The 205,948-nt window shown below is 42.1% G+C and carries 181 protein-coding genes, 1 tRNA gene, 1 other RNA gene, 3 riboswitches and 2 other annotated features; of the genes, 56 read left to right on the top strand and 127 right to left on the bottom strand.

Going from position 1 to position 205,948, the window contains the following annotated elements; genetic code table 11:
* Positions 1 to 800: 800 nt before the first annotated feature.
* The 9 genes from BUB77_RS12345 to truA form a co-directional block, all read right to left on the bottom strand.
* Positions 801 to 874, bottom strand: a tRNA-Met gene (locus tag BUB77_RS12345).
* A 50-nt stretch (positions 875 to 924) separates the two neighbouring features.
* Positions 925 to 1,164 carry a septum formation initiator family protein gene (locus BUB77_RS12340; protein ID WP_139241173.1) on the bottom strand — a complete coding sequence of 80 codons (240 nt, stop codon included), beginning with the start codon at positions 1,162 to 1,164 and terminating at the stop codon, positions 925 to 927.
* Between the two features lie 62 nt (positions 1,165 to 1,226).
* The gene (gene yabQ, locus BUB77_RS12335) at positions 1,227 to 1,727 is read right to left on the bottom strand and encodes a spore cortex biosynthesis protein YabQ (RefSeq protein ID WP_073276268.1); all 501 of its coding nucleotides are present in this window, start codon (positions 1,725 to 1,727) and stop codon (positions 1,227 to 1,229) included.
* A gap of 34 nt (positions 1,728 to 1,761) precedes the next feature.
* Complete coding sequence (gene yabP / locus BUB77_RS12330; protein ID WP_073276266.1) at positions 1,762 to 2,049, bottom strand: sporulation protein YabP; 288 nt, start codon at positions 2,047 to 2,049, stop codon at positions 1,762 to 1,764.
* 229 nt (positions 2,050 to 2,278) lie between these two features.
* Entirely contained in the window at positions 2,279 to 2,521 is a 243-nt protein-coding gene (locus BUB77_RS12325; RefSeq protein ID WP_073276264.1) for an RNA-binding S4 domain-containing protein, read from the bottom strand.
* Positions 2,522 to 2,692: 171 nt separating this feature from the next.
* A complete protein-coding gene (locus tag BUB77_RS12320) occupies positions 2,693 to 2,968 on the bottom strand; it encodes an HU family DNA-binding protein (protein ID WP_073276262.1) in 276 nt (91 codons plus the stop codon).
* Positions 2,969 to 3,068: 100 nt separating this feature from the next.
* On the bottom strand, positions 3,069 to 3,800 hold the full coding sequence (gene mazG, locus BUB77_RS12315; protein ID WP_073276254.1) for a nucleoside triphosphate pyrophosphohydrolase: 732 nt from the start codon (positions 3,798 to 3,800) through the stop codon (positions 3,069 to 3,071).
* Between the two features lie 412 nt (positions 3,801 to 4,212).
* Complete coding sequence (gene spoVT, locus BUB77_RS12310) at positions 4,213 to 4,761, bottom strand: stage V sporulation protein T (protein WP_073276252.1); 549 nt, start codon at positions 4,759 to 4,761, stop codon at positions 4,213 to 4,215.
* A gap of 89 nt (positions 4,762 to 4,850) precedes the next feature.
* Positions 4,851 to 5,651, bottom strand: coding sequence for a tRNA pseudouridine(38-40) synthase TruA (truA, locus tag BUB77_RS12305; protein WP_073276250.1), 801 nt, complete (start codon positions 5,649 to 5,651; stop codon positions 4,851 to 4,853).
* 117 nt (positions 5,652 to 5,768) lie between these two features.
* On the opposite strand from truA, the gene BUB77_RS12300 reads away from it, so the two are divergent.
* Positions 5,769 to 6,302 (top strand): phosphatase PAP2 family protein, encoded by a 534-nt coding sequence (locus BUB77_RS12300; RefSeq protein WP_073276248.1) that lies wholly within the window; start codon positions 5,769 to 5,771, stop codon positions 6,300 to 6,302.
* A gap of 82 nt (positions 6,303 to 6,384) precedes the next feature.
* Here the strand turns inward: BUB77_RS12300 and BUB77_RS12295 are convergent, their stop codons facing one another.
* The 8 genes from BUB77_RS12295 to BUB77_RS12255 all read right to left on the bottom strand — a co-directional run bounded on the left by BUB77_RS12295 (position 6,385) and on the right by BUB77_RS12255 (position 17,446).
* Entirely contained in the window at positions 6,385 to 7,497 is a 1,113-nt protein-coding gene (locus tag BUB77_RS12295) for a peptidylprolyl isomerase (RefSeq protein WP_073276246.1), read from the bottom strand.
* Positions 7,498 to 7,605: 108 nt separating this feature from the next.
* A complete protein-coding gene (gene mfd, locus BUB77_RS12290) occupies positions 7,606 to 11,145 on the bottom strand; it encodes a transcription-repair coupling factor (RefSeq protein WP_073276244.1) in 3,540 nt (1,179 codons plus the stop codon).
* A 12-nt stretch (positions 11,146 to 11,157) separates the two neighbouring features.
* The gene (gene pth, locus BUB77_RS12285; protein WP_073276242.1) at positions 11,158 to 11,721 is read right to left on the bottom strand and encodes an aminoacyl-tRNA hydrolase; all 564 of its coding nucleotides are present in this window, start codon (positions 11,719 to 11,721) and stop codon (positions 11,158 to 11,160) included.
* A gap of 347 nt (positions 11,722 to 12,068) precedes the next feature.
* On the bottom strand, positions 12,069 to 13,091 hold the full coding sequence (locus BUB77_RS12280) for a hypothetical protein (protein WP_073276240.1): 1,023 nt from the start codon (positions 13,089 to 13,091) through the stop codon (positions 12,069 to 12,071).
* A 238-nt stretch (positions 13,092 to 13,329) separates the two neighbouring features.
* The gene (locus BUB77_RS12275) at positions 13,330 to 14,196 is read right to left on the bottom strand and encodes a transglutaminase domain-containing protein (RefSeq protein WP_073276238.1); all 867 of its coding nucleotides are present in this window, start codon (positions 14,194 to 14,196) and stop codon (positions 13,330 to 13,332) included.
* Positions 14,197 to 14,706: 510 nt separating this feature from the next.
* The gene (gene spoVG, locus BUB77_RS12265; RefSeq protein ID WP_073276234.1) at positions 14,707 to 14,988 is read right to left on the bottom strand and encodes a septation regulator SpoVG; all 282 of its coding nucleotides are present in this window, start codon (positions 14,986 to 14,988) and stop codon (positions 14,707 to 14,709) included.
* A 65-nt stretch (positions 14,989 to 15,053) separates the two neighbouring features.
* On the bottom strand, positions 15,054 to 16,175 hold the full coding sequence (glgD, locus tag BUB77_RS12260; RefSeq protein ID WP_073276232.1) for a glucose-1-phosphate adenylyltransferase subunit GlgD: 1,122 nt from the start codon (positions 16,173 to 16,175) through the stop codon (positions 15,054 to 15,056).
* On the bottom strand, positions 16,172 to 17,446 hold the full coding sequence (locus BUB77_RS12255) for a glucose-1-phosphate adenylyltransferase (RefSeq protein ID WP_073276230.1): 1,275 nt from the start codon (positions 17,444 to 17,446) through the stop codon (positions 16,172 to 16,174). The genes glgD and BUB77_RS12255 overlap by 4 nt, the downstream gene beginning before the upstream one ends.
* A gap of 445 nt (positions 17,447 to 17,891) precedes the next feature.
* On the opposite strand from BUB77_RS12255, the gene murC reads away from it, so the two are divergent.
* The 4 genes from murC to BUB77_RS12235 all read left to right on the top strand — a co-directional run bounded on the left by murC (position 17,892) and on the right by BUB77_RS12235 (position 23,337).
* Positions 17,892 to 19,295, top strand: a complete 1,404-nt coding sequence (murC, locus tag BUB77_RS12250) for a UDP-N-acetylmuramate--L-alanine ligase (RefSeq protein WP_073276228.1) — start codon at positions 17,892 to 17,894, stop codon at positions 19,293 to 19,295.
* 290 nt (positions 19,296 to 19,585) lie between these two features.
* Positions 19,586 to 20,803 (top strand): DnaD domain protein, encoded by a 1,218-nt coding sequence (locus BUB77_RS12245; protein ID WP_073276226.1) that lies wholly within the window; start codon positions 19,586 to 19,588, stop codon positions 20,801 to 20,803.
* Positions 20,804 to 20,854: 51 nt separating this feature from the next.
* Positions 20,855 to 21,841 carry an ATP-binding protein gene (locus BUB77_RS12240; protein ID WP_073276224.1) on the top strand — a complete coding sequence of 329 codons (987 nt, stop codon included), beginning with the start codon at positions 20,855 to 20,857 and terminating at the stop codon, positions 21,839 to 21,841.
* Between the two features lie 326 nt (positions 21,842 to 22,167).
* Entirely contained in the window at positions 22,168 to 23,337 is a 1,170-nt protein-coding gene (locus BUB77_RS12235) for a ribose-phosphate pyrophosphokinase (RefSeq protein ID WP_073276222.1), read from the top strand.
* 304 nt (positions 23,338 to 23,641) lie between these two features.
* Here the strand turns inward: BUB77_RS12235 and BUB77_RS12230 are convergent, their stop codons facing one another.
* From BUB77_RS12230 to BUB77_RS12115, 23 genes are all read right to left on the bottom strand, one after another.
* The gene (locus tag BUB77_RS12230; RefSeq protein WP_073276220.1) at positions 23,642 to 24,463 is read right to left on the bottom strand and encodes a MerR family transcriptional regulator; all 822 of its coding nucleotides are present in this window, start codon (positions 24,461 to 24,463) and stop codon (positions 23,642 to 23,644) included.
* Between the two features lie 160 nt (positions 24,464 to 24,623).
* Positions 24,624 to 27,122: a transglycosylase domain-containing protein gene (locus BUB77_RS12225; RefSeq protein ID WP_073276218.1), complete on the bottom strand. Its 2,499-nt coding sequence runs from the start codon at positions 27,120 to 27,122 to the stop codon at positions 24,624 to 24,626.
* A 96-nt stretch (positions 27,123 to 27,218) separates the two neighbouring features.
* Positions 27,219 to 29,345: an ATP-binding protein gene (locus BUB77_RS12220; protein ID WP_073276216.1), complete on the bottom strand. Its 2,127-nt coding sequence runs from the start codon at positions 29,343 to 29,345 to the stop codon at positions 27,219 to 27,221.
* 12 nt (positions 29,346 to 29,357) lie between these two features.
* Positions 29,358 to 30,428: a metallophosphoesterase family protein gene (locus tag BUB77_RS12215; RefSeq protein ID WP_073276214.1), complete on the bottom strand. Its 1,071-nt coding sequence runs from the start codon at positions 30,426 to 30,428 to the stop codon at positions 29,358 to 29,360.
* 421 nt (positions 30,429 to 30,849) lie between these two features.
* Complete coding sequence (locus BUB77_RS12210) at positions 30,850 to 32,778, bottom strand: methyl-accepting chemotaxis protein (RefSeq protein WP_073276212.1); 1,929 nt, start codon at positions 32,776 to 32,778, stop codon at positions 30,850 to 30,852.
* Between the two features lie 248 nt (positions 32,779 to 33,026).
* A complete protein-coding gene (locus BUB77_RS12205) occupies positions 33,027 to 33,929 on the bottom strand; it encodes an N-acetylmuramoyl-L-alanine amidase (protein ID WP_073276210.1) in 903 nt (300 codons plus the stop codon).
* A 244-nt stretch (positions 33,930 to 34,173) separates the two neighbouring features.
* Positions 34,174 to 34,887 carry a glucosaminidase domain-containing protein gene (locus BUB77_RS12200; RefSeq protein ID WP_073276208.1) on the bottom strand — a complete coding sequence of 238 codons (714 nt, stop codon included), beginning with the start codon at positions 34,885 to 34,887 and terminating at the stop codon, positions 34,174 to 34,176.
* Positions 34,888 to 34,905: 18 nt separating this feature from the next.
* A complete protein-coding gene (locus BUB77_RS12195) occupies positions 34,906 to 35,166 on the bottom strand; it encodes a phage holin family protein (protein ID WP_073276206.1) in 261 nt (86 codons plus the stop codon).
* Positions 35,167 to 35,188: 22 nt separating this feature from the next.
* The gene (locus BUB77_RS12190) at positions 35,189 to 35,500 is read right to left on the bottom strand and encodes a hypothetical protein (protein WP_073276204.1); all 312 of its coding nucleotides are present in this window, start codon (positions 35,498 to 35,500) and stop codon (positions 35,189 to 35,191) included.
* A gap of 254 nt (positions 35,501 to 35,754) precedes the next feature.
* Positions 35,755 to 35,994, bottom strand: a complete 240-nt coding sequence (locus BUB77_RS29910; RefSeq protein ID WP_073276202.1) for a hypothetical protein — start codon at positions 35,992 to 35,994, stop codon at positions 35,755 to 35,757.
* Positions 35,995 to 36,028: 34 nt separating this feature from the next.
* On the bottom strand, positions 36,029 to 37,324 hold the full coding sequence (locus BUB77_RS12180) for a hypothetical protein (protein ID WP_073276200.1): 1,296 nt from the start codon (positions 37,322 to 37,324) through the stop codon (positions 36,029 to 36,031).
* Between the two features lie 74 nt (positions 37,325 to 37,398).
* Positions 37,399 to 37,926 (bottom strand): putative phage tail protein, encoded by a 528-nt coding sequence (locus tag BUB77_RS12175; RefSeq protein ID WP_073276198.1) that lies wholly within the window; start codon positions 37,924 to 37,926, stop codon positions 37,399 to 37,401.
* Positions 37,927 to 38,134: 208 nt separating this feature from the next.
* Entirely contained in the window at positions 38,135 to 39,160 is a 1,026-nt protein-coding gene (locus BUB77_RS12170) for a baseplate J/gp47 family protein (protein ID WP_073276196.1), read from the bottom strand.
* Complete coding sequence (locus BUB77_RS12165; RefSeq protein ID WP_073276194.1) at positions 39,160 to 39,555, bottom strand: DUF2634 domain-containing protein; 396 nt, start codon at positions 39,553 to 39,555, stop codon at positions 39,160 to 39,162. The genes BUB77_RS12170 and BUB77_RS12165 overlap by 1 nt, the downstream gene beginning before the upstream one ends.
* Entirely contained in the window at positions 39,552 to 39,785 is a 234-nt protein-coding gene (locus BUB77_RS12160; RefSeq protein ID WP_073276192.1) for a DNA helicase, read from the bottom strand. Before BUB77_RS12160 ends, BUB77_RS12165 begins: the two co-directional genes overlap by 4 nt.
* A complete protein-coding gene (locus BUB77_RS12155) occupies positions 39,782 to 40,723 on the bottom strand; it encodes an XkdQ/YqbQ family protein (RefSeq protein WP_073276190.1) in 942 nt (313 codons plus the stop codon). The genes BUB77_RS12160 and BUB77_RS12155 overlap by 4 nt, the downstream gene beginning before the upstream one ends.
* Entirely contained in the window at positions 40,720 to 41,394 is a 675-nt protein-coding gene (locus tag BUB77_RS12150) for a LysM peptidoglycan-binding domain-containing protein (RefSeq protein ID WP_073276189.1), read from the bottom strand. Before BUB77_RS12150 ends, BUB77_RS12155 begins: the two co-directional genes overlap by 4 nt.
* The gene (locus BUB77_RS12145; RefSeq protein WP_073276188.1) at positions 41,394 to 43,736 is read right to left on the bottom strand and encodes a tape measure protein; all 2,343 of its coding nucleotides are present in this window, start codon (positions 43,734 to 43,736) and stop codon (positions 41,394 to 41,396) included. Before BUB77_RS12145 ends, BUB77_RS12150 begins: the two co-directional genes overlap by 1 nt.
* Positions 43,737 to 43,920: 184 nt before the next feature.
* The gene (locus tag BUB77_RS12135) at positions 43,921 to 44,322 is read right to left on the bottom strand and encodes a phage tail assembly chaperone (protein WP_073276184.1); all 402 of its coding nucleotides are present in this window, start codon (positions 44,320 to 44,322) and stop codon (positions 43,921 to 43,923) included.
* 147 nt (positions 44,323 to 44,469) lie between these two features.
* A complete protein-coding gene (locus tag BUB77_RS12130; protein WP_073276183.1) occupies positions 44,470 to 44,952 on the bottom strand; it encodes a phage tail tube protein in 483 nt (160 codons plus the stop codon).
* Positions 44,953 to 44,969: 17 nt separating this feature from the next.
* Positions 44,970 to 46,013, bottom strand: coding sequence for a phage tail sheath C-terminal domain-containing protein (locus tag BUB77_RS12125; RefSeq protein ID WP_073276181.1), 1,044 nt, complete (start codon positions 46,011 to 46,013; stop codon positions 44,970 to 44,972).
* Position 46,014: 1 nt separating this feature from the next.
* Positions 46,015 to 46,425, bottom strand: a complete 411-nt coding sequence (locus tag BUB77_RS12120; protein ID WP_073276179.1) for a phage tail terminator family protein — start codon at positions 46,423 to 46,425, stop codon at positions 46,015 to 46,017.
* A gap of 97 nt (positions 46,426 to 46,522) precedes the next feature.
* Complete coding sequence (locus tag BUB77_RS12115; RefSeq protein ID WP_073276177.1) at positions 46,523 to 46,972, bottom strand: phage scaffolding protein; 450 nt, start codon at positions 46,970 to 46,972, stop codon at positions 46,523 to 46,525.
* A 420-nt stretch (positions 46,973 to 47,392) separates the two neighbouring features.
* Between BUB77_RS12115 and BUB77_RS12110 the strand changes: the two genes are divergently transcribed.
* From BUB77_RS12110 to BUB77_RS12095, 4 genes are read left to right on the top strand one after another with little or no spacing between them, the layout of a single operon-like run.
* The gene (locus BUB77_RS12110; protein ID WP_084124159.1) at positions 47,393 to 47,716 is read left to right on the top strand and encodes a helix-turn-helix domain-containing protein; all 324 of its coding nucleotides are present in this window, start codon (positions 47,393 to 47,395) and stop codon (positions 47,714 to 47,716) included.
* Between the two features lie 18 nt (positions 47,717 to 47,734).
* Positions 47,735 to 48,196: an ImmA/IrrE family metallo-endopeptidase gene (locus BUB77_RS12105; RefSeq protein ID WP_073276175.1), complete on the top strand. Its 462-nt coding sequence runs from the start codon at positions 47,735 to 47,737 to the stop codon at positions 48,194 to 48,196.
* Between the two features lie 13 nt (positions 48,197 to 48,209).
* On the top strand, positions 48,210 to 48,428 hold the full coding sequence (locus BUB77_RS29905) for a hypothetical protein (protein ID WP_073276173.1): 219 nt from the start codon (positions 48,210 to 48,212) through the stop codon (positions 48,426 to 48,428).
* On the top strand, positions 48,394 to 48,675 hold the full coding sequence (locus BUB77_RS12095) for a hypothetical protein (protein WP_073276171.1): 282 nt from the start codon (positions 48,394 to 48,396) through the stop codon (positions 48,673 to 48,675). Before BUB77_RS29905 ends, BUB77_RS12095 begins: the two co-directional genes overlap by 35 nt.
* Positions 48,676 to 48,726: 51 nt before the next feature.
* On the opposite strand, the gene BUB77_RS12090 is transcribed toward BUB77_RS12095, so the two are convergent.
* A complete protein-coding gene (locus tag BUB77_RS12090) occupies positions 48,727 to 49,293 on the bottom strand; it encodes a GNAT family N-acetyltransferase (RefSeq protein ID WP_073276314.1) in 567 nt (188 codons plus the stop codon).
* Positions 49,294 to 49,453: 160 nt separating this feature from the next.
* Positions 49,454 to 50,764, bottom strand: a complete 1,311-nt coding sequence (locus BUB77_RS12085) for an alpha-L-fucosidase (RefSeq protein WP_073276312.1) — start codon at positions 50,762 to 50,764, stop codon at positions 49,454 to 49,456.
* A gap of 168 nt (positions 50,765 to 50,932) precedes the next feature.
* On the opposite strand from BUB77_RS12085, the gene BUB77_RS12080 reads away from it, so the two are divergent.
* Complete coding sequence (locus BUB77_RS12080; RefSeq protein WP_073276168.1) at positions 50,933 to 51,751, top strand: AraC family transcriptional regulator; 819 nt, start codon at positions 50,933 to 50,935, stop codon at positions 51,749 to 51,751.
* 104 nt (positions 51,752 to 51,855) lie between these two features.
* Here the strand turns inward: BUB77_RS12080 and BUB77_RS12075 are convergent, their stop codons facing one another.
* A complete protein-coding gene (locus BUB77_RS12075) occupies positions 51,856 to 52,725 on the bottom strand; it encodes an SH3 domain-containing protein (protein ID WP_073276166.1) in 870 nt (289 codons plus the stop codon).
* A gap of 469 nt (positions 52,726 to 53,194) precedes the next feature.
* Between BUB77_RS12075 and BUB77_RS12070 the strand changes: the two genes are divergently transcribed.
* Positions 53,195 to 54,823 (top strand): putative polysaccharide biosynthesis protein, encoded by a 1,629-nt coding sequence (locus BUB77_RS12070; protein WP_073276164.1) that lies wholly within the window; start codon positions 53,195 to 53,197, stop codon positions 54,821 to 54,823.
* 195 nt (positions 54,824 to 55,018) lie between these two features.
* On the opposite strand, the gene BUB77_RS12065 is transcribed toward BUB77_RS12070, so the two are convergent.
* Positions 55,019 to 55,627: a TetR/AcrR family transcriptional regulator gene (locus BUB77_RS12065; protein WP_073276162.1), complete on the bottom strand. Its 609-nt coding sequence runs from the start codon at positions 55,625 to 55,627 to the stop codon at positions 55,019 to 55,021.
* A gap of 159 nt (positions 55,628 to 55,786) precedes the next feature.
* Here BUB77_RS12065 and BUB77_RS12060 point away from each other — a divergent pair, with 159 nt between their 5' ends.
* Together BUB77_RS12060 and BUB77_RS12055 are read left to right on the top strand one after the other, a co-directional pair.
* Complete coding sequence (locus BUB77_RS12060) at positions 55,787 to 56,491, top strand: ABC transporter ATP-binding protein (protein WP_073276160.1); 705 nt, start codon at positions 55,787 to 55,789, stop codon at positions 56,489 to 56,491.
* Positions 56,491 to 59,775, top strand: a complete 3,285-nt coding sequence (locus tag BUB77_RS12055) for an ABC transporter permease (protein WP_170866644.1) — start codon at positions 56,491 to 56,493, stop codon at positions 59,773 to 59,775. The genes BUB77_RS12060 and BUB77_RS12055 overlap by 1 nt, the downstream gene beginning before the upstream one ends.
* A 77-nt stretch (positions 59,776 to 59,852) precedes the next feature.
* On the opposite strand, the gene BUB77_RS29900 is transcribed toward BUB77_RS12055, so the two are convergent.
* The 4 genes from BUB77_RS29900 to BUB77_RS12040 form a co-directional block, all read right to left on the bottom strand.
* A complete protein-coding gene (locus BUB77_RS29900) occupies positions 59,853 to 60,005 on the bottom strand; it encodes a hypothetical protein (RefSeq protein ID WP_170866643.1) in 153 nt (50 codons plus the stop codon).
* Between the two features lie 297 nt (positions 60,006 to 60,302).
* Positions 60,303 to 61,538 (bottom strand): alpha/beta hydrolase, encoded by a 1,236-nt coding sequence (locus tag BUB77_RS12050; protein ID WP_242962481.1) that lies wholly within the window; start codon positions 61,536 to 61,538, stop codon positions 60,303 to 60,305.
* 171 nt (positions 61,539 to 61,709) lie between these two features.
* Positions 61,710 to 62,855: a LysM peptidoglycan-binding domain-containing protein gene (locus BUB77_RS12045; protein WP_073276156.1), complete on the bottom strand. Its 1,146-nt coding sequence runs from the start codon at positions 62,853 to 62,855 to the stop codon at positions 61,710 to 61,712.
* A 33-nt stretch (positions 62,856 to 62,888) separates the two neighbouring features.
* A complete protein-coding gene (locus BUB77_RS12040) occupies positions 62,889 to 62,987 on the bottom strand; it encodes a LysM peptidoglycan-binding domain-containing protein (protein WP_073276154.1) in 99 nt (32 codons plus the stop codon).
* A gap of 198 nt (positions 62,988 to 63,185) precedes the next feature.
* Here BUB77_RS12040 and BUB77_RS12035 point away from each other — a divergent pair, with 198 nt between their 5' ends.
* A complete protein-coding gene (locus BUB77_RS12035) occupies positions 63,186 to 64,217 on the top strand; it encodes an aromatic acid exporter family protein (RefSeq protein WP_073276308.1) in 1,032 nt (343 codons plus the stop codon).
* 56 nt (positions 64,218 to 64,273) lie between these two features.
* On the opposite strand, the gene BUB77_RS12030 is transcribed toward BUB77_RS12035, so the two are convergent.
* The 3 genes from BUB77_RS12030 to BUB77_RS12020 all read right to left on the bottom strand — a co-directional run bounded on the left by BUB77_RS12030 (position 64,274) and on the right by BUB77_RS12020 (position 67,412).
* The gene (locus tag BUB77_RS12030; RefSeq protein ID WP_073276152.1) at positions 64,274 to 65,446 is read right to left on the bottom strand and encodes a phosphoribosylaminoimidazolecarboxamide formyltransferase; all 1,173 of its coding nucleotides are present in this window, start codon (positions 65,444 to 65,446) and stop codon (positions 64,274 to 64,276) included.
* A 41-nt stretch (positions 65,447 to 65,487) separates the two neighbouring features.
* Positions 65,488 to 65,565: riboswitch (ZMP/ZTP riboswitch) on the bottom strand.
* A 112-nt stretch (positions 65,566 to 65,677) separates the two neighbouring features.
* A complete protein-coding gene (locus BUB77_RS12025) occupies positions 65,678 to 66,838 on the bottom strand; it encodes an MFS transporter (RefSeq protein WP_073276150.1) in 1,161 nt (386 codons plus the stop codon).
* A gap of 109 nt (positions 66,839 to 66,947) precedes the next feature.
* Positions 66,948 to 67,412: a MarR family winged helix-turn-helix transcriptional regulator gene (locus BUB77_RS12020; protein ID WP_073276148.1), complete on the bottom strand. Its 465-nt coding sequence runs from the start codon at positions 67,410 to 67,412 to the stop codon at positions 66,948 to 66,950.
* Positions 67,413 to 67,771: 359 nt separating this feature from the next.
* Here BUB77_RS12020 and BUB77_RS12015 point away from each other — a divergent pair, with 359 nt between their 5' ends.
* Both BUB77_RS12015 and BUB77_RS12010 read left to right on the top strand, forming a co-directional pair.
* Complete coding sequence (locus BUB77_RS12015) at positions 67,772 to 68,341, top strand: TetR/AcrR family transcriptional regulator (RefSeq protein WP_139241168.1); 570 nt, start codon at positions 67,772 to 67,774, stop codon at positions 68,339 to 68,341.
* A 123-nt stretch (positions 68,342 to 68,464) separates the two neighbouring features.
* Positions 68,465 to 68,968: a hypothetical protein gene (locus BUB77_RS12010; RefSeq protein ID WP_073276144.1), complete on the top strand. Its 504-nt coding sequence runs from the start codon at positions 68,465 to 68,467 to the stop codon at positions 68,966 to 68,968.
* A gap of 95 nt (positions 68,969 to 69,063) precedes the next feature.
* Here BUB77_RS12010 and BUB77_RS12005 read toward each other — a convergent pair whose 3' ends face one another.
* The 4 genes from BUB77_RS12005 to BUB77_RS11990 form a co-directional block, all read right to left on the bottom strand.
* A complete protein-coding gene (locus BUB77_RS12005) occupies positions 69,064 to 69,477 on the bottom strand; it encodes a VOC family protein (protein WP_242962480.1) in 414 nt (137 codons plus the stop codon).
* A 75-nt stretch (positions 69,478 to 69,552) separates the two neighbouring features.
* Entirely contained in the window at positions 69,553 to 70,062 is a 510-nt protein-coding gene (locus tag BUB77_RS12000; RefSeq protein ID WP_073276142.1) for a hypothetical protein, read from the bottom strand.
* Between the two features lie 54 nt (positions 70,063 to 70,116).
* Positions 70,117 to 70,953 carry an AraC family transcriptional regulator gene (locus BUB77_RS11995; RefSeq protein WP_139241167.1) on the bottom strand — a complete coding sequence of 279 codons (837 nt, stop codon included), beginning with the start codon at positions 70,951 to 70,953 and terminating at the stop codon, positions 70,117 to 70,119.
* 117 nt (positions 70,954 to 71,070) lie between these two features.
* Entirely contained in the window at positions 71,071 to 71,739 is a 669-nt protein-coding gene (locus BUB77_RS11990; protein WP_073276138.1) for a hypothetical protein, read from the bottom strand.
* Positions 71,740 to 72,289: 550 nt separating this feature from the next.
* Here BUB77_RS11990 and BUB77_RS11985 point away from each other — a divergent pair.
* Complete coding sequence (locus BUB77_RS11985; RefSeq protein ID WP_073276136.1) at positions 72,290 to 73,456, top strand: hypothetical protein; 1,167 nt, start codon at positions 72,290 to 72,292, stop codon at positions 73,454 to 73,456.
* A 145-nt stretch (positions 73,457 to 73,601) separates the two neighbouring features.
* Here BUB77_RS11985 and BUB77_RS11980 read toward each other — a convergent pair whose 3' ends face one another.
* From BUB77_RS11980 to BUB77_RS11970, 3 genes are all read right to left on the bottom strand, one after another.
* A complete protein-coding gene (locus tag BUB77_RS11980) occupies positions 73,602 to 77,357 on the bottom strand; it encodes an NHL domain-containing protein (RefSeq protein WP_073276134.1) in 3,756 nt (1,251 codons plus the stop codon).
* Positions 77,358 to 77,624: 267 nt separating this feature from the next.
* Positions 77,625 to 78,572: a LytR/AlgR family response regulator transcription factor gene (locus BUB77_RS11975; protein WP_073276132.1), complete on the bottom strand. Its 948-nt coding sequence runs from the start codon at positions 78,570 to 78,572 to the stop codon at positions 77,625 to 77,627.
* Positions 78,547 to 80,514 carry a sensor histidine kinase gene (locus BUB77_RS11970; RefSeq protein WP_139241166.1) on the bottom strand — a complete coding sequence of 656 codons (1,968 nt, stop codon included), beginning with the start codon at positions 80,512 to 80,514 and terminating at the stop codon, positions 78,547 to 78,549. The genes BUB77_RS11975 and BUB77_RS11970 overlap by 26 nt, the downstream gene beginning before the upstream one ends.
* A 243-nt stretch (positions 80,515 to 80,757) precedes the next feature.
* On the opposite strand from BUB77_RS11970, the gene BUB77_RS11965 reads away from it, so the two are divergent.
* Positions 80,758 to 81,270, top strand: a complete 513-nt coding sequence (locus tag BUB77_RS11965; protein ID WP_073276128.1) for a QueT transporter family protein — start codon at positions 80,758 to 80,760, stop codon at positions 81,268 to 81,270.
* 350 nt (positions 81,271 to 81,620) lie between these two features.
* Here BUB77_RS11965 and asnS read toward each other — a convergent pair whose 3' ends face one another.
* Positions 81,621 to 83,012 carry an asparagine--tRNA ligase gene (gene asnS / locus BUB77_RS11955; RefSeq protein ID WP_073276124.1) on the bottom strand — a complete coding sequence of 464 codons (1,392 nt, stop codon included), beginning with the start codon at positions 83,010 to 83,012 and terminating at the stop codon, positions 81,621 to 81,623.
* A 497-nt stretch (positions 83,013 to 83,509) separates the two neighbouring features.
* Between asnS and BUB77_RS11950 the strand changes: the two genes are divergently transcribed.
* From BUB77_RS11950 to BUB77_RS11935, 4 genes are all read left to right on the top strand, one after another.
* Positions 83,510 to 83,764 (top strand): (2Fe-2S) ferredoxin domain-containing protein, encoded by a 255-nt coding sequence (locus BUB77_RS11950; RefSeq protein ID WP_073276122.1) that lies wholly within the window; start codon positions 83,510 to 83,512, stop codon positions 83,762 to 83,764.
* The gene (locus BUB77_RS11945) at positions 83,751 to 85,502 is read left to right on the top strand and encodes a [Fe-Fe] hydrogenase large subunit C-terminal domain-containing protein (RefSeq protein WP_073276120.1); all 1,752 of its coding nucleotides are present in this window, start codon (positions 83,751 to 83,753) and stop codon (positions 85,500 to 85,502) included. The genes BUB77_RS11950 and BUB77_RS11945 overlap by 14 nt, the downstream gene beginning before the upstream one ends.
* 87 nt (positions 85,503 to 85,589) lie before the next feature.
* The gene (locus BUB77_RS11940; protein ID WP_073276118.1) at positions 85,590 to 86,762 is read left to right on the top strand and encodes a SpoIIE family protein phosphatase; all 1,173 of its coding nucleotides are present in this window, start codon (positions 85,590 to 85,592) and stop codon (positions 86,760 to 86,762) included.
* A gap of 80 nt (positions 86,763 to 86,842) precedes the next feature.
* Positions 86,843 to 88,300, top strand: a complete 1,458-nt coding sequence (locus BUB77_RS11935; RefSeq protein WP_073276116.1) for a 4Fe-4S dicluster domain-containing protein — start codon at positions 86,843 to 86,845, stop codon at positions 88,298 to 88,300.
* Position 88,301: 1 nt separating this feature from the next.
* Here BUB77_RS11935 and BUB77_RS11930 read toward each other — a convergent pair whose 3' ends face one another.
* The 5 genes from BUB77_RS11930 to BUB77_RS11910 form a co-directional block, all read right to left on the bottom strand.
* Entirely contained in the window at positions 88,302 to 89,018 is a 717-nt protein-coding gene (locus tag BUB77_RS11930; RefSeq protein ID WP_073276114.1) for a PHP domain-containing protein, read from the bottom strand.
* Positions 89,011 to 89,346 carry a hypothetical protein gene (locus tag BUB77_RS11925; protein WP_073276112.1) on the bottom strand — a complete coding sequence of 112 codons (336 nt, stop codon included), beginning with the start codon at positions 89,344 to 89,346 and terminating at the stop codon, positions 89,011 to 89,013. Before BUB77_RS11925 ends, BUB77_RS11930 begins: the two co-directional genes overlap by 8 nt.
* 123 nt (positions 89,347 to 89,469) lie before the next feature.
* A complete protein-coding gene (locus BUB77_RS11920) occupies positions 89,470 to 90,753 on the bottom strand; it encodes a [Fe-Fe] hydrogenase large subunit C-terminal domain-containing protein (RefSeq protein ID WP_073276110.1) in 1,284 nt (427 codons plus the stop codon).
* Positions 90,754 to 90,769: 16 nt separating this feature from the next.
* Positions 90,770 to 91,195, bottom strand: a complete 426-nt coding sequence (locus BUB77_RS11915) for an ATP-binding protein (RefSeq protein ID WP_073276108.1) — start codon at positions 91,193 to 91,195, stop codon at positions 90,770 to 90,772.
* Positions 91,192 to 91,542 carry a hypothetical protein gene (locus BUB77_RS11910; RefSeq protein ID WP_073276106.1) on the bottom strand — a complete coding sequence of 117 codons (351 nt, stop codon included), beginning with the start codon at positions 91,540 to 91,542 and terminating at the stop codon, positions 91,192 to 91,194. Before BUB77_RS11910 ends, BUB77_RS11915 begins: the two co-directional genes overlap by 4 nt.
* A gap of 325 nt (positions 91,543 to 91,867) precedes the next feature.
* Between BUB77_RS11910 and BUB77_RS11905 the strand changes: the two genes are divergently transcribed.
* From BUB77_RS11905 to BUB77_RS11855, 11 genes are all read left to right on the top strand, one after another.
* Entirely contained in the window at positions 91,868 to 92,362 is a 495-nt protein-coding gene (locus BUB77_RS11905) for an NADH-quinone oxidoreductase subunit NuoE family protein (RefSeq protein ID WP_073276105.1), read from the top strand.
* A gap of 8 nt (positions 92,363 to 92,370) precedes the next feature.
* Positions 92,371 to 92,928, top strand: coding sequence for an ATP-binding protein (locus BUB77_RS11900; RefSeq protein WP_073276103.1), 558 nt, complete (start codon positions 92,371 to 92,373; stop codon positions 92,926 to 92,928).
* A 128-nt stretch (positions 92,929 to 93,056) separates the two neighbouring features.
* Complete coding sequence (locus BUB77_RS11895) at positions 93,057 to 93,431, top strand: (2Fe-2S) ferredoxin domain-containing protein (protein WP_073276101.1); 375 nt, start codon at positions 93,057 to 93,059, stop codon at positions 93,429 to 93,431.
* A 3-nt stretch (positions 93,432 to 93,434) separates the two neighbouring features.
* Complete coding sequence (locus BUB77_RS11890) at positions 93,435 to 95,222, top strand: NADH-quinone oxidoreductase subunit NuoF (protein ID WP_073276099.1); 1,788 nt, start codon at positions 93,435 to 93,437, stop codon at positions 95,220 to 95,222.
* A gap of 32 nt (positions 95,223 to 95,254) precedes the next feature.
* The gene (locus tag BUB77_RS11885; RefSeq protein ID WP_073276097.1) at positions 95,255 to 97,006 is read left to right on the top strand and encodes an NADH-dependent [FeFe] hydrogenase, group A6; all 1,752 of its coding nucleotides are present in this window, start codon (positions 95,255 to 95,257) and stop codon (positions 97,004 to 97,006) included.
* A gap of 292 nt (positions 97,007 to 97,298) precedes the next feature.
* Positions 97,299 to 98,516: a hypothetical protein gene (locus BUB77_RS11880; protein WP_073276095.1), complete on the top strand. Its 1,218-nt coding sequence runs from the start codon at positions 97,299 to 97,301 to the stop codon at positions 98,514 to 98,516.
* Between the two features lie 238 nt (positions 98,517 to 98,754).
* Positions 98,755 to 100,455 (top strand): peptide ABC transporter substrate-binding protein, encoded by a 1,701-nt coding sequence (locus BUB77_RS11875; RefSeq protein ID WP_073276093.1) that lies wholly within the window; start codon positions 98,755 to 98,757, stop codon positions 100,453 to 100,455.
* Between the two features lie 164 nt (positions 100,456 to 100,619).
* Positions 100,620 to 101,561: an ABC transporter permease gene (locus tag BUB77_RS11870; RefSeq protein WP_073276091.1), complete on the top strand. Its 942-nt coding sequence runs from the start codon at positions 100,620 to 100,622 to the stop codon at positions 101,559 to 101,561.
* Positions 101,554 to 102,615 (top strand): oligopeptide ABC transporter permease, encoded by a 1,062-nt coding sequence (gene opp3C / locus BUB77_RS11865; protein ID WP_139241165.1) that lies wholly within the window; start codon positions 101,554 to 101,556, stop codon positions 102,613 to 102,615. The genes BUB77_RS11870 and opp3C overlap by 8 nt, the downstream gene beginning before the upstream one ends.
* Positions 102,616 to 102,715: 100 nt before the next feature.
* The gene (locus BUB77_RS11860) at positions 102,716 to 103,792 is read left to right on the top strand and encodes an ABC transporter ATP-binding protein (RefSeq protein ID WP_073276086.1); all 1,077 of its coding nucleotides are present in this window, start codon (positions 102,716 to 102,718) and stop codon (positions 103,790 to 103,792) included.
* Positions 103,793 to 104,716, top strand: coding sequence for an ABC transporter ATP-binding protein (locus tag BUB77_RS11855; protein ID WP_073276084.1), 924 nt, complete (start codon positions 103,793 to 103,795; stop codon positions 104,714 to 104,716).
* Positions 104,717 to 104,995: 279 nt separating this feature from the next.
* Here BUB77_RS11855 and BUB77_RS11850 read toward each other — a convergent pair whose 3' ends face one another.
* The 6 genes from BUB77_RS11850 to BUB77_RS11820 all read right to left on the bottom strand — a co-directional run bounded on the left by BUB77_RS11850 (position 104,996) and on the right by BUB77_RS11820 (position 115,366).
* Positions 104,996 to 107,182: a copper ion binding protein gene (locus BUB77_RS11850; RefSeq protein ID WP_084124156.1), complete on the bottom strand. Its 2,187-nt coding sequence runs from the start codon at positions 107,180 to 107,182 to the stop codon at positions 104,996 to 104,998.
* A gap of 159 nt (positions 107,183 to 107,341) precedes the next feature.
* Complete coding sequence (locus tag BUB77_RS11840; protein ID WP_073276082.1) at positions 107,342 to 107,806, bottom strand: hypothetical protein; 465 nt, start codon at positions 107,804 to 107,806, stop codon at positions 107,342 to 107,344.
* A 100-nt stretch (positions 107,807 to 107,906) separates the two neighbouring features.
* A complete protein-coding gene (locus tag BUB77_RS11835; RefSeq protein ID WP_073276080.1) occupies positions 107,907 to 109,748 on the bottom strand; it encodes a glycerophosphodiester phosphodiesterase family protein in 1,842 nt (613 codons plus the stop codon).
* A gap of 386 nt (positions 109,749 to 110,134) precedes the next feature.
* Positions 110,135 to 111,034, bottom strand: coding sequence for a peptidoglycan DD-metalloendopeptidase family protein (locus tag BUB77_RS11830; RefSeq protein WP_073276078.1), 900 nt, complete (start codon positions 111,032 to 111,034; stop codon positions 110,135 to 110,137).
* Positions 111,035 to 111,146: 112 nt separating this feature from the next.
* Positions 111,147 to 112,904: a methyl-accepting chemotaxis protein gene (locus BUB77_RS11825; RefSeq protein WP_073276076.1), complete on the bottom strand. Its 1,758-nt coding sequence runs from the start codon at positions 112,902 to 112,904 to the stop codon at positions 111,147 to 111,149.
* A gap of 14 nt (positions 112,905 to 112,918) precedes the next feature.
* Positions 112,919 to 115,366, bottom strand: a complete 2,448-nt coding sequence (locus tag BUB77_RS11820) for a glycogen/starch/alpha-glucan phosphorylase (protein WP_073276074.1) — start codon at positions 115,364 to 115,366, stop codon at positions 112,919 to 112,921.
* A gap of 749 nt (positions 115,367 to 116,115) precedes the next feature.
* On the opposite strand from BUB77_RS11820, the gene BUB77_RS11815 reads away from it, so the two are divergent.
* A complete protein-coding gene (locus BUB77_RS11815; protein WP_139241164.1) occupies positions 116,116 to 117,003 on the top strand; it encodes a DUF6709 family protein in 888 nt (295 codons plus the stop codon).
* Positions 117,004 to 117,071: 68 nt separating this feature from the next.
* On the opposite strand, the gene ileS is transcribed toward BUB77_RS11815, so the two are convergent.
* The 4 genes from ileS to BUB77_RS11790 all read right to left on the bottom strand — a co-directional run bounded on the left by ileS (position 117,072) and on the right by BUB77_RS11790 (position 124,566).
* Positions 117,072 to 120,275, bottom strand: a complete 3,204-nt coding sequence (ileS, locus tag BUB77_RS11810; protein WP_073276070.1) for an isoleucine--tRNA ligase — start codon at positions 120,273 to 120,275, stop codon at positions 117,072 to 117,074.
* 706 nt (positions 120,276 to 120,981) lie between these two features.
* Entirely contained in the window at positions 120,982 to 121,218 is a 237-nt protein-coding gene (locus tag BUB77_RS11805) for a hypothetical protein (RefSeq protein WP_073276068.1), read from the bottom strand.
* Positions 121,219 to 121,789: 571 nt separating this feature from the next.
* On the bottom strand, positions 121,790 to 123,079 hold the full coding sequence (locus BUB77_RS29135; protein WP_084124149.1) for a M15 family metallopeptidase: 1,290 nt from the start codon (positions 123,077 to 123,079) through the stop codon (positions 121,790 to 121,792).
* A 29-nt stretch (positions 123,080 to 123,108) separates the two neighbouring features.
* Positions 123,109 to 124,566 carry a nicotinate phosphoribosyltransferase gene (locus BUB77_RS11790; RefSeq protein ID WP_073276066.1) on the bottom strand — a complete coding sequence of 486 codons (1,458 nt, stop codon included), beginning with the start codon at positions 124,564 to 124,566 and terminating at the stop codon, positions 123,109 to 123,111.
* Positions 124,567 to 124,897: 331 nt separating this feature from the next.
* Between BUB77_RS11790 and BUB77_RS11785 the strand changes: the two genes are divergently transcribed.
* Both BUB77_RS11785 and BUB77_RS11780 read left to right on the top strand, forming a co-directional pair.
* Positions 124,898 to 125,629, top strand: a complete 732-nt coding sequence (locus tag BUB77_RS11785; protein WP_073276064.1) for a lysophospholipid acyltransferase family protein — start codon at positions 124,898 to 124,900, stop codon at positions 125,627 to 125,629.
* Between the two features lie 69 nt (positions 125,630 to 125,698).
* Positions 125,699 to 126,160, top strand: a complete 462-nt coding sequence (locus BUB77_RS11780) for a hypothetical protein (RefSeq protein WP_073276300.1) — start codon at positions 125,699 to 125,701, stop codon at positions 126,158 to 126,160.
* Positions 126,161 to 126,210: 50 nt separating this feature from the next.
* Here BUB77_RS11780 and BUB77_RS11775 read toward each other — a convergent pair whose 3' ends face one another.
* The 3 genes from BUB77_RS11775 to BUB77_RS11765 are packed head-to-tail and all read right to left on the bottom strand — an operon-like array spanning position 126,211 to position 128,577.
* Positions 126,211 to 126,636, bottom strand: a complete 426-nt coding sequence (locus BUB77_RS11775; RefSeq protein WP_073276062.1) for a YwiB family protein — start codon at positions 126,634 to 126,636, stop codon at positions 126,211 to 126,213.
* Positions 126,637 to 126,671: 35 nt separating this feature from the next.
* On the bottom strand, positions 126,672 to 127,502 hold the full coding sequence (gene murI / locus BUB77_RS11770; RefSeq protein ID WP_073276060.1) for a glutamate racemase: 831 nt from the start codon (positions 127,500 to 127,502) through the stop codon (positions 126,672 to 126,674).
* On the bottom strand, positions 127,492 to 128,577 hold the full coding sequence (locus BUB77_RS11765) for a D-alanine--D-alanine ligase family protein (protein ID WP_073276058.1): 1,086 nt from the start codon (positions 128,575 to 128,577) through the stop codon (positions 127,492 to 127,494). Before BUB77_RS11765 ends, murI begins: the two co-directional genes overlap by 11 nt.
* A gap of 295 nt (positions 128,578 to 128,872) precedes the next feature.
* On the opposite strand from BUB77_RS11765, the gene spoIIR reads away from it, so the two are divergent.
* Positions 128,873 to 129,616 (top strand): stage II sporulation protein R, encoded by a 744-nt coding sequence (spoIIR, locus tag BUB77_RS11760; protein WP_242962477.1) that lies wholly within the window; start codon positions 128,873 to 128,875, stop codon positions 129,614 to 129,616.
* A 90-nt stretch (positions 129,617 to 129,706) separates the two neighbouring features.
* Positions 129,707 to 130,591, top strand: a complete 885-nt coding sequence (ispE, locus tag BUB77_RS11755; protein WP_073276056.1) for a 4-(cytidine 5'-diphospho)-2-C-methyl-D-erythritol kinase — start codon at positions 129,707 to 129,709, stop codon at positions 130,589 to 130,591.
* On the opposite strand, the gene BUB77_RS11750 is transcribed toward ispE, so the two are convergent.
* Positions 130,575 to 130,766 (bottom strand): hypothetical protein, encoded by a 192-nt coding sequence (locus BUB77_RS11750; protein ID WP_073276054.1) that lies wholly within the window; start codon positions 130,764 to 130,766, stop codon positions 130,575 to 130,577. The genes ispE and BUB77_RS11750 overlap by 17 nt on opposite strands.
* A gap of 93 nt (positions 130,767 to 130,859) precedes the next feature.
* Between BUB77_RS11750 and BUB77_RS11745 the strand changes: the two genes are divergently transcribed.
* Positions 130,860 to 131,429, top strand: coding sequence for a hypothetical protein (locus BUB77_RS11745; protein WP_073276052.1), 570 nt, complete (start codon positions 130,860 to 130,862; stop codon positions 131,427 to 131,429).
* A gap of 82 nt (positions 131,430 to 131,511) precedes the next feature.
* Here BUB77_RS11745 and BUB77_RS29895 read toward each other — a convergent pair whose 3' ends face one another.
* The 10 genes from BUB77_RS29895 to BUB77_RS11700 form a co-directional block, all read right to left on the bottom strand.
* Positions 131,512 to 131,655, bottom strand: a complete 144-nt coding sequence (locus tag BUB77_RS29895; protein WP_170866642.1) for a hypothetical protein — start codon at positions 131,653 to 131,655, stop codon at positions 131,512 to 131,514.
* Entirely contained in the window at positions 131,652 to 133,220 is a 1,569-nt protein-coding gene (locus BUB77_RS11740; RefSeq protein WP_073276050.1) for a DUF3794 and LysM peptidoglycan-binding domain-containing protein, read from the bottom strand. Before BUB77_RS11740 ends, BUB77_RS29895 begins: the two co-directional genes overlap by 4 nt.
* Positions 133,221 to 133,429: 209 nt before the next feature.
* A complete protein-coding gene (locus BUB77_RS11735; RefSeq protein ID WP_225903744.1) occupies positions 133,430 to 133,675 on the bottom strand; it encodes a Veg family protein in 246 nt (81 codons plus the stop codon).
* A gap of 388 nt (positions 133,676 to 134,063) precedes the next feature.
* Positions 134,064 to 134,498, bottom strand: a complete 435-nt coding sequence (locus tag BUB77_RS11730; protein ID WP_073276048.1) for a protease complex subunit PrcB family protein — start codon at positions 134,496 to 134,498, stop codon at positions 134,064 to 134,066.
* Positions 134,499 to 134,596: 98 nt separating this feature from the next.
* The gene (locus BUB77_RS11725) at positions 134,597 to 136,120 is read right to left on the bottom strand and encodes a PEGA domain-containing protein (protein WP_073276046.1); all 1,524 of its coding nucleotides are present in this window, start codon (positions 136,118 to 136,120) and stop codon (positions 134,597 to 134,599) included.
* A gap of 107 nt (positions 136,121 to 136,227) precedes the next feature.
* Positions 136,228 to 137,304, bottom strand: coding sequence for a protein kinase family protein (locus BUB77_RS11720; RefSeq protein WP_073276044.1), 1,077 nt, complete (start codon positions 137,302 to 137,304; stop codon positions 136,228 to 136,230).
* Positions 137,305 to 137,414: 110 nt separating this feature from the next.
* Positions 137,415 to 138,719 (bottom strand): CCA tRNA nucleotidyltransferase, encoded by a 1,305-nt coding sequence (locus tag BUB77_RS11715; protein ID WP_073276042.1) that lies wholly within the window; start codon positions 138,717 to 138,719, stop codon positions 137,415 to 137,417.
* A 72-nt stretch (positions 138,720 to 138,791) separates the two neighbouring features.
* Entirely contained in the window at positions 138,792 to 139,670 is an 879-nt protein-coding gene (locus tag BUB77_RS11710) for a CPBP family intramembrane glutamic endopeptidase (RefSeq protein WP_073276040.1), read from the bottom strand.
* Between the two features lie 104 nt (positions 139,671 to 139,774).
* Positions 139,775 to 139,954: a hypothetical protein gene (locus BUB77_RS11705; protein WP_073276038.1), complete on the bottom strand. Its 180-nt coding sequence runs from the start codon at positions 139,952 to 139,954 to the stop codon at positions 139,775 to 139,777.
* Between the two features lie 128 nt (positions 139,955 to 140,082).
* A complete protein-coding gene (locus BUB77_RS11700) occupies positions 140,083 to 141,474 on the bottom strand; it encodes a WG repeat-containing protein (RefSeq protein WP_170866641.1) in 1,392 nt (463 codons plus the stop codon).
* 267 nt (positions 141,475 to 141,741) lie between these two features.
* Between BUB77_RS11700 and BUB77_RS11695 the strand changes: the two genes are divergently transcribed.
* Positions 141,742 to 142,188, top strand: a complete 447-nt coding sequence (locus tag BUB77_RS11695; protein ID WP_073276036.1) for a MarR family winged helix-turn-helix transcriptional regulator — start codon at positions 141,742 to 141,744, stop codon at positions 142,186 to 142,188.
* Positions 142,189 to 142,317: 129 nt separating this feature from the next.
* Positions 142,318 to 142,917 carry a nitroreductase family protein gene (locus BUB77_RS11690; protein WP_073276034.1) on the top strand — a complete coding sequence of 200 codons (600 nt, stop codon included), beginning with the start codon at positions 142,318 to 142,320 and terminating at the stop codon, positions 142,915 to 142,917.
* A 344-nt stretch (positions 142,918 to 143,261) separates the two neighbouring features.
* Here BUB77_RS11690 and thiD read toward each other — a convergent pair whose 3' ends face one another.
* The 11 genes from thiD to metK form a co-directional block, all read right to left on the bottom strand.
* On the bottom strand, positions 143,262 to 144,059 hold the full coding sequence (gene thiD, locus BUB77_RS11685; protein ID WP_139241171.1) for a bifunctional hydroxymethylpyrimidine kinase/phosphomethylpyrimidine kinase: 798 nt from the start codon (positions 144,057 to 144,059) through the stop codon (positions 143,262 to 143,264).
* Positions 144,060 to 144,078: 19 nt separating this feature from the next.
* Positions 144,079 to 144,720: a thiamine phosphate synthase gene (thiE, locus tag BUB77_RS11680; RefSeq protein ID WP_073276032.1), complete on the bottom strand. Its 642-nt coding sequence runs from the start codon at positions 144,718 to 144,720 to the stop codon at positions 144,079 to 144,081.
* Positions 144,707 to 145,531 carry a hydroxyethylthiazole kinase gene (thiM, locus tag BUB77_RS11675; RefSeq protein ID WP_073276030.1) on the bottom strand — a complete coding sequence of 275 codons (825 nt, stop codon included), beginning with the start codon at positions 145,529 to 145,531 and terminating at the stop codon, positions 144,707 to 144,709. Before thiM ends, thiE begins: the two co-directional genes overlap by 14 nt.
* A 115-nt stretch (positions 145,532 to 145,646) precedes the next feature.
* Complete coding sequence (cytX, locus tag BUB77_RS11670; RefSeq protein WP_073276028.1) at positions 145,647 to 146,852, bottom strand: putative hydroxymethylpyrimidine transporter CytX; 1,206 nt, start codon at positions 146,850 to 146,852, stop codon at positions 145,647 to 145,649.
* Between the two features lie 390 nt (positions 146,853 to 147,242).
* Positions 147,243 to 147,350: riboswitch (TPP riboswitch) on the bottom strand.
* Between the two features lie 103 nt (positions 147,351 to 147,453).
* The gene (gene proS, locus BUB77_RS11665; protein ID WP_073276026.1) at positions 147,454 to 148,887 is read right to left on the bottom strand and encodes a proline--tRNA ligase; all 1,434 of its coding nucleotides are present in this window, start codon (positions 148,885 to 148,887) and stop codon (positions 147,454 to 147,456) included.
* Between the two features lie 270 nt (positions 148,888 to 149,157).
* Positions 149,158 to 149,359, bottom strand: a binding site (T-box leader).
* A 135-nt stretch (positions 149,360 to 149,494) separates the two neighbouring features.
* Positions 149,495 to 150,577 carry an AI-2E family transporter gene (locus BUB77_RS11660; protein WP_073276025.1) on the bottom strand — a complete coding sequence of 361 codons (1,083 nt, stop codon included), beginning with the start codon at positions 150,575 to 150,577 and terminating at the stop codon, positions 149,495 to 149,497.
* A gap of 185 nt (positions 150,578 to 150,762) precedes the next feature.
* Positions 150,763 to 151,578, bottom strand: coding sequence for a cytidylate kinase family protein (locus tag BUB77_RS11655; protein ID WP_073276023.1), 816 nt, complete (start codon positions 151,576 to 151,578; stop codon positions 150,763 to 150,765).
* 86 nt (positions 151,579 to 151,664) lie between these two features.
* On the bottom strand, positions 151,665 to 151,937 hold the full coding sequence (locus BUB77_RS11650; protein ID WP_073276021.1) for a TM1266 family iron-only hydrogenase system putative regulator: 273 nt from the start codon (positions 151,935 to 151,937) through the stop codon (positions 151,665 to 151,667).
* 26 nt (positions 151,938 to 151,963) lie between these two features.
* Positions 151,964 to 152,653, bottom strand: a complete 690-nt coding sequence (locus BUB77_RS11645; protein WP_073276019.1) for a response regulator transcription factor — start codon at positions 152,651 to 152,653, stop codon at positions 151,964 to 151,966.
* A complete protein-coding gene (locus tag BUB77_RS11640; RefSeq protein WP_073276017.1) occupies positions 152,625 to 154,154 on the bottom strand; it encodes a sensor histidine kinase in 1,530 nt (509 codons plus the stop codon). Before BUB77_RS11640 ends, BUB77_RS11645 begins: the two co-directional genes overlap by 29 nt.
* Before the next feature lie 291 nt (positions 154,155 to 154,445).
* A complete protein-coding gene (gene metK / locus BUB77_RS11635) occupies positions 154,446 to 155,636 on the bottom strand; it encodes a methionine adenosyltransferase (protein WP_073276015.1) in 1,191 nt (396 codons plus the stop codon).
* Between the two features lie 239 nt (positions 155,637 to 155,875).
* A riboswitch (SAM riboswitch) is annotated at positions 155,876 to 155,972 on the bottom strand.
* 183 nt (positions 155,973 to 156,155) lie between these two features.
* Between metK and BUB77_RS11630 the strand changes: the two genes are divergently transcribed.
* Positions 156,156 to 157,235, top strand: coding sequence for an HD-GYP domain-containing protein (locus tag BUB77_RS11630; RefSeq protein ID WP_073276013.1), 1,080 nt, complete (start codon positions 156,156 to 156,158; stop codon positions 157,233 to 157,235).
* 136 nt (positions 157,236 to 157,371) lie between these two features.
* Here the strand turns inward: BUB77_RS11630 and BUB77_RS11625 are convergent, their stop codons facing one another.
* The 3 genes from BUB77_RS11625 to BUB77_RS11615 form a co-directional block, all read right to left on the bottom strand.
* On the bottom strand, positions 157,372 to 158,673 hold the full coding sequence (locus tag BUB77_RS11625; RefSeq protein ID WP_073276012.1) for a UDP-N-acetylglucosamine 1-carboxyvinyltransferase: 1,302 nt from the start codon (positions 158,671 to 158,673) through the stop codon (positions 157,372 to 157,374).
* A 239-nt stretch (positions 158,674 to 158,912) separates the two neighbouring features.
* Positions 158,913 to 159,422, bottom strand: coding sequence for a shikimate kinase (locus BUB77_RS11620; protein WP_170866640.1), 510 nt, complete (start codon positions 159,420 to 159,422; stop codon positions 158,913 to 158,915).
* Positions 159,423 to 159,520: 98 nt separating this feature from the next.
* On the bottom strand, positions 159,521 to 160,081 hold the full coding sequence (locus BUB77_RS11615; RefSeq protein WP_073276008.1) for a flavin reductase family protein: 561 nt from the start codon (positions 160,079 to 160,081) through the stop codon (positions 159,521 to 159,523).
* A gap of 236 nt (positions 160,082 to 160,317) precedes the next feature.
* Between BUB77_RS11615 and BUB77_RS11610 the strand changes: the two genes are divergently transcribed.
* A complete protein-coding gene (locus BUB77_RS11610; protein ID WP_073276006.1) occupies positions 160,318 to 160,665 on the top strand; it encodes an Ig-like domain-containing domain in 348 nt (115 codons plus the stop codon).
* Here the strand turns inward: BUB77_RS11610 and BUB77_RS11605 are convergent.
* The 4 genes from BUB77_RS11605 to ffs form a co-directional block, all read right to left on the bottom strand.
* The gene (locus tag BUB77_RS11605) at positions 160,662 to 162,305 is read right to left on the bottom strand and encodes a putative manganese-dependent inorganic diphosphatase (protein ID WP_073276004.1); all 1,644 of its coding nucleotides are present in this window, start codon (positions 162,303 to 162,305) and stop codon (positions 160,662 to 160,664) included. The two genes, BUB77_RS11610 and BUB77_RS11605, sit on opposite strands and share 4 nt — an antisense overlap.
* A gap of 4 nt (positions 162,306 to 162,309) precedes the next feature.
* A complete protein-coding gene (locus BUB77_RS31115) occupies positions 162,310 to 164,427 on the bottom strand; it encodes a tetratricopeptide repeat protein (protein WP_073276002.1) in 2,118 nt (705 codons plus the stop codon).
* Positions 164,428 to 164,645: 218 nt separating this feature from the next.
* Positions 164,646 to 166,985: a cyclic nucleotide-binding domain-containing protein gene (locus tag BUB77_RS11595; protein WP_073276000.1), complete on the bottom strand. Its 2,340-nt coding sequence runs from the start codon at positions 166,983 to 166,985 to the stop codon at positions 164,646 to 164,648.
* Between the two features lie 534 nt (positions 166,986 to 167,519).
* Positions 167,520 to 167,781: signal recognition particle sRNA large type (gene ffs, locus BUB77_RS11590), an RNA gene on the bottom strand.
* Between the two features lie 326 nt (positions 167,782 to 168,107).
* Between ffs and BUB77_RS11585 the strand changes: the two genes are divergently transcribed.
* Together BUB77_RS11585 and BUB77_RS11580 are read left to right on the top strand one after the other, a co-directional pair.
* Positions 168,108 to 168,872 (top strand): C39 family peptidase, encoded by a 765-nt coding sequence (locus tag BUB77_RS11585; RefSeq protein WP_073275998.1) that lies wholly within the window; start codon positions 168,108 to 168,110, stop codon positions 168,870 to 168,872.
* Positions 168,873 to 168,998: 126 nt separating this feature from the next.
* Positions 168,999 to 170,111, top strand: coding sequence for a hypothetical protein (locus tag BUB77_RS11580; protein WP_073275996.1), 1,113 nt, complete (start codon positions 168,999 to 169,001; stop codon positions 170,109 to 170,111).
* Positions 170,112 to 170,248: 137 nt separating this feature from the next.
* Here BUB77_RS11580 and tadA read toward each other — a convergent pair whose 3' ends face one another.
* Positions 170,249 to 170,737, bottom strand: coding sequence for a tRNA adenosine(34) deaminase TadA (gene tadA, locus BUB77_RS11575; RefSeq protein WP_084124172.1), 489 nt, complete (start codon positions 170,735 to 170,737; stop codon positions 170,249 to 170,251).
* Positions 170,738 to 171,061: 324 nt separating this feature from the next.
* Between tadA and BUB77_RS11570 the strand changes: the two genes are divergently transcribed.
* Together BUB77_RS11570 and BUB77_RS11565 are read left to right on the top strand one after the other, a co-directional pair.
* The gene (locus tag BUB77_RS11570) at positions 171,062 to 171,757 is read left to right on the top strand and encodes an anaerobic ribonucleoside-triphosphate reductase activating protein (protein ID WP_073275994.1); all 696 of its coding nucleotides are present in this window, start codon (positions 171,062 to 171,064) and stop codon (positions 171,755 to 171,757) included.
* A 47-nt stretch (positions 171,758 to 171,804) separates the two neighbouring features.
* Complete coding sequence (locus tag BUB77_RS11565; RefSeq protein WP_073275992.1) at positions 171,805 to 172,359, top strand: GNAT family N-acetyltransferase; 555 nt, start codon at positions 171,805 to 171,807, stop codon at positions 172,357 to 172,359.
* Positions 172,360 to 172,430: 71 nt separating this feature from the next.
* Here BUB77_RS11565 and BUB77_RS11560 read toward each other — a convergent pair whose 3' ends face one another.
* Positions 172,431 to 174,434, bottom strand: coding sequence for a DUF6128 domain-containing protein (locus tag BUB77_RS11560; RefSeq protein ID WP_073275990.1), 2,004 nt, complete (start codon positions 174,432 to 174,434; stop codon positions 172,431 to 172,433).
* A gap of 117 nt (positions 174,435 to 174,551) precedes the next feature.
* Positions 174,552 to 175,931, bottom strand: a complete 1,380-nt coding sequence (locus BUB77_RS11555) for an MATE family efflux transporter (RefSeq protein ID WP_073275988.1) — start codon at positions 175,929 to 175,931, stop codon at positions 174,552 to 174,554.
* Positions 175,932 to 176,087: 156 nt separating this feature from the next.
* Between BUB77_RS11555 and BUB77_RS11550 the strand changes: the two genes are divergently transcribed.
* Positions 176,088 to 176,711 (top strand): TetR/AcrR family transcriptional regulator, encoded by a 624-nt coding sequence (locus BUB77_RS11550; protein ID WP_073275986.1) that lies wholly within the window; start codon positions 176,088 to 176,090, stop codon positions 176,709 to 176,711.
* 72 nt (positions 176,712 to 176,783) lie between these two features.
* Here BUB77_RS11550 and BUB77_RS11545 read toward each other — a convergent pair whose 3' ends face one another.
* On the bottom strand, positions 176,784 to 177,113 hold the full coding sequence (locus BUB77_RS11545) for a winged helix-turn-helix transcriptional regulator (protein ID WP_278277716.1): 330 nt from the start codon (positions 177,111 to 177,113) through the stop codon (positions 176,784 to 176,786).
* A 118-nt stretch (positions 177,114 to 177,231) separates the two neighbouring features.
* Here BUB77_RS11545 and BUB77_RS11540 point away from each other — a divergent pair, with 118 nt between their 5' ends.
* Positions 177,232 to 178,020 carry an amidohydrolase family protein gene (locus BUB77_RS11540; protein WP_073275984.1) on the top strand — a complete coding sequence of 263 codons (789 nt, stop codon included), beginning with the start codon at positions 177,232 to 177,234 and terminating at the stop codon, positions 178,018 to 178,020.
* A gap of 157 nt (positions 178,021 to 178,177) precedes the next feature.
* Here BUB77_RS11540 and BUB77_RS11535 read toward each other — a convergent pair whose 3' ends face one another.
* Genes BUB77_RS11535 through BUB77_RS11525 form a run of 3 tightly spaced genes read right to left on the bottom strand, consistent with a single transcriptional unit; the run spans position 178,178 to position 180,882 of the window.
* Positions 178,178 to 178,558, bottom strand: coding sequence for a hypothetical protein (locus tag BUB77_RS11535; protein ID WP_073275982.1), 381 nt, complete (start codon positions 178,556 to 178,558; stop codon positions 178,178 to 178,180).
* Positions 178,559 to 178,562: 4 nt separating this feature from the next.
* Positions 178,563 to 179,012 (bottom strand): GatB/YqeY domain-containing protein, encoded by a 450-nt coding sequence (locus tag BUB77_RS11530; RefSeq protein WP_073275980.1) that lies wholly within the window; start codon positions 179,010 to 179,012, stop codon positions 178,563 to 178,565.
* Between the two features lie 40 nt (positions 179,013 to 179,052).
* Positions 179,053 to 180,882, bottom strand: coding sequence for an ABC-F family ATP-binding cassette domain-containing protein (locus BUB77_RS11525; protein WP_073275978.1), 1,830 nt, complete (start codon positions 180,880 to 180,882; stop codon positions 179,053 to 179,055).
* Positions 180,883 to 181,231: 349 nt separating this feature from the next.
* Here BUB77_RS11525 and nrdD point away from each other — a divergent pair, with 349 nt between their 5' ends.
* Both nrdD and nrdG read left to right on the top strand, forming a co-directional pair.
* Positions 181,232 to 183,352: an anaerobic ribonucleoside-triphosphate reductase gene (nrdD, locus tag BUB77_RS11520; RefSeq protein WP_073275976.1), complete on the top strand. Its 2,121-nt coding sequence runs from the start codon at positions 181,232 to 181,234 to the stop codon at positions 183,350 to 183,352.
* Positions 183,352 to 183,840: an anaerobic ribonucleoside-triphosphate reductase activating protein gene (gene nrdG / locus BUB77_RS11515; RefSeq protein WP_073275974.1), complete on the top strand. Its 489-nt coding sequence runs from the start codon at positions 183,352 to 183,354 to the stop codon at positions 183,838 to 183,840. Before nrdD ends, nrdG begins: the two co-directional genes overlap by 1 nt.
* A gap of 370 nt (positions 183,841 to 184,210) precedes the next feature.
* On the opposite strand, the gene BUB77_RS11505 is transcribed toward nrdG, so the two are convergent.
* From BUB77_RS11505 to BUB77_RS11485, 5 genes are all read right to left on the bottom strand, one after another.
* Positions 184,211 to 185,245, bottom strand: a complete 1,035-nt coding sequence (locus tag BUB77_RS11505) for a MerR family transcriptional regulator (RefSeq protein ID WP_073275970.1) — start codon at positions 185,243 to 185,245, stop codon at positions 184,211 to 184,213.
* A gap of 177 nt (positions 185,246 to 185,422) precedes the next feature.
* On the bottom strand, positions 185,423 to 187,099 hold the full coding sequence (locus tag BUB77_RS11500) for a MutS-related protein (RefSeq protein ID WP_073275968.1): 1,677 nt from the start codon (positions 187,097 to 187,099) through the stop codon (positions 185,423 to 185,425).
* Positions 187,100 to 187,562: 463 nt separating this feature from the next.
* Positions 187,563 to 188,810 (bottom strand): 6-phosphofructokinase, encoded by a 1,248-nt coding sequence (locus BUB77_RS11495; RefSeq protein ID WP_073275966.1) that lies wholly within the window; start codon positions 188,808 to 188,810, stop codon positions 187,563 to 187,565.
* A 138-nt stretch (positions 188,811 to 188,948) separates the two neighbouring features.
* On the bottom strand, positions 188,949 to 189,818 hold the full coding sequence (rsmA, locus tag BUB77_RS11490) for a 16S rRNA (adenine(1518)-N(6)/adenine(1519)-N(6))-dimethyltransferase RsmA (protein WP_073275964.1): 870 nt from the start codon (positions 189,816 to 189,818) through the stop codon (positions 188,949 to 188,951).
* A gap of 121 nt (positions 189,819 to 189,939) precedes the next feature.
* Positions 189,940 to 190,713 carry a TatD family hydrolase gene (locus tag BUB77_RS11485; protein WP_073275962.1) on the bottom strand — a complete coding sequence of 258 codons (774 nt, stop codon included), beginning with the start codon at positions 190,711 to 190,713 and terminating at the stop codon, positions 189,940 to 189,942.
* A gap of 312 nt (positions 190,714 to 191,025) precedes the next feature.
* Between BUB77_RS11485 and BUB77_RS11480 the strand changes: the two genes are divergently transcribed.
* Genes BUB77_RS11480 through BUB77_RS11470 form a run of 3 tightly spaced genes read left to right on the top strand, consistent with a single transcriptional unit; the run spans position 191,026 to position 192,124 of the window.
* Positions 191,026 to 191,265, top strand: a complete 240-nt coding sequence (locus tag BUB77_RS11480) for a spore coat associated protein CotJA (protein ID WP_073275960.1) — start codon at positions 191,026 to 191,028, stop codon at positions 191,263 to 191,265.
* Positions 191,262 to 191,516, top strand: coding sequence for a spore coat protein CotJB (locus BUB77_RS11475; RefSeq protein ID WP_073275958.1), 255 nt, complete (start codon positions 191,262 to 191,264; stop codon positions 191,514 to 191,516). The genes BUB77_RS11480 and BUB77_RS11475 overlap by 4 nt, the downstream gene beginning before the upstream one ends.
* Positions 191,517 to 191,518: 2 nt before the next feature.
* Positions 191,519 to 192,124 carry a manganese catalase family protein gene (locus tag BUB77_RS11470; RefSeq protein ID WP_073275956.1) on the top strand — a complete coding sequence of 202 codons (606 nt, stop codon included), beginning with the start codon at positions 191,519 to 191,521 and terminating at the stop codon, positions 192,122 to 192,124.
* Between the two features lie 163 nt (positions 192,125 to 192,287).
* Here BUB77_RS11470 and BUB77_RS11465 read toward each other — a convergent pair whose 3' ends face one another.
* A complete protein-coding gene (locus BUB77_RS11465; protein WP_073275954.1) occupies positions 192,288 to 193,202 on the bottom strand; it encodes an ArsR/SmtB family transcription factor in 915 nt (304 codons plus the stop codon).
* A 426-nt stretch (positions 193,203 to 193,628) separates the two neighbouring features.
* Between BUB77_RS11465 and BUB77_RS11460 the strand changes: the two genes are divergently transcribed.
* A complete protein-coding gene (locus BUB77_RS11460) occupies positions 193,629 to 195,650 on the top strand; it encodes a glutaminase family protein (RefSeq protein ID WP_073275953.1) in 2,022 nt (673 codons plus the stop codon).
* 76 nt (positions 195,651 to 195,726) lie between these two features.
* Here the strand turns inward: BUB77_RS11460 and metG are convergent, their stop codons facing one another.
* The 3 genes from metG to BUB77_RS11445 all read right to left on the bottom strand — a co-directional run bounded on the left by metG (position 195,727) and on the right by BUB77_RS11445 (position 199,411).
* Complete coding sequence (gene metG / locus BUB77_RS11455) at positions 195,727 to 197,718, bottom strand: methionine--tRNA ligase (RefSeq protein ID WP_073275952.1); 1,992 nt, start codon at positions 197,716 to 197,718, stop codon at positions 195,727 to 195,729.
* A 132-nt stretch (positions 197,719 to 197,850) separates the two neighbouring features.
* Positions 197,851 to 198,122: a binding site (T-box leader), on the bottom strand.
* A gap of 78 nt (positions 198,123 to 198,200) precedes the next feature.
* Complete coding sequence (locus BUB77_RS11450) at positions 198,201 to 198,707, bottom strand: hypothetical protein (RefSeq protein ID WP_139241162.1); 507 nt, start codon at positions 198,705 to 198,707, stop codon at positions 198,201 to 198,203.
* A 98-nt stretch (positions 198,708 to 198,805) separates the two neighbouring features.
* The gene (locus BUB77_RS11445; RefSeq protein ID WP_073275950.1) at positions 198,806 to 199,411 is read right to left on the bottom strand and encodes a DUF6273 domain-containing protein; all 606 of its coding nucleotides are present in this window, start codon (positions 199,409 to 199,411) and stop codon (positions 198,806 to 198,808) included.
* Between the two features lie 296 nt (positions 199,412 to 199,707).
* Here BUB77_RS11445 and BUB77_RS11440 point away from each other — a divergent pair, with 296 nt between their 5' ends.
* A complete protein-coding gene (locus tag BUB77_RS11440) occupies positions 199,708 to 201,459 on the top strand; it encodes a DUF885 domain-containing protein (RefSeq protein ID WP_073275949.1) in 1,752 nt (583 codons plus the stop codon).
* Between the two features lie 176 nt (positions 201,460 to 201,635).
* On the opposite strand, the gene BUB77_RS11435 is transcribed toward BUB77_RS11440, so the two are convergent.
* The 5 genes from BUB77_RS11435 to BUB77_RS11415 form a co-directional block, all read right to left on the bottom strand.
* Complete coding sequence (locus BUB77_RS11435; RefSeq protein WP_242962475.1) at positions 201,636 to 202,454, bottom strand: ABC transporter permease; 819 nt, start codon at positions 202,452 to 202,454, stop codon at positions 201,636 to 201,638.
* Complete coding sequence (locus BUB77_RS11430; protein WP_073275948.1) at positions 202,451 to 203,251, bottom strand: ABC transporter permease; 801 nt, start codon at positions 203,249 to 203,251, stop codon at positions 202,451 to 202,453. Before BUB77_RS11430 ends, BUB77_RS11435 begins: the two co-directional genes overlap by 4 nt.
* Before the next feature lie 13 nt (positions 203,252 to 203,264).
* Positions 203,265 to 204,269: an ABC transporter ATP-binding protein gene (locus BUB77_RS11425; RefSeq protein ID WP_073275947.1), complete on the bottom strand. Its 1,005-nt coding sequence runs from the start codon at positions 204,267 to 204,269 to the stop codon at positions 203,265 to 203,267.
* A gap of 264 nt (positions 204,270 to 204,533) precedes the next feature.
* Positions 204,534 to 205,061, bottom strand: coding sequence for a spore maturation protein (locus BUB77_RS11420; protein ID WP_073275946.1), 528 nt, complete (start codon positions 205,059 to 205,061; stop codon positions 204,534 to 204,536).
* Between the two features lie 99 nt (positions 205,062 to 205,160).
* Entirely contained in the window at positions 205,161 to 205,745 is a 585-nt protein-coding gene (locus BUB77_RS11415) for a nucleoside recognition domain-containing protein (RefSeq protein WP_073275944.1), read from the bottom strand.
* Positions 205,746 to 205,948 lie beyond the last annotated feature (203 nt).

Raw genomic sequence — 205,948 nt, 5'->3', positions numbered from 1 at the left:
TGAAAGAATCGAATAGAGAGAGTTCAGTTTAATTAAGAAATTCAGATTAAGGTATGAAAGGCGATGGAATATTATTATCTTTAAGTTATGCGTGGTTAAAGGGAAGGTTTTCAAAAGGGGACGGCAGTTTACGCAAAATAGAAGGCATGAATGCTTCGATTCCAATGTATAAGAAGTCCTAATTCTCTGAAGCTTTTGTGCTGGACATATCATCAAACAGATAACTCGTGGGCTCAGACAATCTGTTTGATGATATAGCACAAAAGCTTCAGAGAAAAGGACTTCTAATACATTTCCATAGGCGCATTCATGCCTTCTATTTTGCGTAAACTGCCTGCGGATATATTGAAACGGGCATTTGTCGGGTTAATCAAATAATGAATATACTATGTGAAGGCTTAGATTAACTTATGACTCTCGAATTATTATTAAAGTACTTTAAGAAGAAAAAAGGATATAGCACTGGGTACCACGTGCCAATCCTTTTCAATTCTATTATATCCTGAGATAAAACTATATAAGCGGGTATAAATAAACCCCTTTGGGGGCACCATGCTGGTGTTTATTATACTGCTACGGTTAACAATGTCTATCTTCTTGGTATCTGATACCCAGTATGATTCTAGTAAAATAACAGGAACTACCGATTTTTTTCACTAACAAATTATTCTAATAGCATATATGAAGGCTTTAAAGTAAATGCTTTTCGGTATATCTAAAAAAAGAATCCGGAAATAATAAAAAACCATATTGCGTGATTATATTACCAATCAAACAATATGGTTCTTTCAATTTAATAATAGCGAAGGACGGATTTGAACCGCCGACACTGCGGGTATGAACCGCATGCTCTAGCCAACTGAGCTACTTCGCCAAAGCAACGAAGACAATTATAACTGCTGTCAGAAAGTTTGTCAAGCCCCATTATTCCTCTGATTTGAAAATAATTTCGTCCTTGTAAACTAATCCGAACTTCTCTCTGGCCATCTCCTCAATGAACTTTTTGGTCTGGACATAAGCTTTCTTTTCTTCAATATCTTCTGCTCTTTTTTTCTCATCTTTAATCTTGTCATTTAACTCTACTATTTTCTGATCTGCTTTGGCTTCTACCATATCCAGCCCCTGCTGTTTATATGTAACTATCCCGCATATGGAGAACACCATTAATGCCGTAAGAATCAGGCCTGTCCGCCTTTTTCTTTTCCGCCTGTTATACCCCTTCAAATTTAACCACCTTTTTCTTTATCAGATAGAGTTATTTTACTAGATTTATTATGCTTTTTCAATAATTTTCGTATATTTAACAAAATTTTTTTAAATAGTTTGAATACTCCATGAAAACCATGGCCCAAACCACGTCCAAGAAAAAGAAAGGGTTTTAAAATCAGGCGTATTACAGAAAGAATCCCCCCCTTTATCTTATTTAAAAATCCCGCTATCAACTCGACCAACGGGTCACTGATCAGGTTATGGTATAAAAGCATGCCGAGAAACATACCAAGAATGGCAAAGCCTCTGATAATACCGTTGTTCTGCTGATACATCATGCGAAATATCAGGACGCTTGAGACTGTCCAGTACAATAAGTCCTCTATACCAACCAGAATTGCCCCTCTGGGAAATATTCTTCTGATAATGCGGAATACATCATAAAATACCAGCAGATAAATGCCCCAGAGCACGCAGTTTCCGAAAAACGCAAGCTCTGTCAAAATCTCTTTATTCATCTAATCGCTCCTGCCTGCACACTTAATGTTCAGCTTATTTAAACAGCCTGGTAATGAAAGATTCTCCCGATTTCCCATAACCGTTTGAGTCAGAGTAGGTAAGACTGTCTATCCTTCCGTCCACATCCACCTCTCCTTTTTCCAAGGTCAGGCGGTTTACATGAAGCTCATTCCCCCTTATCATTAGGATACCCTGTTCCGTATCCAACAGTACTTCACCTGCATCAAAGCTTAAGACATCCTTTACACCGGTTATCATAGCCTGGTTTCTGGCATTTAAACTGACTTTATGCAGCTTCTGAATTCCCTGCTTCTCCTCCATTAAAAAAAGGCCTCCTCATATACTTTCTCTTAAGTATATTAGAAGACCCTGCATTTCATGCCCAAAATTACACAAGTTCCCATGTATGCTGCTTCTGTCAGGGATACCGTTTAATAATTAAAAATTTTAAAAAATGTACCGCATTTTTCAAGTCAAACCCATGTACTTCACAAGCTTGTCTTTGCTACTGCTTAATTAAAACTTTGAATAACACACCGCATTTTTCAAGCTAAACGATATACTCATATAATTCCTTAGCATCATCTTTTCTCACGGTTTCCTGTACATCCAATACCTTCACCTTTACTGACTTGCTGCCAAAGCCAATCTCTATGATGTCGCCTTCCTTGACAGCCGCGGAGGCCTTGGCGGACTTGCCGTTAATCAGGACACGTCCTGCATCACAGGCTTCATTTGCAACAGTTCTGCGCTTAATTAATCTTGATACCTTTAAAAATTTATCCAATCTCATAAAAACCTCTTTCCTGTGAAATGCATTCCGTCCCGTCATGCCATTTCACTTAGAAACTTATAGTCAAAAAAAGAAGCTGTATTAAAAATCTGTTCCTCCACTTTCAAGCATTTAACTTACCTTTCTGGTGAACACGATTCTTAACAACAGCTTCCTTCGGGTTAGATCTTCCTATTCGTTAATAACATCCTTTAAAGCTTTTCCTGCTTTGAACTTGGGAGCTTTAGATGCGGCAATTGTTATAGCCTCTTTTGTTTGAGGATTTCTTCCTGTTCTTTCAGGTCTTTCAGAAACTTCAAAAGTTCCGAAGCCAACTAACTGTACCTTCTCACCTTTTGTAAGTTCTTCTGTAACTACATCAATAAAAGCTTTTAATGCTTTCTCTGAATCCTTTTTGGATAATTCTGTTTTCTCTGCAATTGCTGCAACTAATTCGGCTTTGTTCATGGATTTAACTCCTCCTCTAAAGTAATTGATATTTTTAAAATAACCGTTAGGATTATTTTCATGTTCTTCAATGTCTATTTTCTGACATTGGTTATATCGTTTAAACTTGTGGCTTTTTCTCTGTAAGTCCTTCGATATCTACAAATCTATTTATAAACTTATTAGTGGCATTTGTCAAGGAATTTTCTGCATTTAACTGCAAAAATACAGACAAATTTACTATTTGAAACAGTAGGTTTTCAAATTTCTCCTCCAATTGCTCCTCATCTTCCATTTTCCACTGTTCTTTAAGGGTAAAAAGACTGTCCGAAAGGCTCTCGAATGTTCTTTCGACTTCCTCCGTTACATCCCCCTTCTGTCCGTTTTTTGCTGCCCTTTTAATGGCCTTTTCCGCCCTCATAAGTGCCGGCAGAGCTCTTGGAATATCCTGCAGGGTATCTGCTGTAGTTTTCTGCTTCTTTTCCTGTTTTTTTATCTCATCCCAGTTCTTAACTACCTGTCCTGCATCAATCGTTTCCTTTTCACCAAAGACATGGGGATGACGCCTTATCATTTTCTCACTTTCCCCTGTAATAATGTCTTCAATGGTAAATTCCCTGGTTTCCTCTGCGATAGCTGCATGGAGGGCAATCTGTAAGAGAACATCTCCAAGCTCCTCACAAAGGTTTTCCGTATTGCCCCTTCGAATGGCTTCAACGCTTTCATAAGCCTCTTCCAGCATATATTTATCCAGACTCTCATGGGTCTGCTTTCTATCCCATGGACAGCCCTTTTCACTGCGCAGATACCTGATAATGTCCATAAATTCATCAAAGGTGTATCTTTTATCCATTGTTTCCTCTTTCTTGCTTCTTATACGTATAGTTTATAAGCTGTGTTGTATCCTTTTCCTATTATACCCATATCAGGCCAATCTGTAAATCTTTAAATACCGAAGGATATAAAAAGGATGGCATTTAATATCCTGATGCCTTATAATGGCAGCAGAAAGCTTATAAATACATAGCGCAGGCTCGCCTGCTATAGCGCACAAGCAGAACATGAAAATAATTTCACTCTACATTTGGAAAGGCAGGAATGGCATTGGATATCAGAATAAGCAAAAGCACGGACATGAGCCTTACACTGATAATTTAAACAGCATATGCATGAAAAAGGAACTATAACAAATAAAATAGAGGGCCCTGCCTCTCCCGCTTTACAAACGTTTTGTTTGTTTAAAGCGAAGCGCAGCGCCCCATCCATTATTGTTCCATTTGCCTTCCCAAAAAATAAGATGCTGTACTTGCTAGCTTATTTTCAACATCTCCAAATTTAACCTTCGGGTCCTTTGTAAGCACTACCACCGACCCGATTGCATCACCTTCACTGATAATCGGCCAAATAACCTGATAAGTATACTCTGTATCATCATCAGCAACAATGTGTATAAAATTCTTATCTTCTTTGGAGGCTAAAATACTTTCTCTTTCTTCAATGGCACGCTCAAGCTCCGGTGTTATGGCTTTTGAAAGAAGCTCCCGCTTCATACTGCCGGCAGCTGCCACAAACTGGTCCTTATCAGATATGGCAATGACATGTCCAGTTGTCTGTGCAAGGGAATCTGCATACTGCTTGGCAAACTGACCCAATTCCCCTATGGGAGAATATTTTTTAAGAATAATTTCGCCTTCTCTGTCTGTGAAAATTTCAAGCGGATCTCCCTCTCTGATTCTTAACGTACGGCGGATTTCCTTTGGAACCACAACGCGTCCCAAGTCATCTATTCTTCTTACGATTCCTGTTGCTTTCATAATTTATTCCTCCATTTTGCATTCTATTCATAATGTGGTACTTATGGTTATTATTGTTTGTCAAAAGGAATAAATTATACATTGTTGGATTATTTTATCTTAAAATTGATTTCGACAGGAAACGTTACTTCTCTTAAATACAGACCTTCAGGCGGAGCCTTTATGCCGGCATTTTCCCTCCTTCTGCTGTCAAGAATGCGGTTTATGTCCTCCGCCTCCCATTTATGCTGTCCGACTTCTAAAAGCGTTCCGGCAATGATTCTTACCATGTTGTAGAGAAAGCCATTTCCGGTAATAAGCAGCTTTATCTGCTTTGATTCTCTCTGACAGCCCTTTACGGTAACAGGCTCTATGAGCAGCTTGTCAATTCTTCTTACGGTATCGTAATCCTCTCTCTTTTCAGAGGAAAAGGCCCTGAAATCATGGGTGCCCATAAGAAGCTCCGCTGCCTTTTCCATGGCGGGAATATCCGGCTCTTCCGGAATAGCATATACATATTTCCGCAAAAAAACCGAAGGCACTTCACCGATTTCAAAACGGTATTCATAAGTCTTTGCTGCGGCACTTTTTCTGCTGTGAAAATCCATGGGTACTTCACTAAGCTCTATAACCCTGATATCCTCCGGGAGAGCCTGATTGATGGCTGCAAGCATCTTTTGCGGAGCAATATTCTTATGGCATTTAAAATTGGCTGCCTGTCCTGTGGCATGTACTCCCTTATCCGTTCTGCCGGAGCCTGTTACTTTAATTTCTTCCTGCAGCACAAGAGAAATAGTTTCCTCCAATACAGACTGAACGGACCTTTTCCTGTCTTCCTCCTTAAGCCTCTGCCAGCCGGCATAGCCGCTTCCATCATAGGCCAGTATTAATTTTATATTCCGATTTCCCATAATTCCCTCTTTCTTATTATCCCGGTTGCAGTATAAATTATCCTTTGCTATCATATACATAAGTTAAATTTAAACTAAAATTTATAGTCCGGGATGGCAGTTTCTTATGAGGTTCTTATGATTGAAATAATTCAGCAGATAGATGATACTCTTCTTATCTTTGTTGCAAAGCATTTACATACTCCTTTTATGGATAGGTTAATGGTCTTCTTTACTTCCCTGGGGAATTCTTCTCTCCTTTGGATTGCCCTCACACTGGTACTTCTTGCTACAAAAAAAGGCCGCAGATGGGGCATCTTACTGACGGCTGCCCTTATTGCGGAATCCCTGCTGTGTGACGATATCTTAAAGCCCCTCTTTGCGAGAGAACGGCCCTTTACAAGACTTACCGGCTTCCGGGATCTGATAAAGGCTCCTGGGTCCTATTCCTTTCCTTCCGGCCATACAATGTCTTCTTTTACGGCGGCAACCATACTTTTTTGCAGAGAAAAGAGCAGCGGTATCTTCTTTTACGTCATCGCTGCCCTAATCGGTTTCTCACGGATATATCTTTTTGTCCATTACCCTTCGGATGTTCTTGGCGGAATCCTCTTAGGGATTCTTCTGGCACAAGTCATCGTAAGGGCTGCAAATAAAATCGATATTAGTTAATATATTCTTTTCTCATCTAAGTATAAAAAAGCCGGAATATATAGCATTTTTATACCTGGATGAGGTCTTAAGTTATTTAACCTTAAGGAGTGCTGGTGGGTGCTTTCTCCCCGCTCTCTCCTTCTTTTGCATTATCTGCCGCCTCATCCCTGAGAGTTAAGGCTGCCCATACCTTATCCTTGATTTCCACCTTATAATTCTCTGTCCACTTCCCATAAAGCTTCTTAAATAATTCATTTTGCCGTTCTTCTATAATTTGTTCCTTTTTCTCAAGAGTGGCATCCTTGTTAAAATCGCTGACACAATAAATAATGTGATAGCCGTACTTGCTCTCTACGACAGAGCTTAATCCTCCCTTTTTAAGAGCAAAGGCGGCGTTTTCGAATTCTTCTACCATTTCACCCTTTCCAAAGGTGTATTCCACGTTAGAATCCTCCGTATTCGCCTCTGCAAGCTTCTTAAAGTCTTCTGTCTTCTTTGCTTCCTTTAAGAGCTTAACAGCCCGGTTATAAGCAGTCTTCTTCTCTGCTTCGGTCATAGGCTCTTCCTTGCCTTCTTTTTCCGTGGTTGTTTTTATCAATATCTGGTCAACGGTTATCTGCTTTGCCTCATCATCGGTGACATCCGTATTTACATCCATGGTAACAGCGTCATAAACCTTCTGGTAGATAGTGTTTTCCCGGTAGAATTTACGTACAAGGTCTTCTGTAAGGCCATATTTGGCCTTGTCTTCCTCTGTAATCCCATCAAGGTAATTTCCTGCCTTTTCCTGTATGGCGGCTTCTTCTTCCTCCGAAAGGGAAATATGGTAGCTATCTGCCTTATCAAGTACAATCTTAGTCTGGGTTATAAGATTTAATATTTCTTCCTTGGCCTGGTCTTCAAAGGTGGTATTGTTTCCTACATTGTAGCTCCATATCTGGCTGCCGAAATAGGATTCATACTGGGCTTTCATCACCAGAATATATAGCATGGCCTCATTGTAATACACTTTATTATTTCCAACAGTTACTACCAGTTGCCCTCTGTTCTCTTTCGTTTCCTCCGTGCCACCGTAATCCTTTGCCTCCTGTACGGAGTCAGAAGGGTTCGTGTTTCCCTTTTGTTCCGAGGCTTTCTCCTTACAGCCGGTAAGACTGACTAACAAGGCTGATGCTACCAATAAACACCCTAATCTCTTTAATAAATTTTTCATTCAAAACTCCATTCTCTAACCTGGCCCCATGGCATTAATCATCTGCTTGTATCTGTAATAACTGGCTTTGAATCTTTAAAGCCCTTTCTATCTCTTCATTATAAGGGATTATACCGTTTCAAGCAATACCTTTACATCTTCTAAAAGCTTCTTTATCATTTCAAATACCGTTAAGGCATCCATTTTTCCCTTTCCCGGCACCTTTTTCATGGTATACAGGAAATAGGGGTTGGTCTCCGGCACCAGCTTAAGGCAGGACTCATGCTTCTTTATGAGCTCGGGAATCCTCTCAACGGACAGCTTTGCCTTCGGATACATTACCATCTTAATTTCATCCCCTTTGTAGATAAGGGAAGTAATATAAACACTGTGGCAAATGGACTTGATATGGGCAATGTTTAACAGGTTATTGACACTGGAGGGCATATCCCCAAAGCGGTCTACCAACTCTTCCTGCATATCGAGGAACTCTTCTTCCGTTTCAATATCTGCGATACGCTTGTAAACATCCAGCTTTTGAAATTCATTTTTAATATAGGTGGCCGGAATATAAGCATCCACATCCATATCCACCGTGGTTTCAAAGGTCTCTTCCTCTGAAATCTGCCCCTTCATTGCTTTTACGGCGTCATTCAGCATCTTGCAGTAAAGGTCATAGCCCACTGCTTCCATATGCCCGCTCTGCTGGGCTCCCAGAAGGTTTCCGGCACCTCTGATTTCCAGGTCCCTCATGGCTATCTTAAAGCCGGAGCCAAGCTCTGTGAATTCCTTAATTGCCTGAAGCCTTTTTTCAGCGATTTCCTTCAGCATCTTATCCCTGCGGTACATTAGAAAGGCAAAGGCCGTGCGGTTGCTTCTGCCGACTCTTCCCCTCAGCTGGTATAGCTGGGAAAGTCCCAGTCTGTCCGCATCATCTATAATCATAGTGTTTACATTGGATATATCAAGGCCTGTTTCAATAATGGTAGTGGACACCAGTACGTCGATTTCCCCATTAATGAAGCTGAACATAATACGCTCTAATTCTCTTTCGCTCATCTGGCCGTGGGCAAAGGATACATTGGCCTCCGGCACCAGATTCGCAATCTTAGCCGCCACTTCGTCAATTCCGTTAACCCGGTTATAGACATAATAGACCTGTCCGTCCCTGGCCAGCTCCCTGTGGATCGCCTCACGGATAATCTCCTCATTATGCTCCAATACAAAGGTCTGGATGGGCATCCTGTCTACCGGGGGCTCATTTAGTACACTCATATCACGGATGCCAATCAAGCTCATGTGAAGGGTCCTCGGAATGGGGGTGGCCGTTAAGGTCAATACATCCACATCCCCTTTTATCTGCTTGATTTTTTCCTTATGGGTTACTCCAAAGCGCTGCTCCTCATCCACGATCAACAGCCCCAGATTTTTAAACTGGATGTCCTTTGACAATACCCTGTGAGTTCCGATAAGGATGTCCAGATTTCCCTTTTTAGCCCGTTCTATAACTGACTTTTGCTGGGCAGGCGTCTTAAAGCGGGAGAGCATGTCAATGCTTACCGGAAAATCCATCATTCTCTGGACAAAGGTATTATAATGCTGCTGGGCAAGGATGGTCGTGGGAACTAATACCACCACCTGCCTACCGTCTGCAACAGCCTTAAAGGCTGCCCTTATGGCAATCTCGGTCTTTCCGTACCCGACATCCCCACAGACAAGCCTATCCATGATTTTATTGCTTTCCATGTCCTTTTTGGTATCCTCGATGGCTCTTAGCTGGTCATCCGTCTCCTCATAGGGGAACATTTCCTCAAATTCGTTCTGCCATACCGTATCGGTGCTAAAGGCATAGCCTTCTTTTTGCTGCCTGGTTGCATAAAGCTCCACCAGCTCCTTCGCAATCTCTTTTACCGCGCTCTTTACCTTTGTCTTGGTATTCTTCCATTCAACGGAATTCAGCTTGTTAAGCTTGTGCTTTCCTGCATCCGCTCCGGCATATTTTTGTATGACATCCAGGCCCGTAGCCAGAATATAGAGTACACCGCCTCCGCCGTACTCAATCTTGATGTAATCCTTTATAACCTTATCAACCTCTATTTTTTCAATACCTCTGTATATACCAAGTCCATGATTTTCATGAACCACATAATCTCCGATATTAAGGTCTGCAAAGCTTTGAATCTTATTGCCGTCATATTCCCGGATTTTCTTCTTTTTCTTCTTTTCCGCTCCAAAGATGTCACTTTCGGAAATAACCACAAGATTAATAAGGGGGTATTCAAAACCCTTGTGAAGGTTTCCCCCTGCTACCATTATTTCACCCTTTTGGATGACTCTGTCCAAGTCCTCGCTGTAGAAGGCATTCAGTTCATGCTCTCTTAAATCCTCTGACAGGCGCCTTGCCCTGGTTCTTGAGGGAGAAAGCAGCAGTACCCGGTAACCGCTCTTCTTCCACTTCAGCAAATCCTGTACAAGGATGTCAAAATTATTGTTATATGGATTGACAGAACGGACTGTCATATCCCATTTATTCTTAACTGCAAAATTGGACAATCTTGTGTCCATGGTACTTAGAAGCAGCAGGCTCTTTTGGCTTAAGCCGGCTAAAAGCTCCTTGTAGCCATACACGGCATCACTTTGTCCGGGAAGAATATAGCCCTTTTCAATTCTTCCTATCATGCCTTCCCTGAATTCTGTCTCGACTGCTTCCCCTCTCTCCTGCACCCTGCCCGGCTCGTCTAAGAAAATCAAAGAGTCCTCTCGGGTGAAATATTCAAAGAAGGATACGGTTTCCTCATAAAAGTAACGGATATAGCTGTCAATTCCGACAGAGCCCTGAAAGCTCTCAATATTTTCCTTGAATTCATCAATGATGCTTTGGATTCGGAAGGCTTCCTCCGTCTTTCTTTGTTCCCTTAATTTCTGGACATAGGATTTCTTCTCTTCCTCCAGCTTTTTCAGTCCTGCTGCCAGCCGCTCATCACTCAGCACGATTTCTGCTGCCGAAAAAACGGTAAGCTCCTCATGGCGTTCTATGGAACGCTGGCTTTCCACATCAAAGGAGCGGATAGAGTCGATTTCATCTCCCCAGAACTCGATACGGTAAGGACATTCCTCTGCGGGAGGAAAGATATCAAGGATTCCACCTCTTACAGCAAATTCTCCCGGTCCCTCCACCTGCGCTCCTCTTTCATAGCCAAGATGGATTAAGGAAGATTGAAGCTTTGACAGATCACAGGCTTCCCCTTCCTTTAAACGGATGATATTTTTTTGGAGAAAATGAAGGGGCAGTATCCTGTCCATTCCTCCGTCAATGGTCGTTACCACCGTAACCGGCTCTTTGCTCAAAAGCTTTTTTAAGATCTTAAGTCTTTCCCTGACAATGGCATTGCCGTGAATGTCCGCGCTGTAAAAGATAATATCCTTGCCGGGGTAATAGAAGACATTCTTATCATAAAGCTTATAATCCTCACAGATTTCCTTTGCCTTTAAATCATTATAGGTAATGATCAGCTTCTGGGAATATTCCTCTCCCAGACCGTATATAAGGTGGCATTTCTGGGAATCAATACAGCCGGTTATCTGAACCGGTGTATTTTTAAGCTTCAAACTATCCTTTATTTCATTAAATTCTTTCAGTTCCCTCAGCGGATTAATAAAGGTTTTCAAGAAGGTGCCTCCTTATTTTCTGTTATATTGGTTCATGGCCTGCTCCATTCCCTCTGTCAGAATGGTCTTAACCGCCTCCGAGGTCGTCCCCAGAGCTTCTCTGATAACCGGCTGCTCCTCTTTTGGGAATCTTGAGAGTACATAGTCTGCCAGATCCCAGCCGGCCGGCTTATCTCCCACACCTACCCTTATCCTTGGGAATTCTTCTGTCCCTAAATGGGCAATAATACTCTTTATCCCGTTATGCCCTCCGGCGCTTCCCTTGGTACGGATACGAAGCTTTCCAGGCTCCAGGCTGATATCATCATAAATAATGATGATATCCTTTGCCTCTGCTTTGTAAAAGTCCTTTAACTCCCTTACACTTTCTCCGCTTAGGTTCATATAGGTCTGGGGCTGGGCTAAAATCACCTTTTCCCCAGCTATCATTCCTTTTCCGCACAGTGCCTTATGTTTTTTAAAATCCAGAGGAATCCGGTAATCATCTGAGATTCTTGTAATTGCATCAAATCCGATGTTATGCCTGGTGGCTTCGTATTCTCTGGTTGGATTTCCTAGTCCTACTATAATGTACATGTCAGCCTCTTATATTCATATTTTTTCGCATACAACAATAGAACGCATCTTTCGATCCGCCCTGATATAAAGGTAACTGCTTACCGCTTATGTTGGCTTGCAGCTATAATTACTATTATTGTATATATGGATTTATTATATACGAAGGTGAGAGTAATGGCAAGGGTAGAATTGATGAACAGTTGGAGCAAGTAGCAATAGGGTGAAATTCATAGAATTTCACCCTGTGTATTTCCAGCCCAATGGCTTTGTTTTTATTTATCTTATTTTAGTCTGGATAAAATATAGAAATTGATTATCATCCAATCTGAGTCCGGGGTGTGGCCAAAAGCCTGGGCTCTCCCATCTTAGGACTGTTCATCCACAATTATTCCCTTTATATCATCCATTGTCAAATTATCCTTTAGAGCCTGTTTCTTAATTTCACGCATTACCTTATCCTGTTTCTGGGCTATAGAATTCAGCGAATCATCATCTGACTTGGAATTGTCACCCGTCTTGGCGTTTTCTTCCGTCTTCTTCTCAGACTGTGTTCCATCATCCTTTTTGTCTTCATCTGTTTTGGTCTGATCTTCTAATTTCTTATCTGTTTTTTCAACTGCCTCATTAAGAAGCATGCCAACAACTTCCTTCGCGGTATCTTTTAGTATATCCTCCGCTTCCTTTTTGGCATCCAGAACCGGATGGGACTTCAGGCGTGATAAACCAATAGCCTCTACCGTTTGATTTATACTTTCTATTTGCTTATTGGCATCTTCCACTTTTTTGTTATAGAAGGATTCCATTTTGTTACTTTCTATTATTTCCTTTTGGTAGTCTGTAAGAGGATTCAGATCCTTCAGTCTCTCCTGATCCTTATCAGTCAATAACCCAGGATTATCTTTTGCCTTAATAAGGAGTTTCAAATCCTTCAGCCTGCCCTTCTCTGCGTCCGTCAATGCATCCGGATTCGTTTCAGCCTTGCTTAGGATGTCCATATCCTTTTGTTCCTGGGAATCGTCAGAAACACCATAACCCTCCTGTATACCCTTTTTCATATCCTGAACGGACTTTATTTTATCCTTATACTCATTGATGCTTGTTCTAAGGGCATCCTGCTGGTCTTTTAAATTCTGGACATTGTTGTCTATATTGAGTTCACTTGTAAAGGCATCAAGGATTTTTTTTATGGCCTGCTTCTGTCCTAATGCCTTCTTGTTTGCAATGAGATCCTGATTTACATTCAGATCACCGGCAAAGATTGTTTTTCTTCTGGTTTCTTTTTTGTGGCCGGTCTTTTCATTTTCTGCTTTTTGATTTTGTACCTCTTCTCTTTGCGCACGGTTCGTTACATTGTTCGTACTATAAACTTGTGATGCTCCCACCTTCATATTGACCTCTTTCTGAATATTCAATCCAGGATTGGATATTCGTTCATACGTAATTGAAAATTTGTAATCCGAAACTGCAAATTATTTTCGTAATTAAATTATGATACGGGTGCCATAAGTCAATATCCTGTTTATCGATTAATTTAGGCCACCCAAATCAATATAATATATAAATAATATCGGAGCTATTAGCAAAAACTTTATAATCTTAACAAATTTGTAAGAAGTTGCCTATTTCTTATTTCCACTGATAAGACTTTTTCGCCATTGCATATTCCCCGTAAAATTCAGCCGTATTGAATTCCGCATCTCTGATATGTCCTTCAAAATCCTTGTCTGATTTTAAGAAATATTCATAGAGCAGAAGATTCTTCTTACTCCTGGTCAAGGGATCATCCCAGGTACAGTCTATGTTATACCACATGCCGTTAAACTTTACGATGTCCCAGCCATGGCTGTCACCGTTTCCTGATCCGGTGATAATCCGGCAGGGAATGCCTGCTTCCATGAACATCTTATAGGCAATGCTCATATATCCCTGGCAGGTGGAGCTTTTTCCGATAAGGTTATCATAGGCGGAATAATTTTTTGCTTTCGTGTCATAGGAGGCGTTATTTATGATATAGTCATGTATTTTCTTTATTTTTTCAAAATCGCTCAGTTTCTCTATCTGCCACTTTTTAAAAAGGTGCTTTATAGTCTCATCAACCAGCTTTGTTTCTTCATAATCTTCATTGTATTTAAATTCATAGGTTACCGTAAGCTTACTTCCTATTCCCACAATATGGGCATATATACTGTTTACTTTATATTTCAGATAATCGTAATCATCCGAGGTACTTTTATCATCAATGGCATATACCTGATCAATTACATCTTCGGTAAACCACTCCATACTATCCACATTGCCTTTATAGGTCAGAACCTTCTTTTCATCTCCATTCAGCATGGCTTCCCTTACCTGCAGGATAAAATCTCCGTTATCCTGTTTCTCACTTAAAACTCCCATACTTACATTACGGCTGATGTGATACCGAAAATTGACCCCAAATAACACAAATGCAATAATACCGACCCATAGTAATGTTTTGGTTATTTTCTGCATAGAATGGCTCCTTTCCCTGCTATCTATGATAAGCCGCCAGGTTTCCTGAATCCTGAAATCTTCGGGTTGTTCTTCCATATATAGTAAACCCACTTATATTATACAGCATATAGCTAATCCTGTGCAATAACTTTCCTTCTGTAAGGCACGGCAAACGCATGAAACCAGTTAATGGAAAGGTACGAGAACCAGGAGATTGGTTTGGACTTCGCTGTTCGAGAACCTTTATTCCACTAAAACTGCAAAAAACGCAGCTGACAGTCAAAACAGCTCCAAACTCGCTACGCTCAAACAATGGCGCTGTTTTTCCTAGCTGTGTTTCTTGCAGCTTAAGTGGAATAAAGAACCTCTCAATGCAAACTTCAAACCAATCCCCTGGTCCTCTGGTATCCATCATTTGGTTTCTTGCGTTTGCCGTGTTCTGCAAGGTCTTTAAAAGGGGCTGCTGCAAGAGATATAAGATTCTCCTGCGGCACCCCCTTTCTATGGAGCGAAGATAATTTCATCTTTTTAAGCTTCTATCTTCTCATCATATTCCTCTACTGCTACTTCATAGCTTTCAAGTATTATCTTCTGTATTTTATCCCTCGTTTCCGAATTAATGGGATGTGCAATGTCACGGTATTCTCCGTCCCCTGCCTTTCTGCTGGGCATTGCAATAAACAAGCCTTTTTCCCCTTCAATAACTTTAATATCGTGTACGACAAATTCGTTATCCATCGTAATGGATACTACAGCTTTCATTTTCCCTTCCTTACTCACTTTACGTACACGAACATCTGTAATTTGCATTTTGTATAGCCCCCTTTAAATTCTTGTCTGTTTTTTTATGCGAAAAGGAATATTCCCTTTTGCTTTCACATGAGATATCTTTCGTTTCTTTCAATTACTATCTTTACATTGTCTGTATCCCCTACGTAAGTGGAATTGGACCGGATGGTATCACGGCTTTCCACAATACAGTTTTCTATATAGGTATTATCTCCGATATGGACATCATTGAGAATAATGGAATTTTTGACCGTGCAGTTATTCCCAATGTAGACCTTTTTAAATATCACGGAATTTTCAATTCTTCCATTCACAATACAGCCGCTTGAGATGATGCTGTTTCTGACCAGGGAACCCTGATTATATTTTGCCGGAGGCAAATCATCAATTTTGGAATATACATCCGGATACTGTTTAAAGAAGTAATCCCTGACCCCTTTATCCAAAAAGTCCATATTTGTTTTGTAATAGGCTTCTACGGATGCAATATTGCTCCAGTAGGTTTCTATCGGATATGTATAGATTTTCTTTACATTCTTGTAGCGGATAACAATATCCTTGACAAAATCATACCGGTCTTCCTCTGCCGACCTTTCAAGAAGCTCTATTAAAAGCCTCCTTCTGATAACATAGACTCCGATGGATACCTTCTTATCTGCACTCTTTAAAGGCTTTTCTTCAAAGTCCGTAATTCTGTTATCTGCATCTGTCTTTATGACACCGAAACGGCTGGTATCATCCTCCTCGTCAAGTTCCTTGCATACTACGGTAATATCCGCTTTTTTATCTATATGGTATTCTAAGACCTTATTGTAATCCAGCTTATAGACGCCGTCTCCGGAAGCAATGATAACATAAGGCTCGTGGCTGCTTTTTAAATAGTTTATGTTCTGATACATGGTATCGGCAGTACCCCGGTACCAAAAACTGTTGTCTACTGTAATCGTTGGTGTGAATACAAAGAGTCCTCCCTGCTTTCTGCCAAAGTCCCACCATTTGGAGGAATTTAAGTGCTCATTCAAGGATTTCGCATTATACTGGGTAAAAACAGCAACCTTTTGTACGTGAGAATTGCTCATATTGCTTAAAACAAAATCAATGCTGCGGTAGCTGCCTGCTATGGGCATGGCAGCAATTGCCCTCTTATGGGATAACTCTCTCATTTTATTGTTATTTCCCCCTGCCAAAACAATGCCTAATGCTCTCATAGCCTCTCACCTGCCTTTATCAATATCTCTCCGCTTGCAAGGTAACCATTCGGATAATCGGAGGGCGCGGTGACTCCTCGTATAGCCGTATTCTTACCGACTCTGACGCCGGGGGGTATAACTGTTCCTTCCCCTATTGTAACCAGTCCGAATGAGTAGATTGAGGGCTCCGCATTATTGGGAATTTCTTCGCCGACACCAAGCTCCGTTCCCTTGCCTATTGTCGCACTTTCCGCTACGATACCCTTGTAAATCTTTACTCCTTCTTCCACCACAGTAGATTTCATAATAATAGAATCCCTGACAACGGCACCTTGTCCGATGTAAACACCGGAACCGATAACAGAATTATGGACCTCTCCATAAACCTCGGCGCCTTCTCCGATAATTGCCTTGTCAATGACAGCTGCTTCCCCGATGAACTGGGGACGTATAATGTCACTCTTGGTATATATCTTCCAGAATTCTTCATACAAATTAAACACGGGAACCAGATCGATCAGCTCCATATTGGCTTCCCAGTAAGCCCCCAGAGTTCCTACATCCTTCCAATAGCCATTGTATTCATAGGCAAATATCCTGTCCCCTTTCTTGTGACAGTAGGGAATAACATGCTTTCCGAAGTCACAGCCTTTTTGCTCCGAAAGGGTGATGAGAGCTTCTTTCAGAATCGGCCAGCTGAATATGTATATTCCCATAGAGGCCAGGTTGCTCCTTGGTTCTTTGGGCTTTTCTTCAAATTCCGTAATCTGCCTTTCATCATCCGTGATTGCAACGCCGAAACGGCTGGCTTCTTCCCAGGGAACCGGTATGGTAGCCAGGGTGACATCTGCATTCTTTTGCTTATGAAAATCAAGCATTGCCTCATAATCCATCTTATAAATATGGTCTCCGCCAAGTATCAGGACATAATCCGGATTATAATATTCCATATATTCCATGTTCTGGTATATCGCATTGGCCGTACCTGTATACCATTCACTGTAGGTACTTTTCTCATAAGGCGGCAGGATGGAAACACCTCCGATATTTCTATCCAGGTCCCAGGGAATTCCTATCCCTATATGAGTATTTAAACGAAGGGGTTGGTATTGGGTCAGTACCCCGACAGTATCGACACCTGAGTTGATACAGTTACTTAGCGGAAAGTCGATAATTCTGTACTTCCCGCCAAATGTTACCGCGGGCTTTGCAATGTTTGAGGTTAAAACTCCAAGTCTTGAACCTTGTCCTCCTGCCAGAAGCATTGCTATCATTTCTTTCTTTATCATGCAATCACCTCTCGTTGTTTAATTTGACATTATTATACCATTCATTTACAGGTTTGTGAATAAATTTTACAAATATTTTATTAGAATATATATTTTTTATAGCATTTTATCTAATGTATTGTTTTATATTTCCAATTATGGTATTTTATATAACCATTTTACACAATATATGCCTGCTTTATTAAGATTTTAACAGGACCGCGGTACACTATTCCTGTAGGCTGCAGCTCCTTTTATGCCCCCGCAGGGAAAATAATCCGCCATAAACTTCTGCCCTGACCCAAGTTCCCTATCCCCGGGCAGATTCATATTATGAGTGTATGCGAAAAAAGGATTTGTTTTTTCAGGGGAATTGATTATAATTACAAATAGGTAAATACTATCACCTAGTTATATTTGCAATTCTGTTTCAGAAAAAGCAATCACAGAGAATAGGAAGTGTCTTATGTATAACATTAATTTTAACGTCCCCATTAAAGTACATTTTATAGGCATTGGCGGTATCAGCATGAGCGGTTTGGCAGAGCTTTTACATACCATGCATTTCACAGTTACAGGCTCTGACGCAAAAATGAGTACCACCACCGACCATCTGGAAGAACTCGGCATTACAGTATTCTATGGTCAACGCCCTTCAAATATTACCTCCGATACAAACCTGGTCGTATATACCACGGCTGTAAAAGAGGATAATCCGGAGCTTATGGAGGCCAGAAGGCTGGAAATACCTGTTATTGACAGGGCAGAGCTTTTAGGTCAGGTAATGAAACGGTATTCCGATGCCATCGCCGTATCCGGCACCCATGGAAAGACCACCACCACCTCCATGATATCCCAGATACTGCTGGAAGCCGGATTGGACCCTACCGTATCCGTAGGCGGAATCCTTGACAGCATCGGAGGTAATATCCGAATCGGAAGCTCCGATCATTTTGTTGTGGAAGCCTGTGAATATACCAACAGCTTTTTAAAATTCAGTCCGACTACAGGTGTTATTTTAAATATTGAGCCGGAACATCTGGACTTTTTTAAGGATATTGATGATATCAGAAGCTCTTTTAAGAAATTTACAGAGCTGCTCCCGGAAAACGGTCTTTTAATCCTGAACAGTGATATCAGCGATATTTCCTATTTTACAAAGGGGCTTGCCTGTCCTTTTATCACTTACAGCATAACCAGTGAGACCTCCTCCGCAGAGGGTGCTTTGCATCATTATTATGCCGGTAACATTCATTATGATGAACAGGGCTTTGGCAGGTACAGCCTCTATGAAGACGGGGAATTCCTTACAGATGTCAGCCTTAATGTCGTAGGAAGCCACAACATTTCCAATTCCCTGCCGGCTATTGCCCTGGCCAGAAGCTATCAGATACCAATGTCAGTGGTAGCAGATTCTCTTACCCGCTTTACAGGCACCAAGAGACGTTTTGAGAAAAAGGGAACGATTTCAGGGGTTACCATTGTCGATGATTATGCCCACCATCCCAGTGAAGTAAAGGCTACTCTGGAGGCTGCCAAGAACTATCCCCACAGCCGCATCTGGTGTGTATTCCAGCCCCATACCTACAGCAGGACCCGCTCCTTTCTAAATGATTTTGCAGAAAGCCTTTCTCTGGCTGATAAGATTGTATTAACGGATATCTATGCCGCAAGAGAGAAGGACCCGGGAGACATTTCCTCCAAGGATCTGGAGGCTGCCTTAAAGAAAAAAGGGAAGGATGTTATCCATATTAAGAACTTTGATGATATTCAAAATTATTTATTAGAAAATTGTACGAACGGTGACTTGTTGATAACTATGGGTGCCGGAGACGTTGTAACCATTGGAAATGACCTTTTAGGACTATAGTTATCCACATTATCCACAACCTTATCAACAATTTTGCTGTGATAAGGCTGTGGATTTTTTTTATCTCTTAAATACTTTGCTAACCTGCCTTAAATAAATTCCGAACCTTTGTATATTACAGCTTCTTTGCTGATTTTACATTATTTTACATATTATTTTGGTAGTTTATCCACATTATTCACACTATCCACATTTTTTTTCACAATCGGCTTCTTAAAATTTAGCCTATTTTCAAGTACTTTAGACTATGATACAATAGTTTTACAAAGGAAATGAGAGGTTAATTAAAAATGAGTACAATACTGTTAAATTCCAGCCGTGAACGGGGTGTGACCCTTGTGCCCAACCGCTTTATCGATGAATATATGCCCGTTGCCAGCGGTTCCTACGTGAAGGTATATCTTTACCTGCTTCGCTGTATGAACAGCTCTGCCGATGTTGGAATTACCATATCGTCCATAGCCGACCATCTGGATGAGACGGAAAAAGATATTATTCGTGCTCTGTGCTATTGGGAAAAGGTTAGCCTGATTACCTTGGAAAAAAATGAAAAACAGGAAATCGCATCCATCACCGTTGAAGAGCCGGACTGCAAGTCTTCCGGCAGCGATGCTGCAAATATGAGCTATAACAGCGGCAGTTACGAGACTCCCTATGAAAGCGGCAGGAATACCAATCTTCCGGACAGGAAGGAACAGATTGAGGAAACACCTCAGTCCTCCTATGAAGAGCTGGCCTCTTCCAAAGTTACGGAAAGCCCCAAGCCCCACCAGTTTGAAAAGCCCACTTACTCCGAAGCACAAATAAAACAGCTTACGGAAAATGACGAAGTGAAATGGCTCTTAAATATCATTGAGATTTACCTGGACCGCCTGATCAAGCCCATGGATATGCAATTAATCCTGTATTTATATGAAAGCCTTGGGTTCTCCAATGAGCTTATTATGTACCTGTATGAATACTGCATTTCCAAAAATAAGAAAAATCCTTCCTATATCGAAGCCGTAGCCCTTTCCTGGGCAGAGGAAGGAATCGATACCGTTGAAAAAGCGGAAGCAAGGACTGCCCTTTATAACAGCAATTACAATGCCATCAATAAAGCTTTTGGTTTAAACCGTTCCCCCGGTCAGATTGAAAAGCAATACATAGAGAAATGGCTGAATAAATTCGGCTTTTCCATTGATATCATCACCGAAGCTTGCAACCGCACCATCCTTCTTACCCAGAAGCCGGATTTTAAATATGCGGATAAGATATTGGAGAACTGGAATAAAAAGGGTGTTAAGGAACTGGCACAGATCAGTAAGCTGGATGAAGAGCATGTAAAGGATTCTGCGGCAAAAGCAGCAAATGCGGCAAATGCCAGCACCGCAGGCAAGGAGTATCAAAAGCCCCAGCAGCCCCGTCCCTCTTCCCAGAACCGCTTTAATGCTTTCCCCCAGCGTTCCTATACGGAAGCCGATTATTCTTCCATGGAACAAAAGCTATTGCAGAAAAAAATGAATTAGCGTATTCGAATCTGCCATTTGAATTTACGCCTTTAAAGGAGATTTTACCCTATGGCTCTTAAAAATTATCAATACAATAAAATCTTAAGGGATTATGATAACAGACAGCTTGAGGCCAAGCATGAGCTTGATATCCGTATGGAGGATGCCTATGGGAAAATACCTGCCCTGAGAGAAATCGACGATGAGATTGTGACCTGTGCCATCGAAAGTGCCAGGGAAATGCTGACCGGCAATGAGGATGCACTGGATACCCTGAAGAAAGTAGCAAGGGGAGCGGAAAAGAGAAGGGCTGCTCTCCTAAGGCAAAACGGCTATCCGGAGGACTTTTTAAAGCTCCGCTACCAATGCCCTGACTGTAAGGATACCGGCTATGTGGGCAATGAAAAATGCCATTGCTTTAAACAGGCTATTGTTGATATTGTCTACTCCCAGTCCAATATGAAGGATGCCATCAACCGGGAAAACTTTAGTACCTTTTCGCTTGATTATTATGATGAGACCTATGTTGAGCCTTCCTTAAATATGACTCCCAGAGAGAATATTATCCGGGTAGTGAAGGAATGCAGGCGCTACATTGACAGCTTTGATACCACCAAGGGAAATATTCTTCTATATGGAAATACCGGTGTCGGCAAGACCTTCCTGGCCAACTGCATTGCAAAGGAGCTTCTGGATAAGGCTTTTACCGTTATCTACTTAACCGCCTTCCAGCTCTTTGATATCCTGGAGAAGAACAAATTCGGCAGGGGCGAGGATAACTTCGAGTCCCAGAGCCAGTTTGAGTATATTCTGGACTGTGACCTGCTTATTATCGATGACTTAGGCACAGAGCTTAATAATTCCTTTGTAAATGTGCAGCTGTATCTTTGCATTAACGAAAGGCTGCTCAGGAACAAATCCACCATAATCTCCACCAACCTGTCCCTTGACAATATCAACAGCCTGTACAGCGAACGAGTATTCTCAAGAATTGCCAGCAACTTTTCCCTGTTAAAAGTTGTAGGTGAGGATATTCGACTAAAAAAACTCTTTTAACGGTTAAAATCTTTATTTGGTGGTCAAATTCTTTGTTTAGCGGTTAAAATCTATATTTAGCGGCTAAATTCTTTATTTAGCCTTGACTAACCTTCATGATAATGGTATAACGTTAATGGACATTTTCGTGAATTTTCAGCTGCTTTATTTTTGCCGGGCTGGGCATAGGAACATAACATATGAAATGCATATGAGAGTGCTGAATAACTCGAAATTCTACGAATTTCTGGGGTTTACTGTATAGTAACATATTTTCTATCTATCCTAAACAACGGGGTTTAAGATACTCTTATCAACTCCCTAAAATTAATTGGAGGTCAAACGAAATGCCGCAGCAAGAAAAAATACTAGAAACAATTCCCGTCGGTACCTTGGGGATGATTGCTTTGGAAAGCAGTAAATCTCTCGGTCAAAAGGTAAATGACTACATTGTAGACTGGCGTAAAGCGAGAGAAAGTGAGCACACTTCCACCATTGCTTTTGCAGGATATCAGCGTGATTCCTACCTTATTGATGCTCACTGCCCAAGATTTGGTACCGGTGAAGCAAAGGGTGTCATCAAAGAATCCGTTCGTGGTTCCGACCTTTACCTGCTTCTGGACGTTTGTAACTACAGTTTAACTTACACGGTATGCGGACATACCAATCATATGTCACCCGATGACCACTATCAGGATTTAAAGAGAATTATTGCGGCAGTAGGCGGAAAGGCAAGAAGAATTACCGTTATTATGCCTTTTCTTTATGAAAGCAGACAGCATAGAAGAAGCTCCAGAGAATCCCTTGACTGCGCTCTGGCTTTACAGGAACTGACCAATATGGGAGTGGAGAGCATTATTACCTTTGATGCCCATGACCCCCGTGTGCAAAATGCCATTCCTTTAAAGAGCTTTGAAACCGTTCAGCCTACTTACCAGTTCATCAAGGCCCTTGTGAACCATGTTCCGGACCTGAAGATAAGCTGTGATAACATGATGGTAATCAGCCCCGATGAAGGCGGTATGAACCGTGCTATCTATTTCGCCAACGTACTCGGTGTAGACCTGGGCATGTTCTATAAACGCCGTGATTACACCACCGTCGTGAACGGCCGTAATCCCATTGTTGCCCATGAATTCTTAGGCTCCGATATCGAAGGCAAGGATATGCTTATCATTGACGATATGATTTCCTCCGGTGAGAGCATGATTGATGTGGCAAAGGAATTAAAGAGAAGAAAGGCCGGCAGAATCTTTGTTGCCTCCACCTTCGGATTATTTACCAACGGACTTTCCAAATTTGATGAAGCTTATGAGCAGGGCTTAATCTACAGAGTACTTACCACCAACCTGGTTTACCAGACAGAGGAGCTGTTATCAAAGCCTTACTATATCAATGTAGATATGAGTAAATACATCGCTCTTTTAATTGATACCTTAAACCATGATTCTTCTATCAGTAAGCTTTTAAGTCCTACAGAAAGAATCCAGAACATTCTGGCTAAGGTTAAGAAATAAGTTTTTAAGGTGATTTTTTTAAACTAAGTTTTAGGATAAGTTAAAAATTTTTATAAAATAATTTTTTTTGACAAAAACCGTTATGTTTCTTCATTTAACTACCGATATAATAGTTATACAAAAGATAGTAAGATAAACAACAAATGATAAAATTGACAAAAGATAAAGGGTAAGCATCCATCCTGTGGCTGCTTACCCTTATTTTTTTCATTCTAACCGCAACGCCTTCCAGGCACGCCGTAAGATTGGGCCGAGGATTTCCCAGGCATTTGTGTGAAAATTGCTTTTTTTAATTTTTTGACTATTACGGAAGTTTTTTCTTTTCTACTGGAATCTGAAGTTCCGTAATATAATCCTCTTGACTTTCCGAATCCCATTCTCCCTTCAGGTAAAGTTCCCTTTGGGGACCTGCTATTTCATAGCCCTTCTCTTCTATCCAGGCAGAAAGTGCCTCATAGGCATGGCTCAATGCGCTGTATGGCCCCTTATGGACCACACAGGCAGCCTGTACAGGCTCTAAATACCTGACATTTACCCGGTCACTTCCCTTCAGCTCTCCTGTTATACCTTCCAGCACCTCAGCATCTACTGCATTCAGAAGCTCTTTACTGTCATAATAGATTACCATACAGGGCGGCACCATCTTCCCGTGGTTTTTATTAATATAGTCTCCCAATTCCTCCCACAAAGGTCCCTGTGCCGTATATTCAGGAATGAGGTCCCTGAGTCCCGCCACCTTTATGTTATCTGTTTTCTTTAAAAGAACATCATATTCCATTGCTTTGCCCTCCTGATTCAGATAACTCATATAGTCCTTAAGACTGTTAAGCCGTTCTTCTTCCCTGCTTATGGCATCCTGTACTTCCGTCTGCTTTAAGCAAAGAAGCTCCATCAAGGCATCCTTACCCGTATTTCCCTTTATAATAAGAGTAATTTCCTCCAGGGAAAAGCCCATCTCCTTTAACCGGAGAATACGGCTAAGAAGCGGCATCTGCTCTGCCGAATAGTAACGGTACCCTGTCAGTTCATCCGTCTTTACGGGCTTAATAAGGTTCATGGCATCATAATGTCTTAAGGTACTTATGGTTATTCTGTTTAATTTTGCAAATTCACCGATTTTAAACATGCTTACACCCTTTGCGAAATAAATAGCCTAGTGTGAAAGTGACTTTTTCACACATATTGTATTGGGGCCCCAATGAAATAACTGTAAACCCTGCTGTTACAGGAGAGTCAATAGGAATATTTAAATTTGTCTGTATTATTTTTTGGTTATATTTAAAGGTCTATGGTGTGGAAATATCACCGCCGCCATTATCACCATTTACTCCATTATCCGTCCCCTGGCCATCTCCGCTTCCGTTATTGGTACCGTCACCTCCGGGGTCCGTTCCGTTATCCGGATTATCCGGGTTTTCTCCGTTATCTGGGTTTTCAGGCTCTGTGGGAGTTTCTGTGATATCGGTTCCTCCATCCCCCGGCTCTGTGGGCTCTTCTGTTACAGTATCTGTCGGGGTAGGTGTAGGTGTCTCGGTAGGTGTGGGAGTAGGTGTTTCGGTAGGTGTCGGGGTAATACCCTGATCCTTTGCTTTCTCCTCGTCCGATCTGGTATCGGTATAGGAAGAGAAGGGGATATTTTCAAGGCCTTTATTGATCTCATTCATATAGGTCTTCCAGATGTTTCCGGGGTAAGTGGCACCGGCTAATTGATTGCTGGTTTTCGGGCTGTCATAGCCTACCCAGACACCGGTGGTATAATAAGGGGTATATCCGACAAACCATCCGTCCTTTTTGTCATTGGTAGTACCCGTCTTTCCGGCGGATATCATATTATCAAGGCCAAGTCCCCGTCCGGTACCATTTTTAATAACGCCTGTCAGTACATCCGTCATCATACGGGCTGCATTTTGGCTGTAGACCTGCTTCTTCGCCATTTTGCCGTCCACTATCACATTTCCCTCCGAATCCTTTATGGAAACAATACAGGTCGGTTTTCTGAATACGCCGTCATTTTCAAGGGCGGCATAGCCGGAGGTCATCTCCAAGGGGCTTACACCGTATGTAAAACCACCAAGGGAGGTTGCGGGATAGTAATCATTCTTATCTATTCTGTTGAAGTTCATATTCAAAAGGTAGGATAATCCAACTTTAGGCGTCAGCTCCTCATACAGCTGCCAGGCAACGGTATTCTTGGATTTTTCCACCGCTGTCCTTAAGGGAATCTTTCCAAGGTAAACACCATCAGAATTGGAGGGCCCTCCCTCAAATTTATGGTCATTTACCACATTATCAGGATAATAGCCATTTTCAAAGGACGGAGTGTATACGATCAGCGGTTTGATGGAACTGCCGGGCTGGCGGAAGCTTTGGTAAGCCCGGTTTAAGGTAAGGCCTCCTGTATTCTGGTACCTGCCGCCTACAATAGCAATTACTCTTCCGGTTTTATTGTCTATGGATACTGCCGCTCCCTGGAATTTATAAATTCCATCCTTCGTCTTTTCGGTAAAGTTGGCCAGAGTGTCATCCACTGACTTTTGCAGCTGCTCCTGCTTTTTCATGTCAATGGAGGTGTAAATACGGTAGCCTCCGTAATATAAGGATTTCTGGCATTTGTTATAGGCCTCCTTGTATTCCTTATCATATTCCTTTTTATCCCCATCGGATTTAAATTGATTCTTAAATACAAAACCCTGCTGCTCCATTAAAGCTCTTGTAGCGCAATAGAAAATATAGGTTTCCACATAGTTATTGCGGCTGGGCTTCTTGGTCTTAAGCTTAATCTTTTCTGCTACAGCCTGGTCATATTCCGCCTCGCTGATTTTGCCGTCCTTATACATCTGATACAGGATACGATCCCTTCTCTTTAAGGTATTTGCCGGATAGTCAAGGGGATCATATATGGTGGGATTGTTGGGGATTGCGCATAAATAAGCAATCTGCGACAGGCTTAGCTTATTCACATCCTTGCTAAAGTAGCCCTTGCTGGCTGCCTGTATTCCGTAGTATCCATTGGCAAAATAAATGTTGTTTAAATAAAACTCCATTATCTCCCTCTTGCTGTATTTTTTCTCTAAATCCACTGCAAGAAAGATTTCTTTCAGCTTTCTTTCATAGCTTACCTCATTGGATAAAAAGATATTTCTTGCAAGCTGCTGGGTGATGGTGCTGGCGCCCTGGGTAATTTCTCCCCTATGCTTAACCAGTGCCACAAATGCACGGATATTGGCTGATAAATCCACTCCGCCGTGCTCTAAAAACTTCTTATCTTCAATGGATATCATTGCCTGCACCGCACTTTGGGGAATATTATCATAGCTCAGGTAATAGACATCCTTCTCTCCCTTTAAAACAGACAGCAGCTTCTTGTTGCTGTCATAGACCAGACTGGTTTCCATTTGCCTGAAGGTCTCAGGAGTGGAATCACCAACTAACTGATTGGCATCATTTTGATATTTAACAAAGGCATCCCCGTACTTATAATCAAAAAACAGGCAGCCTGCCAGAAATAACAGGGAGAATACCAAAAATATTGCCAGGACAGTCAGCCTGACCTTTTGTCTTAAACGCTTATTCTTTTTCTTCTTATGTTTATTACTTGCTGTCATATTTTTGTTGTCCTTTTTAGGGGTGCTTCCTGTACCACTTCCCGTACCGTTTCGGTATCCATTATTCCCTGAGCTGCTGCCCGCATTTCTGCTGCTACCGCTGCCTGTGCTCCTGTTTGTACCCCTTGTATTGCTGTTTCTAGTGCTGTTATTTTGCGAACTACTTTTATTATTTTCCATATCTGCCTCTTTACGCCGTTGATATAAAACGGATAGCTGCACAAGCTTTTTATGGATTGAATTCAGGCTTATGCAGATAGTATGATTTGCGGAGAATCAAGCTTCTCCTAAGTCTACGTAGTTATATGAAATATTTAGCTCCTTTAATATTTCCCTCTCCCTTTCATGGCAGGTAAAGATAAGAATCTGCCTGCTGCATCCTGTAAGATAGGATAAGGCCGCCCTTGTTCTCCTGTCATCATAATAGGCAAAGCAATCATCAAGAAGAAGAGGAAGTTCCCTGTCATAGAGGATATCGGAAACACTGAGCCGCAGAGCAAATAATAACTGATCCATGGTTCCGGTACTTAATCTGTCCCATACCCGGTATTCCTCCCCTATCTCTGCCTTCATTTCCAGATTTTCATCTATCCTTATATTACTGTAGCTGCCGCCGGTAAGTTCCGATACCAGACCGGATACCTTTTGATTCAGCACTGCTCCAAAGGAATCATGTATTTTCTGAGAAAGACTCTTAATGGTTTCCATGGCCGTTGCAACAGCCTCTAACTCTATTTTAAGCTCCTCTTCTTTTTCTAAGAGCTTTCTCTCCTTCTCCTGGTAAAATAATAACTCTTCTTCATTTTCTGACAGGGAATTGAGCTCCCACTTGATTTTCTCCGCCAGAAGGCTTAGCCTGTCCCTTTCTTTAAAAATCTCCTCTTCTGCTCTTTGCTGTTCCTTTTTTCTGCCTTCCAAAAAGGTCCTTACTTTTAATAGGTCCCTTTCTTCCGGCTCATACTCCTTTAAAAGCAGCCTCTCTTTCTCCTTGGCTGCCAGCATCAGATAGGATATCAGCTCTTCCTTCCCTGCCGCCACCAATTCTTCCAATTGCTCCTCCTGCCCTATGTATTCCCGGATTTGCACTTTTTTAAAATCATTCTGCATTTCTGCCTTTATAGAAGCTTCATAAAGGGCCGTAAGCTCTTCTTCATTTCTGACATGGTATTTCTCAAGAGTTCCTTCTCTTTTTTTCCGATTGTGCTGATTGATACTGTCAAGACCTTTCAGTCTCTCTTCATATTCTTTTGCTGCCCTTTTTGTATCAGCATTAAGCTTTCCTATTACTGCCGCAGCAGCAAGAGCAAGGGGAAGGGCTGCCAGCCAGACCTTACTGTGGCTGGTAAAGCCGATTAAAAGCATTACCAATGCTCCTAAAAGGAAAAGGACTGTGGCTGTGAAAGCTCTGCCTGTTCTTCTCTTCTTATTTTGGGAAGCCTCTAAAAGAAATGCTTCCCGTTCTTCCTCAATTCCTGCCTTTTCCTTCTCTGTTTCCCTTAAAGCCTCCATATCCTTCTTAAGCTCACCGCTCTTTGGATATTTGCCTGCTGCTATTTCCTCTTCCAGTGTCTCAATTTTCCCTCTAAGCTCTTCCTTTTGTCTCTTTCTGCCCTCATAGTATTTAAACTTATCCTGTATGAGAGGATACTGGAGCAGTGCTTCTTCATAATCAAAGGAATTCTCCTTCTCTGCGCCCTCTGCCCTTTGGCTGTTTACCCTCTCTTCTGCAAGGGAAAGGTCACGGGTTACCCGGTTAAGCTGATTCATAAGGTCATCTGCACGCTGCTCCAGGATTTTTCCTTTTTCGATCAGCTCTTTTGTTTCTTTTAATTCCTGCTGGGGTCTCCTGCTCTCCAGTTCTTTTTTCTTTCCCTGTAAAAAAGCAAGGGCTTTGTTTACATCTACCTCATTGCTTTTGGCTAAGGACAGATTGGTAATATAATTTCTGACTTCGCCTGCAAGCTCCGGGCCTGTTCTGATTTTCTGCTGTTCTATGCTGACAGTATTCACATAACCGGATTCCGTAAGCCCGCCTAAAAGCTCCTTTATCCTTCCGTTATCATTTCCCAGCTCTCTTCCGGTTTCCAGATCAAGAAGACTCATGCTTTTCTGGTTTTTCTCAAGGTTGCGGATAATCCGGTAATTCTTTCCCTCCGATGTAAAATCCAGACTTCCCCTGTAGGAAGAAGGGCTGTCCCAAGGCTGGTATCTGGTATAGATATCTTCCTTTGAAACTCTTCCCCTTGGCTTTTCTATGCCAAAGAGCATCCCTCTGATAAAGGCATGAACCGTGGATTTGCCGGCTTCATTTTCCCCATAGATCAGGTTGATACCCTCTTTTAAGAAAATATTCTTTTGATGAAATTTTCCGAAATCCGTAATTTTAAGCTCCCTAAACTGCAACTGTCTCTCTCCTTATTTGTAATTCTTAGCCTCCAGAAGGGCTTCCATACCATAATATAAGGCTTTTTCCCCAAATTCTCTGGAAAACTCTCCCTCTTCAATGGCCTTTATATAAAGACCGATGATATTATCTTCATTTTCTTCCTTTAAGGCTATAAAATCATAATCCGGCAGTGTATTATCTGCTGCCTCCAGAATATTTCCAAGGCCAAGAAAGCCCTCTATGTCAAATACCATATCCCTTGCCCGCTTTCCGGTAAGGCTGAATTGGTAAATATGGTTCTCACCCTGACTTTTCATGATCTCCCTGATGCTATCGCGGATTTCTCCATTTGTCATGCCCGGATGAACTGCCATTGCTATCCTTTTATACTGGCACCTTGCATGGGGAATGAATTCCGAATGCAGCTTGCTCTTCTCTTCTTCTTTTATAATTTCCCCTTTTATATAGCCCCTCTCCCCTGTCTCGTTCTTGTCCATTGGCTCCAGGGAACCGCAATAGGCTATCCGCTCTGCCAGATACTCCGGCTTATGGATATGCCCCAGGGCAATGTAGTCAAAGTCCGAGCGGAGCAGAGCATTTTTATCAATGGGAATGTTATCGGCAGTTCCGCCGTGGGCAAGCAGTATGTTGATTCTCTCTGCACAGCCCGGGGTTATCTTATCATAAAGAGGCTCCTTTATCTCCCTTGCATGGTAGCTGAAGCCATAAATTTCGGTATTAATATTTTCAAAGTATATGCTGTCCATGTCACGGTCAGCCAGCATATGAACATTATCCGGCCAGGAAAAGCTTGTATAGGGTGAGCGTTCGCTGATATAATCATGATTCCCGGCCATTAGAACCACCTGAGTCCTGGAAAGTCTCCCCAAGGTATAAGCTGCTTCCTTAAGCTCTCTGAGAAGAGGCTGCTTATGAAATAAATCTCCTGCAATCAACAGCAGGTCTATCCCTTCGCTTTCACAAATCTCAGCTATATGAGTAAAACTGTCCCAGATATCCTTTCCTCTCTGCTCAGACCAGGAAAATCCTCTGTCGGGTTTGGCACCTAGATGCACGTCTGCTATATGTATGAATTTCATAGGAACCTCATTTCCATCTCTGCATCGTTGAAAATTATCATCCTTCACGCATTATACGAACCTGCCTGCGGTACTATATAAATATAGCTAATGCTCCCATTTGGCAAGCCGTTTACGCAGCTGGCATAAATAATGTATAATAGTATCCTTTTACATTATAGCACAGGCTTTCAGGGAAAACTATGAAATAAAAGGAAGGATTATTTAAGATTCTATTGCAGTATCTTTAATTTTTTTATAAATCTCCATTTATTAAAGTGCATTATAACACAAAAAAATTTCAAAGTCGAGAAGGCAGCGAACATATGGTCGCTGGATATTTACAAAAACAAAAGAGCCAAAAACAGGCTTTTGCTCCCACTTTTGACTCTCTTTCCGCTATATTATTTTATTGTGCCGTGCTTTCAGGTGAAAGACCGGCTTATACTCTTTGTTCAAATATCTTGAGGTTACCGGCATTTACCTCATAGGTTCCGGTATCAACCGTCTTCTTGACTTCCTTACCGGCAAATACATCTACGAAGGTTTCCAGAGGAACACTTCCCCATATGAAGGGCCTTTGGGCAATGGCTGCCTTTATACTGCCTTTCTTCATATGTTCTGCTACTTCCTTGGTAAAGTCTATGGTTACCACCTTCATGTCTAAGCTGTGGCTTTCCACATATCTTGCATAGGCCAGACCCCAGCCTATATTTGTGGAGAAGAGCAGCTTCGCATTGGGATAATCCTTCAGCATCTTTGTAATGACCCTCTCTGCCTCTTCCTTCGAGGGCTCACCCATAACGCCTACCTGGTGCACTGTGATATTAGAAGTTTCCTTCAGCTCCTTCATAAAGCCCTCTGCTCTTTCCTCCACAGATGCCAGCTTATAGTCCGTCCACATTCCAACAATGACTTCTCCGGCGCCGTTTAAGAGCTGGTTTACGATCTTTCCGGCACTTCGTCCGCATTGCAGGGTGTTGGTGCCGATAATGGACTCATGAGGAATCCCCTTAACCGGAGACTGGATAAAGATTACCTTTGTCCCTTTGTCAGTAATAGTCTTTAATTCCCTTGCGACATCGTCATTCTCTATGGGTGAAATTGCTATTCCGTCAAATCCGCCTATGGATATTCTCCTTAAGATATCAATCATTTCCTTTGTTCCTTGTTCGCCTCTGGCCTTCGGAGCAAATATCTCGATATCCATATCAAGCACCTTTGCGGTCTTTTGTGCTTCCTTTGCAGCGGGTTCCCAGAAAGGATCATCCAAATCCCATATAAGAGCTATCTTTTTCTTCTTTTTAGTGATTGCCGAGGTCTTTATAATGACAGAACTGCGTTCAATTAATGTTACCTTTTCGCATAATTCCCTTGTCATCTTGACCAGTATATCTGCAAGGCTGTTCTGGCTGATGGTCAGGGAAGCAACCTCCTCCGTGGTAGCAGAAGACTCTTCTACTACAGCGGCTATGCTTCCAAGAGCTTCAATTAACGTATTCTTCTCCTTTGTGAGCTGCCCGACCTCTTCACCAAAATCCTGCTGCTTCTTTATAAATACATCGGCAGTGCCATTTACCTGCTCTACTGATTCGATTACTTTGCCTACCGCATGATTCTGTTCCCCAAATATCGCGGTGGAAGAGTCCATTACCCCCTTCAGGTTATCAAGCTGGCCGGTGATATCCGTTAAGGACCTGCTGATGTCCTCACTGGCCTGTCTGCTTTCTTCCGATAATTTTCGGACCTCCTCTGCCACTACTGCAAAGCCCTTACCGGCTTCTCCGGCTCTGGCAGCTTCAATGGACGCATTTAAAGCCAGCAGATTCGTCTGAGAAGCAATACTGTACAGCACCTTGGTAATCTCTGTGATGTTCTGGGTCTTGCTTAACAAGGTGTAGATGGCTCCTGTGATTTCCTGCATTACCTTTTCATTCTTTTCCTGATTCACGGAAAGATTATGAATGGCATCCTTTCCCTCCGCATTTACCTTGCTCATATCAAAGGCAAGTCCGATCAGCTCTTTTGACTTCTGATCCATCTCATTGATTTTCTCAGAAAAATGGTCGGCGACCCCCATACACCTTCCAACATCTTCTGCCTGAGTCTGTGCCCCCTGGGCTATGTACTCCGAGGAATGTCTGACACTTTGGGAGGCATCCACGATTTCCTCCACTACGCCTTCTAACTGCCCGGATATTGATTTTACATTGCCAAACTCATTACGAAACTGGGTAAAATACTTCCTGTAATTATGGTACATGTCATTTTGGTCTTTGTTATCACTGCCTATAAACTCGCTTTCAAAATCCCAGTCCAGCATTCTCTGTATTAAGATTGGGCTTTGTAAATTCCTGCTGTTTTTGAACATGCCTATCACCCTCCGGATTAATAATATTTATTGTAACACTAATTTAGGCATATTTCAATTATTTTCTAAAAATTACAACTTTTAACATGGCTTTTTGTGTTGTATATGGAGGAAATTAAATAGAATTATGATATTTTTGCATAAAATTATGCTCTTTCTTTTTCTGTCCGCAGCAATTCATTGTTCATATTATATAATTCAGTTCTGCCGGCAGAAATGGATATTAAAGGACTTCTGCCGGCTTTCTCTTATTTTGTCCTCCCCTTGGACAGTGCTGTTATGGTATTGCTGCCGGCACTAAAGCCGGTATCTTTTCCTGTCTGGTTCCAGCCAAGCTTCTCCCAGTAAATCAGTACAGCGATTCTTGTTCTGTTTCCATAATTCCCGTCAACTGCCAGCGGAATAAAGCTCTCCCCCTGTAATACGGAATTCAATTTTCCCTGAAGCCACTTAATATCTGTATCCGATGATTTTCTGGTAATGGGCTTTGTAGGAGTATAAACCTCGGGAATATATTTTACTCCGGTGTAATCGCAGATTCCCTTGCAGATTTCCTGGGCCGATTCCTTCCAGTAAGCACTGCTTCCCATCATTTGCAGGGCTTCCCTTTCATTGGTCATAAAGCAAAGCTCCGCCAGAATGGAGGCCTTTGTCCCAAGGGCTTTGCAGTTGCACATGGCAAGGGCCTGTTTGCTGATTCCCCTGTTGGTCTGTTTGGTTCCCTGGACTAAATATTTTAGTACGCTTTTTGCAAGCTTTTCCGACTTGCCGCTATTGGTGTTGTGGATATAAATGCTTACTCCTTCTGTGGAGTTAAAAGCAGTTCCGTCACCATATGCGTTGTAATGTATGCTGACAGAATAATCACATTTGGCATTTTTAATGGCTGTCTGCCTTTGGGTTAAGGGAGTATCCCCATCATCCTTGGGATTATCGTCATCAAAGCCTGTCATGGCGGTATCAAAGCCGCAGCGCTTTAATTCTTTGATAAGATTGAAGGCAACTCCCACAGCTGCCACATGCTCCCGGATACTGTCCCCTTTTTTTACATCGGCCTTACCGTCTTTATTAAAATCTACGTCCGTCGGCACCGGAGGAGTGCGTTTTCCCGGGGTATTATAGCCATGCCCTGCATCTACTGCTATTTTCATATTGGCTCCTTTCATGAAAATCAAATCTGGGATTTGATTTTTCTAAATACACAGCTGAATAATCTATATTTAAACTCCCTCTCATTCCCGCCTGGAGCGGCACAAAAGTTATCGAAGGGAACTGCTTTACAGCTTTCTTTCGTTCCGGACATAATAATATATTTTCATGGAATCAAAAAAGTGCAAAAATGCCCTAAAGCAATCGCATTAACTATTGTTTCAGGGCATTCTCTGTTAAAACCGTCTATACTGCCGCCAATGCTGCCTTGGTTTCGATTCCAGCTATCCATCCGGTATTTGCTCCATCCTTATTCCAGCCAAGCTTCTTCCAATAGAGAAGTAACGCCGCTCTTGTTTTTGCTCCGTATATTCCGTCCAGAGTCAATTCCTTGAAACCGGTCACTCCCTGTAAGCAGCGGTTAAGCTTTACCTGAAGCCAGATAATTGCTAAAGAATCCCCACCCGGTGTTATGGTTTCTTCCGGTTCCTTTGCATATACTACCTGTAAGTCGTATCTCCACAGTTCATAAGTCCGGATGATTTCTATTAACTTGGTGCTGTAACAGATATCCGTCGCCCATCCGTCTTTTCTGATAGCTTCGCTGGCTTCCTTATAATCCGTGATTCCTTTCAGATTGGAGTATCTGGGATACTGAAGGAATTCATAATAACCTTTGATACCCTCTTTCAGATTAGGATATTTTCTGAATTTTGCCTTTATGGTGTAAGGAACCCCCTCTGTTGTCTGCTCTCTTGTAGTATACTCCTTACAGGCGGTACCGCAAGTGCTTGACCATTTCATGCCGAAATAATTGCAGCAGTCTTTTGCTAAAGCGGAATTTCCCCATCGTGATTCCAATACCGCCTGGGCTATGGTAAGGCTTGGCAGTATCTGATAGACAGGGTAATATTTTAAGGCAGCAGCTCCAATTGCTTTTATAAATTCTTTCTTTTCCATATGATATATACCGCCTTCCTACTGTCCTTTTTCTATCAGGTTTCTCATAGCTTCATAAAGCCCGGTACTTGCCAGACCGCTGATCATGCCGCCAAGGATTACTGCCGCACTGATGTTCGGAAGATTGGCAAGGATGTTAATCACTGTTCCAAGGATTAACATAGCCGCCGGTATGTACTGGTTGTTAAAAGTTTTTATGTTCTTAAAGGCATACCCTATGCATAAGCATATCCCCAAGGTCACCACATTGATATATTGCAGTAGAAATGTTAAATCCATATTATTTGCTCCTTTCACCGGCTTACTTCAGCCCTATCTGCAAGGCTATAAAGCCAAGAATAATTGTTACCGTACCAGCCGCCAAAAGCCATTTGAATCTGTCCCATTTATCAGCGTCACGGCCTTCCAGCTTTGTCAGACGCTGGATTGTTTCGTTTAAATCAGAACGCATGTATTTTGTTTCGATGGCTAGTTCTTTGATGGCGGTAACAAGGGAGTTATTTTCCTTCATTTCCGCTTCCATCTCATCCAAACGGATTTTGATTGATTTGGAGCGTTCGTCTATTTTGATTAGAGCTTTTTCCAGCTCGTTGACTTTTTCGTCTAATTCCATAACCCCTCCCCATAAGTTTATTTGTTGTGGCTTCGTTTCTCTTATAATCATTTATAGGATAAAACCATATTGAAAATGCTTAGCAAAGAGAGTAAAACCACAAATTTATATATAGAAGGTTAACTGAACTGCCAAATCAAAAGTATCTGATTACAATCCAATTAAACAGATTTTATAAATATATGACCCTCTATTTAACATTTGCAAACCTTGATATCCAATAATAACCGACATAATTTTTCTCATAGGCTATCCTAAAATTCTATTTTGACTGCAAGGGCATTTTCTTTTGTTTGGCTGCGTTGATTTCCGCTTCCATTGTTGCTGGTAACTGACAAGCTGACTACTGCTTCCGTTTCAAAGGCAAGTTGTTGCAGCCCCTGCAATGTCCAATCGAATGTACAAAGCTCCCCCTGTGCGTTCCATTGAACGGGATGCCGGAAGGCTACTGCACACTCCCTTGTGCTTGGAAATTTTTTCCCCGGTTGTATCATAAATTACTAATGTTTTCATTTTGTTACTCTTTTCTTATTCATAGGCCCACCAAGTGTATACAGTTCCGTCGCCATATGTTACCGGGATACAAAAACCAGATGAATTAACATAACCGTCATAAGCTGGAATTGCATATATATCATTATTTAGTGGGTCGTATGAAGGGCTTTTACCAGCCATATCATAGCAGAGTGTTATTGAACGTCCAAATGCTGCTACATACATTATTATTGACCACCCAAACGACCCAGGTGTACCACAAGTAAGGACTATTATAGACGGAGTAAAAGTTAAATTGCTAATTAATGCATACTTATTGGTGTCCTTTGTACGTTCACTACCACCATAGCCACTAAGTATATGAAATGTTTTTAGTCCCTCATACTGGCTATTCAGTCCAAGTGTAACAGTATGTGTTCCGCTCGCCCACCTTTTCCCTGCTATGGCCGTTCCTTGTAATCCAAATATGTTTGCCGTGTTCAGAATATTTGATGATACAAAATTGGAATCACCAAGTCTAACTCCACCACGATTACTCCAATCGGTACTACCAGCATACCAACCATCTGGCGGAACGACATATAATACTCCTTGCTGCGGAACTGTCATAACTGGAGTATTCCAAGCCCTGTCACGGTTTGGCATTGTACCATTTTTTTTAACTCCATCATCATATCCAGAATATCCAGTAAGTAAAAAATAAGGGTCAAGGATTGCGTCCTCTGTATCTACCACCGTACTTTTTCCTTGCAATCCAAATATTGATTTGCCGGAACGTATGTTATCCGGTATGAAATTTGCATCATCAATATATCCCATAGGTGTGTCCCTTGACTGAGGGTCAGTTATAGCAGTATCAATATATGCACCTGGTAAAATAGGATAATGTAAGCGTGTACCACCTGCTTGTGGCCAGGCATTAGCTTTCTTTGCATTCATGTTAGTGTAGCCTTTGCCATTACCATTCTGGCGTGGAAGAGTTCCTGTTACTTTTGCACCCTTTACATAAGCTGTCATGCCTGCAAGTATCTGTTCCGCTGTTGCCGTAGCGTCCCCTGTATCTACTCCGGTCTTAATCTGCCCTATTGCTGTAGCAAGCTGGGCAAAGGTTGCATCTGTAGGTATTGTTACGCTTGGGTCTATGCCAGTAATGGCGGTCTTAATTTTGCCTTTACCATCACTGGCTGACTGAAAAGCCTGGTCTGCCTTATCGCTCACATTTTTAATCTGGTCATCGATAATATCAAAATTCTCATTGATACCTTCTATATTAATATAATCATTAAGCTGCTGCTTTTCTAAATTATAATTACTGGTTTTTTCTGCCATATTAACCTCTTTTCTGCTTATCAAAATTCAGGTTTGATATGCTTAATATTTGATAAAATTTCTTTCTATAACTTTTATCTTTCTCTAAATGTTTTCCATGAATAAGCTTTGGCATCCTGCCATGTCATATTACTTACATCCTTCCATGTGTTGTAGGTATATTCAAAAATAAAGGACAAATGCGCAGGCTTTATTTCTTCAATAGTCAAGGTTAGATCGCTCATATTTGCCGGGATGCCCTTCGTTCCCACAAATTTAACCACAAAGCTGTTATTCATGGCATCCTCAATAACTGCTACCTCTCCATTAGAATAAGCACTTGCAGTTTCTGCAAGCATCTTTTTCGTCACCGTTCCTGTCCCCCTGGCCTTCGCAAGCAGTCTTTCCCTTCGAAAACCATTACTCTTTGTAACATCCACCGTAAGCCCATAGATTTTTTCATACCTGCTAAGAAGAGCCGCCGCTGTCCCGATAAAGCACTGATTGACAGTTTCCTGCAATTCAAGAGCCGCTTCATCCACCTTGGCGGTAAGTATATCCTGAAGCTCTTCCATGGTTTTGTTCCCCCTGTAATAGGGGGGTAAGTGTTCCATCAGATTCATAATAACCTCCATGCATTTCACAAGTTTACTTGCGATACTGCCCAAATAGAAAGTAAAAATTGCTTTTTAATTTTCACACTAATACCCATGCATACTCCAAACTTATTACAATACTGCTTAATTAGAAATTTGAAAAATGCATCACATTTTTCAATCTAATTCCTAACTCCTTTCGCAAATACCGGTTTCTATTTTACTTTTGGCCCTTTTATCCAGCCTCCGATAAGGTGATTGCTCCTGCTATCGGCATCTGGGTATCTGCAATCGATACATTTGACATGCCGCCATTTAGCAAAAGGTCAGAATAATCAGAGATTCCCTTAGTACTTAATAGAAGACTGCCAATTTTGGCGTAGCTGATGGTATAGGCTTCAAAAATTGTCCCCTTTAAATATTCGGCAATGGCTGCTGTAAAATCTGCTGTTACTTCTTTTAACAGTCTGCTTCCATCCAGGGTTATCTTTGCTGAAACTGTGATTTCCTTACTGGCCGGGCTTGTTATAGTAACAGCAGCACCAATTGGCCTTACTGTTTCAATATGCTCATACACCTTTGCTTCCAGGCCGGTATCTATGGACATATTGCTGTCTACAATCATTACTTTTACAGTGCCGTTGCCATTCCAGAGAGGATACACCTTGGCATCTCCCACTCCCGGAACCTCAAGGGCCCATTTCCGGTAGTTATAAGCATTCCCGCTGGTACTGGGTGACTGCACGAAGGCATAGAATCTGGCTCTTAAGTTATCGTCACTTTCCTCTTCCTCTCCGGCTGTAATGATATCCGTAAGGCTGGCTGTAACACCGCTTAAGTTATCAATATTTACAAGGGTGCCATTGTAATGGTTCCCTGCTTCACCTGTCTGCTCACATTCTGCCTCATAGCTGTTACCGGTACCATCAAGCTTTTTCATCACCTGATAGGTGGTAGCTTCCAGTCCCCATCTGCTGCCAATAGGCACCTCTTTATTGGTAGTTATCTTTCTGGCTGCTTTGGTGGCCGGTTTTCTTGTAATTCCATAATCCGATACCACACGGTCTAAATATTCTCCAACGGCAGTATCCCCAAATACCAGGTTAATAAAGTTATCCATGTTAAAATAGGTCTGGGCCAGCTCAAAGGCGCAGGGGGCCAGGGCGTCGTAAAGGATGCTCCCTTCCCTTTTATCCACATCATTTTCTACCCGGCTCAGCATTTCATTTAATATGCTTTCATAGGTCATTGCTTCAAACATTAATATGCCACCTCCTTTGTCACATTCAGGTCTCCGTAGATGCTTTTTACCAGAAAGCTGATGTTAAGTTCGTCTCCCTTTTCATCAAACTCAAAATCCGTAACTTCGCTGATTCTTTCGTCAGAGAGAAGGCATTCGGAAATCCTGCGCTCGATTTCGATTATGACATAATCCGGGTCTTTTCCAATCAGGTCCTCCAGGGCAATTCCATAGTCAAAGCTATAAATGGGATATTCATACTTTTCCGTATTCAACAGCTTATAGACTGCCTGCCACAGGGCATCCGCCCCGGTCAAATATCCCTGAATCTTATCCGGATACAGGCCATAGGTTCTGTCCTGCTGTTCTTCCATCTGAATTACCATATCCTCTGCAAATGAATTTGCCGGTATCATTCTTCCACCACCTCCAGTAAATAGTATTGCTGTCCGCCGTGGTTCCGAAGGAGCCTGACCTGTTTTCCGGGAGTTAATCCCTTTTTCAGATTACCCTGCACCAGCTCCAGGGGCAGGGTCAGCCTGTCACTTATCTGAATTCCTTCCTCCACTACCGTCCCGGTAAGGAGCATACAAAGCTTTACATTATTTAGATAATTCTCCATAATTATTTTGATTTCCTGTATCATATCATTACCTCCAGACTCATGGTGTGAAGAGGCAGAAACTGGTGGGTAACACTTTTTACAATCAGCCGCTTATCAAGGCCAATGTCCTTTATAATTGCATTAAAGGTAGTTCCTGCCCGAACTTTTGTATTTCCAAGGCATTCAAGGCTTACGCTTTCCGCCTCTCTGTTATATAGCCCAAGCAAGCTGTCCGCCATTGCCTTTACCTCTGCACTGGTGTATTTCTTATCCACCTTTTCAAAGTATTGCAGGAATCCATAGGAATAGATGGATTTATCATCCTTTACCACCGTAACATCGGCTTTTTCTGTCTCATCATCTACCCTGACCAGCTTTATCATGTTATAAAAGTCATTATCAATGGATTTTTCATACTTATAGTCATAGCAAAGGCTGGCATCTCCCAGTACCAGATTCAATGCAAGGTCCCCTATCTCCCGCAGGGTAATCTTTCCGAATTCATCCCGCAGGGCGTACCATTTACCCTTGGCCTTTAAGGTATCACTGATAGCAGAATAGATAATGTCAAGCCACGTCTTATCCTCCTGTACCCCCATTGGAAGGACAAAGCCTGCTTCCGCTATGCTGCCTTTCTTCAGATGAAAATAGTTGCACATCTTATTGGTTAAGGTAGCTGCCGTATCATTCTTTAAGAAAAGGGTATCCTTTGCCTTACAGTAGCGGAGCTGGTCATAGGCTGTGATACTGATCTCCTGGTTCCGTCCTCTGCTGATTTTAAAGACAAAGCCCTCGAAAATACCGACACTGTCATAGGTAAAGCGTACAATACTTCCGTTTTTGATATCCAAATCCTTCTTTAAGTAGGTAAAATCCAGCTTGCTGCAGCCTTCATTTAACGTATCCTGAAAGGATACCTTGGTCACCAACTCACTGATATCATAGATTTGCTCACCGGTTTTTACAATAAAGCTTATCATGGAATCACCAGCTTCCAGCCGGGATAAATCAGAGCAGGATTTTTGATCTTATCCTTATTGGCTTCATAAATCTTCGTATATTTTGCCCCATCCCCATAGTATTTTTTTGAAAGGCCAAAGAGGGTATCGCCTTTTACCACAACATGGTATCCATTTTTCTTGGGATTTGCAGAATCACCTTTTCCTTTAACGGCCTTACCGGTTTTCTGATCTATTTTATAATAAGGTGCTTTATTGAAGTCCCGGTATTCTATAAGCTTAAAGGATACGTACTTATCCCCTTCCTCTCCTGCTTTTTCCGATATGGACATTTCCTCAATCAGTACGAGAGTATTAATCCTGTCTTTATAAAGGGTATCTTTTCTTGTAACATTGCCGGCCATGAATCTTATGGGAGCTTTTTGTTTCCGCCATTTGCTAAATACATCCATATAGTGCTTTGCATCCTTGAAACTCTCTTCCTTCTTAACAGTCACATAGCTGTACTGCAGATGGGGAAATTCGCATTCAAAGCTGTATTCCTTCAGTTCCATATAGGTTGGAACCACTATCTGCCCAAGCTTCAGTACATTGTACTTTTCTACCGCCTGGGTATTGGTTACACTTATTTCTTCCGGGTTGGTGGGCAGCCTGTAGGTTGTTCCATTATAGTCGAAAAATATTGCGTACATTAATATACCCCCTCACTTGCCGTTGCTATCTGCTCCCTTAAAATCTTTTTAATTCTGCCTGCTACCTTATTGGCATCTGCCGTTTGGTGGACATCTCCGAATTGTACGGATATGTTGGGGGCCAGAGAGTTGGTGGCAACATTGGCAATGTAGTCCCGCTCTGCAATATTCTTTAAGTACTCCTTATCCTCATCGGGCATATTCACACTCATGGAGCCTCCGGCGCCGGTTCCTTCAACTTTAAGAGGGGAAGAAGGATCACCCGGAAGGTTTTTACTTCCCTGAAAGGGTTGATATCCTAAATTGCCCATCGGGTTGTATGCTGGGTCTTTTGTTTGGTCTTTTACTGTGTTTTTACCCAATGTTTTATTATAGCTTTCCATCGGGTCGTATGCCGGGTTTTTTGTTGGGTCTTTTACTATGTTTTTACCCAATGTATTATCATAGCCTTTTGCCATATTTTCTATATTCTTTGCGGTATTGGTACCGAGTTTATCTCCTGTTAAAGCAGCCTTGGTGTAGTCTTTATAAGAAGCTTCTTTTGCATAGGTTTTATAGCCCGATTCTGCCTTGGTACTTTCCTTTTCAGCGGAGAGCGCGTCTGTCATCTTTGTAATTCCTGCCGCTATATTTATCTTTTTTCCAGTCAGCTTATTGATAAAGGAGGAAAATCCTTTTGCAATACTTGTGATATTGCTTAATGCATTAATTGCAAGATCCAGAAAGAGGATTTTAATACTTGCAATGGGATTGTTAAATGCATTGCCAAAGAAATTGATAAAGGCGGCCACTACATTCCATATGTTCACAAAGGAATTATAAACATGTGCAACGACTACACCTAAAAAGCCTCCGATAGCACCGCATACCTGTTCAAAGGAAACTCCAACACTTGCTAATATGCCAATAACCGCTGCCAATGCTCCTATAATCAGGAGAATAGGCCAATTGACTGCCAGCCACGCTGCTGCCATGGCTATGGTATCAATAATCATGACGGCAAGAACTACTCCAACCAGATATGCCAGAATAGGCCCTATTATGTTCCAGTTTCCGATGATAAAGTCGCAAACCTTTGCTGCCGCATCTCCTAACATACTCATACCGGCTATCAGCTTATCTACAAACTGCTGCACCTGGGGATTTGAAATAATTTCATTCAGCTTGTCCAAAACGCTGGAAGCTGCCTGCAATGCGCCTTCCTTTAACTTATCCCAGGTTTCTCCGAAGGTCATCTTGGTATTTCCAAATTGTGTATTAATATCATTACTCATAGAAAACATAGCATTTTTTATTACATCTGCGGTAAGTTTTCCATCATCCGCCATCTTATACAAGTCATCCGAGGACATACCTGTGTAACTTTTTAAGGATTCCATCACAAGAGGTGAGGTACCGGAAGCGGCCTTTAAGTCATCGCTTCCCAGACTTCCCTTTGACAGTCCGCCAATCATCTGATTCATGGCAGCTCCCCGGTCCTCCGCTCCGCCGGCTACAACTGACTTTTGCATCAATTCCGCAAAGGCTATTGCCTGGTCATTATTCTTAAAGGCACCGCCTTCCACGGCGGAAAGGCTTGCCACATAACCTGCCATGTCCTTATAGGTGCTCCGTGAGCTGCCTGCTGCAGCTGCTACTTTTCCATGAAGTGCGTTATTAGACCGTTTTCCGTCATTCACCTTGTTGAGCTTTGAATTGGACATGCTCAGGTTGTCTGCTAAATCAAAGGCTTTTGTTACACCTTTCAGACTCTTGAATTTGTCGAATAAATCTTTTACCTTACTTCCTGCCTTAGAAGATTTTTTCTCGGTATCTCCCAGAGATTTATTCACATTTCCTATTTTATTACCGGCGTCCAATAAATTCTTGGCAGCATCTCCCACCTTCTTGCTGGTACTCTGGAAAGAGTCTGTCACTCCCTTTAGACTGTCTCCGGTCTGCAGCATATTCCCAGTTGCTTTCATAGCGGCATCACCGGCCTTTTTCATATTCTTTGTCGTATCATCCAAGGTTTTTCCGGCACTTTTCATCTTCCCGGTCGCCCTGTCTGCCGCATCACCAGTCTTTTTCATTCTCTTTGATGCATCATCCAGAGACTTTCCGGTCTTTTGCATATCCGTCACCGTTTTGGAAGCGGCATTCCCAAAGCTTTGCATCTTGCTTGCGGCTTTGTCTGCAGCTTTTCCTGCCTTTAAGATGTTACCTGCCGAATTATCAAACTTCGTACTGGCTTTTATCATTTTAGCAGTCGTCGTATCCAGCTTTTTCATTAGCTTCTCTAGCGCTTCCGAATAGATATCTATTGATATTTTCATAGATTTAAAATCTGCTGCTTCTGCCATTATCTGCTCCTGCCTCCTTTCATCTTTATTTTGTCTGCTTCCCTTTTCTCCGATTCCACCCTTACCATAATGCTGGCATAGACAAAGGCCTTTTCTCTCTGGCTCATGGCATCCAATGCAGAGGGCAGAATATGGAGTTTTTGAAGTGCAAAGTGCGCCAGATTAAATTCAGCATCACCTTGCGCTATTCGTTTTTTACTTCTTCAATATCCTCATTAATATCCGTATCCAGCCCGCTCAGGGTCTGCACTTCCGAAGCCAGGGTAGCGTACTCGCCTACTAACAGCATGTTCTTCAATACCTCTGTTTCTCCAAGACCGTATTTGTCCTGAAGCCTGGTATCATTCAGATTGGGAAACACCACCGCGCAGGCGGTAAGAGCCTGAACATATTCGGTACGGTTAAAATTCTCCACGCCCTTTTTATCCTTTCTGGTGTACTTCTTGATAAGCTGCTCATTTTCCTTCTGGGTAATGGGACGGATAATGAAAGGAATAACCTTTCCCTCCTCCATAAAACGGTTGGATACCATAACTTCCTTATTTTCTACCTGTACGGGATTTAAAAATGCTTTTAATGAACTCATATTTGTTCTCCTTTTTTTATGGACTATTTTTTATTTAAAAAATTAATGATAAGATTTGATTATGCTATATTAATTTGGCTGCAATAGCTGTTACCCTTAGCAGGCTGCACTATTTTTTTCTGCAGCCTGCAGGAATACGGATATTCTTTATTGTGTAAAGCCCTCCGGCTTATGGAAGTATTTAAGATCATCTATGCCATCAAAGGTAAAATCCGTATCCACCGTGATAGGGTCATCGGACTGGTCATCAAGGTTTGTAACAGGGATTGTCTTTAACAGGACATTTTTCAGTACTACCTCCTGCCTGCCGATGCTGGACTGGGGATCTTCATTGGTAACCATCAAATCAATGGTTCCGAATTTACCGCCGCTTAAATATTCTACTGCCAGCTTCAGCATATCGGAGTCCATAAAGTACATGGTCATGCTTCCCGTTCCTTCTGCACCTACTACCTTGTGCTGGGTCATACGGCTGCCAAGGGTCTTTCTTGACTGTACGGTCAGATCCATCTGCGCCTTTAAGGTGGATACCTCGAATAGTGTCCTGTTAATACCGTTGATTGTGATAAAGGCTGTACCTTCCTTTGCTGAAATCGTATCTGCCAATCTTAATTTATAATTATTTTCCATGGTTTTCATCTCCTTTTTTATGATAAGCTAACAGTTATGTACATTTTCTCGATGCTGTCCACCGGCTGGATGTAGCAATTGATCACAACGGCATCCGATTCCGTACCTTCTTTTACTTCCACATCCTCGGAGGTAAAATTCTTGATAGCGGAAAGCTCTTCCAGCCTTCCAAAATACTGAATCAAGGTGGCACGCAGAAGGGATCTTCCTCCCTCATTATTGCTCATAGTACCCACATAATTGGACTCAAATATCTCTGTGATATCATTGTTGATACCATTTAAGGTACGAACAACGCGGTTCTTGGTAAATGCCTTTCCCTTTTCCGGAGTCAGTGTTGTAAGGGAATTGATATCATAAACTGCGGTTACATTCTGCGCCGTATCCACCTTTAAAATGAACTTTCCTGCCGTTATGGCACTTTCCATTTCACCTTTGGTCATACGGGGCACTACATCGATAGCACCATTGTATTTTCTGCCGGTGTTGGACTGGCTGATTTTAGCACCTGCTGTAATTCCTGCTGCCCAGGCGGTAGTGCTTGCCGGAGTTAAGACGCTCTGGTCGGATAATTTCACACCATGGGCAACGTTAATGATGTTTTCTGAATTACCGGTAAAGTTGGCAAGTACTGCCTGTATCCCTTTGCCTTCACTGGTTACCATGGCTGCCACCCAGGCTGCTATGGCAGTCTTAATGGCATCATAGCTTTCTCCGTCATAGGGATAAGCAAGCACATCAAAATCCATGGTCTTAGCTGCCAGAAGTGCTGCTTCCACCTCTGCACTAGTATGGGCAGTTCCAAGGTTATATACCTTTACCGTATTTGCTCCCTTTAAGACTTCTCCTGCCAAAAAGCTGTCCTGGCTTGTAATGCCATTAGGAAAGTTATTATCCGTTGCGGTTACGGTATAGATTTCTCCCTTTGCCCCTTTGCTTATTTCCTGCAATAAAAGTACGGTTCCTCTGTCCCCCGGTGTAATAGATAAGGGTGCATTGGTTAAAAAGTTAATATAGGCACCGGGTAATATTTTATTTTGGTTATTCCATGTTCCTGCCATGTTAATCCTCCTTCATATTGGTTGATAATTCTTTTTGCTTCATCTTTATTTCACTGATTTCCTCTGTAACAGTAAATTGTGTTTCAAAGGTAAAATGCAGTATTCCCTCAGCAGCAGCGGATTTCTTTCCCTTGAGCCGGTATCCTGTAAGGCGAAAGCCCTCCAATAACGCCAGCCCCTTTTGATAGCAGTCAGTATTTATCCGTCCTGCCAGATTGCTGTAATAGGAAATGTCAAAGGATAACTGAAAGGCCTTTCTGCCCCCCAGTCCTCTTCCTGCTACCGCATTTGTTGTGGTAACCAGAAAAGCCGGTTTTTGGTATCCCTCCGGTAAATCCTCTTCATATATTGTTACTTCCGGAAAAAGCTCTGTAAGCTTTGCCCGTATGGCAACTTTTAGGTCCTCTCCCATGGCTGCCTCCCTTTTATCATTTTTTGTCAGGAGCTGTTCCTTCCGGTACGCACTTTGCTAATACCCTCAAAAGGCTTTACGGTTAAAAAACCCTGTGTCAGAACAGCTCCTTCCAGGCTGTACGTACTCTTTCTATTTCCTCCTCTGCCCCAAGAATTTCTCCTTCCGGTGTCAGAGTCAGCCTTTTCCTGTCCATTTTTTTCAAAATAAGCTCTGCATATTTATAGGAAGAAAGTCTTTCTAAAAGTAAGGAATACAACAATAAATCCCTGTATCTTTCCTCTTCTTTTTTCTTTTCCTCTCCTGCCTGCCATAAAAGCCTGAGCATTTCTTCCTTTAAGCTCCGGTAAATAAGATTGCAACCGCTCATTTCGTCAATTTGTTCCTTCTGGTGCATAACCTGCCACTCCAGCTCTTTTTTCTTCCGGTTAATCTCATCAAACCTTTCCTTCGGTATGAAAACGCTCTGTTCTTCCTTGCAAAGTGCAAGTATTTTTATGGAAAGCTCTTCTGTAAGACCCAATTGCATTAACTGCTTCTTTTTCATAAAATGTTCCTTTCAAACACATTTTTTCACATGGTTTAGTCCAAGGTCATCTGCCTTTTTCTTTAACGTCTGAAATTCCAAAAAGACGAATCAAATACTTTCGTAATGCGTAAGTTCAGGATATAAAACTCCCCTCTCCTATTGTTTTAAACTGAATAATTCGGGGTCAATTAAGCGAAATCACTTATATAAAAGTAATTTTCTTCTTCGTGAAGCAGTAACTGGCCTCTTATTCTTTCTTTCGCTTACCTATTACGTAAGTTAATAATAACATCTTGTACTCATTTTGTCAATACGTATTACGTAAGTTTTTACAAAATATTATACTAATTTATTGCGTATTACGAAAGATTGTGGTATAATTACCTTAATATAACATAGTAAGCTTCGTATAAACTATGGACTGGAGTGAATTTATTTATGTCTGTTTTACAGGAACGAATCAAGGAGAGAAGATTAAACTTGGGCATGACCTTATTAGAGGTAGCTGAGCAGCTGGGAATCAAGGAAGCTACCATGCAGCGCTATGAAAGCGGGGAAATTAAAAATATTAAGCATGAAACAATTGTTAATCTGGCAAAGATTTATCATTGTTCTCCTTCATATCTGATGGGCTGGGAAGACATTGCCGTTCCGACCACCGCAGCCCATAAAGAGGATAATGAACACTGGACAGAAGAAGAGCTTCATAAAATCGAGGAATATAAGAAGCTTCTTTTAGCCGCCAGGGCAAATAAGCAGTAACAATAAGGGGAGATTTGGATGACATACGAAGATTTAAAGACGAAATATGATTATCTGTATGTAAAGGAAATGAATCTTTACGAAGTGGAAGGATTAAAGGGATTATACGTAGACGGCTGTATTGCCATAGATAAAAATCTTACCTCCATTGAAAAAGGCTGTGTCCTTTCCGAAGAAATCGGGCACCACCTTACCTCCGCAGGTGATATTCTTGATCAGACCAATACTGCTAACAGAAAGCAGGAGTACCGGGCACGACTTGCAGCCTATGATATACAGGTGGGTCTGGAGGGTATCATCCGTTCCTACGAGGCTGGCTGCCGTGATGTTTATACCATGGCAGAATATCTGGAAGTAACGGAAGATTATCTGGAGGAGGCACTTGCTGCTTATGAAAGAAAGTATGGGGTATATGTTGCCTGCAGGAATTATATTATTTACTTTTCACCCTGCCTTGGTGTCTTAAAGCGTTTTGATTAAAGAAGGGGGACGTGTGAAAGAAAAGCGCTTTCACACTCCATTATTTAAGGCAATACCGCAGACCTGTCTGCGGTATGCAATGGGAGCAAGAGTGAAAGAAAATATTATTTTGAAAGGATGCCACTTACAGATTCTTTCACTCATTTTTATTTGTGGCAGTATCGCAGGCATACCTGCGGTATGCAAAGAGTGTGACCATGACAAAAAGGGATTTAAAATTTTTGCTGACTGATATGGAATTATTAAGTACAAAAAAGATTACGGAAGCCGAAGCTTCGGCAAAGGACCCGGAGACAATTTACCATGAGGATGAAGAAATTTATGAATGGGAAGAGTCTGACCTTACCCATGAGGATATCGTAGAGGCACTTCTGGCAAAACAGACCCAGGATATTCGGAGTATTAAAAATATCTGCACCTTCTTTGCAGTGGTATTATGCATATCTCTTCTATTGGCTTTCCTGGGATTACTGGCTTAAGAAACCATAAAGCCCCCTTCCTCCGGCAGCTTTATGGCTTCTACTTACGTTTTATAACTTTACAAGCTCTTCCCAGTCCCTTTTCACTAATCCATAGCAGGCCAGATCACAAAGTCCGGTATTATTCTTTCCACCCTGCTTCCTGATACCCTCAAAGCGAAGGCCGCATTTTTCCATCACTTTTCCGGAAACAGGATTATTGATATCATGGCATGCTTCTACACGGTTAACTTCCGCCTGGGCAAAGAGAAAGTCCCTTACTGCCCTCAGGGCTTCTGACATAATGCCCTTTCCCCAGAAGGCTTTTCCAATACAATATCCAACCTCCACGGCTTCAATGTGCTCATATAGATGAGCTGAACCGATGCTTCCGATGGCCTCTCCTGTTTCTTTCAGCTCAATGCACCACTGATAGGTACTTGTGGAATCCGCCTCTTTCTCCCATAATTCAAGGAGTGCTCTTGTGCCCTTCACACTTTCATGAACAGGCCAGGTCAGGTACCTGGTAACTTCAGCGTCACTTGCCCAATTCTTATACATGTTTTCCGCATCGGACGCCTTAAAAGGCCTCAGACGTAATCTCTCTGTTTCCAATACCTTTGTACCAAGCTGCTTCATTCTTTGCTCCCCTTGCATACGGAATATTTCCTGCTAACCACCAAGCCTTCCCAACGCGCCGCAAGATTGGGCCGAGGATTTGGCAGGCACCTGTGTGAATTATGCTTTTCCATAATTCACACTAATCCAATTTTATAACCACCATTATATTCCATAACCTTTAAGATTGCAATTCCAATTCCAGTACCGTATCCTTTTCATCATATAGCCCAGCAATCTCAAGCTGTACAAAGGCATCCTTCGGATAATCCAGTCCATTCCAGGGTTTTTCCAGCCTTACCTCCGCCCCGTCCTCTAAAATACGGGCTTTTTTGATCCTTCCTTCCAGACCGCCAAGGCGGAAGGAGCCCACCCTTCTGTCATAGATATGTGCATAGAGAATATTGCCCTTCTGTGTGTACCTTCCCCACTCCGGTTTTTCAAGCTCACTTTTCCCGCAGCCATAGATGCTGTCGGAATTTACCCTCATCCATTCCCCTATTTCCTTTAAAATGCGGATACTTTCCTTTGGAATTTCTCCCTTGGCATTGGGACCTACGTTTATCAGCATATTTCCGTTCTTACTGACACATTCCACAAGCATGTGTATTACATTTTCCGTTGTCTTGTACTCCCAGGGCTTGTTCTTGGCATAGCCCCAATTTTCATTCAAGGTAAGACAAAGCTCCCAGGGTATGGACCTTCCCAGGACGTCCACAGCTTCCCCGGCAGGCATCATGCACTCAGGTGATACAAAATCCCCTGCATGGAGGTCCGGCTCAGGCTTTCTGGCATCTCCGCCCAGACGGTTATCAATTACAATATCCGGCTGCAGCTCTCTCATCATGGTAATAAGCTTCTTTGCCCCCCAGGTCTCCCCTGACATATGCTCAAATTCCGTACCGGCTAAATTTTTATTCTCATAGGAGAAGTCAAACCACATCAAATCAATCTTTCCATAGTTAGTAAGCAGTTCTCTGACCTGGTTGTGAAAGTATTCCACGTAGTTTTTCCAGTTGTGCCCAGCTCCCTTAAAGCTTTCCTCCTCCCGCATAGGATGCTGGTTGTCACCGTAATGGGGGTAATCCTCATGATGCCAGTCAAGCAGAGAGTAGTAAAATCCAACTTTTAAGCCCTCTTCTCTGAAAGCATCCACATATTCCTTTACCAAATCCCTTTTGCATTTGGTATTGGTGCTTTTATAATCGGTATAGGCAGAATCAAAGAGGCAAAAGCCATCATGATGCTTGGTAGTAAGTACCGCATATTTCATTCCGGCTTCCTTGGCAAGCTTCGCCCATTCCTTTGGGTTATATCTTACCGGGTTAAATTCTTCAAAGTACTGATCATAGACCTCCGTTGGTATCTTCTCGGCGCTTTTAACCCATTCCCCTCTGGCCGGAATGGAATACAGCCCCCAATGTATAAACATTCCAAACCTTGCATCTAAAAACCACTCCGTTCTCCTTGCTCTTTCTTCAAATAATCCCATAAGCTTCTCTCCTTTTCCATGTCTCATTTTTTAAAATTTTCTCCATTTGTATTAATCACGTCATTCCTTTATTGACAAACCCAGTTTACCATTACTATACTAATTACGTAATAGAAAATACAAACGAAAACTTGAAAAAAATTAACCTGTTACCGGGAGGAAAATTCCATGGACACTTCTAATGCAAGCTCTCTGTCAAACCTGTCAATTGATTACTATTACGGAGGCTATACCCATCTGGGAAGGTCCTGGAAGGGTTATGATGTTCTATGTCCTTTTTGCAAGATTTATTACATCACGGAAGGAGAATGTGAAATTAAGATAAAGGGGACTCCTTATGCCGGGAAAGCCGGCCGGATGTTTTTCATCCCTCCCCAGACGAAGCACTCTTTTTATCATGTAAATGATAATTTTATTACAAAATACTGGATTCATTTTGACATTAAGACCAGCGAAGGCAATCTGTTAAAGCAGCTGAACCTGCCTTTTTATATTGACATTTCAGAGGACAGGAATATCGTTGACAGCTTTCAGGATATTTTCCGGTACACCAGGGACAATTCCCTCCCTTCAGCCTTTCGGCTGAAATCCGCTATCCTGTCACTGTTTTCAGATTACATTGAGAAGTCTCAGCTAGCACCTATGGCAATTTACAATGAAAACAATTCCGAATTTAATGGTATCATAACCTATATCAATAATAACCTGGAGAAAAAAATTACCTTGGAGGACCTGGCTGTGAGGATGCATATGCATCCCAATTATTTCATCCGGCTGTTTAAAAGCAAGATGGGTACCACCCCACTGAATTATATTAATACCTTAAAAATCGAGCGGGCCAAGTCCTTACTTGAGAACACCCAGCTTTCTGTTTCTGAAATCATGCTGCAGGTAGGTTCTCAGGATTTAAGCTCCTTCTCCAATTTCTTTAAGCATTACACCGGCTACCACCCCAAAGGCTTCCGCAAGACCTTTGGCGGGCATTGAAGTTAGATTTTTAGTTCTAACTTTGTGGGGTCAGTTCAAAGATTACCCTGCTTTTATTATCCTGTTTGCTTTTTACTCAATTTGCTTCTTACTCTGCCTGAATCTTATCCCCACGCAGGGAGCTCCGCAAAGAGATTTTCCTGGTCTGATACAATCCAGCCTTTCCTTCCCATTTTATTATTCACTCTGAAATATACTTTTCCTGTTTTTGCAATATACAGTTTATCAACCGTGACCTTTTCCCCTTTTGTCACCTTATATGCAATCTTCTTCGTACCGGCCTCACTATAAACCGTAAAGGCTTTAGCTGCCTTGTATTGGTACTCTTTTGAATACTTTCCCAATGTAAAGGTGCTTGCCGGAAGCATGGAGACCTTATTATCCTGCACCTGAAAGGAAGCATAGCAATAATAACAGCCTGCTGCTTGGGAATATACAGGAGTATCCAGCAGTAAAGTAAATCTGCCTGCACCGTCTGTCTTAGCCAGGGAGTAACGATAGATATTAAAATCCTTCGCCTTACTATCTGCTTTAAAGGCTATATTAAAAGCTATATTATGGGTTATCTTATTTCCGTCATACTGTACAAAAAAAGCATTTTTGGCACAGTCGGATTCCATTTCGGTCCGGATAAATAAATCCAGTGAATTATCGCCCTTATTCAAATCAAGAAGATATATCCCAAAGGATAAACCATCGTCCTTTTTGGTCAGACACAGTTCTTTATCAATGTAAAGTTTCAGGGTCGCAGTATGCCGCTCTTCATTCTCCGTTATCTGGTACTTTATTGTTTCCTCTTTGCCGTCTCCGTTTAAATCATATCGATAGACCGTATTCTCATGCAGGGTCTTAATCCCATCCAATCCGGCACTTTTTTCAGCGGCAAAGCAGTTTCCCGGTTTCATTAACAGGCTGATGGCCAAAATACTTAAAAATAATGCGGCTTTCCTGTAATAATTTAATTTTGTTCTCATAATCCATCTCCCAATTTTTATTCATTTTAATAACCATGCCTTCCCAATGCACCGCAAGATTGGGCCGAGGATCTCGCCGGTACAATCTTGTATGTGAAAATAGCATTTTAATTTTCACACTACGAAAATGTATTTCGAAGGTTTACATGCGTAACTGCCTAAATGGCAATAAAATGCAATCCATATTTCAAACCAAAACTAATCTTACATTATTTACTATATTTCTGCAATGTCTAATTACCGCTTTGCAGAAAAATTCTGCAGAAGTTTTCTGACGAAGTTTTATGCCACACCAGTTTTTTTATTGATACAGGTAACAATATATGGTATAATCACAACGTTTATTCGGACAATTTTCTTTAACTGTTTATGTAATTAAGAAAATTTTGGATGCTTCTCTTCAGCATTTACAGAGCTTTCCTTTTAATTTCTTTCCAATAAATAAAGTTCCCTGAAAGTTGGTCTTATTATGACAAATCAAAGTAGAAGAAACAATTTTATCAAGCAGGCCGGAATACTTGCCATAGCAGGAATCCTATGCAGAATTATCGGAATCCTGTATAAAAGCCCCTTAATTGCCCTTATTGGTGAAGAAGGTATCGGTTATTATAATTTTGCCGGAAATGTTTACACCATCATGCTGTTAGTATCCTCCTACAGCATTCCCTCCGCTGTCTCGAAGGAAATTGCCAAAAAGCTGATTATACAGGAATATAGAAACGCTCAAAGAATCTTCTATTGCTCCCTTATTTATGTTATCATCATTGGCGGGGCAGCCAGTGCCTTTGCTCTTTTTGGTGCAGGCCTGTTCGTAGAAAGGAATTCTGTTGCTGTTCTTAGAGTACTGGCTCCAACCATCTTTTTATCGGGACTTCTGGGTGTATTAAGAGGCTACTTCCAGGCACAGAGCAATATGGTCCATTCTTCTGTCTCCCAGATTTTAGAACAGATTTTTAATGCGGTGGTCAGTGTATTGGGAGCTTATCTCCTGATGCAGACAGTGGCCGGGGCTGATTCTACAACACAGGCAATCTACGGAGCAGTCGGAAGCGCCATCGGTACCGGAGCCGGGGTTTTATCTGCACTTATCTTTATGCTGCTGGTCTACTTCCTGAACAGAGGCACCCGTAAGAAGCACCTTCAGGAAAGTTCCGAAAAGCAGCCGGAGCCCTACAAAAAGATATTCCAAAGTATATTTAACAATATAACTCCTTTTATAATAAGCACCTGTATCTATAATGCTACCGCCATTTTAAACCAGACTATTTATTCGAAAATATTGCTTTATGCCAAGAGCTTTCCCGCAAAGAAAGTTGCATCCGAATATGGTATATATTCTGGTGAAGCTGTTATTTTCGTCAATATTCCCGTTGCCATTGCTTCTGCCGTATCCTCTGCCATGATGCCGGATATTTCAGGAACTTATTCCCTGGGGAATGTGAAAGAGACCAGACGGAAAGTCGATATGGCAATCCGTACTACCATGCTGATTACCATTCCCTCCGCTGTTGGCCTGTTCATACTCGCGGGTCCTGTGGTGCAAGCCCTTTTTTCTCAAAGGTCTTCCCTTGCGGAGGCGGCTGCTTTACTCCGGTGCCTTAGTATTACTGCTGTTTTTTATTCCTTGTCAACAGTGACCAATGCTGTTCTGCAGGGAATCGGCAAAATGAACCTGACGGCGAAAAATGCCCTCATCGCTCTTTTCAGCCAGTCGGCCGTACTTACAGTAATCTTATTTCAAACCGGGTGGAATTTATATGGCCTTGTAATCGCAGCTGTGGTACATTCCTTTCTGATGTGTGTGCTGAACGGAATCTCTGTACGTAAAAATCTGGGCTATCAGATGAATATAAAGAAGAGCTTTGTCATACCCCTTACGGCAGCAGCTGTTATGGGAGTTGTGGCAAGTTTCTCCTATCAAATAATCCATACCGCCTGCAGCAGCAATATAATTTCACTTTTTCTAACCATCACTCTCTCAGCTGTAATATACTTTATTATAGTAATCAAATTGGGAGGCATCAGTGAAAATGAGCTCCTGGCATTGCCCCAGGGCAATCTTCTGACAGCAGTGGCTAAAAAAGCAAAGGTGCTGTAAAGGTTCCGGATATATACAAAAACAGGCACTCCCAAGGACTGCCTGTTTTCTGCTGTCTGCAGAAATTGCTGTTTACTTAATCCAACGCAATTATCGGACAGAAGTACTGGAAATCTTACCCATTGTAGATAATTTTCGAAATATAGCTTAATCCTTTGGGAAGCCTCGATTTTATGTGACAGTTTCAATAATGCATCAAATATTTCTTATCTGTTCATTGAGCTCAATGGAATTCTTTACAGCCGGTATAATGACCCTGGCTGCAAATACGGCCATTTCCTCCGGTGTCTGTTTACAGCCGGTTTTCAGCCACTTCTGCAAAAGCCCGATATATCCGTTGATTATAAAGGCATTGAAGTATTCGTATACTTCCTGGCTCATATTGGCACCAACGCTTTTCCACATTTCCGAGCTTTTCTCATTTACAATATTCTTAATGCGGTCCACGAAGGCAGCATCTCCATTGGGTCCCAGCATGATTTCACAAAATTCTCGGTTTTCGGCGCAGATAATGAAGATTTTCACCAGCACCTCCGGCGGTTTTCCTTTTACCGGAGTGTTATTTATCATCTGGTCCATGATTTCATTGAAATTCTGAAAGAAGTCTTCCTCCACCTTGCTGACCATATCATAAATATCCGTATAATGAAAATAGAAGGTCCCCCGGTTAACATCCACAAGCTCCGTCAATTCCCGGACTGTTATACTGGATATGGTCTTCTGATGCATGAGGCTCAGCAAACCGGTCAATAGCTTTTTCTTGGTATTCCTGACACTTCTGTTGTTTTCTCCGCTTTTATTCATGTAAATTACACCTCTTACACCTCATATTTTGAATAGAATCCCTATTTGTGTTGAAAATTACACATACTCTTTTTATACTGTTGGTTGATTTTTTTATCCCAGCATATTATGCTATAATATAGTTTAATTTTCAACACTTGTCAAGTTTAGGAGGGGATCATGGATTCTTTTGTGCGATTTGAAAATGTAGGAAAGGTGTATCATTCCGGGGATGTTAAGGTTCATGCCCTGCATGATGTCAACTTTGAAGTAGATAAAGGTGAAATATGTGTCATTGTCGGCCAATCGGGAGCAGGCAAGACAACTCTTCTTAATATTCTGGGCGGAATGGACACACTGACCTCGGGAAAGGTTTTTCTTGGAACTGCGGAAATTTCAGCTATGGGTAAAAGGAACCTTGTCAACTATCGAAGGGAGGATATCGGTTTTGTATTCCAATTTTATAATTTGATACCAAATCTGACTGCCCTTGAAAATGTAGAGATTGCTTCCCAGATGATTAAAAATCCCATTCCTGCCGAAGAGATCTTAAATGATGTAGGTCTTGGAGAGCGCCTCTCAAATTTCCCGGCACAGCTCTCCGGCGGAGAGCAGCAGCGTGTTTCCATTGCCAGGGCATTGGCGAAGAATCCCAAGCTTCTGCTATGCGATGAGCCAACCGGCGCTCTGGATTACAATACCGGTAAACAGATTTTAAAGCTTTTGCAGGATCAAAGCCGTAAAAACGGAATGACCGTAATTATCATAACCCATAACTCCGCTTTAACAGCTATGGCAGACCGGGTTATCCATGTTAAGAATGGCAGCGTTTCGTCCCAGCGTAAAAATGAGAAAGTAATACCAATTGAGGAGATTGAATGGTAATGATGAATTCTGCATGGAAAAAAAACAACCGCCGTGAAATACAGCATACCCTGGGGCGCTACATTGCAATTCTTATAATTATTGCCCTGGGTGTCGGCTTTTTCTCCGGGCTTAAGATAACCAAAGAAGCAATGATACAGACAGGCGACACTTATATCAAAGAGTCCCAAATGTATGATTACCGGTTGTTATCTACCTTGGGCTTCACTGGTGAGGATGTGGCTTATATCAGTAAGCTGGATAATGTCAGGAAGGCGGAAGGCGCAGTAGCTGCCGATTTTTTCGCAGATTATAACGACCATGATGATATTATTCTAAAGGCACATTCCATAACCGGGAAACTAAATCAGATAAGCCTGACAGCCGGCAGGCTGCCAGAAGCAGATAATGAGTGCATCGGGGATGCCCTTAATTTTACGGAAGCTGATTTGGGCAAAACAATAACTGTTTCTGACAGAAATGATAAAGCTACAAAAGACAGCTTTCATTATCAGGAATACACCCTTGTCGGCCTATGCAACTCCGTTAACTATATGTACCGCAGCGACAGGGGTACCACAAAGCTTGCAGGCGGCTCCGTAAAGGCTTTTATTTATATGCCGTCAGGCGGTTTCTCTTTTGATTACTATAGTGAAATTTATGTTACCTTGGATAATGCCGGCGGCCAGATCTTCAGTAAGAAATACGAAGATGCCATATCCTCCATGGAACAGCCCCTGAAAGAGGCCGCAGATTACCGGGCAGGGCTTCGCTATGAGGATATCCTGAAGGAAGCCAATGAAAAAATAGCCGATGCCCAGAGTGATTATGATTCTTCCCATTCCAAATATCTTACAAAGAAAAAGGATGCGGAGAGCAAATTGGATGCCTCTCAGAAGAAGCTTGAGGCTGCAAAGGCCAAAATCACCAGCAAGGAAAAGCTGTTGAAAGACAGCGGGAAGCTGCTGGCAGAAAAGGAAGCTGCCTATCATTCATCCCTTGCCGATTATAACACTTCCAGGGCAGCCTATGAGGATAAAAAGAAAGCTTCCCTTCATACCCTAGAAGCCAAACAGGAGGAGATTAACAGCAGCAGGACTAAAGTAACAGCTGCCCTGACGCAGATTGAAAAAAGCGGTGTCCTTAATCAATACAACCAGCTAAAGCAGGCAAAGGCTGCACTGGAAAGCACCCTGTCCCAGCTTCCGGACCAGACCAGTGACGAATACCGAACTTATGCCGCACAGCTGGAACAGGTACAGCAGAATATGGCTCAAATTGAGGCTTCCGGAGTGATAGAGCAGAATAAGACTTTAACAGACTCCCTGGAACAGATAAATACAGCGCAGTCCCGTCTTGATACTGCCAAAAAAACAGCAGACGCCAAGTTTGCTTCCGTGGAAAAAGAACTTACCCTGGCACAGTCACAGCTCGCCTCCGGGAAACAGACCCTTGCAAACTATAAAGTACAAATTGCCGACGGCAAAAAGGCGTTGGAGGCTGCAAAGAAGCAGTATAGTGATGGTTTAAAAAAATACAGCAAAGCTAAAAAGAAAACGGAATCCTCCTTATCGGATGCCAGGATAAAGCTGGCAGATGCATCGGCCGAAATCCAGGACGCCAAGGATAAGGTAAGTGATATTGAGAAGCCCTCCAGCTATGTATTTGACAGAAGCAAGAATACCGGCTATGCCTGCTTTGAAAATGACTCCTCTGTGGTCGAAGGCATTGCAAAAGTATTTCCCATTTTCTTCTTTCTCGTTGCTGCCCTGGTCTGCAGTACGACTATGACAAGAATGGTGGATGAGCAGCGTACTCAAATCGGAACCTTTAAGGCTCTGGGCTACAGTAACCGGGCCATTGCTGTAAAATATGTCTCCTACTCGGGAAGTGCTGCAATACTTGGCTGTATTCTGGGATACTTTGCAGGTACCCGGCTGTTTCCTTTTGCAATCTGGCAGGCTTATAAAATGCTCTATAATTTTGCAGAAATCAAATATGTATTCAGCGGCTATTTAGCTGTGCTGACACTGGTGGTCTCCCTCCTCTGCTCCGTAGGTGCAACCTATGCAGCCTGCAGAACGGAGCTGTCCCAGATGCCGGCGGAACTGATGAGGCCCAAGGCTCCGAAAGCCGGCAAGCGCATCCTTCTGGAACGGATTCCATTTCTATGGCGCAGAATAAACTTTCTTCACAAAGTGTCCGTCCGGAATATCCTGCGGTACAAAAAACGCCTCTTTATGATGATCCTTGGTACCGGAGGCTGCACTGCACTGCTGTTGACCGGCTTAGGTCTAAATGATTCCATCAGCAATATTGCAGACGACCAGTTCGATACTATTATGCTGTATGATTACACCCTTTCATTTCCGAAAGCCCAGACAGCGCAGGAAATGAAAGACTTTCAGAAGGATACCTCGGATTTCCTTTCCCAATGTGTATTTATCAGCTCAGACTCATACGAATACACAGACAAAGGCGGAAGCCAGAAGATAAATGTAATTGCAAGTGATGACCCGAATATCACAAAGGTAATCGGCCTTCACCTCAATGGCAAGACAGTTCCCTTTCCTGACTATGGCTATGCTGTTATCAATGACCGCCTTGCAGAAAGTACAGGCTTAAAAATCGGTGATACCATGACTCTAAGCCAGAACGACACCGCCTCCTATAAGGTCACCATCAGCGGGATATTTAAGAATTATGCCTACAACTACATGTACATGAGCGGAGCAACCTATGAAAAGGTCTTTGGTGATAAGCCTGCCTATAAGACAGCTTATGGCTCCACGGATTCCGGTGAAATTTATGATATCTCCGCCAAGCTGATGAAGGATTATGGGGTATCGAACATAACCGTTACTGCGGATACCAAAAAGCTTGTGACTAACATGATGAACAGCCTTAACTATATCGTATGGCTGGTTATTGCCTGTGCCTGCGCCCTCTCCTTCGTGGTCATGTATAATCTCAGTAACATTAATATTACGGAACGGGGCCGTGAGATTGCAACGATTAAGGTACTTGGTTTCTATCCCTCGGAAACCTATAGTTATGTCTTCCGGGAAAATATCGTAATCACTATTATCAGTATGGTATTTGGCCTTCCCGCAGGAATCTTATTGCACCGTTTTGTCATGGATCAGATTAAGATTGAAGCGGTATCCTTTAATGTACGGATACTGCCCGTGAGCTATCTCTACGCCTTGGCAGTTACGATCGGACTGACCATATTGGTCAATGTAATCCTGATCAGGAAAATTGACCGGATTAATATGGCAGAATCCTTAAAATCGGTAGAATAAAAAATGGAAGGTGTCCCAAAAGTCCCCTTATTCCCATGATTGGGATAATGACTTTTGAGACACCCTCAGCTTTCCAACTACTTAACCTTCCCAACTTCTTGGACCTTCCAACTTCTTGAACTTCCAAACTTCTTTACCTTTTCAACTTCCTGACCCTTCCAACTTCTTGACCTTCCAAACTTCTTGGCCATTCCCAACTTCTTGACCCTTGCAACTTCTTGAACTTCCAAACTTCTTGGCCATTCTCAACTTCTTGACCCTTCCAACTTCCTGACCTTTTTAACTTCCTGACCTTTCCAACTTCTTAGCCTTCCCCATTTCCTTAACGGAGAAGGGGAAGCTTTCTATATAAATCTTAATCTGAATGCCATAAGCTAATCTCAACTTTCACCTATGTATATTGGGAGTATAAAAATGCAACGAAGCGACTTTCACGGAGCTGAGTGTATTTTTATACTCCCAATATACATTCAATAAGCCTGAAATTCTAATCCCCGAATTAATTTATATTTTTGGAATGAAAAAGACTATTTATTTTGTACCTCATTTAAGAACCCAAGAATTTTACTGCAGTATTCTTCATCTTCCCCCACATTTTTGAAATTATAATCCTTCACAATGAAATGCTCAAAGGAATCACGCAGCCAGCTTTCCGCCTCAGGATAAGCCTTTTTCAGCCTATGCATACTGGCAGGGGGTACTTCCGTATCCCCTTCACAGGCAATTAAAAGGGCAGGTCTGCCATTGGCATTTTTAATCTGCTCTACAGGCTTCCTATATTTTACATTATCACTGCCATATACCAGCTTTAATGAGGATATGAGGAGTGGTTTTTCAATGGACCTTATGAACTCCGGTACTCCAAGGCCCTTTAGCTCATCCAGCACAACATCTTCAAAGCTGGAATATGCCGACAAAGCAATCAGGGCATCAATATCCTTTAACTGCCCGAATGCATTTACTGCAATCGCTCCGCCCATAGATGCACCCTGTACCACTATCGGTACATTTTTATATTTTTCTTCCCTTTTTATGAAATCCACAACCGCCTTTACATCCTTCACTTCATCATAGCCCAGGCATATCCTGCTGCCGTCACTTTTTCCATGCCCCCGGACTTCAAGCAGTATGGATGAATACCCCTGTTCCTGCATATATTTTGCATGGCCGTAATAATATGTAACCGATGGCTGGACGATACCACTTAAATAAATAATAACTGCCTTCGGATGGTCCGTATATATTTCCGATGCCCACACCTTCAGACCATCATCAGTCTTTAAATACATTTGTTTTTCATTCAGATCATAATCCTCCGCCTGATAAATATCCTGCAACGGGAAATTGGAAGTTGCGAATCCGCGATAATTAATATGGCGGTTCATATACATAGGCAGTGCGACATAGGGAATCATCACCAAAATCAAAAGAAAAGCTCCGGCTGCTATTGCAATTGCCTTTACTATAATATGAAAGGTCTTTTGCTTTCCGGTTCTGACCTTTATTCTATCTGAAAAACCCAGCCTTAATTTTCTTCTGACAATGATATGAATTGCTAAGGTTCCTATCAACAATGGAACATAAATCAGACCATGTAAAAAAGCTCTTAATGTACTGATGTCTGCTGCATATTCCACCCCAATCTTAATTAGCATTGTAAAGAAACACAATAGGAATAGTGCAATAGAAAAAAAGGATATGAATTTCAGCCCGATATAGGAATTTTTCTTTGTTTTGTTTAAATTTCCATCATGAATTTCCATCTTTCACCCCGCTTAACAGCATTCTAAATCTTATCTTATCATTTTAAACGGTTATACGCAATATTCCAATTTCCTTTAAGGTCCCGGTAACTCCTCGTTTTCCATACAAGCTTATCATTGCAAAAGCCGCTGCACACCCCCGGATGGTGCAGCGGCTTTCAATTCAGCCAGCTAAATTTTTTCAATCACATAGAGGGCATTGATCACAAGCCAGGTATTTGTTATGAAGTACATTATATTCCATAGGGATATACCCTGTATTTCATTGCTTTGCGCATACTCCAGCATTGGATACAGGGCCCGTATATCTTTTAACCATGTCATATACTCTAGTCCACTATCTATAAACTGAAAATAAGAGGAACGGGATGGCTCATTAAACAGAATACTGGAACCGGTATCATTGGCCAACTCAATTGCCGAATTATAATTAATAAAATTCACATTGATTATAGCTGAAAAAAAGGGGAATTCCCAAAGGTAACCGACATTTGAAAAACCCAGAACAAATTTTTCCGGTGATATCAGCCTCAGGGCCTTATCCAGTGTTTGAATAATTGCATCAAAAGGCAATATACTTATAGGAAGGCTGTGAGGATATCTCCATACATATGTCAGCTGGTATAATACGTTATTTGCAGCCTGGCTCAGGCCAGTATAATCAATGCCTTCATATATGATTCCTGTTGACACTTCAAAGGTACTGGGTGCTATCGTTACTGTTACGAAAAAGCCCTCGCTGTTCAGACGTTCTGTTATATTGGCTATGAATTTCACATAGGCCTGCCTATCCTGGGGCTGGACAAAGGGCGTATCAATATTTATTCCATAGTACCCTTTCCCATGAAGATTAGCCAGGATATTATTAATAAATGCAGTCTGTATTTCCATATTGCTGATTAAGGTATGCGCTATATCCGTGTTGACGCTGCTTCCTTCATTGGATGCCGTTATGAACATAATTGGCGCCACTCTATATGCTCTGGCCATCTGTATAATTTCTGAATCATCAACCTCTGTCAGGCCGCCATTCTCTGTAATCCGGTAAGAGTAAATCGTCAGGTAAGTCAAATAGGGTAAGGTTTTTTCAAGAGTCCTTCTATCGATAAAGGGATACGCAAACCCATTTGTTCTAACGGCTGCCGTTCTTTTGTCAGCATAACTTATAACTAACTCCTCCCCTGTATAAAGCTCTCTGTTTGAAGTATTCGGATTATTTCTCAGCAGCTCCATAACATCTATCCCCTGGGATTTTGCAATACTCTCCAGAGTGTCCCCCTTTTGTACGTTATAGGTCTTGTCTGGCTGTAAAATCACAAGGGCTTCTCCTATTGCCAGTTTATAGGGATTTTAAATATCATTTTCTGCTGCTATCCTTTCTGGAGACACCCCATAACTGTCCGCTATGGTGGTAATGGTATCACCAGGCTGTACTATGTGAATATACATTCATATCCTCAAATTAATTTTTATACTATCATATGTCATTTTGCGGAATCTGAATCTGCTATTGAATAACTTTTGATTCTGATTTAGTATATTTATATTACTTTCTGTGATTTAGGAAAAGGTATTTGAATAATCCAGCGCCTATTCACAGCTGCCGAAACATTTGGAGGGAAATACTTGAAAAGAAAGGAGTCCTCTATGAATCTACTTTTTACTAAAAACTCGATAAAAAAGATTAACTATATACAGTTAATTAAAATAGCCATCGGAAGCTGCATTGCCATACTATCAGCAGACAAACTGGGACTTCATTACAGTGCTTCCGCCGGAATAATCACACTTTTAAGTATACAGAGCACCAAGAAAGAAACGATTCTTATTACAGGAAAACGGTTTTTATCTTTTCTGTTATCTGTTGCAACAGCTTTTCTGATATTCAGCATTCTTGGATATCACGCCTTTTCCTTTGGTATTTTTCTGCTGGTCTTTGTGGGGGCCTGTTATCTGATGAAGCTGGAAGATGGTATCGCTATGAATGCCGTCTTGGCCACTCACTTTTTAATAGAAAAATCCGTCAGCTTTTACTGGATTTCAAATGAGCTGTCCCTGTTAATAATCGGAGCCGGTATCGGAGTTCTGCTTAACCTTTACATTCCAAGAAATACGCTGGCTATAAAGCAGAATCAGCTTATGATTGAAGAAGATATGAAATTGATTTTAAGCAATATTTCCACAGCTCTTTTGACTCCCGGAAAGACCCCCGTAAAGGTCCAGCTTTTTCAACCTCTGGAAGTCCACCTGAACGAGGCCCTTTCCAGAGCTTATGAAAATATGAATAATACCCTGTTAAGCGATACCAGATACTATATCCAATATATGCAGATGAGAAAGAGCCAGGGCACTATCCTAAAAAGAATCTGTACCCACATTGCATCCATCAGTACTGTTCCCCGGCAGGCACATAAAATTTCAGATTTCATTGCTCATATTACCAGGACCTTTCATGAATATAATAATGCCCTTGCTCTGCTGGAAAGGCTGCAGGAGATAAAATTAGAATTCAAGGCAGACCCCCTCCCGGGCAGCCGTGAGGAATTTGAAGACAGGGCAATCCTGTTTCAGATCCTAAATGAACTGGAAGCATTCCTGCTGTTAAAAAAGGAATTTGTAATGGCCTTAACGGATACTCAGCTGCAAAATTATTGGAAGCAGCAGAATGAAAGGTCATGAAATGAGCCGGAAATCAAATTCATTCCCCTTCATACTATATGATTCCAGTCTTCCTTTTAATGATAAAACAGGCGCAGCCCTGTAAATGCCATGGCAATATTATATTTATCGCATGCCTCAATCACAGCGGCATCTCTTATGGAGCCACCTGGTTGTGCAATATAGGCAGCGCCGCTTTTAGCAGCACGTTCGATATTATCACCAAAGGGAAAATAGGCATCCGAGCCTAAGGCTGCTCCGGTTAAGCCTTTGAGCCACTCTGTCCTTTCTTCCCTGGTGAAGGGTTCCGGTTTTTCCGTAAAAATAGTTTCCCACATACCATCTGCCAATATGTCCATATAGTCATCGGATATATACCTGTCAATCCCATTATCCTTTTCCGCTTTTTTCAAATTTTCTTTAAAAGGAAGGCCTGTTACCTTCGGGTTCTGCCTTAAGAACCAGGCATCTGCTTTATTTCCTGCCAGTCTGGTACAATGAATTCTGGACTGCTGCCCTGCCCCAATTCCGATTGCCTGGCCATCTTTTACATAGCATACGGAATTGGATTGTGTATATTTTAATATTATCAATGAGATCATAAGGTCCCTTTTCGCTGCTTGGGGAATCAGCTTATTTTGGGTTGGTATATTATTCAATAAAGCTTCTGTAATTTTAATATCATTGCGCTGTTGCTCAAATGTTATGCCAAAGACCTCTCTCGTCTCTTTTTCCCCCGGAATATAATCCGGCTCCATTTGGATAATCAGATAATTACCTTTACGCTTATTCCTTAACAGCTCCAACGCTTCTCCTGAATAGGCGGGTGCTATGATTCCATCGGAAAATTCACCTGCTAAATATTTTGCTGTCTGAACATCACACTCCTCCGACAGGGCAGCAAAGTCCCCATAGGATGACATTCTGTCCGCCCCTCTTGCCCTGATATAGGCAGCAGCGATATCAGTCAAATTATCCTCTTGTACAAAATATTCCTTCATCAAAACATCTGTTAACGGAACTGCTACTGCTGCCCCGGCAGGGCTGGTATGCTTAAAGGAAGCAGCAGCCGCTAACCCGGTTGCTTCCTTTAACTCCTTCACAAGCTGCCAGCCGTTCAGTGCATCCAAAAGATTAATATAGCTTGGATTTCCATTAAGAATTTTAAGCGGCAAATCTCCGCTGACCGTATAAATTCTGGCCGGGTTCTGCTGTGGGTTACATCCATACTTCAATAATAATTCCTTCATATAACTACACTCCTTTATACAATAAAAGAGCCGGCAATCCAGGCTCTCGCCCAGACGGTCGGCTTTTATTATTATACTTCATGTGGTTGATTCCACTTCCGTCAGTCGTATAATCTATAAAGAAATTATCACTTCTTTCCAAGTATGTCAAGTTATAGAGTAAGTCTTTCCAGTATCTGCAAAATAAATATTTGAAAAGTCCAAAGAATAAATCCTTCCTGTATTGCATCATTATGCCGTTTTTATATTCTTTGTATTTTTTCCAATTAAGAAAAAGTAAAGCACAGCCGAGACTATTAAGAATATTGTAAACACTAAATACATACGGCTGTAACCCATCGAAGCAGAAACAATTCCTGCAAGAATTGACCCAAATCCAATGCCTCCGTCAAATCCGGTAAAGAACGTTGCATTTGCTGCTCCCAGCCGCTCCTTGGGTGCTTTTATAACTGACAGCGTCTGCAGGCTTGATTGAAGTGCTCCAAAGCCAACACCATATAAAAACGCCACGATCAGAAATGACAGCAAAGACGAAGAACCTTGGAGTATGACCATAGAAACAGCTAAAGCAATTAGCCCCGGATACACTGCAATATTAAATCCAAGCTTATCCACCAGCTTTCCAAAAATCGGTCTTGAAATAACCATAGCAGACGCAAAAACCATAAAGAATATACCAATATTTTCAATTCCGCATTCCATAGCAAACAAGGTTATAAAACCGGTAATGGAACCATAGGTAACACAAATAAAAAACATAACAATCGAGGGTTTAACTGCTGTCCGCTCATATGGGCTTACCTTTCCGGATACTTCCTTTCCCTTCACCTTTTTGTACGGAATAAAGAAGGAAATAATCAGCCCTATGGCTGCGAACCCAATTGATACAAGCACCAGTCCCTGAATGTGGGACCTGGCAAGTATAAAAAGCCCGATTCCAGGAGCCAATGCCATTGCCAGGCTTGTGGAAAGGCTGAAAAATCCCATTCCTTCTCCAAACCGTGCTTTTGGTATTACATCCGTCGCTACGGTATTACTGGCGGTACTGGCCATTCCCCATCCTACACCGTGGAGCAGGCGGACAGCAAGAATAACTCCTACAATAGGGAAGCACATATATGCCAAAGTAGCCAGCATGATTATAAGGATACCGCTTAAAAGTACGCCCTTTCTGCCTAATTTGTCCAGTGCGGTTCCAGAGAAAGGACGAACGATTAAAGAGGCTATGGTCGACAATCCGGCTATCCAGCCGATTGCAGCATTTGTTCCGCCAAGTGACTTCATATAAATCGGAAGAGTCGGTAAAAGCATCTGAAAACCGCAGAAAATCAGCAGATTAACTACTGTTATCAGAATAAATCCTTTCGTCCATATTGGTTGGCTGTTCTTCATATTTTATTACCTCATCTTTACGTTGAATTCTATTTAAAATCTTCATTCGGGTGTCAGTATGTCATGTTTATTGGATAATATTTGGAGTAGTTATCATAATGGATTGTATTTATAACAAATCCTCCGATAAGTCCGGCTCAGAGCTCAGCTTCTCTTTTTCTTCCGCTAAATTTGTTAAAATTCTTTTCAAAACAGCAAGGGTTTGCTCCACATCTTGTCCGGAGATACCTTTTGTTGCAATAGCAACACCCTCTTGAAAAGTATCATTAATCAGAGCGGATATTTGCTTTCCCTTCTCTGTAAGATACAGATGTTCCAGCCGTTTGTCATGGATGTCTTTTTCCTTATAGATATAGTCATTTGACATCAGATTTTTAACTACCTTTGCCGTAGTTGACTTACCTACATAAAGTATTTCACTAAGCTTCTTTTGGGAAATCCCCTCATTAAGGGATATTACTAAAAAAAAGTCATGTTGACCGCTCCGAATCGAAACATCTTTCAATTTATAATTGAATATGCTCTGCATATTCCGATAGATTGCTGCATTTAGTTTTCCTATATTCTCTGCCATACAAACCTCTCTTTCCGTAATTAGTTTGTTGTGTTAGTTCGCTTCCTATACAAGCATCCTAGTATTAGTTAGTTTCCTGTGCAACCATTATAGCATCAGATAGTTTCCTTTGCAACTAATATTTTTCAATTTTTGTTTGTGCACATTTTGAATTAAACGTTATCCGTAAGTTGACCGAAAATTATACTTGCTTCCCCTTAAACACCGCTCTATCAAGACATAATTCATATCCGGGATTACAACACAAATCATATGTTCTCACCAAAAATAAACTTTCCAATTGACAAGTGAGCACTTGCTAACTATAATGGTTAGCGAGTGCTCACCTAAATTGAATCCATATAAGGAGTGATTTTAAATTGACTACTAAAGAAAGAATCATGCAGGAATCCATGAAGCTTTTCTCGGTTCATGGTTTTGCTGGCGTATCAGTACGCAGCATTGCAAAAGAAGTTGGTGTTGAAAACAGCGCGCTTTATAAGCATTTCAAAAATAAACAGGCCATTTTTGATGCAATCGTTGATGAATCCCAGGAGCGTTTCCTGCAAAAATACAAAGAGCTTGATTTTTCCCGGATAAATACGCCGAAAGCTCTGGAAGACTTGTGTATAACTATGTTTTTGTATCAAACAAAGGATTCCTGGGTTACTATGTTTCGCAGAATGCTGGTAATGGAAATGTTCAAAAACCCGCAAATGGCTGAGGTTTATAAGCATATATTCATAGATATGCCAATCCAGTTCCAAACAAAGCTTTTCCAATCATTAATAGACCAGGGAAAGCTTCGGAAGGGAAATGCAGAAGTAATGTCCATGGAATTATATTCTCCCTTTTTTCTATATCATTTAGTGGAGGAAGAAACGCAGAAACTGGAGCCCCTATTACGCCAGCATGTTGAAAACTTTATTCATAACTATATGGAGAAATAACTTAACCGAATAGTACTTTACTTCAGCCATACAGATTAGACATGCTGGAAAGGTGCCATCATAAAAGGAGGTGCTACCATCAAACGAAAATATTTTAAATACTTCATTATCGGTACAATACTATTGTTTGCAATAACATTATATTGGGTTGAACTCAGTCCATGGAGCAGTACTGAATTAGCTAAATTTAATAACGGCTACGGTACCTTTGATATGAAATCCTATGACGTTCATACCGTATATAAAGTACTGGCTCAAATGAAGCCTGAGGGATTTACTATCTATGAAAGATACTTTATAGGTGATTATTTGTTTATCCTTGCCCTGGGGATACTACAGATTTTGATACTGCTTCATGCATTCAGCTGGTCCAAATCAAGGCTATTACGCCTTTTCATCATATCCATTCCTGTTGCCAGAGGTTTATGCGATATACTGGAAAATTCCCTGCTGCTAAATGTATTGCTGACGTATCCGCAAAAGCATGAACATATGGTAACCATTTCCAGTAAAGCCACCTTCATGAAGCTGCACCTGATTACCCTATGGCTCATACTGTTTTTGTTTGGATTTGTAGTAAAAAGAATAAAACCGCTTAGAAATTTAAAGATAAGCAGCAAAAAATGATTGTCCTAAACCGTCCGAAGTCCAGGATAATCGTTTTCTGTTTGCTTTAGGGATAGTATATCATTTATCCTACCTTTGATTATAAACATAAATAGTTACTTTATATCTAATATATTTCCGTCATTATCCGTTACATATCTGCCTTTTGTCATATCAAGTATCACATATTCATTCGACCACCTATCTCTTACAACGGCACATTTTCCAATCGGAACATCAAATGGTCCGCAGATGATTTGACCTCCAATTTCTTTTATTTTATTCACAGTATTGATAACTGACTCCACTTTGAAGTCAACATTCATCTTTTCTCTTTCGTTTTGTAAAAGGACCTCTGTAAAATCATCCTCCATGCCCATTCCGACAGAAGTATCATTTTTCCATAATACCTTTAATCCAAGCTTCGAATAATAATCCACACCCTCTTTTAAATCCGGTACATACAGTTCTATGCAATCAACGCATTTCATCAATCCCATATCCTTTTTCCCCATAACATTTTTCTCCATATCCTTTTCCCCATCTTCAGCTTATAGTTTTTCTGTTATATCTTATCCACTATCGTTCTGACTATCGAAAATAATTTATTCCTCTTCATACTTACCACTAAATATGATTCCGCCATTTTTATCATAAGACATACTATGCTTACTGGCTTCCTGCAAAAAATTCTGATTCCGGAAATGTTTATAATAATATTCTTTCATGGTTTCTAAATCAGTTCTGTATTTTGCAGTTTCCATAGCACATACACGCATTAATAAAAGTCTATCTAATGATACTATACAAACATTCACCTCATCAATTGCATCCTTTAGCAGGAAATTATAATCCAATAAAGCAATACTTCTCCATATTTCAAATTCACTAATGACCACTCCTAAATCACCATAAATATCTTTTCTCTTGTCCGGATACTGCTTTGCAAGTGCAACATAATCTTCATTGGATATTACTAAATCAATATCAGGACCTGATTTCCTCATACCATAATATTCCATTGCCATGCCGCCTATCACAATAGGCTTCTTACTAAAAGACAACCTATTTTCATATAGCCTTGTTTTAATCTTTTCAATCAGTAAATCAGACATCTGAACCTCCTGTATTAAAGTATAGAAATGCACAAAGAATTCAATGATTATAGATTACTTCACTGGAATCAGTAATTCAAAACTATAGTAAGCCGGATCTTTAAATGCTTCATCATATACTTCAATATTATCATAATTCTCTATTTCATATCCCAGACTTTTTGCATAGCCGATAGCAGCCGAATAAGCATCCGGCACACTAATTGAAGCAGGAACCCATGCCTGAAAATAGCTCTGTGGTTTTATATGCCTGATTACCATGTCCTGCGGAACTTTTTCAGCCTTATTTATTCCAACTGCGGCCATATATTTAAAATGCTTACTGTCACAATATTCATGTTCACAGATACCATACATGGTCGCAGAGCTTTGAAGCGGATTAATCTCCTCCATCCGCATTAAAAATTCATTCCATAACTTTCCAATGTTGCCGTTACCATCCCAAATTTCAGCGTTGCATTCTAATCCAATCACCTCAAAACCAGGTAAATTAACTATTCTGAATTCCATTTGGTAAGCATCTTTTTCCTGCACGTTATATTCTACCGAATACCTTTTTAAGGGCGGGATTTCTCCCACCTTGCGGTACTCCTTGGGTGATATGCCAAACACCCTTATAAAAGCACGAGTAAATACATCATGAGACGAAAATCCATAGTCGAAGGCAATCCTGCTTATGGACTTATTCCCGTCCTTCACCTCTCTTGATGCAATAATCAGTTTTCGCCTTAATATATAGGAACCTAAAGTATCTCCGGTCAATCTCTTAAATAGCCGGTAGAACTGCGGGACAGAAAATCCTGCTTCAAAGGCAATATCATTAAGACTAATATCACTCATAATATGATTATCTATATATTCCAATGCTTTCTGCATACAATGATCTGGCATTTTCTTCACCCCATAAAGTATTATAACATCCTGTTTTTTGTTTTTCTCGATGTATTTTATCAACTTTTTATGACAGTTGCAGAAGCTTTATCTCTTTTATAGCATTTGCAACCTTTGTTATAGAGTTAAACCAAAATGCTTCGCCAGCCTTTCCAATGTCGTTTCTTTTGTATCAGCAGTGGTATCCTCTCTAACCAGTGTGAAAAAACCACTATTGGCATACTCCTCATAATGTTCTTTGCTGTTGACTAATGCTATGCATGCTTTAAAATTTTCCATCGTGCAAGCCGGGTCTTCTGCCTGCATTATCTGCTCCCTCAAAAAGGTCTTCTCAGCATCCTCCCGATCGAAAAAATTCTCAACAGACATTGCCTGCGGTGACAGCATAACTGCTACCTGGTGATAATCTGCTATCTCATGCAATAAATCAAGAGGTATATTGGTGTCAGCAATCACTCTCTCATTTTGTGATAAGCTGATCAGCTCCGCCACTTCAATCTCAGCAGCTTCCCTGGCACTTTCAAATATCCATTTTTCATATTCATCCGGTGTCCTTTGTAAAAATTCCTGCCAATCTTTCATTGTATCAAAGTAACATAAATTAGGCTGGCGTTCCCGCACCAAAAGTTCCCTGGGAAATCTAAAATGATAATTCTCTCCGCAATGCATCAATCCATATCTTTCTGCCAGCATTGCTGCCATTGTCGATTTTCCCGCATATGCTGTCCCTGTTATAAACATCACATTCTTTAAATAATATTTGATAATATTATTTTCTATTTTCATACTTACTGCTATGCCCTCCCAGCACGCCTCAAGATTGCTTGTGACACTGCTTATATAGATAGATTAAAATGTAACGCATTTTTGCATTTTTCAATCTATAATCTCCTTGATTCTATGACAAATAAGCCTACACTAAATCCATAGGCACAGTTAACATATAATGTTTACAATATTATTATCGTAATTTATTTCCAAAGAATAAAAGGCTTTTATACATATTCATTTCCTCCATTAACTTTAAAATAATTATATATTATGTAACCAGTTATTGCAAGGCACCAAGCGTCTCATGAAATTGAGTGACCCTCTTTTAAAGCCTTAAGACACTTACAGAAGCAGAAGCTTATTTTTCATGATATTCTATGCTGCTTTTGTCATGGCTTTAATCACTCTAATGTTCATCTGATTTGTACAGTTATCTTTATCTTCCTCTGAAATATAATATTCACCATCACGATGTGCAAAATGGTCAAATTTTATTGTAGTGTACTTCACCCCTATGCTACAATATACTTGTGTCAAAACATAACACAGGAGGACTACAACATCAATGCACAAAAGAAGAAATACTATTAAGAATATAATGAGCATACTCTGCTCTCTGCTCACCACCTTAATTATACTGCTGGCAGCTGCAAATTTAATCTTGCCCTACTTCTTCCACCTGTCTCCGGATGCAGCTCCTCTACTGGTCTTAACTTCCGCCATCTACCTGTATTTTGGAATCACACTGCTAGTCATAGGTGTCTTTATTCCTGATAAGGGTATTGTCCTGTCACGCAAACTCCTGCTGACTTTCGGTCTGGTTAAAATAATCATTGCATTTTTACAGCAAAAGCCCAAAGCTGTGAATTTACATAGAAACAGAGAGTATGTGACGAAAGAATGGAATGCTCTGGGTATTCTGATAATTGGTATTATGCTGTTCTTCCTCAATATCTTTACAATGATGCTGGTCACCGGCTCCGAGACCTTTAGCATCCCCTTCATTACCGCCGCTTTGATGAAAACACCCTTCAGTCTGATTCTGGCCGCGTTGTGTATCAGCTGGTTTCTTTTGACCATCACCTCATGGATCTGGCATTTTATTGATACAAAGGAGGGCGAGGTCTCCAGGAAGCCTACGGAACAAGTAAAAGATACCATCATAGACGGCCCTGAAAAAAAGGCCATGCTAAAATGTGTCGACTGCGGTATAGTGTACAATTATGACCGTTGTGATGGCATCTGCCCTAAATGCGGGAAATACAACCCTCCTTCATCCGCTTTTTACCTTGATAACAGGAATCAGAAAAAAAGGACTGCACTCCATTTTTATAAAATAGCAATGGTGATTATCCTGCTCTTTCCCGTTATCATTATCGCCTCTAACCTGGGTAATTTTTGGAATTGGATTAACACACCTGAAGAAACCGCCTCTAAAGAGGCTCCTCTTACAAGCTTTGATTTGGACGACTATAGTTCAGAATCTTTTACCTCCGAGGAAATAAACCAGCTTCTTAAGTCAATTCAGGAGGAGAATGACATAGATATCCTTAATCATAAAGAAATTTATACCAATAATGAGGAAGACGAAGCCGGCGAATTGGTTGATAAGGTAACCATAATTGCTACAACCGAAAACAGTAAATTGGTTTATTTTCAGTATTATAAATACCTAACTACAACCGAAAAACACAAGGCAGGAGATATCATTCTTAATTCATCCGCCAATTAAAATCCGAATTTTACTCTTTAATTCCAGCTCCTAAATCCCTTTGTTTACTACAAAATTAACAAGAGTGTCTCAAAAGTAGTTTTACATTTACTTTTGGGACACTCTCGAAAAAGCCTTATTTAATTAGGGGATAAAGCCTTATGTTTTATTTTCCTTTCATTACAATGCCCTTCGGCAGCCATGCATCCTGCATTGCCTGGACATATAACTCTTTTGAAGAAGCCGGTACCTGAAAAATGCAGGTATTCTTTACTTTTTCAAATACAGAGTAGAAGATCATTTCCGGCACCTGACTGCTTTGGAATACCACCTTTTCCAGTGTATTCGAGTGGGCAAAAGCACACCCTCCGATACTTCTTACCGTATCCGGTATTACAACTGCTTTTAATTGTTTGCAAACACTAAAGGCATAGCTCCCTATTTCCGTTATCTTCCTGTCAATGACAACCGTGCCGGATGCAGAGGGATAGGCCAGCAGCGCTGTGCCCTGCTTGTTTAAGAGCATACCGCCTTTTGCTGAATACTGTCTGTTTGCCCTGTCCACCTTGAACTCCTTTAACAGGCTGCAGGAGGTAAAAGCAGTGGGGGAGATTACCTTTATATTAGCAGGTATGGTTACAGAGGTTATAGTTTTTTGGTTGTAGAAGGCACTTTCATCTATAGAAGTCACCTTGTATTTCTTTCCCTTCCAGACAATTGTCTCAGGTATTACCACTTTACCTGGAAGCTTTGCATTTATCTGGTTATTCGCAACGGCAGCCTCTCCTGTCCCCGTACCGGAAGCTTTGGCAGTAATTCTGTAATTGACCTCTTTATATGCAAAGATATCTCCATAGTACCTGATAAATCCCGCCTTAGTGCCTCCCTGGGCTTTCTTTACCTTAACCTTTACCGCATAAACTTTCGTTTTACCGCCATAGGTTACTGCGGTCATATAAACTGCACTTCCGGCCTTCTTGGCAAAAAGCTTCCCTTCGCTGTCAATGCTGATATGGGTCGGTGTGGATATATGATATTTCACCTCTGCCTCTGCCGGCAGGTTCTCAGGTCTGATATCCGTAAGAGTTCCCTCTGTCACAGTGATATCCGTTACTGTATGTGCTCCTTCTGCCAGCTTTCCGTCACTGTCTACAACGAAGGCATAGGGAGAGAAATGAACTGCGTTAAACTGAATACAGTCTACTCCGTCCTTCGTTGTCAGTTCTGCCGGAAGAATCTTAAGCTTACCGTCTACCACCGTCACCACTAACAGCTTTTCCTTTTCTGAAAGAAGCTCTGTCGGAACCGGGCAGGTAATCCGCACGGAGGTTCCCTGTGCAGGCTGTACTTTGGTATTAGTTCCCTTGATATATAAGCTGATATCCAGCGGAAATATCCGTATGGTTTCCGTGTTCAAACCAATTGTATCTGTTTCCAGCGCATTTCTTACCTCTTGCTTCGCTATGGAATCTACCTTTAAGCGAACCTCCACTGATTTATCAAAGGCATTACCAAGTTCCTCTACTGTTATCAGTGATTTGTTCGGTATACCCTCCGGAGCTTCTACCACTTCAATTGTCTTTTCTTCTGTTTTATCCTTATCTCCGGTAGAAGGCGCGGGGGTTCCGGTCCCTGTAGTTATGTTTTGATACACTGCTGTAACTGTAACATTCTCCGCCGGCATACTGAAAACTGTGCTTGCTGATGCAGCATTTTGGAAGTGCACATTACCTGTTGCCGTCCATCCAAGAAATACCTTTCCTGCCGGTGCCTGGTTTGCAGTAATAGAAACATTGGTATTTTCTGTATAGGCTCCGCTGCCGCTTCCGTTTATTACTGTCAAGGTATAAGCTGCGGGCTCTTGCTCTGCCCTTACCGTTACAGCAGCAACCCTTGTAGTTACAGTCACCGTCTTATTACCGCTGACACCAGGATCTGTATTCGTTATCTTGCAGTAATACCATACCTTTCCTTCTGTGTCCGTCTGTGCCGTGTAACTAGCCTGCACAGCACCATCTATGGAAGTTCCTCCATCCGTTCCGTTCGCCGTATTACGATACCATTGATAGGTAATGCTTCCACCGCTGACTGCAGCTGCTGTCTCCAGAACTGCTTCCTCTCCCTTTCGCACCGTTATATCCTGGGGCTGTTTTATAATCCTGGGTGCATCTGCATTGGTTAATGCATTTACTTCTGCCTTGGCTGCCCTGCTGGTTACACTTGCAGTTTTATTTCCGGTAACCGTAGAATCCGTGTTCGTTACGATGCAATAATACCAGGTGATTCCTTCCTGCTCTGTTGGTGTTGTATAAACTGGCAGGTTCGCCCCGTCTATAAGTGTTCCTACTGTATTACTATCCACGGTATTACGATACCACTGATAGCTTAAGGTTCCCTTTGCTGCTTCTGCTGCATCCACTTCAAGAACTGCCACAGCTCCCACTTGTACAATTATATCCTCTGGCTGGCTGATAATCAGAGGTACTTCTGCATTTGCTGCTTCCGTTATTACCTGTTTCACAGTAAAGCTTATATCCTGCATCTTATCTGCAGATACAGTTACCGTAGCCGTATAGGTTCCCGGCACCAGCCCTTCCTTTGCCTTTACCGTAAAATCAGCGGTCTGTGTGATATTATTCAGTGCAGCTGCCGTAAGGGTTCCAAGCTCAAAACTGCCTGCCCCGCTGCCGCTTAAAACAACCTTCAGGTTCGTCAGATTTCCTGTGCCTGTCTTAGTTACTCTTACCGTTTTGCTTTCTATGTCACCGGATGTATAACCTTCCGGCAGCTCGGTAAAAGTGTGCTCCCCGCTTTGGGATAAGGCCGCTGAATAAGTAACTGCAGCTATCTTCTTGATTTGATTGTGATAAGAATCTGCTACAAATAAGTTCCCGTTTTTATCAATTGCTATACCGAACGGATAGTAGAAATCCGCATACAGGGGGGCAAAATTTCCTGCTACCGTGCTGATGGTTCCATCTACTGCCACCTTACGTACCACCTGATTTAATAATTCTATTATATACAGGCTGCCACTGTCATCAACAGCTACTCCTGCAGGCCCTCTTAATCCAGCAGAAACAGCAGGTCCATCATCTCCTGTATAGGCATTATTTCCATTACCCGCTACCGTGCTGATAATTCCGCCCTTTGATACCATACGGACCCTCTCATTATCGTAGTCTGCTATGTACAGATTATCCTGGCTATCCAATGTTATTCCATTAGGACGGCCTAATTGGGCAAGGACAGCACTCCCTCCGTCACCTGAATAACCGTCAACTCCAGTTCCTGCTACTGTGCTGATGATTCCGTCTGCTGTCACCTTACGGACTCTGTTATTGATTCGATCAGATATATAAAGAGCTCCCTGGCTGTCCAGTGCCACCCCAAAAGGACCATCTAATTGAGCATCAATGGCATTCCCTCCGTCACCTGAATAACCGGCGACTCCGGTTCCTGCTATTGTACTGATGATTCCGGCTGTTGTAACCTTTCGAATTCGGTTATTACCACTATCCGCTATGTACAGATTACCGTTGCTGTCTACTGCAACTCCGGTAGGTTGTGCCAATTCTGCATTTATTGCAGAACCTCCATCGCCCGAGTAATTGCCATTTCCGGTTCCCGCTACCGTAATAATGCTTCCGTCTGCCGTAACCTTTCGTACCCTGTTATTATAGGTATCTGCAATATACAGATTTCCGGCATTGTCTGCTGCAATTCCATAAGGATTATAGAAAGTGGCTGAAACAGCCTTTCCACCATCACCTGCATTGCCTAGCGCTCCGGTTCCGGCTACTGTTGTTAATGAATATTCCTCTGCTGCCAAAACCGTATACTGAGGAATTCCAAGATTCAGCATCAGTAATGATAATACAATGCATAAAAATCTTTTAAACAAGTCTTTTGTTTTTCTCATCTTACTTTTCTCCTATCGTATTTCTGTCAATCCACCGTCAGTTTCCTGCTGCTCTTCTTTATTACAGGCATTCATGTATTAACTATAACTATCCGATTTTTCTTACGCATAAATTAGCTTCCATATCCTCCTTCCCTATACCTTCCGGAATATTCGTAGAGGTTATTATAGCACCCCGTTTTCACAAAATTCTCACAAAAAAAAGCCCCAGGCAGAGAAGCTATTCTTCCGCCTAAGACTCGGGTTATTAATGATTGCTTTAAAATTCTATATCTCATTTCGCAGCTGTTGATTTAAATAGATTTCCTCCATTTTGTCTCCATTCCCTTTTTTCTTATATATACCGATCAATGCATCACATAGTCTGTCAAACATATTTTGATAAACATACTTTTGCAGCTCTCCCCAAAGATAATCCTTGCTGCCAAACAATGCCCCCTGATAAATGAAAAACAGTTGTTCACTAATACGCTCTTCCTGTTCTTCCCCTTTCTGGAATGCCTCATAAATCGTTTCCAGTTGAACCACATCACACCATATCCCTTCTATCTCAAAGAAGTACTGACCCAGCCTGTTATTGAGTACAGACTTTATTCCCGCCTCCTGCAAGGCTTTCTTCATACGGTATATGGTGGTATACATCGTGTGCTCGACTTTAATCTTTTCCGATAAGGGCCAAAGCTTCTCAATCAGGCTCCATTTGTCAATGCCCTTCTTTCCAAACAACAGAAGCAGCGCAAACATTTCTTCTGTTTTCTGGGTAGGCCATTTCAGTAAAGAGTTCCCCTCTGCATCCTGTATAGCAATCTTGCCAAAAAGCCGGATATATATTTCCCCGCAGGAAGGAGCAGTAGCCAAGTCAGCCTTTCTGACTCTGGTTAAGGCCTGCGCTATGTCATTCCTGCTTGGAGGCTTAAGGATATAATGCAGGGCATTCAGCTTAAAGGCCTCAATTGCATATTTATCATATGCCGTTACAAATACAATATTAGCAGCGTCAAGCCTTCCGGTTATCTCTGTGGCAAGCTCTATTCCGTTAATACCCGGCATTTCTATGTCAAGAAATATAATATCAGGCTTTAACTCCGGGATGAGTTCAAGTGCAGTTCTTCCTCTTGTGTACTCTCCTACAATCTCTACCTTCTGTTCCAATAATATTTCTTTTATGTAATCCAGCACCAGAATCTCATCATCCACAATTACTGCCCTTACCATGGCCGTCCTCCTCTTCCAAGTGAAACCGAAACCATACTTTAACCCCTTCTTCCTGCTCTTCTATGTGCAGTTCTTCTCCATAGTGATGCATTAACCGTTTCTTTATGTTCCCAACGCCGACTCCTTCCCGCTCAGTTCCTGTATTCCCTGTTTTCCTATCCAGCCTTGTCCGGCTGTTTGGCGAAAAGCCCGGGCCGTTATCGTATACTGCAACAACTCCAAAGCCCTCCTCCTTTTGAATCGATAATCTGACCTTTCCGCCTTCTTCTCTTTTTAAAGCTCCATGGCGGATTGCATTTTCTACCAGGGGCTGAATCAGTAATGGCACTATCCTTTGCTGTTTCAGAGAGTCCTCAATGTCCATCTCCACCTCCAGCCTTTTCCCAAACCGTGTCTTTTCTATAAATACATAGGAGCGGATACTTTCCAGCTCACTTTCTATCATGATAAATTCCGACGTCGTATCAATATCAAAAGCGCTCTTTAAAAATTCCGCCAGATGCCACAGAAGCTCAGAGGCCTTTGACGGGTTGGTATAGCAGAGGCCAAGGATACTGTTTAAGGAATTAAACAGAAAATGGGGTTTTATCTGCGCCTGCAAAAATGCGATTTCACTCCGCTCCGCATGGTTTGATATTCTCTCCATGTTATAATTGCTTTCCAGCAATGCCACTGTCAGTTCCTCGTTCTTTTTAAACATAGCATGATACCTGTAAGTAAGCAAAAACACCCAAACAAAAATATATAGAACACTTGATATCAGTGACATCCTGTCATTCCCAATTAGTCCCCTGGTAAAAACCATCTGGTCAATACAATATACGTCGATAAAATACAATACCAGAACGAGAAGGCCATGTTCTATTCCGGTAATTCCTAAAGCAGTCCTTTTTATATAAAGATAAAATACCCGGTATTCAATTACAAATAAAGTAAGTAAATCAATAATAATGAATAACGTACGGATTCCCGGAGTTTCCGCAGGCAAAACCATATAAAGCAGGGCAAATAAGCCTTGTGTCAGCAGTACGAGATTTCTGAACAGGGTAGAAATAAATTTCTTATCCAAATGATAGACCGTCATCATAACCGAAAGGATACCCATGCATATCACGACGGACTCCAGATTCAAAAGAGCCTCCGCCGATATACCCGGCAGGATATATTTCACGATCCGTTCCCCTATGGTTCCATTGATTAATGCCAGGGAAGCCGCTCCCATTGGGAAAAAGACACTTGCTTTTTCCTTTTTATAATAACCGGGGATTAACAAGACAATAATCAGGTATACAGCCGCCACTCCAAAGCTAAAGGCAATGGGCAGCATATCGTGAACAATATTTTTGGCAAAAAAGGAGGTAATCTCCTGTTGATCTCCAAAATAAATGGATTCCGCAATTCCCCCTCCAAAGATCTTATGGCTTGATACCTGTATAATAATCTCAATTTTCTCCGCATCCGCCTGAAAATACGCTGCTCCCGGCGTATTTCCCATATCTTCGCCCTTTACGGAATCCGATACAACGCCACTCTGTATAAGAAGCTTTCCATTGACATATATTTTACTGGCAATTCTAATACTCTGCTTTTTAATACCATAAATAACCCCAGGATGGACATTTGTCAGGGTGAGGCGGTAGGTAGCACATCCATATTCCGGATACTTCTGTCCATAAATATCCTTTCTCCAGCTCCCGGGAACCACCATATAGGAAGGTGCTCCCACTCCGTTCTTAAAATCCTCCGGTTCCAGGAGCTGCCCCCAGTAGAATTCCCACTCCCCATTTAACGGAAAGACCCCTCTGCTGCCCACCGTCGATTCTTCCGTATCCACGGTTCCCTTTACTGCAAAGCTGTCTGTATGATTCATTTTATAATAAATTGCTATAAGAATGCTGATTCCAAGCATAAAGGTCAACACCCACATTTGATGCCGCCGCAAATATCTCCCACCTTTAATTTCGCCGCTTTACGACAAATCTCTTTTCTTTCAATTATACTTGGAATCCTGCTGCTTGAAAAGGTATAGTTTTGTATTTTAATATATTGGCCTGCAACTTGACAACTCCTGTTTTCATGCTATACTAATAAAGTTGCAAGCCTTTACAAATCAAGGCTTGTACCAATCAAATAACATCAGTTCGAGACCTTCCTGATGTAAAACAAAACTAAAGGAGAATTTTACATGAAAAGCAAAACCTATTTTATCACTCAGGCTGCGTTAATTGCTGCCATCTATGTGGTATTGGTCTTTGTGTTTAAGCCTATCAGCTTTTCCAATATTCAGATACGAATTGCGGAAGCACTGACCATACTGCCCTTTTTTACTCCAGCGGCCATTCCGGGACTGACCATCGGCTGCCTTTTAGGTAACTTATTAGGCGGTGCCGATATTTTAGACATTACCTTTGGTACACTGGCAACCTTGCTTGGTGCAACGGGTTCCTACCTGTTAAGACGCAGCAAGTTCCTTGTTCCTCTGTCCCCCATTGTATCCAATACCCTGATTATTCCCTGGGTGTTACGATATGCCTACGGACTGGTTCTTCCAATCCCCATTATGATGGCAACGGTTGGAATCGGAGAGGTATTATCCTGCGGGGTGCTGGGCTTCTTCCTGTTGATTGTCCTGAATAAATATAGAAATGTTATTTTCCCGGAGAAGAGTTTTTTCTTCGCCAAAAAAAGCCGGTATTAATACATACCGGGTTTGATTTTAATTAATAAGTAACATCTACCAAGGTCTGGTGAAAAATGCACTGCATTTTTCTAATTTATATTTGAGCAGTATCGCAGGCAGGCTTGCGATACTGCGTATGAAAATTAATGCGGGGAAGGCATGGCTGTTAGTGAAAATATCCATTGAATTTTCACTTTTTAATTTCCCAATATTACATGCTTCCCTGTGAAATATAGGATAGCTAAAGCAAAAGCCGTGAAACAGAATACCACTTTCTGTTTCACGGCTTTTGTTCATTTATCTTCTTTCACAGGCCAATTCCGTTTTTACCCGGAATATTCTTTTATAATTTTTCTCTTTCCCATCTCTTACAGCTCGCAGTTATTTACCGTACGAGGGAAGGGTATTACATCTCTGATATTACCCATGCCGGTCAGATACATTACACAGCGCTCAAAGCCAAGTCCGAAGCCTGCATGCCTTGCTGATCCGTATTTTCTTAAATCCAGGTAGAAGTCATAGTCCTCTTTCTTAAGTCCGAGCTCATCCATTCTGGCAACCAGTCTGTCATAGTCGTCCTCTCTCTGGCTTCCTCCGATGATTTCACCGATACCCGGAACCAACAGGTCCATTGCGGCAACGGTCTTATTATCATCGTTCAGCTTCATATAAAAGGCTTTGATTTCCTTCGGATAATCCGTTACAAATACAGGCTTTTTAAAGATTTCCTCTGTCAGGTAGCGTTCGTGCTCCGTCTGAAGGTCGCAGCCCCAGCTTACCTTATATTCAAACTTGTCGTTATTCTTTTCCAGCAGCTCGATTGCTTCCGTATAGGTAACGTGTCCGAACTCGGAATTCATAACATGGGTTAATCTTTCCAGCAGTCCCTTATCTACAAATTCATTGAAGAATTTCATTTCTTCCGGTGCATTTTCCAGTACATAACGGATAACAAATTTAATCATGCCCTCTGCTAATGCCATGTCATCCTGTAAATCTGCAAAAGCAATCTCCGGCTCAATCATCCAGAACTCGGCAGCATGGCGGGTGGTGTTGGAGTTCTCCGCACGGAAGGTCGGTCCGAAGGTGTAGATATTTCGGAAGGCCATCGCGTAGGTCTCTCCGTTCAGCTGGCCGCTTACGGTAAGATTCGTAGCCTTGCCAAAGAAATCCTCTTTATAATCAATCCCGCCCTCCGGGGTAAGGGGAACCTTCTCTAAATCCAGTGTCGTGACCTGGAACATCTCCCCGGCACCTTCTGCATCACTTCCCGTAATTAAGGGTGTATGGACATAGACAAAATCCCTGTCCTGAAAATACTTGTGAATCGCATAGGCAATGAGAGAGCGTACTCTGAACACGGCCTGAAAAGTATTAGTTCTGGGTCTTAAATGAGAAATAGTACGAAGGTATTCCAGGCTGTGCCTTTTCTTTTGGAGAGGATATTCAGCTGATGAGGTTCCTTCTATTTCAATGGAGACTGCCTGAACTTCAAAGGGCTGCTTGGCATCCGGCGTTGCCACAAGTTCACCCTTTATAATCAGAGCAGAGCCAACATTCAGCTTTGATATATCCCCGAAGTTCTCCATTGTATCATGGTATACGACCTGCAGAGTTTCAAAGTAAGTTCCGTCATGAAGTACAATAAACCCAAAAGCTTTTGAATCCCTGATACTTCTGACCCAGCCGCCCACCGTGATTTCCTTTCCGATAAATTTCTCTTTTTCCCGGTACAGCTCCCGGATTGTTATTAATTCCATTTTACGGGCTCCTTTGTTCTATAGAATAATAGTTATTATACCACAATTCGGATGAATTACCAATGTAAAATCATTTCATACAACCGTGCAAAAACAATGACATACATTTGTATACACAGAAAATACAAAGTACGGATACTGTTGTTTTTCATTATTACAACGATAAAATTTACTTTTACAGATAAATTATGATAAAGACTCTCTCATACACTATTGATAAAATAGAGCAGCGTTAATTATGCTCTTATCATTATAAAGTTCGTATGCTGTAACTGAGCCATTATAAGTAAATCTTACAGATACTTTTCATTATCTATAAGCTTCCGATATACTCCCATGGTAATATAAATGCCGGAGATTATTTAATGTTTGGCAAGTACCCTTGAATTCCTCATTTATCCTTTGACAGTTCTCTTATAAAGTGCTAGAATTTCATATATATTGTTAAAATTCAGACAATCTTTTCTAATTGGGAAATTTACAAGGAGGATATCACTATGATCGTTACGATTTGTATAGGAAGTTCTTGCCACCTGAAAGGTTCAAGAGAAATTGTACATACATTGGAGTCTCTGATTAAGGAATATAAGGTAGAGGAGCAGGTACAGCTTACAGGTTCCTTTTGCATGGGAGAATGTGTAAAGGGCGTCTGTGTAAAGGTGGATGACAAATCCTATTCCCTGAACCCAAGTAACACAAAAGAATTTTTTATGCAGGAGGTTTTAGGGGGCCTAGAAGATGAATGTCATTAGTTTTAAGGAAGCCAAGTGCAGGAATTGCTATAAATGTGTAAGAACCTGTGAAGTAAAGGCAATCACCGTAAAACATGAACAGGCTCAGATTATGAACGACAAGTGTATCCTCTGCGGCCATTGCCTGGAGGCATGTCCTCAGAACGCCAAATATTTTGTCAGTGACCTTGACAAGGTGAAGGGCTATATAAGGGACGGCCATGAAGTAATCGTATCACTTGCGCCGGCCTACCTTGGTGTGTTAAAATATAAAACTCCCGGACAGGTAGTTACAGCCCTTTTAAAGCTTGGTTTTTCCTCCGTAAGGGAAACCGCAGAAGGTGCTGCCTTTGTCACGGCAGAATATAACAAGTTATTGGCGGAAGGCAGGATGGAGAATATCATTACTACCTGCTGTCCCAGCGTTAATGACTTAATAGAGATATATTACCCCTCTCTTACCAAATATATGGCACCCGTTGACTCTCCCATGATAGCACACGGCAAGCTGATCCGCCAGACCATAAATCCTGATGCCAAAATCGTCTTCCTGGGTCCTTGTATTGCCAAGAAAAGGGAGGCCGAAAGCGATGCCAGGACCAGCGGATTTATTGATGCTGTTATTAATTTTACCGAATTTGAAGAATGGCTTCTGGAAGAGAATATCCGGATAGATACTCTACCCGATTCTTCCTTTGAGAATCCCGACCCGAAGGTAAACCGCCTCTATCCTATCAGCAGCGGCGTGCTGTCTTCCGTAGTCGCCTCCCTGGAGGAACCCGGCCCCTACCGTAAATTCTATGTGCATGGCATTAAAAACTGCATTGATTTATTTGAAAGCATGGAACGAAATGAGGTAAGCGGCAGCTTTATTGAAGCGGACATCTGCAGCGGCGGCTGCATTAAGGGCTCTGCCCTCAACCGGGAATTTATCTCCCGTTTCAAGGTCAAGCTTGATATGGAGGAAGCAATTCCTAAGGTTGCGCAAAAGGATGAAAGCTTTTATGAACGTGCAAAGGATATATCCTTCCACAGAGTCTTTTTTGACCGTTCACCCAAGGACCCTATGCCTACGGATAAAGAAATAGCCGCCATTCTTCAAAAGATTGGAAAGGTTACCGTGGAGGATGAATTAAACTGCGGCGCCTGCGGCTACAGAAGCTGCCGTGAAAAAGCTATTGCTGTTTACCAGGGCAAGGCGGAACTTACCATGTGTATTCCCTATATGCATGAAAAAGCCCAGTCCATGGCTAATGTAGTCTTGGATACCACCCCCAATATTCTGATTATTGCAGATACGGATATGCGGATTGTGGAATTTAACACTGCCGCTGAAAAGTATTTTCATATAACACGTGCAAAGGCCCTTGACATGTATTTGTATGAATTACTGGATTCCACTGATTTTGAGGAAGTAGTAAGCACGAAGACCTCAGTCTTTGGCAAGAAGGTGGCCATTAAGGACCTTGGCAATACCGTTCTTCAGACTATCGTATATATCCCCAAGCTAAAGGGCGTTTTAGGCGTCCTCCAGGATATTACCATAGAAGAGGAAAAGAACCAGATGGCTTATAAGGTAAAAATGGATACCATCGAAATGGCCCAGAAGGTCATTGACAAGCAGATGATGGTCGCCCAGCAGATTGCCGGCCTTCTGGGAGAAACCACAGCGGAAACAAAGGTTACCCTGACAAAGCTTCGTGACACCATCCTTTATGATGGCATGGATGTTCCCGATAACAGCCGCCGTAATCCTTAGGCTGATGGTCTATCCCGGGAATTCTGGGCTGATAGAAAGTAATAGTACGTGCCGCAGACTTGTCTGCGGTATGCAACGGGGGCAAGTATGAATGTAAGTATTGATGCAGCATATAAAAGTTTAAATAAAATTAAGGAAGAGCTGTGCGGTGATAAGGTAGAGCTGCTGAAGACCAATGATTCCAATATCATGATACTGGCAGATGGCATGGGAAGCGGCGTAAAGGCCAATATCCTCGCTACCCTGACCTCTAAGATACTCGGAACCATGTTCTTAAACGGAGCCTCCATTGACGATTGTATCGAGACCATCGCAAAGACACTGCCTGTCTGTCAGGTAAGGCAGGTAGCCTATTCAACCTTTAGTATTCTCCAGGTATTCCAGAACGGACAGGTGTACCTGGCTGAATTTGATAATCCCGCCTGCATTATGATACGGCAGGGCAAAATCCTCTCCCTGCCCTTTACGGAACGGGTCCTGGAGAACAAGGTAATCAGAGAATGCAGATTCCAGGCGGAGTTAAACGACTGCTTCATTCTTTTGAGCGATGGGGTAATCCATGCCGGAGTCGGCAATCTGCTGAATTTCGGCTGGAACTGGCAGCATGTTGCCGAATATGCTCTATCTGCGGCCAGGGAAACCCTCTCTGCCTCAAGGCTTGCCAATATATTGGTCAAGGCCTGTGATGACCTGTATTTACAGCTTCCCGGAGATGATACTACCGTTGCCGTTCTTCGTGTCACCGCTGCCAGGAAAATCGACCTTTTTACAGGTCCCCCTTACAGCCCGGAGGATGACGGCAGGCTGATCAAGGAATTTATCGGCAGTCAGGGAAAGAAAATTATCTGCGGCGGCACCAGTGCAAACATAGCCTCCCGCATCCTGAAGCGCTGCCTGGTGACCTCCCTGAACTATACAGACCCCTCTCTTCCTCCCATTGCATCCATGGAAGGAATTGACCTTGTAACGGAGGGTGTCCTGACCCTGTCCAGAGCCTTGGACCTGATAAAGCAATACAAGGAAGGAACCGTTGATGAACATTTCTTTGAAGAGCTCGATAAAAACAACGGAGGCTCCATGGTTGCCAGATACATTATAGAGGATTGCTCCATCCTGAACCTCTTTGTGGGAAAGGCAATGAATGAAGCCCATCAGAATCCTTCCCTGCCATTTAACCTAAGCATACGTCTTCACCTGGTAGAGCAGCTGAAGGAAGCTGTTACTGCCATAGGAAAAGAAGTAAATATACATTATTATTAATAGCAATGCCTTCCACTTATGCCCCCTTCCCCAGGCGGCACCCCCAGTACCAGAAAACATAGTCTTAAAGGAGTAATAAAATGTTTGGAAACGATACCAATATTGACACCATAAAACAGGAAGTCCTATACAAGGTAGCAAAGCTGTCTTTTCAGGGCGAGCTGGACGAAAACAAAGAAGCTCTTCCCTATGAGCTGATTCCCGGCCCCCAGGCAAATTTCCGCTGCTGTATTTACAAAGAAAGAGAAATCATACGCCAAAGAATCCGTTTAGCAGAAGGAAAATCCCCCTCTGCCGGAAAAGATAATAAAAATATTGTGCAGGTCATCAATTCCGCCTGTGAGGGCTGTCCCATCACACGCTTTGTCGTAACGGACAATTGTCAGAAATGTGTGGGAAAACGCTGTCAGGCTGCCTGCAACTTCGACGCCATCACAATGCTGCGTGACAGAGCCTATATCGACCCTGCCAAGTGCAAGGAATGTACCAAATGTTCCCAGGCCTGCCCCTATAACGCCATTGCCGACCTGATGCGTCCCTGCAAAAAGAGCTGTCCGGTAGACGCTATTTCAATGGATGAGAATAATATTGTTGTCATTAACGAAGAACGCTGCATCGACTGCGGTTCCTGTATCAAGAACTGTCCCTTCGGAGCTATTTCGGACCGTTCCTTTATTACAGATGTAATTGACCTTTTACTTAATTCCCCCCGTCCTATCTATGCCATGCTGGCACCTGCCTGGGAAGGGCAGTTCGGCGCGAATATCACCTTCTCCTCCATGACAAACGCAATTAAGGAGTTAGGCTTTGCCGGCGTATACGAGGTCGCTTTAGGCGCGGATTTCGTAGCTGCCAGTGAAAGTGAGGAATGGGCGGAAAGCTATAAAGAAGGAAAGAAAATGACGACCTCCTGCTGCCCTGCCTTTGTAAAAATGATACGCAGGCATTTTCCCCAGCTGGTTGAGAATATGTCAACTACCATATCCCCTATGACTGCTACAGCAAGGCTGATAAAGGCTCTCTACCCGGAGGCTGTCTGTGTATTCATCGGACCCTGCATTGCAAAGAAGGGAGAAGTCCTGGATACCATCGCATTACAGGGCGCTGATTATGCTTTGACCCTGGATGAACTCTATGCCATGTTCCGGGCAAAGGATATTGAACTGACTGCCTCTGCGGAAGCTATCCAGCAGGGAAGCATCTATGGCAAGAAATTCTGTGTGTCCGGAGGTGTTACTGCTTCCGTACTCCAGTCCTTAAAGGAAAGGGAAGAAAATGCGGATATAACCGTAAAGCAATGCAACGGTGCATTAGAATGTAAGAAGGCCCTCACACTGTTAAAGGCCGGAAAGCTTCCGGAGGATTTCCTGGAAGGCATGGCCTGTGAAGGCGGCTGCCAGAACGGTCCGGGAAGTGTCCTGACCGGCAGGATGGCAAATGTTAACAGGGATAAGCTCTTTGGAAAAGCCGATGAACGCCAGATACATGAAAATATGGAGAATTATAAAGAGCTGGAATTTTCCATGCACCGGAAATAATTCAGGGGGTTATTAACGCCTTAAGAATCTCTTTTCTGTTCATTTCCTCTACCTGCAGGAAATGAACAGGCTCATTGATGTGCTCCAGATAATGGGCATCGGAATTATGGATGATTCTGCACCGGTCCAGATATGGGTGCTTTTCCTTTAATTCCCTTACTTTTCCTTCTTCTTTTATTTCCGCACAGGTAAAGGAAGAATCGGGAGGAATAAATCCCAGGTTGGACAGGAGGCTGGTAGAGCTCTTATCAATGTGTGCCGGTATCATGATTCCGCCATAGCTCCTAACCAGACCGTATACTTCATCAAAGCCGATATCTGCTGCATTGATCAGCAGATACTCTTCTTTTCCCCATACCTCATCTTCTTCATTTATCAAAAGCTGTTCACCGAAGATTTCCTCTTTATTTTTGATCTTAAAGAGGTGCCGGTAAACATAATCATCAAATTCCAGGGCACTTTCAAGCTCCTCAAAAAGGCACAGAACATGCACCTCTTCTCTGGTGCAAAGCTCCATACCGGGAATTGCAAGTATTCCGCAGCTTTCCGCCTGCTTTAAAAAGGGCGGACAATTCCTGCAGGTATTATGGTCCGTAAGTGCTGTCACATTAAGCTCCTTCACAGCTGCCATACCTGCAATATTGCCTGGGGTCATGTCTTTGTCTCCGCAAGGAGATAAGCAGGAATGAATGTGAAGGTCATAGGAAAGCTTAAGCATTTAATAACTGATAAATCTGCAGGGAGGTTTCAAATACCGGTTCACCGGCTGCCAATACGGTAATTCCCTGCTCCTTTGCCTTATTTACTGTCTGCTCATCCGGCAGTACCCCTTCTGCCAGAATAATACAGGCAACATCTGTTAACGCTGCAACTGCCAGCGTATTCATATTTGCCATGACCGTAACCCAGACAGCTCCCCTTGGAGCCTTTCCCATCGCAACACTTAATAAATCACAGCAGTAGGGGTCTGTAATTTCCTGATTCAGATTTTCTCCCTCATTCACCAGCTGGAATATATTTTTATCAATAAGCTCTTTTACTGTCATAACGCAATTCACTCCTTCTTCCTTTAAGAGTTATCTATCCCGCTAACAATTTCCCCGGACGCCTTGGCTTTTTGAATGCTGCGTCTGTAGGTTTGGACAAGTAATCGGTCCGGTAAATTTGTACTAATTGTCAAACTTACTGATCTCGCCTGATAATTTATGGATATACTGTCTCAGGATATGGATGCAGTCCTGTTCGCCTGCAACGCCTCTTACCACATCCTCTGCCAAAGCCTTGCAGGTTGGTGCTCCGCAGGAACCGCAGTCAAGGCCCGGAAATTTCCCGCATAGCTCCTCCACCTTTGCCAGCATTGCAATACTTTCCTTCATATCCAGACCCAGCTTGAATACCGGCTCGTAAGTGACCCCTTCCGTCCATTCCCAGTCCGTCACCTTCTCCTGAGCCAGGTGGTTGCAGGCTACCGGCATATATTTGCGGAGTCGTATCAGCTTCACCTTAGCCACAAAGGGATTTTCCACCGTAAGTACTCCTCCCACACAGCCTCCGTTGCAGGCATTTAATTCAATAAACTCCAGTGAGGAGAATTTCTGGTCCTCTAAATCCTCCAAGACCTTAATCACGTTCTCAATTCCATCGGCGGCAAGATAATTATCCGTTAAGAGTCCTCCCGCTTCTCCGCCGGTGCCTCCCCAGCTGATCCCGATTTTGCCGGATATGGCAAGATTTTCTATCTCCTTCTTCTCTTCCACTTCCTTCATAAGGCTTAAAAGCCTGGGATAGATGTCCTTAATAGCAAGAACCCCGTCCACATCACTCTTTTCATATCCAAGAGGATCCTTTACGGCGCTTACCTTTGCAGGGCAGGGTGAAATAAAGATTACTCCAATTTTATCCCCGGGAAGCCCCGTATCCTTCATGGCCTTTTCCCTTGCCATGGAGGCTGCCAGGTCAACGGGTGCTTTTATGGGAAGAAGATGCTCGATCAGATTCGGAAACCGCACCCGGATCAGCCGAACCACAGAGGGACAGGCTGTACTGATAAGCGGTAAATCCTCCTGATGCTCCTCTATGTACCTTCTGGAAATCTCCGAAACCAGCTCCGCTGCTCCGCTGACTTCATATACATCGTCAAAGCCGAATTTTTTTAACGCGGTTAATACGATATTGACATCCTCCAGATTGTTGAACTGCCCGTAAAGGGCAGGCGCCGGAAGGGCAACGGTATATTCATAGTTATCCAATATGCTGATGGGATCGTACACCGCCAGCTTTGCATGATGGGGACAGATGCGAATGCACTCCCCGCAGTCAATACAGAACTCTTTTGTAATGACAGCTTTTCCTTTCCGAACCCTGATAGCCTCCGTAGGGCACCGCTTAATACAGTTGATGCACCCCTTGCACAAGTCCTCCTGCAGGCGGACGGCAGTAAAAAACTTATCCATACCTACTCCTATCTGACTATTGCAGCCTTACCGACATGGTCACAGTAGTCCCAACCCCCAATTCCGTTTCAATATCCATTTCATCGGAATATTTTTTCATATTCGGAAGCCCCATACCGGCACCAAAGCCTAAGGACCTTACCTTATCCGGTGCCGTGGAATAACCGGCCTGCATGGCAAGCTCAATATCCGGAATTCCCGGTCCCTTATCCTTTAACACCATCAGGATTTCTTCCGGTGAAATCGTAACCTTTATATCCCCTCCGTGAGCGTGGATTACCATATTAATCTCACCTTCATACATGGAGATGGCAACCTTCCGGACGACCTCCGGGCTGACCCCCATCTGTTTCAGCTTGGACTTTACATCACTGGAGGCTTCTCCCGCCCTGGTAAAATCATCCGCTGAAATCTGATACCTTAATTCAATATGCTGACTCAATGGGAAGCACCTCCCCTTAACCCTTTTTCATAAAGCCTGCCGCAGGCAGAGAACATCTGGCGCTTCGTGCCGAGAAGTACAATATGGCTGTTTCCTGCCAGCTCAATCATAACCTCATCCGGTACCTTCCCCCTTACGAATACGATACAGATAATATCCATCATCTCCGCCGTCCGTATTACCTGGGGATTGCACATTCCTGTAAGAAGGACCGACTGGTCCTTTACAAAAGCAAGCACATCGCTCATCATATCCGAACCGCAGGCCGTATGCACTTCCCGGTCCAGATATTCTTCACCCCAAATAAGGCTGGCACCCAATATATCCATTACATCATGAATGGTCATACTACATCCTCCATGGCTAAAAGCCTTCTTTTTTGTGTGTCGGATCCGTAATTTCAGCTAACTGTAATTTAAGCAAAGTATACCATTGGATGGGATTTTTTTCAATGCTAATACTTGTGCAAATTGCCCGTCATTTTTACCATTTATTTAAAGCCTTGTGCAATTTATCCAAATACTTTTTCTAATCCGCCCGTACTTTGTTAAATTTTAGATAAATGTAGATTTTTTATCGGCACCATGTTATACTGATGTTGTTTGTCGAAAGAAGTTATTTATGAATTCGGCAGGTAGCGTATAAACAGCATAAAATCAAGGAGGTTAAAGAATGAGTTCCCAGAAGAAAACAGTTCCATTCAGCGGTTCCAAGGAGCAGGAAGCGGAACTTCTCAAAGTCATTAACAAGCATAAAGATGACAAAGGTGCCTTAATGCCTATACTGCAGGAAGCACAAGAAATTTATGGCTATCTACCTATAGAGGTTCAGACCATTATATCAAACGAGATGGATATTCCTCTTGAAAAAGTATATGGTGTGGCAACCTTTTACTCCCAATTTTCCTTAAATCCAAAGGGAAAATATAAAGTTTCCGTATGTCTAGGTACTGCCTGTTATGTAAAAGGCTCAGGTGATATTTTTAACAAGCTTTCCGAACTGCTTCATATCGAAGGCGGTGAATGTACTCCTGACGGTAAATTCTCCTTAGATGCCTGTCGCTGTATCGGTGCCTGCGGACTGGCCCCCGTACTCACAGTGAATGGTGATGTATACGGAAGACTTACTGTAGACGACGTAAAGGATATACTGGCTAAATACGAGTAATCCGCTTTATGATGACTGAAATTTCATTAAACATATTAGATATTGCACAGAATTCGGTAAGTGCCCATGCAAATCTCATTGAAATATCGGTAGAAATCAATCAGAAGATTGACCTCTTAACGATTAAAATAAATGACAACGGCTGCGGAATGACAGCAGAGCAGGCAAAAAATGCACAGGACCCCTTCTATACCACAAGGACTACCAGAAAGGTGGGACTTGGAATCCCTTTCTTTAAACAGGCAGCCTTAAGCTGCGGAGGCAGTTTTAATCTGGAATCTGCTCCCGGAAATGGAACAAGAATAGAGGCCGCTTTCCGCCTGACACACATTGACCGAATGCCTTTAGGTGATATCACAAGCACTATGTACAGTTTAGTAACCTTTCATCCGGATATTGATTTTCTCTATACCTACCGGGTAGACGATAAATCCTTTATATTGGATACAAAAGAATTACGCTGTATACTTCAGGATGTTCCCTTAAGTGACCCTCAGGTTGCTACCTTTATAAGGGATTATTTAAAAGAGAATCATGCTGAGGTAAATGGAAGCTTCTACTTTTAACGGTAGATTATACATCATTTGATAAAATTAAAACAATCAGATAGTTTTTCGCCAAACTTTGATAAGTTTTTAACAATATCATAACAACCGGAATTTTACGTTATATAAAAAAATAAGGAGGATATCTTATGAAAACTCTTGAAGAGTTAAAGGCCATCAGAGAAAAAATGCAAGGCCAGGTTGGTCTTCGCTCTGAATCTGCCAGTCAGACCAGAGTGGTTGTAGGTATGGCCACCTGTGGTATTGCAAGCGGTGCCAGACCTGTTCTTACTGCCCTTTCCGACGCAGTTCAGGAAAAAAGCCTTACAAATATTGCTGTCGTACAGACCGGATGTATCGGGCTGTGCCAGTATGAGCCTATTGTTGAAGTATTTGAACCTGGTAAGGATAAAGTAACCTATATAAAAATGACACCGGAGAAAGCTCTGGAAGTTTTAGAAAAACACCTTATCGGCGGTAAGGTAGTTGAAAAATACATTATCAGTTCTGAAGGGAGGATATAAAGCATGTTTCGTTCACATGTATTAGTCTGCGGCGGCACAGGATGTACTTCTTCCGGAAGTGTTAAGATAATTGAATCTCTGCAGGAAGAAATCAAGAAAAACGGCCTGGAAAAGGAAGTATCCGTTGTTCAGACCGGCTGTCATGGTCTTTGTGCCTTAGGCCCCATTATGATCGTTTATCCCGATGCCTGCTTCTATTCCATGGTAAAGGAAGAAGACATTCCTGAAATCGTATCCGAACACCTGTTAAAGGGAAGACCTGTTACCCGTCTTTTATATACGGAAACCGTTACCGATGACGGAATCAAGTCTTTGAATGAAACTGACTTCTATAAGAAGCAGCACAGAATCGCTCTTCGTAACTGCGGTGTCATTAATCCCGAAAACATTGAAGAATACATCGGAACCGGCGGATATTCCGCTCTTGGTAAGGTACTTACCGAATACACTCCCGATGATGTAATACAAACCCTCTTAGACAGCGGCCTTCGCGGAAGAGGCGGCGGCGGATTCCCTACGGGCTTAAAGTGGAAGCTTGCCAAGGGAAATGATGCCGACCAGAAATATGTATGCTGTAATGCCGACGAAGGTGACCCGGGTGCCTTCATGGACCGTTCCGTTCTGGAAGGTGACCCTCATGTTGTGTTTGAAGCTATGGCTATTGCAGGCTATGCCATCGGCGCATCCCAGGGTTATATCTATGTACGTGCTGAGTACCCTATCGCAGTTGAACGTCTCCAGATTGCTCTTGTTCAGGCAAGAGAATACGGAATGCTTGGAAACGATATCTTTGGAACAGGCTTTAACTTTGATATCGGCTTAAGACTTGGTGCCGGTGCTTTCGTATGCGGTGAGGAAACAGCTCTTATGACCTCTATCGAAGGCAACAGAGGCGAGCCCCGTCCCAGACCTCCTTTCCCTGCACAGAAAGGTTTATTCGGAAAGCCTACTATATTAAATAACGTTGAAACCTATGCCAACATCCCTCAGATTATCTTAAACGGAGCCGAATGGTTTGCTTCCATGGGTACCGAAAAATCAAAGGGAACCAAAGTATTTGCCCTCGGCGGCAAGATTAAGAATACCGGCCTTGTAGAAATCCCCATGGGTACCTCGTTAAGAGAAGTCGTGGAAGGAATCGGCGGCGGCATTCCTAACGGAAAGAAATTTAAAGCTGCTCAGACCGGCGGACCTTCCGGCGGTTGTATTCCGGAACAGCATTATGATATTCCCATAGATTATGACAATCTCATCAGCATTGGCTCCATGATGGGCTCCGGCGGTCTTATTGTTATGGATGAGGACAACTGTATGGTGGATATTGCCAAATTCTTCTTAGAGTTCACCGTAGAAGAATCCTGCGGCAAATGTACCCCCTGCCGTGTGGGAACAAAGAGACTCTATGAGATACTGGAAAAGATCACAAAGGGTCAGGGAACCCTTGAAGACCTGGATAAATTAGAGGAGCTTTGCTATTACATCAAAGACAACTCCCTCTGCGGTTTAGGCCAGACAGCACCCAACCCCGTACTTTCCACTCTGAAATACTTCAGAGAAGAGTATGTTGCCCATGTAGTTGACAAGAAATGTCCTTCCGGTGTCTGTAAGGCACTTCTCTCCTATGTCATTGATGCAGACAAATGTAAGGGCTGTACTCTTTGTGCAAGAGTATGTCCAAACGGTGCTATTGAAGGCAAGGTTAAGGAAGCTCATGTGATTCACCAGAATAAGTGTATCAAGTGCGGTGCATGTATGGAAAAATGCCGTTTTGCTGCTATATCAAAACAGTAAGACCCGTTTATACTAATTATAGGAGGTTAAAGATGGAAACCGTTAATATAAAAATAAACGGTACAGATATCGCTGTACCCAAGGGCTCCACTATTCTAGAAGCTGCAAAGTTAGCACACATTGAGATTCCCACCCTTTGCTATCTGAAGGAAATCAATGAAATCGGAGCCTGCCGTATCTGCGTAGTAGAAGTAAAAGGCGCCAGAAGCCTTGTTGCTTCCTGTGTATATCCCGTAAATGAGGGTATGGAAGTATGGACCAATACTCCCAAGGTATTGGATTCCAGAAAAAAAACACTGGAATTGATTCTTTCCACTCATGACAGAAAATGTTTATACTGTATCAGAAGCGGCGACTGCGAGCTTCAGAAATTATGCAAGGACTTAAAAGTAGAGGATGAGGGCCGTTATGACGGAGAAAATCCTCATTATGAAATCGATTATTCCGCAGCTCATATGTACCGTGATAACAATAAATGTATTCTTTGCAGACGCTGCTCCGCTGTCTGTGACAAGGTACAGAGCATCGGCGTTATAGGACCCAATGCCCGTGGTTTCCAGACGAATATTGCATCACCCTTTGACATGGGCCTTGGCGAAACAAGCTGCGTATCCTGCGGCCAGTGTATCGCTGTATGTCCTACCGGCGCTTTATCCGAAAAGGATTATACCTCCGAGGTATTTGAAGCAATTGCAGATTCCACCAAGCATGTTATCGTTCAGACAGCTCCTTCCGTTCGTGCAGGACTTGGCGAAGAATTCGGCCTTCCCATCGGTACCAATGTAGAGGGCAAGATGGTATCAGCCCTTAGAAGACTTGGTTTTGATAAGGTATTTGATACGGATTTTGCTGCCGACCTGACAATCATGGAAGAAGCTCATGAGTTCCTTGACCGTGTACAGAACGGCGGTGTTCTGCCTTTAATCACCTCCTGTTCTCCCGGCTGGGTTAAGTACTGCGAGCACTATTTCCCTGATATGACAGAGAACTTATCAAGCTGTAAGTCTCCCCAGCAGATGTTTGGTGCCACTGCAAAGACCTATTATGCTGAGAAGATGGGCATTGACCCGAAGGATATCGTAATGGTAAGTATCATGCCCTGTACTGCCAAGAAATTTGAGGTCGGCAGAGAGGACCAGGATGCGGCAGGCGTAGCAGATGTTGATATTGCACTGACCGTAAGAGAGCTTGGAAGAATGATTAACCGTGCAGGTATTAATTTCCACTCCCTTCCCGATGAAGAATTCGATTCCCCTCTTGGTATGTCTACCGGTGCCGGCGTAATCTTCGGTGCTACCGGCGGTGTTATGGAAGCTGCTCTTCGTACCGCAGTGGAGGAATTAACCGGTGAAGAATTAAAGAATCTTGACTTCAAGGAAGTAAGAGGTATCAATGGTATCAAGGAAGCTACTTATAATGTAGCCGGAATGGACGTTAAGGTAGCTGTAGCTTCCGGCCTGTCCAATGCCAAAGAACTGCTTACAAAGGTTAAGAACGGTGAGGCAGAATATCACTTTATCGAAATCATGGGCTGTCCCGGCGGCTGTGTAAACGGCGGCGGTATGCCTCAGGTACCTGCAAGTATCCGTAACTTTAACGATATCAGAGCAATGCGTGCCAAGGTATTATATGATCTTGACAGCTCCATGCCTTATAGAAAATCCCATGAGAATCCTGCCATCAAGCAGCTTTATGCCGAGTATTTCGGTAAGCCCGGCAGCCATAAGGCTCATGAGGTTCTTCATACAAGCTATGTTAAGAGAACCGTTAACGGCATAAAATAATATAATTTATAAAGGCGGCCGCCTGCAGCAGTATTACAGGCGGCCGCCTGTTTCCTTATGTTTGGAAAGGCAGTACATATAAGACATTTCACACTGATTTATGACACATCTGCATGCAGTATGAAAATAAAAAACAATTTTCACACACATGTTTGTGCCTACAAAATCCTCAGTCAATCTTATGGCGTGCTGGGAAAGCATTGCTTTTAGTGTGTCACTGCTGGCCTTCATTACACATTAGATTAATGAAGGGTCAAAATTTAAAATTTTAATAAATAAAAAGGAGGTTAAAATGAAATCAAAACCCTTAAAAAAGATAACCTGTATTATTCTTACCATCCTGCTTACAGTCGTAATGCTGAACACCGGCACCGCCCAGGCAGCAGGAATTGTATATGAATACTCCAAAATGATCGAGAGCGATGGTAATATTTATTATATCCCTACTGTGGAAGGAAGTTCTTATAATATTTACCGTTTAAATCCTAAAACCGGTACAAAAACCAAAATAGCCTCCTCTGATACCTATATTACAGCTCTGGTAACCTATAACAACACCCTGTATTATACAAGTGATAATGCCAAAGGCACAGGCTCGACCACCTATTCCGTTTCCCTTGATGGTGGTACCCCTCAAACCCTTAGCAAGGGCGTAGTATGCTATGCTGATAAAAGCGGTATCTATTATACAATAGAAAACGAAAAAAATTGTCTTCTTTACAGGAAATCTTATACAGGCGGTAAGGATGTACTTATATATAAAGGCAACAGCAGCTTTAAATATATAAAAAACATAGGCAGCACCCTTTACTTTGGACAGTATAAAGGCTCTCCCTTCCGGATTGAGCTATTGTCATTAAAAAGCGGCAAGGCAAAGCCCGCACTATTGTCATCCCTCAAGCTTAAAGCTGAGCCGGATACCGACAATCCGCCGGCAATTTCGGATGTGGTGTCCATAAAGGGTAATCTTTATTATCAATACGGAACCTATCAGGGAAGCGGAAGCTTCTGGTATGGAACCTTGGTAAAGTTCGATACCGCAGCTAAGAAAAGTACTGTCATCACGGATCAGATGATTGTACCTTCGATCAGCTACAGTGGCAGCAGCATTTATTTTGATGAAATGCAAAGTACCTATAAGCATCATTCCTATAATGTGACCTCCGGTAAGCTGACCACCTTCACCTGTCCGGTATCCGACACAGAATACTATAATGTCATAGGCAGCTACGCCTATAAAGCCTCTGTTAATAAGAAATCTATCAGCGTATCCCGTTTTACTGCGGGAACCAAAAATAAGAACCTGAAGAAGGATTTTATTAAAATACCCTATACTCAAAACAGCAAGCTGTCCTATACTGCAAGTATAACCTCCCTGGGACAGTATTTCCTCGTACCGGTCGAATGTGTGGACTATAATGACAGCACCTACGGATGGAGAGGAAAAATCATCAGTATCAAATGGTATGTAACTGACCATAACGGAAAAATACTTACGCATTTTGAATAAATCATAATAAAATAATGGTTGTAAAAATAAAGGCGTTATTACAAGCAAAATGTAAGACGCTTTTATTTTTTAACAAATATTATACAACAACTAAACAATGTTATCTAAAATTACAATTTATAGTTGACAAATACAATAATTATAATATAATATACCCATAATATTTACGAGACAGAGCAGTCGCGAAAGGTTTCCTTTTTGCGGCTGTTTTTTCGTATTATAAAAAGGAGGAACATTTGTGGGAAAAGTAAAAAAACGAATGGCGATATTCTTTTCTCTTGTTATGGTATTTTCCTTAACCGCCTGCGGCGGCAAAAATACCCCAACAGAGGCGAATACCGCCGCAACTGATTCACCGGCCGCTACAGAGGGTACAGGTGAAAATACCGGAGCCGACAGCGCTGCGGGAGGCAATGCATTAAATGTTCAATTTGACGTGGAAGTTGCTTCCCTGGACCCCCAGATAGCAACGGACGGTACTTCCTTTGAAGTATTATCCGATATTACGGAAGGTCTTTACACCATTGATGCTTCCGGTCTTCCGGCTCTTGCTATGGCAGATGGTGTACAAAAGAGTGACGACGGACTTACATATACCTTTACCTTAAAGGATGCAAAATGGTCCAACGGAACCCCCGTTACTGCAGCTGACTTTGTATTTGCCTGGAGGAGACTGGTAGACCCCAAGGTTGCCAGTGAATATTCTTTTATTGCTGAAATTGCAAATATCAAAAATGCCACTGACATCATAGCCGGTAAGAAGGGTATTGAAGAATTAGGCGTAACAGCAAAGGATGAGAAAACCCTGGTAGTGCAGCTTGACGTTCCGGTTCCTTTCTTTGAATCCCTGATGGCATTCCCTTCCTTTATGCCGGTAAATGAAGCTTTCTTTACCCAGGCAGGTGACAGCTACGGTACTTCACCGGATACCATCTTAAGCAACGGTGCCTTTAAGCTTACTTCTTATGAGCCTGCAGCTACCACAATTACCTTAGAAAAAAATCCTGACTACTGGGATACCGGCAAGGTAAGCCTGAGCGGTATCAACTATCAGGTAATCAAGGATTCCCAGACTGCTATGCTCTCATACCAGAACGGTGACCTGGATGTGGTTACTCTTTCCGGTGAACAGGTAGAGCAATTCCAGTCCGACCCGGAATTCCACAATATTATGGCAGGCTATTTGTGGTATATCTCACCAAACCAGAAAGTAAAAGGCCTTGAGAATTTAAATCTCCGTATGGCTCTTGCCCTTTCCTATGACAAATCTGCTATTGTAAGCAGCATATTAAAGGATGGTTCCATTGTAGCCGACTTCGCAGTTCCTACCCTTCTTGCTACCGGTCCTGACGGAAAGGATTTCCGTGAAACAACCGGTACCTACCTTTCCACCGATAAGGAAAAGGCTAAGGACTACTGGAAAAAGGCACAGTCCGAGCTTGGTGTAAGCAAATTAAAATACACTATGATTGTAGAGGATACCGAATCCGCTCAGAACGTGGCACAGTTTATCCAGGCTGAAATTCAGGCCAACCTTCCCGGTATCACAATTGAGCTTGAAACAATGCCAAAGAAGAACCGTGTGGAAAGAATGCAGTCCGGGGACTTTGAACTTGGACTTACCCGTTGGGGCCCTGATTACGCAGACCCTATGACCTATCTGGATATGTGGGTAACGGGCAATTCCAACAACTATGGCTTCTGGTCCAATTCCGAGTATGATAAGATTATCGAATCTGCTAAGAAGGGTGACCTTGCCCTGGATCCTGCTGCAAGATGGGATGCTTTAAAGAAAGCAGAAAAGATTGCAATGGATGATGCCGTAATCTTCCCCGTATACCAGAAGGGCGATGCCGTTATGATTAAATCCGGTGTTGAAGGCATTGAATTCCATTCCGTAGGAATCAACCGTATCTACAAGGATGCCACAAAGAAATAAACCGGGATACTAATTTCAGTTCCGGATATTAAGGTTAATTCTATAAAATCATGAAAGTAATATATTAAACAGATATCCATATATATGCATGACGCTGTCTGGCGTGTTACCGCACCTGTGACAGCGTCATTTATGCATTGTATATGGTAAGGAGAGTGGGTTACGTGAAAAAATATATTTTAAAAAGGGTAGCAATTTCTTTCGTAACATTGCTGGTTATCTTACTGGTATTGTTCCTAATGCTGGAGTTTATGCCCGGTTCGCCCTTTAATGATGAGAAACTGACTGCCGCGCAAAAGGCAATCTTAAACCAAAAATACGGCTTGGATAAGCCCATAATGATTCGGTTCTTAAATTATATTAAGGCAATGCTCTCCGGTGACTTCGGAGTCTCTTATACGATATCCAAAAATACACCCATTACTTCCCTGCTTGAGACAAGGCTTCCCATATCCTTACGGCTGGGCGGCCAGGCAATCCTTATCGGAACAGCTGTAGGCCTTATTCTTGGTTTAATTGCCGCCATTAAGCATAATACCATATTTGATACTATTACAACGGTAATTTCCGTACTGGGTGTGAGCCTTCCTTCCTATGTATTTGCCATGGCTTTAATCTACAGCCTGGGCTTCCGCTTAAAATGGTTTCCTATCCTGTATGAGGCAAAGGAACCCTTCCAATCCTCTGTTCTGCCTACGGTTTCTCTCTGTATGTTTACCATTGCAACCGTTGCCAGGTTTACAAGAACGGAAATGCTTGAGGTCCTCGGCTCTGACTATATGCTTCTTGCAGAAAGCAAAGGCATCAACAGTTTTCGGCTTATCTTCCGCCATGCCTTAAGAAATGCCCTGATTCCTATCATAACCGTACTGGCTCCCCTGGTAGTCGGCCTGATGACAGGAAGCCTCGTTATTGAAAAGCTCTTTTCCATACCGGGCATCGGAAGCCTTTTGGTATCCGCCATACAATCCAATGACTATAATGTCGTTGTGGCGCTGACCTTTATCTACAGCTTAATGTATATCGGTATAATGCTTATCGTCGATATCCTGTACGGCGTTATCGATCCCAGAATCAGACTTGTAAAGGGGGATGGCAATGATTAATTGTAATTCAGAAATAGAATTTCTGCCAGACGATTTTGACCTGGTAGGCAGTGATAAGGTATCCCAGGTGGATGAAACCTATGCCAGCCAGTCCTACTGGCATGATATTATCAATCGCTTTACAAAGAATAAGGGGGCTGTTACCGGGCTTATCTTCATCCTTCTTATTATCCTTATGGCTATTATCGGTCCGAACCTCAGTGGCCGCACTTACTATGACCAAAACATAACTCACCAGAATCTTGCCCCGAGGGTGCAGGGCCTTGAAAAAACCGGCTTTATGGATGGCTCGGAAAAGATGCATACCTCCAAGGGAACGGTAGAGCAAAATAAATATATCTCAAAGGATTCAACCAAAACCACAGGCCTTGAGAATGTTTATTACTGGTTCGGCACCGATGTTCTTGGACGTGATATTTTCACCAGAACCTGGATTGGAACCCGTATCTCCCTCTATATTGCCCTGATAGCCGTTCTTGTGGACATGTGCTTTGGCATGGTATACGGACTTATCTCCGGTTACTTTGGCGGCCGGGTGGATATGGTTCTCCAAAGATTTTCAGAAATCTTAAATGGTATTCCTACTCTTGTTATTGTAACCCTGCTAATCCTGGTATTCCGGCCCGGACTTCTGACTATTACCCTGGCCCTGGCCATAACGGGCTGGATTGGCATGAGCAAGATTGCAAGGGCCCAGGTATTAAAGCTGAAGGAGCAGGAATTTATACTGGCCTCAAAGACCTTGGGCGCCAGAGATTTCTTTATTATATTCCGTGAAATCCTTCCGAATATATTCGGGCAGCTAATCGTTATGTCCATGTTTTCCATACCCAATGCCATCTTTACCGAGGCTTTCCTGGCCTTTATCGGCCTTGGGGTACCCCAGCCATTAGCCTCTCTTGGTACATTAATCAGTGATGCCTTTAAATCCTTTACCACCCATCCTTACATGATTATATTTCCCGTAATCGTGCTGGCAATTATCATGCTGAGCTTTAACCTGATGGCAGACGGTCTGAGGGATGCCTTTGACCCGAAAATGAAGGAGGTATAAGGGATGAAGATTGATACCATTTTTCATTTATTGGCAGAAGAAAGAGCAAAGCCCGCCGGAATACTTTGTGCCGCAGCAGGCGGCGGAATGGGAGGAAGCCATGGAAAATAATAAGAAGGAGAAAGTCCTTTCCATTAAGGACCTCTCCATCACCTTTAAGACCTCTGCCGGTGAGGTAAATGTTATAAGAGGTATGAACCTCTCTCTTTATAAGGGAGAGACACTGGCTATTGTAGGGGAAAGCGGCAGCGGCAAATCCGTAACCGTAAAAGCCATCATGGGCATTTTAAGCAACAATGGCAGAATAGACAGCGGAAGCATTGAATTCACCTATCACAGGGGAAAAGACGAGATAAAGGAGGATCTTTTAAAATTTTCCAAAAAAGAGATGCGAAAGCGCATTAATGGAAAGCGTATCTCAATGGTATTTCAGGACCCTATGACCTCCTTAAATCCCACCATGACCATTGGGGCTCAGATTATGGAGGGTATGATCTACCACTATAATACTTCGAAAAAGGAAGCCTACCAAAAGGCAGTGTCCCTCCTGGAGCTGGTTGGTATCACTAATCCGGAAAAGCGGATGAAGAATTATCCCCATCAGCTCTCCGGCGGTATGCGCCAAAGAGTCGTAATTGCCATTGCTCTGGCCTGTGACCCGGAACTTCTGATCTGCGACGAGCCCACTACTGCCCTGGATGTTACCATACAGTCCAAGATACTGGAATTGATTAAGGACGTTCAGGAAAAGACCGGCATATCGGTTATTTATATCACCCATGATTTGGGCGTGGTGGCAAAGGTGGCTGACTATGTGGCAGTCATGTATGCAGGAAAAATCATAGAGAAGGGTACGGTGGACGAAATCTTTTATGAGCCAAAGCATCCTTATACCTGGGGCCTTCTCTCCGCCATGCCGGACCTTAACTGCAATGACGATAAGCTCTATACCATACCGGGAAGCCCCCCGAACCTTTTGCACCGGATTGAAGGAGATTCCTTTGCCCCCAGAAATATCTATGCCCTTAATATTGATTTTCGCAAGGAGCCCCCGATGTTCCGAATTACCGATACCCATTATGCCTCCACCTGGCTTCTTCATGAAAATGCCCCTAAGGTGGAAATGCCCGCAGAACTGCGCCAAAGAATTGATTACATGCTGAAGGAGGCGAGATAAATGCCAGAACCTTTATTAGAAGTAAAAGACTTAAAGCAATACTTTCGAATAAACCGACGGTTTACCGTAAGGGCTGTAGACGGTGTCTCCTTTGTACTCTATCCCGGTGAAACCTATGGACTGGTAGGGGAATCCGGAAGCGGAAAATCCACCATCGGCCGTTCCATTATCCGGCTTTATGAGCCCACAGCCGGGGATGTCCTCTTTCAGGGCGTAAATATATCCGGAAGGCTTTCCTCTAAGGAAACCGCTCATCTCAGGACAAAGATGCAGATGATATTCCAGGACCCCATGGCCTGTCTGAATCCCCGTAAAAAGGTAATTGATATCATTGCCCAGGGGCTTGATATACACCGCATGTATACCTCCCTGGAGGACAGAAAGGAAAAGGTCTACCAAATACTTGACATGGTCGGCCTTTCAAGGGAGCATGCCAACCGGTACCCCCACCAGTTCTCCGGCGGCCAAAGACAGCGAATCGGCATTGCCAGGGCTCTGATTATGAATCCTGACCTGATTATAGCAGATGAAGCCATCAGTGCCCTTGATGTTTCCATCCAGGCACAGGTCATCAATCTGATGAAAGCGATTCAGCAGAAAACCGGCACTGCTTATCTTTTCATTGCCCACGATTTATCCATGGTAAAATATATTTCAGACAGGATAGGCGTTTTGCATCTGGGACATATGGTAGAAACCGGGACCAAGGATGAGATTTTCTCTAATCCCATTCATCCCTATACCAAATCCCTGCTCTCCGCCATTCCTCAGGCCAATCCCAAGGTAGAAAAGACACGTGTCACCATGTCCTACGATTACGGCACCAGCGGAATCGATTATACCAAAGGAGTGCAGCAGCATATCGGTGGACAGCATTATGTACTGGCTGCCGAAGCAGAGCTGAAAGCCTGGACTCAGACTTAAAGTTTGAAGCTGAGGTTAGACTTAGGATTAATTTGAACCTAAATTTTTATGTGAGACAAAGCTTATCGTTTAAATTTTAGAAATTGTTTGGACCTTAACCTAAGACCTATAATTTATTTCAGGTTCTTGGTTACAGCTAAATACATGATTCAATTAATTTTAAGGATATTCTAATATAGCAATATAAAAAAATAAGTGTAAGCAGCAAAGGTGATATTTCCTCTGTTGCTTACACTTATCTTGGCTTTCTATCTTATTAATCTTTATCTTTTTATAGCTCTATTCACCCTGGCCGCAGCAGCCGCCTGCAGCAGAGCCGGCTGAAGGTGTATAATTTTCTACTTCCTGTTTTATTTCATCCAGATTGACCTTCTTAACATCATCCACAACCTTTACATAGCCGTGGAGCATGTTCATACTGCATTGGAAGGTGAAATCTCCAGAGACAGGAAGCCAGGGGGTTTCTGTCTGCTGGGACAGGTCAAGCTGTCCCTGATACTCCGGAAATACTACGGTACTGTTGCAGGTGTTCAAGTCCTTGCCCTCAAACTTGATTTTAGCCTCTGCTCCCTTTTGCAGTACAATTACTGCAGGTGTGTAGCCGTTGCCATCCACCGTAACAGTTACCTCCTGCTTTCCATCCTTTACTTCGGCAACCTTTATATTGTCCGTGGGTATCTTACCGTTCTCAAAGCCCGCCGGCGGCGTACCACAGCAGCCGCTGGCTGTGCTGCTGCCGCCCAGCAGGTTCTGGCTGTTGGATATAACCGAATCCTGACTGCTGTCTCCTTGTCCTCCATTGGCATCTGCTTTATTTGTACCATCCGATTTCTGAATCTTACTGATATCCTTTGTACCGGACCCTGCCTTGACATTATCCACTACCTCTATGTTGCTTCTGATCATTCCCATCCAGCAGGAATAGGGAACAGTCCCTGTCTCATCGGGGGTAAATTCAATGACATTATCCCCTTCCTTTAAGGCAGCCTGTATATTGTACTTCGGTATGATAATCGTACTGTTACAGCCATTGATGTCCTTCTTTTCCGCCTTTATGGTCCATTTAACAGGAACTCCTTTTTGCACAACGATGGGCTCATAGCTTCCTGACTGAAGCCTGGTTGTAACGACCTGGACATTTTCTTCAATCTTTGCTGTGTTTCCCGATTCTGCCGTATTGGAAGCCTGAACAAGGTCAATGCCGGATAAGCTTAAACCTCTGTTTAACATGATGACACCAAGGGCCATAACCAATGCAGCGCTTACCTTCATCATCTTTTTCGTATACTTGCTGCTTAATAAACCTGCCACTGCACTAAAGCCAAACATCAGCGGGACGGTACCCAGACTGAACAGGAGCATGGATAAGGCTCCTCCTATGAAGCTGCCTGTTCCAAGGGCATACAGCTGCATGGACTGAAGCGGTCCGCAGGGCATTAATCCATTAAGCAGGCCGATATAAAAAGGGCCTCTTGCCTTTCCCGTCTTGGCCAGTTTCCTTCGAAATACCTTTGGCATATGGGGTATGATTTTTCTTAACGCGGGAAAGATATTCAGCATATTCAGTCCCATGATGACCATGAAGATACCGGCGGCCACTGCAACTGCTCCTCTTGCCGCGCCGGACAGGCTGACCACAGAGCCAAAGGCTCCTACAATACCGCCTATGACCGTATAAGATACTACCCTGCCTGCATTATACAAAAATCCCGCTTTATACTTAGATACTGCATTTCCCGCCGCAGCCTGGCCATTAACAGGCACGCACTGGGACAGATTTATTCCTCCGCACATGGCAATACAGTGAACGGATGTGAGAATACCGATTAAAAACAAAATTCCATAGCTCATATTCTGATTTATCTGAGGTACAAGCTGAGAGATACCCGTATTTTTCTGTATAAGATAAACGGCAAGCAGTATGATACCAACTCCAAGTAACTGGTTTAAGCTGTCTCTTCCCTTATCTGCTTTTTTGTCTTTCTCATTGCCAATCCCATAGCCCAGTTCTTCAATTTCCTTTTCTATCTGACTCTGGCTTATTATTTGAGAATTATAGGTAATGTCAGCTTTTCCATTCTTATAGCTGACCTTTGCCCCGGTAACTCCTTCTAATTCACCAAGCCTTTTTTCGATTTTGGTTTCACAGGATATACAGGACATTCCATTAATGGAAAGTATCTGATTGATTGCCGTATTATCAGACGGTTTCCTGTTTTTATCCCTTTGTCCGCTTTCTGCCGGCTTGTTCATGACCCGGTAGCCCAAAGCCTCTGCTGCATCTGCCAGCTCGCTTATACTTACTTCTTCCTTTTCATATGTCAGGTAAACATTGGAGCTTTGCAGGACTGCCTTTGCCTGCAGCACTCCTCTGTGGGCATTCAGTGCTTTTTCTATCTTTTCAGCACTTGCTCTATCCTTCATGTTTTCCAGCATGAGTATTCCATGAATTCTGGTACCCTCCATCGTTTTCCTCCTGTTCTTACCTTTACTAAAGATTCTGCTCTCATTGTAACTATCCGATATGGAGATACTATGGAGATGCTAAAAAAATGGCCTGCCTTTGCAATTCCCTATAAAATAGACAATAGCAAGAACAAACCATTGTAATCAAACTCTCTCTGCTTAATTCATAAATTGTATAATAATCTTATTTTGCAGTTCATCCAAATCCTTTGCAAGCAGTTCCTTGTCCTCTTTATTTTCCACTTTTTCTGCTTCTTTTAATGCCTGCTCCAGATATTTCGTACATTCACTTTTATTTCCCTTTACCAGGTAAGCCCTGGTCAAGGCCTCATAGGCATATGCCAGATCAAAACCTCCGAAGCCGTTTACCTCGCACAGATGTAATGCCCTCTTTCCATGGTACAGACAGGAATCAAAATTACCTATGAGTGCATATACTCTTGATATCTGCCATTCCCCTGTATAGACATTATGAGGTGTGCCTGCCTGCATCCAATGATAAAGGGATGCATGTGCCATATGAACCATAAGGTAATTTTCTTCTTCGGTTCTCACCTCTTTATCCATCAAAGCCCAAACATCATTGAAAAGCTTTGCTGCGAGTGTTTTTGTCTCTTCACTCATATTGTCTCCTCCTTAGCCCGAGCCAGTCCTTGCCCCAGATTATACTTAATACTATAGTATTATTTTCTTGTCTAACAGTCAATAGGAAGAATCGTACAAATTAATCTTTTATGACCTTTAATAGGGTGGTAAGGAATTTATCGGAATCGTCCTTTTGAAGAACTTCCCTTACATAAGCCGGATTATCGGTTATTATATTATCCACACCAAGTCTTTTCAGCCGTTGGATCTCATTCCTTATGTTGACCGTCCAGACATGCACCTCTTTACCGTTCTTATGTGCTTCATCCACGATATTTTTTGTAACCAGATTGGATTTCATACTAAAAAAATCAATTGCCTTGTTCTTGCAAATGCTGGGGTAAATGCCATAGGTAATATATCCTGTCCTGATTACCGCATCTTCTTTCTTTACCTGCTTCAGGCAATGTATGCTGGTAGAGGTAATGACGCACTGCTTCTGCATATCATATTCTTTTATCAAAGCGACCACCTTCTCGGCAAGCCCTTCCGAATCATTACGATACTTCAGATCCAGATTGATTTTAACCTGCCCCTTGGCAAGTTCAAAAAGCTCCCTTAATGTAGGAATGGGAGTACCTGCAAACTCACTTCCAAACCAGCTTCCAGCATCCAGCTCTCTTACCTTAGCAAAGGGTACCTCCCATATGTACTTATTAAACCCAGTTGTCCTTTTCAGGCTGGGGTCATGGAGAAGAACCAATTCGCCGTCCTTTGTAACCCTGACATCAACCTCAACATAATCAGCCTGCTCTACAATGGCCTTATTGACTGCTGAGAGAGTATTTTCCGGTACAGAGTGGGAATAACCCCTGTGGGAGGTAACCTGTATATTTTCCATGTTCATATAATCCAGGGCGGAGCCGTTTCGCACCACCTGGTAGAAATAATAGAAATTTATTGAAAATAAAGCTATTATCAGAAAATATATAATCTTTTTATAGGGGTAAGCTGTCTTAAAGAAATCCTCCGCTTCTTCGTGGCCGTTGATCTTATGCTTTCTGTGGCGGCGAAAGGTATAGGAAATCAACGCCATGTTGGAGGTTATACTGAATACGAAAATAATCAGGGCAAGATAAATGCTCATTCGGTCATAGACCTCAATAAAGGTGGCTGTGGCCTGAATGATATTGGTATAACCGGAAACCAGCAGCGCCGTTACTCCCATTGTAAATACATAGATTAAAAAGAGAAATCCCGCCACCAAAACATTCCAGCCAATTATTGCGAGCAGAAGGTCTATCCTCTCACGAGGCAGGATGTCTTTTTCCTTTACCATTAAGATTCCGTTTTTTTGTGACAATAGGCTGTGATAATAATAGGGGCCGATATAATAGAGAAACAGCAGCAGGCCGGCTGCAGCAATTACAGCTGCTAATCTCAGGTAGCTGCCGGGTATTTCCTCCATATAGTATTGGAATATCCGAAAACGCCATATGGAAAAGGCCAGGAAGGGTATGCTGCTTACAATTGATAAGAGCCAGGTAATGAGTAGCGCCTTTCCCTTGCCCTTTTTCAGGCAATAAAACAGACGGTAGATAGTAAGCTTTACCAGAACAGAGACTTTCAGCTTCTGCTCCCTCTCTGTTAATGCAAAAAAAGTCAATAAAAATAAGATATCCAGAGTCAGAAAGATACCGATAATTATAAATAATATAAAAAGCATCAGGATAGTAGCCGGGTGGATGAGAAATCTTCCAATATTTCCCACGGTTATATAGCTGTAGCCCGTCAGCCTGAGAGTCAGATCCAAAATCTTATTGACAAGGGGGAGAAGCAGAAAGTAGGCAAATAGCATTAATACGCCCTGCCCGAAAACAAGGTAAAGAATGTTCTTAGCGATTATTTTTACTGTTTTAGCATATATATGAAAGATTTTACCCAGATTGCTTCTGTTGTTTTTTTGCTCTTTGTTATCCATATTTAACTTCCTACCGTATAAATCTATGCATACCATTGTATACTCATAGTCTTTCCAAAGTCAAGCATATCAAAAAATGGGCGGCAAAAATATTTTTTCGCTCGCCCACCTTTTTGCATATCTATGTCAAGCAGCCGAAAAGATTTGTGCTTTTCAAGAAGAAAACTTAAAGTATAAGAAGTTCAGCTGCGAATTTTTTAGATATGTAGACCTCTTAGTACTTGATAGTCAAAAAAAGCACCGATGACTGCTTTCACCATATTATTATATTCCCAAAGCAGTTAATTGTTCCTGTAAGGAGGGTATGAAAACCTTGGACAGGGGCAGGAAAAAAGGCTGTACTCCTGTAAAGAGCAGCCTTTTTATTGATCTTTTTCTTTGATTTATTATTTCTTTAACAAGGACATAGGATCAATTGTCTCTTTATCCTTTTCCACCATAAAATAGAGGTTGCCGCCTTCTAAGGAGTAGTACATTGTAGGTTTTGCAACTTTACCTAAAAGTTCTCCCTTTTGAACCATATCCCCAACCTTAACCTTAAGATTGTCTTCCAGCTGCCCATATACCAGGCTATAGCCGCTTCCGACATTTACCTTAACCGTAACGCCGGTTTCATCTTCCTTGGTTATAGAAGTGATTATACCCGTAGCTGCATTAGCTACCTCTGCTCCGACCTTTGCTTGAATAACAAGGGCAGGATTGCAACGGAACTGCTCTAAGGTCTTAAAATAAATAACTCTGTCAGGGCTGTAATTAAGCAATACATCACCATTGATAGGCCAGTTCAGACCCTTAGCCGTATCAAAATACAGGGAATCTGCCGTCATAACTTCCTTGGTGTCATCAGCAGCCTTGGCAGTCTCTTCCTGTTTGCTCTTACCGGTGTCTGCTGTCTGATTTGTTTTTTCTGAAGCTTGTTTTTCAGCTTCTGCATTCTTATAATTAGGATCATCTGTAACATCAGCACCCTCTAAATCTTTTCCGGTACCATCCGGATTAGAAGGGGTTACCTGGGCTTCTTTCGTCCCGCCGGTTGAACTGCCAGGCTCATTTTTAGCAGTGTCCGAGGGGGTTGTGTTATCCGGAATGTCTGTAGCTCCAAGAGAACCATTATCCGCTACATTAGTGTTAGGCTCATTTAAATCAGCTAGATTTTGTTTTCCGCTATTACCGGAAGGCTGATTTAAGCTAACTACTGTTATAGCGATGATAGCTAATGCACCGACACCCAATAACACGTAAAAGCTTTTGCTTTTGAAAAATTCAGCTAAGCTATGTTTTTTCATTATCATCACCTCTAGATATATTGTCACCAGAAATGATTTTTTTATTCACGGGAAAAATACTATGAAATAATAATTTAGCTTATTTTTCTTACACTTGCTCACGCTTTTTCATTTATAGCCGAAATTGGTTTACTTCCTCTAATAACCGTGCAGATAATTCCTTCAGTTTGTTGGTCTGAGTCATAACTTCTTCCATCTGTGCCAGCTGTTCTTCGGAAGATGCGGAAACCTCTTCTGCCGCTGCCGATGTCTCCTGGGTTGAATCCGTAATATCTCCCATAATTCTTATAATTTCATTTTTCTCATTCCGCATGGAGTTGCTTTCCGTATTTATTTTCTCAACATGTTCAACCAGCTCCTTTAAGGCACCCTGAATCTGCTCAAAGGCATTTCTGGTGCTGTCCACTGCCAGGTTCTGCTCTTTCTCCACCGTCTCCACCTTCGCCATGGTCTCGGCGGAGGCATTGGAATAATCCTGGATTTCCTTAATGATTCCCTTTATTTCATCTACTGACTTATTGGATTCCTCCGCAAGCTTACGGATTTCATCTGCCACTACCGCAAACCCCTTGCCGGCTTCCCCAGCTCTGGCTGCCTCAATGGAAGCATTTAGTGCAAGCAGATTCGTCTGTCCTGCTATCTGGGTTATGGTTTCGGCAATCACACTTATCTTATCGGTACTATCCTTCACCTGCTCGATTGCTCTTCCGATTTCAGAAATTGCTTCATTTCCCTTGCCATTGGCCTCCATGAGGCCTTCAATAACGCCGATGCCTTCCTTGCTTAAACTACTTGTCTTATCAGCCTTATCGTCGGTGAGGAAGGCTTCTTCTGCCACGGCTTCAATTCCCTGGGCCAGGACATCCACCTTATCGGCCGCCGTCTGGGTATTCATGGCTTCATCGCCAACTGCCTGAGCTACCTCCTGAATCGTTATGGCAACCTCATTGATTGCCCTCTTAGTTTCATCGGTTATTTTCGTGAGGAAATCAGAGGAGTCCATGACATCTCTGGAAGAATCCTTCACAGTCCCTATCAGCCTCCTGATATTTAAGAGCATGGTATTATAAGCCCTTGCTAGTGCTCCGATTTCATCCCTGTTCTTTATATGGACTTCCGTCAGGGAAAGGTTGCCCCTTGACATCTCCTCCAGGGTACGGCTGATGGTTTTCACAGGCTTTGCTATATGGGAGGCAAAGAGAACAATACCTGCAATTCCCACTGCCAGAGAAATTCCCATTACGATTAACAGCATGTTTAAAAGGTTTTCCGCCCCCTGGTTAAAATCACTCATATATGTACCGGCACTGACAATCCATCCCCAGTCCTTATCATATTCCTGATAGGTGATTTTCTTTCCTGGGATTTCGGTGCCGGGCAGGAACCATGTATAGGTAACATAGCCCCCGCCAGCCATACCAGTTTTAATCTGTTCCTGTACAGGAAATACGCCATTGCCGCTCTTATCCTTTGTTTCCCATACATTCTGTCCTTCCAGGGAAGGATGGGCTACCTCCATCCCTTTTTCATCATATACGATAAAATATCCGTTTTCACCCAGATTAACATTTTTATTGATTGCACGTTTTCCCTCACTGTCCTTTTCACCCAGGAGGTATTGCTTTACAGCCTCTTGGGCATCCTCTTTTGAGATATCGCCGGCTTCCACGCTCTTTTTCTTATCATCAATCAGCATCATTGCCTGACGGACACTGTTCTTCAGGATAACCTTTCCCTTATCGTTCAATTCGTTCTTTGATACCAGATATCCCGTTATTACCGCCACAGAAAGGGGGATAACCAGCAAGAGGGATGTGATAATAATAAGTTTCAATCTTAAGCTGAATCTAACCTGATTTGCTTTTTTCATTTGTACCTCCAACGCTATTTTTGTACTTTACTCAGATGCCAGATGTCTTTTACATATTCTTCAATTGTGCGGTCTGAGGAGAACTTGCCGCATTTAGCCGTGTTCTTCATAGCTGCCTTTGCCCAGCCTTCCATATTCCGGTATGCCTTCTCTACCTTTTCCTGAGCTGCTTCATAGGCCCTGAAATCCTTCAGGATAAAATATCTGTCAGCAGGCTCCCCTCCTTTTCCCGCAAGCAAGGATTCGTAGAGGGGTGCAAAAAGTGCCTTATCTTCCCTGCTGTAGGTTCCGTCAACTAACTGGTCCACCACACGCTTAATATCCCTGTCGGAATTATACAGCTCCCTGGGGTTATAGCCGCCCTGCTGTTCATACTCTATGACCTCGTCGGAATGAAGTCCGAAGAGAAAGGCATTCTCCTCTCCCACCTCTTCCACGATTTCAACATTTGCTCCATCCAGAGTTCCCAGTGTCAATGCACCGTTCAGCATGAATTTCATATTGCCCGTACCGGAGGCTTCCTTGCTGGCTGTGGATATCTGCTCGGATACATCTGCCGCGGCAAAGATTATCTCGGCATTGGAAACCCTGTAATTCTCAATAAAGACGACCTTGATTTTATCCTGAATATCTTCGTCGTTATTTATTACCTCTGCTACGCTGTTTATCAGCTTGATAATAGCCTTGGCCCGCTCATAGCCCGCTGAAGCCTTGGCACCAAAGATAAAGGTTCTGGGGTAGAATTCCATGTCCGGATTATCCTTCAGCTTATTGTACAGATGCATTACATGGAGAATGTTAAGCAGCTGCCGCTTATATTCATGGAGCCTTTTCACCTGCACATCAAAAATGGAATCGGGATTTACAGCAATCCCGTTATTCTCCTTGATATAAGCTGCAAGCCTTACCTTGTTCCGGTATTTTATGTCCATGAATTCTTTCCGGCTCTGCTCATCCTCTGTATAGGGCATAAGTTTTTCCATGAGGGACAGGTCGGTAATCCAGCCCTCTCCAATCTTACCTGTTACCCAGGAGGCTAACATAGGATTCCCATGAAGCAGGAATCTTCTCTGGGTAATACCGTTTGTCTTGTTATTGAATTTCCAGGGAAACATTTCATAAAAATCCCTTAACTCCTGTTTCTTCAGTATCTCCGTGTGAAGCTTTGCAACACCATTGACAGAAAAACCGCCTACAATGGCAAGGTTTGCCATCCTTACCTGCCCGTCATAGAGAATAGCCATCTTTTCTATCTTTTTCGCATCAGAGGAGTATTCCTTTAGTATCTGCAGGATAAATCTGCGGTTGATTTCCTCCACTATCTGATAGATTCTCGGCAGCAGCCTTTTAAACAATTCGATGGGCCACTTCTCCAGTGCCTCCGACATGATAGTGTGGTTGGTATAGGCACAGGCCTTTGTTGTAATATCCCATGCTTCCTCCCATCCAAGATAATAATCATCCAGGAGTATTCTCATAAGTTCCGGTACCGTTACCGTCGGGTGGGTATCATTTAACTGAAAAACTACCTTCTCATAAAGCTTATGAATATCCTCATGGGCTTCCATGTATTTTGCCACTACCCTCTGGATGCTGGCTGATACAAAGAAATACTGCTGTTTTAAACGAAGCTCTTTCCCGGCAATATGGTTGTCATTGGGGTAGAGCACCTCACAGATTGTTCTGGCAAGATTCTGCTGTTCCACTGCCTTTTCATACTCTCCCTTATCAAAGGAGTCCAGATTAAAGGTGTCAATGGCTTCCGCATCCCAGATGCGAAGGGTATTTACCACATGATTTCCATAGCCTAATATGGGCATATCATAGGGAATGGCCCTGACAGACTGGTAATTCTCCTGGACAAACCGGTCATTTCCATATTCGTCCCGAATCATCCTTACATAGCCTCCAAATTTAACAGTGGTTGCATATTCACTTCTTTTTATTTCAAAGGGATTGCCGTTCTTCAGCCAATTATCCGGCACCTCCACCTGGTAACCATTTTCTATCTTTTGCTCGAACATACCGTATTTATACCGGATACCGCAGCCGTAGGCGGGATAGCCCAGCGTGGATAAGGAGTCCAAAAAACAGGCTGCCAGTCTTCCCAGCCCGCCATTGCCAAGAGCTGCATCCGGCTCCTCGTCTTCTATGGTCTCAAGATCATATCCCAGTTCCTCCAGGGCCTCCCTGATGGAGGTATCCGCCTTTAAGTTGGTAATCATATTTCCCAAAGCCCTTCCCACCAAAAATTCCATGGAAAGATAATACACGGTCTTTAAATCCTGCTCTTCATAGGCCTTATGGGTCTCCAGCCAGTCATCTATAATCATATTCTTGACAGTATAGGCAACTCCCTGATACACCTGCTGCCTGGAAGCCTCCTCAATGGGCTTTCTGAAAAATACACCAACATATTCTTCTACATTCTTTTTAAATTCCTTTTTATCAAATTCCTGCATATAGCCTCCTATCTGTCCGCACCATGGTAATACATATTTCTGGGGTTACTCTTTTGTGCCATACTTATCCAACTTGAATGTTATACACATTATATCTTATGCATTGACAGGTACACAAGGGAAAACTTTTAAGATTATTCCAAAACAGACATCATTATGTATTTTATCCAAATAAGTGGCATCAATACCTTGCAAATTCTATCTCCCGATGGCATTTTTTAGTAAATTAGTAATAGTGGATTCTTACAGCTTATGTGTTATACTTAGAGGGCGTACGGAGAAATGCCGTTAAAAAGCAGCTTCTCCGATAAAAGGATGAGAGAGGGCCGCAAATGTAAACCTGGGGTATGCAATGGGAGCTTGTGTGAAATAAAATACATTTCACACCCTGATTTATGGCAGTGCCACATCTGCAAGCAGATGCGGCATGCAATGGGAGCTTGTGTGAAATAAAAGAAATTCGCACCCTGTTTTGCGCCTGAGGCCCGAAGTTTGCAGGTACCGGAAAGGACATACTATTTAACATGGTACAAAATTACTTAAGGAAAATTATTAAAAAAAATAACCGTAGGCCATTCCTGATAAGCCTGATTTTTGTTGTTATTTTACTTGCAGTTACTATCCAGGAATCTTACAAATGGAGCACCTTATTCACACCTCTGACAGCTGTAAACAGCATAGAAAGCATTATGGACCTCCATAAGCAGAACAAATTCTATTTCCAATTAAAAAAAGCGGATATTTACCCAATGGACTTTGGCATTTATAATTACCATACTGTAAATGGAATAAAAACCAGTGAGGAAGAGCTTACCCAGATATATGGAATACTGCAGTATGACGACGGATATCTCTTAATCCTCTTACCGAAGGATTATCTTGATATGTCCGATGATGAACTGGCCTCGGTTACTGCCGTAGCAGACATAGAATCCCTTAATGACGGTGATTATCACAAAGAAGCCTATGAGGAAATGGTTAAGGTTTTAAGCGATGCCTACAAGATAGAGCCTTCCGTTGTAAAAGAAAATGTGGCGGAGATCTGTATAACTATCCCCGACCATGGACGATTGAATGACCAGTTGTTATTCATCTTTTACCTTCTGGGATTATTAATATCCCTGGTCTTTTTCCTATACCATCTTCTTGTTGCATTTCAGTACAGGCAGTCCAGGTTCTATAAGCGTCTTGACAGGATCGGCAGCGCCGAAGATATGGAATACAGTATTAACCGTGCGGCAGAAGAAGGCGCCTGCCTTTATATAAGTACCCTGAGGCCTTCCAATTATGCAGGCATTGTTACCTCCGATTATATCATCGGCAAAAAAGGCATGTCCTTGGCACTGGGTAATACAAGGAATTTAGTTTGGGTCCACTTAAAGCTGATCAAGCACAAGTCCCACTACATAACCGTAGGGAAAACCTATCAGGTACTCTTTTATTTTAAAGACCTGAAGGCTCCCATTGCCATCAACTGCCCAAAAGAAGATGTAGCCGCCAACCTGATTGATACGGTATCAGAAACTCTGCGGGTATACTGTGGATATTCCAAGGAGCTGGAACAGCTCTATAAGAAAAATTTTGATGCCTTTTTAAAGGAAGTTCATAGCAGGAAGCCCGTAGAAGACCAGCTATAACATAAAAAACAGGGCGGACCGTTTCATAATTTATACGCTGAAACGAATCCGCCCTATTTTCTTATTATTTATCTCTTAACAACACCTAAGGTTACATTCTCACCATTGATGTTCCATTCCTTTATAAAGCCCTTGGTCTCTCCAAGTGTAATCTCTTCTGCCAGAACCTCTGATTTTATTTCTTCCATATTTCTTTCAAAGATTCCCCTGATTACCTCATTACCGTCCTGGTACACCAGAATATGGTCCATCACTTCAAAACCGGCATCCTTTCTCATGGTCTGGAGCTTACTGATGATTTCTCTTACAAAGCCTTCCTCAATCAGTTCAGGAGTTAAATTAGTTTCAAGAACTACGGTAATTCCCTTATCGGAATCCGATACAAAGCCCTCGGTCTGGGCAGCTTCGATCAGTAAATCATCCTTTTCAAGGAAGGCCTCTGCTCCCTCAAGGGTAATCTTAAGCTTTCCGGCTGAATTGACTTCGTCCATGGCTTCATTGCCGTTAAGCCCTGCAAGGATTTCACGGATGGCACCAATCTGCTTGCCAAATTTCGGTCCCAGGGTCTTTAACTGGGGTTTAAAGCTGTAGGAGGTAAAATTCCTGACATCCTGTGTAAAGACAACCTTCTTGACATTTAATTCCTCTTCTATGATATTAAGGTAGAAGGAAGGAAGTCCTTCCGCTTTCCCACCCTTCTCATCCGTATAGGAATAATCCGCCTTTACATACATGGTGCCAATGGGCTGCCTGTTCTTGATACCCGCAGTGTTACGGCAGGCACGGCCAAGTACTACGACATCAAGAAGGGCTTCCATGTTCTTCTCAAGCTCCTTGTCGATATATTCCTCCTTATAGGAAGGATATTCGCATAAATGGATACTTTCAGGAGCAGAGCTATCGATTTTTACTACCAGATTGCGGTAGATATCCTCTGTCATGTAAGGAATAAAGGGAGCCGATACCTTGGCAAGGGTGACCAGCGTGGTGTAAAGGGTCATATAGGCATTAATCTTATCCTGCTCCATTCCCTTTGCCCAGAAGCGTTCCCTGCTTCTTCTTACATACCAGTTGCTCATCTCATCTACAAAGTCATCCAGAAGCCTTGCCGCCTCAGTAATGCGGTAGCTCTCCAGGTGATTGTCAACGGTCTTAATAAGGGTATTTAACTTGGATAACATCCACTTATCCATAACGGGCAGCTTATCGTAATCCAGTGTATACTTTGTTGCGTCAAATTCATCTATATTTGCATAGAGTACAAAGAATGCATAGGTATTCCAGAAGGTTCCCATGAATTTTCTCTGCCCTTCCGTCACCGCGCCGCTGTGGAAACGGTTGGGAAGCCATAAGGCACTGTTGATATAGAAATACCAGCGCACCGCATCTGCCCCGTGTTCTGCCAGCGTGTCAAAGGGGTCTACTGCATTGCCTTTGGATTTGGACATCTTCTGTCCGTTCTCATCCTGAACGTGTCCAAGAACGATTACATTCTTATAAGGTGATTTCTCAAAAATCAGGGTCGAGATGGCAAGGAGGGAATAAAACCATCCTCTGGTCTGGTCAACAGCCTCACTGATAAAATCTGCCGGGAAATTCTTCTCGAACATTTCCTTATTTTCAAAAGGATAATGCCATTGTGCAAAAGGCATGGAGCCGGAATCGAACCAGCAGTCAATTACCGGCTTTACACGTTTCATTTCCTTGCCGCATTCCGGGCACTTGATGGTTACCTCATCAATAAAGGGCCTGTGGAGCTCAATATTATCCGGGCAGTTATCGGACATGGACTTTAATTCCTCAATGCTTCCGATCGCATGGCGGTGTCCGTCTTCACATTCCCAAATATTAAGAGGCGTTCCCCAGTAACGGTCACGGCTGATGCCCCAGTCCTGGACATTCTTAATCCAGTCTCCGAATCTTCCCTGGCCGATGCTCTCGGGCATCCAGTTTATGGTGTTATTATTCGCTACCAGCTGATCCTTCACGTCCGTCATTTTAATGAACCAGGAGTCTCTTGCATAGTAGATAAGAGGTGTATCACAACGCCAGCAGAAGGGATAGCTGTGCTCGAACTTCAAGGTCTTAAATAACCGGTTCCTGGAAGCCAGGAGCTTAATAATGCCTTCATCCGCCTTCTTGCAGAACATGCCGGCAAAGTCAGTAACCTCCGGCTTCATTTCCCCTTTTCCATCTACTAACTGAACAAAGGGCAGGTCATATCTGCGTCCTACATTGGCATCATCCTCACCAAAGGCAGGTGCAATATGAACCACACCGGTACCGTCTGTTAAGGTTACATACGTATCACAGGTTACAAAGTATGCCTTTTTATCCGGCTTTACATAGTCAAACAGAGGTTCATATTCCTTGTATTCAAGGTCCGTACCCACATAGGTCTCTTCCACCCTGTACTCTCCGTCAATTACAGACAGCAGGGCTTCTGCCAGAATGTATTTTTCGGTTCTTACTGCTTCCCTGTCCTCACTGTCCGCCTTAATGATGTCGCCCTTGGCGTTTAAGCTTACGGCTACCTTAACATAGGTCTCTACCGGATTAACGCAGAGTGCCACATTGGAGGGCAGAGTCCAGGGGGTCGTGGTCCAGGCAAGAATATACTCATTCTCCTCACCCTTCACCCTGAACTTTGCAATAACGGACTTTTCCTTTACATCCTTATAGCCCATTGCTACCTCGTTACTGGAAAGAGGCGTTCCGCATCTTGGACAGTAGGGAACGATCTTAAAGCCCTTGTATAAAAGCCCCTTATCCCATATCTGCTTTAAAGCCCACCATTCGGACTCGATAAAGTTATTGTCATAGGTAACATAAGGGTCCTCCATATCCACCCAGTAGCCTACTGTCTCGGAGAAATCCTCCCACATTCCCTTATACTTCCATACGCTTTCCTTGCATTGGTCGATAAAGGGTTCCAGGCCGTATTCTTCAATCTGTTCCTTTCCGTCAAGCCCAAGTTTTTTCTCTACCTCCAGCTCCACAGGAAGTCCGTGGGTATCCCAGCCGGCCTTTCTTAATACATTATAACCCTTCATGGTGCGGTATCGGGGTATGATGTCCTTAATGACCCTGGTCAATACGTGGCCGATATGGGGCTTTCCATTGGCTGTGGGCGGTCCGTCATAGAAGGTATAGGGCTTTCCGTTTCTTCTCTCTTCAATGGTCCTTTCAAATATTTTTTCATTCTTCCAGAATTTAAGTACTTCCTTTTCACGTTCTACAAAGTTTAAATTCGCAGAGACCTTATCGTACATATTTCATCCTCCTTACTGTTAAAAAAACCTGTCTTGCCAGACTCCGGCAATAAAAAATGCTCCCATCCATAAACAGGATGAGAGCCTATGTGCTTCATTGTACCACCTATTTACATACGTTTCCTCTCTAAGCTTGCCCAAAAAGGAACATGATATGCTATCTGTATAACGGCAGACACCGGCGCGGCTTACTATACCAATTGGTTTTCAGCTTGCAACTTGGGAGTGATTTTCGACAATCCGCTACTGTTACCGGGCTTCCACTCTCCCCGGCTCGCTTTAAAGTTCACTGATTACTACTCTCTCCGTCATAGTCTTTTTGATTGATTCGTTCTAACTCAATATCATAAGATAAAATTTTTTAATTGTCAATCCAAAAGTTATTTTTATCGTCGGTAAACGCGGGAAGGAGGTTTATGGAAACGGACGATGACCAAGGAGGTTGTTTGGAATTTTGTTACGCGAGAACCCTTATTCCACTAAAGCGGCAGAAAACGTGACTGGCAGGTAAACCAGCGCCAAACTCGCTGTGATAAATTTGGCGGTGCTAGTTATCAAGCTCAAACAGTGGCACTGCTTTACCTAGTCATGTTTCCTGCCGCTTAAGTGTCATAAGGAACCTCTTGAGACAAAATTTCAAACAACCTCCTTGGTCATCTGTGTATACCCATTATTTGGTCTCTTGCGTTTACCGTTTATTTTTACACTACTCTGTACGCTCCAGGCTGGTTAGATATTCATCAAATTCCGATTCCGATTCGTCATAATTAACATCAATAGAAGGTAAACTTAGTGCAAAGAAAAGCCCTAACAGTGTCTTAGCATCAAAATCGTAAGTGCCGCTTGGTGTTTTTACCCTGATATCGGTCATACACCTTTCCGCCTGGCGGTTGAACTCATACAAATCATTGGCTGATTTAAAAACAACAGTCTTAGTTTTCATTTTAACTCCTTTCGTGAATATCAATTCTTCGATTTGATTTTCCTATCTACCTTTCCACACATACAGACTTCACCTGAAAATCTCCGGCTGTCCTGCCCATTCGCTGCAATTATTAAGGATAAATGCAACTATTAAATTTATTGTACCGATTCATTAAATATCACTCTAATTATACTGTAATCCTTCTTCCATTACAACCTAATCCTTCACAGAAACACGTCAGCCACCTGAAACCAGATTATTGATACCCAGAGGACTAGGGGAGTAGTTTGGACTTTGCATTGAGAGGTTCTTTATTCCACTTAAGCTGCAGGAAACACAGCTAGGAAAAACAGCTCCATTGTTTGAGCGCAGCGAGTTTGGAGCTGTTTTTCCTGTCAGCTGCGTTTATTGCAGTTTTAGTGGAATAAAGGTTCTCGAACGGCAAAGTCCAAACCACTCCCCTAGTCCTCGTACGTTTGCCGTTTCACTGGAACCGCAGAAAAAAACAGCTGCCTTAGGGTTCTCAGATATTAATACCCTGGCAGCTGCTGCTTATTCTATGTCTTTAAATTCTTTATTTCCGAATATTCTATGGTGTCGCCTCGTTTGTGCCCGATGCTCCGTCCCCAGGGTCGGAATTCTCTTCCGTAGGGTCGGGAGTAGGAGTGGTTTCCTCCGTTGGAGTTGCTTCCGGTGTCTGCGTTACCTTAGCCGTAGGAGTGGGGGTTGCTGTAATCGTGGGCTTCCCTTTTCCGGGCTTCTTTGTAGGCTCTGCCGATGGTGTCGGTGTGGCACTTGGCTCCTTAGTAGGCGTTGGTGTCAGGCTGGGCGTTGGTGTCGGTGTTGGAGTCGGCGTTGATGTTGATATTCTTACCGGTGCCTTTGTAGGTACTTTGACGTCGTCGGGATTAATTCCGTAATCCTCCAGATTATCATAGTTTATGCACTGGGTGTAATCCTCACTTGGCTCAAACTTGTAGTATTCCTCCAGGCACATATTGTTCTCGTAAAGATATTTCGCCAATGCTTTTCCCACATAGCGGATATGCCAGGGTTCAAAGGAAAAGCCTGTTACTTTGGTCTTATCCTCAGGGTAACGGATGATATAGCCATACAGATGCGCATTATCCTTAAGCCACTCATATTCTTTGGTGTCTGCAAAAGAAGCATCTATACGGTAATTTACGGATTTTGTTGATATATCGATGGCAAGTCCCGTCTGGTGCTCGCTATATCCCGGAATAGCAGAATATTTCAGTGTGTGTTCCATTCCCCGGGTCTTGACATTGTTGGTAAATATCTCATACTGCCTTTTATAGGAGCGGTATCCTGAGACTCCCTTTAAAGAAAGACCCTCCTGGGCAGCTCCGTCAAAAAGCTCTTCCAGGGCATCCGCAGCTGTTTTACGCAATAGCTTTTTTTCATCATTATAAGAAAATGAAAAATCCACATTGGGCATGACCAAGTCTTCCGGAATATAATCGGAAGGCAGTCTTAGTTCTTTATTTACCAGTACAGTCAGGCTGTCCGGTGTGGTATCCAACTTTACATTATCATTACTTGTTATTTCTTTTTCTCCTTCTGCGCTCACCGGGGTATCTCCTTTTGCCGAACTGCCCTTCTTACCCCCGACAGAGTCATTATCCTTATAGGACGAATTATTGTAAAAACGACCGGAGGCAGCAGATTCATTGGCACTTGATAGTCCTTTTAAGGAAAAATAACCCATGCCGCCTATTAATATAACAGGAAGCCCCACTAAGAGAAAACTTCTTATCCTTTTCATTCTTCTGGTTTTTTTCCTTCTGTTTTGCATCATAACCTCTTTCGCGAATATCAAAGCTCCTTCAATTTGATATTCCTGTAAGCCTATCTCCATACATACCGCAGGCTTAGCTGCGATACGGATTAATTATTCCCGGCAACATTAATGCTGTCAAGCAGTGAATGTTTTAATTGATATAAATCATTTGACAGATCCACATACACATCATGGGGATTTACAAGTCTTCTGGTTTCATCCCAAAGAGTGTCAAGCTCTCTTTGGCAGTAATCTCTGATGTCCATAACACTGGGTGATTCATAGATACATTTTCCGTTTTGGAAGATGGGTACCAGCAGCTCACGCAGAGTGTAGCTTCCGCCCTTTAAATAGGTTTTCTTCCAGGTAGCCATAGGGTCAAAAAGCTTCAGGGAATATTCCTCCCTATAGACCTCTCCTGCCATGGCAATCAGGTCCGCTTTTATCTTTCCGGTTTCCTTATCGTAGATTCTATATATGGTCTTATTACCAGGATTGGTTATCTTCCACTGGTTCTCTGACAATTTAATCTTTGGTATGAAATCATTTCCCTTTTTAATTGCTGCAAGCTTGTACACTCCGCCAAAGGCAGGGCAATCCTTTGAAGTAATCAGATTTGTGCCCACTCCCCAGGAATTTATGGCAGCCCCCTGGGTCTTAAGGGAATCTATTAAGTATTCGTCGAGGTCGCTGGACGCAACAATTACCGCATCCGGAAAGCCTGCTTCATTTAACATCTTCCTGGCCTTTTTGGATAAATAGGCAAGGTCGCCGCTGTCTAAGCGGATTCCGTATTTCTGCGGCATCCTGTCTGCCTCTTTCAGCTCTTTAAACACCTTAATGGCATTGGGCATACCAGAGCGCAGGGTATCATAGGTATCCACCAGGAGTGTGGTATTCTGCGGATAAAGTCTGGCATATTCGCGGAAGGCCGTAATTTCATCCTCAAAGCTCATAATCCAGCTATGTGCATGGGTTCCAAGAGCCGGAACATCAAACATTCTGGCAGTCAGGACGTTACTGGTACCAACACAGCCTCCGATTACAGCTGCCCTTGCACCGTATATTCCTGCATCTGGTCCCTGGGCTCTTCTTAAGCCAAATTCCATGACCGGCTCTCCCTTTGCCGCATAGCAGACCCTTGAAGCCTTTGTGGCAATAAGGCTTTGATGATTAATTATGTTTAAGATAGCCGTTTCAATAAGCTGGGCTTCTATAATAGGCGCGATTACCTTAAGAAGGGGCTCCATGGGAAATACCACTGTTCCCTCCTCCACCGCATAGATATCTCCGGTAAAGCTAAAGTTCTTCAGATATTCCAGAAAATCCTCTTCAAACATGCCAAGGCTTCTTAAGTAGCTGATATCTTCCTCCATGAAGCAAAGATTCTTTATATAATCAATAACCTGTTCCAGGCCGGCACAAATGGAGTACCCGCTCCCGGAGGGGTTGTTCCGGTAAAATACATCGAATACAACCGTTTCGTTGGCATTGTTTCTATAGTACCCCTGCATCATTGTCAGTTCGTAAAAGTCTGTCAGCAGAGTCAGATTCTCTCTTCCCATTCTTCCTTCTTTCTGGAAATTTCACTACTTTTATCCTAATTTCCTTTGTTTCATCCATATTATGGGCTGTTTTCCCTGCCTTAATCAGTCACCAGCCCTCCTAAGTTATTATAACACATTCTACTGAGAGTACAAGAAATTGGCGCATTTTTAATAATACTTAAGGAAAATGTAAATAATTGATAAAGTCCTCATTTTGTCAGATATTGGGTCTTTTACATAGAAATCTGCCGCAAAATGCGTTTTAAGCTCAAGACAATATCTTAATTCGTTTGCAGGTGGAAGCTACAGTATGTTATAATATAAATAATGAAACCATATAGGAGGGTTTATGAGAACCTTAATTATCTTGCTGTTTTTAATCATATTTTTCCTTATCAGTCTCCCCGTGTTTTTGTATGAAATAATTCTTGGCAAAATCAATCCCAGAAAGAAAGTAGAGTCCTCCCAGCGGATTGTTTCCGGAGCTTTTAGAGTGGTAGCCTTCTTAAGCGGCGTCAGATATGAAGTGAAAGGAATCGAGAACATTCCCAGGGATCAGGCAGTTCTATATGTATCCAACCACCGCAGTTATTTCGACATTGTTCTGGGATACATTACTGTGCCGAACCTGACAGGCTTTGTGGCAAAGAAGGAAATTAAGAAGGTCCCGATCCTAAGAGTCTGGATGAAATATTTGAACTGTCTGTTTTTAGACCGGGATAACATGAGGGAAGGGCTTAAGATGATCCTTACAGGAGTGGACCTGGTAAAGCAGGGGTATTCTGTCTTTATCTCTCCGGAAGGAACCAGAAGCCACGGAACAGATATGCTTCCCTTTAAGGAAGGCAGTATGAAAATCGCGGAAAAATCCGGCTGTCCCATCATTCCGGTAGCTATTTCCGGCACGGATGACATCTTTGAGAACCATATTCCCTGGATAAGAAGAGCTCATGCGACCATTGAATACGGAAAGCCTGTTTACCCGGATTCCTTAAGTAAGGAAGAGCGTAAATTCCTGGGCTCCTACGTGCAGAATATCATCCGTTCAATGCTTGAGAAAAATGCAGATGGGTCCCTATAATTACTTGAACTTTTCAAAAAATAATGATACAATAAATCCATTGTAAATTCAGGGGAAGGAGGTAGAATGTTGAAAATCGGTATTATTGTATTGATTATAGTTCTGGTTGTAGTTCTTGCTGCACTTATTGTTCTGTCCATCTACGGAAGGAAGCTTCAGAAAAGGTCCGAAGAAGGTCAGGCCCAGATGCGTGCAGGTGCACAAGCAGTATCTATTTTAGTAATAGATAAAAAGCGCATGAAACTTACGGAAGCTGATCTGCCAAAGATCGTTGTGGAGCAGACCCCCAAATATCTGCGCCGTTCGAAGGTTCCCATTGTAAAAGCCAAAATAGGACCAAAGATCATGAACTTAATGTGTGACGAAAAGATTTTTGATCTCATTCCCATTAAGAAGGAAATTAAAGCTGTAATGAACGGCATTTATATCATGGATGTAAAAGGTTTACGTTCCGGACTGGAAGTAAAACCGGAAAAGAAGAAATTGCTTGCAAGGCTTAAGAGTAAACTGAATAAAAGCCAAAATTCTTAAAAAAGAGACTGTTGTATTTAGCTTCCTTCGAATACATCAGTCTCTTTCCTTTATTGTTTTCTTGAGGTTATCTTCATCTGTATCTGGCAATCCGCCACAAAGTTATAATTGATATCAAGTCCGTAATTGATTAAAAGGAGCAGCTTATCTTCTTCCTCATCAATTTGTATTTTTGTTGTATAGATACCTATCTGCAAATCTCCATAGGGAGTATGGTAATAGGTCGTATTTTTCTGCCCAGTCTCAAAGACCATATGAACGTTATTGGCGCCTCTTTTGATGATATCGATTTGTTCCCTGGCCGCTTTAACAGTACAGCTGGTCACATCGTCAGAGTCCTCTAACATTTCATCATAGCAGATATAATGCTTGCCGTTTTTGTTATAATACTGCCCGACAGAAATCACTTCTATGGGCTCGTCCTTATCAATCTCATACTGAAGTCCAGATATGGAAACCAATACATCTTTTTTCATGGAATCCTCCTAATTATGACTGCTGTCCCATAGGCTTAACAAGAAGCTAACAATGAATCAGCAAAGCTTTCAATGTTGACATCTTCCGTTTCCACCACATCACAGGGAAGTATGGTATTGGCAAAGCGTTTGAATTTGTCCGCACCGTCACTTACATAGAATTTATGCTCTCCTGCCGGTCCTGCATTTTCAAGGCTCTCCTGCATAAGAACCTGTTTAAGCTCTATGGCTGTTTCATAGGCAGGGTTTACCAGGGTTACGTCTTCTCCCACAATGGGACCAATAATATTCCTGATGAGGGGATAATGGGTACAGCCAAGTACCAGCGTGTCGATATTTATTTCTAAAAGGCTGCTGATGTATCTCTTGGCTACTTCCACCGTAACAGGGTCGGTAAGCCAGCCCTCTTCTACCAAGGGCACAAATAAGGGACATGCCTTTCCATAAACTCTTACCTCCGGATTCAGCTCTTTTATATAAGTATTGTAAATACCGCTGTTAATCGTAGCTTCCGTACCGATGATACCGACATTTCCGTTTTTGGTTGTCATGGAAGCCACCTTTGCTCCGGGTTTTACCACTCCGATTACAGGAATGGAGACTTCCTTTGCCACAGTTTCAAGGGCCAGAGCACTTGCCGTATTACAGGCTATTACGATAGCCTTCACATTTTTTGTCTGCAGGAACTTCACTATCTGTCTTGAATAGGTTATGATTGTTTTCTGTGATTTGCTTCCGTATGGAACCCTTGCGGTATCTCCAAAGTAGATTATGGTTTCTCCCGGAATCTGTCTCATGATTTCCCTGGCTACTGTTAACCCACCGATACCGGAATCAAATACACCTATGGGTGCATTACAAGGCATCGCTTTCTCCTCCTGCTTCTGCTGCTCTGGCAAAGGCAAGCTGCAATAATTTCTCTACCAATTGGGGCTTTCCGATTCCTTTGCCTTCCCAAAGCATGGGATACATGCTGATGGAGGTAAAGCCGGGCATGGTATTGATTTCATTAAAGATTACTTCGCCGGTATTTCTGTCCACGAAGAAATCCACTCTGGATAAGCCATGTCCGTCCACTGCCCTGAAAACCCTGATGGCATAGTCTCTTATTGTTTCAGCCGCACCTGCCGGTAACTCAGGAGAAAGTATGGTTTTAGATTCTGCATTATTATATTTTGCGTCATAGTCGTAGAACTTTGCTGCCGCTACAATCTCACCCACGCCGGATGCTTTGGGTTCATTTCCCCCCAGTACGGCACATTCCACTTCTCTTCCGTTAATGGTCTCTTCTACTAATATCTTGCGGTCATGTTCACTGGCAAGCTTTAAGCCTTCCATTAATTCTTCCCTTGTATCCGCTTTGGAAATGCCTCTGGAGGAGCCAGCATTGGAGGGCTTAATAAATACCGGATAAGAAAGTACGGCTTCAACCTTCTTAACGGCCTCTTCCATGGCCTCTAAGTCCTTTTTCAGAACGGCAACATATTTTGCCTGCCTGATACCCAGAGTATCCACAACAATCTTTGTATATAATTTATCCATGGAAATGGCAGATGCCAGCACGCCGCATCCGACATATGGTATTTTCGCCAGCTCTAAAAGCCCCTGAACGGTACCATCTTCTCCATAAAGGCCGTGAAGCACCGGAAAGACCACATCTACTTTTATGCATTCCGCCTTTTCACCCTTTAGTATTAATACGGATTTCAGAGCAGCATCCGGTAAAAGTACGGCTGTTTCTTTGTTCTGTTTCCAGGAACCGGAGGTAATCTCCTCTGTATTGTTTACTTTAAGCCATTTTCCCTCTTTTGTAATACCTATAATTAGAATACGGTAAATATCCATATTGATGTTTTTAATAACGGTAGTAGCCGAAACGCAGGAAACTTCATGCTCGGATGACTGTCCTCCGAACAGAACTGCAACTGTCTTTTTGCTCATATTAACTCCTTTCGTGAATATCAAAAATCCAACCGATATTCTCTAATCGTATAGCCTGCTATCTATTCTATATTCTTTTATCATCATTTTAAATAACATTCAATAGATAATATGCCCTTTAAATAATGCAAAAAAAGGCGCAAACGTTATATCTATCCTATACCTATAGCTTATTTTATTTTACTCTTTCTTTTTATAAATCGCAAGGTTTTTATTCTTTTCGCAGATTTTGTTTAAATTTCCAGTTTCTTTCCCATACTAAAGAAAAGTACTCGTACCTGGAGGAGGCTATAAATTGAAGAAACCGGACTTTTCTATTTTATTATATCTACATAAGAAAAATGCCAAAAAAAAATCATTTTTCCTACATATGAAAAACTTTATTTCAGATAAGGGTATTGTAAGGAATGCAGCCGCATCTTTTTCCCTTTGTCTTATCTGCATCCTTCTTTCTCTCAAAGCGCTTAATGATGATTCCAGTAAAAGTGCAGCAGCTATGCAAAAGGACATTGCTTCGGAAATTATACGTTTCCATGTCATTGCGAACAGTGATTCAGACGAGGATCAGGCATTAAAGCTAAAAGTAAAATCAGCTGTGACCGAGAGCTTGTACCCGGTATTATCCAATGCTACAGATGTTGATGGGGCAAGGCAGATTGTTGAAAAGCACCTGGACCAGATTGAAGCAATAGCAGATAAGGTCATAGCAGATAACGGCTACCACTACCCGGTAAGTGCTTCCCTTGAAAAAGGCTATTTCCCCATTAAGGTTTATGGGGATCTGACTCTGCCGCCGGGACAGTATGAGGCCCTGCGGATTGAAATTGGCAAAGCAAAGGGACAGAATTGGTGGTGCGTCATGTTTCCCCCTCTGTGCTTTGTAGATGCTACCTACAGTGTAGTTCCAAAGGAATCCAAGGCACAGCTTAAGCAGGTCTTGACAGAAGAGGAATATAACTCGGTATTTACCCATAAAAAGGCCGATATCAAAATAAAATTAAAGCTGCTGGATGTGATAAAGGATTGCTTTTCCAAATAGCCAAATTTGTTGCAATGTGCTTTTCCTAAGCTTATAATAGAGTAACATGATTTGAAAATCATATTATACTTCACACCAAAAGGAGTATCCATGAATTCCATTAAGCTGAAAGCATATGCAAAGATTAATCTCGGTTTGGATGTGGTCAGAAAAAGAGAGGACGGCTATCACGAGGTTCGAATGATTATGCAGACCATAGGCCTGTATGATAAGGTATCCATTCTCAGGACCAACAATACCTCCATAACTGTTAAAACGAACCTGCCCTACCTCCCCACAGATGAAAATAACCTCGTATACAAGGCCGCCGTACTGGTCAGGAAAAACTACAACATCAGTCAGGGCGTCCATATTATACTGGATAAAAAGATACCTGTTGCAGCAGGACTTGCAGGAGGAAGCAGTGATGCCGCCGCTGTCCTTTACGGACTGAACAGGCTCTTTCATTTAAAGCTTCCCAGGGCGGAGCTTCTGGCACTGGGCCTTAAGCTCGGAGCAGACGTTCCCTACTGCCTTATGAGGGGTACTGCCCTTTCAGAGGGCATTGGTGAAAAGCTGACTCCCCTGGCACCTTTCCCCTTCTGCCATGTACTTATTATAAAGCCGGGAATTAATGTCTCCACCCGGTATGTCTATGAAAACCTTAAGCTGAATGAAGAAATCAAGCACCCGGATATAGATGCCATTATTACAGCTATTAAAGCAAATGACTTACAGAGTGCGGCAGGACATTTTGGAAATGTGCTGGAATCAGTTACTGTAAAGGATTACCCGGTTATCGGGCAGATTAAGGAGCAGCTTTTAAATACAGGTGCTATTACATCGCTGATGAGCGGAAGCGGTCCGACTGTCTTCGGACTCTTTGACAGCAGAGAAAAAGCAGAAAAGGCCTTTTATCAGTTTAAGACGGGAAAGCTTGCAAAACAGGTATATTTAACCGGCCTGTACCAGCCAAGGCTTAAATTTTCACACTAACATCCATACCTACCCGACGCGCCGCAAGATTGGGCCGAGGATTTCGCAGGCGCAATCTTGTTTGTGAAAATTGCTTTTTAATTTTCACACTAACAGCCATGCCTTCCCAACACGCCGCAAGATTGCGGCGAGGATTTCCCAGGCACTTGTGTAATTTTGCTTCTAAATAATTCACACTATTCCTCCGATATTATTGATATGTGGTTAATAGCCTTACGGTTATTTAACGCTCTAACCCGTTAATATTTGCCATACAAGGAGGTATAATATGGATGTAAAAGGAATTACAGCAAATACTTATATACCATCGGTCAAAGCTGCCGGAAAGGTTTCTGAAAAGCCTGCCTACGCTGATGCCGATGTATATGAGAAATCTTCTAATGCAGCGGACACTGCCAGAACACCGGAACAAAATGCAGCTTTGATTAAGGCATTAAAAGCAGATGCTGAAAAAAGAGGCGAGCAGTTAAGGAATCTGGTTGAGAAAATGATGCTTTCCCAGGGAAAGACCTTCGATGCCGCCGGAATGTGGAGCTTTTTACAAAGCAAGGAGTACACCGTAGATGCAGAAACTGCAAAGCAGGCTCAGGCAGATATTGCAGAAGACGGCTACTGGGGTATTGAACAGACTTCCGACAGGCTGGTATCCTTTGCCAAGGCTTTAGCCGGGAATAACCCTGAAAAAGCGGACGAAATGATGGAAGCCGTAAAAACCGGCTTTGAACAGGCAACAAAAGCCTGGGGCGGAAAGCTTCCCGACATCAGCCAAAAGACATTGGATGCAACCTTAAAGAAGCTTAACGACTGGAAGGGCTCTTCCTCTGATGCCGCGAAATAGCCGGCAGCTTAAAGCCTAAGCATTGATTCGTGGGTCAAAATGTCATGCTTATTGAGATTAACCTATGACACCCGAATCAGCATTACATACCTGTAAAAATGGCTGCCATGAAAGCCTCCCGGAAGAGAATCACACTCTTTCCGGGAGAAGCTTTCATGGCAGCTCTCGTTACCGCATATTTTCTTCGCTCCTTAAAGCTTTCTATTCCAAGCTCCGGCAAGCTCAAAGTATTTTGTCTACCCGTTTGGTAATTAATATCTTATCCCCTGCCTTGACCATTTCATCTGCCAGGTTATTTAATTCTTTTAGTTTATCCACCGTACTGTAATATTTTTTTGCAATACTCCACAGGCTGTCATTATTTTTAACCACATAACCAACCATACTGGGCATATTTTTCAGCTTATCATAGTCCAGCTCATGTTCTTCCACATCTGCTATAATGGGTTCCGTCAGAGAATTAAAGACAATGGTACTAAGTCCAATTCCAGCCTTCACTTCCATCTCTTCTCCGTCAAGAGCCATTACACTGAGCTGTTCCATGGAAGGCTTAATACGGTAGATGCTGTCAGGATTAATTCCTCTGGCTTCAATGGTCTGATTAAAGGGAACAATTCCTTTAATGGAATTTAAGGGCCTCTTGTCGTCAGGGCAGATGTAGAGCACCTGCACTTCCATGACCCCGTTTACCTCAAGTCCGCTGTCCGTCACTTCAATGTCATCCACCTTAACATCTCCTGAAGCATGGCATATCTGCAGAATCTCAGGCTGCCCGACGGCGACACGGATTCTGTCATTTACACGTACTTTGCTGTTATTCTTTACCAGAAGGCTCTCATAATGTGCGTCTTTCATGACCGGAATCAATTCCTTGTAAGGTGAATACACATCATTCAGCAGCTCCAGCTCTTCTTCTTCATACATCTTAATAGCCATCTCAATAACGGTTTCCACATCTACAATACGTTCCTCGCCGTCTGCGTCCGGTACCACTTCCAGACTTTTACCGGTTACATTAAAGGTGATGTTGTCAACCATATCTTCCGTACAGCCATTACAGTCGATGGTCGTGCTAAAAGGTATCTCCGTTTCATAATAATCTATGGGATTATCTTCACTTTCCCCTGCATAGATAAAGAAAACAACAACCTCTCCCTTTTCTGTAAACTTATCTTCCAAAAGCCTTACTTCTACATTTCGAAGTTCCACTTCACTGTAAAGAATCTCTGAAATATTGACTTTGTTCGAAGGCAGGTGAATCTGGTCCTTTACCCTGTAGGTATCCCGCTTATCCACTGCCACATCCGTAACGGTAATCGTCTTATTCCGGTACTGGACATCCGGATCTCCCTCAACACCTACGGCAGTTGCCTCATCGTATAAATCTTCTACCAATACCGTCAGGCTGACAATTGCCTTTACACTTAATTTTCTGGAATTGATCAAGCCTGTAGTAAGGTCTTCCAGCTCCCAGCTGACCACCGCGTCATCACCTGAGCAGGCTTCTTCCAGATGAATTAATTCGTCAAAAGGAATCTCTCCTGACATATTATGTAAGGGCCGTGCATTTTCGTCACTGAGATAAAGGTCATCAAAATGCAGAGAACCATTTACCATGAGCTTACCATTAGACATTTTTACATCAATGATTTTAACCATGCCCTGTTCCTTAATAATTTTATAAATGTCAGGCTTTGCATCCGGCACATTAAAGTCATCATCCAGGGTTAGCTGAAGGCTGGTTTGACATTTCAATTTATTCATATGAACATTTTTCTTTATCAGTTCCACAAAAATATCCCTCCTTGTCTTATACCATATCATATTCATTAGAAATACTATTTATGATTAAAGAATTCGCAACAGGAACAGGAAGGAATAAAAAAAGGTTCTACGTCAAGTGCCGGGGCGGGATTCTCAAAATCTCTCCCCAACACTTGACATAGAACCCAAAAGGAGTTTTCTTATCACCAGATAGAAAACTCCTCACCTTATTTGTATTAGCATAACATCATTTGTACGTCTTTTGTCAAAACATCTGCATAGCTAAAAGATAGTGTCTTAAATGTATCAGCTGAGCCATCTTCAATTTTTACTAAAAAGATACTCGGATAAGTTTCGGTTATAATGCCTTCTGTTATGTCAATCTTATTTCTGCCCCTGTTAGCCTTGATCTTAACTCTGCTTCCTATGTGACTGACTACTTCTCTGCGAACTTTGCTTACATCTGCTTGTTTCATCATCATAACAGCCTCCTTATGGGTAAACCTTTTTATATTAAGGGTTTTAGATGCCAAACCAATAATTCGGAACATAAATACAAAACACATAAACAATCAAATTATAGCACGAATTAGTATAAATGTCAAATAATTTTCTGACAATTCAGGACATTTTTCCTACTTGTTTATATAAAATATGATAGACAGATAATTAAAAAGGCGATTTGCCTTGTTAATATTTTACTCTTGCATGCTATTATGTCCAATTTTTCCAAAATAATGCACATTATTATTAAAATTAGGAATAAATTTCTATGCAGGTTGCATGATTTTCTGCGCAAAAACAGCTGCCAGGGAGCAATACGGCGAAAGCAAGGCTCTGAAAGCAGCTGTTTTTGTAGCTTTTATTATTTTATTTATATTTGGGAGTTTTGTCATAGAATTGTGTCTTTATAACAACATAGGGATAGGTAAGTGCATTGGTAACCTGCTCATTTTCGCCAGGGCCAACCAAATCGGTATCCACGACAATCGCATTATCCGTAAGATATACCGCATTCACTGTAATGCTGTAGCCGCCCGTAGGCTGCTCTCCATATCCCACTACTATGTACAGATTTTCCACATCAGAATAAGAAAGCTTAAAGGGTTCCTTCTTCTTCTCATTTATCATTTTCATAAGCGGCTCCGGTACGTCCGCATCTTCCACCACAGTAAATTCCAAATCCTTTATTTTCTTCCCGCCCGGGTCTTCTTTCTGACAGCCCGTTAAAAACAGGGAAATTCCCAGAAATCCCAAAATTAAAAGGCTTATAACATGTGCTTTTCCTTTGATTATTCTTTTCACTTTCTCCTTAGCCTCCGCATAGAATCTACTCATAGTATTCTATGCCGGCAAAAAGAAAATATGCGGCAATCCTTTATGGATTTACTGCTCATAAGCCTTTACTTGGAGGCCTCAAGCTCCGGATAGCTTAACCTGGCATCCTCTCCATCGTCCTTTACCTCCGCCGTATAGGTCTTGGTATCATAGCCGGACTGGATAAAGGTTATATAGAGCTGGCCGGTTGTGGTCTTGGGAAAGCTGACCGGTACCGTTCCCTTATATTCACCGTTTACATACACAGAAGCCCCTTCCGGTTTCTGGATATAGACATAATTTTTCCCGTCTGTCTTGGAGCTGTTGCTTCCAGTACCGGAGTTACTTCCGGATGACGTGCCGGAGTTATCCGTATTAGAGGAGTTTGTTCCGGAAGAGTTTGTTCCGGAATTTGTATTTGTTCCTGTTGAATTGGTACCGGAATTTGTTCCTGAATTCGTTCCTGAATTTGTATTTTCGGAATTATTACCGGTACTGCTGTTACTGCCTTTATCTGTTTCAGAGCCGTTCTCACTGGCACTGCTTTCCTCACTGTTGTTATTTTCTTCTACAAGCTTAACAATGATTTCCTTCTCTTTTTCATCTGCCTTCAGCGTTCCGGTGTACGTCTTATAGCCCCCAAGTGTGACCTTTATGCTGTGTTTTCCATAGTCCATCTTAATGGGCTTATCGTAGGACACCAGAAGATTATCCAGGTACAGCTCTGCTCCAAGGGGTGTTATATGAAAAGTGACCTTACAGTTCTTAACAGAAGGCTTCTTAAATTCCTTCATACTGACCTCTGTCTCCTTATCCGGTACTACGGTTACTGTCTTTGTACCGGTAAAGTCCCCTTTTTCCATAGTAATATCGTATTCGCCTTCTCTAGCGGTAACTACCAGTTCTTCTTCAATAGGAAGTGATTCCTTCTTACCGATATAAACAGTTCCTCCAAGGAAATCGCCGTAATCCTTAAAACGCAAGGTTCCATGTCCCTTTGTGACCAGAATGGAATAAATGGTTTTGTCATATCCGATTGCCATCAGCTCATCCGTTTTGTCAAGCTCCTTGAAGGTCAGGGATTTTCCGTCCTTCGTAATAAAAAGATAATCCGGATACTGATAGAGCCTGTCAGCGATTGTAAAGCTGCCTTCCTCTGTATTTACACTCCAATTTTGTATTCCTTCATAGCGCCAGGCTTTGTCCCATAGCTTCAGGCTGATAATACTGTTCGAATCTGTGTCATAGGAAACCTTGGCTATGTCACCAATCTTAAGACTATCAGCCGTTATGTTCTTTCCGTATTTGTCCATGACAATAGTGCCTTCCGTCTGGGTAAGGCTCAAATCTTTCCCATCGTTTATATCCCGAAGGGTAAAGCCTGGCATCATATTGTCCCTGCCGGTGATAACGGCAGTTATTTGAGCTTCATTTCCTTTTGCCGCTTTCTCCGTCACATCCTGGCCGCTTCCTGCAAAGCTGCCGCTTACAGCTGTTTTGGATGACAGCGTTGCCAGGCTTACAATCATTATGAGAATAAAGCCCCCTGCCAGCAAAAATATAAAACTGCTGCTCTTTTGTTTTCTCTTAATAAGCTTATTTTCTTCCAACGTATTTCCTCACTGCACTTTTATCAATGGGTTCTGTTTTACTGTCTTTTATTATAAGGCATCTATTCTGAAAACTCAAGAATTACTGTTTCCTTTGGCTTAGTGCTTTAGTTCAGGGTATTGGAAAGGCACTCCAGAAATTTCTTTCTTCCCTTTGATTGCTCCCAGGTACCAATCAGCTTCTGGATATTTCTCTGGGGAACCCAGGATTTCTTGCCATTATAATAAAAATTGGTAATCTTCCAGAATTTCTCAGGATATAAAAGCAGTATGTATAAAAGCTTTTTCTCGTCCCTGTCAAGGGGCAGGATATCGGTGTAGGTATTGAGAATCATACTGCCGATATCAATATCCCAGTCATTCTTCTCCAGGCATTTCCGGATATAAAAATACAAATCTGTACATTGCACACCAATGCAAGCCTTATCAAAATTTGTCGTTGCCATCTCTACTCCCGGCTTGTTTTTAAAAACCGCGGCAGACAGACGTTCTTCCCCCATGGGGACTTTTGGCAGAAGCCCCGAACCTTGGGCAGCATTGACCATAATGATATTGTGATAGGTATAATTGCCATGGCAGACATAGCAATGCTCCCTGGCCTCTTTCACAAGCTCCCTGTAATTGCTCTCAAGCAGTAGCCTTGTCGCCTCTTTCGCCTGCTCGTAAAATTCATCATAGCAATTGATGTAGCAGAGCTCGAATTCATTTTTCTTTTTCTTTTCCCTGATATAGCTTCTGACCCTCTTAAGTTCACGGTTTCTTTTGTCAAAAAGTTCAATAAGGTCTGCTCCGGTATTTTTTACGACCAGCTCCTCCGACAGCGGCACTTCCCTCAGCACACTGTGAAGCAAAGCCAGATTAATGGCGCCGTTGGCAATATCCGTCTCATTGCGAAGATTACACTCTTCCCCCGGAAACCAGTTCTTTAACAGATATTTATTACCGGCACTATCCTCCGTAATCAGCTCACCGGCATTATTTCTCATATATAAATCCACATAAGGATAGTCATTCAGATATTCTAAAAGGGTGTTTTCAAATTCCACCCGGCTTTTAGAGCTTTCCAAGCTTTTCAACAGCTTGAGTCCCTTATCCGTCTCTGCTATAAATGCCCCCCTGATTCTGTATGTGTTATAGATTTTTATATTATATTGTTTAAATATCTCCAGATTTCTATCCTCCATAGGAAAGCCTCCTGACTCAAACTATTACACCGCTTCATAGGGTGTCTCTTCTAATCCTATGATTTAATGCGGGTTTTCATGACAGGAATCCTAAGGATTCAGAATAATTTTTAAGATACTATTTTTTCTGCCGCAAGCTCTCTTAAACTCTCCTTGTTGTTAAGGGAAGGTTCCTGCAGTACTGCTTCCAGCAGCTCTCCCAGTACCTGTCCCATGGCTTTGCCAGGCTTAAGTCCAAGCTCGATTAAATCTTTTCCATTTACCAGCAGTTCTTTTAATTCAACACATTCATGCTTGTTAAGAATTTCTTTATAGAGCTCCTTGGCCTTCTCAAGCTCTCCGCCCTTTCTGTTAGAAAGGCTTCCCTCTTCCGCCAGAATAAGCGTCTCTTTCACACAAAAAAGCATTCTCATCAGATCCTTCCCGATGAGGTTGGCAGCTTTTCTCATTCCGTAAGGAGTGAGGAGGAATTCATAGCTGTTCCAGGTTATCAGCCGGTATACATACTCTGTGGTCTCATTGTCAAACTTAAGCCTTTTTAGGACTTCTCTTCCTTCCTCTGCCGAAAGTCCTTGTAACAGCAGAGTCCAGGCAAGGATTAAGTACTCCTTTTCTTTTCCTTTTCCGGCAGAAGCCAGTTTCTCCTCTATCAGCTTTATGCTCCTCAAATAGAAGCTCCCCCGAGGTTCTTCGCCCTTCCAGGTTAACTTATTTTCATTCATCATGGGATCAAATTCCGGCAGTACCACCTTTGTAATTCCAAGCTCGTAGGCAATAAAAAGCCTGTCCGGATGAGGCGACAGCAGAAGTTTATTAATCTCTGTTCTGATACGCTCTGCACTGATATTTTGAAGGTGCTCTGCCATTTCCTTTGCCGCAAGAAAGGTTTCCTCCTCAATATCAAAGCCTAACTGGGCAGAAAAGCGGACGGCCCTTAAAATACGCAGCGCATCTTCATCAAAACGCCTGGCCGCGCTTCCGACACAGCGGATGCGGCCTTCCTTTAAATCCTTAAGCCCTTCAAAAATGTCCACCAGTCCGCTTTCCTCATTGTACGCCATGGCATTTATGGTAAAATCCCTTCTCATTAAATCCTCTGAGAGATAGGGAGTATAGGTCACTTCCTTCGGGTGTCGGTTATCCTCATACTCGCCGTCAATCCGGTAAGTGGTAACTTCATAGCCCATCTTATCAAACATGACTGTAACCGTACCATGCAGAATACCGGTATCAACCGTTCTCTTAAAAATTTCCTTTACCTGGCGAGGGCTGGCAGAGGTGGTAATATCCCAGTCCTCCGGCTCCCTTCCCAATATGACATCTCTTACACATCCGCCTACTGCATAGGCTTCGTAACCGTGTTTCTGCAATTCCTTTATAATATAATCCACATGCTTTGGCAGTTCTATCTTCATAAAAAAATCCTTCCTGACTTACTATCTTTATTATAGCCGAAGTCAGGAAGGATAACAAATTTTTTTTACGGTTTAGTTTTCGTCATAGGTATATAAGGTATTTTCTTCCTCAGCATTTCTGGAAAGCCGGATAAAGTAAATCAGGCTGCATACGATGCCTGCTGCACTTACCACAAACAGAATCCCGCCGCTTACCGGACTTAACAGCAGCTTGTCAGTAAGGGCATAGCTAAGCAGTATACCGCTTAAATTCACTGACATATGAAGGGCAATGGAGGCTGCAAGCGTGTGAAAGACATAGCGCACAAGTCCAAAGCAAAGGCCGATGGCAAAGGCATACAAGCCCTGAATAATATTCATGTGATAAATTCCAAAAAGAAGTGCCTGTAAAATATTCGCAGCAAAGAAGGGTAAAACCTTTCTTGCCTTATGCATGGTAACTCCGCGGAAGATTAACTCTTCTGCAATAGGCCCTATGATTCCAACATATAAAAAGGAAGCAAGTGAATTGCCCATCCCCAGCTTATCCATAAGATCTCCGTATTTTTCAAACCATCCGGGCTGCAGGCTTGAAATCAAAGTCAGTATAATGGAAAGTCCAATCTGCAGGCACATGCCAAGTGCAATGATAATGACCACGTTCTTTGCAGAAAGGCTGCTGGGTTTCCTGTCAAGTACTTCCTTTCTTTTAATGTTTCTTAACCAAATTCCAAATACAATAATGTCAATAACGCCGAATATCGCTGATATCACCAGAAGGAATTGAGGGTCCTGTATATCTGCTGCAAGATTTCCCTGTAAACTGTTTATATCAATTCCTCCCTGGGAGGCAGTATGATATACTTTAACTAAGGAATAGATAATTCCAATCCAGGCAGCTCCCAGAATCTGTATTGCAAATGCCAGTAAAAGCGGCAGAACTGTTGCCAAATAATCTCCAGGTCTTTTCATGTTTTCTCCTTCCCTGAATGTAATTCCATATTCAAGTTCTCATTCTTTACTTTAACATGCGGAGTGCAATTATGCAATGCTTTGGCAGGTCACTTTTCGAACTGTTATAACATCAGGTTATCCAGGCAAAAAATTACTTTGTTTGTTACTGTGTAACTCTTCAGGTTCAGCGGAACATTATATCGTATAGTATCATTATCGGCAATGCCGGTCTCTCTTTTAACATAGGTAATTAAAATATCATAATCTTCCTGCTTTTCGGAAGTTAGACTTTCATTTTCCATAAGCTTCAGGGAAATGTCATCTAAATTTACAATGCTTAAACTGAATCAAACATCAGCTAGCATCCAATTTTAAATATATTATTGGACCACTTGGAGAATTATCATTCTATTATTTTGCTTAACTAGTCTCACTTTTCTTTATATATCTTAATAAGCCCAACTTTATTTTCACCACCAACAATACTTTCCACAACTACATAGTCACCATAAATTTCGCTTATGTAATCAAAAACAGGCTCTAATCTCTGATTTCCTGCCAGTCCCACTAGACCATATTTTTTAATTGTCATATCATCATTATAAACATATGCTGGAATAGCATCATATTCACTATTATAGCTTAATGAGCTTAAAAAGAATTCTGAATCACTGCCCAAAAATATATTATGACCCTTGTTATCTATAATGGATAATATATCTTTGGATACGAAAGCTAGTCCTTTTTTAAATTCACCAACGCAAAACATCTGATCTCCCGTAGCATCATATGGATAAAAATCAATAACAATATTATCATTACTGTCAATATATGCCCATTCGTCTGAGTCATCATTGCGATTAGATAACTTAACAGATGCCCTGTCTTCACTAAAATTGCCAACATCATCATATTTCAAAGGAACGTTGATTTTTCCTCTTTTGTCTATAAATCCCCATTTGTTATTTTGCATAACAGCCGCGAAACCTTCGGAAAAATTCTTTACCGCATCATACTGAAATTCTACAACAATTTCCCCAGACTTATCAACAAATCCCCATTTTCCATGTTTTTCTACAGCTGCAAAGCCTTCTTGAAAATCGTTGATACAATCATATTTAAAACCAATGATAGTATCTCCTAAATTATCTATCAGCCCCCATACGTTATTTTTATCAACTGCTGCTAATGATTCATTAAAGTTTTTTACTTGATCGAATTGGTACTTTATTACTATGTTTCCTGACTTGTCTATATATCCCCAAAGACCACCCTTTTTTACTGCAGCAAGACCATCTTTAAAACTGTAAGCATCGTCAAAAACTTTATCAAAAACATTTTCACCTTTCTTATTTATAAAAAAAGTGTTTTTATTGTCTTTAACTAATGCAAAACCATCCGAAAAATTTTCTACACTCGAATATTCTGATGTATTTACCATTTCACCATTAGTATTGACAATCACATATTTTTTGTAATCTTCCGTAACTGCAATCAAATCATTGTCTATAAAATATAAATCACTGTATTTATCAGGTTTTATGCACCATGTCCACTTAAGTTCCTCATTTTTTGGCGTTGGTGTAGCCTTCGCGCTTTTCTGTGCCACATTCGCAGTATAAGAAAGATTACTTTTATTGTCTGTATTTTGACAAGCACAAGCGAAAACAGCTAGTAAAATAATTAGTATCAAAATTCTTACACTTTTAAATGTCTTTGCACGATTTTTATTTTTTATTAAATACACTGGCTTCAGTCTCCCTCCTACTATTGCAGGAATCCCGCTTTTATCAGTATCTGATCTTCCCACCGTCGCCGACATTGGCACCACCTTCATCCTTCGTAATCCAGTTCCGCAAAGCCTTCACTGCAATAAGCTGATTTATATCATATGTATAATATTTTGATTTTACTATTGATTATTATAGTAGTCAATGGGCATTAGCGTCTATTGATTTTCTATATATAACCCTCCATCAACACTCATAAAATATAAATATAATCACCCATTTAATTTGTATTATTTATATTTTAAAAAATTTAATTTTGCCCTATTGACATTATTACTAATTAGTAGTATATTATAGCCATGGAAAACAAAATAATATCAAACACACAAACGGAAACAAATATTCAAACCCTGCGTGCACTAAACCGGTGCAGCCAGAATGTCCACAAAAAAGAGCTGAGCATCATAAAGGACAGCGGCCTTACCGCTTCCCAGTTCGAAGTTCTGGAGGTTCTGTATGACCTTGGTGATTTAAGAATCTGTGATATCATCGAGAAGATACTGGCGACCGGTGGTAATATGACAGTCGTGATTGACAATCTGGCAAAGGACGGACTGGTACAGCAGTGCATGGACCCTCAGGATAAGAGAGTGAAGCTTATTCGGATTACCGAGAAGGGAAAGTCCCTGATGGATGACCTGATGCCCAGGTATCTGGATAATATAAATTCTATTTTTAAAGACTTATCTGAGGCAGAGAAGCAAAACTTAAGAGAGATACTTATTAAGCTTTCCGGTGTATCTTAAGTACACCATCCTTTTACCCTATATACTACTAGTTAGTAATATTAATATAAGGATATTTTTAATCCGGCAGGGTATAGTTGACCGTACTTTTATTTAAAATAATATAATAACAATTCAGGAGGATTTACTATGAAGAATTTTTTCGAAGCAATTGAAGACAGACGTACCGTATATGCTATCAGCAAAGAATCGCCCATATCAGATGAACGAATTAAGGAAATCGTGGAGCATGCCGTTAAATATTCTCCCTCTGCTTTCAATTCCCAAAGCGGTAAGGTTGTATTATTACTCGGAAGCGAGCATGATAAGCTCTGGGATATAGCCCTGGAAGCCTTAAGAAAAATTGTACCCGCAGATAGTTTTGCATCCACAGAGGAGAAAATCGCTTCCTTTAAAGCCGGCCACGGAACAGTTCTTTATTTTGATGATAACAGTATTGTGGAGTATCTGCAAAAAGAATACTCCCTTTACAAGGATAACTTCCCTGTATGGGCTCAGCAGTCAAACGGTATGCTGCAGCTGGTACTATGGTCCGGTCTGGAAGCCGAAGGCCTTGGTGCTTCCCTCCAGCACTACAACGAACTGATTGAAGAAGCTGTAAAGAAGGAATGGAACATTCCTGCTTCCTACAAATTAATCGGCCAGATGCCTTTTGGAAAGCCAATTGCTGCACCCGGAGAAAAATCCTTTGTTCCCTTAGGAGACCGAATCTCCGTATTCGGAGCATAATATACCGGTCACGAATTTATCGGCTTATTCTTAAATAAATAGACACGTTTAAATGCTTAACCCCAACAAAAACACAACCTAACCAATAGATAAAGAAAGCAGGCAGCCAAAGGGCTGCCTAATTTCTTTGCTCTTATTCTGTTGTTTTCCCATTACTCTACTTACATAAGCCATAGATATAGTTTGAAAAAGCGTTAAGAAATAAGGCTAGTAACCTTGGGATATCTATGGAGTTTGATGTGAAATAAAAGACATTTCACGCTCTGATTCCTAACAGTGCCACATCTGCAAGCAGCTACGGCATATAAGGGAGTCCGTACCGCATCAGCTTTTATGTCCCCTATTTAAGATTTACCTTCAATATTAATACGATAGCAATGATCCAGCGGGCCGCTCCCCTGACCAAGGTTAAGACCAGCTTTCAGGGCACCGGTGACATATGCCTTCGCATTCTTAACACTTTGCTCCATCGTCAGACCGTTGGCAAGATTGCAGGCAATGGCAGAAGAAAGGGTACATCCTGTACCATGTGTATTTGGACTATTGATTCTCTCACCCCGGAACCAGATTGCTTTTCCTTTTGAATAAAGGAGGTCATCTGCCGTATGGCTTAAGTGCCCGCCCTTAATCAGCACACTGCCGGGCAGCGCTTCCGATATTTTCTCTGCGGCGGCTTCCATGCCGCCGGTTGTATCTATTTTCATGCCGCAAAGTGCTTCGGCTTCCGGTATATTAGGTGTAATGATGTCTGCGGCAGGAATAAGCTTGTTTATGACCGCTTCCATGGCGTCATCATTCAGCAGTCTGCATCCGCTTGTAGAAACCATGACAGGGTCAACAACAATGTTTCTTGCATTATATTTTTTCAGCTTTTCCACAATCACTTCGATTATTCTGGCATTTGATACCATACCAATCTTAACCGCATCGGGAAAAATATCCGTAAAAATGCAGTCCAGCTGCTGGGCTACAAATTCCGGTGAAGCCTCCTGTACACCATAAACACCTGTTGTATTTTGTGCCGTAAGTGCAGTGATGGCACTCATGGCATACATTTTATGGGCGGTTATTGTCTTAATATCCGCCTGAATGCCGGCACCGCCGCTGCAGTCTGAGCCGGCAATTGTCAATACTTTTTTCATTTTAATATCCATGCCTTTCTCATCCTTTTACAAGTTTCTTTGATAAGCTGAGCAGCTTTCGTGTGGCTGCCGGAATATCAGGGCTGGCAAAAATAGCGGACACTATGGCAACACCATCAATTCCGCTGCCCTTTAGCTCCAGTATATTCTTTTCATTAATGCCCCCAATTGCTATGACAGGAATGGAGACCGCTCCGCAAATGGCTGTTAGCGTTTCTAAAGCTACCGCATCAGCGTCATTTTTAGTGGAAGTGGAAAATACAGCCCCTACGCCAAGATAATCCGCACCTTGCTTTTCGGCAAGGAGTGCCTGCTCCACCGTTTGAACAGAGACACCCAGTATTTTATGCTGTCCTATCCGTTCACGCACGTCCAGCGGGCTCATGTCACTTTGTCCCACATGCACACCATCGGCATCGGCTGCAATGGCCACATCAATATTATCGTTGATGACAAATGGGATGCGGCAGCGGCCGGTGACCTCCTTGATTCTTTTTGCTTCGGCTAAAAAGGCCTCTGTATCCAGCTCCTTTTCCCTAAGCTGCAAAAAAGTCGCTCCGGCCTTTAAAATTGCTTCCACCTGAACTTCCAGCCTGTTACTCCCAAGCCAGGTCCGGTCCGTTACCACATACAGGAGCATAGAATCTTTATCTATCTTCAATTTTCCCACCTTCCTTTAACATTGGAACCGTAAGCTTGCTCATGGCATCGATTAACAGTATCCGGTAGGTACCGGTGCCGCCGTCAACCTGATCCAGCTTCTTCCAGGCAAGCTCCCCGCAAAGACCCATCGCAGCTACAGCCCCGGCCGCAGCCTCCAAGAGAGAATCCGGGTTTGCTCCTATAAAGCTGCCGATTACGGCAGTGAGCATGCAGCCCGTGCCAGTTACCCGGCTCATCATTGGATGTCCATTCCGGATAACATATGCCTTTCGGGCATTTGCTACGATATCCGTTGCACCGGTAATTGCGATAACGGAGCCGGTGGCCACGGACAGGGATTTTGCAAAGGCAACCACGCTGTCGATATTTTCCGGCGTTATAGCATCGGCAACAGAAGCGTCAACTCCCTGGGTATTACTGCTGCCGGTTGCAAGGAACTTAATTTCAGAGATATTCCCCCGGATAACGGAAAACTTCACTTCCTTTAACAGCCTCTCTGCTGCTTCATTGCGCATATTTGACGCACCGGCACCAACAGGGTCAAAAACCACCGGATGACCAAGCTCGTTGGCCTTCTTTCCTGCTGTTATCATCGATTGCATGGTTCTCTCATTTAAGGTACCCATGTTAATGACCAGAGACGAACATATGGATGTGATGTCACACACCTCACCAACGTCATCCGCCATAATCGGCGAACCTCCGCATGCCAGAATAATATTGGCGCAGTCGTTTACCGTTACATAGTTGGTAATGGAATGTACAATGGGTGCCCTATTCCTTACATTTTGAAGAACTTCTTCAAACATATATCATTTCCTCCTTTATTATAATAAATGCCTGCCGCAGGAACCTTTCACTTCCATTTTGCTCCTGCGGCAAAAGCTTAGTGCTGCTTGTTCATTTTATATGCGGACACTTACTTTATAGCTGCCGCTTTGCTTTAAACTTTATCCGGTAAGCACCAACAGCCTTTATACAAAGACTGAACAGTACCACCAGTGCAACGACAGGTACCGTACTCCCCATCACTGTATCTATCTTAAGGAAAAGCCTGTATAGGACAAAGCCTGCGACCCATAAAAGTGTGTTTAGAATATCAATCTTTTTATTGGTATCCCGTTTTCCAAGGATAAAATAATCCGTAAGCAGGATTGCCGCCATTGGTACAAAAACGGAGCCTATTAAGTATAAGAAATCCTGATACCTCTCAATTGGTGTAAAGATGGCTATGACCGTGCCAAGAATACATATGGCGATCCCAACAAGCTTTTCGTTCAACCCCGGGCAGATATTTAATATGCTCTGTCCGGCAGAATATACATCCAGAAAGGTTGTCGTAACAGTTGCAAGAATAACAATAATAATCGCCGCAGCACCAAGCCCCGCCCCTTTGAGAATCATTACAACATCCGGACTGCCTGCAAAAATGGCGGCTCCAAGGCCGATGACATACATAAAGCAGCTGCCTGCGAAATAGCAGACCGTGCTTGCTGCCGTAAAACCAACAGGCTTGTCCGCATTCTGCGTATAATCCGATATCATGGGCAGCCATGAAATCGGCATTGCTACCGCCAGCTCAAGGGCCATACCAAAGGTCATCGTTCCCGTAATCCCGGCACTGCTGCCGCCCTTAAAAACAAGAAAGCCCAAAACAAGGCACAATGCAAAAAGTGCGAGTACTGCAATATTATTAAGCTTATTAAGATTTTTTAACCCGGCTAAAATCCAAAGGACAATCAGTACACCAATCACAACGCACCAGAACAGGTTGTTAAAAATAGCGGAATGTCCCTCTGCAACAGAGCCCAGGGCTTTTGCCCCGCTTATAATCATAACGGCGGTCCACCCTACCAGCTGTAGGACATTCAGAACAGAGAAAAACACAGACCCATACCGGCCAAAGGAGAATCGGACACTTCCCATGGCTGACACTCTGCTTTTAGCACCTATCAGTCCGACAAAGTAAAACAGGATGCCACCTATTAAATGCCCGGCAATAATGGCTAGCAGCCCCCACCCAAAGCCAAGAGGCGCCAGCAGAGTTCCGGTCAGGATTTCCGCAATCGAGATTGCGGCCCCAAGCCACAAAAGGGAACCGCTTAAAATTGACAGTTTATTTTCATTCATTTTATCCTCCCATGCACTTCGCAAGTTTAATTGCGAAAAATTGCTATTAAATGCTTTCTTAATTAATATGATCACATATATACCGCAATCTTACTTGCATACCTGCTAATAATAGGTGAAAATTGCTTTCTAATTTTTATAATAATATCTATGTACATCCATGCCTTCCCAGCGCGCCGCAAGATTGAACCGAGGATTTCGCAGGCTCAATCTTGTGTGAATTATGCTTCTCAATAATTCACATAAACATCCATGCCTTCCCAGCGCGCCACAAGATTGGGCCGAGGATTTCGCAGGCTCAATCTTGTGTGAATTATGCTTTTCAATAATTCACACTATCCTTCAAATAAAAGAAAGTGGGATATGCTACGCAAAGCATATCCCACTCTATTTTAATAAAAGTGTACATCCCTACGTTGGCATTATCCAAATCAGGTTCTAGGGTCGAAATCTGTTGATTTCCTCTCAGCCTGCACACAAGCTCCCCTGTCTATTCAATTTAAAGGTATTGTAACAACATACCGGCTATTTGTCAAATACCGGCTTATTGATTAGCCTGATTATCAATAAGCCGGGCCATTACTAATTAGCCGGGTTATTATTAATAAGCCTTCCCCCAGTAAACCATGGCTTTTGCTTTCTTGCCGCAGCATACGCAGGTATCCGCTATTTCCTCCTGTTTAAAAGGCATACATCTGGAGGTAGCACCTGTCTCTTCCTTAATGGTATCCTCACAGGCCTTGTCACCGCACCACATGGCTTTTACAAAGCCGGGCTTTGTGGCAACCGCTTCTTTTAATTCTTCAAAATCAACTGCCTGATAGGTATGGGCATCCCTATGAGCTCTGGCTCTCTCCAGCATTTCCTGCTGCATGGCATCAAGAATCTCTCCCACCTTTTCTTCCAGGCTGTCTAAGGATACCACAAGCTTTTCTCTGGTATCACGGCGTACAATGACCGCCTGGTTTTCCTCTATATCCTTAGGGCCAATCTCAATGCGGACAGGAATTCCTCTCATTTCCTGCTCACTGAATTTCCAGCCGGGGCTCTTATCCGTATCATCTACCTTGACGCGGAAGGCTCCAAGGCGTCCTCTCAGTTCTGCCGCCTTTTCAAGAACTCCTTCCTTGTGCTGTGCAATAGGAACAATCATCACCTGAGTAGGAGCAATTCTGGGAGGCAGCACAAGACCGCTGTTATCTCCGTGTACCATGATTACAGCACCGATAAGCCTGGTAGTCATTCCCCAGGAAGTCTGATGTACATACTGGAGCTTATTATCCTTATCCGTATACTGAATATTAAAAGCGTGGGCAAATCCGTCACCGAAATTATGGCTGGTACCGGACTGAAGAGCCTTACCGTCATGCATTAAAGCCTCGATGGTATAGGTATCCTTTGCTCCTGCAAATTTCTCTTTATCCGTCTTCTTACCCCTTATCATGGGAATGGCAAGAACCTCTTCGCAAAAATCTGCATAGAGATTCAGCATCTGAATAGTCCTCTCTTCTGCTTCCTCTGCCGTTGCATGCGCCGTGTGTCCCTCCTGCCACAGGAATTCTACGGAACGCAGGAAAGGCCTTGTCGTTTTCTCCCAGCGTACAACAGAACACCACTGGTTATATACCTTGGGCAAATCCCTGTAGGACTGTATGATATTAGCGTAATGATCACAGAAAAGTGTCTCGGAGGTAGGTCTTACGCACATTCTCTCCTGTAGCGGCTCCAGGCCTCCGTGGGTTACCCAGGCGACCTCCGGTGCAAAGCCCTCTACATGATCCTTTTCCTTTTGTAATAAGCTTTCCGGTATAAACATGGGCATGTAAACGTTCTCCACCCCTGTTTCTTTAAATCTGCGGTCCAGCTCCTTTTGGATATTTTCCCAGATGGCATATCCGCCGGGTCTTAGGATCATACATCCTCTTACGCTGGAATAATCAATTAATTCCGCTTTCTTTACAACATCTGTGTACCACTGGGCAAAATCCTCTTCCATGGAGGTTATTGCTTCCACCAGTTTCTTTTCCTTCGCCATAGCGATTTCTCCTTTCAGAACAATTGTTTATAAACAAAGGTTTATACAGAGGAGGACCGGTATCCTGTCACTTCCGTGCACAGGTGCATATACTACAATGCACCGCATAAACTACAATGCACCGCATAAACTACAATGCACCGCATGAACTACAATGCACCGCATAAATTACATGCAGCGCATAAATTACATGCAGCGCATAAATTACATGCAACGCACTGTATGCACCTGGCTATCCGTCAGAAAGGCAATAAAAAAAGTCCTTCCTCCACAAGGGACCGAAAGACCTCGGCGGTACCACCCTAATTAACTGTCACCAGTTCACTTTAACACCGTTATCGCCGGTTTTACGCCGTATTTTCATACAGTGCTCCAAGGTAGGTTCTATAAGGTTATCCTGAGAATCTCCCACCAACCTATTCTCTCTCTGGGAGGACAACATTTATATACTATTCCTTTTCTTCGCTTTGTATATTGATTTTATGCCACCTCCCTGCCTTTGTCAACCTCTTTTTCATTATAGTATGGCAAAACTGGCATCAAGCCAGCGTTATTAGCCTTTTATAATAATCTTCGAAAGCAATCGTACAACTTATTCACTTCTGCCTCACTCATGATTCTCTGAAGTTACCTCCTGTAATTTAGAGCCATCTATCCGGTTCCTGGCTTCCTTTATGATGGTAATAATCATGACCAGCCCTACCGGCCCAAGGAGAAAACCCAGGAAACCAAACACCTTAACTCCCACGTACATAGCCATCATGGTATAGACCGGCTTTATCCCTATACGGTTCCCAAAAAGTCTTGGTTCCACCGTCTGGCGTAAAAGCTGGCAGCCAACGTAGGCCGTAAGAATAATAGCAGCCGAGTAAATATCCTTCTGAAACAGATTTATAACTGCCCAGGGTAACAGAATCATGCCGCTTCCAAGTATCGGAAAGGCATCCACCACACCAATGCCAACTCCAACCAGCAGGGCATATTTATTGCGGATCAAGAACATTGCTATGGTACAGACCAGTGAAATAAGCAGCAGCATAATCCCCTGGGTCTTTAGGTAGGCAATTCCCATATGGGACAGCTTGGAGGTAATGACATGGATATCTTTATAAAAAACGGAATTTCTTACCCCTTCCCTATACTGTTCATCATCCTTTATCAGCAGCAGGATACTGACAAGCATAATCAAAAGTATTCCCACAAAGCCCACCATTCCAATCAGCAGGTTAATACTCCTGGTAGTGATCACAGGCATTATCTTATTCTTTATAATTACCAGCACGCCGTCAAAATTCGTATAAATAAAATTCTGCACAGTGCCAAGCTTTATTCCTAAAAATTTATCACAGCCCGTACAGAGGTTATCGACATATCCCGTCAGGACAGAAAGGTAAATAGGAAAATTCTTCAGCAGAGCTACTACCTGCGTTAATAAAATATCGCATATATTATATAAAATAAAACCCACAAGGGAGCTAAGTAAGCTTAAGGATAATATTGCTCCCAACAGCTTGGGAAGCTTTATTTTACGATTCAGAAATTTTACTACCGGCGAAAGGGCCGCAGCTACCAGGTAAGCTATAATAAAAGGTGCAAAAAGCGGCAATACATATTCCAGCCCAATGTATACGCCCAATACCGTAAGTATGATGATGCCCAGCATTTTTACCTTATTATTCTTTAAAAACATGGCTGCCTCCCTTCTGCTCTCGATGAAATAAACTGCTTTTTTCGGATATAACTACCAGGTAAAATAATAAGACCTGATAAATAGAGAAAAACAGAGGGTATTTATAAATACCCTCTGTTTGTATTATCCTCCAAAAGACCATTTGTATGTTAGGTGATTATTTCATCAATTTCAAAAGAATGGTTTTAATGAATATCCAAGGCAGTTAATAGAAAGGGAACATCTGCTTCTTTTGCGGCTTTTACTTCATTCATACCACTTAAGACCTGGTAATTATCCCCGTCCTTCTGAGCTGCAATTCTAACGTCCGGAAGTCCTTTTATCTTTTCGTATTCCACAATTTTACTCTTTAAAGTATTTGCCTCTTCTTTGTTTACTTCTTCCTTATACAAAGACTTGGGAGACAGTAATATTCTGGATACCTTCACCATGTCTCCATGATTATCGGCAACCAATCCATAATAATCCTTTGCTTCCTTCATAATGACAGAGGCAATTAACTCCGGTGAAGCATAGGTACTTTCAACTACCAGATTATAATTGGAAAAATTAAAATAATCCAGGTTATAAATATCCTTATAGCGCAGATTCTCCGTCTGGGCTCTCTGAAACAGCTTTTCTTTGGCTTCTTCTACAGAGGAATACTGCTCTTCCTTGCCTCTGTTATCCTTCAATACTCTTTCTGCCGCTATATTTAAGTCTACTGAAAGAAATACCTTAAAGGATTTTTCTACGAAATGCCAGGCCAGCCTGGAATCAAAAATAATATTTTTGTCCGGATTCTCTCTGGAGATTCTGGCTGTAGTGTCATCTATCATGTTATCATATTTGTGGTCACTGCACATTAACTGGTTCATTTCAAGGGTTGTCATGTTCATTTGCCTGGCCAGTTCTCTCTGAACCTTCCCTGTGGAATAAATCTCAAAGCCGTACTTGTCCTCTAAAATTTTACAAATGGTGGATTTTCCGCTCCCCAGATTTCCTGTTATTGTGATATGCATAGTGTCCTCCTAATCGTATACCAAAAGCTTTTCCTAAAGTTTAATGGTTAACATTATAACATGGTATACAGCACAAGTAAAGCCTGTTAGGTTAACGCATTACAGTCCGACACTCCCGCTTTTGAATAAACAGTCTTCGCGCTGATACCTTCCAGCATGCCTAGCTTTCCGGACAGGGAATTGATGGTGTTATTATCTGCTTCTACGACTATGCTGATAATATTCATCTCCTGATCCCTTATAGGAAGTCCCATTCGGCCAATGATGAACTTTCCGAAATCGTGGAGGATATGATTGACCTCTTCCACCTTATCAAGATTTTCCACAATAATACCCACTAATGCAATCCTTGTCTCCATAATTATACTTCTCCTTTTTTTATAAATTATACTTTAAACCGGTAACCTACTCCCCATATTGTCTCTATATACTGGGGCTTTGAGGTATTGAATTCTATCTTTTCCCGGATTTTTTTTATATGCACTGTGACAGTTGCTATATCTCCTATGGAATCCATATCCCATATTTTCTGGAAGAGTTCTTCCTTTGTATATACCCGGTTGGGATTCTCTGCCAGAAAGGTAAGCAGGTCAAATTCCTTGGTGGTAAAATTTCTCTCTTCATTATTAACGTATACTCTTCTGGCTGTTTTGTCAATCTTTAGGCCTCGGATTTCTATCACTTCATTTTCCCTGGCACTGTCACCGATCAGACGCTCATACCGGGCAAGATGTGCCTTCACTCTTGCTACCAGCTCACTGGGGCTGAAGGGCTTTGTAATGTAATCATCCGCTCCCATGCCAAGTCCTCTGATTTTATCGATATCTTCTTTTTTGGCTGAGACCATAAGAATGGGAATATTCTTAGCACTGCGGACATTTTTGCAGATTTCAAAGCCATCTGTACCGGGAAGCATCAAATCCAATATTATCAGGTCGAATTCTTCCTTTAAAGCCCTCTCAAGGCCCTGGTCTCCGTCATTCTCTATTTCCACCTCAAAGCCGCTGAGCTCCAGATAATCCTTTTCCAGTTCTGCGATTGCCGTCTCATCTTCCACTATCAGTATCCTGTTCATTCTTGACATCCTCCTTGCACTTTCTTAATGTAAAATATATGGTAGTTCCTTTATCCTCTTCACTCTCAGCCCATATCGTTCCCATATGGTCTTCGATAATTTTCTTTACTATGGCAAGACCAAGACCGGTACCGCCCTTGGTCGAATTCCTGGAAGCATCAGCCCTGTAAAACCTCTCAAATACGAAGGGAAGGTCTTTTACAGGAATCCCCTCACCGTTATCCTCTATGCTGATAACGACCTCTTCCGACCTGTTGAACGCTGCGCCGTCCAGAATGTGGATAGCAATATGCCCCTGCTTCTTTCCCATATATTTAACGGAATTCCCAACGATATTGCTGATAACACGCTTCAACTGCTCTGCATCCACATTCACCTTGGTTTCCTTATCCGTATCATTATGGTATTCCACTTCTATATTCTTAACCTCCAGGTCAAGGGTAATCTCTCCTAAACAGTCCTCGAAGTAATCTCCCAGATTGATGCAGGAAAAGGTATAGGGCATGGTATTACAGTCAATTTTTGAATAAAAGGAAAGCTCGTCGACCAGAACGGACAGGTCATTTGCCTTGGTATATATGGTCTTAATGTATTTTTCCTGCTTCTCCTTTGTATCTGCCACACCGTCCATAATGCCCTCCGCATAGCCTTTAATTGCTGTTATGGGAGTCCTTAAATCATGGGAAATATTGCTTATCAGCTCTTTCATCTCCTGCTCATAGCGGAATCTCACATCAATTAATTCCTTTAAGCGGATTCTCATCTCTTCAAAGTCCACACAAAGCTGACCGACTTCATCCTCGGGATCTCCCTCAATGGAATAATCCAGATTTCCCTCCTTCATGGCATTGGTAGCAGCATGGAGGGTATTGATGGGAATGATAATACTGCGGTAAATCCATATAATAAGCACGGAAGCCGTAAGGATAATAATGGATATCAGGGATAAAAGCAGCTGTATGGCAGAAGCCTTTATCTGGGGTATCAGCGTATCCAGCTCCGTTATGATAAATACGCTTCCTTCCGTACCGTCCTTATATTGAAAATCCTGCTGCTTCAGCAGAAAGGGATGGTTACTGTCCACATATAATCCGCCTTCTGCATTTCCGGTATATTCACCAAAAGCAGGGAAGCTGTCCTTTATTTTATCGAATCTGTCCGTATCGCCGATATATATAAAATCATCGGCCTTTCTTACGGCAAGATAGGAGTGTTTTCCCTTCAGCTCTTTTTCAAGATAATTTATATAGTTCCCATCGGCAAACTTCTCTGAATCCTTTGCCGCCGTCAGAACAATCTCATTGTATACTCCCCTGGTAAGCCTGCTTAAAAGCTGTACAGGATTGGAAAATGCTGTAATGGAATCGGTCTTTACGTCATAGGTCTGCTTTATTTCATTGCTCTGATACCCGATAATAAGGCTTAGGGAAAGACAAACCAGCATAAGAGGTATGGTTGTTATGATGAGAAAGGCTGTTAAAAGCCTGCCCTTTAATTTCAATTGTTAACCCTCCTATCAGAATATTCCAAAGTTTCTAATCGTATTATACCATATGACTTCCGGTTCTACACCGAAAATAACTATGAGCTTTCTAAATATTTTATGAACTTCTGCCGTGAAGCTTAATTTGGCAGCCTTTATAATAAGAACAGAGGGCATCCCAGCCGCTGTGTCAGGATACCCTCTGTTCTTATTAATAATACCTGTTTTAATAATATCTGTTTTATAATACCTGCAGCATTTGCTTATTTCCTTCTTGCCGGGCAGGATTTATATTATGGAAGAATAGGCTTATTTCTTATATTTTTTAAGAGTCTCTACTTTATCCGTTTTTTCCCAGGGCAGATCAAGATCATTTCTTCCGAAATGTCCGTAAGCTGCGGTCTGCTTGTAGATAGGACGTCTTAAATCCAGCATCTTGATGATTCCTGCAGGACGAAGGTCAAAGTTCTCTCTGATAATTTCTACCAGCTCCTCTGAGCTTAAGCTGCCGGTGCCAAAGGTATCCACCATAATGGAGGTAGGCTGTGCAACTCCAATCGCATAGGACAACTGAATTTCGCACTTATCTGCCAGGCCTGCGGCTACAATGTTCTTTGCTACATAACGGGCAGCATAGGCCGCTGAACGGTCAACCTTTGTGCAGTCCTTACCGGAGAAAGCTCCGCCGCCGTGACGTGCGTATCCGCCGTAGGTATCAACGATTATCTTACGTCCCGTTAAACCGCTGTCACCATTGGGTCCGCCGATTACAAAGCGGCCGGTAGGATTAATAAAGAATTTTGTTCTGTCGTCCACCAATTCCTTTGGAAGTACTTCATCAAATACATATTTCCTGATATCCGTATGAATCTGCTCCTGGGTAACCTCCGGGTTATGCTGGGTGGAAAGAACCACTGCATTTAAGTGTATTGGCTTGCCCTCTTCATTATATTCAACCGTTACCTGGGATTTTCCGTCGGGCCTTAAATAAGGCAGTGTGCCATCTTTACGAACCTTGGTAAGCTGTCTTGTCAACTTGTGGGCCAGCGAAATGGGGTATGGCAGATATTCTTCTGTCTCGTTGCTGGCAAACCCAAACATCATACCCTGGTCCCCTGCACCGATGGCTTCCAGCTCATCCTCGGACATGGTGTGTTCCTTGGCTTCCAATGCCTTGTTAACACCCATGGCAATATCAGCTGACTGCTCATCAAGAGCCACCATAACACCGCAGGTATTGGCATCAAATCCAAAGTCGGACCTGTCATAGCCGATTTCACGGATGGTATCACGTACAACCTTCTGGATATCCACATAACCATTTGTTGTGATTTCTCCCATTACCAGCACCAACCCTGTGGTAATAGCTGTTTCACAAGCAACACGGCTCATAGGGTCCTGCTCCAGCATCGCATCCAGTACTGCATCCGATACCTGGTCACAGATTTTGTCCGGATGCCCTTCTGTTACTGATTCTGACGTAAATAATAGCTTATTCATATTAACTCCTTTCGTGAATATCAAATCTTTGATTTGTTATACAAACCTTTTCTCTATGTGGATACAATTCCCGCACAAGGCATCTTTTTATCCGGTAACCGTTCCATCAAATTGCATTTCTGTGTAACCGTTACCAAATATAACCTGCCAAAGTGCTTTCTTAGCGGAGCCTATTCATTGCATTGTTTTTATGTAATAAAAAAAGCCCTGCTAAGCGGACTTGAAAAATGCATCAAATCCTCTTATTGTTCGATTGCTCGCTCAGGTTGGCACCTTCCGCAAAGGGGGTTGCCGTGACTTCATAGAGCCTTTACTCTCCGTCACTCTGAATAAGAGAAATAAGTTTATACAATATTATACTACGTCTTTGAGGATATAGCATTCTGCTGTCTTTGTCAAGTATTTTTTTATTGACAACTCTAACGCTTTTTTCTATACTAAAGCTATATAATGGAAATTACAGATACCCCTTTATCTGTAACCATATGCGCCGGATAAGACGCGGATAGGAGCGTAATAATGTTGAACAAGCAAAGAATTTCCATAAAGCAGGCAAAACCCGGTTTGATTGTGTCAGACGATATTTATAATTCCACCAACCAGCTGGTTATATCCAAGGGAGTAATGCTCACTGACAGGATCATAACCAGATTAAAATTTAATTCCATAAGTGAATTCAACATTATCCAAGAGACAAAGGAGCCACTGATGCCCGTTAAAGAAACCAGTTACTCTCAAAAGGTGCGTGAAAGCATCGAATTTCAGGAATTCCAATCTGCCTTCACCGAACAGGTAGATACTTTTAAAAATGAGTTTAATAAGCTGACAGATAAAAACGAACCAATTGATATCGATGGCTTGTTGGAGCATACCTCCGACCTGCTTCATAAGACCCGTAATGGAATTCATGTATTTGATATGCTACATTGCATGAGGCAGTATGATGACATCACCTATGTACACTGCATGAATGTTTCCCTACTCTGCAATGTATTTGGCCAGTGGTTAAAGCTTCCTGATAAGGATTTAGAGGTCCTTACTCTTGCCGGTCTTCTTCATGATGTAGGAAAGCTTTCTCTTCCAGGAGAACTGATTAATAAGCAGGAAAAATTAACTGCTTCTGATTACATAACCATTAAGACCCACCCCATCCAGGGATATAATATATTAAAAAATAAGGGATTGGACCCCCGTATTGCCAATGCCGCCCTGATGCACCACGAAAGATGTGATGGCAGCGGCTATCCTTACAAGATAAAAGGAGATGAGATTGAACCCTTTGCCAAAATTATCGGCATTGTTGATGTCTATGATGCCATGACTTCGGCCAGAGTGTACCGTCCTGCCCTGAGTCCCTTTGAAGCCATCTCTGTTTTTGAATCCGAGGGCTTGCAAAAATACGACCCTGCTTACATATTGCTCTTTTTAGAAAAAATCGTACAGGCTTATGTAGGTAACCGTGTCCGTTTAAGCAACGGGAAGGAAGGAGAAATCCGCCTGATTAATAAGCAAGCCTTATCAAAACCCGTTATCCAGCTTGCTTCATCCTTCCTGGATTTATCAAAGGAAAAGGATTTGAAGGTGGAGGCGCTTTTATAAACCCTATCCTTTTATATCTTAATACTTAGTACCTATCATTTAACTATTAAAGTCAATACTTAAATTTCTTTAAAATCCATATAAGAAATGCCGGCAAAACAGATATGTTTCGCCGGCATTTTATTATATAATATTATCAGCTAACTTTTAATTTAAATTTCTGTACTGCTTTTTCATCTTCCGCATCCAACTTGGCTATTATAGCTCCAAGTCCCTGCATCTTTCTTTCAAAATTCTCATAGCCTCTTTCAATATATTCAACCTGCTCCACAAGTGTAAAACCTGTAGCGGCAAGACCGGCTATTACAAGGGCGGCTCCGGCTCTTAGATCCGGCGCACTTACAATAGCTCCGGTGAGGTTCTTCACACCGACAATAACCGCTGTGTTTCCCTCCACCTTTATATTTGCTCCCATTCTGGAAAGCTCATCCACATAGCGGAGCCTGTTCTCAAACAGGGTCTCTGTTACAATACTGGTTCCTTCCGAGGTAACCAGGACAGCTGAAATCTGAGGCTGCATGTCCGTAGGAAATCCCGGATAAGGTAAGGTCTTAACATGAGTATGTCCAAGAGTACCCTTAGCATTTACTCTAATGGCATCATCATACTCCTCTACCTGTACCCCAATTTCAATCAGCTTGGCTGTTATAGCCTCCAAATGTTTTGGTATGACATTTTTTATCAGTACATCTCCCTTTGTAGCCGCTGCAGCGAACATAAAGGTTCCTGCCTCGATCTGGTCAGGGATAATGGTATAGTCGCTTCCGTTTAACTTCTCCACACCCTTGATACGGATAACATCTGTTCCGGTGCCTTTGATGTTGGCTCCCATACTGTTCAGAAAGTTTGCTACATCAACAACATGGGGCTCTTTCGCGGAGTTCTCAATAATCGTAACTCCCTCTGCAAGACAGGCAGCAAGCATTATATTAATGGTGGCTCCCACACTGGCGCAGTCCAGATAAATATGATTTCCCTGTAACTTATCAGCCTTTGCTTTTATCATTCCATGTTCAATTTTAACAACAGCTCCTAAAGCTTCCAGACCCTTGATATGCTGGTCAATGGGACGGCTTCCGATATTGCAGCCTCCGGGCAATGCAACCTGGGCCTTTTTATATTTTCCTAAAAGTGCTCCCAAAAGATAGTAGGAAGCCCTTATTTTTCTGATAAAATCGTAATCAATACCAATATTCGGATCAATACCTTTCCCATCAATCTTAACTGTATGCTCATCTATTCTATCAACTTTAGCGCCGATTTCTTCAATGGCCTGTAAAAGCACATGAATATCGCCGATTTCAGGTAAATTTCCTATTACAACTGGCTCATCTGTCATGATTGCCGCGCATATGATACCAAGTGCCGCATTTTTTGCGCCGCCGATAGTGACCTCTCCTTGCAAGGTCGTCCCACCCTTTATAATATATTGCTCCATCGCACACCTCTTTATTAACTTCTAACGGCTTATCCACAGGAGGCCGTATAATACATGTTACAAATGGCTTTTACATAAAATTAAAACCTCTCTCGCTTATGCCTAAACAAAGAGGCTGCCATCCTATTTCTCTGTATACTTTTGTTTCTCTTTTTGTTACATTTGTTTTTTGTTTCACAAACAATTTGATTATACCATAAAACCACAGGTTGTAAATAACTTTTCACAAATTTCTGACGCTACTTTTCCTTAATCTTGTGGAATTCTTCTATAATCTTTTCCATAAGCTCCTCGGTATTTAAATTTTCCCCGCTGACTGTAATATGGGCATACTTCTCATAAAGAGGGCATCTCTCCTCATATAGCATCTTAAGATTTTGCCCCTCTCTTAAGACGACCCCCCTTTGCTTTATGTTCCCCAGACGGTCGGCAATCGTTTTAAGGGAAAGCTTAATGTACACAACAATTCCGTTTTTCAGGAGGTGTTCCATGGCTTCCTTTCCATAAACAACACTTCCGCCTGTGGCAATTACCGTAGCTACGGCATCTATCTCACTATTTACCTGATTTTCAATAGCCAGAAAACCATCTATTCCTCTTTCGTCAATGATATCTTTTAACAAAGCTTTTTCCTGCTCCTGAATTAATAGGTCGGAATCAAGAAACTGATATCCCAAAACCTTAGCAAGGATGATTCCAATGGTACTCTTACCGGCTGAAGGCATTCCAATTAAGACTATATTTTTCATAGGCATGTCCTTTCGCACATAATGTCATGATTATAACATCTTTATCACTCTTCGCCAAGTATTTTTTATTTTTTCCGAATGAACGCAGTTTATGCTATTTATTTTTTAACACTATATCCAAATGTCCCCAGCAGTTCACCAAGTCCATAGTATTCTCCATGAGAATAAACGATGGGCTTTGCCTTGCTTAAATCAAATTTACCTTTTTCATTCATGTACTTACTGTCTGCATGCACTCCAAGTACTTCGGAAAGAAACATATCATGTGAGCCCAGAGGAATGATTTCCTTTAGTCTGCATTCAATATTTACAGGTGCTTCCTCAATACAGGGTGCTTCAATGTGAACTCCTTTTACAGGTGTTAATTTCATTTCCTTAAACTTGTCCACCTCTCTGCCGGACTTGACCCCACAGTAATCTGCGGCCCGCACCAGGCTTTGGCCAGTGAGATTTATAGTAAATTCCCCGGTATCCTTAATAATACCATAGGAATATCTTTCTTTTCTAATGGAAATATATACCATAGGCGGATTTGTACAGACTGTCCCCGTCCAGGCAACCGTAATAATATTATTTTTTCCGTCCTTTCCCTTACAGCCTACCATAACAGCCGGAAGGGGATAGAGCATATTACCCGGCTTCCAAAATTCCTTTTTCATTACCTTTACCTCTTTCATAACTATCTTATCGATACTTTACTGCTGCTTTACTGTTACTAACACCGCTAAAAATTTGTTTTTTAAACTCGACCTTTTTTCTTACTACCATTTTTCTGCATTTTATTGTATAATAGTTTCAAGAAAAACAATACAGCTTTCTATTAAAGAGGCACTGAGAAAACCCCGTAACCCAAATTCGTGGTATACTATACAATTCCGTTAAGGAGGCAATGAAAATGGCTGATAACATGATAGAAATAGAAGCTATAACACAAAATGTTCAGGATAAAGTAAAGCAGTCCTTTAAATTCCGTACCGGCAAATTCGTTTGGCGTATCAGATTTACTGCTCCTCTTGACCCTGCAACCATTAACAATAAAAATCTCTATGTGACCACTATAAACCAAATACCGCTTAAGACCTATATCCGCTATGATACCATCAATCAATACATAGAAATCGAGCCTTTGGAGGCTTATTCCCAAAACGAGTCCTATATTCTGACCATAACAAAGGATGTAAAGTCAAAGGGCGGCAAGAACTTGAAAACACCCGTAATTCTCCAGTTTAAAATGCAGGATTAGTTTTCCTGCAAAGCCAGCATTAAGGCAGGTATAACCTGCTTTTTTCTTGATACGACATTCTCAAGGTGAAATACTTTATCATTCTTGTCAAAGTGGAAGGTATTAATCAATAATTCCTTGGCTCCTGCTCCCTGATATAAGAACTCGGTGGAACCGTCCATAATATTGGTGAGCATAAAGAACAGCATTTCCACTCCATGCTCGTGGTAGGCTTTCTGCATATAGGGAACCAGGGATTCTTTAATCCTGTCCAGTTCCTCTCTGCTCATGGAACTGATTTGACCCACTCCAAAGCTAACCTCTCCGGTAGTAAATTTCTTAAAATCCTGATAAAAAATCTCCTCAGGGCTCTTATTTGTCAAATCGCTGCCTGCCTCAAACATTCTTCTGGCATACTCCTCTGTCTGGATTCCTGCAAGCTTTGCCAATGCTTCCGCTGCCTGCTTATCCATTTCCGTACAGGTAGGAGAACGGTAGACCAGGGTATCCGATAGAATGGCAGAGCATAAAAGGCCTGCTATCTGAGGCTCAATGCTTATCTGATGCTCCAGGTACATCTGGTAGATAATCGTAGCAGTGCATCCTAAAGGCTGGTTCCGGAAAAACACCGGATTAATGGTCTCAAGGCTGCCAAGCCTGTGGTGGTCTATGATTTCCAATATCTCCGCATCTTCCAGCCCGTCGACTGCCTGGGACTTCTCATTGTGGTCCACTAAGATGAGCTTCTTTCTCTTTGCTCCCAGCAGATTTCGCCTGGATATCATTCCAAAATAATATCCGTCCTTGTCAAGTATGGGGAAATCCCTGTGTCTCTTTTGGGCCATGATGCCCTTTATATCTTCAATATAATCATCCTTTGTAAAGGAAAGAATGTCTTTGTCCGTCATAAAGAACTGAATTGGTATACTCTGGTTGATAAGCCTGGCTGCGGTAAAGGTGTCATAGGGTGTCTTTATAATAATACAGCTGTTATTCTGAGCCATCTTTGTAATGGTTTTGGACACGCTTGCCCCATCACATACAATGATGCAGCCGGCATTCATCTCAATGGCACAAAGCTGGGATTCATAGCGGTTTCCCAATATCACAACATCGTCCTTTTCTATATAATTTTCCATAAGGTCGGGATTTGCTGCCGCTATTAAGACTTTTCCATTATGAAATATCTCTTCACTGCTTCCTACAATTAATTCTCCTTCCAGTGTCTCCACCAGATTCCGGCAGGGAGTATGAGCCTTCGTAAGTATCCTGTTATCATAGACGTCCATATAAGACTTCGTAATATCTCCTACTGTTATAAGTCCTTCCAGATGGTCTTCTGCATCCACAATGGGAAGTGTCACCACATTGCTTTCCCTCATATAGGACCAGGCCTCTTTTAAGGAAATTCCGCACTTTACTCCTTTTGTCCTGCGGATTTCGATATCCTTTACCTGTGTACGGACATCCGGCAGATAACCCGGTGCACTTACCTTGAAGGCTTCCAGTACAAACTTTGTTTCCGAATTGATATGTCCTGCCCTTTTCGGCACAAATCCCTCTCCTGAAAGCTTCGTCTTTAAGTGCGCATATGCAATAGCCGAACAAATAGAATCCGTATCCGGATTTACATGTCCTATTACAAAGATCTGGTTTTCCATGCTGTTATATTTCCTCCATTATAATATCCTCTTTGATAATGTATAGCAGATCATCTTCTTTCAGTTTCCCGCTATTTAGTATATCCCCAAGCAAGGACTTATATCTGGCGTCCGCAGCCTTCTTTGCCTTTACCGCTAACCTCATGGCCTTTCCATAAGCTCCTCTGCCATCTTCCACAGCTGCTGCTTCCGTAAGGGCTTTTATAAAATCACCCTTGACTTCATCCTTTAGCATATAATTATTATTCTCCAGATACTGCTTCGCGAAGAAAACCAGCTGATTTATAGTATAAGGAGCAAGAGAGATTTCATAAGTAAAATATTCCTTGAACAGCGGATTACCATCCAGAAAGCTGCTGATCTCCTCTCCGGTCCCTTCTATCATAACAAATATATTATCATCCATTTCCTTAAAAAAGGTATAAAGCCTCTGAGCAGCATCTGCCTGAAGCATTCCCGGATTCTCTATAATAAGTGTACTGCCGTAAAGCCTTTCCTTCTGTTTAAGGATATCGACCCTGTTCAGATTCTCTCCTGTTATTTTGGCAATCCTGTCAGTTTTTATCCATTTAAGATAATACAATCCCTTACAGATTTTTAAGGCAAAGGAGGTCTTACCGTTCTCCTTATCTCCAGTGATGCTTAAAAATTTGCTGTTGGCAGAATCCGAAAGAATATTTTCAAGGCAGTATTGAAACTGTTTTTTTACCTCGTCCGACTGCAAAAAGCCTCCCAGCTCCTTTTGGAAATCAAAGGATGCTCTTTCAAACAGGGTAAATATACTTTCCTCCAAGCCCCTTTCACCGTAAGCTTCCTCTTCTTCCTTACCTGCTCCATTTTCTGATTCAGAATCATCCCCATAGACAGTATTCCTCTCTAAGCCATCAGGCTCTGAGGTTTCGGAATTTGTACTAACAGCCTTTGTATCTTCGGGATTTGTACCTTCTGCCTGTGTATAAGCAGGATTTATCCCCGCAGGTTCTGTACTTTCCGAATAGGTATTTTCATAATATGTATTTTCAGGCTCTGTGCTTTCAGATTCTGTACTTTCAGGCTCTATGCTTTCAGAATCCGTTATTTCGTATTCTCTGCTTTCGGAATCTGTGCTTTCGGAATCTATGCTTTTAAATTCTGTGCTTACAAATTCTGTGCTTTTAGAATCTATGCTTTTGTAATCCATGCTTTTAGATTCTATGCTTTTAGAATTTATGCCTTCAGAAACTGTGCTTTCAGAACCTATGGTTTTAGAAGCTATGGTTTCAGGCTTATTGCTTTCAGTTTTTTTGTATTCGAACTTTTTGCTTTCCGACGCTGCTTCTTCCCGCTTAGCAGCCAGGACTTCTTCGGAGTTAGCCTCTGTTTTACTGCTTTCTTCTATTCCTCTATATTCCTCAGTTTCCTCCGCTGCACTGCTGTTCTCCCCGGTTTCTTCCCCGGCAAGATACTCATTTATCTGTTCCCTGATACTGCTGTAATCCTTCGTCTTGTCAAGTCCCAGTCTCTCTCTTGTTTCCTTTTTATCCTTTGCTTTCAATATGTGGATGGGATCGATTTCTCCCACATAGTATGCCTTTAACAGCATGGCCTTTTCTACATATATTCCGTCGCCAAACCAGAGTATGATGTCAGAGCACTCCCTGACACACTTATCCCTCAGCCCTGCCTTGTGATAGAGCTTGGCAAGTTCATAAGCCCATACTTCAATATATTCATATTCTTTTAGCTGCTCCAGGGATTCTATCAGGACCTCCGCAGGCTCTCCCTTTAATTTATCTATGTAATAACGGAATATAAAACGATAAGAGTCATTCGGAGCCGCCTTCTGGTATTTCAGCAAATAATCCTCTGCCTGGTCCGCATCTCCCTGTTTGATGGAAATCTCCACCATCTGATAGAGGACACGCCTTGTCTTGGACTTCTCATAAATCCTGCCAAGAAGTTCCATTGCCTCATCAAACCGTCCGTTTTCTGTTAACACATCAGCAAGAATACTTAAATCAGTCAGTGACTTTATCCTGTGCAAATCCATGGTGTCAAGGATTTTGACAGCTTTTTGATACTGTCCATCATCTGTTAACTTACGGATTTCTTCTATCTTTACTATATTATCATACCGCTCCATAGCAGCCTCCTTTACGCCACCAATATTGCAAATAGTTCCTTTAATGCATCTATCTTACCATTTCCACTGTATTTATACAAGTTCTTTCCCAGTCCTTTACTCAGCAAATGACAGGATTCCGTAAAAAATATAGGGCAGAATTCAAAGAACCCTGCCCTAACCTGGTCATTACTATTAATTTTTCAATATGTACCTTCCCAGTTATCCTGAAGATACCTCTACAGTTCCTTGTAAAAGCTCAAAGAATCCTTAAGCTCCGGAGTTATTTCTCCTCCGTCCTTTTCGATGGAACGGTATTTAAGCTCCGTATCCCTTATTTTCTTTATGGTATTTCTGGCTTGCCGCTCCATAGCATCAGAAAACAAAGGCATTCCTTTCAGCCGCTCGCGGATTTCCTTTTTAAAAGGACAGTACGTAGCAAGGATTTCCCGGGCTATTCGGTTTAACTTCACAGCTCCGGTGGATTCTCCCTTCATCCAGCCTTCATAGTCAATAACAAAGATTTCCCTGTAATTGTTTCTGCCCTTTTGTATCTGGGTCTTGATTTTTTCTCTCATTTCTTCGGAAATATCTCTGTTCTTACGGTAAAACTGTATGTAATCGGCATACTCGGAGGTCAGAGATTTTTCCTTGATATTATTCCAGGCATTGCCCTGTATACTTCTGCACAGCTCCCAGCGGAATTTGCCAAAGACCTTGATCAGAATATCATTTAGGTTTGCATCTGCAAAGATAGGGAATATAAAACGTCCTTCCCTGCTCTTTTTCTTTCCCGTAATCTCCTGCCACATTACTCCATTGTAGCCCATTACCGGCATCAGGACAATGTCCGGGTAAACCGGCTTCATAACATATTCCTTTGCTATTCCCTTTGCCTGGTTAACATACAATACCTCTCTGTGAAAGATAGAGTAGTCAATCTCCAGCAGATTATTGATGGCAGTATTCACGCGTTCCGGGGTCAGCAGCATATTCTGGAAGCTCTTTATGATACTCTCGCCCCAGAGAAAAGGTACAAAGGTACTGAACTGTCCGTTTACGACCTTGCTGTTATAACGGAACATATTCTGCATCTCATACTTGGCTCTGAGCACAGGGTTGGTCAAGGCATCCCTTTCCCCTTCTTCGGTAATTTCCCCTCTCTTGCGGTTGCTTCTTAACCAGTCCACATATTCCTGGTCAAATTCGTTTTTGGAAGGTTCCTTTTCCCCGTTGTAGACGCAGGTAAGCCAGGTCTTTATATCATAGACCTTACAAAGTCCATTTTGCTTAACCATCTCATCATCCAGGAAATACAGCTCTCTTAACTGGTCTGTTGTCAAGAGCCTTTCATCTAAAAGACCATACTTTAAAAAGAGGTCTATTACTTTCGGAGCGTTCTGCTCCTTGCAGGCTTTTAAAAATACGAGCTCATACAGCTCATAAAAATGCTGCGTCAGTCTTCTGCGGAGTATTCGGATTCTGTCATCTGTGGAGAATTTATCCCTGAGATTTATAAAATCCAGGATGCCCTTTGCCAGGTCGTCTGCCTTTTCCGTGTCATACAAAGCATAGACACATATCTGCTGCAGTGCCCCTTCCAGAGATTCCGTTACTTCCTTGGTTTCATTTTCGGTATACTGGAAGTTGTTATCTACCTGTTCCTTGCGGTTTGAGGTCTTGGAGATAAGCACATAATATATCTCTTCCATACGTTTTCTGTCAACATTACACTTTCTCCCGAGCTTTTCTTCAAAGGTCTTTTCCAGATAATTAATGCGTTCTATAATAGCATCCACTACCCTGATTAATTCTCTGTTGTCCCCTCCGGTTTCATCAATTGAAATGGCAAGTGCAGCATAACCCTTATACAGGCAGTTATCTGAATTGTTAATAAGCCCAAGCATAAGCTTCTCAAGATAATCCGCCATTCTGCTGCATTCGTTCAGCATCTGGCTGATTAGTTCCTGCGTTTCCTCAAGGGTGTAGAGAGTCACTGCCTCACCGTAGGAGCAGAAAGCTTTCCAGTTATCCACTGATATCCTGGCACATTCTTTATAATATTCCAGCTTTCTCTCATCCAGCATGGTTTCTTCGTTATAAGGTTCAAGCTCATTTAACACGGCTATCGAACTAACGGAATATCCCAGCTTGCTGCCAAGCTCCATGTATTTGGCATGGTATTTATCCGTAAAGCTGTAAATATCCTTTGCCCCATTATGAAGCTGTGCATATACCTTCTCAATTTCTGCTACATATCTGGATAAAGATGCCGACATTAAACCTTTATAGTCTTTGTTTATATTGAAGATATCTGTTATCTCTTCCATGCTCTTTACCGGAAAGCTATAGAACAGCACTTCATCAAAGGCCTCATAGGAACAAAGATATCTGCCAAAGCTCAAATCACTCACTCCGATAAAATTACCGGTACCAAGCAGCACTCTGGCTCCCTTGCTTTTGGCAAGAACTCTTCCCTTAAGGATAATTGCCACACCTTTGATCTGCTCTCCTTCCAGGTATATTGTTGTATTCTTATCTACTTGATTTACCGCATTCTGATTTATCGTTATTCCCATGTCCCACCTCAGCTATCTTTTGAGTATAACCCCATTATAATCTATAATCTGACAATCCGAAAGATAAATTTTGCATATTTCTTTGTACAGAGCATAGTAAAAAAGCACCAATAGGTCTTTTATTGGTGCCATAAATGCCCTGGAAGCTTATGTAATCTTTTGACGGTTATGCTGTTTTTCGGGGGCCGGGCCATCTAAACGATGGCTTTGAGCAAAGGCCTATCCCCATTGATAGTTATTCCGGCCCCTATAAATTGTTTATAGAAAACTACCCCCTTTGGCAGCTCCTATCAAAAGTGAATAGTGTGAAAATTAAAAAGCAATTTTCACACACAAGATTGCACCTGCGAAATCCTCGGCGCTATCTTGCGGCGTGTTGGGTAGGCTCTTTCTTGTGGCATGCCGGGAAGTCAGGGCTGTTAAAACAACCGGTGTAAGCCGGCTTCGCCGTATACATGCGCAATAAAAAATGCCGTCTACATTCCTGTGACGACATCCTTGCCAGATGAAAAAGCTATATTATATATTATTAATCCGTGCGCCTTGCTTTGAATGTATACCATAAGCGTTACCCATACAGTTAACTCGGCTCAGGCACCCTCACGGCACACAGGAGCTTTCGCTTAGTGCTGCTTCATTCCTGACCTGACACGGTTCACGAATTCCTGTTGCGCAAGACCCAAACGTCAACATCACTTATAAGGGGCTGCCCTACAGTATATCACCCTGGGCAAGACATCACCCCTGCTGTAGCGGATTGCAGGTACAGGGCACCGCTATCTCCCCGGCTGCACGGAAATTTTATGACAATGTGATTTACAAGACAGGCTAATTTTGAAACCTGTATACACCAGTATACTTCCTTTAACTAAAAAAGTCAATTAAAACCTAACTGGTATAACAAAACAAATCTTACATTTTTGTTAAATTTTGGTAAATAGGCTTGCTCATTTTGAATTATATATTATAATCAAAATAACAATTTTTATCCTCTAACTGGATTGATTGTTAACGTTCCTCTAAGAAGACTCTGTAGTTTGTGGAGGTGGTTTTATGATTGTATTGAAGTAGCTGCTGATTGAACCTGCCTTGTAAAGGCAAAAAAACGAAGGGAGTAGAATTATGTTTCATTTAAAAAATCTGTCAAAAAGTTTTCTTGTACTAACTATGGTAACCGCTTTTACTTTTAGTTCTATTGTACCTGCTAACGCAGCCACATCACCTACAAAGGTCAAAAATTCCGATACTTCTCTTAAAAAGCAAACAGAAACCTTCTCCAATGGGATGGGCGGAGCTTATGTAAGCCAGGAAGAAAATACAAACAATGCCGATTTAATAAAGCTGGAAGCAACAAAGAAGCTGGCAAAAAATATTTCTATTGATGCCATTCAACCTTTGGCAGCAAATTGGGTAAATTTACCTGGTACAACCTATCGTTATGAGCAGCTGGACCCTTACTATTGTGTTCCTGCTACGATGCAGACCATTCTAAGATATAACAACGGAACCACGCCGCCTACCCAGGATACGATTGCAAAAGCAATGAATTTTAAAAGTGGCTCCGGCGTTGATTTTTTGAAGGTAGCACCTTACTTAAATGGAGTTCAAACCAAAAATTCTTATGCTACACACAGCAAATCCGCCAAGGATGATATGACTTATAGAATAAACGCAGATATATCCAATTATGTCGTTCCTACCTCTATACGAATTCAAGTTTCAAATAGTTCCGATTGGTTTTATACTACATCAGGCCACGCACTTGTAGCTAATGATATAAGGTCTGATAAAAGTGAAGTTCAATTGGTTGATCCGGCAGCCGGATATTCCTGGTATACAAAAACTACCAGCAATTTATTCAAGGTTTTTACTCATTTAGCATGGTAATTAACAGTTAAGTACCTGACTTGGGGGACTGCTGCTAATTCATTGCAGGAATACACAAGCTAATAGCATTAGCATGATAGCAGGTCCCCCCGTAAACAAAATAGTAAATTTAATTGGAGCAAAGACATGTTCAAACTCAAAAGAAAATACATTTTTGCAGCATCTGCTGTCATTCTTTTTTCTATCATTGCTTTTATTGTTTTCTTATACCCTCATTCGGATACAAAAGTTATTAAATTAGGAAGCTTAGACAATTACACACCAATTGCATTAAATGACAAAACAATAACTTATAATTATTTATCGAATAATGATGCACTGACAATAGGCAGCTACAATATTGATTTGCAGAAGGAAAATAATATTGTTTCAGCAGATAATTTTTACCTTACCTATGGAATGCCTGCTCAAATTCAAAATAAGGTTTATTTGCCAATCACTTTAAATAATATGGAGCATAAGCTGATTCAAATAGATATGGCTGACAATACCCATAAGACTGTATTTACAGATAATAATTCTGAACCCTTTGATTCTGTTTCAACAATGAATGATTCCATTTTCATGTTAAGCGGCAATACGGACAAAAATGGGATTTATTCTTCTTACATAAGAAAATACAATGATACTGCCAAGCAGATGGAACCTTGTATCCGGGAGGAATCCATCGGTAAGGAAAAGGGTAAAATTATTAAGTCCTTTGCCTGCCATAATGACAGGATATACACGGTAACAGAAGAGAAGAATGGTTCAGATAAGGATATATACATTAACGTTTATGACGGCAAGGAATTCACTCTTTTAAATAAACTAAATTTTAATGAAACTATAAAGTCCTACATTTTAAATAATGATATTGTCCAATTTTATTTATTTGGCGATTATATTTATATCAGAGATTTTTCAGATACCGGTATCATTGGTCATATTACTGAGAACAGCATAAAAGACATATTAGCACTTCCCCAACTGCGCATTGCCTACAACAGCAGGAATACAAATGATGACTATTATGTTTTTTTTATGCGGGAAGGTAATGAAATATATATACTGGATATGAAAAATGATGATTTACGAAAATCAATCTTACATTTATCAGAAAATGAAAGCATTCGAAATGCAATTTCCGATGGAAATAATATCTGTGTAAGCATATTGGATGACAGCAATACAGATTCCTATGTAACCAAAGAAACGTATATATACAGCTATGAGGATTTGCTGAAATCAAGTAACTGATATCCCTTTTAGCCAGTCATCTGTTATATTCCTATATAATTGTCCTGCTTGAAACAAATTGATTCAGGTGTCATAAGTCAATATTCTGTTTATTGAGCTTAACTTATGACACCCGAATCAATATTTGAAAAGAAATTTTAACATTGTTCCTCTTTGCTTAATAGCTTCTCCTGTTTATTTCTCTCTCTAAGTCCTGCAAAGAACTCCTTCAAGACCTGGCTGCACTCCTCCTCCATCACACCGGTGGTCAATTCCACCTGATGATTAAATTCCTTCATCTGAAGGATATTAAGAATCGAACCGGCACAGCCTGCCTTTGGATTCATGGCACCTACAACGACTTCCTTTATTCTGGCCTGTACAATGGCTCCTGAGCACATTTGGCAGGGTTCCAGGGTTACATAGAGGACGCAGTCCTCAAGCCGCCAGTCTCCCATGGCCTTGCTTGCTTTTTGTATGGCTGTAATCTCTGCATGGGCCAAGGTGGTTTTTTTAGTGTTTCTCCTGTTATAGCCTCTTCCGATAATTTTATCCTGATAAACAATTACGCAGCCAATGGGTACTTCCCCGATTTTAGCTGCCTTTTTTGCTTCTTTAAGAGCTTCCTTCATATATCTTAAATCCATATTGTTTCCTTCCAATATATCAATCTCCATCCCATGCATATCATAAGCTTGCTTGTGATACTGCTAAATAGAAATTAAAATGCTTTGCATTTTTAAATATACCTGCCTGTGACATCGGTCTTACCATTTGGTATTTAGTGGAATATCCACTGGACGAATAAGCGGATATTTGCTATTATTAATATACCACGGGCACACTTTAGGGGCAAGCAATTACTTTCATATTGCCTGTTAGCGCGACATATATTAATATAAGTTAGTGTGAATTATTGAAAAGCACAATTCACAGACAAGATTTTGCCTGCGAAATACACAGGAGCTATTATGAGAATACACGGTTTTCAAAAAACTACATTATTAGATTACCCCGGACACCTTGCCGCAACTATTTTTTTTGGCGGCTGCAATTTCCTTTGTCCCTTTTGCCATAACGCTTCTCTTGTACTTTACCCCGACAGCCTTCCTGCTATTCCAAAGGAAGAAATTTTGGATACTCTAAAGAAAAGGAAGGGAATTTTAGAAGGCGTATGCATTACCGGAGGTGAACCTACCTTAGAAGTTGGTCTTACTGATTTTATAAAAGAGATAAAGGCCTTGGGTCTATTGGTAAAGCTTGATACCAACGGCAGCAATCCCCTGGTTTTAAAAGAGCTGCTCTTAAACGGCCTGGTGGACTATGTAGCTATGGATGTTAAGAACAGCCCGGATAAATATTCTGCTACTATTGGAAAGAGTACTATTCCCTTAAAGAATATATCAGAAAGTATTAAACTTCTGCTTATGGATAAAGTTGATTATGAATTTAGGACAACAGTTACAAAAGAGCTTCATACTCCTTCGGATTTTATTTTAATAGGAGAATGGATTAAAGGTGCTAAGGCCTACTTTCTTCAGTCCTATAAGGAATCCGAAGATGTAATATCCCCCGGCTTTCATAGTTATTCCAGGAAAGAGCTGAATGAGATACACCTTATGCTTCTTCCCTATGCTTCGAAAGTGGAAATCCGGGGAGTCGATTAAGCTGTTAATAGTTTTTCATAACTATAATTTGGTATAGGAGAGTTCATATGCAGATGAACATTCAATCTGACAGGCTGCAGTTGAGAGTGCTGCACCCTAACGAAGCGGATAAAGTTCTAAGTTTTTATGTACAAAACAAAGACCATTTTGAGCCGTGGGAACCGGAAAGAGATATTAATTTCTATACGCTTTCTTATCAAAGGCTTTCCTTATCAATCGAATACAATCTGATGCAGCAGTTAAAGCTTCTCCGCTATTGGGTCTTTTTAAAAAATGACCCCCATACTATTATTGGCTCGGTTAATTTTTATAACATTGTAAAAGGCTCTTATTTTACCTGCCAGCTCGGTTATAAGTTTGATCACCGTTTCTTAAGCCAGGGCTATGCCACTGAAGGCATAAGAGCAGCTATGAAGGTTCTTTTTTCCGATTATGAAATCCACCGGATTGAAGCCAATATTATGCCTTCAAATCTCCGCTCCATCCACCTGGCACAAAAGCTTGGCTTTCAATATGAAGGGCTTGCCGTATCCAGTATCAAAATCAATCACAGATGGGAAGACCATGCAAGATACGCCTATATAAATAATGAAATACGGTAAAATATAAAAAAAGCTGCCAGCTACAGCCATCCGGCTGTCCTGGCAGCTTTTTTTATATTTGGGGAAAATTATCACTGGCGGTTTAACAAAACAGGTATGTACCAGTAACCGAACTCTCCTGTTCTCTGAGGCTTTCTCTTTGCACATTTAAAATTCTCAAAGCCAAACATTTTGGCCATAAATTTTTCCCTGTTATGATAGATTCCGGGTACTCCCAGAATGTAGTTCTGCCCGGTCTTATCGTTTACCCTGGCAAATATCAAATGACGGTAGCTGTAATATCCATGGAGAAGAAAACTGTTATTACCAAGGCCCCAAAGCTCCATGGGAAGCATACCGATGTCCTTCGGCTCGATTCTTGCGCACCAGGCTATTTCATTGTCTTCGAAGGGATACATCTTGGGGAAGTTATGATATATCTGCTTAGCCAGGGGATGATCCTCAAAAACTGGTCTTGCACTTAATTCCGGGGGATTTCCCTTTTCTTGGGCTTTGCCTTCTTCCCTGTTTTCCCTTCTCTCTTCCAGCCCTTCCTGATTCTTTTTTGCTTCCTCCAAAGGGGGATTTAAGATTGGCTCTTCAATTCCTGCTTCCGGCGGACTCAAGCTTGGCCCTTCTGTTTCTTCCGGCGGCAGGTTGTAAATTGACCTTTCTGCCTCTTCCGTTTGCGGATTGTAAATTGAATTTCCCGTTTCTCCCGTCTGCGGATTATAAATTAAATTTTCCGCTTCTTCCGTTTGCGGATTGTAAATTGGCTTTTCTGCTTCTTCCCTTATTGGGTAAAAAATCAAATTATCCGCTTCCCCATTCAGCGGATTGAAAATGGGCTCCTCTGCTTCCTGTTTTAGCGTCTCAATTATCGACTTTTCCGTTTCCTCCTTCATCGATTTGAAGATTGGCTTTTCTGTTTCTTCTTTTGACGGATTGAAAATCGATTTCTCCACTTCTTCCTTCCGTGTATTGAAAATTGTCTCTTCTGCTTTTTCTTTCAGCGTATCTGAACCTGGATTTTCTGCTTCTTCCTTCTGCGGATTGAAAATTGATTTTTCCATTTCTTCTTTCTGTGGATTGAAAATGGTTTCTTCCGTTTTTTCTCTTAGTGGATCTGAAATTGAATTTTCTGCTTCCGCCTTCTCCTGATTGTACATCGGTTTTCCTGTTTCTTCCTCAGGCGGATTTAATACTGCTTCATTCCTTATTTCCGCCGTTGGTTCTGAAATTATATTTTTTTTCTCTGAAGGCAGCCTGGTAGTATCTCCGGCAAGGTTCTGAATTTCCCCCGATGCCTGGTCTAATAACGGCTCTTCCTTTTGTCTGCTGTCCGGGACATTCCGGGGAGCTTCTGCCTTATCCTTGGGAAAGAGTACTGGCTGCCCTTTTGTTTGAAGCAGGCTTTCAGGAATTGCTTCATCCAAGTCATTTAAGTCAGCCAAGTCAGCCTCTTTTTTCAATACCAGATTTATATTTGGTGTAAGCAGGTCTTTTAAGGACTTATCATCCCTTACTTTTTCCGTCGGTTCAGGTGGATTTGCCGCCTCTATTGGAGTATTTACCGCCTCTTTCGGAGCTTTTGCATGCTCAAAAAGAACCTCTGCCAGATTAGCCGCTTTCATTCCTCTTTGCTCTTCTGTGACAGGGCTGGTCTCTTTTTCCGCTTCTTTTACATGTTTTCTTTCTTCTTTCCTGTTTATGTTTGCTACCATAGCCATGGTTATGGGTTTACTGTCCCATTCCGTTGCAAAGAATTTCCTCTCAGAAAACAGAAGAATGATACCGCTCATATCCTCATTTCCATGGGGTGAATTCATGATATGGGCAGCATCTGTCATTACTTTAAAGTCCCCTGTATTATTTTTTACCAGAAGAGTGCCAAGAAGTACCCCCTCGATACCAGAGTTTTTTCTTCGAAAGGCATAGACCTTTAATTGCTTCTCATTCAGCCCCAAAGCAGTTACATGGATAGTGTACTTGCACTGTCCGTTTTTTGTCTCAACTCTGGCATAGCCTATGTTATTTCTTTTTTTTCCTTCTTCATATAAATACATGTATGAAACCTGTCTTTTATAATCAGCCATAATAGACTCCCTTTTCCTGTGCCAGAGTAACCGCAGGGTTCTGGTACAATCTTATTACTGTTATTTACAACAATTATATTGCATAGGAAGCCTTTTTATGACCATTCAAAAGAGTATTTATCCCGTTTTTCCACCACTTTGGCTGTCACCAGCTGAAAATTGATTGATTAATTTAATTTCCTGATATACTAAAACAGCAGTAATCACAAAGGATATAAAGTCGGAAACAGGAGTAGCAATCCAAATACCGGTTAACTGAAACCACTTGGGGAGTATAACTACAAGTGGAATTAACAAGATTAACTGCCGCAACGCAATCAAAATAACCGACTGCTTCACTTTCCCTATATATTGAAAGTAGTTTGCTCCAATCATCTGAATACCTACCACTGGAAGCATTATACAGAACAGGCGCATCCCCCGGCTTGCCATGGATATAAGTTCAGAGCTGCCGGAGCCGCTAAACAGAGCAGCAATCTGACCGCTGAACAGCTCAATAATTCCAAAGGAAATAACACTGAAAATTGTTGCATAAACCATAGCGTAATCCAGTGTCTGCTTTACACGGTCATAGTTCCCTGAGCTGTAATTATATCCGAAAATAGGCTGAATTCCTTGGCCTAACCCCATAATAGGCATATAGACAAGCATTATAACACTGTAAATAATGCCATAAGCGGCCACAGAAGTGTTTCCGCCATGGGCAGCAGCCACATGATTAAAGGTCAAAGATACTAAACTCAATGCTAACTGCATAATACAAGCAGGAATGCCAGTAGTAGTAATTTCTTTGACAAAGCTTCTATTCAGCCCTATGTTCTGTATTTTCATTTGTGCCATACTCTTCTTAGAACACAAAAACTGTATTGCAAGAACCGTACAAACTATATTTCCAATAACTGTGGCAAGGGCGGAGCCTATGATGCCCATTTTAAATACAAAGATAAAAATTGGGTTTAAAACTGCGTTGATAACTATACTAATTACGAAATTTACAAAGGCCCTTTTTGCATATCCCATTCCTTTCAGCAGATTGTTTGTATTTTGTGCTAAAACAAAAAATACCGCTCCGGCTACAATGACGGTTGAGTATTTTACAGCAAATCCAATATTTTCACTGTTTGCTCCGTATAGAGTCAGCAGGGGCTTAAGAAACACCAAACCTGCTGCAGTTAATGCCAGCGACAGGAGAACAGAAAGCATCATTGAAATTCCTATAATTTTTTCAGCACCTTCTTTGTCATTTTTCCCAAGCCTGAGTGCAATGGAGATGGAGGAACCTGCTGCAATCAAAAGTGAAAATCCCTGCAGGATCAAATAAACACCAAGGGATATAGTGACTGCTGATAAAGCCATAGTACCGACCCCCCTGGCAACAAAAATCCTGTCAATCGCCATGTTAATAGAATTAACCAGCAGGGAAAGAATAGCAGGGGCTGATAGGCTAACGATTAATCTTGGTATGGATTGTGCTTGTAGCTGTACGTCTTTTTCCATATAAGTCTCCTTTTTGTATTTTAGAGCATATACTCTATTTAATTATTAGAGTATATGCTCTAATTAAGAAACTGTCAATATCAAATAGAGCAACAGCTCTAATTTAATTGACTTCCTTAGATGCTTCGATTATAATAAGCGAAAGGAGTAAATATAATGAATAATGGTAAGTCTTCAAGCAGGAACCCGCAACAAAAAAGAAGTGTCCAAAGAAAAGAAGATATTTTAGATGTAGCTATGTTCCTTTTCTCCAGCAAAGGATTTTATAATACAACTACAAATGAAATTGCAAAAACTGCAAAAATATCAATAGGAAATTTATATTTTTATTTTCCTGATAAGGATACAATTTTAATAGAGCTTCTGGAACGTTACAATCAACATTTTCTGTCTGTGTATGATGATATAAACACAGCGGAAAATGTCCGGTTATATCAGAGTGATAAGAAAAAATGGCTGTATAATCTCATTGATAATCTTATTGTGCTTCATGAATCCACAAAAAATTTCAGCAGAGAACTAAACGTATTGTATTATGCAAGGCCTGAAGTAGCTGCATTAGTGGATGCCCAGTCTGAAAAAGTGCGGCTGGCCACTTTGGATGGATTAGTACAGCACAAAGAAGACCTCCAAAGTGAAGATATGGAAGCACTTTCTGTTGTAATTGTCGATTACATATCTGCACTTGTAGACAGGATCGTATTCAAAGACAATATTGTTGATAAGCAAAGAATCCTGAGGGCAGGAATTGAAGCCCTATACAAAGGCCTTCTTATATAAATTTGATATAGCCTGTAAGTATCTGAGTCAATTAGCAAGATTGCTTTTAGTTAAGAATAAAAGCCGAAATAGCTATTTCCGGTTATGCTCTTTTCCCCAAGAGCACATTGCCATAACAATGGGTATAAGACTCTCTCCTTTAGGTGTGAGGGAGTATTCAACTTTTGGTGGAACCTGAGGATATTCATTGCGCAAAATAATATCCTCTTGCTCCAGTTCTTTCAGCTGCGTGCTTAACATCTTATGAGTAATTCCATCTATATCTTTTTTGAGCATATTGTATCGTACAGGGGTTATGCAAGCAAGGAGATAAATAATTTTCAATTTCCATTTTCCACTTATGATTGACAATGTATATTCAAAGGGTTCTTTATTACTGACAAAACACATTTTTTCTTGCACGACTTTAGCTCTCCTTTTCGTAAGTATACTACAAAAAAGTGCATACTTCCTTTCTCGTTAAAACTTATTATAATAGAAGATAAATTATTATTCAATACATTGAAGAAAGGAAATATTTATGATTATTGATGGGCATTCACATGTTACCTTACCAATTCAGGAGCATATAAAAGATATGGATGAGGCGGGAGTTGATAAAACAATTCTGTTCTCCACTACTTTTCACCCTGAAACATCTAATAATTTTACTGAAGTCAAAGCATCTATGGAGTTTTTACATGATTTATTGGCAGGAAAAAAGGGATCGATGGTAGAGATACGTAAAAAAGCGAATCAGGAACTTATGGAGGTGATTAAACAATACCCTAATCGATATATAGGCTTTGGAGCAATTCCAGCTGGTCTTGAATTGGATGCCACTCTTCAATATGTAAACGAAGTGATTGAAAAAAACTGTTTATCCGGAATGGGTGAATTTACTCTTGGAAATGGGCAAATACATCTTTTGAAAAACATTTTTTATGCATCACAAGAGTTTCATAACCTTCCCATTTGGATACATGCTTTTTTTCCACTTACTTTTCAGGATATAAAAGAAATTTCAGAGCTTGCAAGAATTTATTCTCAAACCCCAGTTATTTTAGGGCATTTAGGAGGCAGTAATTGGATTGAAACCGTAGAACTTGTAAAAGAAATACCTAATTTATATCTGGATACATCTGCCTATTATTCTACATTTGTTCTTGGAAGTATCATAAATGAAGTGCCGGATAAATGTTTATTTGGAGTAGATAGACCATTTGGAGATTTACAAGCATCTAAAAATGCTATACTTCAACTTGCTAAAACTCCAGCTGTAGCAAATGCAGTTTTAGGTGAAAATATAGCTAAACTATTAAGAATATAAAACAGAATCGGTGGAGAATGTTTATGCCGAACCAAGGGGCTATTGCAAAAAGAACAATCAATACCGGCTATTGTATACATAAACGAGTTTATGCGTGGTATCTGGTATAAACTTTTCTATTTTGCAACAACCCCTTGGTTACGAATTAGAGATCTCTTTACTTCCTTTTAAAATTTTTTAGCCATACATAAGCTTTATCATAATCCAGAAAAAAGTCCACATAATCATATTGATTATTTTCTTTATATGCCTTTACTATTTCAGCATCGCTAAGAACTAACGCAAATGCTTCATATGATGATGTAATTTTTTCATTAAAGAACTTTTGTCTCCAATATGGACGAACATGGATATCACTAACCGTATAAGGATTTCTATTCATTAACAAACGGAAGGGTCTTCCACTGTCAATAAATCCAAAACACACCTTTTCAAATTCTTCATACCAGGTATCAACATCCCCAATCGTTAGATGCCCTGTCAAATGGCTTATAACAATGTTATCATCAGCTGTTATTGTATTTGTATTATTCTTCATACAGTTATTCTGTGAATACCGCTGCTACCAGGTCATTTACCAGTTTGCCGTCTGCCTTGCCCTTTACTCTCGGCATCAATTCCTTCATTATCTTTCCTTTGTCCTTTGCCGTAGGGGATGTAATTCCAAGCCCTGAAAGGACACTTTGTATTTCCTGCTTTATCTCCTCTTCGCTTAAGAAAACTGGTGCAAATTCACCTAAAACAGAGAGCCTCTGATTGCATTCATCAATAATGTCCTTACGGTCGGAGGGAGCAGATTCCAGGGTTTCCTTCAGCTGCTTCATTTCCTTTAACACTACAGCATTTTCTTCCTCTTCTGTTAAATCCGCTCTTTTATCTATTGCCACATTTTTTAGGGCTGTAAGAAGTGCGGATAATGCATCCTTTCTTCCCTTGTCTCCTGCCTTCATCGCCTTGACCATTTCTGCTCTTACTACTTCAATCTTTGTCATTTATAATTCCTCCTTTTATTAATTTTTATAGTAATTCTTTTCATTTCATGCCATCTTTTTGTTCCTGTATTGCTCCCACAAGCTCTGTCAAATACATCCATCTTTCCATTTTTTCCTCTAAGCTCTTCTCCAGCTGTTCCTTTTCTGCCATAAGAGTATTCAGCTTTGTATAATCGGCAGACGCTGTCTCTATTTCACCCTCAAGGTCTGCAAGACGCTCTTCCAAAGAGGCGATTTCAGTTTCTATGGTATCGTATTCTCTCTGTTCTTTATAGGACAGCTTTAACTTTGCTTCCTTCGGCTTTGCCTTATAGGCATCGGATGCTTCTGTATTTTTTATGGAACCTTTATTTTCTGACAGAGTTTTATCCTCTGCCGTTCTTTCTTCCAGAACCTTTTCCTTATAATCCGTAAAGCCGCCCTCATACTGCCTGATTACACCGCCTGCTTCAAAGGCAAAGATTCTGTCCGCTATTCTGTCCAGGAAAAATCTGTCATGGGATACTGCCAGTACAATTCCATCGTAGGTATCCAGATAATCCTCCAGGATTGTAAGAGTGGTAATATCCAAGTCATTAGTGGGCTCATCCAGTATCAGGACATTGGGCGCTTCCATAAGAACCTTAAGCAGATAAAGCCTTCTTCGCTCTCCGCCTGAAAGCTTTGAGATAAGGGAATACTGGAGGCTTCCCGAAAACAGAAACCTTTCAAGCATCTGGGATGCCGTAGTTGTTCCATCTGCGGTCTCTATATATTCTGCCACATTCCTGATGTAATCAATCACCTTGAGGTTTTGATCCATGTATTCATTTTCCTGAGAAAAGTAGCCAATCTTAACTGTTTCTCCGGTAACAACCGAGCCTACGTCCGGTTTCAGGATTCCTGTGATGATTTTAAGGAGAGTTGACTTACCGCTTCCGTTAGGACCGACAATCCCAAGCCTGTCGCCTTTCAGCATGATATAGCTGAAATCCTTGAAAAGTAGCTTATCACCATAGGATTTTGAAATTTCGTTGATTTCAATGGTCTTCTTACCAAGTCTTGAAGAAAGGGCATTGATTTCCACTGCCTTATCCTCTTCTATCACCTTGCGGTTCTTAAGCTCCTCAAAGCGCATAATATGGGCCTTCTGCTTGGTAGACCGGGCTCTTGCCCCCCGCAGCATCCACTCCAGGTCCATGCGGTACAGACTCTTCTTCTTTCTCTCCGTAGCTGCTTCCATATCCTCTCTGGCTGCCTTAAGCTCTAAGAACTTTGTATAATTGGCAGCATAGGTATAAAGAGAACCCTTATCAATCTCTATTATCTTATTGGTTACCTTATCAAGGAAGTACCTGTCATGGGTTACCATTAAAAAGGCTCCCTGGTATTTCCTCAAATAATCCTCCAGCCACTCAGCCATGGCATCATCCAGGTGGTTGGTAGGCTCATCCAGTATCAAAATCTCTGCCGGTGTAAGAAGGGTTCTGACTAATGCCACCCTCTTCTTCTGGCCTCCCGACAAGGCAGCGGTGCTTCCTGTAACGTCGGAAATGGAGAGCTTTAGAAGCATGGCCCTGGCTTCCCCTTCCAAATCCCGGTATTCTTCCCGGGCTTTTTTATCCTTCACTACATTTTCCAGGATATTCAGGCTTTCATCGAACTCGGGAATTTGGGGAAGATATTCCACTCGGATATTCTTTCCCTTTACCACCCCGCCTTCATCCGGCTCCTCAAGGCCCGCTATTATTTTTAAAAGGGTTGATTTTCCCGTACCGTTTATACCGATAACTCCGATTTTATCTCCATCGCTGATTCCCAGAGAGACCTTGTCAAATAGTACTTTATCTGTAAAGCTTTTGCTCATCTTTTCTACATTCAGCAAATTCATTCTATTATTGCTCCTTCTATTCCTGCCGGGTTACGAGAGTATCCCGTTCTGTATCCCCTGAATTGCAATAATCAGGTATTTCAATCAAACTCTTTGCTATACAAGGATATCATAAACCATCTAAATTGGAAAGTACTAATTAAGAACGCCAAACCCTTATTCCAGCATAACAGCACCGGCCGCCATCCCCCGGTCTGAACGCATCAGGAGACTTTTTAGTGAAAAATCCCAATAACTTTTTTTATTTTTTTCATTTTACATCTACTATATATTGTATCAATGTGTTATAATAATACACGATATGGGTCGTTTCCCAGTAAATATAAAGCAAAGAAGGTTTTAATGTCCAATGATAAGAGTAGTAAAAAAGGATAATACAAAGGAAGAATTTAATGTACAAAAGGTCATACAGGCAGTAGATAAATCTGCACAGCGTGCTCTGATTCAGTTTACAAATGAGGAGCACGATTTTATCTGTAAATTTGTGGAGGATAAGGTTCTTTCCATGAACAAGGAAGAAATCTATATCCGTGAAATGCATAATATCGTAGAAGGTGCCTTAGAGCAGACCAGCCCGCTGGTTGCCAAGAGCTACCGTGATTACCGCAATTATAAACAGGATTTCGTACATATGCTGGATGAGGTTTATAAAAAGAGCCAGTCCATTATGTATATTGGGGACAAGGAGAACAGCAACACCGACAGTGCTCTGGTATCTACAAAGAGAAGCCTTATCTTTAACCAGCTGAATAAGGAGCTTTACCAGAAATTCTTTCTCACCACAGAGGAATTACAGGCTGCCAGGGACGGTTATATCTACATTCACGACATGTCAGCCAGAAGGGACACCATGAACTGCTGCCTTTTTGATGTAAAAAGTGTGCTGGAAGGCGGCTTTGAGATGGGCAACCTCTGGTATAACGAGCCTAAGACCTTAAATGTAGCCTTTGATGTTATCGGCGATATTGTTCTTAGTGCCGCCAGCCAGCAATACGGCGGTTTTACCGTTCCCAGTGTGGATTTATTGTTAGAGCCCTATGCAGAAAAATCCTACAAGCTCTTATATGAAAAATACCTTTCTCTTGGAATTCCTTCCGAAAAGGCAGAGGAAGAAGCTCTTAAGGATGTGAAGATAGACTTTGAGCAGGGCTTTCAGGGCTGGGAATATAAATTTAACACCGTTGCTTCAAGCCGTGGCGACTATCCTTTTATTACCGTTAGTGCCGGAACCGGAAGAGGCCGCTTTGCCAGGATGGGCTCCATTGCTCTCTTAGATGTCCGCAGAAAAGGACAGGGCAAAAAAGAATGCAAGAAACCGGTACTCTTTCCCAAGATTGTATTTCTCTATGATGAGAACCTCCATGGAGAGGGCTGTGAGCTGGAAGAGGTCTTTGAAGCCGGAATCCGCTGCTCCAGTAAAACCATGTACCCCGACTGGTTAAGTCTTACCGGGGAAGGCTATGTCTCAGGCATATATAAAGAATACGGCCAGATAATAAGCCCCATGGGCTGCCGCGCTTTCCTTTCCCCCTGGTACAGGGAGGGGGGCATGTATCCTGCCAGTGAGGAGGATATCCCCGTCTTTACCGGACGCTTTAATATCGGTGCCGTAAGCCTTCATCTGCCTATGATTCTTGCAAAGGCCAGACAGGAAAGCAAGGATTTTTATGAGGTTCTGGATTATTATATGGGCCTGATCCGTAAGCTTCACATCCGCACCTATGATTACCTGGGCGAACTGCGTGCTTCTACCAATCCCCTTGCCTACTGTGAGGGAGGTTTTTATGGCGGACATTTGGGAATACACGATAAGATTAAGCCCTTGCTGGAATCAGCAACTGCTTCCTTTGGTATTACTGCCTTAAATGAATTGCAGCAGCTGTACAACAAAAAATCCCTGGCTGAGGATGGTACCTTTGCCATTGAAGTGTTAACCTATATCAACGAAAAGATTAACCAGTTCAAGGAGGAGGACCACCGCTTGTATGCCATCTACGGCACCCCTGCAGAAAGCTTATGCGGCCTTCAGGTTCAGCAGTTCCGCAAGAAATACGGAATTATTGAGAACGTTTCCGACAGGGAATATGTAAGCAACAGCTTCCACTGCCATGTTTCGGAAGACCTTACTCCTACAAAGAAGCAGGATTTGGAACACCGCTTCTGGGACCTTTCAAACGGCGGAAAGATACAATATGTTAAATACCCCATCGATTACAATCTCAATGCCATTAAGGCTCTGGTGAGACGAGCCATGGAGATGGGCTTTTATGAAGGCGTCAACCTTTCCTTAGCTTACTGTGACGACTGCGGCCATCAGGAGCTTGAGATGGACGTATGCCCGAAATGCGGCAGCTCCAACTTAACAAAAATCGACCGTATGAACGGATACCTTTCCTATTCCAGAGTAAAGGGAGATACCCGCCTCAATGCGGCAAAAATGGCAGAAATCAAGGAAAGGAAAAGCATGTAATGCGCTATCACAATATAACCAAAGACGATATGCTTAACGGTACCGGCCTTCGGGTAGTATTATGGGTAGCCGGCTGCAATCATGGCTGTAAGGGCTGCCAGAATCCCGTAACCTGGGACATCAACGGAGGACTGCCCTTTGATGAGACCGCCAAGGAAGAAATTTTTGACGAATTAAATAAGTCCTACATAGAAGGCATTACCCTTTCCGGCGGAGATCCCCTGCACCCTGTAAACAGAAAGGATGTGGAAGGCTTAGTCACAGAAATCCGTGCCAAATTCCCGGAAAAGACTATCTGGCTGTACACGGGCTTTTCCTGGGAAGAGGTAAAATACCTGCCCTTTATAAAGGAGCTGGATGTTTTGGTGGATGGAAGATTTATAGAAGCACTAAAGGATACGAAGCTTTATTGGAGGGGCAGCAGTAACCAGAAGGTTATTGATGTGAAGAAATCTCTGATAAATAATACGGTGGTTTCTATTATCTAACAGGTTAAGCTTAACATTATATCAGGATTGTTACTGGGGCTGTATACAAATGCACATCCCCCTTATTACAGGGACACTGTATAAAAGAAGCAGATATCTCTTTTATACAGTGTCCTAATTCGTCCCAAAGCCTTTATTATCCTTTGGTAACCATCCCTGGCTTTGGTACTATATAGAGTTTGTCATTACCTTCTGCCGGTCTTTCTTTTGTCCGTTCGTTTGTTCGTACATACGTCTGTTTGTTCATTCATTTTTTTGTTCGTTCATACGTTTGTTTGTTCATTTATTTGTTTACTCATTCGTTTGCTCATACGTTTGTCTGTTCATTCGTCTGTTTGTTCATAGTTTGTTTATTTGTTATATTTTTCGTTTATTTTTTATCTCTGTCTGCTACTATCATCCATATCAAATCATCAATCCTTTTATGGATACAGCAAAAGCCATGGCTGCTTAACATCGCTTCCATTTCATCAATATTTCCGAAGTACTCATCCTTTAAATCTTCTCTTTCTGCCTCTGTGCAGGCTTCTTCATACCTCCTGCGATTGCTGCTGTCCGTGAACATCAGGTCTGTAATAATAATTCTCCCCTGCCCTTTGAGGATTCTATTCATTTCCGAAATTGCAAGCACCTTTTCCTCGTGAGTACAATGATGAAAGGCATAGGAGGTTACAATGCTGTCGCATGTACTGTTTTCCAGCGGCAGATGAAGAAAGTCCCCTATTCTCAATATAATATCCGGGCATTTCTTTCTGGCCTCCTTCAGCATATTTACAGATTGGTCTATTCCGATATAATTTTCCGGTAAAAATCCCTTTTCCAGAGCTGCTTTTGCCAAGTTGCCGGTTCCGATGCCGATTTCAACCACCTTTCCTGACAAGATAGCATTTGCTGTGGTTGAAAGGACCCTATTGTAATTATGATAGAAATCCAATCCACTTCCTTTTTTACGGATATCGGTATCATAATTTTCAGCCCAGGAATCAAAATCCCACTTATCCTCCCACTCCTCAGAGATAGCAATAATCTCCGCAGTCTGCTCCATTCTTTCTAAAATATGGCTGTTCAGAACCGATTTATCCAACAGCTCTTCCACGCATTTCCCCAGGGTTTCCCTGACAGTACACATAGTGTGTATATGATGATTCAATATACTATACTGTGCTACAAACTGATTTAATAATTCCCGGTTCCTGTTATCCTGTACGAGCTTTCCGATTGCCTCTATTGAAAATCCCATTTTCCGATAAAGGACGATTATCTCTAATCTGCTGATATCTTCAACACTATAGTCCCTATAACCATTCTCTCCCCGGCAAGGGTTTACCAGTCCTTTTTCTTCGTAGAACCGCAAGGCATTAGGGTTGATTTTTAACCTTTCCGAGACCTGTTTTATTGTATACATATTTGTTCTCCTTATCTTTGATATAACAAAGATAAACCTTCGCCTAAGGCGAAGGTCAAGTATTTTTTTGAATACTCCTGTAAAATAAAATGAATATTCCCTTCAACGATTTGAATGTTCCTATCAAGTATACGCATAAAGACATATACAGTAATATACTGCCAAAGTAATATGCGGTCATAAATTTTCTAAGGATGTATCCCATATCCCGCTTCTTAAGTAGTTGTCCAGTCTTTTATTGGCCCGGCTTATAATATGGTCCCCATACCCCATCATTTTAAGCAGCCTGATGGCATTCCTGGAAGCAGATATTCCCTTATACAGCTTATAGTCAAAGGTAATTTCGTCCTCCTCCACTCTTTCCTGGAAATGATAATTGGAATAAAGACCCTCCAGCATATGCGCCAGTTCGATATCATGGGTAGCAGCTAAACAAATTGCATTATCACCGCCCAATTCCGTTAAGATCTCAGACGCTGCTGCTATTCTCTCCAGAGTATTGGTACCCCGGAGCACCTCATCGATACAGCATAGGGCAGGCCTTTCTCTGTCCCTTCTTTCCAGGATGCGCTTTATTGCCTTGACTTCAACTATAAAGTAGCTTTCCTTCCCTGCAAGATTATCCGTTAAAGCCATAGAAGTATATACCTGAAAGTAACTCCCCTGATAATACCTGGAGGTTGACAGAAATAATGACTGGGCTAATATGGCATTTATAGCAACAGCCTTTAAAAAGGTCGATTTGCCGGAAGCGTTGGAGCCAGTCAGGATTATGCTTCGACTCTCCTTTATTGAGTTCGCTACGGGCTGCTCCAGCAGTGGATGATATAACCCTTCAATCTCCAGGATTTTTTTATCTTCCCCGCAGAATACCGGTTTTGAGAAATAAGGCAGCTGCCTTTTATAGGAGGCTGACGAAATCATGGAATCAAGAAATCCGATAATTTCATAAAGCCTTTCCACTTCATCAAAATTTTCCTTAATCGTTTTTGACAGGCTGTACAAAATAATAATATCCGCATGGGTCAGGATACGGATATAATCCAATACCAGGTCTGCTGCATCCGCAATCAGCCCCACCCCGTTATTCGTTAAAAAGATGGATTTTAGCTGTACCCATTTAAAGCATTTCCTGATATCTTTCATTTCTTCCGCATATCTATTCATTTCACCGTCTTTTATCCTTGCTATCTGACGGGCTGCTTTCAGCATCTTTGCAAAGCACTTTAAATGCCAGTGATTAAACTCAGGCATTCTTCTCATTGTTATATGATAGGATATTACCGACAGGGTAATACAGACCGCAAATGCAAATACTCCAAGCCATACATGATAGAATAAAAGCAGGGTTGATGCCATAAAGCCTATAAATACGGATAAATGAGGATAAACGGAGCCGATATTTATCCTTCTGCATTTATCCAGGGTCTCATAAACAGAGTGGTTGTAGCTTCTCCCGACTTTCCATAATATCATTTGCAGCCCGATTCGCAGTTCATCCTTGTTATTTATGGCTTCGATAGCTTTGTCCCTTTCCTCTAAGATCTCCTGGCTGTTTTCTGTCTTACGGAGCAATGCATATAGATACTCCGCACCCACATTGGTAATGGAGGTGTTCATTTCATTAAACAGCCTGTTCATATCCAGGTCATTCCAGGTAACATCATCAACATCCGTACATGTTCTTTTGCTGTTAAAATAATACTGGATGCTTTCTATTTCACTTTCACAGTTAAACTTCCCCTTTTCCTTTCCAAAATCCTGAATCAGGGCAGCTTTTAATAATTTGTTCTTCCTTGCATTGGAAATTGATATGACTACAAGTATGGCTAAAATCAGTCCGATAATTTGCATTCGCGCTCTCCCTATCTATGTAATAATCGTAAACATACTATCTGCAAAAGGCTATTCACAGCCTGTTTGATAAGATCAATGGCATCTAAGCCAGGAAATTCTATAAATAATTTTTACTTTAGATGCTAACCGAAAACCTCCAAGAGCAGGACAAGTAAATATTTTACTGAATAATATAATAAATTCAGGAAAATTTCAATATCCGATGCTAATTCTACCGGCTTTATATTCCATAGCCCTATGATATATAAGTAATTAATACCTTTTTTAACAGGCAATTCAACAGCTTGCCTTTTAGGGAAGACTATTACCTGCTAAAAGCTGGGAGTACCTTTCATGGGATGATATTTCTATAATTCTTTTCCGGCCCATAATTTAACCGGCTGTAAATAAAAAAATCCTGCTGTATCCGTCAGGTTCTCGCATACAGCAGGCTCTTTCTTTTATATCCATTGAATTTTAGTTATCTTTCGCTGACATATTCCAGATGCATGGGCAGTCCGTTTACCATTACCGGCATTACTTCGCCCATAATCAGCGGTTTTGCATACCGGAGGAATTCCTCGCTCATTCCATCCTCTTCTTCCTTAATCCAGCTTAAAGGAACCTTCTTCTCCATATTGGCAATCTCTTTGATGTTGTGGGTCTCATAGGTGCAAAGATAAGGGGAATCCGATACTCTCTTAATCACTGCCATTACACCGGTCACTCCCGCAGCTGCCGCTATAACACCTCGTTTACCAACTTCAAAGGCTTCTTCAATATCGGTAAGAGAAGCTATGTGGGACGCACATCTTTGGAGGGTATTTAGCTCAATGGCCCTTGTCTTGCAGCCAATTTCCCTCTTTACCAGTGCCGACAGGTAAGCACCGGCACCGGTCAGCATGGTATGTCCGAATTCATCCACATAAAAGTCCTTGTCCGAAAGCTCGCAGACAAATCTTCCGTCTGCCAGATGAATTCCTTCCGAAACTGCTATTACAAGGGATTTCTTTTCTTTTTGCAGGGCAGTGATATCCTTTAGAAAGGCATCTTTATCAAAATCCTTTTCCGGCAGATAGATTCGGTCTGCTCCTTCGCAGTCATTCCCTTTTGCCAGTGCGGCGGCGGCTGTCAGCCAGCCGGCATGTCTTCCCATGATTTCTATAATGGTCAGGTTTTTCTGGTTATACACCAGACTGTCCCTGATAATCTCCTTTGTGGAGGCTGCAATAAACTTGGCAGCACTTCCATAGCCTGGGGTGTGGTCCGTTATTTCAAGGTCATTATCTATGGTTTTGGGAATTCCGATAAAACGAATGGGACTTTTTAAAAGCTCGCCGTATTCCGAAAGCTTCCTTATGGAGTCCATGGAATCGTTTCCGCCGATATAGAAAAACGCGGATATTTCCTGTTCCTTTAATATCTGAAATAATTTCTCATAATCCTTTGTATCCTTATTATAATCCGGCAGCTTATATCGGCAGGAGCCAAGATAGGCAGCAGGTGTTCTCTTTAACAATTCCAGATCCAAATCACAGGTTATTTTCTCGGACAGGTCAATCAGCTTTCCTTCCAAAAGTCCCTGGATACCATGGAGCATACCAAATACCTTTTCTGCACCTGCATCCTTCCCGGCCTTGTAAACGCCTGCAAGGCTGGCATTGATCGCCGCGGTCGGGCCGCCTGATTGTCCTACTATGATGTTACCTGTTATCTTGCCTAAGTACATTATACTATCTCCTTCTGAATTAGGGGGTTTTATCCGTTCTTGTCTGACTTCGCCAGTAAAAGATATCATTCTGAGGGAGATATGTCAATATAAAAGGGTGATATTTCGACATTATACAATGACTAAACAAAGGTAGTCTTATCCTTGCTTGTCGTAAATCAAATTGCTGAGAGCTGCAAAATCCGCCAAAGTAAGGGCTTCTCCCCTGATACTTGGAGAGAAATCCAGCTCTGTTATTGCTTCTGTAATAAGCTCCTTGGACAGCTTGATTTCTTCACTGTTGTTAAGGCCGTTGGCAAGGGTCTTTCTTCTTTGGTTAAAGGAAGCGCGAATCAGCTTGAACATAAGAGCTTCATCCTTAATGACCACGGGCTTATCCCCATGAAGTGTAAGACGGATTACCGCCGAGCCCACATTGGGCCTTGGCATAAAGCAATTAGGCGGAACATTGGCAGCAATATAGGGCTTCGCATAATACTGTACGGCCAGGGACAGGGCTCCATAATCCTTGCCTCCGGGACCTGCCTGCATCCTGTCGGCAACTTCCTTCTGCACCATAACCGTTATATTTTCCACCGGAACATGGGCTTCAAACAGCCCCATGATAATAGGAGTTGTAATATAATAGGGAAGGTTAGCAACCACTTTAACAGGCCTGCCGCCATTTCGTTCCTGTACCAGCCGGTTTAAATCCACCTTTAAAATATCCTCATTCAAAATCGTAATATTGTCATAGGCGGAAAGTGTATCCTCCAATATGGGTATCAGATTCTTGTCAATCTCAACCGCAACCACTTCCCTTGCTGCTTCGCACAGGTATTGGGTAAGGGTGCCGATTCCCGGCCCGATTTCCACTACCAGGTCATCTTTCCCCACCTCAGCTGCTTTTATAATCTTATCCAGAACATGGGTATCGATTAAAAAGTTCTGTCCGAATTTTTTCTGAAAATTAAAGTGGTATTTATTTAGTATTTCTATTGTTTCTTTTGGATTACCCAGTGATGCCATCCATTCACCCTTTCTGCGCTGAATCTGAAAAATATGGGCACTTTTCCTTTTACAGCTTTTAACTTATTTATTTTAACTCACTTATTTTTAACTTATCCCTTTATAACAGCCTGATTACCATTTACAACTCACTGATATGGTATACCTTCCTTGCGTTCTGCTCTGTTATGTCCAGCACGGTTTCATAATCCAAGCCCTTAATTTCAGCAATTTTTTGTGCTACATAAGTCAGATTTAAGGATGAATTTCTCTTTCCCCTGTTGGGCTCCGGAGCCAGGTAAGGTGAGTCCGTTTCCAATACCAGCCTTTCTATTGGTGCGTATTCTACGACTTCCTTTAATTTCTTTGCATTCTTAAAGGTAAGGACTCCTCCGATTCCCAGATAAAAGCCCATATCCATATAAATCCTTGCCATTTCCTTTGTGTAGGAAAAGCAATGTATGATACCGCCCACCGATTCCAGCTTGCTGCTTTGTATCATCTTAAGGGTATCCTCTGCGGCGTCCCTGCTGTGAATAACTGCCGGCAGCTTAAGCTCCTTTGCCAGCTCCATCTGCTGCAGGAACCATTCCTTTTGTACTGCTCTGTCCGGCGTGTCCCAGTAATAATCAAGCCCTATTTCTCCGATAGCAACTACTTTCGGATTCTTACAGGCTTCTCTCAGCCATTTGAAATTTTCTTCTGTCAATTCTCCTGTTTCACTGGGATGCACCCCTACCGCAGCATAAAAAAAAGGGTATTTATCCGCTAATTCCAGGGAAGCTCTGGAGCTTGAAAGGCTCGCTCCGATATTGACCACCGATACAATGCCAGCTTCCTTTATGGCATCAATTAACTCGCTTCTATCTTCATCAAATGCTTCATCATCATAATGGGCATGTGTTTCAAAAATCATGGTAAGAACTCCTTTCCAGAATACCTCAATGAAAATTTATTAAAAAATAAAAATTCCGTATACTACTGCTATATCATAATTCCATTAAGACATTATAAGTGATATCCTATCTGTTTGTCCATGATTTCTTCCATATTCACTAAGCTTTCCCTATCTTCTCTCAATTTACCTGAATCTTATCTTTTAGAGATGAGACACTATATATGAAGGACATTCTTTGTTCTTTTTTATTGCAGCTGTCAACACCTTATAAAATAATAAGAGCAAAAATTAGTATATGCGTTTTTGTTATTTTTAGAAAGGAGTCTACAAATGAACATCGCACAGGCTAATTACACGGTTATGCCAAAAGATACGCCTAACGAAGGTATTCCCTCCCTGCCCTGTGACAACCAGGGTCCCGATGCACCTGTTACGATGCCTCTTGCTATGGTGACAATAAAGAAGCAGTGTTTTAAGGATTTATATGATCCCAAGCAAGGGTTTCAGGCCGGTACCATCTTTCAGGAATATGACCTGCCCTTTTACGGAACAGGAGGTGCCTTGCTATGAAAGAAGGAAAATGCGAAGCAATGAAAAAACTTCAGGAAGTGAGCTTTGTCCTGGACGAAGTACGCTTATTTTTGGATACTCATCCCTTTGACAAGGATGCCCTTGCTTATTATGAAAGGTATAGGAGTGAAAGGGAAAAAGCACTATCCGAATACGAGACTGCCTATGGCCCCATTGAGCAGTACCGGGTAAAAGAAAATACAATGTGGAACTGGGTTCATTGCCCATGGCCATGGGAAGGAGCAGTGTAAGAATGTGGACCTATGAAAGAAGATTACAGTTTCCGGTAAAAATCTCAACCCCAGATCCAAAGATGGCACAGCTTATTATCAGCCAGTTCGGCGGACCTGACGGAGAGCTGGCTGCTTCCATGCGTTATCTCTCCCAGCGTTATTCCATGCCTTACAAGGAAATAACAGGCCTGCTTACCGACATCGGTACAGAAGAGCTGGCCCATATGGAAATCATCAGCGCCATCGTGTATCAGCTGACGAAGAATCTGACGGCAGAGCAGTTAAAGACCAGTGGCTTTGATGCTTATTATATCGACCATACCACCGGCCTCTGGCCCCAGGCAGCCGGTGGAATCCCCTTTAATTCCTGCTTTTTCCAGTCTAAAGGCGATGCTTTGACCGACTTGACAGAAGACCTGGCAGCAGAGCAGAAAGCAAGAACCACCTACGACAATATCCTACGCCTGGTTACTGACCCTGAAATCGTAGAGCCTATCCGCTTTTTAAGGGAAAGGGAGGTCATCCACTTCCAGCGTTTCGGTGAAGCACTGGTAAGAGTCCAGGAGCACTTGGATGCAAAGGACTTCTACGCGATGAATCCAGAGCTGGATAAAATTATGTCTTAATTTGCTAAACCCATTTAGAACGACCCTAATATTTAATTAGAAGAAGCAGCTTGTGCTATATTTTTTAAGATGTATAGCCAAACTGCCTCTTTTAAATTTAAATGAAATACAATACTCTGTTACTATACTAAATTACTAACATATAGCTTAAAACTAATCAATCTTATGCTTTGGCCTTATTCAGGTAATCTATTGTGACATTAATATCCTGATTATAGTTTCCAAAATTTTTACCAAAAATCGTGACCCCTCCTACATTTCCGGAGGTTTCTGAATTTGCAATCCTAAATACGATATCCTGCCCGTAGCTTATCCCAAGCCGGCCTATGGTAATATCCGAGATTCTGATACCGTCCATATAGCTTCCTTCCGTACTGACTAACAGTGTCTTTAATAAGCCGTGCTGGGTTCCATGGTTCCACCAATCAGGTGTAAACACTCCTTTGCTGCTGCCAAAGTCCCCTGGGGAAGTCCACATCCCGATTTCAATCCCATTGATAAAAAAACTGATGTCGGAAGGCCAGTTATCATTATAGCCGGGGGCTTCCGAACAAATTTCCATGGAAATCTCTATATACCTGGCCTCCTGGTTTCCCAGCAGGTAATTGGGAAGCCGGTATTCCACCCAGCCGCTTCCAAACCAAAGAATATTTGCTTTCGTATGCTCAGGGTCAGCAAAATACCTTGGATCATCCAGGAGACCGATGATTCTGGTGTCTGAGGATAACCCGCAGGTGGGAGTAATGCTGTAGGAGTGATACAGCCCAATTGGGATGGAATGTGTAATGGTGCTGTTCTGCTTACCCCTTGGCCGGAAGAACAACACTGCCTGGTCCAAATCCAGATTGCATATTTTCTGGATACCGCGGATACCGGAAGCATTCTCACATTTGATTATCCCGGCCTCCTCCAGCTGCTGGACATGCCTGGTTACTATGGCAGAGGACAGCTCCAGGGCTCCGGCAATTTCTTTCACATTCATAGCTCCGCCAGCCAGCATCTCCAGAATACGGATGCGGGTTGCTGAAGAAAGGGCTTCAAAAAATTTTATATTATCTGTGCTCACTTCTATATTCATAAAATCCTCACTGGCTGCTTTTTCATTTTCTATTCTTGTTCTGTTCTTTTACCACTCTTTTATCTTTTCTTTTATACACTGTTTTACTGTTCTTTTATGCTCTGTTTTACTGTTTTTTATGCTCTGTTTTACTGTTTTTTATGCTCTGTTTTACTGTTCTTTCATACTCTGTTTTTACTTTTATATGCTCATTTAATAACCTTTTTGTATCCTTATTGTATAACTAAATAGTTAATAAGTCAAGAAATCTTCCGCAGGCTTACTATTTCAGCCTATTGTCAGAATTTAATCTTTTTAACATTTTAAATACGGCATATTTCACTATAAAGTCAAAAGTTTTTATTGACAATTGAAACCGTATTTTTTATACTAAAGTTACATTTTAGTTATTTAATTAACTTACAAGTTATGTTAAAGGAGAATACTATGAATACTCAATTCAGAGCACCTGCAGTTCCCCTGGTTACGGTGGATCCCTATTTCAATGTATGGTCCATGGCCGACCAGTTAAACGGAGACTATACCCGCCACTGGACCGGAGCTAAAAATTCCATGACCGGAATTATTTTAGTGGACGGTAATCCATTTTTATTTGCCGGAAAGCTTCCCCCCAGTGCCGGGCAATCCGAATATCCTGACTGTCCCCCCATGAAGCAGACAAATCTGGAAATCAAACCACTTTCCAGTATATACACCTTTTCCGAGGGAGGTATCGAGCTGACTGCTGATTTTACGACCCCTCTTTTAATGGATAATCTTGACCTTCTGGCAAGGCCTGCCTCCTATATCACCTTTAAAGCTGCCTCCGCCGATGGAAAGAGCCACAGCCTCAGCATTTATTTTGATATCACGGCAGAGTGGTGCGTGAATACTACCAGCCAGGAGGTCCAAACAGGCAGCAGGAGCCTTGGCAGTGATATCACATGTGTATCTGCCGGAACCACAGAACAGAACATATTAAACCGTACCGGGGACGACCTGCGTATAGACTGGGGATTTGTGAATCTGGCTGCCAGGAAGGCTCCTGGCTCTGTTGTCCGTACCGGTGATTCCGGGTTAAGGAAGACTTTTATAACGACCGGCAGCATAGCAGGGGAAGACCTGCCGCATCCGTCCGCCCCTGTTAGGGAAGCATGGCCTGTCCTTGCCAGCTCAACCGATTTCGGAACCGTCACACCGGAAAAACCGGTATCTTCCTATCTGGTACTGGCTTACGAGGATATTTATTCCGTGGAATATTTTAACCAGAAGCTCCCCGGGTACTGGACCCGCACTTTCTCAAGCTTTGACGATATGCTCAGGAGCAGCATCCTGGAGTACTGTGATGTAATGGAAAAATGCAGTCATTTTAATGATACTTTGAAAAAGGACGCTCTTGCAGCCGGCGGTGAACGGTATTATGACTTACTGTCCCTGGCATACCGCCAGGCAATTGCAGCCCATAAGCTTGCAGCGGACCAGGAGGGGAATATTTTATTTTTCTCCAAGGAAAATTTCAGCAATGGCTGTATGGCTACGGTAGATGTCAGCTACCCTTCCATTCCCTTGTTTCTGTTATATAATACGGAGCTGGTAAAGGGTATGATGCGCCCCATCTTTCAATACACCGCTGCTGAAGCCTGGCCCTTTGATTTTGCTCCCCACGATGCCGGATGTTATCCCAAGGCAAACGGTCAGGTATACGGCATGGAGGATGGAAAGCTGCTTCTCAAATATCAGATGCCGGTGGAAGAATGCGGCAATATGCTGATAATGTCCGCAGCCGTAAGTATACAGGATGGAAATGCGGATTTTGCTTCCCAGAACTGGGCTCTTCTGAGCAAGTGGGCCGAATATCTGAAGGAAAATGGACTGGACCCTGAAAACCAGCTCTGTACTGACGACTTTGCCGGACATCTGGCACATAACGCAAACCTTTCCATAAAAGCCATTGTTGCCATTGCTGCCTTTTCCAAAATGAGCAGAATGCTGGGGAAAATTGATCTGGCTGACGAATATCTGCACCTGGCCAAAGAGATGGCTGCCCAGTGGGAGCAGAAAAGTGTGGAAGAGGATCATTATAAGCTGACCTTTACTGCTGCCGGAACCTGGAGTATGAAGTATAATATGGTATGGGACGAATTGCTTGGGTTAAATGTTTTTTCAAAGGATATTATTGAAAAAGAAGCCAGTTATTATAAAAAGCAAATGAACCAGTACGGACTCCCCCTGGATTCCCGGAACACCTACACCAAGACGGACTGGATGGTATGGGTGGCTACCCTTTGCAATTCAAAGGAATTATTTGAGGAAATTATTCATTCGATTTGGTGCTCTCTTTGTGAAACCAACAGCCGTGTTCCCTTTACCGACTGGTATGACACAGTCACCGGACGTCAGATAGGCTTTCAGAACCGCTCGGTGCTTGGCGGCATATTTATCAAGCTCCTGCGGGATATGACTGTATAGGCTGTAAGACTAAAAGAAAGCGGCTTCTTCGGCCGCTTTCTTTCTGATTATATTATAATGCTTAAATTCCCTGTCTTTAGCAAATTTCCGCTCCTGGTGTCATGTCCTTTTCCGGTACCATTAAAGCAAGGTCTCCGTTCTCATCCTCCGCACAAAGAAGCATTCCTTCTGAGAGGATTCCAGCAAGCTTAGCGGGTTTTAGGTTAACTAATACCATAACCTTTTTTCCCACCATCTGTTCCGGTGTGTAGTATGCCTTAATGCCGGATACAATCTGCTTTACCTGGCTTCCGATTTTTACCTTGGAGCAAAGCAGCTTCTTGGACTTTGGAACCTCTTCGCAGGCAATAATTTCACCTACCTGAAACTGCATTTTGACAAAATCATTATACGTAATCTCGTCTTTGGCCGGAAGGTCAATTACTGCTTCCTTCTTACCGCTTTCCTGCTCTTTCGTTTCTTCCCCGACACTTTCTGCAACCTTTTCGGCAGCTTTCTGTGCTTCTACTTTCTCAAGGACCTCCTTCATATCAAGCCTTGCAAATAAAATCTCAGGGGTTTTTGTAACCTTGTTTCCGTCAGGATATAAACCAAATTCCTTTAAGGCAACAATTTCTCTTAAGTCCGTATTTAACTGGGCAAGAATTCTTTCTGAGGTTTCCGGCATAAAGGACTTTAAGAGGCTGGCACCAATGGTAATACTCTCTACCAGGTTGTAAAGAACGGTCTCAAGCCTTTCCTTTTTATTCTCTTCCTTAGCCAGGGCCCAGGGCATGGTCTCATCAATGTACTTATTGCAGCGTTTAAACAGGGTAAAGATTTCTGTCAGGGCATCTGCTACTCTTAACTGCTCCATCTTTGCCACTACCTTGTCGCAGGTCTTAACAGCCAGTTCTTTTAATTCTTCGTCTACCGGCTCCTTTACTCCTGCATTTCTTACAACACCGTCAAAATACTTATTGGACATGGAAATTGTTCTGTTTACAAGATTTCCAAGAGTATTGGCAAGGTCAGAATTCATTCTTTCCACCATTAACTCCCAGGTAATAACACCGTCGTTGTCAAAAGGCATCTCATGAAGAACAAAATACCTGACTGCATCCACACCGAAATAGGAAACCAGCTCATCGGCATAGAGTACATTTCCCTTGGATTTGCTCATCTTGCCTTCTCCCTGCAATAACCATGGATGGCCGAATACCTGCTTCGGAAGGGGGATATCAAGAGCCATCAGCATAATAGGCCAATAAATGGTATGGAATCTTAAAATATCCTTGCCAATCAGATGGAGGTCGGCAGGCCAGTATTTGTTATACTTTTCTCCGTGATTGCCGTCTACGTCATAGCCAAGGCCGGTAATATAGTTGCTTAGCGCATCCAGCCATACATAAACCACATGCTTGCTGTCAAAATTAACGGGTATTCCCCATTTAAATGAGGTTCTGGAAACGCAAAGGTCGGAAAGGCCCGGAAGAAGGAAATTGTTCATCATTTCATTCTTTCTGCTCTCCGGCTGGATAAACTCAGGATGTGCCTTAATATGCTCAATAAGCCTGTCGGTATAATTGCTCAATTTTAAGAAATAAGCCTCTTCTTTGGCAGGCTGCACCTCACCGCCGCAGTCGGGACATTTGCCATCCACAAGCTGGGAAGGAGTAAAGAAGGATTCGCAGGGAGTACAGTAAAGTCCCTCATAAAAGCCCTTATAGATATCTCCCTTTTCATAAAGCTTCTGAAAGATTTTCTGAACCTGTTCCTCATGATAAGTATCCGTGGTACGGACAAATTTATCATATGAGGTGTTCATCAGATCCCAGATATCCTTAATCTGTCCGGCTACTCCGTCTACAAATTCCTTTGGGGTAATTCCTGCTGCCTCTGCCTTATTCTCAATCTTCTGGCCGTGCTCGTCGGTGCCTGTCTGGAAAAATACATCGAAGCCCTGCTGTCTTTTAAATCTTGCAATGCTGTCTGCCAATACGATCTCATAGGTGTTGCCAATATGGGGTTTCCCCGAGGTATAGGCAATGGCAGTAGTGATATAATAAGGTTTTTTACAATTACACATAAATATGCCTCCTGCTGTAATTTTATTAATCCTGCATTTTAACAATAAAATTCAGGTGATTGAACTGCTTGTTTCAATAGATTTCCTTCCCGGGTTATGTGTTCCTATAAACTAAAAAAAGCCCCCGCCTTATTTAAAGACGAGAACATGCTCCCGTGGTACCACTTTAATTCAGCCCTGATAAGGCCCTCTTCCCTGCCGATCCAACTCTGTATCAGATTTCTTCTATTGAGTATCTTACAGGTAATCATGATAACGGGTGCTCCCGTCGCAGCCTAAAGGTCTCCCATTCGGTGCGAAGCTCCAAGACCATCTTCAATAACTTTTCCGTGACCCTCTCTCAGCAGCTGAAGGGCTCTCTGTCCGCGCAAAACATTATCTACTCTTCTTTTCACAGCCTTTAATTATTAATATAGTATTGTCAAATAAACTCGACATCATACATCAATTGAACTTTAGCATAACACCAGGCTCAAATTTTGTCAACTGCGATTTTCCATGCAAAGCCGGACCTCTCTCATTCCGCTTTCTTCTCTCTGATACTCTATCTCAGTACCTGCCTGAGCGGTGATATCCTCTATATGGCTTTCACCCTTGCCGTCTTCTGCCACTGCAAAGAAGGAATATACACCGTCGGAATCCGCTCTGAACTGAATGGTTCCGCCTTCATAATCCATTAACTTTGTTACTTCTCCGTTTTTATGATTCATAACATAAATAGAAACCTGTTCATTCTCTTCCTTTTCAATCATCGGATTTTCTATTACTAAGGCAGAGTTTTCTTCCAGGGATACTCCCTGCTCATATTTTCTGTAAAGGAGGTCATTAATATATACTGTGCTTTCCTCAGGCATACTGCCGGAGCCATAGATTTCATTATTATCGGCAGGTAAGTTTTCTATTGCGGTTCCTTTTTCCTTACTGTCACATGCGGTGAGCAGGGCCGCAAAAAGCAGAGTAGCCATTACCACAGATACAAGCTTCTTCATATATTTTCCCCTTTCTACTAATCTATTTATGTATAAATTCATAAATTTATTATAAAACATCTATAATATATTTTACTTTCCTATATTATAATCTTGAATTACAGCTTCAGCCAAAGGGCGGGACGAACAGAACAATTTTCTGCATTTACCTCATCTGCATACGCTTCAATGTAACCGTCAAAATTGACACAGCTTAATACTTCATAGGTTTCGTCCTCCTCATCTTCATCCTCCATATACTCGGGATAACGAAGCCACCATGAGCCGTTACCATTGTAGATATCATTTTCTTCAGAAAGATACCATGCTCCCTTTGCTCTTGTGTAAGCTGTCGTTTTCGCACAACGTTTTTCAAGCTCGAAATAGGTCTCTGCTTCATTATTGCTTAATAGAAAAATACGGTCTTCAGTAGCTTGGCAAGGATTTTTAACATCTGAAACAAGTATACGCTTTTGCTCTTCCGCAGTAAAAGCAAGGTTGTAAAAATCCTCATTTAACCACTGCCGTAAAGTGCATGTTGCCCACGTTACTTTTTCAAGCTCCTTATGATAAGGCTTACAGTCAAGTAAATACTTGCTGGTACAAAATATACAATCATCTTTTCTATCAAGCACAAGCCATTCTATCGGCTCTTTTGCGGAAACATCTTCACTGTTTTGCGGATAAGCACCAAAAATCACGATTTCTCCTTTGTTTTCCATCATTAATTAAAACCTCCTTTTTACAAATCCGGTTCATAGCTCTACGCCTTATATTTCCATTGCGTACTTCCGCAAAATTTCTCCCACTCATTTTACCACATAATCCCAAACCTGTCATTTGTATCTTTTCCTGAATATGCTGTCTTTATTTCATGAATGGTTTTCATTTGATTGTCATAAATTATACTAACGGGGGCACTAAAATTTGGCCTGAATGCTTGACAAACTGCCAGAAACCTTATATGTTGCATATAGGTGTTTCTAACGGCTCCTATTTGCCCAAAGGAAGGTATGAATTTATGAAAAAATGCAGAAAGCTCTTTCTGGTCTTCTTTTCCCTGCTTTTGATTATGCTGATGGCGGCAGGCTGCGAAAAGAAAGTAAATACAGAAACCACACGCAAGGACTTTGACAGCTTTACCAATGAGGTTTTTAAAAAGGAGGTAACCCAGGACACCCTTACCCTTAACTTCTCCCTGGCTAATCCTAAGAATTACGGAATTACCAAGTCTCCTGTCACCTTCGGCCATTATTCCATAAGTGAAAAGAAGGATTCCCTCTTAGCGGCTGAGAATTACCTTGCCGCCTTAAAAGGCTTTTCCTATCGCGGTTTAAATGACAGCCAGAAGCTGACTTATGATATATTAAAGAAGCTTTGGACCCTTCAGCTTACAAGCGGCAAATTTCCGCTGTATAATGAAATCCTTGGCCCCACCACCGGTCTTCAGGCACAGCTTCCCGTCCTTCTTGCCGAATATAATTTTTATACCAAAGAGGACATTGAGACTTACTTAAAGCTTCTTCCTGACATATCCCGTTATTTTAAGGAAATCTGCCAGTTTGAAAAGCAAAAATCCAATGCGGGCCTTTTTATGAGCGATACGGTTGCAGACAGTATCTTAGCCCAGTGTGAGGCCTTCGTTGCCGATAAGGATAACAACTACCTGATTGAGGTATTTAATGATAAGGTATCCTCCTATGACGGTCTTACAAAAAAAGAAATCAAAGCTTATGAAAAAACCAATAAAAAAGCAGTGCTAAACAATGTAATACCCGCCTACCAGCTCTTAATCGACACCTTGAACAGCCTGAAGGGAACAGGAACAAATGACGGCGGCCTTGCAGGCCTTCCTAACGGAAAGGCATACTACCGTTATCTTTTGGCTTCCAATACCGGTACGAACCGCTCACCGGAAGAACTTATTAAGATGCTAGACAGCTCCATTCTCAGCAATTTAAAAGACTTAAATGCACTGGCGAAAAAGGATTCCAAAATCTATCAGGAGGCCTCCAGCGTATCCTATCCCCTTTCAAAGCCAAAGGAGATTCTGGAGTATTTAAGAAGTGCTGTAAACGAGGATTTTCCTCCCTGTCCCAACGTGAATTTTACCGTAAAATATGTACATAAATCTCTGCAGGAATATTTAAGTCCTGCTATGTATCTGGTGCCTGCCATTGACAACTATAAGAATAATGTTATTTATATCAATGAGAATCCGGACTATAAGAATCAGCAGATATTTAATACCCTTGCCCACGAAGGTTATCCGGGACATCTCTACCAGTCCGTATATTTCAGAAATACCAATCCATCCCCTATACGAAGCCTCTTAAGCTTTGGCGGGTATGCGGAGGGCTGGGCTACCTATGTGGAGTTCTACTCCTATCATCTGGCAGGCTTTCCGGAATCACAGGCCTCATTCCTTGACCACAGCATGGCAGCCAATATGGCTCTGTACTGCCGCCTGGATTTGGGAATCAATTATGAAGGCTGGACGGTGGCGCAGACTGCCTCCTATCTCCAGCACTTTGGTATTACGGATAAATCCACTGCCAAGGTTCTATTCTCCACCATGGTAGAAGAACCGGCCCTTTACCCGGAGTACGGCATTGGATATCTGGAATTTATGGCAATGCGGAACAAGGCCGAAAATGCCCTGGGTGATGATTTTAATTTAAAGGACTTCCACAAATTTGTCCTGGATATAGGACCTGCCCAGTTTGATATTATCAATGACCGGATGGATGGATGGCTGAAAGCACAGAAGTAGACCCAACGGCAGCACATGTACCTAATATAGCATAACACCCATGAAACCTGCACAAAGAAGTTCCGGGACTTATTTGGTTAGCCGATATAAGTCCCGGAACTTCTTTTATTTGCTGAAAACTAATTAAAAATCAACTTAATATTGCTGGTTAGCTGTGTTATTCACCGGACGCCCTATTACGACCCTGTTGATTTATAATGCCTGATTCCAAACCTCCAAAAGAGATAGCAGGGCACTAAAAACAAACTGGCCAGAAGGGGCAGACCCATATACCAGCTCCGCTCACTCTTTCCCAACAGATATAACAGGGGATAATACTGTATCAGGGCATACGGCACCACAAAGGTACAAAACAAAAGCACCTTCCTGCCATAAATACTGATGGGGTACTTCCCATGCTCCCTTGCCCCATCTGTCAGGATATTCATAAACTCAAGGCCCTCCAGTGTAAAAAAGCAAAAGGCCGCATAAATTAAAAAGATACCGGCGAATACCGCCGTTCCGCCGACCAGCATAAAGACTACCGTAAGCACCCTGAAAGGGTTCCAGGCAACTTCACTTTTCGCAATGCCATAAATAAGCATAAGGATTGCCTGAAGCATACGCCCTATCCTGGTAAGCTCTATCCTGCTGCCAAGTACCTGGAGAATCTCATTTCGGGGTCTGACCATTATTCTGTCAAAGGTGCCGTTGGAAAGAACGGAAGCAAATCCGTCAAAGCCTCTTGCAAAGCATTCAGCCAGTGAAAACTGCATCAAAACAATGGAAAAGCACAACAGTATTTCACTGAAAGTAAAGCCCTTTACTTCATGAAACCGCTGGAACATAAATAATATTCCAAGAAACACATTAAAGGATGCCAGAAATTGTCCCATGGCCGTCAGAATAAAGGAGGTTTTATATTCCATGGTACTTCTTAGCTGAATGGAAAAATATTTTAAATACAAGCCCATAAATTCTCCTTTCTGCAATACCTGTCCATCTCTTCTCCTCATCCTCCCTGTACCGTGACCTTACATAAGGACCTGTTCATCAGCCATTTGCCCCAGGCGATTAATACCGCACACCAGAACAGCTGTAACAGAATGCCTTCATAAAGCTTTACACCGGAGACATTTCCGCCGTAAATCCGCAGAGGGAGGTTCTGCATGGAAGCAAAGGGAAGGTAATTTACCACCCGTTCTACCTTTTCAGGAAAGAACGGCAGAGGTATAACGGCTCCCGTCAGAAACTCCGACAGCGCCGCTGCCACCAGACGCACCCCAAGGGACGATATGGTATAAAAGCAGGTGATATACACCAGCATGCAAAAAGAGATTACCACTAAAAAGGCCAGGAACAGGGACAGCAGGAACCAAAGGGCTGCCCCGGTATCCTCCGGCAGTGACAGGCCGTAAGGCTTTGGTAAAAAAGCTGCCACCAGTAATATGGGAAAAGCGCGCAGTACCGCCTTAGACAACCTGGAGGCCATATTTCTTACGAACCACATGTCATAGACATTTATGGGCCGGCACAGCTCATATGCCACGTTTCCGCTGGTTATCAGGTCAAAGAGTTCATTTTCATAAAACCATACCATGTACAGGGATAACAGTGCCTGCTGCAGCCATATATACGAAGCAAGGGCAGAGAATTCCATGGGGAAGGCTGTTTTATCATAGTCGTAAAAAGCCTTGAACATCAGTATTTCCAATGCTCCCCAGGCAAACTGGGTCATGATGCCCGCCAGAGCCGCCGCCCGGTACTGTAGCCCATTAGTAAACCGTATACGAAAAAAGGAAAGATATTTCAAGCCAGACACCTCCCTATATTTCGTATTGCTTGTAAAGCCCTACGACCACATCATCCAGGGAAGCTCCTGCCACTGAAATATCCGTTATTTCCGTCTGGGAGGACAGGCAGGATATGGCCTCCGATACCTTTAGCACCTCCGTATTCACCTGGACATGGAGGATTCCCTGTCCTGAGAGCCCATAGTCCCTGTCCGGCTTATCACCAGAGGCTATATCCATTCCCGCTGTCATGACCGGTACTGCCCCGGTATACTGGACTGTCAGCTGCTTTACCCGGGAGAACCTGTCCTTTACCTCGTCAAGCCTTCCATCCAGTAGAATCTTTCCCTTGCCGATCAGAAGAATCCTCTGTGTAAGGGCCTCGATATCCTGCATATCGTGGGTAGTAAGAATAACGGTGGTTCCATGCTGCCTGTTCAGCTCCAGAATAAAGTTTCTGACAGCTATTTTGGATACGGCATCCAGTCCGATGGTAGGTTCGTCCAGAAAAAGGATTTTGGGGCTGTGCAAAAGGGAAGCTCCGATTTCACACCGCATCCTCTGTCCCAGGGAAAGCTGTCTGGCCGGTGTCTTCAGAATCTCACTTAAATCCAATAATTCCGTAAGCTCTTCCAGCTTTTTTCTGTAGTCTGTCTCCTTTACCCGGTAAATATCCCGAATCAGCTCATAGGAATCCAGTATGGGCACATCCCACCAGAGCTGGGAACGCTGCCCGAACACAACTCCGATATCCTTTACATGCTCCACTCTTTCCTTCCAGGGCACTCTGCCGTTAATCAGGCAGTTCCCCCCATCGGGAGTCAGTATACCGCTTAGAATCTTTATGGTGCTGCTCTTTCCGGCACCGTTGGGACCGATGTACCCCACCATTTCACCATCACCTATGGTAAAAGAGATATCATCCAGTGCCCTTACCTCCTGATACTGGCGGTGCACAAAGGACTTTAGGGCTTCCCCTAAGCCTGCGCTGCGCCTTGCGACCTTAAAGGTCTTAGTAACTCCCGTTACCTCAATCATATTCAATTTCCTCCTGGTAGTAATATTTCACATCTTTCATCATCAGAGGGCATATCCGCAAACAGGCATATTCACATACACAACGAATTGCTGCTTCCCGGACAGATCCATAAACGAATCAAATTTCCATATCTTGCCAAGCTATCCTTCCTGGATTTTGCCAGAAAGGGGGTGGTAGTACGAACTTTGCGAAAGGACTTATATTATAATCCCTATGGGATTTTGTGTCAATCTCTCACAACAATATATAATTAACTTTTTGCATTAAAACAGAATATTTGTCAGAAATACACTGGCAACGATACCAGCTATCGTTGCAAATAGCGCACCTGTCAGGGTATATCTTGTTTTCTTAACACCTGCTGTCATAAAATATACACTCATCGTATAAAAGATTGTTTCCGTGCAGCTCATTATAATAGAAGTAAGCCTTCCGATATAGGAGTCTGGTCCGAATTGCTTAAAGATATCCAGAACAAGGCTGGTGGCGGCAGAGGCCGAAAACAGCCTGACCGTAACAAGGGGCACCAGCTCCGAAGGAAAATGCAGCAGATTTGTAAGAGGCTTCAGGGCACCGGTCAGCAAATCCAAAACCCCGGAAGCCCTCATAATGCCAATTGCCACCATTAGGCCTACCAATGTGGGCATAATATTTAAGACTACCTTAAAACCATCCTCCGCCCCCTTCGTAAATTCCTGAAAAACCGGAGTTTTCATTAATAAGCCGATTCCAACTATGTAAAATATGACAAAGGGCATTAAATAATCGGATATATATAAGATAAACTTCAAAAATCGTTTCCATGGACTGCCTTATTGCAATCCTGCCACTGTTTGTGAAAGAAGCTTTTGGCATCCTTCCTTCTGAATTTTCCTTCACCTTTATCCTTCTTATTTTTCTCTTGCCAGCTTTCTTGCAACCAGGGAGAATAAGATTCCGGCCACCGTTGAAACACTGGTTGCAACAAATGCCGCTCCCAGGATTTCCGTAGGGTTTACAGAGCCATATTGTGTACGGTAAGCAATAATGTTGACTGGAATCAGCTGAAGGGCCGATATATTAATAATCAAAAAAGTACACATATCGCAGCTGGCGCTTTCCTTGTCTTTATTTAATTTTTTTAATTCCTGCATTGCCTTAAGTCCCATGGGAGTGGCTGCCCAGCCAAGGCCCAGAAAATTTGCAATCATATTGGATGCTATGTATTCCTTGGCCGGATGTTTATCCGGAATATCAGGAAATAAAAGCCTCAGCAAAGGATTTATGGCCTTCGTCAGAGCGTCAACAATGCCGGCCGTCTTGGCCACCTGCATAATTCCCGTCCAAAGGGCTGTAAATCCCAGCATTGTAATGCATAATATAATAGCTTCCTTGGCAGAGGATAGGGCAGCTGCATTTACCGCATCAATTTTTCCGTTTAAAGCCCCCACGATAACACCAATAATTATCATAAATCCCCAAAGATAGTTCAGCATAATAACTCCTTTCAATTTTGCACGATTATGCACAACTTTCTGTTTCAACCTTTCACTAATACTATATTCCCGGGTTTCTGAAATAATTCTTGGTCCTGTATAAAATACTTTCTGAGTATATGTCGTTTTGAGTCGATAATTTTGTTGAATCCAGCTTTATTTTATCTAAAATTAGCGAAATTCAGCACACATCACCCCTTTAA

The sequence above is a fragment of the Anaerocolumna jejuensis DSM 15929 genome (assembly GCF_900142215.1).
In the GTDB taxonomy this organism is placed as follows: Bacteria; Bacillota; Clostridia; order Lachnospirales; family Lachnospiraceae; genus Anaerocolumna; species Anaerocolumna jejuensis.
This window is presented reverse-complemented; position numbering and strand designations above follow the sequence as displayed.

Bases quoted from the DNA above. Each gene is read 5' to 3' on its own strand.
- BUB77_RS12170 (WP_073276196.1), bottom strand. From the start codon at position 39,160: ATGTTTGAAGCAATGACCTATGAAAGCATATTAAATGAAATGCTGAGC.
- murC (WP_073276228.1), top strand. From the start codon at position 17,892: ATGTATAACATTAATTTTAACGTCCCCATTAAAGTACATTTTATAGGC.
- BUB77_RS11815 (WP_139241164.1), top strand. From the start codon at position 116,116: ATGGACTTTGGCATTTATAATTACCATACTGTAAATGGAATAAAAACC.
- BUB77_RS12205 (WP_073276210.1), bottom strand. From the start codon at position 33,929: ATGAAAATAGCAGTAGATGCAGGGCATGGCTATAATACCCCGGGAAAA.
- BUB77_RS11850 (WP_084124156.1), bottom strand. From the start codon at position 107,182: ATGGAGGGTACCAGAATTCATGGAATACTCATGCTGGAAAACATGAAG.
- BUB77_RS11415 (WP_073275944.1), bottom strand. From the start codon at position 205,745: ATGCTGAACTATCTTTGGGGATTTATGATAATTATTGGTGTTATCGTG.
- BUB77_RS11900 (WP_073276103.1), top strand. From the start codon at position 92,371: ATGATGACTGAAATTTCATTAAACATATTAGATATTGCACAGAATTCG.
- BUB77_RS12340 (WP_139241173.1), bottom strand. From the start codon at position 1,164: ATGGTGTTCTCCATATGCGGGATAGTTACATATAAACAGCAGGGGCTG.
- nrdG (WP_073275974.1), top strand. From the start codon at position 183,352: ATGCGCTATCACAATATAACCAAAGACGATATGCTTAACGGTACCGGC.
- BUB77_RS11975 (WP_073276132.1), bottom strand. From the start codon at position 78,572: ATGGTAAGGGCAGTAATTGTGGATGATGAGATTCTGGTGCTGGATTAC.
- BUB77_RS11935 (WP_073276116.1), top strand. From the start codon at position 86,843: ATGTTTGGAAACGATACCAATATTGACACCATAAAACAGGAAGTCCTA.
- BUB77_RS12325 (WP_073276264.1), bottom strand. From the start codon at position 2,521: ATGAGATTGGATAAATTTTTAAAGGTATCAAGATTAATTAAGCGCAGA.
- BUB77_RS11630 (WP_073276013.1), top strand. From the start codon at position 156,156: ATGTTGAACAAGCAAAGAATTTCCATAAAGCAGGCAAAACCCGGTTTG.
- BUB77_RS11505 (WP_073275970.1), bottom strand. From the start codon at position 185,245: ATGTATACAATAAAACAGGTCTCGGAAAGGTTAAAAATCAACCCTAAT.
- BUB77_RS11595 (WP_073276000.1), bottom strand. From the start codon at position 166,985: ATGGGAATAACGATAAATCAGAATGCGGTAAATCAAGTAGATAAGAAT.
- BUB77_RS11645 (WP_073276019.1), bottom strand. From the start codon at position 152,653: ATGAACAGGATACTGATAGTGGAAGATGAGACGGCAATCGCAGAACTG.
- BUB77_RS11860 (WP_073276086.1), top strand. From the start codon at position 102,716: ATGGAAAATAATAAGAAGGAGAAAGTCCTTTCCATTAAGGACCTCTCC.
- BUB77_RS11615 (WP_073276008.1), bottom strand. From the start codon at position 160,081: ATGAAAAAGGAATTTTGGAAGCCGGGTAATATGCTCTATCCCCTTCCG.
- BUB77_RS12275 (WP_073276238.1), bottom strand. From the start codon at position 14,196: ATGCAGAAAATAACCAAAACATTACTATGGGTCGGTATTATTGCATTT.
- BUB77_RS12070 (WP_073276164.1), top strand. From the start codon at position 53,195: ATGACAAATCAAAGTAGAAGAAACAATTTTATCAAGCAGGCCGGAATA.
- BUB77_RS11655 (WP_073276023.1), bottom strand. From the start codon at position 151,578: ATGCATATCACAATAACAGGAAATCTGGGGAGCGGAAAATCCACCATT.
- BUB77_RS11995 (WP_139241167.1), bottom strand. From the start codon at position 70,953: ATGCCAGATCATTGTATGCAGAAAGCATTGGAATATATAGATAATCAT.
- BUB77_RS11745 (WP_073276052.1), top strand. From the start codon at position 130,860: ATGGATGTAAAAGGAATTACAGCAAATACTTATATACCATCGGTCAAA.
- thiD (WP_139241171.1), bottom strand. From the start codon at position 144,059: ATGAAAAAAGTATTGACAATTGCCGGCTCAGACTGCAGCGGCGGTGCC.
- BUB77_RS11525 (WP_073275978.1), bottom strand. From the start codon at position 180,882: ATGAATTTGCTGAATGTAGAAAAGATGAGCAAAAGCTTTACAGATAAA.
- BUB77_RS11580 (WP_073275996.1), top strand. From the start codon at position 168,999: ATGTTCAAACTCAAAAGAAAATACATTTTTGCAGCATCTGCTGTCATT.
- BUB77_RS11990 (WP_073276138.1), bottom strand. From the start codon at position 71,739: ATGAAAATAGAAAATAATATTATCAAATATTATTTAAAGAATGTGATG.
- BUB77_RS11735 (WP_225903744.1), bottom strand. From the start codon at position 133,675: ATGATGATGAAACAAGCAGATGTAAGCAAAGTTCGCAGAGAAGTAGTC.
- BUB77_RS12025 (WP_073276150.1), bottom strand. From the start codon at position 66,838: ATGAAGAACAGCCAACCAATATGGACGAAAGGATTTATTCTGATAACA.
- BUB77_RS12180 (WP_073276200.1), bottom strand. From the start codon at position 37,324: ATGGCAGAAAAAACCAGTAATTATAATTTAGAAAAGCAGCAGCTTAAT.
- BUB77_RS11435 (WP_242962475.1), bottom strand. From the start codon at position 202,454: ATGAGGAGAAGAGATGGACAGGTATTGCAGAAAGGAGAATTTATGGGC.
- BUB77_RS11695 (WP_073276036.1), top strand. From the start codon at position 141,742: ATGGAAAACAAAATAATATCAAACACACAAACGGAAACAAATATTCAA.
- BUB77_RS11920 (WP_073276110.1), bottom strand. From the start codon at position 90,753: ATGGATAAGTTTTTTACTGCCGTCCGCCTGCAGGAGGACTTGTGCAAG.
- BUB77_RS12225 (WP_073276218.1), bottom strand. From the start codon at position 27,122: ATGGAAAATAATAAAAGTAGTTCGCAAAATAACAGCACTAGAAACAGC.
- BUB77_RS12090 (WP_073276314.1), bottom strand. From the start codon at position 49,293: ATGAAGCAGCTTGGTACAAAGGTATTGGAAACAGAGAGATTACGTCTG.
- BUB77_RS12110 (WP_084124159.1), top strand. From the start codon at position 47,393: ATGTCTGTTTTACAGGAACGAATCAAGGAGAGAAGATTAAACTTGGGC.
- BUB77_RS11895 (WP_073276101.1), top strand. From the start codon at position 93,057: ATGAAAACTCTTGAAGAGTTAAAGGCCATCAGAGAAAAAATGCAAGGC.
- ispE (WP_073276056.1), top strand. From the start codon at position 129,707: ATGAATTCCATTAAGCTGAAAGCATATGCAAAGATTAATCTCGGTTTG.
- BUB77_RS11585 (WP_073275998.1), top strand. From the start codon at position 168,108: ATGTTTCATTTAAAAAATCTGTCAAAAAGTTTTCTTGTACTAACTATG.
- BUB77_RS12215 (WP_073276214.1), bottom strand. From the start codon at position 30,428: ATGAAATTCATACATATAGCAGACGTGCATCTAGGTGCCAAACCCGAC.
- BUB77_RS12095 (WP_073276171.1), top strand. From the start codon at position 48,394: ATGACAAAAAGGGATTTAAAATTTTTGCTGACTGATATGGAATTATTA.
- BUB77_RS12155 (WP_073276190.1), bottom strand. From the start codon at position 40,723: ATGATAAGCTTTATTGTAAAAACCGGTGAGCAAATCTATGATATCAGT.
- BUB77_RS11495 (WP_073275966.1), bottom strand. From the start codon at position 188,810: ATGTACTTAGGCAAGATAACAGGTAACATCATAGTAGGACAATCAGGC.
- metG (WP_073275952.1), bottom strand. From the start codon at position 197,718: ATGTGTAATTGTAAAAAACCTTATTATATCACTACTGCCATTGCCTAT.
- BUB77_RS12130 (WP_073276183.1), bottom strand. From the start codon at position 44,952: ATGGAAAATAATTATAAATTAAGATTGGCAGATACGATTTCAGCAAAG.
- BUB77_RS12050 (WP_242962481.1), bottom strand. From the start codon at position 61,538: ATGGAAATTCATGATGGAAATTTAAACAAAACAAAGAAAAATTCCTAT.
- BUB77_RS11540 (WP_073275984.1), top strand. From the start codon at position 177,232: ATGATTATTGATGGGCATTCACATGTTACCTTACCAATTCAGGAGCAT.
- BUB77_RS11535 (WP_073275982.1), bottom strand. From the start codon at position 178,558: ATGAAGAATAATACAAATACAATAACAGCTGATGATAACATTGTTATA.
- murI (WP_073276060.1), bottom strand. From the start codon at position 127,502: ATGCCTTGTAATGCACCCATAGGTGTATTTGATTCCGGTATCGGTGGG.
- BUB77_RS11965 (WP_073276128.1), top strand. From the start codon at position 80,758: ATGAAAAGCAAAACCTATTTTATCACTCAGGCTGCGTTAATTGCTGCC.
- BUB77_RS12150 (WP_073276189.1), bottom strand. From the start codon at position 41,394: ATGTACGCAATATTTTTCGACTATAATGGAACAACCTACAGGCTGCCC.
- BUB77_RS11985 (WP_073276136.1), top strand. From the start codon at position 72,290: ATGCACAAAAGAAGAAATACTATTAAGAATATAATGAGCATACTCTGC.
- BUB77_RS11890 (WP_073276099.1), top strand. From the start codon at position 93,435: ATGTTTCGTTCACATGTATTAGTCTGCGGCGGCACAGGATGTACTTCT.
- BUB77_RS11945 (WP_073276120.1), top strand. From the start codon at position 83,751: ATGAATGTCATTAGTTTTAAGGAAGCCAAGTGCAGGAATTGCTATAAA.
- BUB77_RS11820 (WP_073276074.1), bottom strand. From the start codon at position 115,366: ATGCAGGAATTTGATAAAAAGGAATTTAAAAAGAATGTAGAAGAATAT.
- BUB77_RS12135 (WP_073276184.1), bottom strand. From the start codon at position 44,322: ATGAGTTCATTAAAAGCATTTTTAAATCCCGTACAGGTAGAAAATAAG.
- BUB77_RS11465 (WP_073275954.1), bottom strand. From the start codon at position 193,202: ATGAATATAGAAGTGAGCACAGATAATATAAAATTTTTTGAAGCCCTT.
- BUB77_RS12055 (WP_170866644.1), top strand. From the start codon at position 56,491: ATGATGAATTCTGCATGGAAAAAAAACAACCGCCGTGAAATACAGCAT.
- BUB77_RS11530 (WP_073275980.1), bottom strand. From the start codon at position 179,012: ATGACAAAGATTGAAGTAGTAAGAGCAGAAATGGTCAAGGCGATGAAG.
- BUB77_RS12030 (WP_073276152.1), bottom strand. From the start codon at position 65,446: ATGAAGGAATTATTATTGAAGTATGGATGTAACCCACAGCAGAACCCG.
- BUB77_RS11835 (WP_073276080.1), bottom strand. From the start codon at position 109,748: ATGGATAACAAAGAGCAAAAAAACAACAGAAGCAATCTGGGTAAAATC.
- yabQ (WP_073276268.1), bottom strand. From the start codon at position 1,727: ATGAATAAAGAGATTTTGACAGAGCTTGCGTTTTTCGGAAACTGCGTG.
- BUB77_RS11940 (WP_073276118.1), top strand. From the start codon at position 85,590: ATGAATGTAAGTATTGATGCAGCATATAAAAGTTTAAATAAAATTAAG.
- BUB77_RS11475 (WP_073275958.1), top strand. From the start codon at position 191,262: ATGAAAGAAGGAAAATGCGAAGCAATGAAAAAACTTCAGGAAGTGAGC.
- BUB77_RS11620 (WP_170866640.1), bottom strand. From the start codon at position 159,422: ATGAAAAATATAGTCTTAATTGGAATGCCTTCAGCCGGTAAGAGTACC.
- BUB77_RS12190 (WP_073276204.1), bottom strand. From the start codon at position 35,500: ATGGAATTAGACGAAAAAGTCAACGAGCTGGAAAAAGCTCTAATCAAA.
- BUB77_RS12230 (WP_073276220.1), bottom strand. From the start codon at position 24,463: ATGTTTAAAATCGGTGAATTTGCAAAATTAAACAGAATAACCATAAGT.
- BUB77_RS11480 (WP_073275960.1), top strand. From the start codon at position 191,026: ATGAACATCGCACAGGCTAATTACACGGTTATGCCAAAAGATACGCCT.
- BUB77_RS11470 (WP_073275956.1), top strand. From the start codon at position 191,519: ATGTGGACCTATGAAAGAAGATTACAGTTTCCGGTAAAAATCTCAACC.
- BUB77_RS11445 (WP_073275950.1), bottom strand. From the start codon at position 199,411: ATGATGGAAAACAAAGGAGAAATCGTGATTTTTGGTGCTTATCCGCAA.
- BUB77_RS12240 (WP_073276224.1), top strand. From the start codon at position 20,855: ATGGCTCTTAAAAATTATCAATACAATAAAATCTTAAGGGATTATGAT.
- BUB77_RS11660 (WP_073276025.1), bottom strand. From the start codon at position 150,577: ATGTTTTTAAAGAATAATAAGGTAAAAATGCTGGGCATCATCATACTT.
- BUB77_RS12005 (WP_242962480.1), bottom strand. From the start codon at position 69,477: ATGGAGAAAAATGTTATGGGGAAAAAGGATATGGGATTGATGAAATGC.
- proS (WP_073276026.1), bottom strand. From the start codon at position 148,887: ATGGCGAAGGAAAAGAAACTGGTGGAAGCAATAACCTCCATGGAAGAG.
- BUB77_RS11830 (WP_073276078.1), bottom strand. From the start codon at position 111,034: ATGAAAAAACATAGCTTAGCTGAATTTTTCAAAAGCAAAAGCTTTTAC.
- BUB77_RS12320 (WP_073276262.1), bottom strand. From the start codon at position 2,968: ATGAACAAAGCCGAATTAGTTGCAGCAATTGCAGAGAAAACAGAATTA.
- BUB77_RS11500 (WP_073275968.1), bottom strand. From the start codon at position 187,099: ATGCAAATTATCGGACTGATTTTAGCCATACTTGTAGTCATATCAATT.
- BUB77_RS11775 (WP_073276062.1), bottom strand. From the start codon at position 126,636: ATGAAAAAAGATGTATTGGTTTCCATATCTGGACTTCAGTATGAGATT.
- BUB77_RS11805 (WP_073276068.1), bottom strand. From the start codon at position 121,218: ATGAAAACTAAGACTGTTGTTTTTAAATCAGCCAATGATTTGTATGAG.
- BUB77_RS11840 (WP_073276082.1), bottom strand. From the start codon at position 107,806: ATGAGTGAAGAGACAAAAACACTCGCAGCAAAGCTTTTCAATGATGTT.
- rsmA (WP_073275964.1), bottom strand. From the start codon at position 189,818: ATGGCATCACTGGGTAATCCAAAAGAAACAATAGAAATACTAAATAAA.
- BUB77_RS11565 (WP_073275992.1), top strand. From the start codon at position 171,805: ATGCAGATGAACATTCAATCTGACAGGCTGCAGTTGAGAGTGCTGCAC.
- BUB77_RS11550 (WP_073275986.1), top strand. From the start codon at position 176,088: ATGAATAATGGTAAGTCTTCAAGCAGGAACCCGCAACAAAAAAGAAGT.
- BUB77_RS11765 (WP_073276058.1), bottom strand. From the start codon at position 128,577: ATGAGCAAAAAGACAGTTGCAGTTCTGTTCGGAGGACAGTCATCCGAG.
- yabP (WP_073276266.1), bottom strand. From the start codon at position 2,049: ATGGAGGAGAAGCAGGGAATTCAGAAGCTGCATAAAGTCAGTTTAAAT.
- BUB77_RS12060 (WP_073276160.1), top strand. From the start codon at position 55,787: ATGGATTCTTTTGTGCGATTTGAAAATGTAGGAAAGGTGTATCATTCC.
- BUB77_RS12200 (WP_073276208.1), bottom strand. From the start codon at position 34,887: ATGGAAAAGAAAGAATTTATAAAAGCAATTGGAGCTGCTGCCTTAAAA.
- pth (WP_073276242.1), bottom strand. From the start codon at position 11,721: ATGTACATTATAGTAGGACTAGGAAATCCAACCAGAGAATACGAAGCC.
- BUB77_RS12245 (WP_073276226.1), top strand. From the start codon at position 19,586: ATGAGTACAATACTGTTAAATTCCAGCCGTGAACGGGGTGTGACCCTT.
- BUB77_RS12210 (WP_073276212.1), bottom strand. From the start codon at position 32,778: ATGTTCAAAAACAGCAGGAATTTACAAAGCCCAATCTTAATACAGAGA.
- tadA (WP_084124172.1), bottom strand. From the start codon at position 170,737: ATGGATTTAAGATATATGAAGGAAGCTCTTAAAGAAGCAAAAAAGGCA.
- BUB77_RS12075 (WP_073276166.1), bottom strand. From the start codon at position 52,725: ATGAGAACAAAATTAAATTATTACAGGAAAGCCGCATTATTTTTAAGT.
- BUB77_RS11605 (WP_073276004.1), bottom strand. From the start codon at position 162,305: ATGGAAAACCAGATCTTTGTAATAGGACATGTAAATCCGGATACGGAT.
- BUB77_RS12085 (WP_073276312.1), bottom strand. From the start codon at position 50,764: ATGGGATTATTTGAAGAAAGAGCAAGGAGAACGGAGTGGTTTTTAGAT.
- spoVT (WP_073276252.1), bottom strand. From the start codon at position 4,761: ATGAAAGCAACAGGAATCGTAAGAAGAATAGATGACTTGGGACGCGTT.
- BUB77_RS12040 (WP_073276154.1), bottom strand. From the start codon at position 62,987: ATGTATATTCACATAGTACAGCCTGGTGATACCATTACCACCATAGCG.
- BUB77_RS12120 (WP_073276179.1), bottom strand. From the start codon at position 46,425: ATGGGAGAGGACCTAAAAGTTGCCATACGGGCAAAGCTTACAGAGCTT.
- BUB77_RS11440 (WP_073275949.1), top strand. From the start codon at position 199,708: ATGAAAAAATGCAGAAAGCTCTTTCTGGTCTTCTTTTCCCTGCTTTTG.
- mazG (WP_073276254.1), bottom strand. From the start codon at position 3,800: ATGGATAAAAGATACACCTTTGATGAATTTATGGACATTATCAGGTAT.
- BUB77_RS12035 (WP_073276308.1), top strand. From the start codon at position 63,186: ATGAATCTACTTTTTACTAAAAACTCGATAAAAAAGATTAACTATATA.
- BUB77_RS12105 (WP_073276175.1), top strand. From the start codon at position 47,735: ATGACATACGAAGATTTAAAGACGAAATATGATTATCTGTATGTAAAG.
- BUB77_RS11950 (WP_073276122.1), top strand. From the start codon at position 83,510: ATGATCGTTACGATTTGTATAGGAAGTTCTTGCCACCTGAAAGGTTCA.
- BUB77_RS12125 (WP_073276181.1), bottom strand. From the start codon at position 46,013: ATGGCAGGAACATGGAATAACCAAAATAAAATATTACCCGGTGCCTAT.
- BUB77_RS29910 (WP_073276202.1), bottom strand. From the start codon at position 35,994: ATGATACAACCGGGGAAAAAATTTCCAAGCACAAGGGAGTGTGCAGTA.
- cytX (WP_073276028.1), bottom strand. From the start codon at position 146,852: ATGAATGAAAATAAACTGTCAATTTTAAGCGGTTCCCTTTTGTGGCTT.
- thiM (WP_073276030.1), bottom strand. From the start codon at position 145,531: ATGTTTGAAGAAGTTCTTCAAAATGTAAGGAATAGGGCACCCATTGTA.
- BUB77_RS11560 (WP_073275990.1), bottom strand. From the start codon at position 174,434: ATGGCTGATTATAAAAGACAGGTTTCATACATGTATTTATATGAAGAA.
- BUB77_RS12195 (WP_073276206.1), bottom strand. From the start codon at position 35,166: ATGGATTTAACATTTCTACTGCAATATATCAATGTGGTGACCTTGGGG.
- BUB77_RS12255 (WP_073276230.1), bottom strand. From the start codon at position 17,446: ATGATAAAGAAAGAAATGATAGCAATGCTTCTGGCAGGAGGACAAGGT.
- BUB77_RS11705 (WP_073276038.1), bottom strand. From the start codon at position 139,954: ATGGAAAATGAAAGTCTAACTTCCGAAAAGCAGGAAGATTATGATATT.
- BUB77_RS11485 (WP_073275962.1), bottom strand. From the start codon at position 190,713: ATGATTTTTGAAACACATGCCCATTATGATGATGAAGCATTTGATGAA.
- BUB77_RS11715 (WP_073276042.1), bottom strand. From the start codon at position 138,719: ATGAAGATAGAACTGCCAAAGCATGTGGATTATATTATAAAGGAATTG.
- ileS (WP_073276070.1), bottom strand. From the start codon at position 120,275: ATGTACGATAAGGTCTCTGCGAATTTAAACTTTGTAGAACGTGAAAAG.
- BUB77_RS12235 (WP_073276222.1), top strand. From the start codon at position 22,168: ATGCCGCAGCAAGAAAAAATACTAGAAACAATTCCCGTCGGTACCTTG.
- BUB77_RS11880 (WP_073276095.1), top strand. From the start codon at position 97,299: ATGAAATCAAAACCCTTAAAAAAGATAACCTGTATTATTCTTACCATC.
- BUB77_RS12000 (WP_073276142.1), bottom strand. From the start codon at position 70,062: ATGTCTGATTTACTGATTGAAAAGATTAAAACAAGGCTATATGAAAAT.
- nrdD (WP_073275976.1), top strand. From the start codon at position 181,232: ATGATAAGAGTAGTAAAAAAGGATAATACAAAGGAAGAATTTAATGTA.
- truA (WP_073276250.1), bottom strand. From the start codon at position 5,651: ATGGGAAATCGGAATATAAAATTAATACTGGCCTATGATGGAAGCGGC.
- spoVG (WP_073276234.1), bottom strand. From the start codon at position 14,988: ATGCAAATTACAGATGTTCGTGTACGTAAAGTGAGTAAGGAAGGGAAA.
- BUB77_RS11690 (WP_073276034.1), top strand. From the start codon at position 142,318: ATGAAGAATTTTTTCGAAGCAATTGAAGACAGACGTACCGTATATGCT.
- BUB77_RS11930 (WP_073276114.1), bottom strand. From the start codon at position 89,018: ATGCTTAAGCTTTCCTATGACCTTCACATTCATTCCTGCTTATCTCCT.
- BUB77_RS12165 (WP_073276194.1), bottom strand. From the start codon at position 39,555: ATGATACCGGCAAATTCATTTGCAGAGGATATGGTAATTCAGATGGAA.
- BUB77_RS11650 (WP_073276021.1), bottom strand. From the start codon at position 151,937: ATGGAGACAAGGATTGCATTAGTGGGTATTATTGTGGAAAATCTTGAT.
- BUB77_RS11980 (WP_073276134.1), bottom strand. From the start codon at position 77,357: ATGAGAAAAACAAAAGACTTGTTTAAAAGATTTTTATGCATTGTATTA.
- BUB77_RS12295 (WP_073276246.1), bottom strand. From the start codon at position 7,497: ATGAAAAATTTATTAAAGAGATTAGGGTGTTTATTGGTAGCATCAGCC.
- metK (WP_073276015.1), bottom strand. From the start codon at position 155,636: ATGAATAAGCTATTATTTACGTCAGAATCAGTAACAGAAGGGCATCCG.
- BUB77_RS12175 (WP_073276198.1), bottom strand. From the start codon at position 37,926: ATGAATCTGATGGAACACTTACCCCCCTATTACAGGGGGAACAAAACC.
- BUB77_RS11610 (WP_073276006.1), top strand. From the start codon at position 160,318: ATGGCTGATAACATGATAGAAATAGAAGCTATAACACAAAATGTTCAG.
- BUB77_RS12160 (WP_073276192.1), bottom strand. From the start codon at position 39,785: ATGATACAGGAAATCAAAATAATTATGGAGAATTATCTAAATAATGTA.
- BUB77_RS11910 (WP_073276106.1), bottom strand. From the start codon at position 91,542: ATGACCATTCATGATGTAATGGATATATTGGGTGCCAGCCTTATTTGG.
- BUB77_RS12300 (WP_073276248.1), top strand. From the start codon at position 5,769: ATGATTGAAATAATTCAGCAGATAGATGATACTCTTCTTATCTTTGTT.
- BUB77_RS11710 (WP_073276040.1), bottom strand. From the start codon at position 139,670: ATGAAAAGACCTGGAGATTATTTGGCAACAGTTCTGCCGCTTTTACTG.
- BUB77_RS11905 (WP_073276105.1), top strand. From the start codon at position 91,868: ATGAGTTCCCAGAAGAAAACAGTTCCATTCAGCGGTTCCAAGGAGCAG.
- BUB77_RS11570 (WP_073275994.1), top strand. From the start codon at position 171,062: ATGAGAATACACGGTTTTCAAAAAACTACATTATTAGATTACCCCGGA.
- BUB77_RS11825 (WP_073276076.1), bottom strand. From the start codon at position 112,904: ATGAAAAAAGCAAATCAGGTTAGATTCAGCTTAAGATTGAAACTTATT.
- asnS (WP_073276124.1), bottom strand. From the start codon at position 83,012: ATGGAATTAATAACAATCCGGGAGCTGTACCGGGAAAAAGAGAAATTT.
- BUB77_RS11425 (WP_073275947.1), bottom strand. From the start codon at position 204,269: ATGATTGAGGTAACGGGAGTTACTAAGACCTTTAAGGTCGCAAGGCGC.
- BUB77_RS11790 (WP_073276066.1), bottom strand. From the start codon at position 124,566: ATGGGAAGAGAGAATCTGACTCTGCTGACAGACTTTTACGAACTGACA.
- BUB77_RS11460 (WP_073275953.1), top strand. From the start codon at position 193,629: ATGAATACTCAATTCAGAGCACCTGCAGTTCCCCTGGTTACGGTGGAT.
- BUB77_RS12115 (WP_073276177.1), bottom strand. From the start codon at position 46,972: ATGAAAAAGAAGCAGTTAATGCAATTGGGTCTTACAGAAGAGCTTTCC.
- opp3C (WP_139241165.1), top strand. From the start codon at position 101,554: ATGATTAATTGTAATTCAGAAATAGAATTTCTGCCAGACGATTTTGAC.
- BUB77_RS12065 (WP_073276162.1), bottom strand. From the start codon at position 55,627: ATGAATAAAAGCGGAGAAAACAACAGAAGTGTCAGGAATACCAAGAAA.
- BUB77_RS11450 (WP_139241162.1), bottom strand. From the start codon at position 198,707: ATGAAGAAGCTTGTATCTGTGGTAATGGCTACTCTGCTTTTTGCGGCC.
- BUB77_RS11925 (WP_073276112.1), bottom strand. From the start codon at position 89,346: ATGACAGTAAAAGAGCTTATTGATAAAAATATATTCCAGCTGGTGAAT.
- BUB77_RS11855 (WP_073276084.1), top strand. From the start codon at position 103,793: ATGCCAGAACCTTTATTAGAAGTAAAAGACTTAAAGCAATACTTTCGA.
- BUB77_RS11785 (WP_073276064.1), top strand. From the start codon at position 124,898: ATGAGAACCTTAATTATCTTGCTGTTTTTAATCATATTTTTCCTTATC.
- BUB77_RS11700 (WP_170866641.1), bottom strand. From the start codon at position 141,474: ATGTCGGCGACGGTGGGAAGATCAGATACTGATAAAAGCGGGATTCCT.
- BUB77_RS11720 (WP_073276044.1), bottom strand. From the start codon at position 137,304: ATGGAGGATAGAAATCTGGAGATATTTAAACAATATAATATAAAAATC.
- BUB77_RS11625 (WP_073276012.1), bottom strand. From the start codon at position 158,673: ATGGAGCAATATATTATAAAGGGTGGGACGACCTTGCAAGGAGAGGTC.
- glgD (WP_073276232.1), bottom strand. From the start codon at position 16,175: ATGAGAGCATTAGGCATTGTTTTGGCAGGGGGAAATAACAATAAAATG.
- BUB77_RS12280 (WP_073276240.1), bottom strand. From the start codon at position 13,091: ATGAAGGTGGGAGCATCACAAGTTTATAGTACGAACAATGTAACGAAC.
- BUB77_RS31115 (WP_073276002.1), bottom strand. From the start codon at position 164,427: ATGGAGCGGTATGATAATATAGTAAAGATAGAAGAAATCCGTAAGTTA.
- BUB77_RS12145 (WP_073276188.1), bottom strand. From the start codon at position 43,736: ATGGCAGAAGCAGCAGATTTTAAATCTATGAAAATATCAATAGATATC.
- BUB77_RS11885 (WP_073276097.1), top strand. From the start codon at position 95,255: ATGGAAACCGTTAATATAAAAATAAACGGTACAGATATCGCTGTACCC.
- BUB77_RS12020 (WP_073276148.1), bottom strand. From the start codon at position 67,412: ATGGCAGAGAATATAGGAAAACTAAATGCAGCAATCTATCGGAATATG.
- BUB77_RS11555 (WP_073275988.1), bottom strand. From the start codon at position 175,931: ATGGAAAAAGACGTACAGCTACAAGCACAATCCATACCAAGATTAATC.
- BUB77_RS29135 (WP_084124149.1), bottom strand. From the start codon at position 123,079: ATGGAGATAGGCTTACAGGAATATCAAATTGAAGGAGCTTTGATATTC.
- BUB77_RS12080 (WP_073276168.1), top strand. From the start codon at position 50,933: ATGGACACTTCTAATGCAAGCTCTCTGTCAAACCTGTCAATTGATTAC.